The 188,550-nt window shown below is 62.7% G+C and carries 160 protein-coding genes and 2 pseudogenes; 62 read left to right on the top strand and 100 right to left on the bottom strand.

The features are described from left to right. The 10 genes from PAQ31011_RS22530 to PAQ31011_RS22485 form a co-directional block, all read right to left on the bottom strand. Positions 1-407, bottom strand: a 407-nt coding sequence (locus PAQ31011_RS22530; protein ID WP_150577916.1) for an ureidoglycolate lyase, incomplete at its 3' end; no start/stop codon positions are given. 50 nt (positions 408-457) lie between these two features. Further along, positions 458-1,480, bottom strand: a complete 1,023-nt coding sequence (alc, locus tag PAQ31011_RS22525) for an allantoicase (RefSeq protein ID WP_150577915.1) — start codon at positions 1,478-1,480, stop codon at positions 458-460. A gap of 57 nt (positions 1,481-1,537) precedes the next feature. Beyond that, positions 1,538-2,071, bottom strand: a complete 534-nt coding sequence (gene uraD, locus PAQ31011_RS22520) for a 2-oxo-4-hydroxy-4-carboxy-5-ureidoimidazoline decarboxylase (protein WP_425495131.1) — start codon at positions 2,069-2,071, stop codon at positions 1,538-1,540. A gap of 151 nt (positions 2,072-2,222) precedes the next feature. Continuing rightward, on the bottom strand, positions 2,223-3,167 hold the full coding sequence (gene puuE / locus PAQ31011_RS22515; protein ID WP_150577914.1) for an allantoinase PuuE: 945 nt from the start codon (positions 3,165-3,167) through the stop codon (positions 2,223-2,225). Positions 3,168-3,524: 357 nt separating this feature from the next. Beyond that, on the bottom strand, positions 3,525-4,457 hold the full coding sequence (gene ldcA / locus PAQ31011_RS22510) for a muramoyltetrapeptide carboxypeptidase (RefSeq protein WP_150577913.1): 933 nt from the start codon (positions 4,455-4,457) through the stop codon (positions 3,525-3,527). Further along, complete coding sequence (tadA, locus tag PAQ31011_RS22505; RefSeq protein WP_150577912.1) at positions 4,454-5,008, bottom strand: tRNA adenosine(34) deaminase TadA; 555 nt, start codon at positions 5,006-5,008, stop codon at positions 4,454-4,456. Before tadA ends, ldcA begins: the two co-directional genes overlap by 4 nt. 184 nt (positions 5,009-5,192) lie before the next feature. Next, entirely contained in the window at positions 5,193-5,864 is a 672-nt protein-coding gene (locus tag PAQ31011_RS22500; protein WP_150577911.1) for a GntR family transcriptional regulator, read from the bottom strand. A gap of 2 nt (positions 5,865-5,866) precedes the next feature. Beyond that, entirely contained in the window at positions 5,867-6,742 is an 876-nt protein-coding gene (locus PAQ31011_RS22495) for a ParB N-terminal domain-containing protein (RefSeq protein ID WP_150577910.1), read from the bottom strand. A 103-nt stretch (positions 6,743-6,845) separates the two neighbouring features. Next, positions 6,846-7,460, bottom strand: a complete 615-nt coding sequence (locus tag PAQ31011_RS22490) for an LON peptidase substrate-binding domain-containing protein (RefSeq protein WP_150577934.1) — start codon at positions 7,458-7,460, stop codon at positions 6,846-6,848. A gap of 91 nt (positions 7,461-7,551) precedes the next feature. Then, a complete protein-coding gene (locus PAQ31011_RS22485) occupies positions 7,552-8,550 on the bottom strand; it encodes a LysR family transcriptional regulator (protein ID WP_150577909.1) in 999 nt (332 codons plus the stop codon). 218 nt (positions 8,551-8,768) lie between these two features. Here PAQ31011_RS22485 and PAQ31011_RS22480 point away from each other — a divergent pair, with 218 nt between their 5' ends. After that, the gene (locus tag PAQ31011_RS22480) at positions 8,769-9,905 is read left to right on the top strand and encodes an MFS transporter (RefSeq protein WP_246179724.1); all 1,137 of its coding nucleotides are present in this window, start codon (positions 8,769-8,771) and stop codon (positions 9,903-9,905) included. Positions 9,906-9,932: 27 nt separating this feature from the next. Here PAQ31011_RS22480 and PAQ31011_RS22475 read toward each other — a convergent pair whose 3' ends face one another. The 7 genes from PAQ31011_RS22475 to gcvA all read right to left on the bottom strand — a co-directional run bounded on the left by PAQ31011_RS22475 (position 9,933) and on the right by gcvA (position 17,144). Further along, positions 9,933-10,337, bottom strand: coding sequence for a hypothetical protein (locus tag PAQ31011_RS22475; protein WP_150577907.1), 405 nt, complete (start codon positions 10,335-10,337; stop codon positions 9,933-9,935). A gap of 24 nt (positions 10,338-10,361) precedes the next feature. Further along, positions 10,362-11,897: an efflux transporter outer membrane subunit gene (locus PAQ31011_RS22470; RefSeq protein ID WP_246179723.1), complete on the bottom strand. Its 1,536-nt coding sequence runs from the start codon at positions 11,895-11,897 to the stop codon at positions 10,362-10,364. Positions 11,898-11,901: 4 nt separating this feature from the next. Beyond that, the gene (locus PAQ31011_RS22465) at positions 11,902-12,831 is read right to left on the bottom strand and encodes an HlyD family secretion protein (protein ID WP_425495130.1); all 930 of its coding nucleotides are present in this window, start codon (positions 12,829-12,831) and stop codon (positions 11,902-11,904) included. Next, positions 12,824-13,018 carry a DUF1656 domain-containing protein gene (locus tag PAQ31011_RS22460; protein ID WP_150577906.1) on the bottom strand — a complete coding sequence of 65 codons (195 nt, stop codon included), beginning with the start codon at positions 13,016-13,018 and terminating at the stop codon, positions 12,824-12,826. The genes PAQ31011_RS22465 and PAQ31011_RS22460 overlap by 8 nt, the downstream gene beginning before the upstream one ends. Next, positions 13,008-15,191: an FUSC family protein gene (locus PAQ31011_RS22455; RefSeq protein WP_246179722.1), complete on the bottom strand. Its 2,184-nt coding sequence runs from the start codon at positions 15,189-15,191 to the stop codon at positions 13,008-13,010. Before PAQ31011_RS22455 ends, PAQ31011_RS22460 begins: the two co-directional genes overlap by 11 nt. 110 nt (positions 15,192-15,301) lie before the next feature. Continuing rightward, complete coding sequence (locus tag PAQ31011_RS22450; RefSeq protein WP_150577930.1) at positions 15,302-16,204, bottom strand: LysR family transcriptional regulator; 903 nt, start codon at positions 16,202-16,204, stop codon at positions 15,302-15,304. Between the two features lie 34 nt (positions 16,205-16,238). Then, on the bottom strand, positions 16,239-17,144 hold the full coding sequence (gcvA, locus tag PAQ31011_RS22445) for a transcriptional regulator GcvA (RefSeq protein WP_174990237.1): 906 nt from the start codon (positions 17,142-17,144) through the stop codon (positions 16,239-16,241). 144 nt (positions 17,145-17,288) lie between these two features. Here gcvA and PAQ31011_RS22440 point away from each other — a divergent pair, with 144 nt between their 5' ends. After that, positions 17,289-17,993, top strand: coding sequence for an SDR family oxidoreductase (locus tag PAQ31011_RS22440; protein ID WP_150577905.1), 705 nt, complete (start codon positions 17,289-17,291; stop codon positions 17,991-17,993). Here PAQ31011_RS22440 and PAQ31011_RS22435 read toward each other — a convergent pair. Next, entirely contained in the window at positions 17,977-18,888 is a 912-nt protein-coding gene (locus tag PAQ31011_RS22435) for an alpha/beta fold hydrolase (protein ID WP_150577904.1), read from the bottom strand. The genes PAQ31011_RS22440 and PAQ31011_RS22435 overlap by 17 nt on opposite strands. A gap of 157 nt (positions 18,889-19,045) precedes the next feature. On the opposite strand from PAQ31011_RS22435, the gene PAQ31011_RS22430 reads away from it, so the two are divergent. Continuing rightward, the gene (locus PAQ31011_RS22430) at positions 19,046-19,960 is read left to right on the top strand and encodes a LysR family transcriptional regulator (RefSeq protein ID WP_150577903.1); all 915 of its coding nucleotides are present in this window, start codon (positions 19,046-19,048) and stop codon (positions 19,958-19,960) included. Between the two features lie 178 nt (positions 19,961-20,138). Continuing rightward, positions 20,139-21,155, top strand: coding sequence for a serine hydrolase (locus tag PAQ31011_RS22425; protein ID WP_174990236.1), 1,017 nt, complete (start codon positions 20,139-20,141; stop codon positions 21,153-21,155). A gap of 77 nt (positions 21,156-21,232) precedes the next feature. Here the strand turns inward: PAQ31011_RS22425 and PAQ31011_RS22420 are convergent, their stop codons facing one another. Next, on the bottom strand, positions 21,233-27,415 hold the full coding sequence (locus tag PAQ31011_RS22420) for an autotransporter outer membrane beta-barrel domain-containing protein (protein ID WP_150577901.1): 6,183 nt from the start codon (positions 27,413-27,415) through the stop codon (positions 21,233-21,235). A 287-nt stretch (positions 27,416-27,702) separates the two neighbouring features. On the opposite strand from PAQ31011_RS22420, the gene PAQ31011_RS22415 reads away from it, so the two are divergent. Beyond that, positions 27,703-28,437 carry a response regulator transcription factor gene (locus PAQ31011_RS22415; protein ID WP_150577900.1) on the top strand — a complete coding sequence of 245 codons (735 nt, stop codon included), beginning with the start codon at positions 27,703-27,705 and terminating at the stop codon, positions 28,435-28,437. Continuing rightward, on the top strand, positions 28,347-30,329 hold the full coding sequence (locus PAQ31011_RS22410) for a sensor histidine kinase (RefSeq protein ID WP_150577899.1): 1,983 nt from the start codon (positions 28,347-28,349) through the stop codon (positions 30,327-30,329). Before PAQ31011_RS22415 ends, PAQ31011_RS22410 begins: the two co-directional genes overlap by 91 nt. 107 nt (positions 30,330-30,436) lie before the next feature. Here the strand turns inward: PAQ31011_RS22410 and guaA are convergent, their stop codons facing one another. The 3 genes from guaA to guaB are packed head-to-tail and all read right to left on the bottom strand — an operon-like array spanning position 30,437 to position 34,154. Then, on the bottom strand, positions 30,437-32,020 hold the full coding sequence (gene guaA / locus PAQ31011_RS22405; RefSeq protein WP_039398693.1) for a glutamine-hydrolyzing GMP synthase: 1,584 nt from the start codon (positions 32,018-32,020) through the stop codon (positions 30,437-30,439). Further along, positions 31,995-32,687: a hypothetical protein gene (locus tag PAQ31011_RS22400; protein WP_150577898.1), complete on the bottom strand. Its 693-nt coding sequence runs from the start codon at positions 32,685-32,687 to the stop codon at positions 31,995-31,997. The genes guaA and PAQ31011_RS22400 overlap by 26 nt, the downstream gene beginning before the upstream one ends. A 6-nt stretch (positions 32,688-32,693) precedes the next feature. After that, the gene (gene guaB, locus PAQ31011_RS22395) at positions 32,694-34,154 is read right to left on the bottom strand and encodes an IMP dehydrogenase (protein ID WP_150577897.1); all 1,461 of its coding nucleotides are present in this window, start codon (positions 34,152-34,154) and stop codon (positions 32,694-32,696) included. Positions 34,155-34,453: 299 nt separating this feature from the next. Here guaB and PAQ31011_RS22390 point away from each other — a divergent pair, with 299 nt between their 5' ends. After that, positions 34,454-35,383 (top strand): DMT family transporter, encoded by a 930-nt coding sequence (locus PAQ31011_RS22390; RefSeq protein ID WP_150577896.1) that lies wholly within the window; start codon positions 34,454-34,456, stop codon positions 35,381-35,383. A gap of 55 nt (positions 35,384-35,438) precedes the next feature. Here PAQ31011_RS22390 and PAQ31011_RS22385 read toward each other — a convergent pair whose 3' ends face one another. Beyond that, positions 35,439-35,777, bottom strand: coding sequence for an RnfH family protein (locus tag PAQ31011_RS22385; RefSeq protein WP_150577895.1), 339 nt, complete (start codon positions 35,775-35,777; stop codon positions 35,439-35,441). Further along, a complete protein-coding gene (locus PAQ31011_RS22380) occupies positions 35,767-36,201 on the bottom strand; it encodes a type II toxin-antitoxin system RatA family toxin (protein WP_150577894.1) in 435 nt (144 codons plus the stop codon). The genes PAQ31011_RS22385 and PAQ31011_RS22380 overlap by 11 nt, the downstream gene beginning before the upstream one ends. Before the next feature lie 147 nt (positions 36,202-36,348). Between PAQ31011_RS22380 and smpB the strand changes: the two genes are divergently transcribed. Then, a complete protein-coding gene (smpB, locus tag PAQ31011_RS22375) occupies positions 36,349-36,795 on the top strand; it encodes an SsrA-binding protein SmpB (RefSeq protein ID WP_039398704.1) in 447 nt (148 codons plus the stop codon). 152 nt (positions 36,796-36,947) lie between these two features. Here the strand turns inward: smpB and PAQ31011_RS22370 are convergent, their stop codons facing one another. The 3 genes from PAQ31011_RS22370 to ppsA form a co-directional block, all read right to left on the bottom strand. Next, the gene (locus PAQ31011_RS22370) at positions 36,948-37,922 is read right to left on the bottom strand and encodes an SPFH domain-containing protein (protein WP_150577893.1); all 975 of its coding nucleotides are present in this window, start codon (positions 37,920-37,922) and stop codon (positions 36,948-36,950) included. Between the two features lie 172 nt (positions 37,923-38,094). Beyond that, a complete protein-coding gene (locus PAQ31011_RS22365; RefSeq protein WP_150577892.1) occupies positions 38,095-38,529 on the bottom strand; it encodes an NfeD family protein in 435 nt (144 codons plus the stop codon). Positions 38,530-38,685: 156 nt separating this feature from the next. Further along, the gene (gene ppsA, locus PAQ31011_RS22360) at positions 38,686-41,076 is read right to left on the bottom strand and encodes a phosphoenolpyruvate synthase (RefSeq protein WP_150577891.1); all 2,391 of its coding nucleotides are present in this window, start codon (positions 41,074-41,076) and stop codon (positions 38,686-38,688) included. A gap of 265 nt (positions 41,077-41,341) precedes the next feature. On the opposite strand from ppsA, the gene ppsR reads away from it, so the two are divergent. Further along, positions 41,342-42,232 (top strand): posphoenolpyruvate synthetase regulatory kinase/phosphorylase PpsR, encoded by an 891-nt coding sequence (gene ppsR / locus PAQ31011_RS22355; RefSeq protein WP_150577890.1) that lies wholly within the window; start codon positions 41,342-41,344, stop codon positions 42,230-42,232. Between the two features lie 86 nt (positions 42,233-42,318). Here the strand turns inward: ppsR and PAQ31011_RS22350 are convergent, their stop codons facing one another. The 16 genes from PAQ31011_RS22350 to rpsB form a co-directional block, all read right to left on the bottom strand. Beyond that, the gene (locus tag PAQ31011_RS22350; RefSeq protein ID WP_150577889.1) at positions 42,319-43,098 is read right to left on the bottom strand and encodes a TrmH family RNA methyltransferase; all 780 of its coding nucleotides are present in this window, start codon (positions 43,096-43,098) and stop codon (positions 42,319-42,321) included. Next, positions 43,095-43,751, bottom strand: a complete 657-nt coding sequence (gene rnhB / locus PAQ31011_RS22345; RefSeq protein ID WP_174990239.1) for a ribonuclease HII — start codon at positions 43,749-43,751, stop codon at positions 43,095-43,097. The genes PAQ31011_RS22350 and rnhB overlap by 4 nt, the downstream gene beginning before the upstream one ends. An 89-nt stretch (positions 43,752-43,840) precedes the next feature. Further along, entirely contained in the window at positions 43,841-45,016 is a 1,176-nt protein-coding gene (lpxB, locus tag PAQ31011_RS22340; protein WP_174990235.1) for a lipid-A-disaccharide synthase, read from the bottom strand. A 3-nt stretch (positions 45,017-45,019) separates the two neighbouring features. After that, positions 45,020-45,811 (bottom strand): acyl-ACP--UDP-N-acetylglucosamine O-acyltransferase, encoded by a 792-nt coding sequence (gene lpxA, locus PAQ31011_RS22335; protein WP_150577887.1) that lies wholly within the window; start codon positions 45,809-45,811, stop codon positions 45,020-45,022. 17 nt (positions 45,812-45,828) lie between these two features. Then, positions 45,829-46,287: a 3-hydroxyacyl-ACP dehydratase FabZ gene (fabZ, locus tag PAQ31011_RS22330; RefSeq protein WP_039398720.1), complete on the bottom strand. Its 459-nt coding sequence runs from the start codon at positions 46,285-46,287 to the stop codon at positions 45,829-45,831. Continuing rightward, positions 46,284-47,345 (bottom strand): UDP-3-O-(3-hydroxymyristoyl)glucosamine N-acyltransferase, encoded by a 1,062-nt coding sequence (lpxD, locus tag PAQ31011_RS22325; protein WP_150577886.1) that lies wholly within the window; start codon positions 47,343-47,345, stop codon positions 46,284-46,286. The genes fabZ and lpxD overlap by 4 nt, the downstream gene beginning before the upstream one ends. Positions 47,346-47,386: 41 nt before the next feature. Continuing rightward, a complete protein-coding gene (locus tag PAQ31011_RS22320) occupies positions 47,387-47,923 on the bottom strand; it encodes an OmpH/Skp family outer membrane protein (protein WP_267919674.1) in 537 nt (178 codons plus the stop codon). A gap of 52 nt (positions 47,924-47,975) precedes the next feature. Further along, a complete protein-coding gene (gene bamA, locus PAQ31011_RS22315) occupies positions 47,976-50,279 on the bottom strand; it encodes an outer membrane protein assembly factor BamA (RefSeq protein WP_174990234.1) in 2,304 nt (767 codons plus the stop codon). A 74-nt stretch (positions 50,280-50,353) separates the two neighbouring features. Then, positions 50,354-51,745 carry an RIP metalloprotease RseP gene (gene rseP / locus PAQ31011_RS22310; protein WP_150577884.1) on the bottom strand — a complete coding sequence of 464 codons (1,392 nt, stop codon included), beginning with the start codon at positions 51,743-51,745 and terminating at the stop codon, positions 50,354-50,356. 42 nt (positions 51,746-51,787) lie between these two features. After that, a complete protein-coding gene (gene ispC, locus PAQ31011_RS22305; protein WP_150577883.1) occupies positions 51,788-52,987 on the bottom strand; it encodes a 1-deoxy-D-xylulose-5-phosphate reductoisomerase in 1,200 nt (399 codons plus the stop codon). Positions 52,988-52,989: 2 nt separating this feature from the next. Next, positions 52,990-53,799, bottom strand: coding sequence for a phosphatidate cytidylyltransferase (locus PAQ31011_RS22300; RefSeq protein ID WP_150577882.1), 810 nt, complete (start codon positions 53,797-53,799; stop codon positions 52,990-52,992). Further along, entirely contained in the window at positions 53,799-54,581 is a 783-nt protein-coding gene (gene uppS / locus PAQ31011_RS22295; protein WP_150577881.1) for a polyprenyl diphosphate synthase, read from the bottom strand. The genes PAQ31011_RS22300 and uppS overlap by 1 nt, the downstream gene beginning before the upstream one ends. Positions 54,582-54,644: 63 nt before the next feature. Beyond that, a complete protein-coding gene (gene frr, locus PAQ31011_RS22290; protein ID WP_046291782.1) occupies positions 54,645-55,205 on the bottom strand; it encodes a ribosome recycling factor in 561 nt (186 codons plus the stop codon). 84 nt (positions 55,206-55,289) lie between these two features. Then, entirely contained in the window at positions 55,290-56,003 is a 714-nt protein-coding gene (gene pyrH / locus PAQ31011_RS22285; protein WP_039398734.1) for a UMP kinase, read from the bottom strand. A 98-nt stretch (positions 56,004-56,101) separates the two neighbouring features. Then, positions 56,102-56,983: a translation elongation factor Ts gene (tsf, locus tag PAQ31011_RS22280; protein WP_150577880.1), complete on the bottom strand. Its 882-nt coding sequence runs from the start codon at positions 56,981-56,983 to the stop codon at positions 56,102-56,104. 154 nt (positions 56,984-57,137) lie between these two features. Further along, positions 57,138-57,887 carry a 30S ribosomal protein S2 gene (rpsB, locus tag PAQ31011_RS22275; protein ID WP_039398738.1) on the bottom strand — a complete coding sequence of 250 codons (750 nt, stop codon included), beginning with the start codon at positions 57,885-57,887 and terminating at the stop codon, positions 57,138-57,140. Positions 57,888-58,380: 493 nt separating this feature from the next. Here rpsB and map point away from each other — a divergent pair, with 493 nt between their 5' ends. The 3 genes from map (at position 58,381) to PAQ31011_RS22260 (ending at position 63,822) form a co-directional block, all read left to right on the top strand. Further along, entirely contained in the window at positions 58,381-59,241 is an 861-nt protein-coding gene (map, locus tag PAQ31011_RS22270) for a type I methionyl aminopeptidase (protein WP_150577879.1), read from the top strand. Positions 59,242-59,380: 139 nt separating this feature from the next. Then, positions 59,381-61,945: a [protein-PII] uridylyltransferase gene (locus PAQ31011_RS22265; RefSeq protein ID WP_150577878.1), complete on the top strand. Its 2,565-nt coding sequence runs from the start codon at positions 59,381-59,383 to the stop codon at positions 61,943-61,945. Next, positions 61,942-63,822: a pseudouridine synthase gene (locus tag PAQ31011_RS22260; protein ID WP_150577877.1), complete on the top strand. Its 1,881-nt coding sequence runs from the start codon at positions 61,942-61,944 to the stop codon at positions 63,820-63,822. The genes PAQ31011_RS22265 and PAQ31011_RS22260 overlap by 4 nt, the downstream gene beginning before the upstream one ends. Before the next feature lie 132 nt (positions 63,823-63,954). On the opposite strand, the gene def is transcribed toward PAQ31011_RS22260, so the two are convergent. From def to PAQ31011_RS22235, 5 genes are all read right to left on the bottom strand, one after another. Then, positions 63,955-64,488 (bottom strand): peptide deformylase, encoded by a 534-nt coding sequence (def, locus tag PAQ31011_RS22255; RefSeq protein ID WP_150577876.1) that lies wholly within the window; start codon positions 64,486-64,488, stop codon positions 63,955-63,957. Between the two features lie 16 nt (positions 64,489-64,504). After that, positions 64,505-66,637, bottom strand: coding sequence for an NAD-dependent DNA ligase LigA (ligA, locus tag PAQ31011_RS22250; protein WP_150577875.1), 2,133 nt, complete (start codon positions 66,635-66,637; stop codon positions 64,505-64,507). A 186-nt stretch (positions 66,638-66,823) separates the two neighbouring features. Further along, a complete protein-coding gene (locus PAQ31011_RS22245; RefSeq protein WP_150577874.1) occupies positions 66,824-68,329 on the bottom strand; it encodes a cell division protein ZipA C-terminal FtsZ-binding domain-containing protein in 1,506 nt (501 codons plus the stop codon). Positions 68,330-68,368: 39 nt separating this feature from the next. Beyond that, positions 68,369-71,884 (bottom strand): chromosome segregation protein SMC, encoded by a 3,516-nt coding sequence (gene smc / locus PAQ31011_RS22240; protein ID WP_150577873.1) that lies wholly within the window; start codon positions 71,882-71,884, stop codon positions 68,369-68,371. A gap of 166 nt (positions 71,885-72,050) precedes the next feature. Beyond that, positions 72,051-73,046: a DMT family transporter gene (locus tag PAQ31011_RS22235; RefSeq protein WP_150577872.1), complete on the bottom strand. Its 996-nt coding sequence runs from the start codon at positions 73,044-73,046 to the stop codon at positions 72,051-72,053. A 376-nt stretch (positions 73,047-73,422) separates the two neighbouring features. Here PAQ31011_RS22235 and dapC point away from each other — a divergent pair, with 376 nt between their 5' ends. The 8 genes from dapC (at position 73,423) to PAQ31011_RS22195 (ending at position 82,605) form a co-directional block, all read left to right on the top strand. After that, the gene (gene dapC, locus PAQ31011_RS22230) at positions 73,423-74,625 is read left to right on the top strand and encodes a succinyldiaminopimelate transaminase (RefSeq protein ID WP_150577871.1); all 1,203 of its coding nucleotides are present in this window, start codon (positions 73,423-73,425) and stop codon (positions 74,623-74,625) included. A 24-nt stretch (positions 74,626-74,649) separates the two neighbouring features. Next, a complete protein-coding gene (dapD, locus tag PAQ31011_RS22225; protein WP_150577870.1) occupies positions 74,650-75,477 on the top strand; it encodes a 2,3,4,5-tetrahydropyridine-2,6-dicarboxylate N-succinyltransferase in 828 nt (275 codons plus the stop codon). A 166-nt stretch (positions 75,478-75,643) separates the two neighbouring features. Then, positions 75,644-75,991 (top strand): ArsC family reductase, encoded by a 348-nt coding sequence (locus tag PAQ31011_RS22220; protein WP_150577869.1) that lies wholly within the window; start codon positions 75,644-75,646, stop codon positions 75,989-75,991. A 4-nt stretch (positions 75,992-75,995) separates the two neighbouring features. Beyond that, positions 75,996-77,147 (top strand): succinyl-diaminopimelate desuccinylase, encoded by a 1,152-nt coding sequence (gene dapE, locus PAQ31011_RS22215; protein ID WP_150577868.1) that lies wholly within the window; start codon positions 75,996-75,998, stop codon positions 77,145-77,147. A gap of 27 nt (positions 77,148-77,174) precedes the next feature. Then, positions 77,175-78,071: a 50S ribosomal protein L3 N(5)-glutamine methyltransferase gene (prmB, locus tag PAQ31011_RS22210; RefSeq protein WP_150577867.1), complete on the top strand. Its 897-nt coding sequence runs from the start codon at positions 77,175-77,177 to the stop codon at positions 78,069-78,071. Positions 78,072-78,300: 229 nt separating this feature from the next. After that, positions 78,301-79,728 (top strand): cardiolipin synthase, encoded by a 1,428-nt coding sequence (gene cls / locus PAQ31011_RS22205; RefSeq protein WP_150577866.1) that lies wholly within the window; start codon positions 78,301-78,303, stop codon positions 79,726-79,728. A 156-nt stretch (positions 79,729-79,884) separates the two neighbouring features. Beyond that, positions 79,885-81,825 carry an ATP-binding cassette domain-containing protein gene (locus PAQ31011_RS22200; RefSeq protein WP_150577865.1) on the top strand — a complete coding sequence of 647 codons (1,941 nt, stop codon included), beginning with the start codon at positions 79,885-79,887 and terminating at the stop codon, positions 81,823-81,825. 39 nt (positions 81,826-81,864) lie between these two features. Further along, the gene (locus PAQ31011_RS22195) at positions 81,865-82,605 is read left to right on the top strand and encodes a hypothetical protein (RefSeq protein ID WP_174990233.1); all 741 of its coding nucleotides are present in this window, start codon (positions 81,865-81,867) and stop codon (positions 82,603-82,605) included. Between the two features lie 68 nt (positions 82,606-82,673). Here the strand turns inward: PAQ31011_RS22195 and radA are convergent, their stop codons facing one another. Both radA and alr read right to left on the bottom strand, forming a co-directional pair. After that, positions 82,674-84,047 carry a DNA repair protein RadA gene (gene radA, locus PAQ31011_RS22190; protein ID WP_150577863.1) on the bottom strand — a complete coding sequence of 458 codons (1,374 nt, stop codon included), beginning with the start codon at positions 84,045-84,047 and terminating at the stop codon, positions 82,674-82,676. Between the two features lie 22 nt (positions 84,048-84,069). Continuing rightward, positions 84,070-85,140 (bottom strand): alanine racemase, encoded by a 1,071-nt coding sequence (gene alr / locus PAQ31011_RS22185; protein WP_150577862.1) that lies wholly within the window; start codon positions 85,138-85,140, stop codon positions 84,070-84,072. Positions 85,141-85,478: 338 nt separating this feature from the next. Here alr and lplT point away from each other — a divergent pair, with 338 nt between their 5' ends. Continuing rightward, positions 85,479-86,771 carry a lysophospholipid transporter LplT gene (gene lplT, locus PAQ31011_RS22180; protein WP_150577861.1) on the top strand — a complete coding sequence of 431 codons (1,293 nt, stop codon included), beginning with the start codon at positions 85,479-85,481 and terminating at the stop codon, positions 86,769-86,771. 1 nt (position 86,772) lies between these two features. Continuing rightward, the gene (gene thiD / locus PAQ31011_RS22175; RefSeq protein WP_150577860.1) at positions 86,773-87,615 is read left to right on the top strand and encodes a bifunctional hydroxymethylpyrimidine kinase/phosphomethylpyrimidine kinase; all 843 of its coding nucleotides are present in this window, start codon (positions 86,773-86,775) and stop codon (positions 87,613-87,615) included. Positions 87,616-87,675: 60 nt separating this feature from the next. Here the strand turns inward: thiD and PAQ31011_RS22170 are convergent, their stop codons facing one another. From PAQ31011_RS22170 to tsaB, 4 genes are read right to left on the bottom strand one after another with little or no spacing between them, the layout of a single operon-like run. Then, positions 87,676-88,773: a DUF1853 family protein gene (locus tag PAQ31011_RS22170; RefSeq protein WP_150577859.1), complete on the bottom strand. Its 1,098-nt coding sequence runs from the start codon at positions 88,771-88,773 to the stop codon at positions 87,676-87,678. Next, positions 88,734-89,777: a uracil-DNA glycosylase gene (locus PAQ31011_RS22165; RefSeq protein ID WP_425495133.1), complete on the bottom strand. Its 1,044-nt coding sequence runs from the start codon at positions 89,775-89,777 to the stop codon at positions 88,734-88,736. The genes PAQ31011_RS22170 and PAQ31011_RS22165 overlap by 40 nt, the downstream gene beginning before the upstream one ends. Before the next feature lie 37 nt (positions 89,778-89,814). Then, on the bottom strand, positions 89,815-90,294 hold the full coding sequence (gene rimI / locus PAQ31011_RS22160; protein WP_150577857.1) for a ribosomal protein S18-alanine N-acetyltransferase: 480 nt from the start codon (positions 90,292-90,294) through the stop codon (positions 89,815-89,817). Then, complete coding sequence (tsaB, locus tag PAQ31011_RS22155) at positions 90,294-91,055, bottom strand: tRNA (adenosine(37)-N6)-threonylcarbamoyltransferase complex dimerization subunit type 1 TsaB (RefSeq protein WP_150577856.1); 762 nt, start codon at positions 91,053-91,055, stop codon at positions 90,294-90,296. The genes rimI and tsaB overlap by 1 nt, the downstream gene beginning before the upstream one ends. Positions 91,056-91,521: 466 nt before the next feature. Here tsaB and PAQ31011_RS22150 point away from each other — a divergent pair, with 466 nt between their 5' ends. Beyond that, positions 91,522-93,408, top strand: a complete 1,887-nt coding sequence (locus tag PAQ31011_RS22150) for a DEAD/DEAH box helicase (RefSeq protein ID WP_150577855.1) — start codon at positions 91,522-91,524, stop codon at positions 93,406-93,408. A gap of 24 nt (positions 93,409-93,432) precedes the next feature. Here the strand turns inward: PAQ31011_RS22150 and PAQ31011_RS22145 are convergent, their stop codons facing one another. The 5 genes from PAQ31011_RS22145 to aceB form a co-directional block, all read right to left on the bottom strand. Further along, positions 93,433-96,345: a hypothetical protein gene (locus PAQ31011_RS22145; protein WP_150577854.1), complete on the bottom strand. Its 2,913-nt coding sequence runs from the start codon at positions 96,343-96,345 to the stop codon at positions 93,433-93,435. A 15-nt stretch (positions 96,346-96,360) separates the two neighbouring features. Further along, positions 96,361-97,443 carry a hypothetical protein gene (locus tag PAQ31011_RS22140; RefSeq protein WP_150577853.1) on the bottom strand — a complete coding sequence of 361 codons (1,083 nt, stop codon included), beginning with the start codon at positions 97,441-97,443 and terminating at the stop codon, positions 96,361-96,363. A 527-nt stretch (positions 97,444-97,970) separates the two neighbouring features. After that, entirely contained in the window at positions 97,971-99,413 is a 1,443-nt protein-coding gene (locus tag PAQ31011_RS22135; RefSeq protein WP_150577852.1) for a hypothetical protein, read from the bottom strand. 81 nt (positions 99,414-99,494) lie between these two features. Next, positions 99,495-100,430 (bottom strand): prolyl aminopeptidase, encoded by a 936-nt coding sequence (gene pip, locus PAQ31011_RS22130; RefSeq protein WP_150577926.1) that lies wholly within the window; start codon positions 100,428-100,430, stop codon positions 99,495-99,497. A 347-nt stretch (positions 100,431-100,777) separates the two neighbouring features. Continuing rightward, positions 100,778-102,373, bottom strand: a complete 1,596-nt coding sequence (gene aceB / locus PAQ31011_RS22125) for a malate synthase A (RefSeq protein WP_150577851.1) — start codon at positions 102,371-102,373, stop codon at positions 100,778-100,780. Positions 102,374-102,605: 232 nt separating this feature from the next. Between aceB and PAQ31011_RS22120 the strand changes: the two genes are divergently transcribed. Both PAQ31011_RS22120 and PAQ31011_RS22115 read left to right on the top strand, forming a co-directional pair. Further along, entirely contained in the window at positions 102,606-103,553 is a 948-nt protein-coding gene (locus PAQ31011_RS22120) for a LysR family transcriptional regulator (protein ID WP_150577850.1), read from the top strand. A gap of 305 nt (positions 103,554-103,858) precedes the next feature. Further along, entirely contained in the window at positions 103,859-104,293 is a 435-nt protein-coding gene (locus tag PAQ31011_RS22115; RefSeq protein WP_174985109.1) for a universal stress protein, read from the top strand. A gap of 259 nt (positions 104,294-104,552) precedes the next feature. Here PAQ31011_RS22115 and aceA read toward each other — a convergent pair whose 3' ends face one another. The 3 genes from aceA to PAQ31011_RS22100 all read right to left on the bottom strand — a co-directional run bounded on the left by aceA (position 104,553) and on the right by PAQ31011_RS22100 (position 107,822). Beyond that, positions 104,553-105,875 carry an isocitrate lyase gene (gene aceA, locus PAQ31011_RS22110; RefSeq protein WP_150577848.1) on the bottom strand — a complete coding sequence of 441 codons (1,323 nt, stop codon included), beginning with the start codon at positions 105,873-105,875 and terminating at the stop codon, positions 104,553-104,555. A 359-nt stretch (positions 105,876-106,234) separates the two neighbouring features. After that, complete coding sequence (locus tag PAQ31011_RS22105; protein WP_150577925.1) at positions 106,235-107,146, bottom strand: DMT family transporter; 912 nt, start codon at positions 107,144-107,146, stop codon at positions 106,235-106,237. Positions 107,147-107,324: 178 nt separating this feature from the next. After that, complete coding sequence (locus PAQ31011_RS22100) at positions 107,325-107,822, bottom strand: gamma-glutamylcyclotransferase family protein (protein ID WP_150577847.1); 498 nt, start codon at positions 107,820-107,822, stop codon at positions 107,325-107,327. A gap of 72 nt (positions 107,823-107,894) precedes the next feature. Here PAQ31011_RS22100 and PAQ31011_RS22095 point away from each other — a divergent pair, with 72 nt between their 5' ends. Next, the gene (locus PAQ31011_RS22095; RefSeq protein ID WP_174990232.1) at positions 107,895-108,794 is read left to right on the top strand and encodes an AraC family transcriptional regulator; all 900 of its coding nucleotides are present in this window, start codon (positions 107,895-107,897) and stop codon (positions 108,792-108,794) included. On the opposite strand, the gene PAQ31011_RS22090 is transcribed toward PAQ31011_RS22095, so the two are convergent. The 4 genes from PAQ31011_RS22090 to clpB all read right to left on the bottom strand — a co-directional run bounded on the left by PAQ31011_RS22090 (position 108,757) and on the right by clpB (position 114,227). Beyond that, entirely contained in the window at positions 108,757-109,581 is an 825-nt protein-coding gene (locus tag PAQ31011_RS22090) for a LytR/AlgR family response regulator transcription factor (protein WP_150577846.1), read from the bottom strand. The genes PAQ31011_RS22095 and PAQ31011_RS22090 overlap by 38 nt on opposite strands. An 18-nt stretch (positions 109,582-109,599) precedes the next feature. Continuing rightward, a complete protein-coding gene (locus tag PAQ31011_RS22085; RefSeq protein WP_174990231.1) occupies positions 109,600-110,820 on the bottom strand; it encodes a sensor histidine kinase in 1,221 nt (406 codons plus the stop codon). After that, the gene (locus PAQ31011_RS22080; protein ID WP_150577844.1) at positions 110,817-111,317 is read right to left on the bottom strand and encodes a DUF2306 domain-containing protein; all 501 of its coding nucleotides are present in this window, start codon (positions 111,315-111,317) and stop codon (positions 110,817-110,819) included. The genes PAQ31011_RS22085 and PAQ31011_RS22080 overlap by 4 nt, the downstream gene beginning before the upstream one ends. A 282-nt stretch (positions 111,318-111,599) precedes the next feature. Then, positions 111,600-114,227: an ATP-dependent chaperone ClpB gene (clpB, locus tag PAQ31011_RS22075; RefSeq protein WP_150577843.1), complete on the bottom strand. Its 2,628-nt coding sequence runs from the start codon at positions 114,225-114,227 to the stop codon at positions 111,600-111,602. Positions 114,228-114,530: 303 nt separating this feature from the next. Here clpB and PAQ31011_RS22070 point away from each other — a divergent pair, with 303 nt between their 5' ends. Further along, positions 114,531-115,049, top strand: coding sequence for a group III truncated hemoglobin (locus PAQ31011_RS22070; protein WP_150577842.1), 519 nt, complete (start codon positions 114,531-114,533; stop codon positions 115,047-115,049). 86 nt (positions 115,050-115,135) lie between these two features. Here the strand turns inward: PAQ31011_RS22070 and moaE are convergent, their stop codons facing one another. From moaE to PAQ31011_RS22040, 6 genes are all read right to left on the bottom strand, one after another. After that, a complete protein-coding gene (moaE, locus tag PAQ31011_RS22065) occupies positions 115,136-115,600 on the bottom strand; it encodes a molybdopterin synthase catalytic subunit MoaE (protein WP_150577841.1) in 465 nt (154 codons plus the stop codon). 59 nt (positions 115,601-115,659) lie between these two features. Continuing rightward, the gene (moaD, locus tag PAQ31011_RS22060; protein ID WP_039398793.1) at positions 115,660-115,920 is read right to left on the bottom strand and encodes a molybdopterin converting factor subunit 1; all 261 of its coding nucleotides are present in this window, start codon (positions 115,918-115,920) and stop codon (positions 115,660-115,662) included. A 47-nt stretch (positions 115,921-115,967) separates the two neighbouring features. After that, positions 115,968-117,179, bottom strand: a complete 1,212-nt coding sequence (locus tag PAQ31011_RS22055) for a molybdopterin molybdotransferase MoeA (protein ID WP_150577840.1) — start codon at positions 117,177-117,179, stop codon at positions 115,968-115,970. 92 nt (positions 117,180-117,271) lie between these two features. Then, positions 117,272-118,738 (bottom strand): threonine synthase, encoded by a 1,467-nt coding sequence (gene thrC, locus PAQ31011_RS22050; RefSeq protein ID WP_150577839.1) that lies wholly within the window; start codon positions 118,736-118,738, stop codon positions 117,272-117,274. Between the two features lie 37 nt (positions 118,739-118,775). Then, positions 118,776-120,086 carry a homoserine dehydrogenase gene (locus tag PAQ31011_RS22045; protein WP_150577838.1) on the bottom strand — a complete coding sequence of 437 codons (1,311 nt, stop codon included), beginning with the start codon at positions 120,084-120,086 and terminating at the stop codon, positions 118,776-118,778. Between the two features lie 37 nt (positions 120,087-120,123). Further along, the gene (locus tag PAQ31011_RS22040; RefSeq protein ID WP_150577837.1) at positions 120,124-121,350 is read right to left on the bottom strand and encodes a pyridoxal phosphate-dependent aminotransferase; all 1,227 of its coding nucleotides are present in this window, start codon (positions 121,348-121,350) and stop codon (positions 120,124-120,126) included. A 242-nt stretch (positions 121,351-121,592) separates the two neighbouring features. On the opposite strand from PAQ31011_RS22040, the gene PAQ31011_RS22035 reads away from it, so the two are divergent. The 11 genes from PAQ31011_RS22035 to PAQ31011_RS21985 all read left to right on the top strand — a co-directional run bounded on the left by PAQ31011_RS22035 (position 121,593) and on the right by PAQ31011_RS21985 (position 133,243). Continuing rightward, positions 121,593-121,982, top strand: coding sequence for an Mth938-like domain-containing protein (locus tag PAQ31011_RS22035; protein ID WP_150577836.1), 390 nt, complete (start codon positions 121,593-121,595; stop codon positions 121,980-121,982). Beyond that, positions 121,979-123,766, top strand: coding sequence for a glycosyltransferase family 39 protein (locus tag PAQ31011_RS22030; protein WP_425495129.1), 1,788 nt, complete (start codon positions 121,979-121,981; stop codon positions 123,764-123,766). The genes PAQ31011_RS22035 and PAQ31011_RS22030 overlap by 4 nt, the downstream gene beginning before the upstream one ends. Positions 123,767-123,834: 68 nt before the next feature. Beyond that, positions 123,835-124,206, top strand: coding sequence for an SMR family transporter (locus PAQ31011_RS22025; protein WP_046291742.1), 372 nt, complete (start codon positions 123,835-123,837; stop codon positions 124,204-124,206). Between the two features lie 95 nt (positions 124,207-124,301). Further along, entirely contained in the window at positions 124,302-125,468 is a 1,167-nt protein-coding gene (locus PAQ31011_RS22020) for a DegT/DnrJ/EryC1/StrS family aminotransferase (RefSeq protein WP_150577835.1), read from the top strand. Beyond that, positions 125,465-126,499, top strand: a complete 1,035-nt coding sequence (locus PAQ31011_RS22015; RefSeq protein WP_246179719.1) for a glycosyltransferase — start codon at positions 125,465-125,467, stop codon at positions 126,497-126,499. The genes PAQ31011_RS22020 and PAQ31011_RS22015 overlap by 4 nt, the downstream gene beginning before the upstream one ends. Beyond that, the gene (locus PAQ31011_RS22010; RefSeq protein WP_150577834.1) at positions 126,496-127,413 is read left to right on the top strand and encodes a formyltransferase; all 918 of its coding nucleotides are present in this window, start codon (positions 126,496-126,498) and stop codon (positions 127,411-127,413) included. Before PAQ31011_RS22015 ends, PAQ31011_RS22010 begins: the two co-directional genes overlap by 4 nt. A gap of 7 nt (positions 127,414-127,420) precedes the next feature. Continuing rightward, on the top strand, positions 127,421-128,470 hold the full coding sequence (locus PAQ31011_RS22005; protein ID WP_052653142.1) for a bifunctional UDP-4-keto-pentose/UDP-xylose synthase: 1,050 nt from the start codon (positions 127,421-127,423) through the stop codon (positions 128,468-128,470). A gap of 200 nt (positions 128,471-128,670) precedes the next feature. Next, a complete protein-coding gene (locus tag PAQ31011_RS22000) occupies positions 128,671-129,573 on the top strand; it encodes a polysaccharide deacetylase family protein (protein WP_150577833.1) in 903 nt (300 codons plus the stop codon). A gap of 67 nt (positions 129,574-129,640) precedes the next feature. Beyond that, positions 129,641-130,102 (top strand): peroxiredoxin, encoded by a 462-nt coding sequence (locus PAQ31011_RS21995; RefSeq protein WP_150577832.1) that lies wholly within the window; start codon positions 129,641-129,643, stop codon positions 130,100-130,102. A gap of 320 nt (positions 130,103-130,422) precedes the next feature. Then, positions 130,423-132,168, top strand: coding sequence for a PhoH family protein (locus PAQ31011_RS21990; RefSeq protein WP_150577831.1), 1,746 nt, complete (start codon positions 130,423-130,425; stop codon positions 132,166-132,168). Positions 132,169-132,436: 268 nt separating this feature from the next. Next, a complete protein-coding gene (locus PAQ31011_RS21985) occupies positions 132,437-133,243 on the top strand; it encodes a C40 family peptidase (protein ID WP_150577830.1) in 807 nt (268 codons plus the stop codon). Positions 133,244-133,562: 319 nt separating this feature from the next. On the opposite strand, the gene PAQ31011_RS21975 is transcribed toward PAQ31011_RS21985, so the two are convergent. From PAQ31011_RS21975 to PAQ31011_RS21940, 8 genes are all read right to left on the bottom strand, one after another. Next, positions 133,563-134,573 (bottom strand): inorganic phosphate transporter, encoded by a 1,011-nt coding sequence (locus PAQ31011_RS21975; protein WP_039398821.1) that lies wholly within the window; start codon positions 134,571-134,573, stop codon positions 133,563-133,565. Positions 134,574-134,586: 13 nt separating this feature from the next. Then, complete coding sequence (locus PAQ31011_RS21970) at positions 134,587-135,213, bottom strand: DUF47 domain-containing protein (RefSeq protein WP_039398823.1); 627 nt, start codon at positions 135,211-135,213, stop codon at positions 134,587-134,589. A 114-nt stretch (positions 135,214-135,327) separates the two neighbouring features. Beyond that, positions 135,328-136,695 carry a replicative DNA helicase gene (locus tag PAQ31011_RS21965; RefSeq protein WP_046293642.1) on the bottom strand — a complete coding sequence of 456 codons (1,368 nt, stop codon included), beginning with the start codon at positions 136,693-136,695 and terminating at the stop codon, positions 135,328-135,330. A 302-nt stretch (positions 136,696-136,997) separates the two neighbouring features. Then, positions 136,998-137,450, bottom strand: a complete 453-nt coding sequence (rplI, locus tag PAQ31011_RS21960) for a 50S ribosomal protein L9 (protein WP_039398825.1) — start codon at positions 137,448-137,450, stop codon at positions 136,998-137,000. 27 nt (positions 137,451-137,477) lie between these two features. Further along, positions 137,478-137,759 (bottom strand): 30S ribosomal protein S18, encoded by a 282-nt coding sequence (gene rpsR / locus PAQ31011_RS21955; RefSeq protein WP_010803800.1) that lies wholly within the window; start codon positions 137,757-137,759, stop codon positions 137,478-137,480. 2 nt (positions 137,760-137,761) lie between these two features. Continuing rightward, entirely contained in the window at positions 137,762-138,064 is a 303-nt protein-coding gene (gene priB / locus PAQ31011_RS21950; protein WP_150577829.1) for a primosomal replication protein N, read from the bottom strand. Positions 138,065-138,110: 46 nt separating this feature from the next. Beyond that, a complete protein-coding gene (gene rpsF, locus PAQ31011_RS21945; RefSeq protein ID WP_150577828.1) occupies positions 138,111-138,488 on the bottom strand; it encodes a 30S ribosomal protein S6 in 378 nt (125 codons plus the stop codon). 117 nt (positions 138,489-138,605) lie between these two features. Beyond that, positions 138,606-139,517 (bottom strand): LysR family transcriptional regulator, encoded by a 912-nt coding sequence (locus PAQ31011_RS21940; protein WP_039398832.1) that lies wholly within the window; start codon positions 139,515-139,517, stop codon positions 138,606-138,608. 142 nt (positions 139,518-139,659) lie between these two features. On the opposite strand from PAQ31011_RS21940, the gene gcl reads away from it, so the two are divergent. The 3 genes from gcl (at position 139,660) to glxR (ending at position 143,511) form a co-directional block, all read left to right on the top strand. Next, on the top strand, positions 139,660-141,426 hold the full coding sequence (gcl, locus tag PAQ31011_RS21935) for a glyoxylate carboligase (protein ID WP_150577827.1): 1,767 nt from the start codon (positions 139,660-139,662) through the stop codon (positions 141,424-141,426). 189 nt (positions 141,427-141,615) lie between these two features. Beyond that, positions 141,616-142,407: a hydroxypyruvate isomerase gene (hyi, locus tag PAQ31011_RS21930; RefSeq protein WP_150577826.1), complete on the top strand. Its 792-nt coding sequence runs from the start codon at positions 141,616-141,618 to the stop codon at positions 142,405-142,407. 201 nt (positions 142,408-142,608) lie between these two features. Next, positions 142,609-143,511, top strand: a complete 903-nt coding sequence (gene glxR, locus PAQ31011_RS21925) for a 2-hydroxy-3-oxopropionate reductase (protein WP_217424884.1) — start codon at positions 142,609-142,611, stop codon at positions 143,509-143,511. A 232-nt stretch (positions 143,512-143,743) separates the two neighbouring features. Here the strand turns inward: glxR and PAQ31011_RS21920 are convergent, their stop codons facing one another. From PAQ31011_RS21920 to PAQ31011_RS21890, 8 genes and pseudogenes are all read right to left on the bottom strand, one after another. Then, entirely contained in the window at positions 143,744-144,784 is a 1,041-nt protein-coding gene (locus tag PAQ31011_RS21920; protein WP_150577824.1) for an asparaginase, read from the bottom strand. 116 nt (positions 144,785-144,900) lie between these two features. Beyond that, positions 144,901-145,839 (bottom strand): CysB family HTH-type transcriptional regulator, encoded by a 939-nt coding sequence (locus PAQ31011_RS21915; protein WP_039398842.1) that lies wholly within the window; start codon positions 145,837-145,839, stop codon positions 144,901-144,903. A 78-nt stretch (positions 145,840-145,917) separates the two neighbouring features. Next, positions 145,918-146,130 carry a TOBE-like domain-containing protein gene (locus tag PAQ31011_RS27030; RefSeq protein WP_370855776.1) on the bottom strand — a complete coding sequence of 71 codons (213 nt, stop codon included), beginning with the start codon at positions 146,128-146,130 and terminating at the stop codon, positions 145,918-145,920. A gap of 128 nt (positions 146,131-146,258) precedes the next feature. After that, a pseudogene (locus PAQ31011_RS21910) lies at positions 146,259-146,994 on the bottom strand (sulfate/molybdate ABC transporter ATP-binding protein); the annotation flags it as partial. Positions 146,995-147,061: 67 nt separating this feature from the next. Next, positions 147,062-147,967 carry a sulfate ABC transporter permease subunit CysW gene (cysW, locus tag PAQ31011_RS21905; RefSeq protein ID WP_150577822.1) on the bottom strand — a complete coding sequence of 302 codons (906 nt, stop codon included), beginning with the start codon at positions 147,965-147,967 and terminating at the stop codon, positions 147,062-147,064. Positions 147,968-147,997: 30 nt separating this feature from the next. After that, positions 147,998-148,861 (bottom strand): sulfate ABC transporter permease subunit CysT, encoded by an 864-nt coding sequence (gene cysT / locus PAQ31011_RS21900; protein ID WP_150577821.1) that lies wholly within the window; start codon positions 148,859-148,861, stop codon positions 147,998-148,000. Positions 148,862-148,877: 16 nt separating this feature from the next. After that, the gene (locus tag PAQ31011_RS21895; protein WP_150577820.1) at positions 148,878-149,909 is read right to left on the bottom strand and encodes a sulfate ABC transporter substrate-binding protein; all 1,032 of its coding nucleotides are present in this window, start codon (positions 149,907-149,909) and stop codon (positions 148,878-148,880) included. Between the two features lie 133 nt (positions 149,910-150,042). Next, on the bottom strand, positions 150,043-150,681 hold the full coding sequence (locus PAQ31011_RS21890) for a TetR/AcrR family transcriptional regulator (protein ID WP_150577819.1): 639 nt from the start codon (positions 150,679-150,681) through the stop codon (positions 150,043-150,045). A 54-nt stretch (positions 150,682-150,735) separates the two neighbouring features. Between PAQ31011_RS21890 and PAQ31011_RS21885 the strand changes: the two genes are divergently transcribed. The 8 genes and pseudogenes from PAQ31011_RS21885 to PAQ31011_RS21850 all read left to right on the top strand — a co-directional run bounded on the left by PAQ31011_RS21885 (position 150,736) and on the right by PAQ31011_RS21850 (position 160,584). Beyond that, a complete protein-coding gene (locus PAQ31011_RS21885) occupies positions 150,736-152,247 on the top strand; it encodes an FAD-dependent oxidoreductase (protein ID WP_150577818.1) in 1,512 nt (503 codons plus the stop codon). Positions 152,248-152,325: 78 nt separating this feature from the next. Continuing rightward, positions 152,326-152,748, top strand: a complete 423-nt coding sequence (locus PAQ31011_RS21880) for a hypothetical protein (RefSeq protein WP_150577817.1) — start codon at positions 152,326-152,328, stop codon at positions 152,746-152,748. Between the two features lie 181 nt (positions 152,749-152,929). Further along, entirely contained in the window at positions 152,930-154,252 is a 1,323-nt protein-coding gene (locus tag PAQ31011_RS21875; protein ID WP_150577816.1) for a TolC family protein, read from the top strand. A 12-nt stretch (positions 154,253-154,264) separates the two neighbouring features. Further along, positions 154,265-155,518 (top strand): annotated as a pseudogene (locus PAQ31011_RS21870) (efflux RND transporter periplasmic adaptor subunit); the annotation flags it as partial. A 5-nt stretch (positions 155,519-155,523) separates the two neighbouring features. After that, a complete protein-coding gene (locus tag PAQ31011_RS21865) occupies positions 155,524-158,775 on the top strand; it encodes an efflux RND transporter permease subunit (RefSeq protein ID WP_150577814.1) in 3,252 nt (1,083 codons plus the stop codon). Beyond that, a complete protein-coding gene (locus PAQ31011_RS21860) occupies positions 158,772-159,134 on the top strand; it encodes a copper-binding protein (protein ID WP_150577813.1) in 363 nt (120 codons plus the stop codon). Before PAQ31011_RS21865 ends, PAQ31011_RS21860 begins: the two co-directional genes overlap by 4 nt. A gap of 175 nt (positions 159,135-159,309) precedes the next feature. Next, positions 159,310-159,963, top strand: coding sequence for a transcriptional repressor LexA (gene lexA / locus PAQ31011_RS21855; RefSeq protein ID WP_039398858.1), 654 nt, complete (start codon positions 159,310-159,312; stop codon positions 159,961-159,963). A gap of 198 nt (positions 159,964-160,161) precedes the next feature. Next, complete coding sequence (locus PAQ31011_RS21850; protein ID WP_150577812.1) at positions 160,162-160,584, top strand: hypothetical protein; 423 nt, start codon at positions 160,162-160,164, stop codon at positions 160,582-160,584. A 135-nt stretch (positions 160,585-160,719) separates the two neighbouring features. On the opposite strand, the gene PAQ31011_RS21845 is transcribed toward PAQ31011_RS21850, so the two are convergent. Together PAQ31011_RS21845 and typA are read right to left on the bottom strand one after the other, a co-directional pair. After that, a complete protein-coding gene (locus PAQ31011_RS21845) occupies positions 160,720-161,832 on the bottom strand; it encodes an enoyl-CoA hydratase/isomerase family protein (protein WP_150577811.1) in 1,113 nt (370 codons plus the stop codon). 146 nt (positions 161,833-161,978) lie between these two features. Next, positions 161,979-163,802, bottom strand: coding sequence for a translational GTPase TypA (gene typA, locus PAQ31011_RS21840; RefSeq protein WP_150577810.1), 1,824 nt, complete (start codon positions 163,800-163,802; stop codon positions 161,979-161,981). Positions 163,803-164,110: 308 nt separating this feature from the next. Here typA and PAQ31011_RS21835 point away from each other — a divergent pair, with 308 nt between their 5' ends. From PAQ31011_RS21835 to PAQ31011_RS21820, 4 genes are all read left to right on the top strand, one after another. Further along, the gene (locus PAQ31011_RS21835) at positions 164,111-164,620 is read left to right on the top strand and encodes a MarR family winged helix-turn-helix transcriptional regulator (RefSeq protein WP_150577809.1); all 510 of its coding nucleotides are present in this window, start codon (positions 164,111-164,113) and stop codon (positions 164,618-164,620) included. Positions 164,621-164,760: 140 nt separating this feature from the next. Continuing rightward, the gene (locus tag PAQ31011_RS21830; RefSeq protein WP_150577808.1) at positions 164,761-166,284 is read left to right on the top strand and encodes an efflux transporter outer membrane subunit; all 1,524 of its coding nucleotides are present in this window, start codon (positions 164,761-164,763) and stop codon (positions 166,282-166,284) included. A gap of 60 nt (positions 166,285-166,344) precedes the next feature. Then, positions 166,345-167,589 carry an HlyD/EmrA/EmrK family protein gene (locus tag PAQ31011_RS21825; RefSeq protein ID WP_150577807.1) on the top strand — a complete coding sequence of 415 codons (1,245 nt, stop codon included), beginning with the start codon at positions 166,345-166,347 and terminating at the stop codon, positions 167,587-167,589. A gap of 37 nt (positions 167,590-167,626) precedes the next feature. Beyond that, positions 167,627-169,183: a DHA2 family efflux MFS transporter permease subunit gene (locus PAQ31011_RS21820; RefSeq protein ID WP_150577806.1), complete on the top strand. Its 1,557-nt coding sequence runs from the start codon at positions 167,627-167,629 to the stop codon at positions 169,181-169,183. A gap of 89 nt (positions 169,184-169,272) precedes the next feature. On the opposite strand, the gene PAQ31011_RS21815 is transcribed toward PAQ31011_RS21820, so the two are convergent. The 3 genes from PAQ31011_RS21815 to PAQ31011_RS21805 form a co-directional block, all read right to left on the bottom strand. Then, positions 169,273-169,581, bottom strand: a complete 309-nt coding sequence (locus tag PAQ31011_RS21815) for an AzlD family protein (protein ID WP_150577805.1) — start codon at positions 169,579-169,581, stop codon at positions 169,273-169,275. Next, positions 169,574-170,296, bottom strand: coding sequence for an AzlC family ABC transporter permease (locus PAQ31011_RS21810; RefSeq protein WP_150577804.1), 723 nt, complete (start codon positions 170,294-170,296; stop codon positions 169,574-169,576). Before PAQ31011_RS21810 ends, PAQ31011_RS21815 begins: the two co-directional genes overlap by 8 nt. Before the next feature lie 158 nt (positions 170,297-170,454). Beyond that, positions 170,455-171,477 (bottom strand): hypothetical protein, encoded by a 1,023-nt coding sequence (locus PAQ31011_RS21805; RefSeq protein ID WP_150577803.1) that lies wholly within the window; start codon positions 171,475-171,477, stop codon positions 170,455-170,457. Positions 171,478-171,959: 482 nt separating this feature from the next. Here PAQ31011_RS21805 and PAQ31011_RS21800 point away from each other — a divergent pair, with 482 nt between their 5' ends. From PAQ31011_RS21800 to PAQ31011_RS21765, 8 genes are all read left to right on the top strand, one after another. Then, positions 171,960-172,454: an acyl-CoA thioesterase gene (locus PAQ31011_RS21800; protein ID WP_150577802.1), complete on the top strand. Its 495-nt coding sequence runs from the start codon at positions 171,960-171,962 to the stop codon at positions 172,452-172,454. A gap of 98 nt (positions 172,455-172,552) precedes the next feature. Continuing rightward, on the top strand, positions 172,553-172,762 hold the full coding sequence (locus PAQ31011_RS21795) for a cold-shock protein (protein WP_150577801.1): 210 nt from the start codon (positions 172,553-172,555) through the stop codon (positions 172,760-172,762). 258 nt (positions 172,763-173,020) lie between these two features. Then, complete coding sequence (locus PAQ31011_RS21790) at positions 173,021-173,233, top strand: cold-shock protein (protein WP_150577800.1); 213 nt, start codon at positions 173,021-173,023, stop codon at positions 173,231-173,233. Between the two features lie 3 nt (positions 173,234-173,236). Continuing rightward, a complete protein-coding gene (locus PAQ31011_RS21785; RefSeq protein WP_150577799.1) occupies positions 173,237-174,988 on the top strand; it encodes a hypothetical protein in 1,752 nt (583 codons plus the stop codon). Between the two features lie 180 nt (positions 174,989-175,168). Then, the gene (locus tag PAQ31011_RS21780) at positions 175,169-175,384 is read left to right on the top strand and encodes a cold-shock protein (protein ID WP_150577921.1); all 216 of its coding nucleotides are present in this window, start codon (positions 175,169-175,171) and stop codon (positions 175,382-175,384) included. A gap of 131 nt (positions 175,385-175,515) precedes the next feature. After that, positions 175,516-176,424: a hypothetical protein gene (locus PAQ31011_RS21775; RefSeq protein WP_150577798.1), complete on the top strand. Its 909-nt coding sequence runs from the start codon at positions 175,516-175,518 to the stop codon at positions 176,422-176,424. A gap of 208 nt (positions 176,425-176,632) precedes the next feature. Further along, the gene (locus tag PAQ31011_RS26495; RefSeq protein ID WP_174990230.1) at positions 176,633-176,791 is read left to right on the top strand and encodes a cold-shock protein; all 159 of its coding nucleotides are present in this window, start codon (positions 176,633-176,635) and stop codon (positions 176,789-176,791) included. Between the two features lie 94 nt (positions 176,792-176,885). Beyond that, a complete protein-coding gene (locus PAQ31011_RS21765) occupies positions 176,886-177,089 on the top strand; it encodes a cold-shock protein (RefSeq protein ID WP_150577796.1) in 204 nt (67 codons plus the stop codon). An 82-nt stretch (positions 177,090-177,171) separates the two neighbouring features. On the opposite strand, the gene truB is transcribed toward PAQ31011_RS21765, so the two are convergent. From truB to scpB, 7 genes are all read right to left on the bottom strand, one after another. Beyond that, on the bottom strand, positions 177,172-178,158 hold the full coding sequence (gene truB, locus PAQ31011_RS21760; protein ID WP_150577795.1) for a tRNA pseudouridine(55) synthase TruB: 987 nt from the start codon (positions 178,156-178,158) through the stop codon (positions 177,172-177,174). A gap of 140 nt (positions 178,159-178,298) precedes the next feature. Further along, positions 178,299-178,745, bottom strand: coding sequence for a 30S ribosome-binding factor RbfA (rbfA, locus tag PAQ31011_RS21755; protein ID WP_150577794.1), 447 nt, complete (start codon positions 178,743-178,745; stop codon positions 178,299-178,301). Between the two features lie 83 nt (positions 178,746-178,828). Further along, on the bottom strand, positions 178,829-181,795 hold the full coding sequence (infB, locus tag PAQ31011_RS21750) for a translation initiation factor IF-2 (protein ID WP_150577793.1): 2,967 nt from the start codon (positions 181,793-181,795) through the stop codon (positions 178,829-178,831). An 80-nt stretch (positions 181,796-181,875) separates the two neighbouring features. Next, positions 181,876-183,351: a transcription termination factor NusA gene (gene nusA, locus PAQ31011_RS21745; RefSeq protein ID WP_150577792.1), complete on the bottom strand. Its 1,476-nt coding sequence runs from the start codon at positions 183,349-183,351 to the stop codon at positions 181,876-181,878. Then, positions 183,348-183,806 (bottom strand): ribosome maturation factor RimP, encoded by a 459-nt coding sequence (gene rimP / locus PAQ31011_RS21740; protein ID WP_039398892.1) that lies wholly within the window; start codon positions 183,804-183,806, stop codon positions 183,348-183,350. The genes nusA and rimP overlap by 4 nt, the downstream gene beginning before the upstream one ends. A 364-nt stretch (positions 183,807-184,170) precedes the next feature. After that, positions 184,171-185,889: a pseudouridine synthase gene (locus PAQ31011_RS21735; RefSeq protein ID WP_425495132.1), complete on the bottom strand. Its 1,719-nt coding sequence runs from the start codon at positions 185,887-185,889 to the stop codon at positions 184,171-184,173. Positions 185,890-186,147: 258 nt separating this feature from the next. Beyond that, positions 186,148-187,413, bottom strand: coding sequence for an SMC-Scp complex subunit ScpB (gene scpB / locus PAQ31011_RS21730; RefSeq protein ID WP_150577790.1), 1,266 nt, complete (start codon positions 187,411-187,413; stop codon positions 186,148-186,150). A 338-nt stretch (positions 187,414-187,751) separates the two neighbouring features. Between scpB and fnr the strand changes: the two genes are divergently transcribed. Beyond that, a complete protein-coding gene (gene fnr / locus PAQ31011_RS21725) occupies positions 187,752-188,498 on the top strand; it encodes a fumarate/nitrate reduction transcriptional regulator Fnr (protein WP_150577789.1) in 747 nt (248 codons plus the stop codon). Positions 188,499-188,550: the final 52 nt, after the last annotated feature.

Raw genomic sequence — 188,550 nt, 5'->3', positions numbered from 1 at the left:
ACCTCATCCAACGCCAACAACGGGTGATGCCACACACCCTTCGCATAGTTCACACCCTGCCATCCATCCGACACGAACGCACGCATCTTGCTCACGTCCAACTCGCCCGCCGGAGCCACAACCACCAGGTACGGCGTGGTCTTTAACGGAATGAACGCCTGACTGCCCAACGGGTGACGCTCTAACATCTTCACCTCGTACGGCAACTGACGCGGCTGGCCACGGAAGACGTTGACCAACGTGCGCCCACCCTCCGGGCCCAGATCCACCGTCGCCAAATCATGGAATCGCTCGGTCGTCCCGCCATTGATCGCGAAATGCTTCGCACCCTCCAACTCGATCACATCGCCGAACGCCGCGAACGCCTCCCGCGTCAATCGCTCGATCTTCAATGCCGGTCCCACCATGTCACGCTCCTTGTTCTCTCTGTTCGTTGTACTTTGCTACTTCTGTCCGATTACGCCTTCTTGTCGCTCAAACGTCCCCACAGACGCAGACGCGACACACCACCGTCCGGAATGATGTTGAAGCGGATGTGCGTGATCGCCCCCAACTTCTGTACCTGCTCGTCGAAGTAGAACTGCTTGTCCATCGCCAACTTCTGCTCCGGCAACAACACCGGCCAGAACATCGATTGCGTAATCAGTGACTGTTCGGTGCCGCCCGTGACGTACGCCGCCTGGATGGAGCAGCGGTCCGGGAAGTTGCCCTTGAAGTGCGCCGTGTCGACTTCGATCTTGCCAATCTCGCCCGGCTGCGCCAACGCAATAATCGCCCAGTCATTACCCGGCTCACGACGACGGCGCGTTTCCCATCCATCACCCATGTTCACACCACGGCCCGGCATCAACAGGTTCGACGCCAATCCGAAATGCTGGTTGTTTGCTGCGACCACGTAGCCGCCGTTTTCCATTGCGATGAGGTCGATCAGCTCATCACGCGAACGGCCCGCCCAGTCACTCTGCGGCAATCCGTACAGGCGCAGACGCGCCAGACCACCGTCCGGATACAGGTTCACGCGCACGTGCGTCGCTGCGCGCTGCTGCGTGATGGCATGGTAGTGGTGCGAGTTGCCCTGCAAGGTGGTCGACGGCAACAGTTCGAACCATTCGGCAGCGTCATTAGGTGCGCCATTCGGGCTGTAGCAGCCCTCAAGCGAAGCCGCAGGCGGGAAGTTGCCGGTGAAGTGGCTGGTGTCCAGATCGACGCCGAACAACACGCCCGGTCGCGCCAGCTTGACGATGCACCAGTCATAGCCGTTCACACGCTTGCGACGTGTCTCCCAACCGTCCATCCACTTGCCGTTCTCGTCGTACTTGCCCGGGATGAAGACAGCCGGCTCCGGGTTGAGCATGCGCTCTTTGGCCGCGAAGAATTCGTCGGTGGCGACGAGCGCTTCAGCACCCAGACGCGGGTCGGCGAGATTCACATAACGGCGCACGAAGTCCGGTGCGTTCGGGTCTTGCGGGACGAGGGCCATGCCAACTCCTTGATGCTCGGTAATGTCTGAAACTTGAGATATGACGGTGTCGTACGCTCAGTCGCGCACGAGGTCTTGCAGCCGGAAACCGGCAATACGGAAAATCTGACGCAGGCATTCCTCGATTTCGTCCGCACGGCTATTTTCCAGGCGCGTCGCGAAGTTCTCGATGATGCTGCTGCGGGTATGGCCACGCACGGCCAGGATATACGGGAAGCCGAATTTGACCTTGTAAGCGTCGTTCAGCTCAGTCAGGCGCGCAAACTCTTCTGCACTGCACTGATCCAGTCCTGCACCGGCTTGCTCACGCGTAGATTCGGCGGTCAGCTCGCCACGCACCGCTGCCTTCCCAGCCAGCTCCGGGTGGGCACGGATGAGGTCGAGTTGCGGCGTCTCACCCGCATCGATCACGGCCTGGCACATGGCGTCGTGCAGTGCATTGACGGTCGCGAACGGGCGATCTTCCCATGCGGCTTCAGCGACCCACGGGGAATGCTCGAAAATGCCGTCGAGCGCGGCAATGAACTCGGCGCGCGGTAGCGCCGACAGCTCGGCAACAATACGTTGGGTCATAGGCAACGGGGCGTTCATTAACTGCTCTCCTGGAGAACAAAGGTGGCGCCCCGCCGCACTCCTCGCGCAGCCCGATGACGCCTGTCGGATTCGAATTCAATGCCGGGCGTCACGTCCTACGGGACATGAACGCCCTATCAACTACCTGTTCAGCGATTCAATCGCCGGCTCACGCCGCCACGAACGGATGGCGCTCTTGCCAGTGACGCGCCACATCGATACGACGGCACACCCACACGCGATCGTGTTTTTCGATGTGATCGAGGAATCGCTGCAACGCCGCGAATCGGCCCGGTCGGCCCAGCAAACGGCAATGCATGCCGATCGACAACATCTTCGGCGCTTCGTCACCCTCGGCGTACAGGACGTCGAACGCGTCGCGCAGGTAGTGGAAGAAGTGGTCGGCCGTGTTGAAGCCCTGCGGCGCAGCAAAGCGCATGTCGTTGGAGTCGAGCGTGTACGGCACCACAAGGTGCGGTTTGACGTCGCCACTGCTGGTCTGCACCTGCGTCCAGAACGGCAGGTCGTCGCCATAGTTGTCGGAGTCGTACACGAAACCGCCCTGCTCGACGACGAGACGGCGGGTGTTCGGACTATCGCGGCCGGTGTACCAACCCAACGGCGCGCTGCCCGTCATTTCCTTGAAGATGTCGATGGCGATACGCATGTGCTCGCGCTCGGTCGCTTCGTCCATGTTCTGATAATGAATCCAGCGCCAGCCATGACACGCAATCTCGTGCCCAAGCTCCTGGAATGCGGCCGTCAGCTCAGGGTGACGCTGCATGGCCATCGCCACGCCGAACACGGTCAGAGGCAAACCGCGTCGCTCGAACTCGCGCAAGATACGCCACACGCCCGCGCGCGAACCGTACTCATAGATGGATTCCATGCTCATGTGACGGGCCTCGTAGGCGGCCGCGCCAATGATCTCGGACAGGAACTGCTCGGACGCCTTGTCACCGTGCAATACACAGTTCTCGCCGCCCTCTTCGTAATTCAGTACGAACTGCACGGCAATGCGCGCACGTCCCGGCCAGTCGGCAAACGGTACGTGACGGCCATAGCCGATAAGGTCGCGGGGATAATCCTTGGAATTCGCGTTGCTGCTGGCCATGATGTCTTGGCATCCTTCTGATGGCGGAACGATCGAAGAAGTTTAGCCAAATACATCCGCACGAAACATAGCCATATTCAGATATTCAGGCTGCGCTTAAACATATAGTCGCCCCCGCAACGCCATCGCCGACGGCCGGATTCGCCACGCCGACAGCCCTCACGCCCCTCGTTTCGCCGTCGACATTCGCCCCCGCAAATTCACTCAAACGACCGTCAAATCACCCTCAACACCGGCAAACCCACGGCATTCTTCGAGACAATAAAAAAGCACGCCGAGCGACGAAATCGTCCCGGCGTGCCTCTGTTTTGCGCAAATCCAGCTTTCCCGGGCGCCCTTGCACCCGGCATTCGCCCGTCATCCGGCGATATAGGGATATCCCGTAAGCGCCAGCGTAACGTTTGCGCCCGACGTCGACAATTTGGCCTGTCCGCCCACGGGTAAGGTCAGTTTATCGGGGCAATGACCGAAAGGCATGCCCGTGACGATCGGAATGCCAATGACCCGGCGCATGCTCTCAACCATGGTCGCCATGTCGTAACCATTGTCGTAATCGGTCAGACGATACTGAGAGAAGTCCCCCAGCACCAATGCGCGCTGATGCGCCAGAATGCCTGACTGATGCAACTGATACAGCATGCGCTCGACCCGGAACGGCGGCTCGTTCACGTCCTCCACGAACAGCACGCCGCCATCGATCTGCGGCAGATACTTCGTGCCGATCAGGCTGCACACCATCGCCAGATTGCCACCCCACAAGGTGCCCGACACATCGATGTCGCCGCTCGCACCGTCCCCCGCCCACCGGACGACGTGCGACTCGGACCGTAATACCGACGTGAACTGCTCCACTGTGAAATCGCTCAGCGTCTGCGCGCCGAAGTCAGCCAGCAACATCGGCCCCGCGAAAGTGTTGACGTGCGACTGCGACAACAATGCCAGTTGTAATGCCGTGAAATCGCTGTGCCCGACGATCGCGACGCGCTCGCCGCACAGGCGGTCATGCAGCGCTTTGTAGTCCAGTTGGTCGAGCAAGTGCACGGCACCGTAACCGCCTCGCATGGCGAGCACGACGTCCGGCAGCGGATGGTCGCGGCGCGCAAGCGCATTGATCTCCGCAACGCGCTCGGCATCGGTGCCCGCAAAGCGCAGGAACCGCCGCGACGTGACATCACGATTCCCGACGGTGTAGCCGAGTTGCTCAAGCGCGGCAATACCGCGCGTCGCAACGTCGGGATCCGGGGCGTACCCGGACGGCGCAATCAGTTCGATAAGACGAGTCTGCGTCAATTGGAAGTTTCCGATGGGGGGACGGAAGGATCGCCAGCCACCTCGGCCGCCGGCGACGACTCGGCAAGACGACGCGCCTTCGCTGCCGCGCGCCGCTCGCTGAAAAACGTTTGCAATATGCCCACGCACTCATCGCGCATGACCCCACCGACAACATCGGCATGATGGTTCAGACGCGGCTCGGCGAACAGGTCGACGACACTGCCGCACGCCCCCGTCTTGGGATCGGAGGCACCGAACACGACCCGCTTGATGCGCGCGTGCATGATCGCGCCCGCACACATGACGCACGGCTCCAACGTCACGTACAACTCGCATTCGGGCAGACGGTAGTTGCCCAGCGCCTGCGCCGCAGCGCGCAAGGCCTGCATCTCGGCATGGGCCGACGGATCGTGACCACTCACCGGGCAGTTATGCCCGACGGCGACCACCTGCCCGTCACAGACGACCACGGCACCGACCGGCACCTCTCCCTGCGCCATCGCAGCGCGGGCCTGAGCAAGCGCCAGTCCCATGTAGGTCTCGTCGGTCGCGGGTAAATCTCGATTCATGAAACGTTACGAAGTTGCAGAAGTTGCGGAAGTCCGGAATGCCCGCCGCGTATCGCCGATGCCGGATTCGTCCGGCATCCACAAAACCCGGCGAAATTGGGCCAGAAAGCAATGCACCATTCTCGCACAGCGCCCGCTCAGGCGATTCACCGGACTCGCCGTATAGGTGATCGGCGTATCGACGTCAGAACGACGCGCGCGACAGGAAGCTGAGATCTTCGCGGGCGAGCGCCTTGATCTCGTTGCGCGTGGTGAGGATGTGCGCTTCGAGCATCGAGACAACCGCTGCCACATCGCGCCGACGGCAAGCCGCGAGAATCTCGTAATGATCGTGCTGCGGCTTGACCTTGCCGGTCGCCTGCGACATTGCCAAATGCGAATATCGATCGGTATTCAGGCAGTACTCTTCGATAAGCACCCGCAGACGTCGATTGTTCGCCGGGGCCGAGAGCGCCAGATGGAAACGCCGGTTGTACTCCGCCCACTCGGAAACGACTTCGGATGCCGAGTACTCGGCCAGAATCTGCTCCATCAACTGGAAATCGCGCTCTGCCATGTTCGGCACAGCCAGCTTGGCAGCGTGGCATTCGAGCGCCACGCGAATGTCGAGCATCTCGCACAACTGCTCAAGATTGATGCTCGCCACCGTCGCCCCACGGTTCAGATGGTGCGTGACCAATCCCTCCGCTTCCAGTTGACGCAACGCCTCGCGCACCGGCACCCGGCTAGAATTGAAACGCTCCGCCAAGGCCTCCTGACGCAGTTGAAACCCGCCCGGAAGTACGCCGTGCAAGATCTCGTCTCGAAGCGTGTCGCGAATGGCCTGATGGAGTGCCTGAGGTCCAGGGGTTCGCATGGTTACTTGCCTGCGCGCGCTTCGGCCAACGCGATGGTGAGATGAGCCACCTTCTTCTTGAGCGTATCGCGCTCGGCCGTCATCGCCTTGAGCTCCTTCGACAACCGCGTCAACTCGTCGGACGGATCGACGCTCGTGTCCCACGGCGGTGTGCCGTCGTCGTCTTCGACGATCTCTTCCTCTTTCTTCTTGCGTGGCTTGACCGGACGCGCCTCACGCACCGAGCGCGCCAACTCGCGCAACTCCTGCTTGCCCGCCACCACGGCTGCGACCTGCGCCGCCTGCGGCAACGTCGACACGGCCGCCGCCGCGTTGATCGACACTTCACCGCGTTTGACCGCGTCTACCAACTCCGGCGCCGCCGCATTGTGGATCTGCTCGATCTGCCCCAGCGTATTGCTCGACAGACGTGCCGCGCGCGCCAGTGCCGCACGCGTGAGCGCCATGGTGTGCGCCGGGATCGACGACTTCGATGCGTCCGCTTCCGGTGCCGTCGCGTCGCCCGCCGCAGGTGCTGCCGGCTCAGACGCTGCCGCCGGGGCATCGGGGGTGTCTCGCCCCTCAAGAATCGTCTTCTTGCGCAGGGCCAGCACGCCGCGCTGGTAATCGGAAACGCTGCGACGCCCCAGATGGTTGTCGATCATCCAAAGATGCACGTCGTCCATCGACTGGAAAGTCGCATTCTGGACGGTTCGGAATTCGATGTCGTGCTTGCGGCAGATCTCGTAGCGATTGTGGCCGTCGACCAGCACGTCGCCCCACAGGACAAGCGCGTCGCGGCAACCTTCGGCAAGCAGACTCTGTTCGAGGGCAGCGTATTCGTCAGGCGTGAGCGGATCGATGTACGCCTTGAGTTCTTGGTTAATCTGGACTGTCATGGGTGTGTGTGACGATGCCGTCGCCGGCGGCGGCGGCACGGAAAATCTTGGCAGGCGACATTATCGCCTGTCCGGCCGCGATTGACGAAATCGCCCGTCGCGCTCAGGAAAGCACGCCGTGGTCCGTCAGAAATGCCTGAATCCGGGCCAGACGCGCCACCGGATCGGCAATGCCCAGCAGCGTCTCCTTCTCATGCGCGGGCAACGGCAGCAGCTCGGCCCAGCGGTCGGCGACCCAGCCGCATTCATCCAGACGGTAAGGCGGTGCCAGCGGCAGCTTGGCCGCACGGGCCGGATCGCGCTGCAACCCTGCGATCAGCTTGCCCAGGGTGTCCGCGCTGACTTGCAACGTGTCGGGAATGGCGACGCTGTCGTCGGCAGGCAACATCTCCGCCTCGCCCATCCACAACCCATACTTGCCCAGCTCGACAGACGACAACCGGAACTTGGTCGTGCCCCGGCAAACCAGTTCGAGCAACGCCGGCATGGGCGCACGCCAATCGTCGATACGCGCCATGGTGCCGATCATCGCGGGCTCCTCGACGCTGTCCGGCATGCGGACTTCACTGCCCTGTCGCAGCACCACGACGCCGAACTCGGTGCCGTCCGCCAGACATCGCTTGATCATGTCGAGATAGCGCACCTCGAAGATGCGCAAATGCAACACCCCGGAAGGGAACAAGGCGTTGCCGAGCGGGAAGAGCGGGATCTGTGCCATGCCATATGATGACATGAAGTTGTCCTCTGTAAGTGTCATGTCACACGTCGCCCTGACACCCCGAAACACCCCGATCCCACTTCGCGAAAACCTACCGCGCCCCGGACGGCACGATGCTCGCTTTGATGCCCGCTTTGATGCCCGCCTCCCCCCCATGCCGCACCAGACAAACATCGGGCAGCGTCGCCGCCTCGTGCGCGAAACGCTCGATCAGGAAGTCGAGCAAGGCACGCACGCGCGGCACCATGTAGCGCGTGCGATGCCGCACGGCATAAACCCCCGCCTCCTGCGCAACGAATGTCGGCAGCAGGATCTTCAGCCGCCCGGCACGGACATCGTCGGCGGCGTCCCACAGTGTCTTGCGAACGATGCCGCGACCGTCGAGCGCCCAGCGGCGGGCAATCGTGCCGTCGTTCGTCTCCCACGCCTGCGCCATCGGCACCGAGAACTGCCACGTCGCCTCGTCCTTTTTGAAATGGAACTCGTTGAGCGGCCCCGAGGACGTGACGAGCACGATGAACTGATGCGCCCCTAGCGCGTCCGGCGTTTCCGGTTCGCCGTAGCGCGCCAGATAGTCGGGCGACGCACACAACACACGGCACATCGGCGCGAGACGACGCGCCACCAGCGTGCCGTCCTCCGGCTCGCTGAAGCGAATGGCGATATCCACGTCGTCCTGCACAAGATTGGAGATCGAGTCGGTCAACGTCAGCGATAGCCGAATGTCCGGGTAACGCTCGACGAACGCATCTAGCCACGGCGAGAGCTTGTGGGTGCCGAAATCGGTCGATGCCGACAGCCGGATCTTCCCCCGAATCGCCTCGCATCCCGCCTGAAGCGCGGCCTCGCCGTCGTCGATGGCCTGCAACGCCACAAGGCAGTGCGACAAGTAGACGCGCCCCTCTTCGGTGAGCCGTAGCTGACGTGTCGTACGGTCGAAAAGACGGGTCTGCAACGACGCCTCCAGCTTCGCCAGCCGCGCACTCGCCGCCGCCGGCGACAGCCCCAGCTTGCGTCCAGCCGCCGAGAGGCTGCCGAGCGTTGCTGCCGTGGTGAAGAGGCGCATGTCGCCCAGTTTGTCGGTCGCCATTTTCTATCTATTTTTGAAAGTCATTCAAATTGGCGACAGATTATCAAATACAACGAGCATCGGCAGACTACGTCACATCGTCCCGCCGGGACACTCGTGCGCCACACCCGACCATGTCCGCTTCCTCGCCAGCCGTCCCACCTTCCTCCCCTCAAACGTCCGACAAACCACAGAGCGAACATAGTGACACCGCCGCATGGGCATCGCTCACGGCGCTGATGCTCGCAACCTTTATCGCCGCTGCGAACGAAACCGTCCCCGCCGGATTACTGCCGCAACTGGCGGACAGCTTTCGCATTTCGGAATCGTGGGCCGGGCAGATGGTGACGCTGTGCGCGTTGGGCGCAGGCCTCGGTGCCGTGCCGCTCACCGTGCTGATGCACCGCTGGTCACGTCGCACCGTCCTCGTTATCGCCCTGCTCGGCTTCGCCGTGTGCAACGCCGTCACGGCATTCTCGTCGGACTTTGTGCTCACGCTCGCCGCACGCTTCGTCGTCGGACTCGCGACGGGGCTCGCGTGGAGTGAAATCGCCACGTATGCGCGACGGCTCGTGAGCCCGTCACGACAAGGTCGCGCACTAGCATTCGCCATGCTCGGCGTGCCGCTGGCACTTGCGGTCGGTGTGCCCGCCGCCACGACCCTCGGCCACCTGATCGGCTGGCGCTGGGTCTTCGGCGGCTTGTCGGCTTGCGCGCTGATCCTCGTCGGATGGATGCTGCTGATCGTGCCGGATGTGACCGATGGGAACGAGATCAGCGCCCCCGCAGCCCGCGCCTCCGTGATGGACGTATTGCGTTTGCCGGGCGTGCGTCCGGTGCTTGCGGTGGTCATGCTGTGGGTCGTCGCGCACTACACGCTCTACACGTACATTGCGCCGTTTCTTGCGTCGTCCGGCATGAGCGAACGGCTTGCGACGATGCTCTCGACGTTCGGCATCTTCACGCTCGTGGGGCTCTGGGGCGTTGGCCTGTGGGTGGACCGATGGCTGCGCCGACTCGTGTTGACGGCACTGGCAACGTTCGTCGCCGTGATCGTCGCCTTCGGATACTGGCCGACGTCGTGGCCCGTGCTGATGGGGGGCGCTGTGCTCTGGGGACTGAGCTTCAGCGGCGCACCGACGATCTTGCAGACGGCACTGGGCAACGCGGCAGGCGAGCACGAGAACGTGGCGCAGTCGATGCTCGTGACCGTCTTCAATCTCTCGTTCGCCGCCAGCGGCGTGCTGGGCGGTGCCGTGCTGTCAGCGTGGGGGGCCGCCGCACTGCCGCATGTCCTCGTGACGCTTGCACTCGCTGCGTGGGTCGTCGCGTTCGCCGCTCGACGCCACGGGTTTGCGCCGCGCACGTCGCGTTAGTTTGCAACCCCGCAGCAAGCGCCCTCCTCAGCCTGCGGAAGCCGTCAGACGCTGGGCGAGGGCCATCGCCTCGTCGCGCGTGGCGACCGCTTCGTGCGGGATGCCGAAGGCCTTCACCGCCGTCTCCCCCATTGCGCGGACAGCCGCACGTCGCGCTTCATTCGGCTCAATGCTCACCAGCGCTTTGCAAACCTCAGCCAGCGCCGCCTTGTGTTGCTTGAGCCAAATGGCGCGCTGCTTGCGGTCTTCGTGCGTTTCGTCGCGCGTGAGCTGGTCATAGACGACCACGAACGGCTTGCCGTGCTTCAGCAATGCCGTCATCTCTGCCTCCCAGTCACGCGCATAGCCCGGCTCGGCGGCCTCCTGGTTGAAGATGACGTACGGCAGTTCACGGATGTCGTGGATCGAAAACAGATGGGGATCGAGTGACATGGAGTTCGCTCCTGAGCGATGAAATCAAAGGGAAGCACGGGGAACGGGTTGAGCCGGTACTGTCTCCGGCCCCCACCCCGCCCCCAGTGCCTTGTAAAGTGCAATGGCGTTGAGGACCTCACCGCCCTGACTGATGGCAAGGGCGTCGCGTGCGCGATTGGCGGCGCGTTGCGCCACCAGCACGGGCAGATAGGCACTCAAGCCACGTTGGTAAAGACGCGTGGTGCGGACCAGCGCCTGCTGGCTATCGTCGACCGCCGAATGCAGCGCGACTTGCCGTGCCCGCTCGCCATGCAGGCCCGTGAGTGCGTCCTCGACGTCGCGCAACGCCAGCCGGACATCGCGCTCATACGCAAGACGCGCCGCATCGGTGGCGGCCTGCGCCACGGTGACACCAGCGCGCGCCCGGCCGCCGTCGTAGAGCGTCTGACTGCCGATCAGCGCGGCGGACCACGCGACACTCGCGCTGGTGAACAGATCGTGGATCAGGCTCGCCGTCGTGCCGAGACTCAGCGGAATGCTGAAGTGCGGGAAGCGCTCAGCCTCAGCCACACCGATTTGCGCCGTCGCGGCGGCAAGCCGACGCTCGGCCGCGCGAACGTCGGGGCGCTGACGAATCACGTCGGACGGCAACGACAGCGGTAGCGCGGGCATCACCGGCAATGCGGCGGAGGGCGCGGCCAGCGTATCGCGCCATTGCGCAGGGAATCCGCCTGCCAGTACGCCGATCGCGTGGCTCAACCTTTCGACATCGGCCTGCAACCGAGGTGGCTCCGCCTGCGCGAGTTCACGCTCCGCTCGGGCCTGCGCCACTTCGGCGGACGTCCCCAGACCTTGCGCGAAGGCGCGTTGCGCCAGACGTTCACCCTCGAACAGCGTACGGATGTTCTCCTGCGCGATGGACAACCTTGCTTGCGTAGTCCGCAACATGGCGTAGTCGGCTGCCAGCTCAGCCAGCAGGCTCACACGCACGGCTTCCTGATCGAACGCCACCGCTTCGACGTGCGCGTCGGCCGATTCCACCGCCCGTCGCGTACCGCCGAAAACGTCGAGTTCCCAACTCGCGTCGAACCCCAGTTGCCACGTGCGCGACTGCCCGATGCCCGGCGGCCAGTCCAGGCGCTTGCTGGAGCGCAACGCCTGCGCCGTCCCGCCGGCCGAGATCGTCGGACCCAGCCCAGCGGCGATCTGCATCCGCTGCGCGCGGGCCTGCACGAGATGCGCCTTGGCAATGCCGAGATCGCGGTTGTTTTGTAGGGCCGCGTCGATGAGCTGGTCAAGCACCGGATCGCCGAACGACCGCCACCATTCGCGCAGTCGCGAGGCATCGGACGTAGCTGACGTATCAAACGTATCGCGCACCTCATGCCACTCGGCAGGCACATCCGCCTCAGGCGCGCGGTAGTCGGGGCCGAGCGTCGTGCAGGCTGTGGCGGTCAGCAGCAGACTCATCCCGCCGACCGAAACCGCTCGACGAATCGCACGGCCCGACACCTTAAGAGAGACGTTCGACGCCGGTAAAGCGGCAAGCACACCCATGAATTTCAATGCGAGTTTCATAACGTCACATCCATCGCATCAACAAGCTGGCGAGATGTCCCTTCGGCGTGCCTGTGGCCTCAGGTCGGCCGACGTCTACGCTACACGTCATGCCCGCAGCCAGCACCACCCCGGCAGGCACACGGTCGATGGCGATGCGCACCGGAATGCGTTGCGCGAGACGCACCCAACTGAAACTCGCTTCAACGCTTGGCAACCCCTGTGCGTCGGCATGCTCGTTGGCGTCCGTGATGCCACGCCCGATGCCCGCGACATGGCCTTCGAGCATCTCGTCGAATCCCATCAAGCGAATACGCGCGGGCGCACCGGTGCGGATGCCATGCAGCTTCGTTTCCTCGAAGTAGCCCGTCACCCAGAAGCTGTGCGCATCGATCAGTGCGACGTTTCCCCGTCCTGCCACCGCGTAGTCGCCGGGACGCAGCCGCAAATGGGTGACATACCCATCTGCGGGGGCCCGCAATTCGGTGCGCGTCAGATCGAGGCGGGCTACGTCGAGTGCGACCTGCGCGCGACGTTGCTCGGCTTGCGCAATGGCGACCGCGTGATTCGCGCGCTGAATGTCTTCGCCGGGCACGAGATCGTCCATGCCGCGCCGACGCTTCGCGTCCTGCATCTTTTGCTGCATGACGGCCGTCGCTGCGCTCAGTTGCGCTTCGGCCTGCGCCACGGCAAACCGGAAACGCTCGGGGTCGATGCGATAAAGCAACTCGCCGCGCTTGACGAGCTGGTTGTCGGCCACGGCTACGTCGAGCACCGTCCCCGATACCTCGGGCGCGATATGGACAACCTCCGCACTGACGCGACCGTCGCGCGTCCAGGGTGCGACGACGTACGCGCGCCAGAGCGCCACGACCAGCGCCACGGCGAGAGCTACCGCTACCAACGTCCCCGTCGCCCTCGCAGCGGGACGCAACCACATCATTCGATCAGACATAAATCACCAGCAGAGAAACCAGACAGAGAGAAACGGCGAACTCGAAGAGCGCCGGATGCCAGACGCGGCGCATCACACCCGCACGCGTCATCACGAAACGAAGACCTAAGAACACCGGCAAGGCAATGCAGGCATAGACGAAGAACGGCGGCAGATAGATGCCCGCCACAGCAACTTCACTGAGCATGGGATTCGGGAGCTAAAGGTTGAGGTTGACCGAAGTAGGCGGCATGCGCGTCGAGCGTCGCAGCGATGTCGATGAGCGCCGCCACGACACGCCTGAGATGGCGAGCCTCGACCGGTGCGACGGGCGATGGAGGTAACGTCGCCTGAATTCGCACCAGCCGTCGGACCGCATGTCGTGCATGGCGCGCCGCGAGCGCCGGCTCAGGGTGACGCGTCCGCAAGCGGCGTTGCATCCGGTCCAGTGCGACGGCAACGACTCGCCTCACCTCCGCAAACTGGGTATGTCGACCCTCGCCGACCATCCACCCTCGCACCCGCCATACCTCGCGCCCCAAATGGAGACCGGCCAGTGCGTCGGCGATGTCACGATGCATGGCGTCCGGCTGCGACTTGCGGAGTGCGCCGAGCGATGCGATTCGGTGTTGCTGACGCCATTTCCATACGCGAGACGCCGTCAGCAGCTTGGTGATAGACCCAATCGACGTAGAAGGACGAAACGTACGCAAGGCTTCGTCGCGAATCCGCATTCGCAGCCGCTCGATGTCTCGCGGCAAGACCCGAGGCAGCAGCAAGCGGAACCCCATCCACGCCACGAGCGTCCCCACGATCCATGCGACCGACCAGTTGAGGAACAGCGGGAGGTTGTAGTGCATCGGATTGTCGGCCGCCGTGAGCGTGTTGAATCCGACGAGGTACGCGAGCGCCGCCAGGCCATGCTGCGGTAACGTCGTCGCGTAAATCCCGGGCAGCCAGAACAGCGCCAGCACCACAAGCAGCAACGGCAATCCGTTGATGTGCGGCAACACGAGGAACGCGCACACGAACGCGACAGGCACCGCAATCACCGACCCCTTGACGAATTGCCACGCACCGGCAGCCGGGTTCGGTGCTGCGGCGAGCAACGCACAGTACGGGGCGACGATCAGCAGCATCATGTCGCCATGCGGCCAGCCGGTGACGATCCAAATGGCCCCTGCGGTGAACAACGTCAGCGCAGACCGCAGACCGTTCTGCCACGCAGCGCGCGGATCGCGGTGAAAGCTGACGACGGTCTTCGCACCCGCCGGTCGCGGACGATTCAACGATGCCAGTCCGTCCAATGCGGCGAGGTAATCGTCGATCTGATCAATCGCCTGATCGATGGCGATGAGCGTCGCTGACGACACCGCGTCGGCGCTAGCGTCGGGCATGGCGTGAGTCCCTGTGCGCGCATCGATAAGTCGCTGCCTGGCGTCACGCATCACTCGCGCAGCACGTTCCAGCGGCTGCGAACCGGTGCCGACCGAGCGCGCCGCTTCACGCCATGCAGCGGCGAGCATCGGCCGCAACGTCGAGCCGAGCGGTTCCCGCGAACCACCGGCCAATGCCGCGAAGAGCGACGCCATCGCGTGCCGTACGGCATGGGCGCGATGCGCGAGGTCCACCGACTCCGCCTTGCCGACGGCCAGCAGATCGTCCACACCGTAGATCTCGGTCATCAACTGACGTTTGGCGTCGGCGGCAGCCGCGTGTGATGGCGCATCGTCGGCCACGTTGGCTGCGGCCAATACCTCCGCAGCCCGTGCCGTCAATCGCGTAAGCGTCTCCGCCAACTTCCCCCGTACGCCGCGCGCACTGAACAGCGCTGACACCAGCGACAGACACACCACACCGACCATCACGGTCGAGGCACGGCCGATAACGTGATCGAACGTGAGATGCGGGTGTTGTAGTGCACCGAACGTCGCTAGTCCGACGGTGTACCCTGCGACCACCACGCCCGACGCCCGGAAGTGCCGCAGCATCGTCATACCGGCAACGCACAGCCCCAGCCAGACGGAGAAGCCAAGAAGAAAGAGCCAGGGCATCTGTCCGAAAGCGGACATCAGCAAGAACGACGCGACCATGCCCGCGAGCGTGCCGAGCACACGCCACGCGCCCTTGCCGATCACGGCTCCCTGCACGGGATTGATGACAAGCAACACGGTCGTTGCGGCCGAGAACGGCATCTCCAGCTCGAGGAGATACGCGACACACAGCGCCAACCATGCGGCGACGATGGACCGAAAGACGTAGGTGGCGCACGGCGACGTGAAGTCCGTGCGCGAGACGATGGCGGTCAGCCAGCCCAGCCGCGACGCCTTAGATGCGGTAGGCGCGCCGGACCCGGTGACCGAAACAGGTGTCGATGACACGATGACCCTTGAACACAGTGACGATGCTCATCACTGTAGGGTCGGCGTCTGTCATGCGAAAAGTGACTTGATTGGAATGAACGATTGCGTCTGACGCACCGATGACCAAATCAGTACGTCTCGCAGATTCTGCGGACGGTCCGGCGCAGCCATTGGTGCGCCGGATCGGCCTGAAAGCGCGGATGCCATGCCTGCGTCAGCACCACCGTCTCCAGCGGCACAGGGAAATCGAACTGTCGCAGACGCATGCCCGCTTCCAGCGCGCTTTGCGCGAGATGCGACGGCAACGCGAGCAGCAAATCGCTGTTAAACAACGCGAAAAGCGCTGCGGACGGCGTCGGCACGACCAGCGCCACGTGGCGTCGCAACCCCAGCGACTCCAGCGCATTGTCGATCGGTCCAGCGAACTTCCCGCGTCGCGACACGCCGATGTGTCCCCATCGGGTGATGCGCTCGGGCGTGATGTCCTCGTCGAAAATCGGATGATCGTGACGTGCCATGCCGACGAAACTGGTCGTGAACAGCGGCTGTATGCGAATCTCCGGGCCCAACGGTCGCGCAGCACTGATGAACAGATCGATCCGCCCGCTACGCAGCGCCTCGTCGTCCATATCGTCTTCTTCTGGCGAGAAGCGCAGCATGGCGCGCGGCATCTCGGCGGCCATCGCTTCGAGCAGGCGCCCCGAGTGCAGCCCCACGACGATATCGTTTGCACGCACGTTGAAGCGCCGGTCGAGTGTCTTGAGGTCGACGCCATCGCCGGGCGTGAGTACCTGTCGCGCCTGTTCGACCGCCAGCCGCACCTGTTCGCGCATCGCCAGCGCACGCGGCGTAGGCACGAGCTTGCGGCCCGCCTGCACGAAGACCGGATCGCCCAGCGTCTCGCGAATCCGGCTCAGCGTACGGCTCATCGCTGGCGGGCTCAGATGCATGCGTCGTGCGGCACCGACAACGCTGCCCTCCTCCAGCAGGATATCGAGCGCGTGAAGCAGATTGAGATCGGGAAGTGACATGGCGAGATGGGTGGTCATTGCATGAAACGCAATGCTAACGCCTGTCGCGTGTCTCCTGCAAAAGCCAATCGTGGACGTCGGCGATCTGCGCGGCATGCCGCGTACGGCGGGGATACACGATGTAGAAGCCGGCCCCGGTCCGCAATTCGGTATCGAACAGCCGCACAAGACGGCCGGCCGCAATGTCCGTTGCCACGAAGTCACGATGCGCGAGCGCCAACCCCTGACCGGCGACAGCGGCGTCGATGGCCAGCGCGGTCTGGTTGAACCGCACGTTCTTCGCTTCCGACATCTGAGCCTTGGGCAACGTGAGATCGAGAAACTGCGGCCAGGCGTTGTGGGCGTCGTGAAGCAAGGCATGCCCTCGCAAGCTGCCGGGGCCATCCGTTTTGCCGGGATGACCGGCGGCCGCAATCACCGCAGGACTCGCGACCGCGACTTGCGCCTCCTCGAACAACGGCTCCACGACCAGCCCGCCACCAAAAGGCGGACGTCCGTAGCGTACGGCCAGATCGACGGCGTCGGCCTGAAAGTGCGACAACCGGTCCGTCGCGAGGATACGCAGATCGATGTCGGGATGCGTTTCGAGGAACGCGGGCAGTCGGGGGATCAGCCATTTCGATGCGAATGTCGGCGTCACGCTGATCGTCAGCCGCAACGGTTCCGGACGCAACGCTTGCGTCGCTTCAGTCAGCATCTCGAAAGCGCGTCGCACGCCGCTCGCGTAGCGGCGTCCGTTCTCGGTCAGCGACAGCGCACGCGGATGCCGCTCGAACAACTTCATCCCCAATTCCGCTTCGAGGCCCCGTACCTGCTGTGCCACAGCGCCCTGCGTCACGCCCAGTTCTTCCGCTGCAAGCCGGAAGTTGAGATGTCGGCTCGCGGCTTCGAAAGCACGCAACGCGTTGAGCGACGGTAATCGGCCGATGGCTTCCGTCATGGTGTAGTTTTTCTACTGTTTAGAGTGTCGAAATCTGATTCGTCGGCCGGGTCTCACGGTGTTACGCTTTGAACACTTTCAAATAGTGATAACCCGTCTGACGTGCCCATCGAGCGGCACCCGACGTCATCGGAGGATAGCAGCATGACAGTAGAAAAAGTGGCATTGATTACCGCCGGTGGCAGCGGCATGGGTGCAGCGGCGGCGCGACGTCTCGCGGCGGACGGCTTCAAGGTCGGCATTCTGTCGTCGTCCGGCAAGGGCGAAGCGCTAGCGGCCGAACTTGGTGGCGTCGGCGTGACGGGCTCGAATCAGTCCAATGAATCGCTCAAGGAACTGGTCGATCTCGCGGTGCAACGCTGGGGACGTATCGATGTACTCGTGAACAGCGCCGGCCACGGCCCGCGCGCCGCCATCCTGGAGATCAGCGACGAAGACTGGCATCTCGGCATGGATACATATCTGATGAACGTGATCCGCCCGACGCGTCTCGTCACGCCGATCATGCAAAAGCAAGGCGCGGGCGCGATCATCAACATTTCGACGGCATGGGCATTCGAGCCGAGCGAGATGTTCCCGACGTCGGCCGTGTTCCGTGCGGGGCTGGCAACGTTTACGAAGCTGTTTGCGGACAAGTACGCGAAGGACAACGTCCGCATGAACAACGTTCTGCCCGGCTGGATCGACAGCCTGCCGCAGCAGGAGGTGCGCCGCGAAAGCGTGCCGATGCAGCGTTACGGCAAGGCAGAAGAAATTGCGGCGACGGTGGCCTTCCTGGCGTCCGAGGGCGGCGGTTACATCACGGGCCAGAACATTCGCGTCGACGGCGGACTTACGCGCTCGGTGTAACGTCGAGCAGAAACGGGAGGACGTCGGCGAGCAGCACTTCCGGCGCTTCTTCCGCAATGTAATGACCGCAAGGCAACGGGTGCCCGCGTACGTCGGACGCTACCTGTTGCCATTCGTCGAGCGGCTTGAAGCATCGGTGCACGACGCCCTGCTCCCCCCACAATGCCAGCACCGGCATCGGCAATCGACGCCCTGCATCGCGATCCGCGCGGTCGTGATCGAGGTCGATCGTCGCGGCGGCCCGGTAGTCCTCGCAGACACCGTGCGCCGCACCCGGCAGTGACAGGCATCGTTGATACTCCGCCAAGGCGCGAGGATCGAACGGTGCGAGTCCGGCACTGCGCCGTCCCATGACATCCCGCAAATACGCCGCCGGATCGGCTTCGATCAGGCGCTCGGGCAACGGTGCGGGTTGAATCAGGAAGAACCAGTGCCAGTAGGCGCGCGCAAAGGCGTCGCTGGCTTGTTCGTACATCGCAAGGGTCGGTGCGATATCGAGTAGCACCATGCGTCGGACGATCTCCGGATGATCCGCCGCCAGTCGATGCGCGACGCGAGCGCCACGGTCGTGCGCCAGCACCGAAAACGTCGAATGTCCCAGCGCCTGCATGGCGGACACCATGTCCTGCGCCATGACACGCTTGCTGTAGGCCGCATGATCCGCGTCGCCAGCGGGTTTGGCAGAGTCACCGTAGCCACGCAGATCAGCCAGCACCAAAGTGAAATGTTGGGCGAGCGTCGGAGCAACCTTGTGCCAGATCGCGGACGTTTGCGGGTGGCCATGCAGCATCAGCAGCGCCGGGCCGCTGCCGCCCGTCAACGCGTGAATGTGCTGGCCGTCAGGCGTCGGCAAACGATAGGCGGTGAAGCCGGGGAACAGCGCTTGGGAAGTCATAGACCCTTTTACCTTTTTCTGCGTTCGGGTTCGGTGCGATGCCATGCCTGTGCGATATGCGCGCTCGGCTCCGTATCATGCACATCCTATATTTGATGCAAAACGACATAAAGTGACTCAGAATCACTTCATTGTTAATTTCAGAACACGAATCGCCATGTCAGTCGACGGATTTTCCGATTTGCGCTTTTTTGCGACGCTCATGAAAGAAGGCAGCATGGCGGCCGCTGCGCAGCAAATGGGCATTACGCCACCAGCGGTGAGCCGTCGGCTGGCGCAACTCGAGCATCGTCTTGGCGTGCGACTGCTGCATCGTACGACACGACGCATCAGTCTCACGCCCGAGGGCGATATGTACTTGCAGGACGGCGCACGCATTCTCGGCGAACTCGAAGCGCTGGAGCATGCGGTGACAGGGGCACAGTCGTCGCCTCGCGGCTTGCTCCGGCTGGCGGCGACGCTGGGTTTCGGACGGACGCATATCGCCCCGGCGCTGTCCGCATTTGCGCGCGAGTATCCGGAGGTGGAGGTGCAGTTGCATTTGACGGACCGTCCGGTGAACCTCGTCGAACAAGGATTCGATGCGGCGATCCGCTTTGGTGACCTGCCGGATTCGCGTCTGACGGCGCGACAGCTGATGCCGAATGCGCGGGTGTTATGCGCGTCGCCGGTGTATCTCGCGGAGGCGGGCGAACCGGTGCAGCCATCGGATCTTGCGGGGCACCAATGTATCGTGATTCGCGAGAGCGACGAGACCTACGGCACGTGGCACTTCCGTCAGGCGGATCGTCAGGAGACGGTCAAAGTGCGCGGCATGCTCAGCACCAACGACGGCGCGGCCGCAACGACGTGGGCACTGAACGGTCACGGCATGCTGATCCGGTCGATGTGGGACATCCATCCGTATCTGGCATCCGGTCAACTTCGCACTGTGATGCCGGACTGGACGTTGCCCGCCGCCGATATCAAGCTCGTCTATCCGACGAAAAGTCACCTCTCCGCCAAAACGCGTGCGTTGGCGGACTTCTTGGTGAGATGGTTTCGGGATGTGGCTGCGCGGCCGGAATGTTAGTCGCGACGGGAAAAACGGGGGCGACTACCTAAAACGCGGTATCGATTCGGGCGGGATCATCGTGCTAACGTCGCTGCGAACCTCGATGCGCAAGCGATCCGGAGATGCTCTGAGCGCTGCGCGCCCTACCGGCTTTCCCGGTTTCCCCGGCTTCTCTTACGTTCCGGAGTTCTCTCGCATGACTGAGTTCCAACCTCATCGCAGACGCACCCTCAAGCTCGCTGCCGCCACACTCGCAGCGCCAGCCATCCTCGCGCAGTCCCCCAATGCCATGTCGGCCAGCCGTCCTACGCTCGACGCCGCCGTCCTGCGCTTCGGCAAGCACGAACCGACGACGTCGAGCTGTCTGGTCGTCGCGGACGTCCCCAACGGCACCGGCTGGACCTCGGCGTACGAACCCAATCGATATCTTTTCGTCGGGAGTGCCGTCAAGACGTTCATCCTGGCGCAATTCCTCATCGACGCCGAATTGGGCCGCAACGGTCTCTCCGGCACGAAATTGTGCGACGTGAACGACGCGGTTCGCACGCCGGGCAGTCCTGTGTTGATCGGACTGAGCGGTCAGACGCAATACCGCACCGCACTCGAATCGATGATCGCGCACAGCGATAACATCGGTACCGATATTGCGCTCGCGGCAGTGGGACCGGAGCGCGTACGCACGTTGATCCGTCAGGCACAGCTGAGTACACCGCACGTTCCCGATTCCACGCGAATCCTCTTCTCCTATCTCGCGGGCGCCGCCCCGGGCACCGACCTCGGCTGGGCGGGCATGCAAAAGCTCGAGCATGGCGATAATCTTGGCCTCACGCCGCGTCGGGACGTCATCAACGACAAGCAGACCATGACGAGTTCGGCCGCCGATCTCGTGAACTGGTATCGCGACACATTGAATGGCCGCTTCTTCCACAAGCCCGAGACGCTGGTCGAATTCAAGCGCATTTCAGCCATGGCAGATGCGGCATGGATGACGGTACCCGACGGCCTGCCAGCGTATGGCAAAGGCGGCAGTCTGGATTGGGAGAACTTCCACGCGCTGTGCTTCGCCGCACAGATGCTCGTGGGCAAGACGCGCGTGACGTTTTGCTTCACATGGAATTGGCTCGATGGGAAGACCAGTGTCGAGCGCACCGGCGAATTCATCGACAGCGTTCGCGACGTACTGAAAGCCGCAGCCGACGCCGCGCGGACCTGAGACCCGGTCCCATTGCGCTCATTCAAAGGCCCGGACGATCGATTGTCCGGGCCTTCTTCATATCGACACGCGACGGATCAGAAGTGCTTGGCCAAGCGCAATGCGGCACTTTGCACCGTCTGCGATGGCGCGGTGCGAAGACTGTACTCCGCACGGACTTCGAGGCCCTTGTCCGACAGCAATTCGACGCCCGCCGAGAAGTTGCCGTAGGCGCGCGGCTGCGATGCACTGACCGCAAACGACGCACCGGGGAACTGCACGAACGAGACATCGGTGCCCAGGCGACGGGTCGATGCGAAGCTCATGCCTAGCGACAGATATGGACGCAGTGTCGCGCCTCGCAGATCGAACCGCCCACCCACTTCGATGGCAGGGCTGAGGATGGCCGTCGTATGCCCCTGTGCCGATACGGCGAGATCGAATACGCCTGCGCCGCTCTCGCGATAGGCACCGCTACGGTCGTACACAACGTCCAGATCCGCATAGGGCTTCACGTACCACCCCGAACGATTCAGTTGATACGAGAATCGCGATCGTGCGCCGACGAAAAACGCGTTCGGCTGGCTGCTCGCACGCGCAGTGGCTTCCGGGTAATCGATGATCCGGTTCTGTGTGCCGCTTTCATAACCGCCCAGCAACGCGAGCGCGATCTGCCACGGGCCCATCTGCCGCTTGAGCGTGACGCCAGCGCGAAAACCATCGCTGGAGACATCCAGCGACTGGTCCGACGACCGCGCGTGCGTTACGACGTAGCTCGCCGAGCCGCCCAGGAACCAGTCCGGTGCGATCTCCTTCTGTGCGCCGAACTGGTACGTCACCTGCTGGCTGCGAAAGCCGACGTCGTCGGCCGTATCGTAGCGGTCCGCGCGCGTGCCGAACACCCGCGCCCAAACGCAACTCCCCTCGGACAAACGCGTTCCGCCACTCATGAACTGCGGGCAACTCATCAGGCGATTCAGGAAATCGAAGTTCTCCTGCCCACGGGACCCCGCGCGCATCAGTGACGCCGCGCCGGACAGCGTGTTGAGCGCGCGGCGGTAGCTCGCCGCGTCTCCCACGCTCGCAAACGGCTGGAACAGCGGCCCCGCGTCGACGAGCCCCTGATCCCAAAGCCATTGCAAGTGATTGGCGAACGACGACTGATTGCCATTGAGCGCAACACCTTGCGGTTTGAAGTTGGCGTCGACGGAGATCAGAGGGTCCTGCGTGCCGCCGTAGTGGTCCTTCATCTGATAGCTGAAGACAAGCGCCGTGCTTTTCGCTGTCGCAGGCTCACCCGTTGGCGCACGGTCGAAGTGGCCAATGCCGAGCCAGATGTTCTTGACCGGATTGTGCAGCACAGGCACGACGCTGCCACTGAACGTCAACGCACCGGTCGTCACCAGAAAATCGCTGTTGTGACGCGTGAAATCGAGATCGGGCGCGTACACACCAGTGCCCGTTTGCGAAAACGCGCCGTCGACGGTCGATGCCTGAAACACGCCCGGACCGCCCGGATTGAGCGTGCCGAAGTTCTGCAACAGCCCTGTCGTGACCCGGCTAGCCGTGTACAGTGTGCCGCTTTGCTGGTTGACGAACGTGCTGTCGGAAGTGAGCTGTACGTTGCCCTGAACCCGTCCGGTATTGCTCACATTCGCACGGCTCGCCGATTCGATTGCCGTCGCCGCCGTGAGTGTGCCCGCGTTGTCGATACTCACGTCATCGGTCGTGATCGCCAGCACCCCGATCCCAGACGTCGCGTTGGCGGCCACGGTCGCCCCGCTGCCGATGCTCACGCTGATCGGCTTGCCTTGCGTGGTATCGCTTCCATTGCCTCCAGTGCGGCCAGTACTTATCGCCGCGATTGCCGGCGAGCCCGCGCCCATCGCCACGACGGTCGCGCCCGGCTGGATCGCGACACTCACTGCGCCACCACTGTTCCCGCCCGCGTTGCCCGAGTTCTTGAGCAGGATACCCCCGTCGCTGAACACCGCCCCACCGCCAAGACTCATGGCGAGGATCGCCGGTGCATTGGCACCGTAGGTGGCGACGCCGCCCGCAACGTTGACCGTCACCGTGTTCCCCATGCCCACCGCGCCTGCGATGCCGGTTAGATGGACGACGTTCGTCCCATAAGTGACGGAGGCCGCATCGCCAGCAATGCCACCGCCACCACCGACACTTTGTGCAAGGACACCGACCGCGCCGTCACCGGTCGTCCTCACCTTGCCTGCGACCGATACGTCGACGGCACCGCCATCGTTCGCGCCAGCGGTCGTAAGCGTGTTGTTCTGCGACGCAAGCGTCACGCGACTGGGGGCCATCGTGAGGCCGGCGATACCACCGCCGCCGCCCACGCTTTGCGCGACGATGCCGAACGCATTGCGCCCCTGCGTCTGAACTACCGAGCCGGCGTCCGCCGTCACACTGACCTGCGCCCCCGCGCCCCCGGTTTGTCCCTGCGCGCCCAACTGCAAACTGGTGATCGGCAACGACGAAGGCTGCCCGTCGCTCACCGATGCGACATAACCACCGCCACCGCCAATGCTCTGTGCCAGCACACCGAACGACAGCGCGCCAGCTGTCGCAATCGTTGTCGGCGCGGCGAGGGAGACGGTCACATTGCCGGCCATGCCCAAAAGGCTGTTGGCCCCCGATTGCGACGCGCCGAGTTGCATCACCGGCCCAGCAAGCAATGCCGTCGCGCCGCCGCTCGCGACCCACCCGGCGGCACCGCCGCCGCCCGACACCGACTGCGCAAAGATGCCGTGAGAGAGCGCTCCCGTGGTCTCGATGGTCGCGGCATTCGTCACTGTCACCGTACCGCTGCGAACGATCGCGGGTGCGGCTGCTCCAGTCACCGACGCGCCCAGCGTCAATGCCGGTGACGTCGCCGCCTGCCCTTGCGCGAGATGGGTGCTCGCGTTCCCGGCCAGATTGGCGACGGCAACGCCACCGCCGCCCGCAATGTTCTGGGCGAGCACGCCGCTCGAATCGTCCCCATGAGTACTGATGACACCACCGCTTTTCACGGTCACCGGCAACGACGTGCCGCTCACACTGCTGATCGTCGAGTCATAGGCTGCGCCGAGCGAGAGCGCTAGCGCGGGTTGCGTCACCCCGGCCGTTGCGCCGAATGTGCTGGGTCCGAACGTATAGGCACTTGCGCCAGCGAGTCCCCCGCCGTCTGCAATCCCTTGCGCGAGAATGCCCGGCGAGCTGTCGCCGAGCGTTTGAATCCGGCTCGACGCGCTGCTCGCGTCGACGGTGACCAACCCCGCATAGCCTGCGCCACCGCCTTTCGCGCCAACGCTCACGTTCACATTGTGCTGGGCACTCGCCAGATTGGAACCGAGCAGATCGACGATACGGGTGATGTCGCTCAGAATGCCGGGGGCGTCCTTCGCGGCCCAGTTGGAAAGGAAGACATCGAGGTTCTGCGCCGTCGAAACGCCAGCTCCGCCCCCGCCGCCGATACTTTGCGCAACGATGCCGGGGGAGGCGAAGCCCTTCGTACCGATGGTGCCCGTTTGGGTGACGCCGACCGGTCCGCCGTTGCCCCCGCTCCCGCCCGATCCGCCTACGGCAACATTGGTGCCGGTGTTCGGCGATACCTGAAAATACTGACCGACCTTTCCCGTCACCACACCGAGCAAGCTGTCGATGCTCGACATGAGGCTCGACGCGCTCGTCGACGTCGCCGTCCCGCCACTTCCGCCACCGCCGCCGACGCTCTGCGCGACGATGGCTGCTGCGCCGTCCCCCGTAGTCGTGACTTGCCCGTTGTTGAACACGCTGGCGCCAACGCCATCGCCGCCGCTGCCGCCCGAGCCACCGACGCGCACATCGACACCGACCTTGAGCGAGCCGAATTTCACGTTCAGCGACTGACCGGACGTCTCCAACCACTGGATAATCGTCTGCAACGTGCCTTGTGCCGACGTCGGCGAACCCAGCGTTGCCGAGAACGACTGGGCGGTCTCCTGTTGCACGCTGCCGCCACTGCCGCCGCCACCGCCAACGCTCTGCGCCAGAATGCCGATGGCGTGATCGCCGGATGTCTCGACGATACCCGTGCCGCTATTCGTCACAGTGGCAACGCCACCGAAGCCGCCACTGCCGCCTGCACCGCCGATAGACACACCGACACTGAGGTCCAACCGGCTCCCCGGTGCCGACACCGTCTTCGCGCGTAGCGGGGCGGCGGCGTTACCCCCTGCGCCACCGCCGCCGCCAATGCTCTGGGCCACAATGCCGAGACTTCGGTCACCCTGCGTCACGACATTCCCGTCGTTTTCGACCTGCGCCAACCCACCGTTTCCGCCGCCTCCGCCACGCCCTCCGAGGCTCACATGCGGACTGATCGTGCCAGTCGGGAGATCGGGCCCGAGATCGGGCGCGATAGTGATGCTCGAAGCGCTGGCGAGGCCACCATAGCCGCCCCCGCCGCCAATGCTCTGCGCGACCACGGCGTCGCTACTCACGCCTTGCGTAGTGACGCTCGCGTAGTCGTCCACAGTCACGCGGGCCGTACCGCCCGTGCCGCCACTGCCGCCACTGCCACCGTGACTGACGGCAACACCCAACCCGATACCCACCGTAATGGCGGACGACGACCCGCCCACCCCGCCACCGCCGCCGATACTCTGCACAACAGCACCCGCCGCCCCCGCGCCCGCCGTGGAAATCGCACCCGCCTGATCGAGCGTAGCGGTGCCGCCATCGCCGCCCGCCCCACCGCGACCGCCTGTAGCAATGCCGACGATAATGCCCGTCGTATCCGCGTCGCCGCCATGTCCGCCGCCGCCACCGATGCTCTGCACCACGGTGGCGGGACTCTGGTCGCCCGTCGTGAAAATCGCGCCGTTGTTCTGGACGTAGACGTTGCCGCCTTGTCCGCCGTTACCGCCTGCGCCGCCGCCGATGTTCATCAGCCCCTGACTGATTTCGGCGTTGCCTGCGCCACCGCCGACCGCGTGCGTGAGGATGCCGATCGCATCGCGTCCGTTCGTGAGAATGTTGCCGTTATTGACGATGTTGACCGCAAGCGCTCCGGTATTGCCGCCTGCACCGCCATCGCCGCCGTGCCCCGACCAGGGCCCGGACGCCCCGCCATTGCCACCGCTGCCGCCGACGACCGACACGCGAATCCCGGTCGAGCCGAGGCCCTGCGTTGCAATGCTGCCGGAGTTCGTTACCGACGCACCGCCCGGCGTGCCACCGTCGCCGCCAGAGAAGCCGCTGCCCGAATTGCCGTCGCCGCCGTCACCGCCATTGCCGCCGAGGCTGTAGACGGCGATACCCGGCGCGTTGACACCGTCGGTGGAAATTGCCGCCCCGTTTTGTACGGAGACGTGCCCGGCATTGCCGCCATTCGCACCTTTCACGTCGGTACCCGCACCTTTCGGGCTACTGCCGCCGACGGCGCGGGCCAGAATGCCGGCTTCGCCGGTGCCGTGCGCGGTGATCGTGCCGTCGGCAATCGTCACGTTGACATTGCCTGCGTTGCCGCCCCATCCGGAATCGACATAACCGGCAATGTCGTCATCGACACCGAGGCCGCCCTGACCGCCGAGCGATTCCGCGCGAATCGCAGCACCGCCCGTCCCACTCACTGTGATGACAGCGCCGCCTTTGACCGTGATGTTTGCGTCTCCGGCATTCCCTCCGTAACCCGCATTCAGGCCGGGGGTAAGGCCACCGAAGGAGGGAATGGCACTGTCTTTCCCGTTCCCGCCGACGGATTGGGCCGAGAGTCCGTAGCCGACAGCGTTGACCGAGCCGCCGATCAGCGTGAGGGCGGCCAGATGGCCGTCACCGCCGATGCCATGACCGTCGCTGCGGTTACCCCACAGACCGCCGTCGCCACCGGCAGAGAGCACGCTGACGCCGATGCCGGTGCTCATCACCGTGCTTTGCGCGAGCGTGAAGTCGATGATGCGGCCAATGCCGCCGTTGCCGCCCCAGTGGTCACGGCCGTTGTCGTCGTCGTTGGTGTTGCCGTTTCCGCCGTTGCCGCCACTGACATCGACCAATACGCCGGTGGCGCCGCCCGTCGTCTGAATGTTCAGCCCCGTCACCGTCTGCGTGACGTCCTGACGGCCGTTCTCGCCGTTGTATCCGTTGCTGGACGTGCAACAGCCCCCCGTCGCACCGCGATAGTTGAGTACGTAAGGACCGGACGACTGTGCTACGGCATGACCGGCGAGGATGACGCCGGCCACCCCGCAGAGGGTCTTGAGCCGCAGTGGTGCCGCCAACGCGGCGGATTTGTCTCGCACGCTTCCCCCGAAATACCAGGTCATGTTGCCGCTAAGACAAGCGGTGTGCCCGGTATGCAAAGGTGGTGCGCTTTCGCGATGTTTCGCCGGGTACGCTGAGTTTCGCAGCAACATACCACTCGTTCGACGCGGCATTCCATCCCCCGAAATGAGTAATACGAAGGATCGGCAGTCGATGCCGGTCGAGTGCCCCATCGACCTCCCCTGTTTCGGGGATAGCAGACGCGTTCGCAGGCGTGCTATTTTGCGATACCGATGCTCCGGCCCCCTTCTCCACTTCGTCTGCCATGTCTGCCAGCACGCTTACGAATACCGAACCGGTACTGCCCGGTCCGTTGTTGCTCGTAGAAGACGATCCGGGCATGCAGATCCGCATGCGCGCCATTCTCCATTCCCTTGGCTATGCCGACGACGCCGTGCAGGTCGCGGGGAGTCTTGCGCAGGCGCGGGCGGTGCTCGCCGATGAGCCGTTCGCACTCACCTTGATCGATGTGGGCCTGCCCGATGGCAGCGGCATCGACCTGATCGGCGAGTTGCATGCGCGCGACCCGGCCCTGCCGATTCTGGTAATCTCCGCGTGGAGTACTGAACAGATCATCGTGGGGGCCCTGCAACGGGGTGCCACGGGATATCTGCTCAAGGAGCGCGAGGACGCAGAGATCGCGCTATCGATTCGCAGTGCGCTGCGCGGGGGCGCGCCGATCGATCCGTTCGTGGCACGACACATTCTGGGGCTGGTGGCGCTCGCGCCCGGCGCGTCAGGCACACCGGTGCCGCCTTCCGGGACCGGCAGCGGCGTGGCAGCGGCGCGAATGTCCGATGTCCCGTCGGCGCTCAGCCCGCGCGAAGTCGAGATTCTCGGACTCGTGGCCAAAGGCATGACGAACCGCGAGATTGCAGCATTGCTCTCCATCTCCAGCCTCACGGTCGCATGTCACATCAAGAACATCTACAAGAAGTTGGCGGTCAACTCGCGCACGCAGGCCGTGTTCGAAGCCCGCATCTCCGGCTTGTTGCCCTGACACCGGTCACCCTGATCACCCTGATCACGCTGATCGCACTGCTCTGCCTGTTTGCCGCCCCTGCGCACGCGCAGCGTTCCATCGCCCCACGTCCGGTTTCCGATGCTTCGTTGCCGTTCGAGCGCGTTGAAGCCGTGCGCAGCGACTGGCAGGCGACGCAGCCACCGAGTGCCGGTTGGGTTCCCGTAACGCTGCCGGACGTGTGGACATCGCGCTGGCCGCGTTTCGACGGCGTGGTCTGGTACCGGCTGACATGGCAGGAGCCTTCGCCCGTGAAGCCACGGGGGCTGATGCTGGAATACCTGAACATGGCGGGCGTGGTCTATCTGAACGACAGCCTGATCTCGCGTGACGATTCGCTGGTCGAGCCGCTAAGTCGCGCCTGGAACACACCACGCCATTGGGTCGTCGACGCACCCACGCTTCGCGCCGGTTCCAACGTGCTGCTGGTGCGTGTATCGGGCCTTGCCGCTTATAGTCCAGGACTCGGTCCGGTGCTGCGGGGATCGCCCGGCGACATCCGTTCGGCGTACGACAAGGCGCGATGGCTGCGCCACGATCTGCAGCTTTTCAGTCTAGCGATCACTGTCACGCTCGGTGTCGTAGTGCTGACGCTTTGGCTATACCGTCGGCAGGAGACGTCGTACGGGTGGTTCAGCCTCATGTCCTTTGCGTGGTGGCTCTACGCGGTCAACCAGATCGCCACGCGGCCGTGGCCGTTTGCGACCAACGATGGCTGGCAGTTGTTCGTGTCCATCGCGTTTCTCTTTTACTGTGCGTGCTTCACCATGTTCGTGCTGCGCTTCTGCGGCAGACGAATGCCTCGGATCGAGGCCGTGATGTGGATGACGTTCGGTGTCGGCGCAGCAATGCTGATCGCGGCACCACGGGCCTATACGGAAACGCTGCGCGCGATCTGGGCTGTTGTGCCCGGCGTGACATGGTTGGCAACCTGCGTGCTGCTGTTCGTCCTGACGTGGCGCGAGCGGCAGACCGAACAACGGATCGTTTCGCTTTGTGCGCTCGTATTCGTCGCCGCCGGGTTACACGACTTTCTCGTGTTCTTCGGCATTCTCGACTCCAACGTCTACTACACCGCGCAAACCTCACAGATCCTGATGATCGGCATGGCCGTTGTGCTGGCTCGGCGATTTGCCAACAACGCCCGCCGCATCTCACAGTTCAATGACGAACTACGGCAGGCGATCGACGACGCTCGACGCGAATTATCGTCCACCCTGAATCGTCAGCATGAACTGCAAGTTGCCAATGTCCGGCTCGCCGAGCGGCTCAACCTCGCGCATGACCTGCATGACGGGTTGGGCGGCACGCTGGTGTCGGGCATCGCCGCCATCGAACATGCGCCGCACACGCTGCCACCGGAGCGCTTTCTTGCGCTGCTGAAGGAATTACGGGATGAATTGCGCTTCGTCGTCGACAGCGCAACGGTACATCAGGCGGGAGAGCAGACATTGGCCGAGCAGATGGCTTCGTTGCGCCATCGAATGACGGCGCGATTCGAGATTCAGATGATCGAGTGCGAATGGCGCGTGGAGGGCATTGAGCGATGCGAAATGGGCGCTGCCCGATCACTGGAAGTCCAACGCATTTTGCAGGAGGCGCTGACCAATGTTCTCAAGCACAGCAAGGCGAGCTGCGTGCGCGTCGATCTCAGTGACGTCGACGGCGAATTTACGCTGCGAGTGGAGGACAACGGCGTCGGCTTCGACACCGGTCGTTTTGACGACGCTGGCGACGCCATCCCTCGTACATCGCACGAAGGGACCGGATTGCACAGCATGAGGCGGCGCGCGCAAAGACTTGGCGGCACGATGACGATTGTGCGGGAACGGGATCGCACGGTCGTGTGCGTCAGGATGGGGACCGCTTAGGAGGTCGGTAGCGGCGGCTCAGATTGCCTGAGCCGCCAAACCTCTGTCCCACTATCGTTTCATGAGGACTTTGATAGGGTCCGAAACGGTGGGAGACGACGCGGGGATTACTCCCACTCAATCGTCGCCGGCGGCTTGCCCGAGATGTCATAGACAACGCGGTTCAGGCCACGCACTTCGTTGATGATGCGGTTCGAGACCTTGCCGAGCAGCTCGTGCGGCAGGTGGGCCCAGTGCGCCGTCATGAAGTCTTGCGTCTGCACCGCGCGCAGTGCCACGACCCACTCGTACGTACGGCCATCGCCCATCACGCCCACGCTCTTGACCGGCAGGAACACCGCGAATGCCTGGCTCGTCAGCTCGTACCACGTCTTGCCGCTGTTCGGCTCGACCGTGTTGCGCAGTTCTTCGATGAAGATCGCATCGGCGCGGCGCAGCAAGTCCGCATATTCCTGCTTCACTTCACCCAGGATACGCACGCCCAGACCCGGGCCCGGGAACGGGTGACGGTAGACCATGTCGTGCGGCAGGCCGAGCGCCACGCCCAGTTCGCGCACTTCGTCCTTGAACAGATCGCGCAGCGGCTCCAGCAGCTTCAGACCCAGCGTCTCCGGCAGGCCACCCACGTTGTGGTGGCTCTTGATCGTCGTCGCCTTCTTGGTCTTCGCGCCGCCCGATTCGATCACGTCCGGATAAATCGTGCCCTGCGCCAGCCACTTCGCATTCTTCAGCTTCTTCGCTTCCGCCTGGAACACTTCCACGAACTCGCGGCCGATGATCTTGCGCTTCTGCTCTGGATCCGTCACGCCCGTCAAATGGCCCATGAACTGCGCCGTGGCATCGACGTGCACGACCTTCGCGTGCAGACGGCCCTCGAACATTTCCATCACCATCTTGCCTTCGTTCAGACGCAACAGACCGTGATCGACGAACACGCACGTCAGCTGATCGCCAATCGCGCGATGAATCAGCGCCGCCGCGACGCTCGAATCCACGCCGCCCGACAGACCCAGAATCACTTCCTCGTCGCCCACCTGCTCGCGGATCGCCTTGACGGCTTCCTCGATGTGGTCGCGCATGATCCAGTCCGGCTTCGCACCTGCAATCTCCAGCACGAAGCGCTCAAGCAGTTCACGGCCCTTCACGGTGTGCGTGACTTCCGGGTGGAACTGCACGGCGTAGTAGTGACGCTTGACGTCGGCCATGCCCGCGATCGGGCAGCTCGGCGTCGACGCCATCAGCGCAAAGCCTTCCGGCAGTTGCGTGACCTTGTCGCCGTGGCTCATCCACACCTTGAGCATGCCGTGACCATCGTCGGTACGGAAATCTTCAAGGCCGTCGAGCAGCGGCGTATGGCCATGGGCGCGCACTTCGGCGTAACCGAATTCGCGATGGTTGCTGGCTTCGACCTGACCGCCCAGTTGGACCGTCATCGCGAACATGCCGTAGCAGATACCCAGCACCGGCACGCCAAGATCCCAAACGGCCTGCGGCGCACGCAGATCCTGATCCTCATACGTGCTCGCGTGGCTACCCGACAGAATGACGGCCTTCGGATTGAATTCGCGGATGAATTCGTCCGTGACGTCGTTCGGGTGGATCTCGCAGTAGACGTGCGCTTCGCGAACGCGGCGTCCAATGAGCTGGGTGACTTGCGAGCCGAAGTCAAGAATGAGGATTTTGTCGTGCATCGTGAGGTACGGATGAAGTGGATTCGTTGGACGTCGGCGCCGTGTCGGACGGCACGGGCGTGACAATGCCGGTGGCGCCCACGGGCGCGACCGACGTGCTATTGACGGGTGCGGAGTCGCCGTGAGGCGTCTCCATGCGCGGCTCAGCGCGCGTGCCACGGGTCTCGTCGACGACCCGGGCATCGGCATAATCTCTCGGTGCGTCGCGTCGCGTGTCGCTCACGACACCGCCACGCACCCGCTCGCCTGCCTGCTGCGCCGCCTGTACGCGCTCTTTCGTGCGCACACTCGACGCCAGCTTGACGAGAATTCCGCCCACTACCAGCAGGACAGCCCCGAGCATGGCAAGCATCCACTTGCCACCACTCGACACTACCAACTGGCCGGAGATCAGCCACCCCAGCACGAACGCACCGCTGATCCAGTTGATATGTCCCGTCACTTTCGCGACGGTCGACGTCAACTGGCCGTTTACGGTGGCGTGCCATTGCAGCCAGGCCACGCCGATGAAGGCCACGCCAAGCACCTGCGCATAGAGCACGGGCGATGGCGCAGGCACATCAATGGCCGCATACAGCGATGACCAGAACGACGCAATCAGCAGCACACCAAGTGCCAGATTCAACGCCGCATCGAGGAACAGTACCGTACGCAACATGGCCTTCATGGGTAATTACTCCACGTGGTAGTTGGGGGCTTCCTTCATGATCTGGACGTCGTGCACGTGCGATTCGCGCATGCCGGCGGCCGTGATTTCGACAAATTCTGCCTTCTCGTGCAAGTCCTTGATGGACGGGCAACCCAGATAACCCATCGACGAGCGGATACCGCCGGTCAACTGATGCAGGATCGCGTTCACGCTACCCTTGTAAGCCACGCGGCCTTCAATGCCTTCCGGCACGAGCTTGTCGGCGTTGTTCGCCGGGTCCTGGAAGTAACGGTCTGCAGCACCGTCCTTCATCGCCCCCACCGAACCCATACCGCGGTAGCTCTTGTACGAACGGCCCTGATACAGGAACACTTCGCCCGGCGCTTCTTCCGTGCCGGAGAACATGCTGCCCATCATCACGGTGTGTGCACCCGCGGCCAGCGCCTTGGCAACGTCGCCCGAGTAACGGATACCACCGTCGGCGATCAGCGGAACGCCCGTGTCCTTCAGTGCTTCGGCCACATTGGCGATGGCCGTGATCTGCGGAACACCGACACCAGCAACGATACGCGTCGTGCAGATCGAGCCCGGGCCGATACCGACCTTGACGGCGTCGGCACCGTGTTCGACCAGCGCCAGCGCAGCGCTCGCCGTCGCGATGTTGCCGCCGACGACTTCAATCTGCGGGAAGTGCTTCTTGACCCACTGCACGCGATCCAGCACGCCCTGGCTGTGACCGTGCGCCGTATCGACGACGATCACGTCAACGCCGGCCGCGACCAGCAACTCGACGCGCTCTTCATTGTCGGCGCCCACGCCAACGGCAGCACCAACACGCAGCTTGCCGTGTTCATCCTTGCTTGCCAGCGGGTATTCCGTCGCCTTCGTAATGTCCTTGACCGTCATCAGGCCGCGCAGTTCGAACGCGTCGTTGACGACCAGCACGCGCTCGAGGCGGTGATCGTGCATCAGACGCTCGGCATCGGCCGGGGAAGCACCTTCACGCACGGTGATGAGCTTTTCCTTCGGCGTCATGATCGCGCGCACCGGTTCGTCCAGGCGGCTTTCGAAACGCAGGTCGCGATTGGTCACGATACCGATGAGCTGGGCACCCTCCACGACCGGGAAACCGGAAATGCCATGCTGGCGCGACAGGGCGATCACATCGCGCACCTTCATGTGCGGCGGAATCGTGATCGGGTCGCGCAGAACGCCCGACTCAAAACGCTTGACCTTCGAGACTTCCCGCGCCTGCTCAGCCGGCTTCAGATTCTTGTGAATGATGCCGATACCGCCCTGTTGCGCCATGGCAATGGCCAGACGCGCTTCGGTCACCGTATCCATGGCGGCCGACAGCAAAGGCATGTTCAGGGTAATGTTGCGCGTGAGCTTGGTTTTCAGGCTGGTGTCGCGCGGGAGAACGGCAGAGTAGGCCGGGACGAGGAGCACGTCATCGAATGTGAGTGCTTTTTGGATCAGACGCATGGCAAATCCTATAGGCGCAAAACCGAATTATACAGAAATCGCGCGTTGCATGGCAGGTCTGCCCCACATGTCAAGGGGCTTTTTCCCCGAGGACCGAATTCGGCACCGAATGAGGGCAAAACCGGCAGCCACTCGCCGGGGCATCCCCCTGCCGCCAGCCGTGGCGCGAACGCCTCGCCCGCCAAGTGCCGGATTTCACAATAGGCCTGCGCGGAGCGAATGCTATTCTTGCGCCCTTTCCGGCCGGAATTCGACCGGACGCTTCCTATATTCACCACCAACCACGGACTAGATTTTTCATGGGGAAAGGCATTTCGTACGGACTGGCAGCGGGCGCGCTGTGGGGACTGGTGTTCCTTGCCCCACGCCTGCTGCCCGGTTTCTCGCCGCTGGAGTTGTCGGCGGCGCGCTACGTCCTGTACGGATTGGTCTCGGCAGTATTCCTCGCCCCGCTCTGGCCGCGCTTGCGGCATACCGTCACGAGCAACGACTGGCGGGCGTTATTCCGCCTGAGTCTCGTCGGCAATCTGGTCTATTACCTGTTTGTCGCTGCGTCGGTGCAAATGGCGGGCATCGCGCCGGCGTCGCTGATCGTGGGGGTGCTGCCCGTGACGGTCACGCTGGTCGGCAGCCGCGATCATGGTGCGCTCCCACTATCGAAGCTGGCGGGCCCGCTGGCACTCGTCGTCGCCGGGATCGTCTGCATCAACGTCGACGTCTTCACGCACGCCGCTGCGAGCGGCGGCGACTGGCGGCTGACGCTTGCCGGCGTCGTTTGCGCAGTCGGGGCATTGGCCAGTTGGACATGGTACGCCGTCGCCAACGCCCGATATCTCGCGAAATTCGGACATTTCACGAGTCAAGAATGGTCGTTGCTGACGGGGGTGGCGACGGGGGCGCTGGCGTGCGCACTGGCGATTGCCGCCTTGCTGCTGCCGCATCCGGTGACGGCGGACGTACCACGTGACTGGCAGATGTTTCTGATCGTGAATATCGCCGTGGCCATCGGCGCGTCGACCATCGGCAATGCATTCTGGAACGCGGCGAGCCGGACGCTGCCGCTCACGCTGTCAGGGCAACTGATCGTGTTTGAAACGCTGTTCGCGCTGGTTTATGGCTTCATCTATGAGCATCGGCTGCCTCGTCTGCTGGAGATCGCCGCGGTGGCGTTGTTGCTGGCAGGGGTCAGCGCATCGGTGCGATTGCATTCGCGGGGGTCGACGCACTGATCGAAGCGGGTTCGGGACGAAACCTCCGACCCGCCTCAGCCTTGCGCCGCCTGCCTTAGCTGCCCTTGCGGGCGCTGCCCAGCCACTTCTGCCCTTCGCGGCTGCCTTCATTGCGGACTTTTTCGACGCGTCGCTGCCGCGCCAGCTTCGGATCCGCCTTGAGCGTGCGATAGATCTCGACGCGATCGCCCGCCTCCACGGCCGCATCCAGCGCGCGCACCTTACCAAATACGCCGACCTTCATGCGGCCGAGATCCAACTCCGGAAACCGCAGCAGCAACCCACTGCGCTCGATGGCGTCGCGCATCGTTGCACCTTGCGCAAGCGTCAGCGGGACAATCGTTTGCTCGCTGGGCAGCGCATAGCAGACTTCGACGTTCAGCTCACTTGGCATAAACCGTCTCCGCACGTTTGACGAAGGCGTCTACGAACGTGTTCGCAATGTGGCTGAACACCGGACCGATAACCTTTTCGAGCAGGAAATTCGCAAACTCGTAGTGCAGACCGAATTCGATCTTGCAGGCGTTCTCGCGCAGGGCCGTAAACTTCCACGTGCCGTGAAAACGTTTGAAAGGCCCCTCGACGAAGGTCATCTGGATGGAGTGCGGACGCTCCTGGATATTGCGCGTCGCGAACGAATGCTTCAGGCCTTTGAAGTCGATGAGCAACGACGCTTCCATGCTGTGCTCGTCCTGATGCCGAATATCGACACCGCCGCACCAAGGCAGGAATTTAGGGTAATCGGCGACATTGGTCACCAGATCGTACATTTGCTCGTCGGAGAAATGCACGAGAACGGTTTTACTGACTTCGGCCATCGTCTGTCGGGCTGTGAGTGCGTGCGATGCGTGCGCTGTCGATCGGCGTGTGTCGCAAGCCGCCTCTTGCCGAGACTCTTTGTTAAAATCGCTATTTTACCCGAGCCCGACTCACCGGGTCCGACCAAGTTACCCCGCCAAGGATCCATGAGCATCATCGACAACAGAAAGGCCTTCTTCGACTACTTCATCGAGGAGCGATTCGAAGCCGGCATCGCGCTCGAAGGGTGGGAAGTCAAGGCAATTCGCGCCGGGCGGGCGCAGATCAAGGAAGGTTATGTCGTCATCAAAAATGGCGAAATCTTTCTGATCGGCGCGCACATCAGCCCGCTGCAATCGGCATCGACGCACATCAACCCCGATCCGGTCCGCACCCGAAAACTATTGCTCAAAGCCGATGAAATCAAGAAACTCATCGGCAAGGTCGAGCAACGCGGCTATACGATCGTCCCGCTTAACTTTCACTACAGCAAGGGCCTCGTGAAATGCGAGATCGGGCTGGGCAAGGGCAAGAAGCTGCACGACAAGCGCGAGACGGAAAAGGAACGCGACTGGAATCGCGAGAAGGCGCGACTCATGCGCAACCCGACCTGAGATCGACCTTAGGCGTTATCCGACGCTGAACGACAAGCGACGGGCGACGACTCGCTCGCGCAAAAGAAAACGGCCCGTTCGGGCCGTTTTCTTTTCATCAGTCAATTGTGCAATGTAGAGCGCCTTCCGGCACCCTCCCCCGCCAGCTCACATCAACGGCGCGGGGCAGAATTACCGAAGCCACCGGTGCTCCCGTCGACGGGCGCATTCGAACCGCCCTCGGTGCCGCGCACGATCTTGAGCGCCGAAGCGATCATACCGCTCATGTCCGAAAAGTTACCCGGCACGATCAGCGTGTTGCTCGTCTTGGCGACCTTGCTGAAGGCATCGACATACTGCTCGGCGACCTTCAGGTTGACAGCTTCCATGCCGCCTTGCGTCTGAATCGCCGTGGCAATCTTGTGGATGGCTTCGGCATTCGCTTCCGCCACCGCGAGAATGGCTGCCGCCTCACCCTGTGCCTGATTGATCGCCGCCTGACGCTCCCCTTCCGACTTCTGAATCGCCGCTTCACGCGCACCGGACGCCAGGTTGATCTGCTCCTGCTTTTTCCCTTCCGACGCCGCGATCAGCGCACGCTTCTCACGCTCTGCCGTGATCTGCGCCTGCATGGCGTGCAGAATTTCCTTCGGCGGCGTCAGATCCTTGATCTCGTAGCGCAGCACCTTCACGCCCCAGTTCGCCGCCGCTTCGTCGAGCGCATTCACCACGCTGTGGTTGATGAATTCCCGCTCCTCGAACGTCTTGTCCAGTTCCAGCTTACCGACCACGCTACGCAGCGTCGTCTGAGCAAGCTGTGTAATAGCCACGATGAAGTTGCTCGAACCATACGACGCCTTCATCGGGTCCGTCACCTGGAAGTACAGAATGCCGTCCACCTGCAACTGCGTGTTGTCCTTGGTAATACAGATCTGGCTCGGCACGTCGAGCGGGATTTCCTTGAGCACGTGCTTGTACGCCACGCGGTCGACAAACGGCACGACGATCGACAGGCCCGGCGTAAGCGTCCCGTGATACTTACCGAGACGCTCCACCACCCACGCGTGCTGCTGCGGCACGATCTTGATCGACCGAGCCGCAATGATCACCGCGATGATGAAGAGAATGAATGCGACGTTGGATAACATGTTTTCCCCTGAAGCGCCGACCCTGATGGCCAGCTAGTTCCCCGACGCCCCGCAATGGCGGGACGTATCGTCTGACCGTGACAACGCCGAAGTGTTCTGCCCACGGACCGACATCGGGCGAGAAGCTTCTGCATCGGCCGTCAAACTGTGCGATCCGTGCAAACCTTGCGATCTATGCCGCCACATGCGCGACGTACAACCGGCTACCGCGCACCTCTCGAATGACAAACCATCCGGCATCGGGCACTTCTCCCGGCATCAACTCCACATCCCACTCAGCGCCCCGGTACATGGCGCGCGCCTGACCGTCGGCACGCCATACGTCGACATGCAAACGCTGGCCGATATCGAGATTGGTGTTGGGATCGGCGGAGGCATCGACCTTGATACGACGCCGCCCAAACCGACTGCGTCGCAACAACCAGACCGCCACCCCGGCGACGACCGCCGCCACCACCCACTGCAACGGCGCGTCGGCACGCAGCAGCGCCGCAATACCACCGGCCGCCAAGCCAAGCGCCACCATCAGGAGATAGAACGTCCCGCTCGCCAGCTCCAGCACCACGATCAATCCGGCAACGCCGAACCAAAGCCAAGCCTGCTCCATCGCAACTCCCAGAAACGAAAAAACCCCGGTGTTATACCGGGGTTTATAGCACGAAACACACTGAGCAGCGCACGCATCCCAAGGGATGACCCGGCCTTTCAGTGGCGTCCGAGATGCCGCTCGGACGCTTCCTATTTCAGGCGTTTCTCGCGACGCTTACTTCGCCACCTTGGCGAGTTGCTGCCACGTTTCCACGACCGTGTCCGGGTTCAGAGACATCGAGACGATGCCTTCCTTGACCAGCCACTCGGCCAGATCCGGATGGTCCGACGGGCCCTGACCGCAGATGCCGACGTACTTGCCCTGCGCCAGACAGGCCTTGATCGCACGGCTGAGCATGAACTGCACCGCCGGGTCACGCTCGTCGAAGTCCTTCGCCAGCAATTCCATCCCCGAATCGCGGTCCAGACCCAGCGTGAGCTGCGTCAGATCGTTCGAGCCGATCGAGAAACCGTCGAAGTACTCGAGGAACTGGTCGGCGAGAATGGCGTTCGACGGCACTTCGCACATCATGATCAGCTTGAGGCCGTTTTCACCACGCTTCAGACCGTAGCCGGCGAGCATGTTGACCACACGTTCGGCCTGACCCAGCGTACGCACGAACGGCACCATGATCTCGACGTTCGTCAGACCCATTTCGTCGCGAACACGCTTGAGCGCACGGCACTCCATCTCGAACGCTTCAGCGAAGTCTTCCGAGATGTAACGCGACGCGCCACGGAAGCCGAGCATCGGGTTTTCTTCGTCCGGCTCGTAACGCGAGCCGCCGATGAGCTTCTTGTACTCGTTGGACTTGAAGTCCGACAGACGCACGATCACTTGCTTCGGGTAGAAAGCCGCCGCAATCGTGGCGATCCCTTCCGCCAGCTTGTCGACGTAGAACGCGCGCGGCGACGCATGACCGCGAGCCACCGATTCCACCGCCTTCTTCAGGTCGGCGTCGATATTCGGGTACTCGAGAATCGCGCGCGGGTGAACACCGATGTTGTTGTTGATGATGAATTCCAGACGCGCCAGACCCACACCGCTGTTCGGCAGTTGCGCGAAGTCGAAGGCCAGTTGCGGATTGCCCACGTTCATCGTGATCTTCACCGGGATCTTCGGCATTTCGCCACGCTGGATCTCGGTCACTTCGGTCTCGAGCAGACCGTCGTAGATCTTGCCTTCGTCGCCTTCTGCGCACGACACGGTCACGAGCGCGCCGTCCTTCAGAACGTCCGTGGCGTCGCCGCAGCCGACCACGGCCGGCACACCCAGCTCACGCGCGATGATGGCCGCGTGGCAGGTACGGCCGCCGCGGTTCGTCACGATGGCCGAAGCGCGCTTCATCACCGGCTCCCAGTTCGGGTCGGTCATGTCGGCAACCAGCACGTCGCCCGGCTGCACGCGTTCCATCTCGCTCGGATCCATGATCACGCGCACCGGACCCGCACCGATCTTCTGGCCGATCGCACGACCCGTGGTCAGCACCGGGGCGTCGCCCTTGAGCTTGAAGCGCTGCTCGGCCTTGCCGACCGACTGGCTCTTCACCGTCTCCGGACGCGCCTGAAGAATGTAGATCTTGCCGTCCTTGCCGTCCTTGCCCCACTCGATGTCCATCGGACGACCATAGTGCTTCTCGATGATCAGCGCGAACTTGGCCAGTTCGACGCAATCGTCGTCGGTGATCGAATAACGGTTACGCAGTTCCATCGGCACATCGATGGTCTTCACACGGCCCGGTTCGCCCGGTTGCGTGAATTCCATCTTGAGCAGCTTCGAGCCGAGCGTGCGGCGGATGATCGGGTACTTGCCGGCGTTGAGCGTCGGCTTGAAGACGTAAAACTCGTCCGGATTCACAGCCCCCTGCACGACCGTCTCACCCAGGCCATAGCTGGCCGTGATGAACACCACGTCCTGGAAGCCCGACTCGGTGTCGATCGTGAACATCACGCCCGACGCGCCGCAGTCCGAGCGCACCATGCGCTGCACACCGGCCGACAGCGCCACTTCGGCGTGCGTGAAGCCCTTGTGAACGCGATACGAGATGGCACGGTCGTTGTACAGCGACGCGAACACGTGCTTCATGCGATCGAGCACGTCTTCGATGCCGACGACGTTCAGATAGCTTTCCTGCTGACCGGCAAACGAGGCATCCGGCAGATCTTCGGCGGTGGCCGACGAACGCACGGCGAACGACGCGTCCGGCTGGTCGGCCGTAATGCGTGCGAACTGTTCGCGGATGTCCTTCTCGAGCTGCGGTTGCAGCGGCGCGTCGACGATCCATTGACGGATTTCGGCACCCGCTTCTGCGAGCGCCTTGACGTTATCCACGTCGAGACCCTCGAGACGCTTGGCAACGCGCTCGGTCAGGTTGTTATGCTGGAGGAACTCGCGAAATGCGAAAGACGTCGTGGCGAAGCCACCCGGCACGCGAACCCCTGCGTTAGCCAGTTGGCTGATCATTTCGCCAAGCGATGCATTCTTGCCGCCGACCGACTCGACGTCGGTCATGCGCAGATGCTCAAACGGCACCACGTAGGCGCCGTCGTGTGCTGCGTTAGTCATAAAAGCCCCTAAGGTAAGAAAAAAAATTCTCGGCGGACCGGCTGGGACTGACGTGGGCCGGTCGACCTGTTGGATAAGAAATCGCGCCGTGGCAGCGTCGGGTACCAGGGGCTAGCGCCCGACGTCCTGCATCGAACCACCGTCATTTCCCGGAGCGCCCCGTCAGGCGGGGCTGACATGGAACCGGGCGCGATGGCCGCGCAATTGCTTATCCAACAAGTTGCCGCTATTCTACCGTGCAATGCACCATTTTGCGATTCTGCGCATGAGCGACGCCCTCACCCCCGGAAATTCCCCGACAACCGCCCCTGAGGCCCCTGCCACACCAGTCAAACCGGTGAGCGCACGGCCCGTCTTCATCGTCTCCGATGGCACAGGGATTACGGCCGAAACGTTTGCGCATTCGATCCTGGCGCAATTCGAGATGCGTTTTCGTCAGATTCGCGTTCCGTTCGTGGATTCCGTCGATAAAGCCTATGAAACGGCCCAACGCATCAATGAAATGTATCGGACCGAAAACGTCCGTCCGATCATTTTCAGCACGTTGGTGGATGCCCGGGCCAATGAAATCCTGCGCAATTGCCAGGGCGTGATTCTCGACATGTTCCAGACGTTCATCGAGCCGCTGGAACAGGAGCTCAATCTCAAGTCGATGCATGCCATCGGCCGAGTGCACCAGAACGCCGACAGCGAAGCGTACAAGAACCGGATCGAGGCGGTGAACTTCTCGCTCGCCCACGACGACGGCCAGTCCAACAAGAACCTGCAAAGCGCCGACGTGATTCTCGTGGGTGTGTCGCGCAGCGGCAAGACGCCGACGACGCTCTATCTCGCCATGCAGTACGGTGTGAAGGCGGCCAACTATCCGCTGATCCCGGACGATTTCGAACGCGAAAAACTGCCGTCCACGCTCGACCAGTACAAGGAAAAGATTTTCGGACTGTCCATCGATCCGCAGCGGCTTTCGGAAATCCGAAACGAGCGTCGTCCGGGCAGCAAGTATGCGTCGCTCGAAAACTGCCGCTACGAGGTCAACGAAGCCGAGGCGATGATGCGCCGCGAAGGGATCAAGTGGCTCTCGTCGACGCACAAGTCGATTGAAGAAATCGCGACGACGATCCTTCAGGAAATCAAGCTGGAGCGCGACGTCTACTAACGTCGGCCAACGGCCTGAGATCTATTCAGGACGGTAGTAACGCAAAAGGGACGCATCAGCGTCCCTTTTTCATTTGCACCGGCCGACTACGACAATCGCTGTCGCACCGCCTCAAATAGGCAAATCGCCGCGCACGCCGCGACGTTCAGCGACTCCATTCCGCCCGGCTGAGGAATGCGAACAGGCGTCTGCACGCGCCCCAGCCAATGAGGCGATACGCCGGCGCCTTCGTTGCCGAAAACCCACGCTACAGGACTACGCAAATCCTGCTCGTAGAGCGACGTACTCGCTTGCAGGCTGGTGGCCAGCAATGGCACTGACAGTCTCGGAGCCAGCGAATCCGGCGTGCAATGCTCGACGATATTCAACGAAAAATGCGCACCCATGCCCGCGCGCAATACCTTGCTCGACCATGTAAGCGCCGTGCCCGACATGCAATAGACGTCACGCACACCGGCCGCCGCCGCACTGCGCAGGATCGAGCCCACGTTGCCTGCGTCCTGCACGGCATCGAGAATCACGCAATCCGTCGTCTGCGACGCCGGCAGACGACCCGAAGGCATCTCCACCACGAAGAGCAGCGACACGCCGTTGACCAGCGTCGACAACGGCTCGAACAACGCCTCGGGCAAACACACACGTCGATCCGCCTCGATCCGCGCCCAAATATGCGCGACTTCGTCGTTATCGAGCGCCGATTCTGCGGCCACGCAAACGAGCGGCTGTCCCAGCGCACCGAGATACGCATCGGCAAGATGCACGCCCTCGAGCAGCGTCTGCCCCAGCTTGCGGCGCTGCTGATTCGACTGCGCGAGCAGCTTCAGGCGCTTGTAGAAGGGATTGTCTTTGGAACTGATGAGCTTCATGAGGTACGGACCACGCGTGACACCGTCAACGTGCCGAAAATTTCAAAGGCTTCGCGCACAGGCGCAAACGACTGGCGATGATGCGGACTCGGTCCATGCGCGCGCAGCGCTTCGAGGTGCTTGGGCGTACCGTATCCGACATGCTCGTCGAAACCGTACTGCGGAAACTCTTCGTGAAGCGCTGTCAACTGACGGTCGCGCGTGACTTTCGCCAGAATCGACGCCGCCGAAATCGCGGGTACCTTGTCGTCCCCCTTGATCACGGCTTCGGCATGCATCGGCAACACGGGGCAACGATTGCCATCGATAAGCGCCAGTGCCGGCACACGCGAAAGTCCGTTCACCGCGCGCTGCATGGCGAGCATCGTCGCATGCAGGATATTCAGGGAATCGATCTCCGCCACGCTCGCCTCGGCGATGCAAAATGCCAGCGAGCGCTCGACGATTTCCTCGTAAAGCGCCTCGCGACGAAGTGCCGTGAGCTTCTTCGAATCGGCCAGCCCTTTGATGGGGCGCGACGGGTCGAGAATCACCGCCGCCGTCACGACTGGACCAGCCAGCGGTCCGCGACCGACTTCGTCCACACCACAAGTCAGATCGGCCGCGACATCCGAAAACAGATCGAACGCCATCTGCGGAGGCGCAGCCTTCATCGCGCGTGTTCGAGGCTTAGCAGCGAGCGGCGCAGCACCATCGCTATCGGCAGTTTTGCGCGTCGTCCGACGCACCTTCACATCGTCCGTCATAGCCGCCCCTTTTCGCGTAGTACACGCTCGATGACCTCCGCCGAACGAGCAGCCGTGTTCTGACGCAATTCCTCGTGAATCTTCGTGAAACGCGCTTGCAGCGAAGCGCGCAACGCCGGATCGGTCAATTGCTGCCAGACGGCATCGGCCAGCGCTTCGGGCGTGGCGAAATGCTGCAACAGCTCCGGCACGACGAACTCGCCACACAGAATGTTCGGCAAACCGACGTAAGGCAAATAGCCCTGACGCTTCATGATCTGCGCCGTCAACCAGGGCACCTTGTACGAGATCACCATCGGTTTTTTGTACAGCGCAGCTTCCAGCGTTGCTGTCCCGCTTGCAAGAAGCACGCTGTCTGCGGCTTCCAATGCCAGCGGCGCACGTCCGTCGATCACCGTCAGGTTGAGGTCGCTATGGGCGTCGAAAATCGGCTGCATCAGTGCGCGCAAGCGGGGCGTTGCGGCCGGCAGGACGAATCGAATCGACGGATTGCGCTTGGCCAACAAGCGCATCGCCGCAAAAAACACGGGCGTCAGACGTTGGACCTCCGACGTACGGCTGCCCGGCAGAATTGCCACGACGGGTGCGTCACCCTGAAGCCCCAATGTGGCGCGCGCCCCTGCCACGTCGGGCATCATCGGAATTTTGTCCGCCATCGGATGACCGACGAACGTGGCGTCGATTCCGGCGCGGTGATAGATCTCTGGCTCGAACGGGAACAGGCAAAGCATGTGATCGACGGCACGCTTGATCTTTTTGATGCGTCCGCCGCGCCACGCCCAGATCGACGGACTCACGAAGTGAATCGTCGGAATACCCGCTTCACGCAGCTTGATTTCGAGATCGAAGTTGAAGTCCGGCGCATCGAAACCCACGAACGCGACCGGCTTTTCCGCCAACCAGCGCTCGCGCAGTTGCTTTCGAATCGAGAGGATTTCGCGCAGATGCTTGATGACTTCGACGTAGCCCATGACGGAGAGCTTGTCGATCGGCCAATAGGCGTCGAAGCCCTCTTCCGCCATATGCGGACCACCGACACCCGCGTAGGCGATGTCGGCCGGAAGACTCTGCTTGAGACCGGCAAGGACGTTGCCGGCAATGAGATCGCCTGACAGCTCCCCGGCCACCATCGCCAGGGTTCGCTGGCCGGCGCCGGGAAGGGTCGGCGACATAGGTCAGCGCACGATACCGCGCGTGCTTGCGTTGAGGAAATCGAGCAGTGCGCGCACTGCCTCGAAGACGTCCGGCGCACCGGCATTGCCGAAGGCCTCGATCTGCACCTTGGCCTCGTCCAGCGTCAACCCGCTCTTGTAGAGCAGCTTGTACGCGTGACGCAGCGCCGTGATCGCATCGGCGGAAAAACCGCGACGACGCAACCCTTCGACGTTGATGCCGTACGGTACCGCGCGATCACCCGAAGCAATCACGAACGACGGCACGTCCTGCACCAACACCGACGCACCACCCACCATCGCGTGAGCACCGATACGCACGAACTGGTGCACACCGGTCATGCCACCGATGATGGCCCAGTCGTCGACATGAACGTGACCGGCCAGTTGCGCGTTGCTCGAGAACACCGTGTGATTCGCGACGTGACAATCGTGCGCGATGTGCACGTAAGCCATGATCCAGTTGTCGTTGCCGACACTCGTCAGGCCACCGTCCTGCACCGTGCCCGTGTGGATCGTCGTGAATTCGCGAATCGTGTTGCGGTCGCCGATGACCAGCTTGGTCGGCTCGCCCGCGTACTTCATATCCTGCGGACTGCCACCCACCGACGCGAACGGGCCAATCTTGTTGCCCTCGCCCAGCGTCGTATGGCCGTCGACTACCGTATGCGAAAGAATCTGCGTCCCGGCACCGATCGTCACGTTCGGACCGACAATCGCGTACGGACCGACAACGACGTCGGCCGCCAGTTGCGCCTTCGGATCGACGACGGCAGTGGAATGAATGTTCGTCATGAGCGTCTCAGTTCCGGTTATTCGCCGTTCTTCTTGACCATGCACATGAACTCGGCTTCGGCAGCCAGCTTGCCGTCCACCGTTGCCTCACCCTTGAACTTATAAAAGCCGCGCTTGTGGCTAATGAAGTCGACCGAGAGAATGAGCTGATCACCCGGTTCGACCGGACGCTTGAAGCGTACGTTCTCGATACCCACGAAATAGTAGAGCGTGTTTTCGTCGTGCACCGCCTCTTCCGAGAAGGTGAGCAACGCTGCGGCCTGCGCCAACGCTTCAACGATCAGCACACCCGGCATCACCGGACGCTGCGGGTAATGGCCGGTGAAGTACGGCTCATTGATCGTGACGTTCTTGATGACCTTGATGTTCTTGTGCGGCTCCAGTCCGATCACGCGATCCACCATCAGCATCGGATACCGATGCGGCAGCAGCTTCATGATCTTGTGGATGTCGATAGTAATAGTGGTCTCGCTCATTTGTCTTGCAGGTCCTTGACCTTCGCTTCAAGTTGACGCACGCGGTCGCGCATCTTGTCCAGATTGCGCATGATCGCCGCGTTTTTATTCCATTCGGCGTTCGGGATCGCCGGAAATGCGCTGGTGTAAGTGCCCGGCCCGGGAATCGATTTCGACACCCCCGACTTTGCCGTCACGATGACCTTGTCGCCAAGCGTCACATGGCCGGCAATACCGACGTTACCGCCCAGCATGCAGAATTTTCCGATCGTGCTGCTACCGGCAATACCGGTGCAAGCCGCAATCACCGTAAAGGCACCGACACGCACGTTGTGCGCGATCTGCACCTGATTGTCGATCTTGCAGCCGCGCTCGATGACGGTATCCGCCATGGCGCCGCGGTCGATGGTCGTGGACGCGCCGATCTCGACGTCGTCTTCGATCACCGCACGCCCCACCTGCGGAATCTTCACCCACTCACCGCCCGTCGCGGAGAAATCGGGGGCAAAACCAAAACCGTCCGAACCGATCACAGTGCCTGCGTGAATCACGCAACGCGCGCCAATCACACTCGTGTGATACAGCGTGGCATTCGGATAGACGAGCACATCGTCACCCAGCGTCGTGCCCCGGCCAACGAACACGTTCGCCATCAGACGGACACGCTCGCCCAGACGCACACCCGCTTCAATCACGACGTTCGGTCCGATCACACACGAGGCCGGCACGACGGCAGACGCATCGACGACGGCACTCGGATGGACGCCAGCAGGCGGCACCGGTGTCGCCGCGTTAGCGAACATCTGCGCCACACGGGCGAAGTACGCGTACGGATTCGGCGCGACGATCCACGCACGACCTTCATGCGAAGGCAGCTTGTCGAAGTCGGCTTTGGAGAGAATGACGGCAGCCGCGCCCGAATTGGGCACTTCTGCGAGATAAAGCGGATTGGACAGGAAGGCCAGTTGCTTTGCACCCGCGCGATCGAGCGGTGCCAGGCCTTCGACGGCAACGTTGCCATCACCCACCAGGTCGCCGCCAAAGCGCGCGACCAACTGGGCTAGCGAAACGGATGGCATGGAGGGTGTGGACGACGATCCCGACATGGAATGCCCGCCCGTCACTTGCCGCTGGTGCCGCCACCCGAACTTGCGTTCAGCGTCTTGAGCACCTTGTCCGTAATGTCGATACGCGGGCTGACGTAGACCGCTTCCTGCACGATCAGATCGTACTTGTCCGTTTCGGCAATCTGCTTGATCACACGGTTCGCGCGATCGAGCACGGCCGCAAGCTCTTCGTTACGACGCTGGTTCAGGTCTTCACGGAACTCGCGCTGCTTGCGCTGAAATTCGGTGTCGGCAGCAGCCAGATCACGCTGACGCTTGGCGCGCTCGGCGTCGCTCAACGTCGGATTGTCCTTGTCGAGCTTGTCCGACATCGCCTTGAGACGTTGGGCCATGTCTTGCAGCGCCTTGTCTCGCGTGGAGAACTCGGCTTCAAGTTTGGCTTGTGCGGCCTTGGCCGGCGTGGAATCGCGCAAAATGCGATCCGAATTCACAGCGGCGATGCGCGCATCCTGGGCCGTGGCGGCAAAGGCCGCACCGGCCAGCAACGCCGCGGCGACGCCGCGAAGGCAATGCTTACGGATACCGTTCAATGTATTACCCCTTACAACGATGAAACGTTCGGAACCGGTCGATCTGCCGTCGTTAGAACGACGTACCGACCTGGAACTGGAATTTCTGATACTGGTCGCCCGTCTTCTTGACGAGCGGGAAGCCCATCGAGAGCTTGAGCGGGCCAATCGGCGAAATCCACGACAGACCGAAACCGTAAGAATAGCGCAGGTTATTGAAGGTAATCGCCTGGCCGTTATCGAACACGTTACCGCCGTCGAAGAACGTAAAGATACGCAGCGTACGATCGTAACCCGTGCCCGGCAGCGGGAACGTCAGTTCGACGTTACCGATCAGCTTCGATGCCCCCCCCAGCGGTTCGCCGTTGGTGTCCTTCGGACCCAGCGAGCTCGGCTCATAACCACGCACCGAACCGATACCACCCGCGAAGTAGTTCTTGAAAATCGGGAACGGCTGACCGCCCATACCGTGGCCGTAGCCGACTTCACCATTCAGCGCCAGCGTGAAGCCGCGGCTCACCGGGTAGTAGTACTGGTGCTGGTAATACGCACGGAAGTACTTGGTCGTTCCGATCGGCGTGCCGATTTCGATGTTGGCCTGTTGGTAGTGACCGCGGTTCGGGATCAGCGCGCTGTCACGCGAGTCGCGCGACCAGCCCACCGTCAGCGGATAGTTGTTGCTGACGTAACCGAACTGGTTTGCGTAGTCGATGTAGCGTTGCGGCGTCGTGCCGTCGCTCGTCAGGTGCAGACGCGTTTGTTCGAAGCCCAGACCGAAGAAGACCGTGTCGACTTCCGAGAACGGCACGCCGAACTTCAGGTTGCCGCCGAGCGTATTGATACGGAAATCCGAATCGCTCGTCAGCAGCAGCGGCTGATACGTACGGTAGTAGATGTCGGTAATACGGCTCACACCGTCCACCGTGAAGTACGGGTCGACTTGCGTCACGGCCAACGTACGGTACGTCTTACCGGTATTCACGTTCACGGACAGCGACGTGCCCGAGCCGAACACGTTGTCCTGGCTGATACCGGCCTGCAACACCACCTTGTCGGTCGAGGAGAAACCGGCACCGACGTTGATCGTACCGGTCGGCTTTTCTTCCACCTTCACCTGAAGGTCGACCTGATCGTTCGAACCGGCCACCGGCTCGGTCGTCACGTTCACATCCGTGAAGTAGCCCAGACGGTTGATACGGTCTTGCGACAGCTTCAGGCGGTCGGCGTCGTACCACGAGCTTTCGAGCTGACGCAGTTCGCGGCGAATCACTTCGTCACGCGTACGCGAGTTGCCCACGATGTTGATCTTGCGCACGTACACACGACGGCCCGGATCGATCGTCAGATTGAGCGCAACGGTGTGGTTGCTGCGGTCGATGTTCGGCTGGGCGTTCACGTTCGCAAACGCGAATCCGTAGTTACCCAACAGATCGGAGATCGCCTTCGTGCTCGCCTGAAGCTTGGCTGCCGAGAAGGTGTCGCCGGCCTTGAGTTGCACGAGCTTCTGGATGTCGTCCTGCTTGCCGAGCATTTCGCCCGTCAGCTTGACGTCCGACACCTTGTACGGCTCGCCTTCGTGGATGTTGATCGTAAGGAACATCTCGTCCTTGTCCGGCGTGATCGAGACGTCGGTGGAGTCGATGTTGAATTCCAGATAACCGCGGTTCAGATAGAACGAACGCAGCTTTTCCAGATCGCCCGTGAGCTTGTCCTTCGAGTACAGGTCGTTCTTCGAATACCACGACAACCAGTTCGGCGTGCCCAGTTCCATCTCGGCCGTCAGGTCCGACGACGAGAAGGCCTTGTTGCCCACGAAGTTGATCTGCTGAATGGTCGCCTTGGGGCCTTCAGTCACGGCGAACTGGATGCCCACGCGATTGCGCTCGAGCGGCGTGATCGTCGTCTTGACCTCGGCAGCGTAGTAACCGCGCGTAAGGTATTGACGCTTAAGTTCTTGCTCGGACTTGTCGAGCAGGTTGCGGTCGAAGGTGCGACCTTCGGTCAGGCCGACCGAGCGCAGTGCCTTCTTCAGACCGTCTTTGTCGAATTCCTTGATGCCGAGGAAGTCGATGGAAGCAATTGCGGGACGCTCGTTGACGTGCACCACCAGCACGCTGCCCTGCGCTTCAACGCTCACGTCCGAGAACAGGCCCGTGGCATAAAGGGCACGAATTGCTTCGGTGCCCTTATCATCGTTGAACTTGTCACCGGGTTTGACCGGCAGGTACGAGAAAACGGTACCGGGTTCAATACGCTGCAAGCCCTCCACTCGGATATCCTTGACCACAAACGGCTCGACGGCCCGTGCCAGGAAACTGTGTGCCGCCAGAACCGCAATCACCAGGGTCTTCGGAACAAGGTGGTATTTATTCGACAACTTGCTTCCCCAAGAAACAATTGAATCGTAAAAAACTCGGATTTGCCTGCGACCGGCAGGCACGTGACGCTGTCCTAGTGCAACAACTTCGACAGGTCGTTGAAAAGTGCTACGGCAGAGAGCGCAAGGATGCAAACGATGCCCACTCGTTGCAGCGCGCCCTGCCACCGTTCGGAAACTGCCCGACCGGTAATCGCTTCGACCGCATAATATAACAGATAGCCACCGTCCAAAACCGGAATCGGCAATAGATTCAATACGCCGAGGCTAATGCTGACAAGCGCCAGAAAGGCGATGAAATAATCCAGACCGAGCCGAGCCGAACGCCCCGCGTAATCCGCAATCGTCACCGGACCGCTCAGATTCTTGAGCGATGCCTGCCCAGTGATCATCTTCCCAAACATGCGCACGCTGAACGCCGTCACGTCCCACGTGCGCTGCGCCCCACGGCCGATCGCCTCGAACAGTCCATAGCGGACTGTCACCGAATCGACCTGGCTGGCCAGCGCCGCACCGATCTTGCCCACGCGCTCGCCACCCGCCGTTGCCGAATCGACTTCTACATTAGGCGTCAGCGTGACGTTTCGAGGACTGCCGTCCCGACGCACCGTCAGGGTCATCGGCTTGCCAGGGTGGGCGCGAACGGCGTCCACGAGCGCCTTGGCCGAGGTCACGGGCGTGCCATCCACCGCCGTAATCTCGTCGCCCACACGCAACCCGGCGAGTCCCGCAGCACCGCCCGCGATGATCTGCCCCACCTTGACGCGCGCCGAGGGCACCAGGCCCAGACGCTGCATGAAGTCCTGCTCGCCGTCCGCATCGAAATGCTGCCCGGCCGCGTCTAGCGTGTATTCCGCACGGCCATCGCGCGTGCGCGCCACTAGCGTCACACGCTGCCCTTCGATCATCGGGTCGACAAGACGCCAACGAAGATCTTCCCAGGAACGCACGGCCACTTCCTCCCCGACCGCCTCATCGGGATTTCTGCCGTTTTCGCGCACCCCGGTGATCAGTTCGCCACCCGCCAACCCTGCACGGGCCGCGAGCGTGCCAGCCGCCGGCGGCGCGATGCGCGCAACAGGCTCCGTCACACCAGCCAGATTCAGGCTCGCATAAAGGGCAATGGCAAGGAGGAAGTTGGCGACCGGACCGGCCGCCACGATAGCGAAGCGCTTGTAGACGGACTTTTGATTGAACGCGCGCGCCCGGTCTTCGGGTGCCACGATCTGCGTTTCGTCGCGCTCGTCGAGCATGCGGACGTAACCGCCGAGCGGCAGTGCGCAGACCGTCCATTCGGTCCGGTCCCGCCCCATCGTCCACTTGAGGAGCGGCGTCCCGAAGCCCACGGAGAATCGCAGAACCTTCACGCCGCAAAGCTTTGCGACCGTGTAGTGGCCCAACTCATGGAACACCACCAGAACACCAATGGCGAAGGCGAACGCTAGCAACGTGGTCAGCAGATTCATGAGCGAACGAGCCCCGGGGAAATTACGACATGGGCAGCGGCGTCAGGAACGCGCTGGTGCAGGCAAACCGGCAACGATCTCCGTCGCCAGTTCGCGGGCACGACGATCGGCGTCAAGCACGACCTCGAGCGAGGTGGCCTCACCCACTGCGACCGTGTCGAGCACGCGCTCGACCACCTGGGCAATCGCGGTGAAACGGATGCGTCCTTCAAGGAACGCCGCCACGGCCACTTCGTTAGATGCATTGAGCAAAGCACCCGCTGTGCCGCCGCGATGCAGCGTATCGAACGCCAGACGCAGACAGGGGAAACGACGCAGATCCGGCGCTTCGAACGTCAGCTTGCCAATGTCCGCGAGATTCAGACCGGCAACGCCTGACGTCACCCGGTCGGGAAACGCCAGCGCATGAGCAATCGGCGTGCGCATATCGGGGTTGCCGAGTTGCGCCAGCGTCGAGCCATCGGTGTACGTGACCATCGAATGAATCACGCTCTGCGGATGGATCAGCACCTCGATCTTTTCCGGCGGCATATTGAACAGCCAGTGGGCCTCGATGACCTCAAGGCCCTTGTTCATCATGCTCGCCGAATCCACCGAGATCTTGCGCCCCATCACCCAGTTCGGATGCGCGCATGCCTCATCCGGCGTCACATTCTCGAGCGACGCCAGTTCGCGCTCGCGGAAAGGACCGCCCGAAGCGGTCAGCACCAGCTTCTCGACGCCACGCGTCGAAATACGGCTCTCGCCAGCCACTTGCGGCAAGCACTGGAAAATGGCGTTGTGTTCGCTATCGAGCGGCAGCAGCGTGGCACCCGCGCGTTCGGCCGTCGCCATGAACAACGCACCGGAAAGCACCAGCGACTCTTTGTTCGCGAGCAGAATGCGCTTACCGGCGCGCGCTGCGGCAAGGGTCGATTGCAGACCGGCCGCACCCACGATGGCCGCCACGACCATCGTGACCTCGCCAGCCTCGGCGATTTCGATGAGCGCTTGCGGACCGTATGTCACGTCGATCTTCAGGCCCGCCTCGGCCAGACGTGCCGACAGCGTGCGTGCGCCATCGGCATCGGCCACGACCGCCACTTGCGGACGATGGGCAACGCACTGCTCAAAAAGACGATCGAGATTACGGTGCGCCGACAGCGCGTAGACCGAGAAGCGATCCGGATGACGCCCCACGACATCGAGCGTGCTAACGCCGATGGAGCCAGTGGAGCCGAGAATGGAAAGACGTTGCGACATGATCAGACGAAGAGCATAGCCAGCGGGAGCACCGGGAGCAGCGCGTCGATTCGATCGAGCACGCCGCCATGACCGGGCAGCAGCGCGCTGGAATCCTTCACGCCGGCTTGCCGCTTGAGTTGAGATTCGAACAGATCGCCCACAACCGAGAAAGCCACCAGCACGGTCAGCGCCAATGCGCCGAGTGCGAGGCCCAACGTGCTGGCGAGATGAGAAACGATGGTCGGTGCCTGCAATCCGCTGGCGAGCACTGCCGCAGCAATCACGAGTACCAGCAGCCAGCCGCCAATGGCACCTTCCCACGACTTTCCGGGGCTGATGGACGGCGCAAGCTTGCGTTTGCCGAAAGCCCGCCCGGCAAAGTAGGCCCCCGTGTCGGCAAGCCAGACAATAACGAGCACCGACAGGAGGAACGCCACGCCGCGCTCACGTGCGAGACAAAGCGCCTGCCAGGCAGCAATGAGCAATACCGGACCGGCCACCAGCAACAGACCGCGCCACGCACCTTGCGTCGCGGGCTTACGTGCAAGGGTGTAGGGTCCGGCGAGAATCCAGAAGATGGCGGCCGGTTTGAGCCAGATCGACGACAACGTCCAGCCGCCCGCCCAGGTCAACCCGACACCCAGCAGTGCCAGCGCACCATAAAAGACGGCGCCCGTGCCGTTCAAGCCGACCAGCCGCCCCCACTCCCACCCGGCAGCCGCAACGATCACGGCCGCGAGCAACGCGAACTGCGCCGGCGTACCGACGAAGATCACGGGCAAAAGAATGGCGAGAAGTACGACAGCGGTAATGACGCGTGTCTTGAGCATCAGGCGGATTGTCCCGAGGGGTTCTGGACTTGCGCGCTGGTACGGCCAAAACGGCGTTCGCGCTGCTGAAACTCGGCGACCGCCCGCTTAAGCGTATTGGCGTTGAAGTCCGGCCAGAATTCTTCGGTGAAATACAGTTCAGTGTACGCCAGTTGCCAAAGCAGAAAATTACTGACGCGTTGATCGCCACCGGTGCGGATAAAGAGATCCGGCTCCGGCGCGTAGGCCATGCTCAGGTAGGGCGCGAGATCGTCTTCCGAAAACGATGCATCGAGCGCCGCAGCCCCGCCCTGCGCGACACGCGCAGCGGCAAGCTTCTGCGCAGCCTGGAGAATATCCCACCGCCCGCCATAATTAGCGGCGATGGTCAGAGTGAGACCTTTGTTGTCCTGCGTACGCTCTTCCGCACGTCGGACGAGTTCCTGAATGCGCGGCTCGAACGCTTCGAGCGCACCAATGACGCGAAGACGGATGCCGTTGCTGTGCAACTTCCCGACCTCGCGCTCAAGCGCAAGGATGAAAAGCTGCATCAGCGTCGAGACTTCATCCTGTGGACGACGCCAGTTCTCGGAACTGAACGCGAACAGGGTCAGATACTCGACGCCAAGCTCGGCACATGCCGTCACCGCTTCACGCACGGCGTCAACACCACGCTTGTGCCCCGCAACGCGAGGCAATTTACGACTGGTAGCCCAACGCCCGTTGCCGTCCATGACGATGGCAACGTGGCGCGGAATGCTCGCTGTCTCAGGAGCAGAAAGCGTAGAGCTGAGAAAACCCATTGAGTTACGGCGCGGAGTCGGGCGCGAAAGTCTGCGGAGATTGAGCGGTAAGTGCCGTGGCACTTAAACCGTCATGATCTCAGCGTCCTTCTGCTTCACCAGCTCGTCGATTTCGGCGACGAACTTGTCGGTGAACTTCTGGACATCGTCGCCACCACGGCGCTCGTCGTCTTCCGAAATTTCCTTGTCCTTCACCAGCTTCTTGAGCTGCTCGTTGGCGTCGCGACGCAGGTTGCGCACGGCAACCTTGGCATTTTCGCCTTCCGACTTGACCAGCTTCGTCATTTCACGACGGCGCTCTTCGGTCAGTTGGGGCATCGGCACACGAATCAGATCACCCTGCGTCGCCGGGTTCAGACCCAGATCCGACTCACGGATGGCCTTTTCGACCTTGGGGACCATGTTCTTTTCCCACGCTTGCACGCCGATCGTACGGGCATCGACGAGGCTCACGTTGGCAACTTGAGAGATGGGCACCATCGAACCGTAATAATCGACCTGGACGTGATCGAGCAGGCCAACGTGCGCGCGGCCGGTACGAATCTTCGCCAGGTTGTTCTTGAACGACTCGATCGAGCTCTTCATCTTTTGCTCGACATTCTTCTTGACGTCAGCAACGCTCATGGCAACCTCCAAACCTAAATTGTTACGCAAACATAAATGATACGGCGTCGACGCGCCAATACGCGTCGACGCCGCAATTTGAACTCAAACGTGGACGAGCGTTCCCTCGTCTTCGCCGAGAATGACGTGCTTGAGCGCACCCGGCTTCACGATCGAGAAAACGCGCACCGGCATCTTCTGATCGCGGCACAGCGCGAAAGCCGTCGCGTCCATGACCTGCAGGTTCTTCGAGATCGCCTCGTCGAAGCTGATGGTCGAGTATTTCACTGCATCCGGGACCTTCTTCGGGTCGGCCGAGTACACGCCGTCGACCTTGGTCGCCTTGAGCACGACTTCGGCACCGACTTCCGAGCCACGCAACGCAGCGGCCGTGTCAGTCGTGAAGAACGGGTTGCCCGTGCCAGCCGCGAAAATCACGACTTTACCCTCTTCGAGCTGACGGATCGCGCGGGGGCGGATATACGGTTCAACGACCTGATCCATACGCAGCGCGGATTGCACACGCGCTTCGATGCCGGCGTGACGCATTGCATCCTGCAGCGCCAGGGCGTTCATCATCGTGGCGAGCATGCCCATGTAGTCGGCCGTCGCGCGGTCCATACCTGCGGCACCACCTGCCACACCCCGGAAGATATTGCCACCGCCGATCACGACGGCCAATTGCGTGCCCAGGCGAACGACTTCGGCAATGTCGCCAACCATCCGCTCGATGGTTGCGCGGTTGATACCGAACGAGTCGTCACCCATGAGGGCTTCACCAGAGAGCTTGAGAAGTACGCGTTTGTAAGGAGTAGACATGGCGGTCCTTAAGAAGTCTGGTCGGGCACTGTTGGGGTATTCTGGATGAAACAACGGGGACGACACCGCCGCCCCCGGATACTACGGTACTGCGCGAATTACGACTGCTTGGCAGCGGCCACTTGAGCAGCCACTTCAGCAGCGAAGTCGTCCTGCTTCTTCTCGATGCCTTCGCCGACCACGAACATGGTGAAGCCCTTGACCGTGGTGTTGTTGGCCTTGAGCATCTGCTCGACGGTTGCCTTGTCGTCCTTCACGTACGTCTGGTTGAACAGCGAGACTTCCTTCAGGAACTTCTGCACGCTGCCTTCCACCATCTTGGCGACGATCTCGGCCGGCTTGCCCGATTCGGCGGCCTTTTCGGCAGCAACCTTGCGTTCCTTCTCGATCAGATCAGCCGCGACCTGATCGCCCGACACGGCGACCGGCTTCATGGCGGCGATGTGCATCGCAACGTTCTTGCCGACTTCAGCATCGGCACCTTCGTACTCGACGAGCACGCCGATACGCGTGCCGTGCAGATACGATGCGAGCTTGCCCGACGTCTCGTAACGCTGGAAGCGACGGATCGTCATGTTTTCACCGATCTTGCCGATCAGGTCGGCACGGATCTGGTCAACGGTCTTGCCGTCGAGCGGCAGCGCCGACAGGGCTGCGACGTCAGCCGGGTTGTTCTCGGCGACCAGTTTGGCCAGGTCATCGGCGAACTTCAGGAAGTCGTCGTTCTTCGAGACGAAGTCGGTTTCGCAGTTGATTTCAACCACGGCACCCTTGCCGCCGTCGATGTAGGCAGCGATCACGCCTTCAGCCGTGATACGGCTTGCAGCCTTGCTGGCCTTGCTACCCAGCTTGACACGCAGGATTTCTTCAGCACGAACCATGTCGCCGTCGGCTTCGGTCAGCGCCTTCTTGCATTCCATCATCGGCGCATCGGTCTTGGCGCGCAGTTCGCCCACCATTGCTGCAGTAATTGCCGGCATATCGTTACTCCTGTATATCGAATCAGTCGGGAGAGGGTTTCACAAGAGCGGCCTCACTGCCCGCCCTTGGCGCCCCACTCACCCAACGCGGGGAAATCAGACTAAAAAAAAGGGGCGCCACAAGCAGCCCCTTTTGTTACGCAGCGGTGGCCGCTTACGCCTCTTCGTTCACTTCGACGAACTCGTCGCCTTCGCCGCGAACGGCTTCGACGACTTCCTTGACGGCGTTTGCACGGCCTTCGAGGATTGCGTCAGCAACGCCTTGCACGTACAGCTCGACAGCCTTGCTCGAGTCGTCGTTACCCGGGATCACGTAATCCACACCTTCCGGCGAGTGGTTCGTATCGACCACGGCGATCACCGGAATGCCCAGCTTGTTGGCTTCGGTGATGGCGATCTTGTGGTAGCCGACGTCGACGACGAAGATAGCGTCGGGCATACCGCCCATTTCCTTCACGCCACCGATCGACTTTTGCAGCTTGGCCATTTCGCGATCGAACAGCAGCGCTTCCTTCTTGCTCATGCGCTCTTGTTCGCCGGCTTCCAGAGCCTGCTCCATGTCCTTGAGCTTCTTGATCGACGACTTCAGCGTCTTGAAGTTCGTCAGCATGCCGCCCAGCCAACGGTTGTTGACGTAAGGCATACCGGCACGTGCTGCGGCTTCCGCCACGATGTCACGCGCTTGACGCTTCGTGCCCACGAACAGGATCGTGCCGCGGTTTGCTGCCAGTTGACGCACATACTTCAGTGCGTCCTGGTACATCGGCAACGTCTTTTCGAGGTTGATGATGTGAATCTTGTTGCGATGGCCGAAGATATAGGGGGCCATCTTGGGGTTCCAGAAACGGGTTTGGTGACCAAAGTGGACGCCCGCTTCCAGCATCTGACGCATCGTGACAGACATGTGATTCTCCGTGAGGGTTAGGTCTTAGACCGGCTGCCGTACCCGTTTCGTCAGACTGCCATACAGCTTTGCATGACCCGCCTGCGAAGATCGGGCACCCTGGGTGCGCCGGCCCGCGATTTCAAAATTTCCAAGCCGAGAAGACCGATCGTTGCCTGGCGAACCACCGAATTCGGCGCCTTTCGGCACCAACTTGGGGCCAAATACCCCAAAACTCCGGCGAATCCCACTAAAAACCAAGGGGAAACCCTTGACCATATTGACAACTCGTCCTCGACTTAGCCCGAGATTATAGCATCGCACCGGGCCATCACTCAAGGGTCTCGTGAACTTGCGATGACAGACCGCAAATGCCCGGTTTGCGCGGCATACCGGCCGGTTCGGCACCGCTTCCGACGACGCCGTCGGAACTGCGGAAACTCACCGTCGGAATGCTCCGAAATCCACGCCACACAAGGGCGAAACCCGGCCAAAACCCTCCATTGATGCGATAATGCGTCACTGTTTCCGCAATTTGTCCGATTCCGCAATGGCCATCACTCTCAAAAATGCCCACGACATTGAAATGATGCGCGTCGCTTGCCGCCTGGCCAGCGAAGTGCTCGATTTCATTACGCCGCACGTGCGCGCCGGCGTCACCACCGGGGAGCTCGACCGCCTCTGCCACGAATTCATGGTCAAGGAACAGGGCACTGTCCCTGCGCCGCTGAACTACCAGCCACCCGGCTACCCGCCCTACCCCAAGGCCACCTGCATCTCGGTCAACGACGTGATCTGCCACGGCATTCCCGGCGACAAGGCCCTCAAAAACGGCGACGCGCTGAACATTGACATCACGGTCATCAAAGACGGCTACTTCGGCGACACGAGCCGCATGTTCATCGTCGGCGACGGCACGATCCTGGCCAAGCGTCTGGCGCAAGTCACCTATGAGTGCATGTGGCTCGGCATCAACCAGGTGCGCCCGGGCGCCCGTCTTGGCGACATCGGTCAGGCGATCCAGACGCACGCCGAGGCGCAGGGCTACAGCGTTGTGCGTGAATACTGCGGGCACGGGATCGGTCAGGTGTTCCATGAAGACCCGCAAATCCTGCACTATGGACGTCAGGGCACCGGCCTGGAATTGCAGGCTGGCATGATCTTCACCATCGAACCGATGATCAACGCTGGCAAGCGCGAAATTCGGACGATGCCCGATCAGTGGACCGTCAAGACGCGAGACCGCAGCCTGTCGGCGCAGTGGGAACATACCGTGCTGGTGACTGAGACGGGCCACGAGGTGCTGACCCATTCGGCCCAGACGCCAGCACCGCCCCCGGGTTCGTCGTACGTTACGTCGTTCGCCGCAGCTTAATTAGCCTAAGAACCGTCAGAATCCGACGAAGCAGTAACGTCCGGCCGCCCGCTACTCTGGCGGCCGCCCGGCCCGGTTTCGCAGCACTCCGCAGCGTGTTTCCGGGCCTGATTCGTTTTTCCACTCCCTGGAAGCCGCCATGCACGCACGTGCACACGCCCCTTCTCCGCTACGTCAGGCCCTCAAGGACCGCAAGGCCGAACTCGTCGAAAGATTTGCCGCCAACGGCAAGATCGATGGGCTTCTGCACGGTTTGTGCCACGCCGTCGATCAGGCCATGCGCGATGCGTGGGCCGAGTACCAGATGCCGGACGACTTCGCGCTCGTGGCTGTCGGCGGTTACGGACGCGGTGAGCTGTACCCGTATTCGGACGTGGACATTCTGCTGCTGCACTCCGGCACCGATGGCGAGGCGCTGACGTCACACGTCGAGCCATTTATCGGATTTCTCTGGGATATCGGCGTCGAGATCGGTTCGTCGGTGCGCACTGTCGACGAGTGCATCTCCGAAGCGCAGGCCGACATTACCGTGCAAACGAGCCTGCTCGAGGCGCGTCTGCTCACCGGCAATCAGGCACTGTTCGACGAATTTCAACAACGTTTCGCCGACGACCTCGACCCGCTCGCGTTCTTTCGGAGCAAACAACTCGAGATCCGTCAGCGCCACGCGAAGTATCAGGACACGCCGTACAGCCTGGAGCCGAACTGCAAGGAAAGCCCGGGCGGCTTGCGCGACCTGCAAGTGATTCTGTGGATGACGAAGGCGGCGGGACTCGGCAACAGCTGGGCGGAGCTGTCCACGCGCGATCTGCTGACTGACCGGGAACTCAAGGAGCTGCGCCGAAACGAGCAATTCCTGAAGGGTTTGCGAGCGCGACTTCATCTGCTGGCACGCCGTCGTCAGGACGTGCTGGTATTCGACCTGCAGACAGCCCTCGCACAAAGCCTCGGCTTCGACGCCACAACAACGAAACGCGCCAGCGAGCAACTCATGCGGCGCTATTACTGGGCAGCGAAGGCCGTCTCGCAGCTCAACACGGTGTTGCTGTTGAACGTCGAAGCCCGGCTGTTCCCGCAGACTAGCGGCGTCACTCGCGTGATCAACGAGCGTTTCGTCGAGAAGCAAGGGATGATCGAGATCGTCGACGACGAACTGTACACACGTCATCCGAACGCCATTCTCGAAACGTTCCTGCTGTACGAGCAGGTCGTCGGCGTGAAGGGGTTGTCCGCCAGGACCTTGCGGGCGCTCTACAACGCTCGCGAACTCATGAACGGACAGTGGCGTGCGGACCCCGAGAACCGTCGCACATTCCTCGAGATCTTGCAGCAGCCGCAGGGCATCACCCATGCATTGCGCCTGATGAACCAGACGAGTGTGCTGGGCCGATACCTGATCAACTTCCGTCGCGTGGTCGGGCAGATGCAGCACGACCTGTATCACGTGTACACCGTCGATCAGCACATTCTGATGGTCGTACGTAATATTCGCCGTTTCGCTGTCGCGGAGCATACGCACGAGTATCCGTTCTGCAGTCAGTTGATCGCAAACTTCGACCGTCCGTGGGTACTGACGATCGCCGCCCTCTTTCACGATATTGCGAAGGGCCGCGGTGGTGACCACTCGACGCTCGGCATGGTCGACGCGCGCACCTTCTGCACACGTCACGGCATCTCGAAGGAAGACACCGATCTGATCGTCTGGCTGGTCGGCGAGCATCTGACGATGAGCACCGTCGCGCAAAAGCAGGACACCACCGATCCGGAAGTCATCCGACGTTTTGCGGAAAAGGTGGAAAACGAGCGTCGCCTGACGGCGCTTTACCTGCTCACCGTGGCAGACATTCGCGGCACCAGCCCGAAAGTCTGGAACGCCTGGAAAGGCAAGCTGCTCGAAGACCTTTATCGTCTGACGTTGCAGGTGCTGGGTGGCGCCAACCCGGACCCACACGCGCAACTGAAGACGCGCAAGGAAGAGGCCCTCGGACTGCTGCGACTGTACACCGTACCGGAGCGCGCGCAGGAAGCGCTCTGGAACACGCTGGACGTCGCGTATTTTCTGCGCAACGACCCGGCGGACGTGGCGTGGCAAACGCGCCATCTGTGGCGGCATGTCGACAGCGCATCGCCCATCGTGAAGGCGCGTCCGTCGCCTATCGGTGAAGGGTTGCAGGTGTTGGTTTACGTGCGCGACCAGGTCGATCTGTTCGCGCGTATTTGTGGCTACTTCGAGCGTAAAGGACTGTCGATTCTTGACGCCAAAGTGCACACCACCAGCCAGGGCTTCGCGCTCGACAGCTTCTTGCTGACAGACCCGGGCCTCGACACCAGTTACCGCGACATCATCAATTTGGTGGAAAGCGAACTGGTGTCGTTGCTCACACGGGAAGAGCCTCTGGCAGAACCGAGCAAGGGGCGTCTGCCGCGCCGCTCGCGCAGCTTCCCGGTCACGCCTCGAGTCGATCTTCGGCCCGATGAGCGTGGCCAGTACTACCTGCTATCGGTGTCGGCTAACGACCGCACCGGTTTGCTTTACGCGGTCGCTCGCGTGCTTGCGCGTCACGGCGTCAGCGTGCGAACCGCCCGCATCAATACCCTCGGCGAACGTGTCGAAGACACGTTTCTGCTCGACGGCAGCCGCTTGCAGGATAGTCGCCTGCAAATTGCTGTCGAGACCGAATTACTCGAAGCATTGGAACCATGAGCGATACCCCGCGCGCCAAACTGAGCGCCAAACACCCCCGCACCCTCGACAAGACGCGCGCCCCTGTGCGCTCGGCTGGCGCATTGAAGCGTCCGACCAAGTCCGTGCCCGCGTCGATGCTCGATGCCAGCGGCGTGAAGAAGCCTGCCGGAAAACCGGCCCGGCCGCGTCCGGCGGACAATAACGCGACACCCGGTGGCGCCCGTCGCCCGGCTGGCAGCGGCAGCACGCCGCGCAAGCCCGCAGGTGGCAGCGCCCCCTACGAAAAGCGTACGACGGGCGAACGTCCGCCGGCACGCGGTCAACGCGAGCGCGTTGCCGGGGCACGCCCGGCCCGTTTTGATGACGAGTCCCGCGCACGTCGCGACTTCGATGATCGCGCACCGCGTCGCTTCGACGAAGATCGTCCGCGTCGCAATACCGAAGGTGGTGCGCGTGGTGGCTTCGACAATCGTGCGCCTCGTCGCTTCGACGAAGACCGCCCGCGTCGCAACACCGAAGGTGGCGCACGCGGCGACTTCGCCCGTCCTGCCAAGCGTGACGCCGATGACCGTGCACCGCGTCGCTTCGATGAGGACCGTCCGCGTCGCAACACCGAAGGCGGTGCACGTGGCGATTTCGCTCGTCCGGTGAAGCGTGACTTCGATAATCGTGCACCACGCCGCTTTGATGAAGACCGTCCGCGTCGCAACACCGAAGGTGCGGCACGTGGCGACTTCGCACGTCCGAAGCGTGACTTCGATGATCGGGCACCGCGTCGCTTTGACGAAGACCGTCCTCGTCGCAACACCGAAGGTGGCGCGCGTGGCGACTTCGCCCGTCCGGTGAAGCGAGACTTCGATAATCGCGCACCTCGTCGCTTCGACGAAGACCGTCCGCGTCGCAACACCGAAGGTGGCGCACGCGGCGACTTCGCCCGTCCTGCCAAGCGTGACGTCGATGACCGTGCACCGCGTCGCTTCGATGAGGACCGTCCGCGTCGCACAAACGAAGGGGCCCCGCGCGGCCGCTTCTCGCGCGACGATCGCGACAATCAGGCAAACCGCGCCGCACGTCCCTCGCGCGCTCCGCGGGCTGAGCGCGACGATGATGACGATATCAAGATCCACAACGACGCCGCGGGCTCGCTGCGTCTGTCCAAGCGGATGTCCGAACTGGGTCTTTGCTCGCGTCGCGAAGCGGACGAGTGGATCGCCAAGGGCTGGGTCCGTGTCGACGGTAAAGTGGTGAAAGAACTGGGCACGAAGATTCTGCCCACGCAAGAGATCACCGTCGTGCAGGCCGCGCAAAAGGAACAGGCCAATCGCGTCACGATCCTACTGCACAAGCCGGTGGGTTACGTCTCGGGTCAGGCGGAAGACGGCTACGATCCCGCTGTCGTGCTGGTGACCAACGAACATCACTGGGCCGAAGACGACGCCGGTGTGCGCTTCTCGCCGTCGCATCTGCGCAGCCTCGCACCTGCCGGACGCCTCGACATCGACTCCACGGGTCTGCTCGTTCTCACTCAGGACGGCCGCATCGCCAAGCAATTGATCGGCGAGGACTCGGATATCGAGAAGGAGTATCTCGTGCGCGTGTCGTACAACGAGCACTCGCAGAATGTGCAGGCGCACTTCCCGGCCGATCGCCTGGCGCTGCTGCGTCACGGACTTGAGCTTGACGATCAACCGCTCAAGCCCGCACAGGTCGAGTGGCAGAATCCGGAGCAACTTCGCTTCGTACTCAAGGAAGGCAAAAAGCGTCAGATTCGCCGCATGTGCGAACTGGTCGGCTTGCACGTGACGGGCCTCAAGCGTGTGCGCATGGGACAAATCACCCTGGGCAACCTGCCCGTGGGCGAATGGCGTTACCTGCGCGCTGGCGAAGGGTTCTGATTCGGCGGCGATTCGCCGGCTCCGGCCATGAAAAAGCCCGCCATCACGGCGGGCTTTTTTGTATCGTCACCGGCAAGCGCGGGCGCAAAACATCAATCGCAGATCAGCAGCGCATCAACGCCAACGTCACACTCAATCGTCGCTATTCGGATCGAGTCCCGGGAATAGGATCTCGGTAAATCCGAACTTGCTGAAGTCGGTAATCCGCATGGGATAGAGCTTGCCAATCAGATGGTCACACTCGTGCTGCACGACACGGGCGTGAAATCCTTCCGCCACGCGGTCGATGGCGTGTCCGTGCTGGTCGAATCCTTCGTAGCGCAGCATCGAATAGCGGTTGACCATGCCGCGAAGCCCCGGCACCGACAGGCAACCCTCCCAGCCCTCTTCCATGTCCTGCGTCAACGGCGTAATGACCGGGTTGATCAGCACGGTTTCCGGCACTTCCGGCGCGTCCGGATAGCGCTCGTTGTGCTCAAAGCCGAAGATCACCACCTGCAGATCGACACCGATCTGCGGTGCGGCAAGCCCTGCACCGTTTGCATGCCTCATGGTCTCGAACATGTCGGCAATCAGTTCGTCCAACTCGGGCGTGCCGAACTGTTCGACGGGTTTGGCGATACGCAGCAAGCGCGGATCGCCCATCTTCAGAATGTCGCGAATCATCGGTTCGGTCCTCACATCAAAGCGCGGCCAACATCGCGCGCATAGCGTCCTCGTCGAGCACGGGCACACCCAGTGCCTCGGCCTTTGCCAACTTGCTGCCCGCCTCCGCGCCCGCGACCACGTAGTCCGTCTTCGCAGACACAGAGCCGGCAACCTTTGCGCCCTGAGCTTCGAGCATCGCCTTCGCTTCGTCACGCGAGAGCGTCGGTAACGTCCCGGTCAAAACAAACGTCTTGCCTGCCAGCGGCAACGGCGCGGCGGCGGCCGGCTCCGACTCCGGCCAGATCACGCCCGCCGCTCGCAGTTGCTCGATCACTTCGACATTATGATCTTCGCAGAAGAAATTGTTGATCGACTCGGCCACAATCGGTCCGACGTCCGGAACGGCCAGCAGTTCCGTCAGATCGGAATCGCGTTTGCAGACGGCAATCAGGTTGTCGAGCTTGCCGAAGTGCCGCGCGAGATCCTTCGCCGTCGCTTCACCCACGTGGCGGATGCCCAGCGCAAAGATAAAGCGCGCCAGCGTGGTATGACGCGCCGTCTCCAGCGCCGCGACAAGATTGGAGGCCGATTTGTCGGCCATGCGGTCGAGCGCGGCGAGCTTTGCAACGCCCAGTTTGAACAGGTCGGCCGGGGTCCGAATGATCTGTTGATCGACCAGTTGTTCCACCAGCTTGTCGCCGAGCCCCTCGATATCGAGTGCGCGACGCTGCGCGAAGTGCAGCAGCGCCTGCTTGCGTTGTGCGGCGCAAATCAGCCCGCCGGTGCATCGAGCAATCGCTTCATCCGGGAGCTTTTCGATGGCAGAGCCGCACACCGGACACTCCGTGGGCATCACGAAAGCGCGCGCGTCTTCGGGACGACGATCCAGCACCGACCCGACGACCTCGGGAATCACATCGCCCGCGCGACGCACGATCACCGTGTCGCCGATCATCACGTCCTTTCGGCGAATTTCATCCTCGTTGTGCAGCGTGGCGTTCGTCACCGTCGCGCCCCCAACGAACACCGGCGCGAGTCGCGCCACCGGCGTAATCGCGCCCGTACGGCCCACTTGCACTTCGATGTCCAGCAATGTCGTCAACGCTTCCTGCGCGGGGAATTTATGCGCCAATGCAAAGCGCGGCGCGCGCGAGACGAAGCCGAGACGGTCCTGCTCGTCGCGACGATTGACCTTGTAGACCACGCCGTCGATGTCGTAAGGCAGCGACGCGCGCGCCTCACCGACTTCGCGGTAGAACTTCAGCAGTCCTTGCGCGCCCTGCACGACTTCTCGCTTGTCGTTGACGGGAATACCCAGCGTCACGTACCAGTCGAGCAAGGCCGAGTGCGTCTCGGGCATCGGCACGCCAACCAGCTCCCCCACGCCATAGGCGAAGAACGACAGCGGACGCCGGGCCGTAATCTTCGAATCGAGCTGGCGCAGACTGCCGGCAGCCGCATTGCGCGGATTGACGAACACCTTCTCGCCAGCCGCCTCCTGCGCCTCATTGAGCTTGTCGAAGTCGGCACGGAACATCAGCACTTCACCCCGCACTTCGAGCACTTCGGGTGGGGTGTCGGTCTCAAGCTTAAGGGGGATTTTCTTGATGGTGCGGATGTTGGCGGTGACATCCTCACCCGTCGTGCCGTCGCCGCGCGTCGCGGCTTGCACGAGCACGCCGTGCTCGTAGCGCAACGCAATGGCCAGGCCGTCGAACTTCAGCTCGGCGGCATACTCGACCGGTGCGCCGAACAGATCGCCGGATGTCGCATTGCCCGCCCCCGCAGCACCCGCAGCATCAGGACGCAGGCCGTCGCTCACGCGCCGGTCGAACGCCTCGACGTCTTCATCGGCAAAGCCGTTGTTCAACGAGAGCATCGGCACACGATGCACGACGGGTGCAAATCCGTCGACGGGCTTGCCGCCGACACGCTGGGTGGGCGAATCGGCCCGTTGCAACTCGGGATGCGCGTTTTCCAGCGCGACGAGTTCGCCAAAGAGGCGGTCGTACTCGGCGTCGGGAACCAGAGGCGCGTCGTCCTCGTAATAGGCGCGGTTGTGGCGGGCTAGCTCGTTGCGCAACTCGGCAGCACGTTGTGCGGCGGCCGTAGCATCGGCTGGCGTAGGGGCGTTCGCGCCCTGACCCGGAACGGAAGTTTGGGACATGCGTACAAGACTCGGGATACGAGAAGTCAGGACATTATGCCTTCGACGTGCGCCATTGCGCGTCGTCGATAGGTGCAATCCATCGGAACAAAAACGCCGCTCACCCGACGGTGAACGGCGTGCATCGAATGCGACGGCAGGCCGCGTGAATCCGGCCCTGCCCAAACGCAGCAAATCGCCCTGAACTTACTGACTGAACAGACGACGCGTGACAGGCGAACCCGCCGGCAAACCGCGTGCTTCAAGGCGTTCGTAAAGCTTGAGCAACTGCTTGTCGACGTTTTGCAGCGCAGCATCCGAGAGCGGACGACGCTGATCGTCCACCACGCGGCCACCGATACGCTGTCCGATCGAACGCGCGTAATCGCACATCAGACGGAACGGCAGGAGGTCCTCGTCGGCCACCGGCACGTCGAGCAGCATGGTGATCAGATCGCCGCCCTTGTACGTCAGGTCGTCGCGCAGGAAATTGGTGTCACCGAATTGCAGCATGAACACCGGATTCTGACGCGAATCGAGTTTGACGAAACGCATACCGTCGCGCGAGAGCAGCAAACCGTCTTGCGTGGCGACGGCCTGCACGTAATTAGCCGACCACGGCGCGCCGTCCGACAGTACGTTGACAGACAACTGAGCGTCGCATTGCGCAGCAAAGCTATCGAGTTCACGTGCGCGTGCGACGGTCTCCATCATGTCCGGCAACTCCGGCAAGGCATCGACCGCGTCTGCCAGCGTCTGCACGAGGTTCGAGAACTCGGAGAATTCGACCTCGTTGAGAGCACCCGCACGATTGGCCAGCTGCACGGCCATGCGCAACTGGTGATATCGGCCGCCCGTGCGAATCGGCTCCCATGCGGAAGTTTCGTCGACACGACCCTCCACGTTCACGGGCTTGCTGCCCGCGCGACGCATGCGCACCGTCAGCGGCATCAGTCGTTCGGCAGCCACCATGTTCGCCAGCGGCAATTCGACGATACAGTCGATACGTTCATCGATGATCGGCGGCGGACCGCTCGGCGCCGCCGGTCGCGCGGCGGCAATCGGCGCGGCCGGTGCTGCCGCAGCAGGCACCGCCACGTCGCCGGATGTCGGGGCAGCACCGGCTGCCGGTGCAACCGCTTCGGCATCGGGCGCGCCTGCGGCGTTAGCGGCCGCGCCCGCCACTGCGGCGTCTACCGTGTCATCGGCGGCCAGTTCGGCGTCGACGCGTGCAACGGCGCTAGCCGCCGCCGCGTCCTGCGTATCGCGACGTTGTGCCTCATCGGCCTCATCAGCTTCATGCGGCTGGACGGGCGCTGCGTCGGCAACGACGTCAGACTCGCCCTCCTCCGCAGCCCGTGCCGCCGCTTCCTGCGCGGCACGCTTGCGCGCGGCCGGCGGGGCATCCCAGGCATCTTCGTTAATGGCGAAGGCATCTTGCACCGACGTGCCGGCCGCGGCCGGTCCAAGCGTCGGTTCGCGACGCTCGCCCGACTGTGCGGGCACGCGCGGCGGCGACAACGTCGGTTCGATGAACGGGCGGTCGTCGTCGGCGTCGGGCGTGCCAGCGGTCGCGTCGATACCCGCACCGTCGACCGGCATGCGACGCGGTATGCGCGCGCGTGCCTTGCTGCCTTGCCAGGCGTTATAGGCCACCACTCCCAGCAGTACCACTACCCCTGCGGCAATCAAGCTCAGCTGCAGTTCATTCATGCGCGGCGTTCCTCTCTCTTCTCCATCGTAGGCGCGGGGTCAGGCGATCTCGGCCAGATTGATCGCAGACTCCATGTCCACTGCCACGATCCGCGACACCCCTTGTTCCTGCATGGTGACGCCGATGAGCTGATTGGCCATTTCCATCGCGATTTTGTTATGCGAAATAAATACGAATTGGGTACGGTCCGACATGCGCGCCACCATCTTGGCATAGCGCTCGGTGTTGGCGTCGTCGAGCGGCGCGTCCACCTCGTCAAGCAAACAGAACGGCGCAGGATTGAGCTGGAACATCCCGAACACCAGCGCAATGGCCGTGAGCGCCTTCTCTCCCCCTGACAGCAGGTGGATCGTGGAGTTCTTCTTGCCCGGCGGTTGCGCCATGACCTGCACGCCGGCGTCGAGAATTTCGTCGCCGGTCATAATGAGCTTCGCCTGGCCGCCACCGAACAGCATCGGGAACAGTTCGCCGAAATGCTTGTTCACTTCGTCGAACGTGCCTTGCAGCAGCACACGCGTTTCTTCGTCGATCTTGCGGATGGCGCCTTCGAGGGTTTCGATGGCGTCGTTCAGGTCGGCCGATTGCGCATCGAGGAAGACCTTGCGCTCGCGAGCCGTCTCCAACTCTTCGAGCGCGGCCATGTTGACCGGTCCGAGCGCGTTGATCGCGTTGTTGATGCGCGTGACTTCGCCTTGCAGATACTGCGGCTTCATGTCTGCCGTCAGCTTCGCGGAGAGCGCTTCTTCGTCCACTTCGGCCGTCGTGAGCTGTTCGACGAACTGCTCGCGATTCAAACGCGCAGCCTGCTCCTTCAACTGCAATTCCGTGATTCGATCGCGCAGCGGCTGCAAACCGCGCTCTGCGGCCAACCGCTCTTCATCGCTTTGACGCAGTTTTTGCGTCAGTGCGTCGAGTTCGATACGGGCAGCGCCCAGAATCTCTTCCTTCTCGGCGCGCAGTTCGAGTGCGTCCTGCAAGCCGTTTTCGGCCGTCTGCTCAGTGATCTGCGCGAGTTCTGCCTGCGCCTGTTCGATCGAGACGACGAGGCGCTCAGCCTGCTCGAGCGCCGTCTGAATGCTGCGGCGATGCTCGTCGATCTTGCTGGAGATGCCCTTCTGACCGTACGACGCTTCCTGCGCCAGACGTTCCAGTTCACGGGCGCGATTACGCGCATCCGACAACTGACTGTCGAGCGATTCGAATTCGAGCTGACCGTCTTCGAACGTGGCTTGCAACTCGGCCAGACGTGCGTCGCTTTGCTCGAAGTTCGCCTCCGACTCGGCGCGCATCGCCAGTTGCTCTTCGATCTGTGCGGCGATTTCTCGCAGCTCTTCGTCGATCTGGGTGCTGCGGGCGTTGTAGCGCTCGTAAGCCTGCGTGAGCTTGAGCACGTCCATCTGCAAGGCGTGCACGCGTTGCGTGGCACGCTCGGCGCGCCCGCGCACTTCGCTCAGCGACTGCGCTGCCTGGCTGTAAGCCGCTTCGGCACGCACGGCGGCCGACTTGGCTTCATCCGAAAGCAATGCCTGCGCACGCAGTTGCTTGCCCAGATTCTCGATTTCCTGCTGACGGGCGAGCAAACCGGCCTGCTCGGAGTCCGCCGCATAAAGCTGCACGCCAACACGCGTGACCTGATGGCCCGCCTTGACGACAATCGACGCGCCTTCCGGCAACTGCGCGCGGGCAACCATCGCCTGCGCCAGATCGTCGGCAACGAACACATGACCGAGCCATTCCTGCAGCACGGCTCGCAGGCCCGGATCGTCGATGCGCAGCAACGACAGCAACGGACGCAGCGACGCGGGCGCTTCCACCGGCCGCGCGGCCGGCGGCGGCGAATAGAACGCCAGCTTGGCTGGCGGCGCGTCGCTCGCGAAGGCCTTCACCCAATCGAGATTGCTGATTTCGAGTGCGGCGAGACGTTCGCGCAGCACCGATTCGAGCGCCGGCTCCCAGCCCGGCTCGATATGCAGCTTCTTCCACAGACGCGGCAATTGCGCCAGCTCGTGCTTGTCGAGCCACGGCTGCACCTTGCCTTCCGTCTGGACACTTTCCTGGAGTTGCTTGAGGGCCGTCAGACGTGCCTCAAGCTGAGCGATCGTGGCAGCTTCCGACTGCACGCGAGCCTGCGCTTCGGCGCGCTCGGCTTCGAGTCGCGGCAAACGTTCTTCGGCGTCAGCCAGTTCGGCCTGCGCGTCCTCGAGCATCGCCTGATGTTCGGCGAGGTCGCCGCGTTGCAATTCAAGCTCGGCTTCGTCGGGCTTGTCGAGCCCACGCGCCTCACCCTGCAAACGCTCCTGACGCTGTTGCAACTGCTGCAATGCCTGATCGGCGTTGCGCTGGTGCGCGGCTTCGAGCTTCAGGCTTTGCTCGACCTGCGCGATCTCGCTGCGTTGCTCATTGAGCAGGTTCTGCGCGTCGCGCCAACCGGATTCGAGCGCGGGCAGCGCGTCGTTCTGCTCGGCAGCCTGATCCTGCGCCGTTGCCGCGCGCTCCTCGGCGATGATGAGCTCTTCTTCGGCGACGGCGAGTTCTTCTTCCGACTGCGCCGAACGGGCCTGCCATTGTTCGCGCTGCGAGGTCAGCGCCGCCAACTGGGCCTGCACGCGGTTGCGCGACTCGACCACGTAGCGGATCTCGGCTTCGAGACGGCTGACTTCCGAGTTCGCTTCGTACATGGCGCTCTGCGCGGCCTGTACGGCGTCGGTGGCCGTGTAGTGCGCGGCGCGCAGCGTTTCGAGATCGGACTCGGAGCCACGCAAACGCGACATCTGCGCTTCCAGATCGACCTGCGCCGACTCAATGGCGCGCTGCTGGCGCTCCTGCTCGTTTTGCGCTTCGTTCTTGCGAAGCAGCCAGAGCAACTGCTGCTTTTCTTCGCCGTCGCGTTGCAAGTCCTTGAATCGATTGGCGACAACCGCCTGCGATTCGAGCTTTTCGAGATTAGTGCCGAGTTCGCGAAGAATGTCTTCCACGCGCGTAAGGTTTTCACGCGTGTCCTGCAAGCGGTTCTCGGTCTCGCGACGGCGCTCCTTGTACTTGGAGACGCCCGCGGCTTCTTCGAGGAACACACGCAGTTCTTCCGGCTTTGCCTCGATGATTCGCGAAATCATCCCCTGGCCAATGATGGCGTAGGCGCGCGGCCCGAGGCCCGTACCGAGGAAGATGTCCTGAATATCGCGGCGGCGGGCCGGCAGGTTGTTAATGTAGTAACTGGAAGTGCCATCGCGCGTGAGCACGCGCTTGACAGCGATTTCGGCGTACTGGCTCCACTGCCCGGCGGCGCGCCCGGCGCTGTTGTCGAACACCAGTTCGACGCTTGCGCGGCTCGCCTGCTTGCGGGCGGTCGATCCGTTGAAAATCACGTCCTGCATCGATTCGCCGCGCAGCTCGGAGGCGCGCGACTCGCCGAGCACCCAGCGCACGGCATCGATGATGTTGGATTTGCCGCACCCGTTCGGGCCGACGATCCCGACCAGTTGGCCGGGCACCGCGAAGTTCGTCGGGTCGACGAAAGATTTGAAGCCAGCGAGTTTGATGGAAGTCAGACGCACGGCAGGTTCGCTTTATCGGTCATTGAATGAGAGGAAAGACGCAGACGCGCTAGCTGGTCCTGTCGGGCCTGCGCACGCTGGCGTGCACGGGCCACTTTTCTTGCTGCTGTCTTGCCGCATTTTCGCCGCTTCAGGCGTGCTTACGACGTTACAACGACGGTACGCATCATACCATCGCATCCCCCGCCGTCGCGGATTTACAACGTCGTGAATCGGGCAATATTCCGGACAGCACGCCCGCCGCCACGATGCACAGCCCACCGGCGATTTCCCGCACCCCCAGGCCTTCGCTGGCCAGCCACCAGGACGATATCGCCGCCACCACGATTTCGAAGAGCATGATGAGCGCCGCCTGATTGGCCGGTACGCGCGCCAGACCGAACTGCACGATGACGTTGGTCACGGCGATGGTGCAACCCAGCGCCAACGCGACCGCCGCCGTCGCCGCACCGGACGTCAGCGCCGAGACCGCCGCTTGCCCGGACTGCACACCGCCGTCAAACGGCAACACCAGCAAGCCGCCGACGACGCAGCCCAGATAGAGCGTCCAACTGCGCATTTCTGCGGGAACGTCGGGCAACGCCTGACTGACGCGCCGCAACAGCACGTTATTAAGCGCAAATGCAGCCCCCGCGATGGCACCGGCCCACTCTCCCGGATTGTTCGGCACCGGCCATCCCAGCTCGGGCGACCAGAGCATCAGGCCCGCCCCGCCCAGCGCCAGCGCGATCAGCCCCACACCGCGCAGGCCGACCCGCTCGCCCAGCAGCCAGTGGGCAAACAACGCCGTCCAAACCGGGGTCAGATAGAAAAGCAACAACACGCGCATGACGTGGCCGTGCGTGGTGCCCCAGACGAACGCGACATTGGTCGTGCCGCCTGCGAACGCCACTCCGACAAGCAGCCATGACCAGCGCAGCGTGCCGAGGGAGCGTCGGTAGACGAGCGAGAGCAGCAGGATAGCCACGGTGGCCGTGCAGATCTGGGCTGGCACCGCTGCAACGCCCCACTGAGCCAGAACGCGGTACGGGAACCAGGCCAGTCCCCAGACGGACGATCCGATGAGAATGGCCAGGGCAGGTGCTGCCCGGGTGCTGAAGGAAGTGCTGGTGACGCCGGGTGCGGATTCCGGGCCGCCCGCGCCGTTGCCGGCTACGGTCATACGCTTGACTCCTGAAAAACCTGAGATACTCCAAAGACTTGCCCCATTGGCGCCTCGGAATATGCTGAATTACGCGCTGGTCGCGCTTTGTGGGCGCCGTAACGGTATAATTTTCGCTTTGCCGATCTTGCCATTCTTGAACGCGTCCGGGAACCCCTTGGCGTGATGAAGCGGATAAGCGCCAGCCTATGCCCGGCCTGCGATCCGTCGAATCTGAGGCAGGAAAGGCACGGTGTCGCGCAGCGCGCCGGTGCGTCTTGCCGGTGCGTCTTCTGTCTCGCCCAGCCGCCCTGTGTGCTCCCGGGTGGCCCCGAATCCGCTCGACGGCGCCTCGACTGGCGTTGCGAACCCTAGCCCTGAGTCTGTTTGAATCCAAGTGAACCCATTACTCGACAAGCTCCAGCCCTACCCCTTTGAACGCCTGAAGTCGTTGGTGGCAGACGTGACGCCTGCCAATACCTACAAGGCCATCAGTTTCGGCATCGGTGAACCGAAGCATCCGACGCCGCAGTTCATCAAGGAAGCCCTGATCGAAGGGCTGGGCGGTCTCTCGAACTATCCGGCCACGGCCGGCGGCGAACCACTGCGCGCGGCCATCGCCCAATGGCTGGAACGCCGTTACGCGCTGCCCAATGTGAACCCGGCCACCGAAGTGCTGCCGGTCACGGGCTCGCGCGAAGCACTCTTCTCGTTCGCCCAGGCCGTTGTCGACGGCAGCAAACCGGGTGCACGCGTGCTGTGCCCGAACCCGTTCTATCAGATCTACGAAGGGGCAACGCTGCTCGCCGGTGCCACGCCCTATTACGCCGACAGCGACCCGACGCGCAACTTCGCCCCCAACTACGACGCCGTGCCGGCCGACGTCTGGCGCGATGTTCAGCTCGTCTACCTGTGCTCGCCGGGCAACCCGACCGGGGCCGTGCTGAGCCTGGCCGACTGGAAGCGCCTGTTCGAGTTGTCGGACGAATACGGCTTCGTGATCGCGTCCGACGAGTGCTACTCCGAAATTTATTTTGACGAAGAGCGCGCGCCGCTGGGCGGTCTGGCTGCCGCCCATCAGCTGGGCCGTGGCTTCGAGCGACTGGTGGTCTTCTCGAGCCTCTCGAAGCGATCGAACGTGCCGGGCATGCGCTCGGGCTTCGTGGCGGGCGACGCCGCCATTCTCAAGAAATTCCTGCTGTACCGTACGTACCACGGCTGCGCCATGAGCCCGGCGGTGCAGGCCGCGAGCATCGCCGCGTGGAACGACGAGGCGCACGTGCGTCTGAACCGCAGCAAGTACCTGAAGAAATTCCAGACGGTCACGCCGATGCTCGCCGAAGTGCTCGACGTTCGGCTACCCGATGCCGGGTTCTATCTGTGGGCAAAGGTCGACACGAAAACCGGCCTGTCGGACACGGAATTCACGCGCCAGTTGCTGGCGCAATACAATGTAGCCGTCCTGCCCGGATCCTATCTGGGACGTGCGGCACACGGTGCCAATCCGGCAGAGAACTACGTCCGCATCGCCCTCGTGGCCGACGTGGATGAATGCACCGAAGGCGCCCAGCGCATCGTGCAGTTCTGCCAATCCCTTTAATTCCAACTGCAACTGATTCTCGCCATGTCGCAACAACTGCAAACCATCATCGATCAAGCCTGGGAAAACCGCGCCGAGATTTCGGCAAAGGCCGCGCCCGCCGACGTGCGTGAAGCCGTCTCCCACGTCATCGCCGAGCTGGACAAGGGCGCGCTGCGCGTCGCCCAGAAGCAAGACGGTCAATGGATCGTCAACCAGTGGATCAAGAAGGCCGTGCTGCTGTCGTTCCGCCTGGAAGACAACGCCGTGATGCCCGCCGGCGGCTTCAGCCAGTTCTACGACAAGGTGCCGAGCAAGTTCGCCGACTACACCGCCGAAGACTTCGCCCGTGGCGGCTTCCGCGTCGTGCCGCCGGCCGTGGCTCGCCGTGGTTCGTTCATTGGCAAGAACGTCGTGCTGATGCCGTCGTACACCAACATTGGCGCCTACGTCGACGAAGGCACGATGGTTGACACGTGGGCCACCGTCGGCTCGTGCGCCCAGATCGGCAAGAACGTTCACCTGTCGGGCGGCGTCGGCATCGGCGGCGTGCTCGAGCCGCTGCAAGCCAACCCGGTCATCATCGAAGACAACTGCTTCATCGGCGCCCGTTCGGAAGTCGTGGAAGGCGTGATCGTCGAAGAGAACTCGGTGATCTCGATGGGCGTGTATCTGGGTCAGTCGACCAAGATTTACGACCGCGAAACGGGTGAAGTCCATTACGGCCGCGTGCCGGCCGGTTCGGTCGTCGTGCCGGGCAACCTGCCCTCGAAGGACGGCAAGTACAGCCTGTACTGCGCCGTGATCGTCAAGAAGGTCGACGCGCAAACGCGCGCCAAGACGGCCATCAACGACCTGCTGCGCGGCGAATAAACGCACTGCATAGCATCACGAAGCCAGCGTCGCAGCGCGTGCTGCGGCGCTCGCTTTGACGCTTGCGTCAATACTTGTCTGACGCTTGCGTCTATGCCTGCTCCGACGCTCGCGTCGACGTTGTTTTGTATTTTGTTCTGCAATCGCCATCTCAGGAGTTCCGGCAATGACCGCTGTGCTGTACGGCATTCCCAACTGCGATACCGTGAAGAAGGCGCGCACGTGGCTCGACGAGCACGACGTGGCGTATGACTTCCACGACTTCAAGAAGGCGGGCGTGAACGACGCACTGCTGGGCACGTGGCTCGCACAAGTCCCACTGACCACGCTGCTTAACCGCAAAGGCACGACGTGGCGCAAGCTCACGCCGGAGCAACAGGCGGCCGCCGCCGATGAGTCCGTCGCCCGTACCCTGATGATCGAAAATCCCTCGCTCATCAAGCGCCCCGTGCTGGTGGCCGACGGCAAGGTTTCCGTGGGCTTCACGCCCGACAGTTACGCCTCACGATTCTGATTTCATGACTTCCTCCCAAGGCGCCACGCTGGCGCTTACCGAGCAACTGATTGCCCGTCACTCGGTGACGCCCGAAGACCGCGACTGCCAGGCTATTCTGGCGCGTCGCCTCTCGGCCATCGGCTTTGCCTGCGAAACCATCGCCTCGAACGGCGTGACCAACCTGTGGGCGGTCAAACGCGGCACGCGCGGCACCGACGGCAAGCTGCTCGTCTTCGCGGGTCACACCGACGTCGTGCCGACCGGCCCGGTCGAGCAGTGGCATTCCGATCCGTTTGCGCCCACGCATCGTGACGGCATGCTCTACGGTCGCGGTGCGGCCGATATGAAGACGTCGCTGGCCGCGTTCGTCGTCGCCTCGGAGGAATTCGTCGCTCAGCACCCGGATCACGCCGGCGCGATCGGCTTCCTGCTCACGAGCGACGAGGAAGGCCCTGCCACCGACGGCACGGTGAAAGTCGTCGAAGCCTTGACGGCGCGCGGCGAGCGTCTGGATTACTGCGTGGTCGGTGAACCGACGTCCAGCCAGCGTCTCGGCGACATGGTCAAGAACGGCCGTCGCGGTTCCATGTCCGGCAAGCTCGTCGTCAAGGGCGTGCAGGGCCACATCGCTTATCCGCATCTCGCCAAGAACCCCACGCATCTGTTTGCCCCGGCGCTCGCCGAGCTGACGCAGACCGTGTGGGACAACGGCAACGAATACTTCCCGCCCACGACGTGGCAAATCTCGAACATTCACGCAGGCACCGGCGCGACCAACGTCATTCCGGGCGAACTGACGGTGATGTTCAATTTCCGCTTCTCGACGGCCAGCACGTCCGATGGTCTTCAGCAGCGCGTGCATGAGTTGCTTGACCGCCACGGCCTCACCTACACGCTCGACTGGTCGATCAGTGGCCAGCCGTTCCTCACGCCGCGCGGCGATCTGTCGGACGCGCTGTCGAGCGCCATTCGCGAAGAGACCGGTCTCGAGACGGAACTGTCGACCACGGGTGGCACGTCCGACGGTCGCTTCATTGCACGTATCTGCCCGCAGGTCATCGAATTCGGCCCGTGCAATGCCAGCATCCACAAGATCGACGAGCACATTGCGGTCGCCGACATCGAACCGCTGAAGAACGTCTATCGCGGCGTGTTGAAGCGTCTGGTGGCATAAGACACAGGCACACGAGGCGAATCCAACATGACGACTCAGAAGACCCACCCATTCCAAACGTTGCGCGATCTGCTGCGCTACGCGGTCTCGCGTTTCACCGAGGCTGAGCTGGCTTTCGGGCACGGTACGGCCACGGCATACGACGAAGCGGCGTATCTGATGCTGCACACCCTGCATCTGCCCATCGACACGCTCGATCCGTTCCTCGACGCCCGCTTGCTGCCGGAAGAAATCGAGCGCGCGCTGTCGGTCATCAACCGTCGCGCGGGCGAGCGCGTTCCTGCGTCGTACATCACGAACGAAGCGTGGATGCACGGCCATCAGTTCTATGTGGACGAACGGGTCATCGTGCCGCGCTCGTTCATCGGCGAATTGCTGGAAGACGCATTGCAGCCGTGGGTCAATCACCCCGACGACGTCGCCGACGTACTCGAGCTGTGCACCGGCTCCGGATGCCTGGCGATCCTCGCCGCCGAGACGTTCCCGGCCGCACAGATCGACGCCGTCGACATTTCGGGCGATGCGCTCGACGTGGCGAAGATCAACGTTGCCGACTATGGTCTCGACGACCGCGTCGCGTTGCATCTGGGTGACCTGTACGCACCGCTGCCGGAAGGCAAGCGCTACGAAGTCATCATCACCAACCCGCCTTACGTCAACGAAGGCTCGATGCAGGTGTTGCCGGCGGAGTATCGCCATGAGCCGCGCCTGGCGCTCGCCGGTGGTGACGACGGCATGGACGTCGTGCGACGGATCATTGCCGGAGCGCGCGAACGCCTGACGGACGACGGCGTGCTGGTCGTGGAAATCGGTAACGAGCGTCACTTTGTCGAAGCGGCGTTCCCTGAGTTGCCGATCACGTGGCTGGCCACCAGCGCTGGTGACGACATGGTCTTCCTGGTGCAGGCTGCCGATCTGCCGTAAGCCTTAGCCACCTTTGGCGCGGCAGCCACGCCATCGGCAGCCGCCGCCACAGCGGCCCGGACAACAGCGCGAATCGCGACGTCCGGCCGCCCGCCCTACCCCGGGACTCGCCGCATCCAGGATGCGCACCGTGCGATAACGCCGCGAGCCCTCGCCTAAGTTCACGCACCGCGGTTACACTCAGGGTCCCGAGTCGGTGCGACTCACGGCATGGAGGTATTTAACCGTCATGGTGCTCAACTGGCTCGACGTCGGCTTTGCCGTCGCCTGTCTCCATGCACTGGGGGTCGCCGCCGCGATCCACGCTGTTCTGACGGTGCGCACTTCACAGGGTGCCGTCGCCTGGGCCGTCTCGCTCGTGACGATGCCCTATCTCACGCTCATCCCCTATCTGTTTCTCGGACGCTCGAAGTTCATCGGCTACGTGGAAGCACGCCGGGCGCGCAACGAGGTACTGCAATCCCGAATGGGCGAGACCCAGTGGAGCGGCGAGCCGCCTGTCGCGATGGAAGCGCACCCCGAGTTTGCGGCGCTCACGGCCATGACGGGGATGTCGTTCGTGGCGGGCAACCGCGTCAGGCTGCTGGTCAACGGACGCGCCACGTTCGACGCCATCTTTGCCGCCATCGACCGCGCACGCGATTACGTGATAGTTCAGTTCTTCATCGTCAAGGACGACGCCCTCGGACGCGCTCTGGCCGCTCACCTGCTGGCGCGCGCAGCAACGGGCGTGAAGGTCTATCTCCTCTACGACAGCATCGGCAGCCACGACCTGCCGCGCAGCTATTGTCAGAAGCTGCGCGAGGGTGGCGTGCAGGTACATGAGTTCGCCGCGAAAAAGCGCGGCATCTTCGTCAATCGCTTTCAGCTGAATTTCCGCAACCACCGCAAGATCGTGGTGATCGACGGCAACGAAGCCTTTATCGGCGGTCACAACGTCGGGGTGGAATACCTCGGGGAGAAGCCGCCGCTTGCCCCGTGGCGCGACACGCACATCTCCGTGCGCGGCCCGGCCGTGGTCGGTATTCAGCGCGCGTTTGCCGAAGACTGGCACTGGTGTACGGGAATGGTGCCGGAGCTGAATCGGCAGCCCGTGGCGTCGGGCGAGGACATGCATTGTCAGGTCATCCCGAGCGGACCGGCGGATCGTCTGGAGACGTCATCGCTGTTCTTCGTGACGGCGATCAACGCGGCGCAAAAGCGCGTGTGGCTTACGACACCGTACTTCGTGCCCGACGAGGCGGTGTTTGCGGCACTGCGTCTCGCGGTGCTTCGTGGTGTGGACGTCCGCTTACTGATTCCCGACCGTGCGGACCACTACGTAGTGTTCGAGGCGACGACGTCTTACGCCTATGAAGCGGCCCGCAGCGGCATCAACGTCTATCGCTATCACCACGGCTTTATTCATCAGAAGGTCGTGCTGATCGACGACAACGCCGCAGCGGTCGGTAGCGCCAACCTCGATAACCGCTCGTTCCGCCTGAACTTCGAAATCATGCTGCTCACGGTCGACCGTGGGTTTGCAGACGATGTCGCTTACATGCTCACGAACGACTTCGAGCACGCAACGCTGCTCAACAAAGACGACTTCCGGAAGATTCCGAGATGGCGTCAGATCGTGATGCGCATCGCTCGCCTGTTCGCGCCGATTCTTTGAAAGCCTCGGCAGCGAATCTGTCGTCGCCCGCATCGCCTGCGACACCGCCCCCTCGATTTCCCCCGCCTTCCCCGCCGCAGCCGGTAAAATATGCGTTTTGCCGCGACACGCGGCAGTCCCCATCGCTTTTTGCCTCGCACCTGCTGCCCATTCGTTGTGATCCGATTCGAACACCTTAGCCTCGCTCGCGGCACCAAGTCGCTCTTCGAAGACACCTCCGTCACGCTGAATCCGGGCGAGCGCGTCGGCCTCGTCGGCGCTAACGGCGCGGGCAAATCGACCCTCTTCGCCCTGCTGCGCGGACAACTGCACGCCGACGGCGGCGATGTCTTCGTGCCCAGCAGTTGGCGCGTCGCGCACGTGATGCAGGAGACGCCCGCCGTCGATCGCACCGCCCTCGACTACGTGCTCGACGGCGACACCCGACTGCGCGAAATCGAAGCGACCATCGCTGCCGCTGAAGCCGCCCATGACGGCCATACGCAAGCTGAGGCGCACGCCGCCTTCGCCGACGCCGACGGCTACACCGCCCCCGCACGCGGCGAAGCCCTGCTGCTCGGCCTCGGCTTCACGCTCGCGCAGACGCAGTTGCCCGTCGCCAGCTTCTCCGGCGGCTGGCGCATGCGTCTGAATCTGGCGCAAGCGCTGATGTGTCCGTCCGATCTGTTGCTGCTCGACGAACCGACCAACCACCTGGATCTGGACGCCATCGTCTGGCTCGAAGACTGGCTCAAGCGCTACGCCGGCACGTTGATCGTGATTTCCCACGATCGCGAGTTTCTGGACGAGGTCTGCAACGTCACCCTGCACCTCGAGAATCAGCAGATCAAGCGCTACGGCGGCAACTACAGTCAGTTCGAAATCCTGCGCGGTCAGCAACTGGCGCTGCAACAAAGCGCTTTCGAGAAGCAGAAGAAGACGATTGCCCACCTGGAGTCGTTCATCACGCGCTTCAAGGCAAAAGCCACGAAAGCACGTCAGGCGCAGAGCCGGATGAAGGCGCTCGAAAAGATGGAACGGATTGCGCCCGCACACGTCGCGTCGCCGTTCACGTTCGAGTTCCGCCCCGCCGACAGCGCACCGAATCCGATGCTCGTGCTCGAAGGCGTTCGCTGCGGCTACCACCTCGAAGACGGCAGCGAGAAGGTCATCCTGCCGCACGTCACAATGTCGGTGCAGAACGAGCAACGCATCGGCCTGCTCGGTGCCAACGGACAAGGCAAGTCCACACTGATCAAAACACTCGCCGGCACGCTTGAATCGCTGGCTGGTGTGGTGAAGACCGGCAAGGGGCTTCAGATCGGCTACTTCGCCCAGCATCAGGTCGAAACACTGCGTCACGACGATTCGCCGTTACAGCACTTGCAGCGTCTTGCACCCGACACGCGCGAGCAGGAGCTGCGTGACTTCCTCGGCGGCTTCAACTTCCGGGGCGATATGGCGACGTCGTCCATCGCCCCGTTCTCCGGCGGCGAAAAGGCACGCCTCGCGCTCGCACTCATCATCTGGCAAAAGCCGAACCTTCTGCTGCTGGACGAACCGACCAATCACCTGGATCTGGAAACGCGTCACGCGCTGACGATGGCGCTCGCCCAGTTCGATGGCACGCTGATTCTCGTTTCGCACGACCGACACCTGCTGCGCGCGACGACCGATCAGTTCCTGCTCGTGGCCGGTGGCGAAGTGAAGCCGTTCGACGGCGATCTCGACGATTACCGCGACTGGTTGCTGCAACACGCGGCCGATCAACGCGCCGCCGCACGTGAAGCCAGCGGTGGCACCGGCGATAGCGCAATTGGCGACGACGGCGTCAATCGCAAGGACCAAAAGCGCGCCGAAGCACAGGAACGCCAGCGTCTGTCGCAACTGCGCAAGCCGCTCCAGCGCAAGATCGAAAAACTGGAAGCATCGATGAGCCAACTGTCGGACGAGAAGGCACGGCTCGATGCCATCCTCGCCGACAGCGCCACGTACGAAGACGCAAAGAAATCGCTTCTGACCGATAGCCTCAAACAGCAAGCCGAAGTGACTGCCAAGCTCGCCGACGTGGAAGCCGAATGGCTCGAAGCGCAGGAAACCATGGAGCAGATCGTCTGACGCGTATCGTCAGCGATCTCCGCCACCGATCTGAAGACGATGCTCACACCGACGATTGAAGACCGCATGGCGGCATTGGTCGCCTCCATGGCAGCGACTGAAGCCGTGCTTCAGACACTCGCCCATACGGATCGTGCAACACTCGGGCTCGCTCAGGCAGCACTGCGCGCAACGCAGCCGCCGTCTGCCGCAACGCCCGCCAGCTCGGCCGCGCTTGGCGAACTTGCCGGTGAAATGGACTTCCTGACTTACGTCTCGATGGATGATCTGTTGGACGAGTGGCGTCGCTTGTACTCGGAAAGCACTACGGCCACGCCGCAAGCCGCCGCCGACGCCGAGGCCAACGCCGACTCACCGCCAAGGCTTGCCGAACATCAGGCGATCTTCCGGACCATGGTCGCGCATCTGAAAACGCTTGCGACCGTGAGAAATCGAGAGGCCGATACCTTCCGCTCGGCCTTCGCCTCGCTCGCGCAACTGATCGGACAAAACGCCCCCGTCGAGAAGACGCTGATCGCCCGCATGCGTGCCGTCGGTACGCAGTTACTGAGCAACGAAACGTGGCTGAGCGCCGGCACCGATGCCGGCGCTCAAGCGCGCAGCGTGACCTATCAGTCGCTCCAGCGCGAGGGGATGACGTCCAATGCACAAGCCGAGCAGCTCGTGGAACTGATCCAGCTCGACTTAATGCGTTTGAAATGGGTGAGCGAGTTCGAACCCGCCCTGAAGGCACAGACGGAGGCGCTCGCCTCCGCCAGCGCAGCACTCGGCGGCAGTTGACACCCCGAGACTGCTCGCCTCGGCACGCGATGTGCCGAGGCGTCATTCGACACTAGCGCGAACCTGAACTACAGCCCGGCCACGACCGAGATGGCTTGTTCCAGACGGTCGACGGCGTGGACTTCCAGTCCATCGATAGGCTGCTTCGGCGCGTTCGCCTTCGGAATGATCGCAATCGAGAAGCCCAGCTTGGCGGCTTCCTTGAGACGATCCTGACCGCGCGGACTCGGCCGGATTTCCCCGGCAAGCCCCACCTCTCCGAACGCCACGATGCCGCGCGGCAGCGGCTTATTGCGCAGCGACGAATGGATCGCGAGCAACACCGCAAGGTCGGCGGCCGGTTCGGTAATCTTCACGCCACCGACGGCATTCAGAAACACGTCCTGATCGAAACAGGCAATGCCTGCATGACGGTGCATCACTGCCAGCAACATCGCCAGCCGGTTCTGCTCCAGCCCCACGGCCAAACGTCGCGGATTCGGCACCTGCGCCGTATCGACCAGCGCCTGCACTTCGACCAGCAGCGGCCGTGTGCCCTCCTGCGTGACCAGCACGCACGAGCCGGGCACGCTTTGCTCATGCTGCGACAGGAACAGCGCGGACGGATTGGCCACGCCTCGCAGGCCCTTTTCCGTCATCGCAAACACACCCAGCTCGTTCACAGCACCGAAGCGGTTCTTGAACGCGCGCACCAGACGATACGACGAATGCGTATCGCCTTCGAAGTACAGCACCGTGTCCACGATGTGTTCCAGCACGCGCGGTCCGGCGAGACTCCCTTCCTTCGTCACATGGCCGACCATGATGACCGTCACACCGCTCTGCTTGGCGGTGCGCGTCAGTTGGGCTGCGCACTCGCGCACCTGCGCGACCGATCCGGGTGCCGATGTCAGCGCTTCGGAATAGATCGTCTGAATCGAGTCGATGACGACGACGTCGGGTTTCTCCGATTCGATCGCACCGAGAATCTTCTCAAGCTGGATTTCGGCAAGCAGATCGAGTTCGCCACCGCCCTCGCCCGCCGCGCCGAGGCCGAGCCGCTGCGCACGCAACGCAATCTGCGCGCCGGACTCTTCGCCGCTCACATAAAGCGCACGACGCTCACGCGCGAGATGCGCGAGCGATTGCAGCAGCAGCGTCGACTTGCCGATCCCCGGGTCGCCGCCGATCAGCACCACACCACCCGCGACCAGACCACCGCCCAGCACGCGATCGAATTCGCTCACGCCGCTCGAAAAACGCGGTACGTCGGACGCTTCGATCTCAGCCAGCTTGCGTATCGGCGTGCTCTTGGCGAGCGACTGATAGCGATGACCGGTGGACGCTTCCGCCACCGATTCGACGAGCGTATTCCAGCCGTTGCAATGGGGACACTGGCCCGCCCACTTAGGGGTCTGGCCACCGCATTCGGTACAGATATAGACGGTCTTGGCTTTAGCCATGCAAGCAATCCTGTCGCAACGCTCAGACGGCGTGGATCGGCACGCGACGCGCCACCGCACACATCAGTTCGTAACCCAGCGTACCGGCCGAAGCGGCGACCTCGTCGATGCACAGGCCGCGCCCCCACAACGTGACGGATGTGCCCACGCGTGCCTGCGGTACCGGCGTGAGATCGACCGACAACATGTCCATCGATACGCGACCGACCGTGCGCGTGCGCACGCCGTCCACCAGAATCGGCGTGCCCGTGGGCGCGACGCGCGGATAGCCGTCGGCATATCCGCATGCCACGGTGCCTACGCGCATCGGCGTCTCGGCCACGAACGAACTGCCGTACCCGACGGAGCCGCCGGCCGGCACGTCCTGAATACCGATGAGTTCGGCTTCGAGCGTCTGCGTCGGCTGCAGATCGAGTTGCGCTGCCGTCACTTCCAGCCCCTTCGGCGACGAACCGTAGAGCATGATGCCGGGACGCACCCACGCACCATGCGCGGCGGGATGGAACAACGTGGCGGCCGAATTGGACAGGCTGCGCTCGCCGGGCACATCGCAGGCACCGCGCTCGAACGTCTCCATCTGATGCGCGATACCGCGCTCGCCATCGGCGTCGGAGAAGTGCGTCATCAGCACAATCTGGCTCACGCTCGAAATGGCACGCGCACGTTCCCATGCAGCGCGAAAACGTTCCGGCGCAAAGCCGAGACGATTCATGCCGGAGTTCATTTTGAGCTGGATATTGAGCGGCTTGGTCAGACGAGTAGTCTCGAGCATGCGCAACTGTTCGTCGCTATGCACCGTGGTCGTCAAACCGTATTTGTCGACGATGGCGAGGTCTTCCGGCTTGAAGAACCCTTCGAGCAAGAGGATGGGACCGGCCCAGCCCAACTCGCGCAGACGCACGGCCTCATCGAGGTCGAGCAGGCCGAAGCCATCGGCGTCACGCAATCCGGGGTACGCGTTTTCGATGCCATGTCCGTAGGCATTGGCCTTGACCACCGCCCAGACTTTGCTGTTCGGGGCGTGACGGCGGGCGACATCGAGATTATGGGCGAGTGCTGCGGTATGAATCGAAGCTTTGATTGGACGAGGCATGGCAGGATCGAATCTTAGGGGAAGCTGCGCCAGCACAGGCCGGCGGCATAACGCATCGGCATATTTTCGTGTTATAAAGCCGTGCGCACAACTTGTTTTGCCGAAATCTTTTTCCCGATAACAATATCGGTCTCAGACCGAGGGCGACCGGGCGCCCGGCACGGGGGCTTCAAGACCGAACATACGGTCCATTAGCGACTTTTGCAGGACCGATGAGCGCAGATACCCCTGTGTTTAAGCCCGGTTTCTTCCCGTATGGGTATCCCTAGCGGGATACCGCGGATTCCGACAACCGAGACACGCAAGTTTTACGCCGCACGGGATCGACTCAAGTACCGATGAAGAAAGGCTTTTATACCATCATGGCCGCGCAGTTTTTTTCGTCGCTGGCCGACAATGCATTGCTGATTGCTGCAATCGCACTCCTGAAGGATCTGCATTCCCCGCAGTGGATGACACCGCTGCTCAAACTCTTCTTCGTTCTCTCGTACGTCATTCTCGCCGCCTATGTCGGTGCGTTCGCCGACTCGATGCCCAAGGGCAAGGTCATGTTCATCAGCAACACGATCAAGGTCGCGGGCTGTCTGATGATGCTGTTCGGCTCGCATCCGTTGATCGCGTACGGCGTGGTGGGTTTCGGCGCAGCGGCGTACTCGCCCGCGAAATACGGCATTCTCACGGAGCTGTTGCCCGCCGAGAAACTCGTCGCGGCGAACGGATGGATCGAAGGGTTGACCGTCAGTTCGATCATTCTCGGCACTGTGCTCGGCGGTGCGCTCATCAGCCCGCACATCTCCGCCTGGGTGCTGCAGCACACGCCTGAGGTGATCAACTCGCCGGCAATGGCCGCGATGATCATCATCATGGGCATCTATGTGATTGCCGCACTGTTCAATCTGCGCATTCCCGATACCGGCGCACGCTATGCGCGTCAGGAGCGCAATCCGATCAAGCTGATCTCCGACTTCGCCGATTGCTTCGTCACGCTGTGGCGCGACAAGCTGGGCCAGATCTCGCTCGCGGTCACCACGCTGTTCTGGGGTGCCGGGGCAACGCTCCAGTTCATCGTGCTGCGTTGGGCCGAAAAGGCCCTTGGCATGACGCTTTCCGAAGGTGCGATCCTGCAAGCCGTGTCGGCCGTGGGCGTAGCCATCGGCGCGATCGTCGCCGCCTCGCGCATTCCGCTCAAGCGCTCGCTGTCGGTGCTGCCCGTCGGCATTGCGATGGGGATTGCCGTCATGGCAATGGCCTTCTTCTCGAAGGACTTGCTGCCCTGGGGCACGCAGTGGAAGGTGCCGCTGTATCTGATCGTCTCGTATATCTTCCTCATCATCGTCGGCGCGCTCGCGGGTTTCTTCGTGGTGCCGATGAACGCCCTGCTCCAGCACCGCGGTCACGTGCTGCTCTCGGCCGGTCACTCCATTGCCGTGCAGAACTTCAACGAGAACCTGTCGGTGCTGATCATGCTGTGCCTCTACGCACTGCTGATCTGGTTCAATGTGCCGGTCGGTGTGGTGATCATTCTGTTCGGTGTGTTCGTGTCGGGCACGATGTGGCTCGTCATGAAGCGTCACCAGGCCAATCAGCGCGAATTCGATTCGGTCGCGCTCATTGGCGAAGTCAAGCATTGATATGAATTTGCGTCAGTCTTCCCAAGCACGTCCGTCGTCCACTCCTATCGCACTCACCATCGCCGGCTCCGACTCCGGCGGTGGCGCGGGCATTCAGGCAGACCTCAAGACTTTTTCGGCGCTAGGCGCTTACGGCGCCAGCGTGATTACGGCGCTCACTGCGCAAAACACGCAAGGCGTGACGGGCATTCACACGCCGCCTGCGAGTTTTGTGACGGCGCAGATGGATGCCGTCTTTCAGGATCTGGATGTCGACGCCGTCAAACTCGGCATGCTTGCCAACGCGGATGTCGTGCGTGCGGTGGCCGCCGGGCTGCGTCAGTACAAACCGCGCTTCGTTGTGCTCGATACGGTCATGATTTCGAAGAGCGGTCACGCGCTCCTGCAACCGGATGCGGTCGCCGCCCTGCGCGACGAACTGCTGCCGCTGGCCGATCTCATCACGCCGAATCTGCCAGAAGCGGCGGCATTGCTGGGGGTGGATGCGGCAACGGACGAAGCCGAGATGGAGCGTCAGGCACAGGCACTGCGCGCGCTCGGCGCACGCAATGTACTGGTCAAGGGCGGTCATCTGGCGGGGGATCTCAGCCCGGACTGGCTCGTGAGTGCCGCTGGCGTCGAACGTTTCAACGCGCCGCGCATCGCGGCCCACAATACGCACGGCACGGGCTGCACGCTCTCTGCTGCGCTCGCCGCGCTGCGTCCGCGTCGCAACGACTGGTCGGACACCGTGCGCGACGCGAAGGCGTATCTCAACGGTGCGCTTGCCGCCAGCGACGAACTTCAGATCGGCAAAGGCATCGGGCCGGTTCACCACTTCCACGCCGTCTGGCCGAAAGACTGAGCGCGACAGCCAAAAGCAAATGCGGCGCATCCGATGCGCCGCAGCCCTCTCTATCCGTCGTCAAAGCGAAGGCGCGTCGTCGGCACTCTGCGCGAGCGCGCGTCGCGCGGCGGCATCCGCCCGCTCACTCAGCTCTTCGATGCGGTGCCGCGCACGCGGCGCCCAGAAATCGGGGACGATGAAACCCCGCTCGCACTCGAACCAGGCTCCATCAGCGCCCTCGCCAGCGCCTCCTCTCAACGCGACGATCAGTAGCGGCTCCGCCACCCCTCGCTCATACCAGTGTGTCTCAATGCGAGCGCGCATGGCATCCAGCGAGAGCACCGCCGAAGCGTCGACGCGCGCGGGCGCAAGCCAGCGGGCGCGCGGAAGCATGGCCCACGCCTGATGCGGCGATGCCGACTGCGCGTGCGACCACCATGCGTCGAGCGTCGCCCACCAGCCCCTGCCATGCCCCTCGGACACCGCTTGCGGCAGCCGCCCCTCTTGCCCGAGCGGATGAAACAGCCATCCCTTGAGATACACCTGCGGCGACCAAGGCCCCTCGGCAGGCAGCGCGCTGCGCGCCGCTTCGAGCGTCGTCAGGCGCAGTTGATGGCCGAGCAATCGCGCCACTTTGTCCGCGAGACTATCCGCGAGATTGGGGCCTAGCCAACGGAATTGGAGGGCGCGCTCGTCGAACGTGTTGGATGTCTGCGGCGTCTCGGGCGGTACGAACAGATACAGCTTCACCGCCAGTTCCCAGTGCAACAACTGGCGATCGGCAAGACGTGTCAGGAGAAAGTCGCACTCACCGAGCGTCATATTGCCGCGCCGGGCGTCGCGAACCTGCAAACCGGCCGCGTGCAGATCGAAGTGCGGGCTATGCAGCAACGCGAAATGCAGCAACTGCTCTGCATAGCGTCCCAGACGGTGGCTTTCGCCACGCGCCAGCATCTCATGCAACGGCACAGGATCGGCGTCGCAGGCGAGCAGCCAGTCGTGAAGAATTTGGGAGGGGAAGACGGGTTCAACGTTGAAGTGCGCCAGTGCCGCCGGGAATCGGGCGGCACTGAGCAGATCGGCGGACAGCAATAACCACGCGAGGTCGCGCACCGGCGCCTCGCGCAGCGTTTCGATCAGTTCGCCGTAGGCTTGTGGTCCGGAGTCGTTTCGCACACGGCCTCATAGGTAGCCCGCGCCAGGCACCAATCCGTCCAGGCCTTGGCCTTGTCGGGCAGACTGCGCAACAGATAGGCCGGATGGTACGTCACGATCACCGGCACCCCTTCGTACTCATGCACGCGTCCACGCAAGCTGGCGATGCTCGCCTGCGTACGCAAAATGCTCTGCGCCGCAAAGCGCCCCATCACCACGATCACGCGCGGCTTGAGCAACGCGACCTGACGCTTCAGATAAGGCTCGCAACTCGCCACCTCTGCCGGTTCGGGATCGCGGTTGTTCGGCGGACGGCATTTGAGTACGTTGGCGATGTACACGTTCTCGCCACGCCGCAATGCCGACGCCCGCAGCATGTTGTCGAGCAGCTTGCCGGCCTGACCGACGAACGGCTCGCCCTGCAAGTCCTCCTGCTGCCCGGGCGCTTCGCCCACCAGCAACCAGTCGGCCTCGCGGTCGCCCACACCGAAGACCGTCTGCGTGCGCTTTTCGCACAAACCGCACAAACGGCAACCGGCGACGCGCTCCGTGAGCGCTTCCCAGTCCAGCGTCTCCACGCCCGGCAATGCGGGACGCGACGGCGCTTCCTCGCCCGCATCGCGCACGATCGACCACAGCGCGGCATCGGCGGCAGCATCGCCGTCGCCGTTGCCTTCACTGTCGAGCCACATCGGGATATCGTCGGGCGGCATGTCGGCGGCACGACGCGAAGTCTCGCGTGCAACCGGGGCCGGCGCGAAGTCGCGCGGCGCGGGGGGTGTCGGAGATGCGGGAGATGCAGGACGTACAGGCGCGTCGTCAAACGCGGACGAACGTGCAGCAGGACGCGGCGCAATCACAGGCACACCCACCGGCGCGCTTGACGGCACGGCCGACGGCGCCACATCCCACGGCGGCAAATCGTCGCCTTGCGCAGCGCCCGGTGCATCGAGCGTCGCCACGTCGCCGTGTTCGGCGGCGGCCTGCGCTGCATTGGCCGCACTGGCCACGGCGTCGTTGGACATCCATACCGGCCACAGCCCGAACTCTTCCAGAATCGCTTTAGGCCACGGCACGATCGGTCTCCCACGACAGGCGCATCACAATGGCGTCTTCACGACGCCCACTCGCCGGATAGTATCCCTTGCGTCGGCCGATCTGCTCGAAACCGAAACGCTCGTAAATGCGCAATGCGCGCACATTGGACGGACGCACTTCCAGCAGCACCCCGCCCATGCCCTGCTCACGCGAGACACGCACGATCTCCTGCAACAACTGCACGCCGAGTCCGTTGCCCTGCATTTCGGGCACGACACACACATTGAGCAGATGCGACTCGTCGACCACCGGCATCAGCAAGAAATACCCCAGCAACGTACCGTCGACAGCCCGCAGACAAACGCCCTGATGCCCGGCATCGAGCGAGTCGGCGAAGTTCTGGCGCGTCCACGGAAACGGGTACGCGCGCACTTCGACCGCGACGACTTCGTCGAGGTCTGCCGGTGTCATCGGCGAGTAGTGATTCGGTCCAGCCTGCCGCATCAGGTCGCCCCCTTGCCGCTCGCCTGCGCCCCTGCCTGCTTGATGGCTTCGCGCTCGGCGGTCGTCTGTGCCACTTTATTTCGGATATAGACGGGCATGGCCTGATCGGCCGGAATGGCCTCGCCGCGAGCAAACGCGCGCGCGGCCAGTTCGGCGACGTGACGGGCGCGCGGCATGGCGTCGGCCAGCACAGCCTGCGCCTGCATGCTCGCCTGCAAACGCTCGCCGAAGGCCGTCACTGCATTGCCTGCAACGACAAACTCGGCGTCCGGTGCGCGCACCTGCTCGGCGGCATCCAAAGACGGAGCCTGCACTTCGCGCCAGTCGCCCGTCGCGTCGTCCCAGACGTAATCGGCCCAGTAGGCCTCGTTCATACGCGCGTCGAGCGCAACGAGTACGCGCTGCGTGCCCACACGCATGGCACGCGCCGCTTCGGCACAGGCGACCAGCGTGCCGACCGGCACGACCGGCAACCCGGCACCGAATGCCAGCCCTTGCGCCACGCCGCAGGCCGTACGCAGCCCGGTAAAGGAGCCCGGCCCCGCGCCAAAGGCGATGGCGTCGCAATCGGCCAGTGTCAGGCCAGCCTCGCGCAAGACGTCGCGGGCGGCAGGAAGGATATGCGTACTGGAAACCGGGCCAGTGTCGAGATGGCGTTCGGCGATGAGGGCCGGTGCGCCGCTGGCGGGATCATGGCGATACACGGCGACCGAACAGAACTCGGTCGAGGTATCGAGGGCAAGAAGCGTAATCGATGACATGGCGCTATTGTAATCGGCCGCGCGGCGCGCGATCCAGCGGGATGAAGGGATTACGCATGGAATGCCCGGGCATGCCCGCGAGCACGCCGGGCGACGTCCCCGGCCGCTTTGCAGCGCATTTGCCCCGCCGTTGAGTCCCCGTCCACGGACGCCTCACCACTCCGTGCAAATCCGAACGTGCATTTTTTCTGAAATGGGTATATAATCCGCGCTTCGCTTCGCGGGGCACCAAGTGTTACCCCGTCTGGCGACGAAAAACTGCGTTTTGCCCCAATCCTGTGATAAGCCGCTGTAGTTCTTGCCGGTACTGGCGTTCTTAGGAACGACCCGCCACCGTCCCCCGGCTTACGATACGGATTTCGATCCGCTTTCTGCCCCATCCGCGATTTGCTTCCTGCTTGCGACGAATTGGGTTTGCCGATTGGCGCCAACGCCCCGACATAACCCTTAATCCGCAAGAGGATTCATGGAACAGCCTTCCAAGCTGTCTGCCATCGCGCAGACGTATTTCCCGTCGTCCGAAGAAAATGAAAACGGCGCTGCCGCCACTGTTGAAGTCGCAACTGCCGACAACAACGACGGCAAGCCCACGTTCGCCGAACTCGGCCTGAACGAAGCCATTCTCTCGGCCCTGTCCACCGCCGGCTACAACCACCCGACGCCTGTCCAGCAGCGTGCGATTCCCGCCGCGCTCGCCGGTCGCGATCTGCTGGTGTCGAGCCCGACGGGCTCGGGCAAGACCGCAGCCTTCATGCTGCCGGCCATCCATCGCTTCGCAGAAATGCAAGCGAGCGGCGAGCTGAGCGCCCGCACCGCCCCGGCCGCGCATCCGCGCAACCAGCCGGCTGCCCCGGGCGAGAAGCCCCGCAAGGGCCAGCGCGTGCGCCGTGTCGCCGCGCAACCGCTGCTGCTCGTGCTCACGCCGACGCGTGAACTGGCGCAACAGGTGTCGACCGCTGCCGATACGTACGGCAAGCAGCTGCGCCGCCTGCGCACGGTGAGCATTCTGGGCGGCATGCCCTACCCGCGTCAGCTCGAAATGCTGGCCAAGCAGCCCGAGATCATCGTGGCCACGCCGGGCCGTCTGCTGGATCACATTTCCAGCGGCAAGATCGATCTGTCGCAACTGATGATGCTGGTGCTCGACGAAGCCGACCGCATGCTCGACATGGGCTTCATCGACGACATCCAGACCATCGTCGACGCTACGCCGGAAGCGCGTCAAACGCTGCTGTTCTCGGCAACGATCGACGGCCGTATGGGTGAAATCACGCGTCGTCTGCTGCGCGATCCGGAAACCATCGAGATCACGCGCGGTAGCGATCAACGCACCAACGAAAACATCGAGCAAACGCTGCACTATGTGGACGACCGCGCCCACAAGGATCGTCTGCTCACGCACCTGCTCGGCAACGACTCGCTCGACCAGGCCATCGTGTTCACGTCGACCAAGCGCGACGCCGACCTGCTGGCCGACCAGCTCGAACAAGCCGGTTTCGACAGCGCCGCACTGCACGGCGACATGCCGCAAGGCGTGCGTAACCGTACGCTGCGCGCCCTGCGCGAGCGTCGTGTTCGCGTGCTGGTGGCCACGGACGTCGCCGCTCGCGGCATCGACGTGCCGGGCATCACGCACGTGTTCAACTACGATCTGCCGAAGTTCGCGGAAGACTACGTCCACCGTATCGGCCGTACGGGCCGTGCCGGTCGTCGTGGCGTGGCCGTGAGCCTCGCCGCACACGCCGAAATCGGTGCTGTGAAGCGCATTGAACGCTACACGCGTCAGCCGCTGCCGGTGAACGTGGTTGCCGGCTTCGAGCCGCGCCGCTCGCCGCCGAAGGCTGGCGCAGGTGGCAAGCGCCCGGGCGGTCCGGGCCGTGGCGGTCCGCGTCATGGTCAGGGCAACGGCGGTGGCCGCTGGAGCAACAACGGTCCGCGCCAGGGTAATGGCGGCGGCTACGGTGGTGGCAACGGCGGCGGTTATCAAGGCGGTCAGCGTTTCGGCGGCAACAAGCCGGCCGGCACGCTCGAGCGTCGCGAGAACACGGGCTACCAAGGTGGTTACCAGCAAGCCGAAGGTGGCAACACCGGTGGCAACGGTTTCTCGAACGGCAGCGCAACGGATCGCTTCGAGCGTCGCTCGCCGCGTCCGTTCGACGGCAACCGTCAGGAACGCGCTCCGCGCTCGTTCGAAGGGGGTCGTTCGTCGGAAGGCGGCTATCGCCAAGACCGTGGCACCCGCAGCTTCGACGGCCAACGTCAGGATCGCGGCTTCGGCGGCAATCGTGGCAACGGCGGTAATGGCGGCTACGGTGGTAACGGTGGCGGCTACAACAAGCGTCGCGGCGACTAAGCCAACGGATCTCGGCGAGGCAGGTTAATCCCCTGTCTTGCGCGAATCGACAACAACCCCGGCATCGACGGCCTTCGTCGATGCCGGGGTTTTGTTTTGGTCGATCGATTCGGGGCTACGCATCGTTGCGGCAGTCTGCAGAATATCCAGCACCACGACACCCTGAAGCAAATCCCCCGGACGCAGGTCGCGATAGGCCGTCGGATGCCGGTCGGATTTTTCGAGCAGCGCGAGCGCCTCGTCGCTCACGATGTCAAGAATCCCGGAGCGGCCCGACTGACACTCGCCGCGCACAATCATCCCCCACCCCCGCGCTTCACTCACATCGAAGTCAATCCTGGCGTAGACATCCTGCAGGTTGTCGAACCGGATCGAGTAGCGATGCAGCGGCAAACCCTCAGATTGAAGCGCTTCGCGATGCACCGCTATCTCTCGGCGAATCAGACGGTCAAGCACCGCCCCGCCCGTACCCGCATCGAGAGGCACCCCGCGCGCCCGATAAACCGCCATGGCCTTACGGCGCATGACAGCGGCCACGTCAGTGTGATGCAGCGGTTCGAACACCTCATCCGCCAACCTCCACCGCACCATCGCTGCCAGTAACCGGAATCCCTTCGCCTCGAACATCTCGATCAGACGCATGCCGAGCGTCCGGGCTTGACCAGCATCAGGCCATTTCCCCAGACAGTCCAACGTGGCACGGGCGTTATGCGCGGCCGCTCCCCAGTCATCGGTACGCATGGCTGCCTCGCATCCCTGCGCGAACTCGATGGCTGCCAGATCGTCACGCCCGGCCTCGGCGTAACGCTCCCCGTACACCCGTTTTCCCTGCGCCAATGCCCGGAGCGCGTCCAGCGGCGCATTGGCATGCGCCATTTCGATATGCTCACGGATTGTCTTGCCAGGCCGCACGTAAGTGCTCATCAACCGCGATATTTCGTCCCGCGTCACACCCCCCACAGCATCGCTCTGATCTGCTGGCATCAACGGGAATTCGAATCGGGTGCCTGGAATGACCAGCGAGATCAAACCGTCGAACGACACCGCGACCGCTTCCGGCGCCGAACGCGCCGCTTCCGGCGTCTGCAGGAGCATCTTTGCGCGCGCCTCCGGGGTCAGCATTCGCAGCAATTGAAGGCTGCGTTGCGCCGTGATGAACGGATAATTCGGCTCGCCGATCACGCGGCGTTCAAGACGCTCAAACGACCATCGATTCCGAGGCGCGCGCGGTTGGGGGAAATCTCGCCCGCCGGTTGCGAGGTACGATCGCCCCTGCGGAATGGATGCGAGATGACATTCCGCTAGCGCCACGCGAAAATCGGCCACCTGAGCGTTCCCCTTTAGGAGGGGTTTCCAGCCATACCAGCCACCCACGGCAGTCACCTCGGAGACAAATTCCTCGCAAGCCCTGTCAGGATCGACGCCGTTCTCCAAACGGAATTCCAGAAGTTCGATGCAGAAGTGAAGATCAGGCAGGTGGTCACTCAAGAACCGCTGCAACGCTGCGCTTTCCAACGTAGCGAGTGATGGTGCCCGCGCGGGATTCGCTTTTGCCGCGCGCAGGATATCGAGCATGAGCAAGCCGGAATAGAAGTCACGCATGGACCATTTCGCACGCGTGCGTGCTTGCACCCCCGTCGACACCGCCCCGGCCGACGACACAAACCGTTCGGCGGTCCGTATCGCGACGATTTCCAACACGCCCTGCTGCCCCTCATCACTCAACACACGCCTCATCAGGCACCACGGCCCCACAGTGCCCGGGAGAAGGCACCTCCCCGTCCAGTAGTCGCGCATCGCGTCGAAGCGAATCGCGTACGACTTCAGTACCAGCCCGGACGACAACCAGGCTTCGCGATGCGCCTCAATCGTTTTTTGAATCTGCCGCGCAATCTCAAACTCGCCTCTGCCCGAAATATCCTCAAGGCCCACAGCGGTAAAGCACTCGCCCGCCAGTTTGCAATGGCGAGCGGCCACTTCCGCTGAGCCCGCTTGATCGAGGATGACCGCTGCAAGCGCCAATCGCACGTCGGCGGCGACGAGTACGAAGCCGTGCGCCAGATATGACTCGACCAATTGCGCCCCTAGCCGCGTGCTCAGTGACGCATCGCGGCGCTCGACGAGACCGTGAAACGCATCCCGACAGTAGACAAGAGCATCGCTCCAATCGTCGCCGCGCAAAGCCGCTGCGCACGCCGACACGAACGCCTGGGCCGACAAGTCAAAGCGTCCGGCCTGCGCGTACGCCCTGCCGTTGAACGCCTGCCAACGCGCCAGCTTCCGATGCTGCTGCATCGTCATCTCCGCCTGCATCGCGTCGAGCATCTCGCCGACGGTGCGTCCGTCCTGAAGCCTCCGGTCGCGGAGTCCTTGCATTTCATGCTCGGTGAAGGCGCCCACGGCATCGCCGCAACAGTCCGGCATCACTGGCAGTCGCCATCGCGACGATGGCAACTGCAAAATCACGGTCCCGTCGTAGTTGAGCGCAACGACGCCCCGATTCTGCGCATCGGCGGACGGCGACAGGATTGCCACGCGTGCCTCGGGCGTCAGCCGCTGCAGCACCTGCAAGCATCGCTCACCGATCTCGACGGGAAAGCCGTCGTTGTCGCGCGCGAAATACTGGCGCCCTTCGGCATACGAGGCTACGTGGCATCGCGCCAGCGTCCTTCGAAAATCGAGGTCATTGTCGGCGTCGACGAACAACACGCGATGCCCGAGTCTGTCCTCCGGATCGTCGAGCACCTGTATGGCGTCGAGGAACTGCTCGATCGGTTGAGCGACCGCGTCGCCCGATGATGCAAGACCGGCAGCGAGCGCATCGAAGCAGGCATCGAGTTGCGTCGAATGGGCGTGAGCGGAGGACAGCACCGTCGTCAGGTCGAGCGAGTGAAGTCCGTGAAGCAAGGGGGCGGACAGATCGATAGGCGATGGCACAGAAAGCCCCCGACGTCAGTGATTGCGTCGGCGTCGCAGGCCGCCGCCGTCCTCAACGCCCTCCTCGTGACCATCGGACAAGGCAACTCGCGGCGACGCCCCACCCGACATGTTCGCCCGCTTCGCAGCCAACAGAACATCGAGCAGAAATTGCCCCTGCATGACGTCTCCGTCGCAAAAATAGCAGTTGCGCCGTGGATTTATCCCCCGGCCGTTCGGGGCAAGTTCGTTGATCGTGTCGGACAGGACCAGCTTCATAATGCGCTCGCCTCCCGGTGTCGACTCGTTCCAGTCCATGAGCTGCCATTGCTGGTTCGAGTGACGTTCGAACACAGTTGAGCTGATTGGATCGCGCGCGTCATCCATCTGGATCAGATAAGTCAAAAACGACAACCCGCCGGCACCCAACGCGTCTTGCTGGTGCCAGATAACTTCACGGATGCCGCGATTGACTGCGACCGAATCCCACGTCAGCGAAACCGGCAGTTGTGCCTCTTCGTAACGGGATCTCGCCAGATCACTGAACCGGGAGACCGCCGACGCGCAGCCGTGCCGGTCATGAAGCGTGAGTGCGAGCACGAGGGCAACTTCGCCAGCAGTCAGACGTAGCCCGCAGGCATCGAACATGTCAACGAGACACGCCCCTTCCACCTCGGCCCATTCGAGGTCTTCGCAACGAACGAGGTGCTGCTTCGCTCGCTCAAGACAGCTCACCGCACGAAACCAGTCGTCCACATTCAACGCGATCTCGCAGGCACTGACAAACTCCAAAGTCGCCAGCGTGTCCCGGTGCGCTGCGGCGTAAGCATCGCCCTGTTTCACGTGCCAGTCGGACAAGGAGCGCGCCCGTTCCGGTGACAAGCCAGCACGCGTCGCGACATACATGGCATCCAGCGTCTGACCGCTGACGTCCGGCCTCAGGCCGAACAATTGCTCTCGCTCGTGATTCGTCACGCCGCCTTCGGCATCGGAGAAGCACTCCGGCATCAGCGGAACGCGCCAGTCGGTGCCCGGAATTCGCAAGGTGATCAGTCCGTCGTCGAACATCGTCACCGAGTCCTGCACCCGGTGCGACACGTCGGGCGTTTGAAAGAACATGACCGCCCGCGCCTCAGGCGTGAGACTGCCGAGCACCCGAAGACTGTGCCGACCGGTCTCGACGGGATAGCCGGCATTCGTGTCGACGAGATACGCACGCCCGTCACGACGTGCCGCTACGTGGCAATGCGCGAGCGACTGTCTGAAGTCGTTCGAGGCGATATTGCCCGTGAATATCGGCTTCCATCCCCACCATCCGCCTATGCGGCCGACGGCATCGAGAAATGCACGGAAGTCCGGCCGACGCGAGGGATGGCTGTCGGCGATCTGCGCTTCCAGCGTGTTGAGGGCCGCATTGAGCGCCTCGTGATGTCGATCCACAAACGCTTGCACATTCCCGGCTTGCAGCGGGAGAACAGACCCCAAGATCGCTTGCATGATGGCGTGTCCTTTCACATGGAAACGACCTCACCTTCTCACCCTGCTCGCCGTCGCGATTGCAGAAACCGACGACGTGGGTCAATGCACAGCGCGACGTTTGCCTCGGCACGCATCTCGCCAAACGCCCGGTTTCAATGTTCAGCGGATTACCAGACGCGCGAGCCCGATAGCACGCGCGGTGGCCGGGGCATTCCGTGCCAACTGGACGCGACAGCCTTACCACTACCCGACCAAAGTACATCGAGGGCCGCAAGCCCCTGCAACGTTTCGTATTCCGTCATTGCGGCATTCGACCTTGGATGCACATGCGTGCGCGATGCGCCAAGAGCGGTCGCTGACGTCACCCATTCGAACACCCCCGGATTGCCCTCAGTCGGATGCCTGCGCGCCATCAACAACCACTCCTGATTCGACGCGGCCAGAAATTCAATGCCTGCATAGGGATCTCGCATGCCTTCGCATTGGATGACGTAATTGCCGAACCTCATGCTGCCCGACCTCAAGGCTGGACGCTCACGATCCATCACCTCGCGAATTGCCGTCGCGGTTTGATCTAATTCCAATCCGTCTTCCGCCGGCAATCCCGCCATCGCCAACCGGTCGGCTGCCCGCTCACGCAACTCGGCGGCGATGTCCACCCACTCGGGGCCGACCAGCTCTTTGGCCAGCCCAAGCGCCATTTCGGCAGCCGTAAAGCGAAAGCCGCTGGCGTCCAGCATGTCGATCAGGCGTGTGCATTGCGCGTAGACGAATGCGGGCTTTCTGCAGCCCACGACCCCCCACCACACTTTGTCGAGGGCATGCATAGCACGAGGCCAGTCACCAACGCTCAGCGCAATCTCACAGGCACCCACAAATTCCAGCGTCGCCCATTCCTTGGAGATTGCGTCAAGGCAAACGAGATAGTCTTCACCGATCTTGAGATGCCAGTCGGCCAGCGCCTGGCCCTCATGTCTCGGCAAGCCGGTTCGCCCAGCGACGATCCGCTCGCTAAACGAAGCACCGCCCTCAAACCGCGTGTCGATCAACCGCGTCAGCTCCTCCGGCGTGAGTCCGCCTGCGGCGTCGGTCACACAGGCCGGCAAGATTGGCAAGCGCCACGGCGTTCCCGGAATCCTCAGCGCAATCAAGCCGTCGTTGAATAGCCGGACCGAGTGCTCCGGCGAGCACCACGGCACATCGGTCTGAAAGAGCATCGCCGCACGCAGTTCGTTCGGCAGTTGCGCCAGTATCCGAAGGCTGCGCTTGCCCGTCCGGACGGGATAGTCGAACCGCGTGTCAGCAAGGTACTTCTGTCCGTCGCGGTACGACGCGATGTGACACAGCGCCAGTTGCCGTCGCCAATACTTCGCGTCGCGCTGTGCTGAGCAAATGACATGAGCCGCCACGCCGATATCACCGCTACCACCGATGGCGCTGATCTCGGCCAGAAAAGCCTCGAAGTCCGAATCCACTGCGCCGCCCGGCGACGCAATGCGCACCTCCAGTCTGGCGATACAGCGTGCGATGACGGCGTGATATTCGTCACGGAACGTGAGGGCCTCGGCACTTAGCGCCGGGAAAGGAAAAATACCGAGGGCTGTGAGCATAAAGGCGGTCGTCCGCAGAGCGATAACGGACCCACCATCGCACGCTGTAATCCTGCGCGATTGCAAAAAACCGCCGACACCTCATTCGCCTGTAAATCGGTCCGTCGCTTCGATCAGCCAATGCTGGATCGTCAGCTCGCTAAACGCGTGACCGGCATCCGGTGCCCAGTAGAAGTCCGCTTCGGGCCATGCCTTGTGAAGCTCCCACGCCGTACGAGCGGGCGTCGCGACGTCGTAGCGACCCTGCACGATGACACCGGGGACATCACGCAACACATGCGCGCCGCCGATCAGTTGATTCGGCTTCAGGAACCCGTCGTTCACGAAGTAATGATTTTCGATGCGCGCAAACGCAATCGCGTAATGCGGATCGCCGAACGCTTCGGCCAGCTGATCGTCCGGCAGCAGTGTGATCGTGCTGCCTTCCCACATGCTCCACGCACGCGCCGCTTCGATGCGCACCGCCTCGTCGCGATGCGTGAGTCGCTTCTGATACGCGCGCATCAGATCGCCGCGCTCTTCGAGCGGAATCGGTGCGAGAAACTTTTCCCAACGGTCCGGGAACAGCCACGACGCACCCTTCTGGTAGTACCAATGCAACTCTTCGCGACGCACCGTGAAAATGCCGCGAATCACCAGTTCGCTCACACGACTCGCATGCGCCTGCGCATAAGCCAACGCCAGCGTGCTGCCCCACGAGCCACCGAAAACGAGCCACTGCGCGTAACCGAACTTCGTGCGCAAGGCTTCGATGTCGTCGACCAGATCCCATGTGGTGTTGTGGTCGAGACTCGCATGCGGCAACGAGCGTCCGCAGCCGCGCTGATCGAACAGCGTGATGCAGTACTTCGAAGGATCGAACAATCGCCGGTGCTCGGGCGAACAGCCGCCACCAGGGCCGCCGTGCAGGAACACCGCCGGCTTGCCTTTCGGATTGCCACAGCGCTCCCAATAAATGCGGTGCCCGTTGCCGACGTCGAGCATGCCGGTCTCGAAAGGCTCGATGTGGGGATACAAACGGCGTGGCGACGCAGGGATTTCCTCAACGATCTTGCCGAGTCCGCGAGGCGCGTGCATCGACGAGTGTAGCGGCGCTGCGGCATCGGCAGCATGAACGGAAGTCTCCGGAACCTCTGGAATATCGGGCGACATCGGCATCCTCTCAAAACGTGGACGAGTAGGACGAGGACCAGCACCTCAAAGTTCAGTGTAGCGCGGCGACTCAAACAAGACAAAGCACGCGCAAAACAAAATGGGACGATGTCGCCATCGTCCCATTGCGTTGCCTTTCTTCTGTTCCGGCGGCCGAGCGCCGCACCGTCATGCCACCTGTGATTTGCTCAGCGTGACGGCAGACGTCGTTGTCAGACTTCTTCGTAAAGCGGCAGCGTGAGGAAGTCGACGAAGTCCTCACTGGTGCTCATCGTCTCGAAGATCACGGCGGCGCGGTCGTACGTCGGTGCGACCTGCCCCACGAGTTCCTTGACGTTGGCGAGTTCCTGCGGAATCAGCTCGCGTACCAGTTCGGCCGTGACCTTGCGACCGTCGTCGAGCTTGCCCTTCGGCGAGCGAATCCACTGCCAGACCTGCGAGCGCGAAATCTCGGCGGTGGCGGCGTCTTCCATCAGATTGTGGATCGGCACGCAGCCGTTGCCCGCCAGCCATGCCCCCAGATAGTGGATACCGACGTTGATGTTGTTACGCAGCCCGGCTTCGGTGATGGGCGCTTCCGGCTTGAACTCCAGCAGATCGCGGCCCTTGACGCTCACGTCATCGCGTTGCTTGTCGATCTGGTTCGGACGCTCGCCCAGCACCTTCACGAACTCTTCCATCGCGACCGGCACCAGCCCCGGATGCGCGACCCAGCCACCGTCGTAGCCGTCAGTCGCGTCGCGCGCCTTGTCGCTGCGAATGCCCGCCATCGCCTTTTCGTTCGCTTCAGGATCTCCCTTGATCGGGATCAGTGCGCTCATGCCGCCAATCGCCGGTGCATTGCGACGATGGCACGTCTTGAGCAGCAGCAATGCGTACGCGCGCATGAACGGCACGGTCATGTTGATGCGGCTGCGATCAGCCAGACAGAAGTCGGCGTCGACCTTGAACTTCTTGATGCACGAGAAGATGTAGTCCCAGCGACCGGCGTTCAGGCCCGAGCTGTGTTCGCGCAGCTCGTACAGGATTTCGTCCATCTCGAACGCCGCGAGCACGGTCTCGACGAGCACCGTCGCCTTGATGGTGCCTTGCGACACGCCCAGCTCGTTCTGCGCGAGCACGAACACGTCGTTCCACAGACGCGCTTCGAGATGGCTCTCCAGCTTCGGCAGATAGTAGTAAGGACCGAAACCACGCTCAAGCGACGTCTTCGCGTTGTGGAAGAAATGCAGGCCGAAGTCGAACAGGCTGCCCGACATGCGCACACCATCCACGCTCACGTGCTTTTCGTCGAGATGCCAGCCGCGCGGACGCACGATCAGCGTGGCGACCTTGTCGTTCAATTGGTAGTGCTTGCCGTTCTGCTCGAGGCTGATGGTGCCGCGCACGGCGTCGCGCACATTGATCTGTCCTTGCAGCTGGTTATGCCAGTTCGGGGTGTTCGAGTCCTCGAAGTCGGTCATGTAGCTGTCCGCGCCCGAGTTCAGCGCGTTGATGATCATCTTGCGCTCGACCGGTCCCGTGATCTCCACGCGACGGCATTGCAATGCGGCCGGCAACGGCGCAATGCGCCAGTCACCGTCACGGATGGCCTGCGTCTCAGGCAGGAAATCGGGCACCTCACCGGCATCCAGACGGGCCACGCGCGCTTCACGGGCGGCGAGCAACGTCTGACGTTGCGACTCGAATGCGCGGTGCAGCTTCGCGACGAACGCCAGCGCTTCGGGGGTCAGAATGGCTTCGTATTCAGGACGGATATCGGTGGCGTCGACATGCAGTTGCATGCCTGGGGGCAGACTCAAAGGCATCAGGGATCTCCAACAGCTTGTTTATGTTCGGGAGTGCGCCGCAAGGAGGGACATCAGGGGCTTTGCACAGGGCCCTCACGCCTCATTGGGCGTGTAGGACGCGCACTTCCGTCAATGCCAGGGGATCGCGCGATCCGACAGCATTGCCCGCCGATTCTATTATTGATGCCGATCATCATAAAGATGCATAGAAATCACTTTATCTATGACTTTTTAGTACATAATCGGCGTCATGGATCGCTTCAAACAAATCGAAACGTTCGTTGCCGTGGCCGCCAAGGGCAGCTTGTCGGGGGCTGCGGCGCTGGAAGGCGTGGCCCCGGCCGTGATCGGGCGGCGCATCGACGCGCTCGAATACCGGCTGGGCGTGAAGCTGCTCGTGCGCACGACCCGACGCGTGACGCTGACCTTCGAAGGCTCCGCGTTTCTGGAGGACTGCCAGCGCATTCTCAACGAGATGCACAACGCCGAAGCCGCCGTGTCGGCCGGCGGCGTGAAGGCCAGCGGGCATTTGCGACTGTCGGCCCCCGCCGGGTTCGGGCGACGCCACGTCGCCCCGCTGCTGCCCGTGTTCATCGCGTCGCATCCGGACGTCACCGTCACCCTCGACCTGTCGGACCGACTCGTGGATCTGGTCAACGAGGGCTTCGACTGCGCCATCCGACTCGGTGAGTTGCCCGACTCCAGCCTCGTCTCGCTGCGTCTGGGCGAGAACCGGCGTGTGTGTGTCGCGTCCCCCGACTATCTCGCGGCGCACGGCCGTCCCGAGTCGCTCGACGACCTCGCCCGTCACAATTGCCTTGCGTTCGGCTCGACCGCCAACCAGCAGCGCGGCTGGACCTTTGCGCAGGACGGCAAGGTCGTCACCATCCGCGTGAACGGGACGATGGAATGCACCGACGGTGCGGTGCTGCACGACTGGTGTCTGGAGGGCTACGGACTGGCGTGGCGCTCGTGGTGGGAGGTGGGCGACGACATCCGCGCCGGTCGGCTGACGACCGTGCTCGACGCATTTGCCGCCCCGCCCATCGGCATTCACGCCGTGTTTCCTCAGCGCCGCCACCTGCCGCTGCGCGTGCGTCTGTTCATCGACCATCTCCGGCATCACTACGGCAGTTCGGCGTACTGGCAAGACGACGCGTCTCAAAATTTGCACGAAAGCGTGCATCAAAGTGCGTAGACATATGCGCCCACGCGCGTCGATTTGACGCATGACCTGAGACGTCCGGCCAGCAGGGGCGCGGGCTGCGGCCCATTCCTGAGCCGGATGTCATCACGGAACGTTTGCTGCGGATAGTCCGTCTCAATATCGGGTTTGCCCCCGTTGTTGCGTCGCGCCGAAGCCATAAAATCGAAGCGAAGGGTCCGCAGGCGATGCCGGGAAGGCATCGGAAGCTGCAAGACAGCGGACTGGGTGCAAGACCGTGATACCTGCGCGAGCCTGTGAACGCGTGTTCAGCAACGCCAACTGCGGGAGGTCATATGTTGTTTACCCACATCCTCATTCCGACCGACGGCTCGGAGCTATCCCAAAAGGCTGTGACGGGCGGGCTCGAACTGGCCCGCGCCCTGAACGCCAGAGTCACCGGCTACTGCTGTCTCGCCGAGTATCCCTACTCTCCATTTAGCGAATACGTGCTCGAAGCTCCGGCCACGTTCAGCGAACGCATCGCCGAAGAGGCCTGCGCGCATCTCGACGATCTCGCCCAAGCGGCGGCCGCAGCGGGCGTGCCCTTCGACCGCGATAGCTCGACCTTCCCCGCCCCCTATCTGGGCATCATCGACGCAGCAGAACGACATGGGTGCGACGTCATCCTGATGGCATCGCACGGGCGGCGCGGCCTCACCAGCCTGCTGCTCGGCAGCGAGACGCAACGCGTGCTCGTGCACTCGAAAATTCCGGTCCTCGTCTATCGTTGATCGCACTGAGGGGATTGATGGCAGCGATGCCATCGACATCGCCTTCACCATGAAAAAAGGCCCGTGAGCGGGATAAGCTCACGAGCCTTTTCTCGTTCAGGCGTGCAGCGCAGTCAAGACGGCGACGGGAACGCCCCCTCAACTGCCCCGGCCGGATAAGCCGGACGCGCGGTCCTGACGCGATATCGTTCCGCCAGCGTACGACGTGCCCCCACGCGCATCGTCACTGGCAGGCGCATCGCGCCCTCCCTCAGCCCTGTCAGGCTGCCTTGACCTGCGCCTTCTTTTCGTCGAAGAACTGTTCGTCCTCCGTCGAACCCTTCAGGGCCGTGGTCGATGCGTCGCGCTCGATCGTTTGCGTGACGGCATCGAAGTAGCCCGTACCCACCTCGCGCTGGTGCTTGACCGCCGTGAAGCCCTTGTCGGCAGCAGCGAATTCGGCTTCCTGCAACTCCACGAAGGCGCTCATCTGACGACGGGCGTAGCCGTGTGCCAGGTTGAACATCGAGTAGTTCAGGCTGTGGAAGCCGGCCAGCGTGATGAACTGGAACTTGTAACCCATGGCACCGAGTTCCTTCTGGAACTTGGCGATGGTCGCGTCGTCGAGGTTCTTCTTCCAGTTGAACGACGGCGAGCAGTTGTACGAGAGCATCTTGCCCGGGAAGTGCTTATGGATGCCTTCCGCGAATTGCTTGGCGAATTCGAGGTCCGGCTTGCCGGTTTCGCACCACACCAGATCGACGTACGGTGCGTAGGCCAGACCGCGGGCGATGGCCTGATCCAGACCATTGCGCGTGCGGTAGAAACCCTCGACGGTACGCTCACCGGTGCAGAACGGCTGGTCGAGCGGGTCGACGTCGGCGGTGATCAGGTCAGCCGCTTCGGCATCGGTACGGGCGATGAGCACCGTCGGCACGCCGAGCACGTCGGCCGCCAGACGCGCCGCAACGAGCTTCGCAACCGCTTCACGCGTCGGCACGAGCACCTTGCCGCCCATGTGGCCGCACTTCTTGACCGATGCGAGCTGGTCTTCGAAGTGAACGCCACCGGCGCCGGCTTCGATCATTGCCTTCATCAGTTCGAAGGCGTTGAGCACGCCGCCGAAGCCGGCTTCAGCGTCGGCCACGATCGGCGCGAAGTAATCGATATAGCCTTCATCGCCCGGGTTCTTGCCTTCCGACCATTGAATCTGATCGGCACGCGTGAAGGTGTTGTTGATGCGACGCACGACTTGCGGCACCGAGTTGGCCGGGTACAGCGACTGGTCCGGGTACATTTCACCGGCGACGTTGGCGTCGCCAGCGACTTGCCAGCCCGACAGGTAGATGGCTTCGAGACCTGCCTTGACCTGCTGCATGGCCTGATTGCCCGTGAGCGCGCCGAGTGCGTTCACGAACGGCTTCTCGTTGATCATGCTCCACAGACGCTCGGCACCGCGACGGGCCAGCGTTTGTTCCGGCTGGATCGAACCACGCAGGCGCACCACGTCTTCCGCCGAATAGCCACGCTTGATGCCCTTCCAGCGCGGGTTGTTCGCCCAGTCCTGTTCGAGTTGCTTCACTTGCTCTTGGCGCGTCGTCATGATGATCTCTCCTGGTTTCTCGATACAAATAAAAGGGGGTGACTCTTTGCTGCCCTGTGATCGCCGGCCCCGCGGTTGACCGCGCTCGGCGTCTCCAAATCGGCAGGTCTTGTATAAGAGTTTAGGGATTTCTCACGCAACGCAACAGAACGAATCAGCGTTCGATCACATCTTTTTTATTTATATAAATCAAATACATAACAAAATAATTTCTTGATGTGAAACGTTATTTTCCTTCCTGAAATCATCATGTTGTGCCAAGCAGCGCAAATTTTTACGCACCGCAAAGACATTCCACATCATGAAAAAAGGCCGATGACGCAGGTCATCGGCCTTCAGAAGCGGAATGCGGACAGGATTTATGAGGCGGCGCGGCTCGTCGACGGAAGCGCCTTCGGCGGCTTGCATACCAGCCAGACGGCCAGTGCAATGAAACAACCACCAAAGAAGTGAGCCATCGTCACGGCCTCGTTCAGGAACAATGCGCCCCAGAGCACACCGAACGGCGGGATCAGAAAGGTGACGGTCAGCGAGCGCAACGGCCCGAGATCGGCGATCAGACGGAAGAACAACATATAGGCGACGGCACTGCACAGGAAACCGAGCGCCGCCATGGCGGCCCACACGCCGCCGGTGGCTGGCCCGGGAATGCCTTCCGTTGCCGAGATGTAACCAAAGAACGGCAGCAGAACGATGGCCGCGCCGAGTTGGCTGCCGAACGCCACGAGCTTGGCGTCGAGACCGCCGCGCTCCGTGATCCAGCGTTTGGTGAGATAACCGGCGAGGCCGTAACACGACGTGGCGACGAGACAGGCCAGCGCACCCATCACGACCGGTCCGGACATCGTGACCGGGCCGGTGCGCGTAAGCACGGCCACGCCGATCAGCCCCAGCAGCACGCCCAGACTCTTCGCGCCCGTCAGACGCTCACGGAAAAACAGCGTACCGATCACGACGCCCATCAGCGGCGTGGTGGCATTGAGAATTGCGGAGTATCCGGCGGGCAGCACGCGTGCGGCGAGGCAGTACATGACGAACGGAATGCCCGAATTGATGACGCCAAGCACCATCGCGGCGCCGAGCAACCCTTTGAACTCCCAACGAACGCGCATCGCCAGCAGGATGACCGCGAGCCCGATGGCGCCGAGCGTTACGCGAAAGAACGCGGTCGGCAACGGTCCGAGCGCGGGCACGATGATGCGCATGAAAAGAAAGCTGGCTCCCCAGATGGCGGAGAGCGTCAACAAACGAGCGATATCGGATGAACGCATGGTCGGACAGACGGCACGAACGGCCGTCATGAGAGGATCGGGATGCGTGAATCGTCCCACATCGGGACGCGCAGCGCTGGTCATAATCGGACATGGCGACGTCTGCCCGACGAATGATCTCCCTCCCCGACTCCCCTATTCCACGTGACGCCATCACGCGGGCAGCGGAACCCGCCAACTAGGCTGCGTGAGCGTCACGTGCCAGGCGATACGCGACCCAGTCGCCGCCTGGGATTCGGCGCAACTGGCTGACGGCTTCCGCGCCCACGGGGTAGACGATGCACTCGTACGTCGCACCGGCACACGTCACTTCATGCATCTCGCGTACAAACACCCCCGCTTCGCCCGGATAGACGGCTTCGATTTCGTCGAGCACGGGGATCAAGGCCGCGTCTATTCGGTAGATGTCGCCCGTCACACGCTCATCCACACCCGCGCCAAGCACCATGCCCGGATAGCTGCCGAAGTCGTAAAGTTGTCCGCCCAGCGTCGACGGGCCGACGTATGCCGGTGCCGCAATGCCGTGACGCGCCGCCGCGCGCATCATGTCGTTGATCTCGCCCGCGCGCAACGTGCCATAGACGAAAACATACACGGCATCGGTTCGCGCTTCGAAGGGTGCGGATTCAGCGGATACGGCTTGAACAGCAGGCTCAACGGACGTAAGGCTCGGCATGACGGGCATCCGGTTCGAAAGTGACAGGCAACGAGTTTACACTTACAAAATTCCCATTGTCGCCATCACGTCATGCCGAACCTCATGCTCGCGGCATCCAGCCCGTCGGACGCCGCGCCGCTGGCCCCCGATCCCCTGCCCGCCTCGCAGGCCGAGTTCGACAACTATGTCGTACCGGACGCCTTCACGCCAACGCCATCGCGCCCGGTGCGCCTGCGCGCCCGGCCGCTGCGCGATGGCATCCGTGTGCCGAATCATCGCCACGCGTGGGCACAAGTGGCTTACACGCCGCGTGGCGTCATTCAGATCGCCGTGGCCGACGCCGCATGGATCGTGCCGCCCTCCCGGGCGATCTGGATTCCCCCGGACATCGAGCACAGCCTGCTGGTCAACGAGCCGTCGTATCTGCGCACACTGTATGTGCATCCCGATGTGATCCCGTCGGGTCTCGATCAATGTCGCGTGGTGGAAGTCTCCGCACTGCTGCGGGAATTGATCGCCGCCATCGACGTGCCGGACCCCGATCTCGATCCGCCCCGCGAGCAGCTACTCGGCGCACTGATTCTCGACGAACTGCGACGCGCCTCCCCGCTGCCGTTGGAAGTCCCGCTGCCCCGCGACAAGCGCCTGCTCACGCTGTGCACCGCAATGCTCGCCGATCCGGCACGTGCCTGGACGCTCGATCAATGGGCACGCTTCGCCGGGGCCAGCCCGCGCACGATCGGACGTCTTTTCCGTCAGGAACTCAATATGAGCTTCGTGCAATGGCGTCAGCAGGCGCTGCTCGCGCAGGCGATTCCGCTGGCGTCCAAAGGCTATCCGCTCTCGCGCATCGCGCGCGAACTCGGCTATCGGAGTCAGAGTGCGTTTTCCGCGATGTTCAAACGCACCTTCGGACGTACGCCGACCGACTTCTTCGCCACCGCCCCCGACACTACATTTGGCGGAACAGGTGAGCGTACTGACGACTGACCGCCACGCGGTCTTTGCGGCGTTTGAGTTTGAGTGTCAGACGTCCGAGCGGCGTGTGCTGCGCGCTCACAACTTCCCCCACATTGACGACGGTGCTGCGATGCACCTGCCAGAAACGCGACGGATCGAGCTGCGGCAATAGCTCGCGCAGGCTCGTGCGGATAAGCAGATCGCCTTCGACCGTCGCCACCACGACATACTTGTCCGCCGCTTCGAAAAAGCAAATCTCCTCGACGGGCACGATCCGGATCTCGTCGCGTACCGACGCACGCACGAACTGGAGATACTCGCGGGGATGCTGTCCGTTCTGATTCACCTGCCCCGCCCCGGACGCCTCAGGCTGTCGGCCTTCCCCCGCGTCCAGATGCGTACGCAAGGTCGTCAGCAACTTCGAGAGCGTATCGCCCGTCGGCGCGGCCAGCCGTTCGCGCACGCGTGCGACCGTGCGTGCCAGACGCTCCGGTGCCACCGGCTTGAGCAGGTAATCGACGGCCGCCGCGTCGAAGGCTTCCAGTGCGAACCGGTCGAATGCGGTCACGAACACGATCTGAGGTGGCCGGCTCAATCGCGCACATGCCTGCGCAACCTCGATGCCGGTCGCACCCGGCATCGAGATGTCGAGAAACACAACGTCCGGTTGCGACCGGGCGATGGCGGCAATCGCCGACGTGCCGTCGGGTGCGACGGGCAGCATCTGCAACTCGGGCCATGCCTGCGCGAGCATGGCGCGCAACGCGTCGGCGAGCAACGGTTCGTCTTCGGCGATCAGGGCGACGGGGGATGTCATGCACTCCACTCTCTGCGACTAGAAACCTCTGCCACTTGCGCTGCCCGCTTCGGCTCCCTGCCCGGGCGACGCCACAGGCAAGCGCAATGTTGCAACGACACCTCGCGGTACGCCCTCGGTGAGGGTGAGGCGTGCGTCGTCGCCATAGAGCACCCGCAGGCGCTCTCGAATATTCGTCAGGCCGATGCCGCCAGAACGTGCCGCCGCATCATTGCCAGGGTTCACATGTCCTTTGGGTGACTTGTGTACGTTGGCAAAACCCGCACCGTCATCCGTGACACGCACCACGATGTGCGCCACACCGGACACCTCCGGTTCGCGCCACGCACTCACCGTCACTACCGCGCCATGGGGCAGCGGTTCGACACCGTGCTTCACCGCATTCTCCACCAGCGGCTGCACCAGCATCGGCGGCACACACACGGTGCGGCAGTCCTCAGGCAGATCGAACGCGTAGCGCAAGCGCTCGCCAAATCGCACCTGCTGGATCGCCAGCAATGCCTCAAGCAGCGCGAACTCGTCTGCCAGCGGCGTCGACTCGGACCGGGTCGCGGCAAGCGATGCCCGCAAGAACCGATTCAGATGGCCGAGCAGCACCCGCGCCCGAGCCGGATCGCTCGCGATCAACGAATCGAGATTCGCCAGCACGTTAAACAGGAAGTGCGGCTCCAACTGCGCCTGAAGCGTCTGAAGTTGCGCATACACCAGTTGCCGGTCTGCCGCCGCCTCACGCAATGCCTGTTGCGCCGTCTCCTCACGCAACTGCGCGATGCGTGCCCGCGACCAGCCGTGATAGCTGCCGATCGCCGTTGCGATCAGCGCAATCAGCAGGACGATGGGCATCGAATGACCGTTGACCGGACGCCACATCGTGATCGGCAAACCGAGCAACATCGTCCCGCTCACAATGCCGAGCGCCAGGCCGGCCGCGCAACCGAACGCGACGAGCAGTAGGAACCCCACCATCGATGGCCGCGCATCGCGCCAGATCAATCGGCGTCCGCCGTCGATAAATACCGTGATGGCGATGCCGATGCATTGCGCGAACACCAGATTCTGGATAAACGTGCCGCCGAAGCCGATGAACCAGAGCGCCAGTGCAATAGCGGTGTTGAAGAGCAGCACACCGGCGAGTTCGCGCGCAAACCGGGACCACAGGCCACGCGTCGCCATGACGCGGCCCGCCTGCGTGGCCTGAGCGGTCTGAGGGGTTTGCGGTGATTTCATCATCGACGTCATTGTTGTGCGCCTTCGGCTGCGCTCCAGCCCGATCCCGCGATCATGGCAAGCAAGCCCGACCTGGACTTCGGCCATGTTTTTGCGCCCTCACCGCCCGGCGACGCTATCGACGGTGCCTCATGTTGCCACAACTGCCCGAGCGCAATGCTGAGCGTGCGTCCGGGCACCGCCACCGCCGCCACGCCAGCGACGATCAGACCGGTGAACAGCCCCATCATCTGCCGTCGATGCGCCATCACGTCACCGCGCCGGATCGCCAGCACCGCGAGCGCCAGCCCGACCAGCACGTACACCGAGAGTGCATGCAGCCACGACAGCTGTCCGTGCCCCAACTCGCGAATGCCAAAGCTCGTTGTTGCCGTCGCCGTCATCGTCGACACCCACAGGCGTCCCATCCAGCGGTGCCGGGGCGTACCCCGCCGTATGAGCAGAATACCCGCTCCCAACACAATGGCGGCCGTCGCTGCGGCCAAATGTATTGCGACTATCGTCGTCATGACGTCCTCACAGGGTTCGAATCATGACCTGACGATAAGCAAGCAAGGCGCGTCTCGCAGCCCGCTTGCGACGAACGGTTTGCCGTCGACGCCAACCGCAGCCGCACCGGCGCGAATGGTGTGAGGCTCGTTACACAACGACTCGACCACCCGCAAGGCGACGCGGTGGTCGCGCATTTTCGCCCACGATTGTGACAGGACGACGCATCATCCGGCGGGCGAAAAAAATCCCCGCGCCTCTTGCGAAACGCGGGGATGATTCGGCCACTCGACCGGTAAGACTTACTCGGCGGCGGCCTCAGTCGCCTTGCTCACCTGCGCGGCGGTCGCACCGTCGAAGGTGAAGCGGCCATTGCGCCAGTCGACCGGGATCGTATCCTTCGGGCCGAACGTTCCTGCGAGCACCAGCTTGGCGACCGGGTTCTCGATCTCCTGCTGGATCGCGCGCTTGAGCGGTCGTGCCCCGAACACCGGGTCGAAGCCTTCGCGTGCCACATGCGTGAGCGCCGCCTTGGTGACTTCGAGATTCATGTCGAGCTTGGCCAGACGCTGACGCAGAATCTCGATCTGGATCGTGGCAATCGACTCGATATGCTTCTGGTCGAGTCCGTGGAACACCACGACTTCGTCGATCCGGTTCAGGAACTCCGGACGGAAGTGATCCTTGATCTCCGTCCAGACGGCGTCCTTGATCCGTTCCTGCGGCTCGCCCACCATCGACTGAATCATCGACGAACCGAGGTTCGACGTCATCACGATCACCGTGTTCTTGAAGTCCACGGTGCGTCCCTGCCCATCGGTCATGCGACCGTCGTCCAGCACTTGCAGCAGCACGTTGAAGACGTCCGGGTGCGCCTTCTCGACTTCGTCGAGCAGGATCACGCTGTACGGCTTACGACGCACGGCTTCCGTCAGATAACCGCCTTCTTCGTACCCGACGTAACCCGGAGGCGCACCGATCAGACGCGCCACGCTGTGCTTCTCCATGAACTCGCTCATGTCGATACGGATGAGGTGATCTTCCGAATCGAACAGGAACATCGCGAGCGCCTTGCACAGCTCGGTCTTGCCCACGCCGGTCGGCCCGAGGAATAGGAACGAACCGTACGGACGATTCGGATCCGCCAATCCAGCACGCGAACGACGGATGGCGTCGGCCACGGCCGTAATCGCCTCGTCCTGTCCGATGACGCGCTCGTGCAGCTTGTCTTCCATCTTGAGCAGCTTCTCGCGCTCGCCCTGCATCATCTTCGACACCGGAATGCCCGTGGCACGCGAGACGACGTCCGCAATTTCTTCTGTGCCCACTTGCGTGCGCAACAGACGCGGTTGCGACTGCTGACCTGCCGCTTCGGCAGCATCGGCGTCCTTCAGCTGCGCTTCGAGCTGCGGCAGTTTGCCGTATTGCAACTCGGCCACCTTGTCGAGCTTGCCTTCGCGTTGCAGCTTGGCGATCTCGGCGCGCACGCGGTCGATTTCTTCCTTGACCTGCGCACTGCCCTGCACCGCCGCCTTCTCAGCCGTCCACACTTCTTCGAGGTCGGCATACTCACGCTCCAGGCGCGAAATTTCTTCCTCGATCAGCGCCAGACGCTTTTGCGATGCTTCGTCCGTTTCCTTCTTGATGGCTTCGCGCTCGATCTTCAACTGGATCAGACGACGGTCGAGCTTGTCCATCACTTCCGGCTTCGAGTCGATTTCCATCTTGATCTTCGAAGCGGCTTCGTCGATCAGGTCGATGGCCTTATCCGGCAGGAAGCGATCGGTGATGTAGCGCTGGCTGAGTTCAGCCGCCGCGACGATGGCCGGATCGGTGATCTCCACACCGTGGTGCAGTTCGTACTTCTCCTGCAAGCCACGCAGAATCGCGATCGTCGCTTCGACGCTCGGCTCTTCGACCAGCACCTTCTGGAAGCGACGCTCCAGTGCGGCGTCCTTCTCGATGTACTTGCGATACTCGTCGAGCGTGGTGGCCCCGATGCAATGCAATTCGCCGCGTGCGAGCGCCGGCTTGAGCATGTTGCCCGCGTCCATCGCACCTTCGGCCTTACCTGCACCGACCATTGTGTGAATTTCGTCGATGAACAGGATCGTGCGGCCTTCGTCCTTGGCAATGTCGTTGAGCACACTCTTCAGCCGCTCTTCGAACTCGCCGCGGAACTTCGCGCCGGCCAGCAGCCCGGCCATGTCGAGCGCGAGCACGCGCTTGTTCTTGAGCGACTCCGGCACTTCGCCGTTGACGATACGTTGTGCAAGCCCTTCCACAATGGCCGTCTTACCCACCCCCGGCTCACCGATGAGCACAGGGTTGTTCTTGGTACGGCGCTGCAGGATCTGAATCGTGCGACGAATTTCATCGTCGCGACCGATCACCGGATCGAGCTTGCCGGAGGCGGCGCGCTCGGTCAGATCGAGCGTGTATTTCTTGAGGGCTTCGCGCTGGTTTTCGGCATCCTGACTATCGACGGATGCGCCACCACGCACGCCTTCGATGGCGGCTTCCAGCGATTTGCGGGTGAGGCCACGGCCGCGCGCGAGCTTGCCCGTGTCGCCCTTGTCGTCGGCGAGCGCGAGCAGGAACATTTCGCTGGCGATATAGCTGTCGCCATGCTTTTGCGCTTCCTTGTCGGCCTGATTGAGCAGGCCCGCGAGTTCGCGGCTGACCTGCACGTTGCCGTCGGTGCCCTGCACTTGCGGCAGCTTCGCGATGGCCGTTTCGATGTCGTGCGCCAGCGGCTGAACCTGCACGCCTGCGCGCTGCAACAACGAGCGCGCAGCGCCCTCGGGTTGTGCGATCAGCGCGGCGAGAAGGTGCAGCGGCTCAATGTATTGCTGGTCGCGACCGACTGCCATGCTTTGGGCATCAGCCAGCGCTTCCAGGAACTGCGTGGTGAATTTGTCTTGTCGCATCTAGTGCTCCGGTTAGAAATCTCTCTGGATCGGATGTGCGGACAAGCCCCTGTGGTTTCAAGGGGCATTACGGCGCGACGTTTGACATTTCGCGCAATACCGGACTAGACGCCGGCTTCAGGCTTGCCGGGCGGGGAAGACAGCGGAATCGCTTCCCTGCGCCGGACGCGTGGTGCGTTGGGACAACCACAGGACACGCCCGGGTTTGAAGCTCATAATAGCTACTTTCAGCACGCCGCACCATGCGTCATACGGTCATCGAAATGCGCCGAATGACACCGCTGTCGGCCCCCACAAATTGAGATGTCTGCAGAATCCACGCGCGCCACGACCGCAAGATCCGCTAACCCGCCTGGCATCGACCCGCTGGAATGGCCGACGGCCCGCATTGCCGACGTCGACGAGGACGCCGTACGCCTGCTCGTCCATACGTTCTATGGACGCATTCGTGACGACGACCTGCTGGGTCCGGTCTTCCGGCAGGCCCTCGAAGGCCGCTGGGACATGCACCTGGAAAAGATGGTCGCGTTCTGGTCGAGCATCGTGCTCGGTGCCAAACGGTACCGCGGCAATGTGACGCAGGCGCATCAGCCTTTCGGGCATCTCAGTGGCGAGCACTTCAGCCGCTGGCTCGCGCTCTTCTTCGATACGCTCGACAAGCTGTTCGAGCCGCAAGCGGCGTTTGCCTTCGCGGAGCCGGCCATCCGCATCGCGGAGAGCCTTCAACTGAACCTGTTCGGATGGGAATACACATTGCCGCCCTCACAGCGCGCCTTGCTCGACAGCATCAAGCAGCGACGACCGGCTCGACAGCACGATTGACACGATCGGCGAAAATCAAAGCATTTCGACGACGTTATTTGAAATATGCAGGGAAATCGGAGGCTTTACAGCCTCCGAAGGCGACATCAGGACTTCTCGCCGCTCGTCCAGCGCTCGCGGGCAGCCGTGTCGGTCTCACGGGCGTCGACCCAGCGCTCGCCTTGCGGCGTCGATTCCTTCTTCCAGAACGGCGCTTCGGTCTTCAGATAGTCCATGATGAACTCGCAGGCGGCAAAGGCGTCGCCTCGGTGCGCCGACGTGACCGCTACCAGCACGATCTGATCGCCCGGCCCCAGGTCACCGTAGCGGTGAATGACCAGCGCGTCGAACAAGCGCCAGCGCTCACGCGCCTGCACGACAATCGCCTCCAGCGCCTTCTCCGTCATGCCCGGGTAGTGTTCAAGCGTCATGCGCGAGATGTCCTTCCCGTCATTCAGATCGCGCACCGTCCCGACGAAGGTCGCCACCGCGCCGACGCGCAGATCGTCTGCACGCAAGCGACGGACTTCCTCCGACAGGTCGAAATCCTCGGTCTGCACTCGAATCGGCATAGGGCGGCGTCTCCTTTTCTTTGTCCTCTGTCCTCTGTCCGCTGTCGCTCGCGAACGTCTCAGCCGCCCGTGACCGGCGGGAAGAACGCGACTTCGCAGCCTTCGGTCAGGCGGGTGGACGCTGGCACCATCGTATGATTCAGCGCCATGCGTAGCGAGCGCTGCGGGCCGAGCGTCTCAGCCCAGACCGGGCCGCGCGCGCACAGCCATTCCCGCACGTCTCCCACCGTGGCAATCCCGGCAGGCAACGCGTCCACGCGCTCCTCTGCGACGTTGAGCGCCTCACGGACGCTGGCGAAAAAGCGAAGATCGATCTGCATAGTCTGTCCGGTGCATGGTCCGACACATCGGGCCACACACCTGTCTCTCAATATAGAAGGTCGGAGAACGGCAGGAACGCCACCGTCTGCCCCGCTTCGATGCGATGCCCCGGCGGGTTATCGATGAGGCCGTCGCCCCACACGGTCGACGTGAGGACCGCCGAACTCTGATTCGGGAAGGCGTCGAGCCCTCCCTGATCGTTCAGGCGCGCCCGCACGAATTCGTTGCGACGATCCGCCTTCTTCTGCGTGAAATCGGCGCGCATGGCGATGCGGCGCGGTGTCACATCCGTCACACCTTGCAAACGCAGGATGAACGGACGCACGAACAGCAGGAACGTCACGAAACTCGACACCGGATTACCCGGCAGGCCGATGAAGTGCGCCGTACCACCGCCCATGCGGTTGACCTCGCCATACGCCAGCGGCTTGCCCGGCTTGAGTGCGATCTGCCACAGGTTCAAACGTCCTTCGGCTTCCACCGCCGGCTTGACGTGATCTTCCTCGCCCACCGACACACCACCGGACGTGATGATCAGATCGTTGCCGCGCGCGGCGTCGCGCAAAATCGCGCGCGTCGCCGCCAGGTTGTCCGGCACGATGCCGTAGTCGGTCATCTCGCAGCCCAGATTCTCCAGCAGGCTGCGCAGCACGAAACGGTTGGAGTTATAGATGCTGCCCGCGCGCAGCGGCTCACCGGGCATGGTCAGCTCGTCGCCCGTGAAGAACACCGCGACACGCAAACGCCGGGCCACCTGAAGCTTCGCGATGCCGACGGAGGCCGCCAGCCCCAGCGATTGCGCACGCAGGCGGGTACCCGTCGCGAGCACCACGCTGTCGCGACGAATGTCCGCGCCCTGACGGTTCACGAACTCGCCTGCTTCCGGGGAGTGACGAATCACGACCGTTCCATCCTCACGGGCCTCGCACTGCTCCTGCATTACAACAGCGTCGGCACCCGGAGGCACCGGTGCCCCCGTGAAGATGCGCGCCGCAGTGCCGCTGGCGAGCGGCTCGGGCGCATGCCCGGCAGGAATGCGCTGGGAGACGGGCAGCACCGTGGCGTCGCCCGTCAAATCGGCAATGCGCACGGCGTAACCGTCCATCGCGCTCGTGTCCATCGGCGGGACATCGAGCGTGGCGACAACGTCGGCTGCCAGCACCCGGCCGTTGGCCGCGAGCGTGTCGACCGTCTCGCGCTCGTCGAGCGGACGGGCCGCCGCCAGCACGGCGTCGAGGGCTTCTTGTGTACTCAGCATGCAAATGACCCGGAAGTCAGTCAGTGTCAGTCAGTCAGCGCGTTTGCGCGCCAATGCGCGCAAACAGGCACAAACGTGCACCAGGCAACGGCTTACAGCCCGGTGTGCTGTGCGATGTAGGCCTTCACGCGCTCGACATCGTTCGGCACGGTCTCGAAGCGCTGCGGCAACGATTCCAGTTGCTCGAAGCCTGCCGGGCGCGGCGGCTCGCGATGCAACGCCTCGCGAATCGTTTCGGCGAACTTCGCCGGTTGCGCCGTTTCCAGCACGACCATCGGCACGCCGGGTTCGAGCGCTTCGCGCGCGACCTTCACGCCATCGGCCGTGTGCGTGTCGATGACGACGTCGTAACGCTTGGCCACATCCTGAATCGTCGCCAGACGGTCCGCGTGCGTGCTGCGGCCCGACACGAAACCGAACTTCGCCACGCGCGCGAACGCCTCGCTGCCCGACAGATCGAAACCGCCTTCGCGCTCGACCTTCTTGAGCAGATCGGCCGTTGCGGTGGCATCGCGACCCAGCAGATCGAACAGGAAACGCTCGAAGTTCGATGCCTTCGAGATGTCCATGCTCGGGCTGCTCGTGTGGAACGTCTCGGCAGACTTGCGCACGCGGTAACGGCCGGTGCGGAAGAACTCGTCGAGCACGTCGTTTTCGTTGGTCGCCACGACCAGCTTGCGGATCGGCAGGCCCATCATGCGCGCGATGTGACCGGCGCAAACGTTGCCGAAGTTGCCCGACGGCACCGTGAACGACACTTCGCCATCCTGGCCGGACTTGCCGCCCGTGGCCGCGAAATAGCCCTTGAAGTAGTACACGACCTGCGCCACGACGCGCGCCCAGTTGATCGAGTTGACCGTGCCGATCTTGTAGCGCGCCTTGTAGGCGTGATCGTTCGAGACAGCCTTGACGATGTCCTGCGCGTCGTCGAACACGCCTTCGACCGCGAGGTTGAAGATGTTCGGGTCTTGCAGGCTGTACATCTGCGCCGTCTGGAACGCGCTCATCTTGCCCGCAGGCGAGAGCATGAAGACACGAATGCCTTCCTTACCGCGCATGGCGTATTCCGCCGCGCTACCGGTGTCGCCGGAGGTCGCCCCGAGAATGTTGAGCGCATCGCCGTGCTGCGCCAGCGCGTACTCGAACAGGTTGCCAAGCAACTGCATGGCCATGTCCTTGAACGCGAGCGTCGGGCCGTTCGAGAGCGCGAGCAGCGACAACTGCGTGTCACCCTCGACACCCAACGGCAGCAGCGGCGTGATGTCGGCGGCGTCTTCGCCCGGACGCACGTTGCGATACACCTCGGCGGTGTACGTACGCTTCGTCAGATCGGCCAGGATCTCGGCCGGAATGTCGCCCGCGAACTTGGCCAGCACCTTGGCGGCCAGCTCGGCATACGACAGCTGACGCCAGGCGCGCAGCTCGTCGGCCGTCACCTGCGGGTACTCCGTCGGCAGATAAAGACCGCCGTCCGGGGCGAGGCCGCCGAGCAGAATGCTGGAGAACGACTGCGGTTCGCCAGAGGTCAGGCCCGCGCCGCGCGTGGAGATGTATTTCATGGGGATCGTGTCCTGTCGTATCCGTTACCTGTGTCGCTCAGCTCAGCGCTTCCATACGGATGCGCGTGACCTTGGACAGCACCGTGTCCATCGCCTCGATCTTTGCGATGGCCGAGTTGATGTGCTTCTCGAGCGTCTGGTGCGTCAGGATGATGATGTCGGTCTGGTGCTCGCCTTCGCGCGATTCCTTTTGCAGCAGCGCGTCGATGGAGATGTCCAGGTCGGCCAGAATGCGCGTGAGTTCCGCCATCACGCCTGCACGGTCCACCACACGCAGACGCAGGTAGTAGCTCGTCGTGACTTCGTCGATCGGCAGCACCGGCGTGTCGGACAGCGAGTCGTGCTGGAACGCCAGATGCGGCACGCGATGTTCCGGATCGGCCGTCTGCAGACGGGTCACGTCGACGATGTCGGCCACCACAGCCGACGCCGTCGGCTCAGCGCCAGCACCCTTGCCGTAGTAAAGCGTGGCACCCACGGCGTCGCCCTGCACCAGCACGGCGTTCATCGCGCCTTCCACATTGGCGATCAGGCGTTTGGCCGGAATCAGCGTCGGATGCACGCGCAGCTCGATGCCGTTTTCCGCGCGACGCGTAATGCCCAGCAGCTTGATTCGGTAGCCGAGTTCCTCGGCGTACTTGATGTCGAGCGCCGACAGCTTGGTAATACCTTCGACATACGCGCGGTCGAACTGCACCGGCACACCGAACGCGATGGCGCTCATCAGCGTGAGCTTGTGCGCAGCGTCGACGCCTTCGATGTCGAACGTCGGATCGGCTTCCGCGTAGCCCAGACGCTGTGCGTCGGCGAGTGCCACGTCGAAGTCGATGCCCTTGTCGCGCATCTCCGAGAGAATGAAGTTCGTGGTGCCGTTGATGATGCCGGCGATCCACTGAATGCGGTTGGCAGTCAGCCCTTCGCGCAGTGCCTTGATGATCGGAATACCACCGGCGACCGCCGCTTCGAACGCCACCATCACGTTCGCTTTACGGGCCGCGGCGAAGATCTCGTTGCCGTACACGGCCAGCAACGCCTTGTTGGCGGTGACCACGTGCTTGCCGTTCTCGATCGCCTTGAGGACCAGTTCCTTCGTGAGATCGTAGCCGCCGATGGTTTCGACCACGACGTCGATAGCCGGATCGTTCACGACCTCGAACGGGTCGCCGGTGACGACCGCAGCGTGGCCCACAAGCCCCTTGGCGCGTTCCACGTTACGCACCGCGACCTTCGTAATCTCGATACCCCGGCCAGCGCGACGTTGAATTTCTTCCTGGTTGCGAGCCAGTACCTGGAAGGCGCCATAGCCTACGGTGCCCAGGCCCAGCAGGCCCAATTTGATCGGTTTCATGCAGTTTTACTCAAAAGTCGGAATCGGTTGGCGCGCATCACTTGCCGTGGCGACGGCGATAACCGTCCAGGAAGCGGGCAATGCGACTGATGGCGTCTTCCAGGTCGCCCTCGTGAGGCAGGAACACTACGCGGAAATGGTCGGGGTGCATCCAGTTGAAGCCGCTGCCCTGCACCAGCAGGACCTTCTCTTCAAGCAGCAACTGGAGGATGAAGTCCTGATCGTTGGCGATGGGGTACAACGCCGGATCCAGACGCGGGAACAGATACAGCGCCGCCTTCGGCTTCACGCAGGTCACACCGGGAATGTCGGTGAGCATGCGGTAGGCGATCTCACGCTGCTCGTACAGGCGTCCGCCCGGCACGATCAGGTCCTTGATGCTCTGATAGCCGCCCAGTGCTGTCTGAATGGCGTACTGACCGGGCACGTTCGGGCACAGGCGCATCGAGGCGAGGATGTTCAGCCCTTCGATATAGTCGCGCGCCGGACGCTTGTCGCCCGACACGACCATCCAGCCCGCGCGGTAACCGCACGCGCGATAGCTCTTGGACAGACCGTTGAAGGTAATCGTGAGCACGTCTTCGGAAAGCGAGCCGATGGACGTATGCTCTTCGCCGTCATAAATGATCTTGTCGTAGATCTCGTCGGCGTAAATGATCAGCTTGTGTTCGCGGGCGAGCGAGACGATCTCCTTGAGGAGTTCGTCAGAGTACAGCGCGCCGGTCGGATTGTTCGGGTTGATGATGACGATCGCGCGCGTGTTGGGCGTGATCTTCTTGCGGATGTCCGCAAGATCCGGCTGCCAGTCGGCCTGCTCGTCGCAGACGTAGTGCACCGGGGTGCCGCCCGAGAGGCTGACGGCAGCCGTCCACAGCGGATAGTCCGGTGCGGGCACGAGCACTTCGTCGCCGTCGTTGAGCAACGCCTGCATGGCCATCACGATCAGCTCGGACGCCCCGTTGCCGAGGTAGATGTCATCGAGCTGAACGTCTTTGATGCGCTTTTGCTGGCAGTAGTGCATGATCGCCTTGCGCGCCGCGAATACCCCCCGCGAGTCCGAGTATCCGGCCGAGTTCGGCAGATTGCGGATCATGTCCTGAACGATCTCGTCAGGCGGTTCGAAGCCGAACGGCGCCAGATTGCCGATGTTCAGCTTGATGATGCGATGACCTTCGTCTTCCATGCGCTTGGCATGTTCGAGCACGGGCCCACGAATGTCGTAGCAGACATTCTGCAATTTCTGCGATTTGAGGATCGGTTTCACGGCGGTTGTGGTCTTGACGGGCGGCGCAGGGATCCGGACGAGCCGGCAACAGGCGGGATGAAGTGAAAAATGCCGCACTGCAACGGTTTTGCCGTGCTGCGTACGGCAAAAAGCTATAATTTAGCCAATTATGACAGACTTCGGCAATGCATCATTGACGGTTTGCGGCACGCAGTGCAAGATGCCCGCCCGTTAAACGACCTGCCGACGCTCAGCCACCACTGGGTAGGGAATCTCCGAAAGTGAAACTGCATCAAGATCCGTCACAAGCGGCATTGAACACGGTCACCGGCTACGGCCCCGGCTATGTTGAAGTCAACAAGGTTCGTTACGACCACAGCGTGATGATTGCCCCCGAGGGCGATGTGGCGCCGTGGCCGGTGTCGCGCTTCGATGCGCTCGACGCGCCCCACTTCGACATGCTGCGCGCGCGCGAACCGGAAGTCGTCATCTTCGGTAGCGGCGAGCGTCTGCGCTTCGCCCACCCGCGTCTGACCACGGCCCTGACGAGCCAGCGGGTCGGCGTCGACTCCATGGACACGCAAGCCGCATGCCGCACGTACAACATTCTGATGAGCGAGGGACGCCGCGTCGTCCTCGCGGTGCTCATCGAAACCGAGGCGGCTGAGTGAGCCGCCGCCCGATCGCGCCCGGCCTTCCCGGCCTGATGGCCGCAGACACCATCGCGCCGCCTCCTCCACCTCCCGCGCCCACGCTTTCCGCCTCCGGCACACCGTCCACGGCCTATCCGCTGTCCCCGGCCGCCTTCTGGCTGCTGCTCCTGGCGTTTGCGCTCGTCTGGTTCGGTGTGCTCGATTATCGTCACCTGATTTCCAGCGACGAAGGCCGCTACGCCGAGATGGCGCGCGAGATGTGGACGACCGGCGACTGGATCACACCGCGCTACAACGGCTACAAATACTTCGAGAAGCCGCCGCTGCAAACCTGGATGAACGCACTGACGTTCGCCGCCTTCGGGCTGGGTGAGTGGCAGGCCCGGTTCTGGACGGCGCTGACGGGCTTTGCAGGCGTGCTGATGGTGGGCTTCACCGGCCGGCGAGTGTTCAACGCCCGTGTGGGCCTGTTCGCCGCCGCCGCACTGGCCGCAGCCCCCCTGTGGTCGCTGCTCGGACACTTCAACGTGCTCGACATGGGCCTGTCGTTCTTCATGGGGCTGTCCTTGTGCGCCCTGCTGCTGGCGCAACGCCCGGGACTCGAACGCTCCGCCGTGCGCGGCTGGATGTGGCTTTGCTGGGCCGCCATGGCGCTTGCCGTGCTGAGCAAGGGCCTTGTCGGCATCGTGCTGCCAGGGGCCGTGCTCGTCCTGTATACGCTCGTGACGCGCGACTGGGCCCTGTGGCGACGCCTTTATCTGGGCAGCGGCCTGATCGTGTTCTTTGCCGTTGCCGCGCCGTGGTTCGTGCTCGTGCAGATGCGCAACCCCGAGTTCTTCGACTTCTTCTTCATCAACGAGCACTTCCGCCGCTTCGCGATGGAGGGCCACAACCGCGACGGCGCGCCGTGGTACTTCGTGCCGGTCTTCATCGTCGGCTTCCTGCCGTGGCTGTCGATTCTGCCGGGGACCGTGCGCGCCACGCTGCGCATGCCGCGTCAGCCCAACGGATTCGCGCCGACGGCCATGCTGTGGGTGTGGTCCGTCTTCATCTTCGTGTTTTTCAGCGCGTCGCACTCGAAGCTGATTTCGTATTTGCTGCCGATCGCCCCGGCCATGGCGCTCCTGTTCGGGCTGTATCTGGCGCAATTGCGCCGCGATACGGTGCGCGTTCATATGGCGGGCTATGCCGTCTTCCTGATTGCGGCACTTGTGATGGTCGCCATTTTTGCCGGACGCGCGGGCAGCGTGCGCAATCCTAACGAGCTGTACAGGGCCTTCCAGATCTGGCTGTATTTCGCGGTGGGTGCCGGCCTCGTTGGCACGCTCGTTGCGTGGCGTCTCGCGCGCCACAGCGCCCGTCGTGCCCTGCTGGCGTTCTCCGCCGGCATGCTGCTGCTCGTGACCATCGGCGGCATGGGACATGAAGTCTTCGGACGTCAGAGCACCGGCGTGCTGCTCGTGCCCGCGGTCAAAGCCGAGATGCAGCGCCTGGGGCCGAACGTGCCGTTCTATTCGGTCAATGTGCTCGATCACACCATGCCCTACTACCTCGGGCACACGATGATCATGGTGCAACACCCGGACGAGCTGGAATTCGGCGTGAAGCAGGAGCCGCAGAAATGGCTGCCGACGCTCGACGACTTCTATGCACGCTGGCGCGCCGATCCGAAGGCGCTCGCGCTGGTCGATCCGGACACGTTCGGTAAGCTCGAAGCGGCCCATTTGCCGATGCGTATCGTCGCGCGCGACGCACGCCGTGTCGTAATCTCGAAACCGCAGCCCGAAGACAACGTAAAATAGCGCGCTTGGGGTTTCCCTAAGGCCATTTGCGGTATCCATAATTATTCACAAACGTTCACAAACGTTCCATGAATCTCGCGACGTTTTCCCTTATTCTCACCGGCGTGCTGCTCAACGCGTGCGCCCAGCTGTTGCTTAAAGCAGGCGCCAATACCATCGGTGCCCTGGAATTCACGCGTGCCAACATCGTGCCCATCGGTATCAAACTTGCCACGCAGGTGCCGATCATGGGCGGGCTCGTCTGCTATGCCATCAGCGTGGTCGTCTGGATTCTGGCGCTCTCGCGCGTCGAAGTCTCGATCGCCTACCCGATGCTCTCCCTGGGCTACGTCGTGAACGCGTTCGCCGCGTGGTATCTGTTCGGCGAAACGCTGTCGATGCAGCGCGTGGTGGCCATCGGCATCATTCTTGTGGGTGTTTATATTCTGGCGCGCAGCTAAAGTCTGCCGTCCGAGGAAATCGCCGTACGCGCGCCCCACAGGGCTTGCGCGTTTTCCATGCATATTCGAGCTAATTTGAGGCTTAGTCATACATCATGAGCGACTCGGCAACCTCCCAACCGAATCAACCGTTCATCCCGTTCACGCGCCCGAGCATCGACGAAGCGACGATTGCCGGCGTGACCGAAGTGCTGCGCTCGGGGTGGATCACCTCGGGGCCGCAAGTGCAGGCCTTTGAGAAGGCGCTTTCCGAATATTTCGGTGGACGTCCGGTGCGCGTGTTCAACTCGGGCACCGCGACGCTCGAAATCGGTCTGCGCATCGCCGGCGTGCAAAGCGGCGACGAAGTCATCACCACGCCGCTGTCGTGGGTCGCCACGTCCAACGTCATTCTCGAAGTGGGTGCCACGCCGGTGTTCGTCGACGTCGACCCCGCCACACGCAATATCGACCTCGACCTGCTTGAGAAGGCGATCACGCCGAAGACCCGCGCGATCATCCCCGTCTACCTCGCCGGCCTGCCGGTCGACATGGACCGTCTGTACGATATTGCACGCCGCCACAACCTGCGCGTGGTCGAAGATGCCGCTCAGGCCATGGGGGCAAGCTGGAACGGCAAGCGCATCGGCTCGATTGGCGATCTCGTCTCGTTCAGCTTCCACCCGAACAAGAACCTCACCTCCATCGAAGGCGGTGCGCTGGTGTTCAACACCGACGACGAAGCGCGTCTGGCCGAGAAGTACCGCCTGCAGGGCGTGACCCGCTTCGGTCTCGACGGCATGGATGTCGACGTGCTGGGCGGCAAGTACAACCTCACGGACGTGGCCGCACGCGTCGGCCTCGGCCAGATGCCGCACCTGGCGGCATTCAACAACCGCCGCACGGAACTCGCCCGTCAGTATTTCGACAAGCTCGCAGGCGGTGCCGCCGTCGCACTGGGTGTGGGCCTGCCGCACGCCGATTTCACGAATTCGAACTGGCACATGTTCCAGATCGAACTGCCGCTGGGGAACCTCACGATCGACCGTGCGGGCTTCATGGAACAGTTGAAGGCGCGCGGCATCGGCAGTGGGGTGCACTACCCTGCCATCCACCTGTTTACAATGTATCGTGCGCTGGGTTTCAAGGAAGGCCAGTTCCCGCATACGGAGCGTCTGGGCCGCGCCATCCTGACGCTCCCGTTGTTCCCTGCCATGACGGATGCTGACGTTGCGCGCGTCTGCGAAGCCGTGAATGCTATTTGCGCTGATTACAAAAAATGAATCGACCACAACTCTCTGTCGTCATCCCGGTTTACAACGAAGAGGCTGGCCTCGCCGCCCTCTTCGCACGGCTTTACCCGGCGCTCGATAAGCTGGGCGTGACCTACGAAGTGGTGTTCGTCAACGATGGCAGCCGCGACCGCTCGGCCGCCTTGCTTGCCGAGCAATACCGCGTGCGCCCGGACGTGACGCGCGTGGTGCTGTTCAACGGCAACTACGGCCAGCACATGGCGATTCTGGCCGGCTTCGAGCACACGCGCGGCGAATGGGTCGTCACACTCGATGCCGACTTGCAGAACCCGCCGGAAGAAATCGGCAAGCTCGTGGCACAACTGGCCGCCGGACACGACTACGTGGGCACGGTGCGCATGAACCGTCAGGACACGTGGTTCCGCCGTAACGCCTCGCGCGCGATGAATCGTCTGCGCGAGCGCATCACGCGCATTCGCATGACCGATCAGGGCTGCATGCTGCGCGGCTACAGCCGCCACATCGTCGATACGGTCAATCAGTGCCGCGAGATCAACACGTTCATTCCGGCGCTTGCCTACACGTTTGCTCAGAACCCGACGGAAGTGGATGTCGCCCACGAAGAGCGCTTTGCCGGTGAGTCGAAGTATTCGCTCTACGCGCTCATTCGCCTGAACTTCGATCTGGTCACCGGCTTCTCCGTCGTGCCGCTGCAATGGCTCTCGGGCGTGGGTATCTCCCTGTCTGCTGCGTCGGGCGTGCTGTTCGTCGTGCTCATGGCGAGACGTTTCCTGTTCGGCTCGGAAGTCCAGGGTGTATTCACCCTGTTCGCCGTGACGTTCTGCCTGCTGGGCGTGATCCTGTTCGGCATGGGCCTGCTCGGTGAGTACATCGGCCGCATCTACCAACAGGTTCGTCAGCGTCCCCGCTATCTGGTTCAGGCGGTGTTGCAAGCCCACGAGTCGCATAACGCCCACCCCGTTGCCCATGGCGACAAATCGGGCGCGCAGAGCGCCACGCTGAGCACCGGCGCAACCGAGCTGGGGTCGCACACGTCATGAGCAACACGTCCGCAGCCAAAGCGGTTGTCTTCGCGTATCACAACGTCGGCGTTCGCTGCCTGCAGGTCCTGCTCGCACGCGGCGTCGACGTCGCGCTCGTCGTCACGCATCAGGACAATCCGAACGAGAACATCTGGTTCGGCAGCGTCGCTGGCGTCGCCGCCGAGCACGGCATCCCGGTCATCACCCCCGACGATCCGGCCGATCCCGCCCTCGCCGAGCGTATCCGCGCCATCGCGCCGGATTTTATTTTCTCGTTCTACTATCGCCACATGATCCCGGTGGCCGTGCTGGATATCTCCCCGCGCGGCGCGTTTAACATGCACGGCTCGCTGCTGCCGAAGTATCGCGGGCGTGTGCCTGTGAATTGGGCGGTTTTGCGAGGCGAAACGGAAACCGGTGCCACACTGCACGAAATGGCGCTGAAGCCGGACGCCGGGGCGATCATCGACCAGACGTCGGTGCCGATCCTGCCGGACGACACAGCGGGCGAAGTGTTCGAGAAAGTCACGGTCGCGGCCGAGCAGACGCTCTGGCGCTGCCTGCCGGGCCTGATCGCCGGGACCGCCCCGCGCCTGAGCAACGATCTCGCCGCCGGCAGCTACTTCGGGGGCCGCAAGCCCGAAGACGGCCGAATCGACTGGACGCAGCCGGCGCAGAGCGTCTACAACCTGATCCGGGCGGTCGCGCCGCCCTATCCGGGGGCGTTTACGGACGTCGGCGAGCGCCGCTTCGTGGTCAATCAGGCCCGTCTGTCCCGCTCGCCCGCCCCCGCCGGTTTGCCCTGCGGACTGCAAGTAGTGGATAATGCGCTCCTCGGCATTTGCGGCGACGGAAATGCCATCGTCATTCAAGAACTAACGCTGGACGGCAAGCCTCTCGCGCCGGCACAGTTTTCCCAGCTCAATCACTGACCGTAATATGAAAAAAGTCCTGATTCTCGGTGTCAACGGGTTCATCGGCCACCATCTGTCGAAGCGCATCCTGGAGACGACCGACTGGGAAGTTTATGGCATGGACATGCTCACTGATCGCCTCGGCGATCTGGTCAACCACGAGCGCATGCACTTCTTCGAAGGCGACATCACGATCAACAAGGAATGGGTCGAGTACCACATTCGCAAGTGCGACGTGATCCTCCCGCTGGTTGCCATCGCGACGCCGGCCACTTACGTGAAGGCCCCGCTGCGCGTGTTCGAACTCGACTTCGAAGCGAACCTGCCGATCGTCCGCTCGGCTGTGAAGTACGGTAAGCACCTCGTGTTCCCGTCGACCTCCGAGGTCTACGGCATGTGCACCGACGGCGAATTCGATCCGGAAAATTCGCCGCTGATCTACGGCCCGATCAACAAGCCGCGCTGGATCTACGCTTGCTCGAAGCAGCTCATGGATCGTGTGATCTGGGGCTACGGCATGCAGGAAGGCCTGAACTTCTCGCTGTTCCGTCCGTTCAACTGGATCGGTGCCGGCCTCGACTCGATCTACACGCCGAAGGAAGGCTCGTCGCGCGTGGTCACGCAGTTCCTCGGCCACATCGCCCGCGGTGAGAACATCAGCCTGGTCGACGGCGGCAACCAGAAGCGCGCCTTTACCGACATCGACGACGGTATCGACGCCCTGGTGCGCATCATCGACAACAAGAACAACGTTGCGAGCGGCAAGATCTACAACATCGGCAATCCGACGAACAACTTCTCGGTGCGCGAACTCGCCAACATGATGCTCAAGCTGGCGAGCGAATACCCGGAATACGCCGAGACGGCCAAGAAGGTCCAGCTCGTCGAAACGACATCGGGCGCTTACTACGGCAACGGCTATCAGGACGTGCAGAACCGCGTGCCGAAGATCGAGAACACGATGCAGGAACTCGACTGGAAGCCGACCACGTCGATGGAAGACGCACTGCGCAAGATTTTCGAAGCGTATCGCGGTCACGTCGCCGAAGCTCGTCGTCTGGTCGAGGGCGAATAACGCCAGTGCTCTGCGCCGGTCTGCCGCTGCGACGCTATCGCGACTCGACGGCACGACCGGAACATCGCACGACACGCCCGGTGCGCCCTCGGCGCATCGGGCGTTTTTGACTCAGCAGTTTGACTGGGTAATTTGATTCGACATTCGAGACATCGCGCACCTCGGCGACGATGGCTTCGATGTACTACTCAAGGGCGGCTATGGCCAAGATTGTCCTGAAGATCGACGTCGACACGCTGCGCGGCACGCGCGAAGGCGTGCCCAATCTGCTCGCCGCGCTGGCCGAACACAAAGCGATGGCGACGTTCCTGTTCAGCCTCGGCCCCGATCACACTGGTTGGGCGCTCAAGCGCGTCTTCCGTCCGGGCTTTCTGAAGAAGGTTTCGCGCACGTCGGTGGTCGAGCATTACGGCTTCAAGACGCTCATGTACGGCACGCTGCTGCCCGGCCCGGACATCGGCAAGCGCGCGGCGGATGTCATGCGCACCGTGCAGACTGCGGGCCACGAGACCGGCATCCACACGTGGGATCACACGTACTGGCAGGACAACGTACGCACGCGCGACGCGGCATGGACGCAGCGCCAGATGTCGCAGGCGCACGCCCGCTTCGCGCAGATCTTCGGCGCGCCCCCGCTCACGCACGGCGCGGCCGGCTGGCAAATGAACAACCATGCGTTCCGTCAGATCGACGCCTGGGGCATGAAGTATTCGTCGGACGGACGCGGTGAAGCGCCGCACTATCCGATCGTCGACGGCGTACGCCTGAACCATGTTCAGATGCCCACCACCCTGCCGACGGTGGACGAACTGCTGGGCATCGACGGCCGCGACATCAACGGTGTGGCCGAGCATCTGCTTGCCCTGACCCGCGATCCGGCGCAAGATCACGTGTTCACGCTTCACGCGGAACTCGAAGGTCAGAAGCTCGCGCCGCTGTTCCGTCAGTTGCTTGCCGGCTGGCGTCGACAGGGCCACGATCTGGTGACGATGGGCGACTATTACGCGACACTGGATCTGGCCGCACTGCCCGCACGTCCGGTCGTGTGGGGCGAGATTCCGGGCCGCTCGGGCGACCTGATCCTCGAAGGCCAGGCTGCCTGAACCTTCCCCCCTCCATATTCGAAAGACTTTCCGAACCGGCCCTGCGAGGCCACCCAAGGAGACCATAGTGACGGTAGCCATCGACACTCCCGTGCCCGATTTCACCGCACCGGCCACCGGCGGCGATTTTTCGCTCAAGGCGCATCGCGGCCAGAAGGTGGTGATCTACTTTTACCCGAAGGACAACACGCCCGGCTGCACCACGGAAGGCATGAATTTCCGCGACAGCTACGAGCAGTTTCAGGCAGCTGGCGCACAGATCGTCGGCGTGTCGCGAGACAGCCTGCGCTCGCACGAGAACTTCAAGAACAAGCTCGAACTGCCCTTCCCGTTGATCTCCGATGGCGATGAAGCAGTCTGCAAACTGTTCGGTGTCATCAAGCTGAAAAAACTGTATGGCAAAGAACATCTTGGGATCGAACGCAGCACGTTTCTGATCGACGAGAAAGGGGTTCTGCGCCGCGAGTGGCGTGGTGTGCGCGTACCCGATCACGTGGCGGACGTGCTGGTCGCCGTGCAGGCGATCTGAGTCGGCAAACGTGCTCGACACTCGCGAGAAGCGGGTCGTCAGGCACGCGCCTGAGCGCTATTCGGGCCGCTGTTGCGCAGGGGCCGATAGCGACCGCCAGTGAGGGCATTCGACGCTATACAAGCACGGCAAGAGACGTTATAGTCGGCCGTAATGATCAAGCGCATTGAACGAGACTATTGCAGGCGTCGCCACGGCGGCGCCTTCAGCCAAGCCGCCTCTCCGGTGCGTCCGGGCAGGCGGCTTTTTTGTTGCCGGGACGTGATGTATTGCCGTTTGTCCCGGCCGAGTAGTGTTGTGTTTTCTTGAACGGGAAATCTATGCCATTGCCATCGGCGCCGACCAAACCGGGCTCGCTGCTTGCCCCGGAACAATTCCCCACTCGCCTCAAACCTTCGCGCACGGAGGCCAAGAAACCGATCCCCTCGTCTGAACAACAAGCACCGGGCGAAACGTCTGGTGCCGCGGGAGCCGCCAGCGCGACTGAGTTGAAGGTCGTCCCCAAAACCGCTCCGGCGACGCAGACTGCACCACAGCCGTCGCCCGCTGCACGTTCGCCCCAGTCGCCGCCTTCGGCAGACTCCAGCGGCGCCAGCCCGTCCCTCAAAGCCGTGAAGTCGACGGCGACGGGCCAGGGTTCGAAACGTACACGCGGCAAGGATCAGGAACCGGCGAAACTTTTCGTGCTCGACACCAACGTGCTCATGCACGATCCGAGCAGCCTGTTCCGCTTCGAAGAGCACGACGTCTATCTCCCGATGATGACGTTGGAAGAGCTCGACAATCACAAGAAGGGCATGTCGGAAGTGGCGCGCAATGCGCGTCAGGTGAGCCGCACGCTCGACGGGCTGGTCGCGGAAAGCGGCACGAAGTCGATGGCCGAAGGCATTCCGCTCTCGCGGCTCGGCAACAAGGACGCCACCGGGCGCCTGTACTTCCAGACCGATCTGCCCGACGTTCCGCCACTCGAAGGTCTGCCGCAGGGCAAGGCCGACAACCAGATTCTGGGCGTCGTGCGCGCACTGCAGGACAAGTTCCGCGATCGTCAGGTCGTGCTGGTGTCGAAGGACATCAACATGCGCGTCAAAGCGCATGCGCTCGGTCTGCCCGCGGAAGATTACTTCAACGACAAGGTGCTCGAGGACAGCGATCTGCTCTACTCGGGTGTGATGGCGCTGCCGCCGGACTTCTGGACGAAGCACGGCAAGGGCATGGAGAGCTGGCAGGACAACCGAACCGGCACCACGTTCTATCGCATCACCGGGCCGCTTTGCGCGAGTTTCCTCATCAACCAGTTCGTCTATCTGGAGACGAACAACGGTGAGGCACCCTTCTACGCGCAAGTGCGGGAGATCAACGGCAAGACGGCGTTGCTGCAAACGCTGCGTGACTACGGCCATCACAAGAACAATGTGTGGGGCATCACGGCACGCAACCGCGAGCAGAACTTCGCGCTGAACCTGCTGATGAATCCGGAAGTGGACTTCATCACACTGCTGGGTCAGGCAGGCACCGGCAAGACGCTGCTGGCGCTCGCCGCCGGTCTGGCGCAGACGCTCGACGACAAGCGTTACAACGAGATCATCATCACGCGCGCGACCGTGCCCGTCGGTGAAGATATCGGCTTCCTGCCGGGCACCGAGGAAGAGAAGATGCAACCGTGGATGGGTGCGTTCGACGACAACCTCGAAGTGCTGCAAAAGACGGACGACTCCGCAGGCGAATGGGGCCGTGCGGCGACGCAAGAACTGATTCGCTCGCGACTCAAGGTCAAGAGCATGAACTTCATGCGCGGCCGTACGTTCGTGAACAAGTTCGTCATCATCGACGAGGCACAGAACCTGACGCCGAAGCAGATGAAGACCCTCGTCACGCGCGCCGGTCCCGGCACCAAGCTGATCTGTCTGGGCAACATCGCGCAGATCGACACGCCGTACCTGACCGAAGGCAGCTCGGGCCTCACCTACGTGGTGGATCGCTTCAAGGGCTGGGGGCACAGCGGACACGTCACGCTCGCGCGCGGCGAACGTTCGCGTCTGGCGGACTACGCGGCAGAAATTCTCTAACGCCGGTCCATGCCATCGAGCGCTTCGACGCTCAACACGACGGCGCCTTCGGGCGCCGTTTTTTATGGCGGCAACAATGCGTGCGACATCCCAAAGCGCATCGCCTCAAGATGGCAAAATCGCCCGGCAAGCCGCGAATTTGTGACGTCGATGCCACAGAACGTCCGGATTTCGGTACTTTTGCGATGCATTCGCGCGGTAAGCGTCGTAAACTCAGCGCATGCGAATCCAGCGCCCTCTGAGCATGTCTCGATCTCCGACTCGTCCGATGGCCCGATACACGACGCAGCCCGCAACGTCCGCCCGGACCTCGTGGGTGCCGTGGCGCTCGGCGGGTGTACTGGCGCTGACGCTGCTGGTCGCTGCATGCTCCTCCGGCCCGACGGTCCGGCAAGGCGGCAACGCGAACTTCGGCAATCGCACGGTCGGCCCCGAACGCAGCGCTGGCCAGGAGGAGATCACGCTCGAAGCGATGAGCCTCGTTGGCATTCCTTACCGCTACGGCGGCAACACCCCCGATTCCGGATTCGATTGCAGTGGTCTCGTGCGCTATGTGGTCGCGCGCGCGGCTGGCGTCAATCTGCCTCGCACGACGGCCGACATGAGCGGCATCGGCACTGTGCTCGAACGCGACGATCTCGCCTCAGGCGACCTCATCTTCTTCAACACGACGGGACGCGCCCACTCGCATGTGGGCATCTACGTGGGACAGGGGAAATTCGTGCACGCGCCGAATTCGGGCGGCACGGTGCGACTGGAGAGCATCTTCATCCCGTATTGGGCGAAGCGTATCGACGGTGTTCGCCGCGTCGCGGCCAACAAGGCACCGGCGGGTAACACCACTTACGTCAATCGCCCGGCACCTGACACGGTGGCGGCAGCGCCGGTGGCAACGCCGGCACCTGTGGTCACAGCGACGCCGGTCAGCCCGGCACCGAACCGTCCGCTGACGGCAGCGACCCCCTCACCGCTCGGCGCACCGCAGAGCGCATCGCCGAGCAGCACAGCCAATCTCACGGCATCGCCTTCGCAGGACGACGACCCGATCGCCCGCTTCGCCAACAGCGCGATGTAACCACTTCCGCGCGACGAGATACTGCAGCGCCGGGGATCAGTGCAGATGGGCGAGCAGCGTGGCTGCACCACCGATATTGATGGCCGCGCCCATCAGCATGCTCAGCGGACGGTGGCGCAGCGATTGAATCAATGTCGTCATAGTAGCCTCCGGTGTGATTGAATAAAACGCTATGGCAAAATGATAACCAATCGCAATAGGCTATTGAAATTGATTCTCTCGATGACGTCGATTTGCCCTTTCAATCCTCCTGACCGCGGCTGAGCACAGACGTAAAAAAAGCGGCCGAAGCCGCTTTTTCTCTCGGGTCACCGATCCGTCAGAGGATCTGCTTGCCGACCCACCAGGCGATGGCGGCGATGAACGCCGAAGCCGGGATCGTCAGCACCCAGGCCCAGACGATGTTGCCTGCCACGCCCCAACGCACCGCCGACAGCTTGCGGGTCGCACCGACACCGACGATGGCACCCGTGATGGTGTGCGTCGTCGAGACCGGCACGCCGAGCCACGATGCGAAGAACAGCGTGAACGCCCCACCCGTCTCGGCACAGAATCCGCCGACCGGCTTGAGCTTCGTGATCTTCTGCCCCATCGTGCGCACGATCCGCCAGCCACCGAACATGGTGCCCAGACCGATCGCCAGATAGCAGCCGATGATCACCCACAGCGGCGGCTCGGCAGCTTCCTGCGGCCACATGCCGGCCGCGATCAGCAGCATCCAGATGATGCCGATGGTCTTCTGTGCGTCGTTACCGCCGTGCCCGAGGCTGTACATACCGGCGGACACCAGTTGCAGGCGACGGAACCAGCGGTCCACGCGCGCCGGTGGCGTGCGGAAGAACAGCCACGACACGAGCAGCATGAAGAACGAACCGAGCACGAAACCGAGCAGCGGCGAGACGAAAATGAATGCCACGGTTTGCAGCAGGCCGCTCGCCACGAGTGAACCCGTGCCGGCCTTGGCCACCGCCGCGCCGACCAGACCACCGATCAGGGCGTGCGACGAACTCGACGGAATACCGTAGTACCAGGTGATGATGTTCCAGGCGATAGCGCCCACGAGTGCACCAAAGATCACATAGTGATCGACGATCTCGGGGTGTACTGTGCCCTTGCCCACCGTCGCCGCGACTTTCAAGTGAAAGACGAACAGCGCGATGACGTTGAACATGGCGGCGAAAGCCACCGCCTGATGCGGTTTGAGCACGCCCGTCGAGACCACCGTAGCGATCGAGTTGGCGGCGTCGTGAAAACCGTTCATGAAGTCGAACAGGAGCGCCAATGCGATCAATAGTCCGACCAGCCAAAGGCTGATGTGCAGCGTTGCCATCGAAAGTCTCCGCTCAGGCGTTTTCCAGCACAATGCCTTCGATGATGTTGGCAACGTCCTCGCATTTGTCGGTCACCGACTCGAGCAATTCGGACACAGCCTTCTGCTTGATCAGCTCTTTCACGTCGGCCTCTTCGCGGAAGAGCTTCGACAGCGATGCACGCAGCAGGCGGTCGGCTTCCGATTCGAGACCGTCGATCTCTTCGCAGAACTTCAGAATTTCGCGGGCACGATCCATGTCGTTGAGCAGTGCGACGGTGCTCTGCACACGCTCGCAGCACTTCACGCAGATCTCGCCCAGCATGCGGGCCTCAGCCGGCACGCTCTTGATGTCGTACATCCACACGGCCGTCGCCACGTCTTCCATCAGATCCAGGATGTCGTCCATCGTGCTGATCAGCTTATGGATCTCGTCGCGGTCGAAAGGCGTGATGAACGTCTTGTGCATCAAGTCGATGGTCTCGTGCGTGATGCGATCCGCTTTCTTCTCGTTGTTCTGCACGGCAACGGTACGTGCCTCGGCGTTTGGCAGGTCGTTGAGCATGGCGGACAGCTCACGGCTGCCTGCGACCATGCACGCCGCGTGCTGGTTGAACAGGTCAAAGAACTTGCCCTCGGTGGGCATGAAGCGACCGAACATTATGGGGAAACTCCGGGTATTAATAGGGGACGGGTCGACACAAAAACGTCACATTCTACCTCGTCGGAGGCATGCGATGCCGCATGCGCATCCGAACAGATGGAAATCGGTGCGTCAGTATTGCGGACCGGCCAGATTGTCGAACTTCGTGTAGGCACCGATGAACGCCAGACGGACGTGGCCGATTGGACCGTTACGCTGCTTCGCGATGATGATTTCGGCCGTGCCTTTGTCTGGGGTGTCGGGGTTGTAGACTTCGTCGCGGTAGATGAACAGGATGATGTCGGCATCCTGTTCGATAGCGCCCGATTCGCGCAAATCCGACATGACCGGACGCTTGTTCGGGCGTTGTTCGAGACTTCGGTTGAGCTGCGAGAGCGCAATCACCGGCACGTTCAACTCTTTGGCCAGGCCTTTGAGCGAACGCGAAATTTCGGAAATTTCGGTCGCACGGTTTTCACCGCCGCCCGAGCCGCTCATCAGCTGCAAGTAATCGATGATGATCAGACCGAGTTTGCCGCACTGACGTGCCAGACGTCGCGCACGCGCACGCAATTCCATCGGGTTGAGCGCAGGCGTTTCGTCGACGAACAGTTGCGTCTCGTTCATCTTCTGCATCGCGTGCGTGAGCTTCGGCCAGTCTTCGTCGACCAGCTTGCCGGTACGCAGACGATGCTGATCGAGACGCCCCACCGAACCCAGCATACGCATGGCCAGCTGCGTGCCCGGCATTTCCATCGAGAACACGGCAACGGGCAAGCCCTCTTCCACCGCGATGTGCTCGCCGATGTTCATCGAAAACGTCGTCTTACCCATCGACGGACGACCCGCCACGATGATCAGATCGCCGCCGTTGAAACCGGACGTCATGCGGTCCAGATCCACGAAACCCGTCGGAATACCGGTAATGTCGCTACCGCCTTCACGGTGGTACAGCTCATCGATACGCTCGACCACCTGCGTGAGCAGCGGTTGCAGCTCGAGGAAGCCGTTGGTGCTGCGCGACCCCTCTTCCGCAATCGCGAAGACTTTCGCCTCTGCCTCGTCGAGCATCTGACGCACTTCCTTGCCCTGTGGATTGAAAGCATCCGAAGCAATTTCGTCGGCCACCGTCACGAGCTTGCGCAGCACGGCCCGGTCGCGCACGATTTCCGCGTAACGGCGAATGTTCGCCGCACTCGGGGTGTTCTGCGCGAGGGCGTTCAGATACGCGAGTCCACCCACGTCCTCGGCCTTGCCGGCGGAGGTGAGCGATTCGAAGACGGTGATAACGTCGGCAGGTCGGTCGCTGGAGATCAGACGCCCGATGTGCTGATAGATCTGACGATGGTCGTAGCGGTAGAAGTCCGACTCGGACAAGAAGTCGCCAATGCGGTCCCAGGCGCTGTTATCGAGCAGCAGGCCGCCGAGCACGGATTGCTCCGCCTCGATGGAGTGCGGCGGCACCTTGAGCGAATCGAGCTGGGGATCGGGCGCGTTCATGCCGGGCATTATACCGTCCCCGCGATCCCGGTCAGTCCCGGCAAAATCGCGCTTGCGCGACGACTTTTCAGGACGTTGTTTGTTCAGCAGTTTCCCTGGAGGCAGCATAAGGTGGCGCTATCGAACGATGACTTGGATGGAAGGGAGCGAGCAACCGGGAGGCGGTCGGCGTACGGCAATGCGAGACCGGCGACCGGATATTCCGGCAGCCAACACAACGGAACGGACAGACATAAAAAAACGGAAGCCGGTACTCCGACTTCCGTCTTTTATTCGCGTCGGGAAGCTGACGCGGGTACGACTTAGGCGTGCTCGCCCAGCACCGACACGGTGACGTCGATCACGACGTCGGTGTGCAGCGCCACTTGAACCGGGAAATCACCCACGGTCTTGAGCGGGCCGTTCGGCAGACGCACTTGCATCTTCTCAACCTTGAAACCTTGGGTGCCCAGGGCTTCAGCGATGTCGAAGTTGGTGACCGAACCGAACAGACGGCCGTCAACACCAGCCTTCTGCGAGATTTGCACGGTCAGACCCGACAGCTTTTCACCTTCGGCTTGAGCAGCAGCCAGCTTGTCAGCGGCAGCCTTTTCCAGTTCGGCGCGGCGAACTTCGAATTCGGCGATCGCGTCCTTGGTGGCGCGGCGAGCCTTCTTCGTCGGGATCAGGAAGTTACGTGCGAAACCATCCTTGACCTTCACGATGTCGCCCAGGTTACCCAGGTTGACGACCTTTTCCAGCAGAATCACTTGCATTATCTATTCTCCTTCGTCGACTGGCGATTAAGCACCGTGCAGATCGGTGTACGGCAGCAGCGCGAGGAAACGCGCGCGCTTGATGGCCGTATCGAGCTGGCGCTGGTAGTGCGCCTTGGTGCCCGTCAGGCGAGCCGGGGTGATCTTGCCGTTGTCGCCGATGAAGTCCTTCAGCGTTTCGACATCCTTGTAATCGATCTGCTCGACACCAGCGACGGTGAAGCGGCAGAACTTCTTGCGCTTGAACAGCGGGTTTTGCTGTTGGCGGCGGCGATCAAACTTCTTGTTTTTACCGTTAGGACGCGGCATGTTCAACAATCCTTTTCAAATGCTTGCAATGCTGTGATGTGAAACACCAGGGTGCGGCTATTGCGATGCTTCTTAGCTAGAAACCCTGCCCACTGGGCCGGTTTCTCGAGTCCCAACGCCATGACTTTGGCACTGATGGGACCGATCGCAACTGCCGGTATCGAGAACTCGATCTGACGGGCCACGCCCGCCTCTTCGGCTGTTCCCTCGTGCGCCAGCGTGACATCGATCACGGGAAGCCCGGCCGGGGTATAGCGCAGCGTGCCGATTTCGACGATGCTGGCCTCGAGCCGTAAGCGATTCACGCGTTCAATGTTTCCGTTGGCACCCTGATGCGTTCCGGTGCGCTAATTACGAAGCGGCAGCTTCGGTCGCGGGCGTCGCGGCAGCCTTCTTGGCTTCTTCGCGGGCCACTTCCTTCATCATCGGCGACGGTGCGGTCTCAGCCTTCTTCATCTTGACGACGAGGTGGCGCAGAACGGCGTCGTTGAACTTGAATGCGTGTTCCAGCTCGTCCAGGGTTTCCTGGTCGCATTCGATGTTCATGCAAACGTAATGAGCCTTGGCCAGCTTTTCGATCATGTAGGCCAGTTGACGACGGCCCCAGTCTTCGACGCGGTGGATCTTGCCCTGACGGGTTTCGACCGTGCTGCGATAGCGCTCGATCATTGCAGGCACTTGCTCGCTCTGATCGGGGTGGACGATAAATACGATTTCATAATGACGCATAGGGTGCTCCTTATGGACAAAGCTGCCTGGGCGTCAGAACCAGTGCAGCAAGGTTGCAGAACCCGCGATTCTAGCGGATTTCATGTCGAGCATCAACTCCCGCGCTATCGGTGACGTTCAGCCGTTCTCCAGCCAGTAGTTCGGACGCGCATAAATCTGCCGCAACTGTTCGATGAACAGCCGCACCCGCGCGGGCTGGAAGCGCTGCTGCGGGTACACGGCGAGGATGTCGTAATCGGGCAGTGCGTATTCGTCCAGCACGGTCTCCAGCTCCCCGGACTGCAACTCCCGCTGGATTTCCCACGTCGAGCGCCAGCCGAGCCCCAGCCCTTCGAGCGCCCAGCGGTGCAGCAACTCGCCGTCGTTGCAGTCGAGACTGCCGGCCACGCGAATCGTCACGAGCTTACCCTGCCGCTTGAAGTACCACCCGCGCTGCTGCCCGCCCTGAAGGTTGAACGCCAGACAGTTGTGCTTGGCCAGGTCCTCCAGCGTCTTCGGACGACCGTGGCGCGCGAAGTAGGCCGGTGTGCCGCACACCACACGCCGGTTCTGCGCGAGTTTGACGGCCACGAAGTTCGGATCGACTGAGCCACCGATACGAATCCCCATGTCGTAACCCTCGCGCACGATATCCACCACGCGATCCGTCAGATTGAAAGAGATCTGCACTTCGGGATGCAGGCGCAGGAACGCCGGTGCGTGCGGGGCGACGTGCTTGCGGCCGAACGCCGCCGGGGCCGACACGATCAGGTGACCGGAGACCGCGTGCCGACCGGCGCTGATTTCGTTCTCCGCCATCTCCCAGTCGCCGAGCAACTGCTTGCAGCGCTCCAGAAAAGCGCCACCCTCTTCCGAGAGCGCCAGCCGCCGCGTGGACCGGTACATGAGCTTGATGCCGAGACGCTTTTCGAGCGCGTCGATACGCCGCCCGAGGATCACCGGTGAGACCCCTTCCTTGAGCGCCGCCGCGGCCAGACTCCCGGCTTCGGCCACCTGCACGAAGGTTTCGATCTGTTTGTAGCGGTCCATCACGCCTCCATTCGATACTTTTTGTTCTTAAAAAAACGATCTTTTGTGATCTTATCAAACAAATCGTACCGGCTTAAAGTGACCTCCAACAAGATTCATCCCTATAAGTCCCGTATTCGTCATTACCCATTGGAGGAGTCACATGGCCAAGATGACCGCCGTAGAGGCCGCCGTCCGCGTGCTGGAGAAGGAAGGCATCACTACCGCATTCGGCGTGCCCGGCGCCGCCATTAACCCGTTCTACTCGGCCTTGCGCAAGGCTGGCAGCGTCGAGCACGTGCTCGCCCGCCACGTCGAAGGCGCATCGCACATGGCCGAAGGCTACACCCGTGCAGAAGCCGGCAACATCGGCGTTTGTATCGGCACGTCGGGCCCCGCAGGCACGGACATGATCACCGGCCTGTACTCGGCACAAGCCGACTCCATCCCTATTCTGTGCATTACCGGCCAGGCACCGCGCGCCCGTCTGTACAAGGAAGACTTCCAGGCCGTCGACATCGAGTCGATCGCCAAGCCGGTCACGAAGTGGGCCGTGACGGTCCGTGAACCGGCCCTCGTGCCGCGCGTGTTCCAGCAAGCATTCCACCTGATGCGTTCGGGCCGTCCGGGTCCGGTGCTTATCGATCTGCCGTTCGACGTGCAGGTCGCCGAGATCGAATTCGATCCCGACACGTACGAACCGCTGCCGGTGTACAAGCCTGCCGCCACGCGCGCTCAGGCCGAGAAAGCCATTCAGATGCTGGTCGCCTCGGAGCGTCCGCTCATCGTGTCGGGCGGCGGTGTGATCAACGCCGACGCTGCCGACCTGCTGGTTGAATTCGCCGAGACGGTCAACGTGCCGGTCGTGCCCACGCTCATGGGCTGGGGCACCATCGCCGACGACCATCCGCTCATGGCGGGTATGGTCGGTCTGCAAACGTCGCACCGCTTCGGCAATGCCACGATGCTCGCGTCCGACTTCGTGATGGGCATCGGCAACCGCTGGGCGAACCGTCACACGGGTAGCGTGGATGTCTTCACGCAGGGCCGCAAGTTCGTACACGTCGATATCGAGCCGACGCAAATCGGCCGCGTGTTCGGCCCGGACTACGGCATCGTGTCCGACGCCAAAGCCGCGCTGACGCTGTTCGTCGAAGTCGCCAAGGAACTGAAGGCTGCCGGTCGTCTGCCGGACCGCTCGCAATGGGTGGCCGACTGCCAGAAGCGCAAGCGCACCATGCTGCGCCGCACGGACTTCGATCAGGTGCCGATCAAGCCGCAACGCGTGTATCAGGAAATGAACGCCTTCTTCGGCCGCGACGTGCGCTACGTCTCGACGATCGGCCTGTCGCAAATCGCCGCTGCGCAGTTCCTGCACGTGAACAAGCCGCGCCACTGGATCAACTGCGGCCAGGCAGGCCCGCTGGGCTGGACTGTGCCGGCCGCCATCGGTGCGAAGGTCGCATCGCCGTCGTCGGACGTCGTGGCCATCTCGGGCGACTACGACTTCCAGTTCATGATCGAAGAACTGGCCGTGGCTGCGCAGTTCAAGGTGCCGTACATCCACGTCGTGGTGAACAACTCGTACCTGGGTCTGATCCGTCAGGCACAGCGCAACTTCGACATGGACTACTGCGTGCAGCTCGCGTTCGAGAACGTGAACTCGCCGGAAGTGAACGGTTACGGCGTCGATCACGTGAAGGTCGCTGAAGGCCTCGGCGTGAAGGCGATCCGCGTGTTCCAGCCGAACGACATTCAACCCGCGTTCGCTCAGGCCCGCAAGCTGATGGCCGAGTTCTCCGTGCCGGTGATCGTGGAAGTGATTCTCGAGCGTGTGACCAACATCGCGATGGGCACCGAAATCAACAACGTCAACGAGTTCGAAGAAATCGTCGACGTCGTGGAAGAAGACGACGCAGTGTCGGCGTAAGCCTGCCAGCACTGCCAACGGTTTGCGGGGCGCATGCGTCCCCTCCGCTTTCGGCTAGACCCCGTGAACGGCCAAAGCATGCGCTCCGCAACCTTGTAGTAACCCCGTGTGACCTTAGCTTCACCCAGCATTCACCCTTGCATCGAATCGTCGAAACCACCCCCTAAAAGAGAGAGAGGAGTCAGCGCAATGCCGAAATTTGCCGCCAACCTGACCATGCTGTTCAACGAGGTGCCGTTCCTCGACCGCTTCAAGGCGGCCGCCGCAGCGGGCTTTCGCGGCGTGGAGTTCCTGTTCCCGTACGCGTTTCATCGAGACCAGATCGCCGACAAGCTGAACCAGTATCAGCTCGACCTCGTGCTGCACAACCTGCCCGCCGGGAACTGGGATGCAGGCGAGCGCGGTATCGCAATCCTCCCCGATCGCGTGGCGGAGTTCCGCGACGGTGTGGGCGAAGCCATCACCTATGCCAAAGCGCTCGGCGTGAAGCAACTGAACTGCCTCGTGGGCAAGCAAGGCGCCGATCTGTCGACGCAAGCCGCCACCGAAACGCTCGTGGGCAATCTGCGCTTCGCCGCCGACGCCCTCAAGGCAGAAGGCATCCGCCTGCTGGTCGAGCCGATCAACACGTACGACATTCCGGGCTTCTTCCTGAACCGTACGAAGCAGACGCTGGAAGTCTTCGACGCCGTCGGCTCGGACAACCTGTTCCTGCAGTACGACATCTATCACATGCAACGCATGGAAGGTGAGCTCGCCAAGACCATCGAGACGAATCTGGCGCGTATCGCCCACGTGCAGCTCGCCGACAACCCGGGCCGCAACGAGCCGGGCACGGGCGAGATCAACTACGCCTACCTGTTCGCGTTCCTCGACCGCATTGGCTACAAGGGCTGGATCGGCTGCGAGTACAAGCCCGCAACGACCACCACGGACGGCCTCGGCTGGTTCAAGACGGCCGGTCTGCGTGAAGCTGCATAAGGCCGCATAAGGCTGCACAAGCGCGTGCACAAGGTCACCCAAGCATCATCGGCCGACCGGGTTTCGACGAGGAAGGGCCCCGCCGGCCGCATGCAGGGGGCATGCGGCCGGAGCACGGGGGATGCGTGAGGGCTCATTGCCTGTAGCACTCACGCACTCGCGCCCTGCCCGTCCGACGGTCGGCAACAACAACTTCAAACTTTGGCAACAAGGAGTCTCGAAATGGCACAACTCGGTTTTATTGGTCTGGGCATCATGGGCGCGCCGATGGCGAAGCATCTGCAAAACGCCGGTCACAAGCTGTTCCTGTACGAGCGTCGCACGCCCCCGCAAGACCTGATCGACGGTCAAGCGACCGTTTGCACGTCGGCCAAGGAAGTCGCCAAGCGCGCAGACATCGTGTTCGTGATGGTGCCGGACACCCCTGACGTCGGCGCTGTGCTGTTCGGCCAGGACGGTCTGGCAGAAGGTCTGACGGCCGGCAAGATCGTCGTCGACATGAGCTCGATCTCGCCGATCGAAACGAAGGAATACGCCAAGAAGATCAAGGCACTCGGCTGCGAATACCTCGACGCGCCGGTTTCGGGCGGTGAAGTCGGCGCGAAGGCTGCGTCGCTGTCGATCATGGTCGGTGGCTCGCAAGCCGCCTTCGACGATGTGAAGCCGTTCTTCGAACTGATGGGCAAGAACATCACGCTCGTGGGCGATAGCGGTGCCGGCCAGACCTGCAAGGTCGCCAACCAGATCGTGGTGGCACTGACGATCGAAGCCGTGGGCGAAGCCCTGCTGTTCGCGTCGAAGGCTGGCGCAGATCCCGCGAAGGTGCGTGCAGCCCTGATGGGTGGCTTCGCTTCGTCGCGCATTCTGGAAGTGCACGGCGAGCGCATGGTCAAGCGCAACTTCGAACCGGGCTTCCGCATCGCGCTGCACCAGAAGGATCTGAACCTGGCGCTGCAAACGGCGAAGACCCTCGGCGTGTCGCTGCCGAACACGGCCACGGCGCAGGAACTGTTCAATGCCTGCGCAGCCAACGGCGGCGCAGCATGGGATCACTCGGGCATGGTGCGCGCGCTGGAAATGCTCGCGAACCACACCGTCGCCTGAGACTGAAAGACAGGCCCCGCCGCAGCGTCACGTCATGTCACGTTGCGGCGCGAGGCCCCACCGCGCATTTCGCGAGAAGACGAAGAAAACGGCCCTCAGAAAAGCCGTCAGCAATAGCAGGGAGAGGTGAGAGATGGGGCGCGCGCGTCGACAGACGCCACGCCGAGCGTCACGGCGCCAGTCAAGCGAAAGCACGACTCGCGCCGTATTTTTTTGCTTCGATGAATACTCGTCAATACTCGTCGAACAGACTCTGCATGCGCTCACGCGGCACGCCCGCTTGCAGCGCCAGCATCAGCAGCACGCGCGCTTTGTACGGATGCAGGTTGCCGGTGCTCACGAAGCCGTACTGATCGTCCGGCGCAGCGCCGTTATGCATCACGTGACCGCTACCCACGCGCGACGCACGCACCACCGTCACACCGCGCTGCACCGCCTCGGCCAGCGCTTGTTGCAACAGCGAATGCAGCGAGCCGTTACCGGTGCCTGCAACCACAATGCCCTGCACGCCCGCTTCCACCAGCGCATCGACGGCAATGCGCGACACGCCCGCATAGCTCGACACCACTTCCACCGCAGGCAACTCGCCTGAGAGCCCGACGAATTCACTTTCGACGGTGTGGTACTGAAGCGGCTCGCGCTGAAACGCCACGCGCTCGTCCTGCACCCAGCCGATCACGCCGATTTCCGGCGAGTGGAAGGCGTCGACCTTGTAGGTGCTCGTCTTGATGACGTCGCGTGCGCAGTGAATCTGATTGTTGATGGCGACCATCACACCGCGTCCGGCCGAAATCGGATCGGTCGCCACCCGCACTGCATTGAGCAGATTGAGCGGGCCGTCGGCCGAGAGCGCCGTCGCGGGTCGCATGGCGGCTGTCATGACGACCGGCTTGCGGCTGTTGATCGTGAGATGCAGGTAATACGCCGTCTCTTCGAGCGTATCGGTGCCGTGCGTAATCACGGCGCCGGCCACATCGGGCTGCGCCAGCAAGGCGTTCACGCGGGCGGCCAGTTTCTGCCACAGCGAGACGCTCATGTCCTTGCTGTCGATCTGTGCGACCTGTTCCGCGTGAATGTGGGCCACATTACCCAGCGCAGGCACGGCGGCGAGCAGGTCCTGGACACCGAGCGCTCCAGCCTGATAACCGGCGGTGCGCGTGGCGTCGGCCGCGCTGCCCGCGATCGTGCCGCCCGTGGCGAGCAGCGCAATGCGCGGCAATTCGCCGGAGGACACCGTGTAATGAGGAATCGGGTTGAATGAGGTCAATGTCATGCCAGCGATTGTATCCAATACTGCCCCGCTTCCCAATCCTCGCAATCGCTGAAAACATCGATCCCGCCACCAGGGCGGGATCGGCTCCACAGCATGCCAACATCCGGCGGGAAACGTCAGGCCGCAAACTCCAGCGCTTCGCGCAACTGCGTCGAGATTTCCTGCTCCTTGAGCGCAGGCGCGAGCATTTCGATGAAACGGTAAGCGTACGAGCGCAGGAACGCACCGCGTCGCAAGCCGATACGCGTCGTGCTCGGCTCGAACGCATTTTCGAGTTCCAGCACGGCCAGATCCTGATCCTTGCGCGGATCGACCGCCATCGCAGCCACAATGCCGATGCCCAGCCCCAGTTCGACGTAGGTCTTGATGACGTCCGTATCGAGCGCGGTGAGCACGATATCCGGCACCAGCCCCTGATCGGTGAATGCCTTGTCTACGTGCGAGCGGCCCGTGAAATCGCCGTCATACGTGATGATCGGGTATTCGGCGATGTCGGCAAGCGTCAGGTTCTCGCGTCCGACCAGCGGATGCTCCTTCGGCACAACCGCCACGTGATGCCATGAATAGCACGGGAACGTGACGATGTCGGGAAAGCGGTCGAGCGCCTCGGTCGTAATGCCGATATCCGCTTCGCCGTCGATGACCATCTGCGCGATCTGGCGCGGGCTGCCCTGGCGCAACGCCAGATGCACCTTCGGGAAGACGCTCGTGAACTGCTTGATCACCTGCGGCAGCGCGTAGCGCGCCTGCGTGTGCGTCGTGGCGACCACGAGGTGCCCGCTGTCCTGATCGGCGAACTGGCGCGCCACACGGCGCAGGTTCTCGGCGTCGAGCAGCATACGCTCGATCAGTTGCAGCACCGCCTTGCCCGGTTCGGTCAGGCCCGTGAGACGTTTGCCGCGGCGCACAAAGACGTCCACGCCGAGTTCGTCCTCCAGATCCTTGATCTGCTTGCTCACGCCCGATTGCGACGTGTACAGCGCACTGGCCGCTTCCGTCAGATTGAGGTTCTGCCGAACCGCTTCGCGCACGTAGCGCAATTGCTGGAAATTCATGATGTAACTCCGCCCTGTGGCTTGTCTGTCCGTGACGCGTGTTAATTGATTGCTTGTAGTTTTGTCTTGCGATGCTCGTTATGCCTGCGCGGAAAACACCCGCAATTGACGCGGCACCGCGCGCAGCGTCGTGCCAGCATCCGCGCCGAGGGCCTTCCAGCCCGAGCGCGTGAGTTCGGCTTCCCACACGGCGTCGCCGGGTGCGGCAAGCTCCACGCGCACCGTGCCGCCCAGCGGAATCGCGCGACGCACCGCCACGTCGATGCCCGGGCCGCCGTCGCCCGCCGGCACCAACGCCAGATCGTGCGGACGCACATACGCAATCGCCCGGCCGTCCTGCGGCACAGCCGGCAGATCGTCCTTGTGCACGGTGACGCGATACTTGCCCGCGTCGGCAATGAAATCGTGCGTCTGCAACTCGCCCGACAGACGGTTCGCCGCGCCGAGAAACTCGTACACGAACGCACTCTCCGGGGTGTCGTACACGTCTTGCGGCGCACCGATCTGCTCAACCTTGCCGCGATTCATCAGCACGATGCGATCGGCCACTTCGAGCGCCTCTTCCTGATCGTGCGTGACGAAAATCGTGGTGATGTGAAGCTCGTCGTGCAGACGACGCAGCCAGCTGCGCAATTCCTTGCGCACCTTCGCGTCGAGTGCGCCGAACGGCTCGTCGAGCAGCAGCACCTTCGGCTCGACCGCCAGCGCGCGTGCGAGCGCAATACGCTGACGCTGCCCGCCCGACAGCTCTGCCGGGTAGTGATCTGCCAGCCAATCGAGCTGCACGAGACCCAGCAACTCATGCACCTTGTTGCGAATCTGCGCATCCGAGAGGCGATCGCGGCGCGACTTCACGCGCAGGCCGAACGCCACGTTCTCGAACACCGTCATATGACGGAACAATGCGTAGTGCTGGAACACGAAACCGACCTGACGCTCACGCGTGCCTACCGAAGCGACGTCCTCGCCGTTGAGGACCACGCGCCCGGCGTCGGCAAACTCCAGTCCGGCGACGATACGCAGCAGCGTCGTCTTGCCGCAACCCGACGGTCCGAGCAGCGCGACCAGTTCGCCCGTGGGGAATTCGAGACTGACGTCGTCGAGTGCGGCGAAATCGCCGAAACGCTTGGAAACCTGTTGTACCTGGATGCTCATTTGTCTTGCTCCTCGATGCTATGCGACGCCATTCGATGCAATGTGTCCGCTGTCCGTGGATATCCGCTCAGGCCTGCACGGCGTCTGCGCGACGCGCGGCCTTGTCCTGCGCCAGCTTGTGTTCCGCCCAGAGCTTGAGCCCCAGCGTGGCCAGTGCGAGCAGCGCGAGAATCGACGCCGCCGCGAATGCGCCCACCGTGTGGTAGTCGTTGTATTCAATTTCCACATGCAGCGGCAGCGTGTTCGTCTCGCCGCGAATGTGTCCCGAGACGACCGACACCGCCCCGAACTCGCCCATGGCGCGCGCGTTACAGAGGATCACGCCGTACAGCAGGCCCCACTTGATCTTCGGCAGCGTCACACGCGTGAATACCTGCCAACCGCTTGCGCCCAGCACACGGGCCGCTTCTTCTTCCTCGCTGCCCTGCGCCTGCATCAACGGAATCAGTTCGCGGGCCACAAACGGGAACGTGACGAACACCGTCGCAAGCACCAGTCCCGGCAACGCGAACACGATCTTCAGGTTGTGCGCATCGAGAAAGTCCCAAAGCGGCCCCTGACGGCCGAAAATCAGCAGGAACGTGAGACCCGCGACAACCGGCGAGACCGAAAACGGCAAGTCGATGAGCGTCGTCAACACGCTCTTGCCCTTGAAATCGAAACGCGCGATCGCCCACGACGCCGCCACCCCGAACACCAGGTTCAGCGGCACGGCAATGACCGCGATGAGCAACGTCAGACGAATGGCGGAGAGCGCGTCGTCGTTCGTCAGCCCCTCCCAATACGGCGCAAGCCCCTTGCCCAGCGCGGTCACAAAGACGGACGCGAGCGGCAGCACCAGAAACAACGTGAAAAACACCAACGCCACACCGATCAGGAGGGCCTTGACGTACGCCGGCTCGTCGGTCGGATCGGCTTTGCGAGCCTTCACCGATTGCGGCAAGGCCTGCGAGAAAGCGAGTGAATCGGACATGATCGAAACGTTCTCTTCGAGGTTCTTACGTCACACGCCACTGGCGCGACGACCCGAATGACGGCGTTGCAGCCACCATTGCAGCGTATTGATAAGTAACAGCAGCACGAACGAGATCAGCAGCATGACCACGGCGAGCGCCGCCGCGCCTGCGAAATCGTATTGTTCGAGCTTGGTAATGATCAGCAGCGACGTGATTTCCGAGACCATCGGAATGTTGCCCGCGATGAAGATGACCGAGCCGTACTCGCCGACCGCGCGGGCGAACGCCAGCGCAAAGCCCGTGAGCAAGGCCGGCAGCACCGCCGGAAGAATCACGTGGCGCAGCGTCTGCCAGCGCGTCGCACCGAGGCACGCCGCCGCTTCTTCCTGCTCGCGCTCGAACTCTTCGAGCACCGGTTGCAGCGTGCGCACCACGAACGGCAGGCCGATGAACGTGAGCGCCACGAAAATGCCCAGCGGCGTGAAAGCGATCTTGATGCCGAGCGGCTCGAACCAGCGTCCAACCCAGCCGTTCGGCGCGTAGATGGCAGCCAGTACAATGCCCGCGACCGACGTCGGCAAGGCGAAAGGCAGGTCGATCAGCGCGTCGACGAAACGTTTGCCCGGGAACGTGTAGCGCACCAGCACCCACGCCAGGATGAAACCGAAAAATGCGTTCAGCGTTGCCGCCGCGAGCGAGATGCCGAACGTGAGGCGATACGACGCCAGCACGCGCGGGGAGCTCACCGCGGCGACAAAGCTCGCCCAGTCGAGCGAACTTGCCTTGATGAAGACCATCAGCAACGGCACCAGCACCACGAGGCTCAGGTACGCGACGGTGTAGCCCATCGTCAGGCCAAAGCCCGGCAAGGCACTTGGCTTGCGCCACATTGGAAAGAGTGCGGTACTCATGCGATGGTCCCTGCCCTTACTTCTTGGTGTAGATCTGGTCGAAGATGCCGCCGTCGGCGAAGTGCTTCGCCTGCGTCTTCGTCCAGCCGCCCAGATCGGCGTCTACCGTGTAGAGCTTGAGCTTCGGATATTGCGACTCATACTTCTTGGCGATTTCCGGCGAACGCGGACGGTAGAAGTGCTTCGCGGCGATCTCCTGACCCTGCGGCGAATACAGCCATTGCAGATAGGCCTCGGCGGCCTTGCGCGTGCCGTGCTTGTCGACGTTCTTGTCGACGATGGCCACCGGCGGTTCCGTCAGGATCGACGACGACGGCACCACGATGTCGAACTTGTCCGGACCGAGGTCCTTCACCGACAGCAGTGCTTCGTTTTCCCACGCGATCAGCACGTCGCCGATACCGCGTTCCACGAAGGTCGTGGTTGCGCCACGCGCACCCGAATCCAGCACACCGACGTTCTTGTAAATGGCCTTCACGAATTCCTGCGCCTTCTGCTCGTTGCCGCCCGGTTGCTTCAGGGCGTAGAGCCATGCGGCGAGGTAGTTCCAGCGGGCGCCAGCCGAGGTCTTCGGGTTCGGCGTCACGACGCTGATGCCCGGCTTGGCGAGGTCGTTCCAGTCCTTGATGCCCTTGGGGTTGCCCTTGCGCACGAGCAGCACGATGGTCGACGTGTACGGCGTGGCGTTGTCCGGCAGACGCTTCTGCCAATCCTTGTTCACAAGGCCGGCGGTGGCCAGCTCGTCGATATCGGCCGAGATGCCGAGCGTGACGACGTCGGCGGGTGCACCGTCGAGCACGGTACGGGCTTGCTTGCCCGAGCCGCCGTGCGAGGCTTTCACCGTCACCGTGTCGCCGGCAACTTGCTTGTAGTGGGCCTCGAAGGCCTTGTTGTAGTCGGCGTAAAGCTCACGCGTCGGGTCGTACGACACGTTGAGCAGCGACAGGCTTGCGGCCTGCGCCTGAATCGTCATGCCGGCGGCCAGCGCCAGACCACCCAGCGCGACTGCCAGCTTCTTAGCTTTCCATCCCCGTGCTGCTTTGTTCATGACTTGCACTCCTTGTTTGCTTCTCGTGTGTAGGAGGCCAGTCTAGGGGGGCGTCTAAATAATTAAAAATAATATTTTCGCTTTTGTTTATGCCGGAATAAGGATTAGAGAAATTCTGCTGACGAGGCCGTCATCAGACGTAGGGGGTACCGTTCAGCGCGGCAGCCACGCCCGCAGACCCCCGGTCCACAAGGCTCAGGAAGGTTTTCTGAGCCGCAGCGGTGTCCTGCGTCAGCGCGAATGTGCGATGTGCGTCGAGGAAGGCAACCGTCCAGCCGGCGAGCAACAGCCCAGCAGCCAGTTGGGCTTCGACGTCCGGAATCGGACGGCCAGCCGTCTCGGCCAGCGCCTGCGCCACGACCTCGGCCAGTTCGTCCCGGATCGCCCGGGCACGCGCCTTGAGCGTCTCGCTGCCTTCGATCGTGCGGATGAAGCCCTGGCTCTGGGCCGAGAAGTTCACGAAGGGACTGTTCTGCGATACAAGACGATGCGCAAGACGCCGCAGCGCCTCGACGGGCGAGACGCCTGCATCTCGCGCATGGATGGCCTCCCTAAGCGCGTCACGGCCCTCCTCGTCCCGGTCGAAGAACATGTCTTCCTTACGGGGAAAGTGATTGAAGACGGTCATGCGCCCAACGTCGGCGGCGGCCGCGATCTGGTCGACCGTCACGTGATCGAAGCCGTGTTCGTGGAAAAGCCGTGTCGCGGCATTGGAAATGCCCTGCCGGGTGGCGAGGCGCTTTCTCGATCTCAAATCGGTTGGCGTTGACATGAGGTTCCTGATGGCCTAGTTTACATGTACTCAGTACATATTTATACGAAGTATATGACAAACTCCATAGATGTTGTAGTGGCCGGTGCCGGCCCCGTCGGCTTGCTCGCCGCCATCGAACTGACACTCGGCGGCGCACGCGTACTCGTGCTCGAACGACTGGCGTCGCCCAGTCAGGCCATGAAGGCGCTCTCCTTCGGGCCGCTGGCAGGCGAAGCACTCCTGCGCCGGGGCATGCGCACGGCTATCGACGACGCACAGCAGCGCAGCGCACAGGCCATGCAGGCGTTCACCCAGCAGACCGGAGCGGATCTGCGCGTCCGTGCTTCGAAGTTTAATGGCCATTTCGCCGGGCTTTCCCTCATTCGGCGCGACGCACAGGTCGACCCCGACAGGCGGCCACGTCACGTCGATCAGCCCGCGCTGGAAGCCATGCTGGCCGCTCGGGCGCAAGCGCTCGGTATCGAGGTGCGGCGCGAACATGAGATCACCGGGATCGAGGCGGATGACGAGGGTGTCGAAGTCTCGTGGATGTCGCCCGGCGGACCGGGGCGAATCGTGGCGGCCTATCTGATCGGTTGCGACGGTGGACGCAGCACCGTGCGCAAGATGTGCGACTTTGCCTTCCCCGGTACCGAGCCGACGCTCACGTTTTATCAAGCGACGGCCGACGTCGATCATCCGGAGCGTTTGCTGCCCATCGGATGGAATCGCACCGAACGTGGCGTGTTTTGCTATGGCCCCGTGCCCGGACGCCTGTTCATGCTCGACTTCACGGGACCGCCAGCGAATCGCGACGCCCCCGTCACGCGTGAAGAAATCGAGGAAGTGCTGCGCCGTACCAGCGGCCAGGACGTACGCGTGAGCGCGCTGCACGCCGCGAGCCGCTGGGCTGACAACACCCGCCTCGTCGACACGTACCGGCAAGGGCGCGTGTTCCTCGCAGGCGACGCCGCGCACGTTCACTCGCCGTTCGGCGGGCAGGGATTGAGCCTTGGCCTGCTCGACGCGGCGAATCTCGGCTGGAAGCTCGCCGCCGTCATTCGCGGCGATATGCCTGAAAGCCTGCTCGCCACTTACACGGCCGAGCGTCGCCCGGTCGCCGAGGCGGTGCTCGCGAATACGCGCGCGCAAGTCGCCATCCTGCGTCCGGACCCGCAATCGGGGGCGATGCGCGATCTCATTGCCAAGCTGATGGATTTCGACGACGTGAACCGCTACATCGGCGAGATGATGACCGGCGTGTCCATGCGATACGAACTCGTGGCGTCTGCAGAATCGCATCCGGATGTCGGACGTCTCGCGGGCGATTGGCAACTTTCCGATGGCACTTACCTTTTCGACGCCATGCAGGACGGGCGCGGTGTCTTGCTCGACGGCACTGCGGATCGGCGTGCATCGCAACGTGTGACGACGATAACGCATCAGGTGCGCTGCCTACCCGTTGCGGAAGGCCCGTCCTGGCTGTTGCGACCCGACGCTTGCATTGCATGGCGCAGTGAGCCGGATTGCACCGACGAACTCGCCGGGCTGGAAAACGCGTTGCGCCGCTGGTTTGCCGTCTGAGTCTGTCGCGCGGATGAACTACGTAGCGATACACGACGACACACTCGGCGTTTCGATATTGGCGCTATACTCCGCGACGTGAAACTGCTCCGTCTCGTTCTCGTGCTGCTGTTGTGCGCCGTGCTTCCCCTTAGCGGGCTGGCGGCGAGCGGTATGGCGGGCGATTGTCCGATGCAGATGACCGCGATGTCGGACGATGCCTCCGACTTGGCGGCCATGCCCATGATGGCGACGGCAGCACCTTCCACCATGGCCCCGTCGGCAGCGCCGACGCTGGCCATGGATCACTGCGACGGCATGACGATGCCAGCCAGCGGAAAGCTCAAGGGCCCCTTCTGCAAGGTGACGGCGCAATGCAACCTCGGCAGCCTCTACCACCCGGCGATCACGCCTGAAGTCGCGCGTCCGGTGAGCATCGCTCGCAAGACCGGCTTCCACTACACCGATTCCCTGCGCCTGCGCGCGCCTGACGGCCTCTGGCGTCCACCCACCTCGCTGTAACCCTCCGCAGGCGTCTGTCCATTTTGTTCGACCGTGTCACGCGCAGCCTCGACGGCTGACGCCACACACGCGCCGACGCCATCGACAGCCCCTGCCCGTCTCCGGGTTCGCCGCACCAGCGGCGAGATCGTCCTGAACAGGACGCGAATGCCACACGGCATTCGTACGCGTGGGGTTTCACATGTATTCGATTTTCAACGTGCCGGGTTACCGGCGCGTCAGCGCACGTGCGTGCGCCGTCATCGTCCTGCTCTCCGCCGCTAGCGCGGCCAGTGCCACCTCCTCGGCGCAAGACGCAGGGTTATCGCTCGACGCGTCGCTGCAATCCGCGATGGACCACTCCGCCGCGCTGCAAGCGGCAGAGGCGTCCGTGCGCGCGAGCACACAAGCCGCAGCGCGCGCAGGCCAGTTGCCCGATCCAACCTTAAAAGCAGGCGTCGACAACCTGCCGGTCAACGGCGATCAGCGCTTCGCAGTGGGCAGCGACTTCATGACGATGCGGCGCATCGGCATCGAACAGGAATGGGTATCGTCGGATAAGCGGCGCTTGCGCTCCGATCTGAGCGATCGCGTCGTCGACCGGCAGCGCTCCGGCTATCTGGCGCAAGTCACCAACGTCCGTCAGCAGACAGCCATGGCCTGGCTGACCGCTATCTATGCGAAGAAGTCCACCGCCGTCGCTCAGGCGCTGGTCGAGCACATGACGCACGAGCTGGACGCGACCACGGCCTCGTATCGTGGCGCGAAAACCTCGGCATCCGACGTCACACAGGCGCGTCTCATGCTCGCGCAGGCGCAGGATCAGGCGCTCAAAGTGCAGCAGACCGAGCGCGCCGCGCTCATCGGCCTGTCGCGCTGGACAGCGATGCCGGTCAGCGATGTCTCGGGCGAGCCCCCATCGCTCGACAGCACGGTCCCCGCGCTCACGCCCGATCAACTTGCGCGCGTGCAACCGACGCTCGTGAGCGGGGCTGACGATATTGCCGTCGCCGACGCGGACACGGCAGTCGCCACCAGCAACCGCTCGTCGAACTGGACATGGGAAGTGGCTTATCAGCAGCGCGGCCCGCAGTTCTCGAACATGGTGTCCATCGGCGTGAGCATTCCCCTGCCGATCCATCGTTCGCAACGTCAGGACCGCGACGTCGCTGAAAAGGCCGAACTCGCCGAGCGTGCACGTCTGAGTTATCTGGACACGCAACGTCAGGTGGAAGCGGACATCCGCACGCTCGGCACGTCGCTCACGAACGGACGCGAGCGCATCGCGAATCTGCAAGGTTCGCTGCTGCCCGCAGCAGAGCAACGCGTCGCGCTCGCGAATGCCGCCTATCGCGGCGGCACCGGCACCCTTGCCGACATCTTCGCCGCCCGCCGCAGCTTGCTCGACGCTCAGTTGCAAGTCCTCGATCTCCAGCGCGAGGTGTCGCTGGTCTGGGCACAGCTTGAGTATCAGGTGCTTCCGCCCGCGATGGCCTCCGCCCCCGCCATCGCCGTCGCTCGTTAAGAGACCTTCCCCATGAAAAAGAAAACTGTGATTTACGCCGCTACGGCAGTGTTCACCGCTTGCGCCTTGCTCGCGCTGGGCTACGCCGGCGGACGACATTTCGCACCGGGCAATGCCGATGCGACCGCCGCCGTCGCGACCGTCAATGGCGAAGGCTCGCCCGCCGACGGCCAGCGTCGCGTGCTGTACTGGCACGACCCGATGATGCCGAATCAGCACTTCGACAAGCCCGGCAAGTCGCCCTTCATGGACATGCAACTCATGCCCGTGTATGCCGACGAGGTCGGTGCCGACGGTGTCCGGATCGATCCGAACCTGCAGCAGAACCTCGGCATCCGTTTTGCGAAGGTGCGACGTGCCGACGTCGCAGCAGGCTTCGATGTCGTCGGCTCCACGCAATTCGACGAATCGCAAGCCGATGTCGTGCAATCGCGCGTGACCGGCTTCATCGATCGTCTGTATGCGAACGCCCCGATGCAGCATGTGTCGCAGGGTGCGCCGGTAGCCTCCCTGTTCGTGCCCGACTGGCTCGCACCGCAGGAGGAATACCTCGCACTCGTACGTAGCCAGATGGGCGGCGCGCTGCTCGACGCCGCGCGCGCCCGCATGCGCGCCCTCTCCATACCGGACGCCCTGATTGCCAACCTTGCGCGTACCGGACAACCGCAAACGCACGTCGTGCTGAGCGCACCCCGCGCGGGTGTGGTGACGGAACTCAACGTGCGCAACGGCGCGATGGTCTCTCCAGGACAGACACTGGCGAAAGTGGCCGGCTTGTCGAAACTCTGGCTCGTCGTGGAAATTCCCGAGGCGATGGCGTTGCGCGTGCGTCCCGGCATGAAGGTCGACGCCACGCTCGCTGCCGACGATACGCAGCACATCGTCGGACGCGTGCGAGACGTCCTCCCCGGCATCAATCCCGGCAGCCGGACGTTGCAGGCGCGTCTTGAACTGGACAACACGGGCGAGCGTCTCACGCCGGGCATGCTCGTGCGCGCCCACATGAGCGACGCGAAGGCGGTATCGCAACTGCTCGTGCCGTCAGAAGCGGTGATCACGACGGGCAAGCAAAGCGTCGTCATCGTGCGCAATGCCGACGGCGGTCTGCAACCCGTCGCCGTGACGACCGGCAACGATGTCGGGGCAGATACCGTGGTGCTTCAGGGACTGACGCAAGACCAGGAAGTCGTCGCGTCGGGACAGTTCCTGATCGACTCCGAGGCCAGCCTGAAATCGGTGTTGCCGAAGTTGAACGCGAGCGGAGGCACCCAATGATCGCCCGCCTCATTCGCTGGTCGATACACAACCGGTTACTGGTGTTGCTCGCCTCGGTGCTCCTTGCCGTATGGGGCATCTACTCGCTCACCCAGACACCGCTGGACGCGCTGCCGGACCTCTCGGACACGCAGGTCATCATCAAAGCGTCGTATCCGGGCAAAGCGCCACAGGTCATCGAAGATCAGGTGACGTATCCGCTGACCACCACGCTGCTCGGCGTGCCCGGTGCGAAGACGATCCGCGCGTATTCGTCGTTCGGCGATGCCTTCGTCTATGTGCTGTTCGACGACAAGACCGATCAGTACTGGGCGCGCTCGCGCGTGCTCGAATATCTGAATCAGGTGCAGAGCCGTCTGCCGCAAGGCGCGAAGGTCTCGCTCGGGCCGGACGCCACGGGTGTCGGCTGGGTCTACGAATATGCCCTCGTCGACCGCACCGGGCGTCACGATCTCGGGCAACTGCGCGCGCTCAACGACTGGTTCCTGAAGTTCGAACTCAAGGCGGTGCCCGACGTCGCCGAAGTCGCCTCGATCGGCGGTATGGTGCGTCAGTACCAGGTCGTGCTCGATCCCGACAAGCTGCGCGCGTTCGGCATTTCGCAGGCGAGCGTCGCCGATGCACTCTCGAAGGCAAATCAGGCGTCCGGTGGCTCCGTCGTCGAGATGGCGGAATCGGAATACATGGTGCGCTCCACGGCGTATCTGCGCTCGCTGGACGACTTCCGTCGCGTGGTCATTCGCACGGACGCCAGCGGCACACCGGTATTGCTCGGCGACGTTGCCCGTATCCAGATCGGCCCGGAAGCCCGTCGCGGCGTGGCGGAACTCAACGGTCAGGGCGAGGTGGCGGGCGGTGTCGTGGTGATGCGTTCGGGCAAGAACGCGCTCACGACCATCGAAGCCGTGAAGGCGAAGCTCTCCGATCTCAAGCGTTCGCTGCCGCCCGGCGTCGAGCTGGTCACGACGTACGACCGCTCACAGCTGATCGAACGCGCCGTCGACAACCTGAAAGACAAACTCATCGAAGAGTTCGTCATCGTCGGGATCGTGTGTGCCATCTTCCTGTTCCATCTGCGCAGTGCACTGGTCGCCATCCTGTCGCTCCCACTCGGCGTGCTCACCGCATTCATCGTCATGCGGTATCAGGGCGTGAACGCCAACCTCATGTCGCTCGGTGGGATCGCCATTGCCATCGGGGCGATGATCGACGCGGCTATCGTCATGATCGAGAACGCGCACAAACATCTCGAAGCGTTCGCGCACGCGCATCCCGGCGAGACCCTGAGCGCGTCGCGGCGTTGGACACTCATTGCCGAATCGGCGGCGGAAGTCGGCCCGGCCCTGTTCTTCTCGCTGCTCATCATCACGCTGTCGTTCATCCCCGTCTTCTCGCTCGAGGGACAGGAAGGCAAGTTGTTCTCTCCGCTGGCCTTCACGAAGACATACACGATTGCCGCGGCGGCCGGGCTGTCGGTCACGCTGGTGCCGGTATTGATGGGCTACCTCGTTCGCGGACGCATTCCGGAGGAAGCCGCCAATCCGATCAACCGGGTACTGATGGCGATGTACCGCCCGTTGCTCGACGCAACGTTGCGGCGTCCGTGGGTCGCGCTCGGCGTGGCACTCGTGGCGCTGGCGCTCACGGCGATTCCCATCTCCCGCCTTGGCGGCGAGTTCATGCCACCGCTCGACGAGGGCGATCTGCTCTACATGCCCACGGCGTTGCCGGGAATTTCCGCGGAGAAAGCGTCCGAGCTGTTGCAGCAGACCGACCGGCTCATCAAGACGGTGCCCGAAGTGGAAACGGTATTCGGCAAGTCGGGACGCGCCGACTCGGCCACCGATCCGGCCCCACTGGAAATGTTCGAGACGACCATCCGGTTCAAGCCGCGCAGCCAGTGGCGCGCCGGCATGACACCGCAGAAACTGATCGACGAACTCGACAGCCGCGTGAAAGTGCCGGGCCTTTCGAACGTCTGGGTGCCGCCAATCCGCAACCGTCTGGACATGCTCTCAACCGGCATTAAAACGCCGGTGGGGGTCAAGATCTCCGGGCCCGATCTTGCGGAGATTGACAAGATTGCGTCGCAGATCGAGACGACCGTGAAGCATGCACCAGGCGTGACGTCGGCACTGGCAGAGCGACTGAACGGCGGAAGGTATGTCGACGTCGACATCGACCGGCTTGCCGCCGCTCGCTATGGGCTGGCGATTGCCGATATTCAGGCGGTCGTGTCGTCGGCGGTCGGTGGCGACAACGTGGGTGAAGTCATTGCCGGACGCGAGCGCTTCCCGATCAACCTGCGCTATCCGCGTGACTTCCGTGACTCGGTGCAATCGCTTCGTGACCTGCCGATCGTGACGGATCGCGGAGCGCAGATTCGACTCGGCGACGTCGCGACGCTTCGCGTCGAAGACGGGCCACCGATGATCCGCAGTGAAAACGCACGGCTGTCCGGCTACGTCTACATCGATATCCGCAACACTGACCTGCAAACGGCCGTGACTGGCATGCAACGTCTCGTCGCCGACAAAGTGGTCGTGCCGCCGGGTTATTCGATTGCGTGGTCGGGGCAGTTCGAATATCTGGAGCGTGCGGCGGCGAAGTTGCGTACGGTGATTCCGATCACGCTCGCCGTGATCTTCGTACTGCTGTTCCTGACGTTCAACTCGGCGCTCGATGCGTTGATGCTGATGTCGACGATCCCCTTTGCGCTCGTTGGCGGCTTCTGGCTGATCTGGGGATTGGGGCATGCCGTCTCGGTCGCGACCTCCGTCGGGTTCATCGCGCTAGCAGGCGTGGCGGCGGAGTTTGGCGTCGTAATGCTGCTGTATTTGCGTGGCGCGCTGGAACGGCGAATGGTCAACGGCGAAACGCTCGACGAGGCGCTGATCGTCGACGCGATTCGTGAAGGTGCCGTGCTGCGCGTGCGGCCCAAAGCGATGACGGTCGCGGTCATTCTTGCCGGCCTCATCCCGATCATGATCGGTCACGGCGCGGGCTCCGAAGTCATGCAGCGCATCGCCGCACCGATGGTCGGCGGCATGATTACCGCGCCCCTGCTTTCCATGTTCGTCATTCCCGCTGCCTGGCTGCTATTGCAGCGGCGGCGTCTCAAGCGCTCGGCGTCGGCCAATCCCGTTGATTTGCCGAATGCCCACGCGTCTGCGGTTGTTCCCTCTGTTCCCCCTGTTGTTTCACACGGCACCGACGTGCCGTCCACTTCCTTTGGAGAAAAGCAATGAAGCAGGTTCTTATCGTTTCGGGTGTTCTTTTGGCTGTCTCGGGTGCTGCGGCATCGTCGGCGTTTGCGGCCGGTGAGATGGGCAACATGGCGATGTCGGGCAAGCCTGCCGCCGACGCCAGCGCCAATGCCAATGCCACTGCGGCGCTGACTGACGCGACGGTCAAAAGCGTCGATGCCTCGACCGGTATGGTGATGCTCGCCCACGGCGCGATGACCAACATCGCCATGCCCGCCATGACGATGGCTTACAAGGCGAAGGACGCTGCCATGGCCAAGAGCGTGCATACGGGCGACAAGGTGCGGGTGCGCGTGGAGAACGTGGGCGGGACGCTGACGATCGTTCGCATGGACAAGTAAGCGTTACCGTTTGGGTACGGCGGGCGACAGGCTTCCAGTCACGGAAAACCCGTCGCCCGGCCCACGATGGCGGGCACGTGTGGCGGAAACTTCACGCAGTACATGAAGTTTTCCCTTGCGTTTTTGCAAACACTGTACAAAAATACAGCCACCTGTGCTTCCATACAGTGATGCCATGATCAAACTTACCGCCCGTCAACAGCAGGTCTACGAACTGGTTCAGCAAGCGATCGAGCGCACCGGCTTTCCGCCGACGCGCGCGGAGATTGCCGCCGAACTGGGCTTCTCCTCCGCCAACGCTGCCGAGGAGCACCTGCGGGCGTTAGCGCGTAAAGGCGTGATCGAGCTGGCCGCCGGTCAATCGCGCGGCATCCGCCTCAAGCGCCTGGACGACGCGGGCGGCACGCATCAGTTCACGCTGCCACATATGGGCCTCATGCAGTTGTCGCTGCCGCTCGTCGGCCGTGTCGCTGCGGGCAGCCCGATCCTGGCGCAGGAACATATCGAGCGCAACTTCCAGTGCGACCCGAACATGTTTGCGCGTCAGCCCGATTACCTGCTGAAGGTCCGCGGCATGTCGATGCGCGACGCCGGGATTCTCGACGGCGACCTGCTTGCCGTGCAGAAGGCCGCCGACGCACGCGAAGGTCAGATCGTCGTGGCCCGCATCGGCGACGACGTGACCGTCAAACGCTTTCACCGCGTGAAAGGCGGCGTCGAACTGATCGCCGAGAACCCCGATTTCGAGAACATCAATGTCGACGAAGGCAGTGGTGATTTCGCACTCGAAGGGATTGCGGTCGGTTTGATCCGCAACAACGATCTATGAACGATCTATGAGCGGCCGCTGACGGCCGCCCATCGCGAATAGGGGCAGCGCGACACCGCGACTCACCCCACTCCCTGAAGATTTGCAATTGATTGCGCCGGGCTGGGTCCGGCGCCCGTGCCCTGCTGCGATTTGTGAGATGAACGTCATTCGCAGCGAGACACGTCCCTCCGACCCGCTTTGAAAGAAGGATGCATCATGGCTCGACTCTTTGGTTTGCTGCGTACGTCTCTCGGTCAATCGGCCGCTCGCGTGTCATCGCAGACGCGACTCTCGGCGGTGTACGGTCTCTCTGCACTGTCCGGACCGTTCGCTTCGGCCCCCGCCATCGCCCGTTCCTACACCGTGCCCACCCGCACGCGCACGACCACACTGCCGCGCACGATTGCCGCCGCCGTGGCATCCGCCACGCGCCGAGGCTGCCCCGCTGGCAAAGCCGTGAAGGCATCGCGCAACGTTCGGGAACAGCAGGCACGGCGTGAAGCGCATGACACGCAGGAAGGTCACGATGTGCGCGTCTATCGCGACAGGTCGCACATCGTGATGGTCGGCACGTTCGCCGACATCTGCCGCAAACTCGATCAGGCCGTGGGTGAACAGTTCTGCCAGGCAGCAGTTTGATGTTTTTCGCAGGCAGGCCGGTCAACGCATTGCGCGAAGACAGGCTGAAGCCAGCCCGGCGCGCTGGCTCGGGCGGCTTATTCGCGACGACTGGCAGTCAGGCTCGCTTGCGCTGCGAAGCGTATTCGCCGTGGGTCACTGCCCCAGCGTAAGCAACGGATTGTCATCACCGTGACGCTCGCCGTCGAAGAAGCGTGCGACGTCTTCCCGCTTCACGGCTTCGATGTTCGCGTGTTGCCAGCGCGGCTTGTGGTCCTTGTCGATCACCATCGCGCGAATGCCCTCGACGCCTTCGGCACCGGTGCGTCCGTCGAGATTGAAGACGCTGCGCATCATCAACCACTCTTCACGCAATTCGTCCGCGAGTGACAACTTGCGGGCACGACGCACCTGCTCAAGCGCCACGCACGTCATCAACGGCGACCGCTTGGTGCGCAGCAGGTCTTCCGTCTCCTCCGCCCAGCCCGAGTATTCGCAACGCGCTTCGAGCTTGAGACCCTTCAGAATCGCCGGCATGTCTGCGTGCGCGAAGTGCTCGTCGATGACGTCGCGTAGCGGTGCCAGCTTGCCCGGTGCAAGACCGGCCGGTGGCAGGCTTTCGCGACAAAATGTGCGCGCAGCGTCCAGCACGGCATCGCTATCGGACCAGTCTCCGTTGGCGAGTCGCTCGCACAGCGCGGGCAACGAGGCGCGCGGCACCACCACATCGGCCAGACCGATTTCACATGCATCGACTGCGCCAAACACGATGCCCGTCGTGCCGAGGTATTCGCCAAGATGCCCCGCGAGATTCGCGAGGAAGAACCCACCGCCCACATCCGGGAACAGGCCGATAGCCGTCTCGGGCATCGCCATGCGCGTAGCTTCGGTAACGATACGCAACGTCGCCCCTTGCGAGATGCCCATGCCACCGCCCATCACCACACCGTCCATGAGTGCGATGTACGGCTTCGGATACGACGCGATCGTGTAGTTCAGTCGATACTCGTCGGTGAAGAAATCCATGATGTCCGTGCGGCCTGCGCTGATGGCCTCATGGAAGTAGCGAATGTCACCGCCCGCGCACAAGCCCTTCTCGCCCTCGCCTTGCAGTACGACGCCGAGCACCTTGGGATCGTCGCGCCACTGATCGAGCGCGGCAGCCATCGCACGAATCATGTCGTGCGACAACGCATTGAGCGCCTTCGGACGCGTCAGCGTGATGAAGCCGATACGGCCACGGATTTCGGTTCGAACAAAATCGGTCATGTCAGGCAAGGACTCCGGAAACGTCAACGGATTGGGGGGATTGAAAAACAAAAAAGCCGGCGCATAGCACCGGCTTTTCTTCCAACAGAGGGATTTCGCAACACAACGGACTTTTCATCCGCTGCGCCGCGCTTCCATCGCCGGCTTTACTTCTCTTCGCGCGACGCGCGCTTGCGCTCGTGCTCGATCAGGTGACGCTTGCGCAGACGAATCGTCTGCGGCGTGACTTCGACCAGCTCGTCGTCGTCGATGAATTCCACGGCGTACTCGAGGCTCATCGCGATCGGCGGCACCAGACGCACGGCTTCGTCGGTACCCGACGCACGCACGTTCGTAAGCTGCTTGCCCTTGATCGGGTTGACCACGAGGTCGTTATCGCGGCTGTGAATACCAATGATCATGCCTTCGTAGAGGGCATCACCCGGCTTCACGAACATGCGACCACGATCTTGCAGCTTCCACAGTGCGTAGGCCACGGCATCGCCGTTATCCTGCGAGATCAACACGCCGTTACGACGCTCACCCAGCGAACCATCCTTGACCGGTGCGTAGGCATCGAAGATGTGGCTCATCAGGCCCGTACCGCGCGTCATCGACAGGAAATCGCCCTGGAAGCCGATCAGGCCGCGAGCCGGAATGCGGTATTCAAGACGCGTACGGCCACGACCGTCCGACACCATGTCCAGCATTTCGCCCTTACGACGACCGATTTCTTCCATGACGCCGCCCTGGTGTTCGTCTTCCAGGTCGATGGTCAGCATTTCGTACGGCTCGTGCTTCACGCCGTCGATTTCCTTGAGCACCACGCGCGGACGCGACACGGCCAGTTCATAGCCTTCGCGACGCATGTTCTCGATCAGAATCGTCAGGTGCAGTTCGCCACGGCCCGACACTTCAAAGACGGAGTCGCTGTCGGTGTCCTTCACGCGCAGCGCCACGTTGTGATTCAGTTCCTTGTCCAGACGGTCGCGGATCTGACGGCTCGTCACGAACTTGCCTTCACGGCCGGCGAGCGGCGACGTGTTCACGCAGAAGTTCATCGTGAGCGTCGGCTCGTCGACGGTCAGCAGCGGCAGCGCTTCGGGCGTATCTGCGTCGCAGATGGTCACGCCGATACCCACGTCTTCAATACCATTGATCAGCACGATGTCGCCGGCTTCGGCGCCTTCGTCCGACATCACGCGCTCCAGACCCTTGAAGGTCAGCACCTGATTGATCTTGCGCTTGAGAATTTCACCGTCCGGGCCCGAACGCATCACCACTTGCTGGCCCGGCTTGACGCGGCCACGCGTGATACGGCCAATACCGATACGGCCGACGAACGTCGAGTAGTCGAGCGAGCTGATCTGCAATTGGAGCGGCGCTTCCGGATCGGCGTCGCGAACCGGCACGTGTTCGAGAATCGCGTCGAACAGCGGCTTCATGGTGCCTTCGCGCACGTCCGAGTCGAGGCTTGCGAAACCGTTCAGGGCCGAAGCGTAGACGACCGGGAAGTCGAGCTGTTCGTTGGTCGCGCCGAGCTTGTCCATCAGGTCGAACGTCTGGTCGATCACCCAATCCGGACGTGCGCCCGGACGGTCGATCTTGTTGACCACGACGATCGGCTTCAGACCGAGGCCCAGGGCCTTGCGGGTCACGAAGCGCGTTTGCGGCATCGGGCCTTCGACGGCGTCGACCACCAGCAGAACGCTGTCGACCATCGAAAGCACACGCTCCACTTCCCCGCCGAAGTCCGCGTGTCCCGGGGTATCGACGATGTTGATGTGCGTGCCTTCGTATTCGACGGCGCAGTTTTTGGCGAGGATCGTGATGCCGCGCTCTTTTTCGATGTCGTTCGAGTCCATCACGCGTTCAGCGACTTGCTGGTTTTCGCGGAAGGTGCCCGACTGGCGCAGCAACTGGTCGACGAGCGTGGTTTTGCCGTGGTCGACGTGCGCGATGATGGCGATATTACGGAGAGCGCGGGTCATGAAAGGGGTGCTCGAAAAAGCCTTTGAGGAATCCGCGATTCTACCACTTGCGCATGTCTCACGTCATGGCCTTTCTGCATTGCAACAACGCCAAGCGCATCGATTCGACGATTGACCCACATTCGTCACGAAAAAAGACCTGCGATTCCGCCCCCTTCCCGTCCTAGCGCTTTCGATGCTACGCACCAAATTAGAGCATTTCATCTAATTTCCATCGAAATATTTGCCTAGTCAACTATTGCATCGACTTGAAATTAATTAAGTACCCGCTATAATCGTGACAAGTCAACTATTGCAGCTGCACGAAAATGTCCGATCCTTCCGTCACTTCTTCCGCGACCGCGCCGACGTCTCAGCCGGAAGCGCCGCAAGCCGATCCCCCGCGCAACGGTTACAACATCGACGATTCCCTCGGGTATCTCGTGGCGCGTGTGCGTCAGCTGATCCTGGCGGAACTGACGAAGGAAACCTCGCAGTACGGCCTCACCAGCACGCAGGCGACCATGCTTTACAAGGTGGCGACAGGCAAGAGCAAGACGGCGGCGGACCTCGCCCGTGACTACTGTATCGATGCAAGCGCGGTCACCCGCCTGCTCGACCGGCTCGAAGCGCACGGATTGCTCGTTCGCGAGCGCAGCAAGAGTGATCGCCGCACGGTGAACCTGAGTGCAACGGAGGCCGGCAATGCGATGGCCGACCGGATGCCCGATATCTTCACCCGCGCTGCCGACCACCTGATGGGCGGTTTCAGCGTCGAGGAAATCGGGTTTTTGAAGAGCCTGCTGCGACGGGTGATCGCCAACGGCGAAGGTGGATGACGGCGCGAGCGCCCGAGAAATCCATTCGAATTGCCTCGATTCCCGTTCAGAAAAGCTTGTCGAGTCCACTATTGCAAGTCTCGTCAGGCCCTGATTCCCGATTACTGTCAGTACAAGACTTCACTCGTAAAGGTTTTGCGATGAAAGCGGTCTCACCCTTCCTCCCGCATCTGCGGGCCCGCTCAGCGATTTCCGCCCTCTGTCTGGCGGCTGTGACGCTGGGTTTTGCCGGTTGCGCGAACTTCGCCGGCATCCATAGCGACAAGCAGATCACCACGCCTGAGCACTATCAGACCCAGCGCAGCCTGCCCTCCGAGGGCGGCCCGTGGCCGGGCACCGATTGGGCCCAACGCTTCGGCGATCCGCAACTCGTCTCCCTGATCGACGAAGCCCTCGCCGGCAACCCCGATCTCGCCATGGCCGCTGCCCGTCTGAAGGCTGCGCAGGCGCAGACCGAAGGTGCCGCCGCTGCGTTACTGCCGTCGGTCAATTTCAACGGCGACGTGTATCGCGAGAAGTTCACCGAAAACACCATCTACCCGCCGGGCTACGGTGGCACGTGGTTCACGCAGGGCGATCTGAATGCGTCGCTGTCGTGGGAACTCGATTTGTGGGGCAAGAACCGTTCGGCACGGGCGCAAGCCACGTCGGCCGAGCGCGCCGAAGAAGCCGAAGACCAGGAAGTGCGTCTCGCGCTGTCGACCGCCGTCGCCCGCTCCTATAACCAGCTCGCGCAGCAGTATGCGCTGCACGACGTGCTCGATCGCATCAGCAAGCAACGCCAGAACCTCGGCAAGCTGACGGCTGATCGCGTGCGCGCCGGTCTCGACACGCAAGTCGAACAGAAGCAGGCCGACAGCAACAGCGCCGACATTCAGACGCAAATCGCACAGCTCGACGGCCAGATCCTGCTCACGCGTCACCAACTCGGTGTGCTGCTGGGCAAGGGCCCGGATCGCGGTCTGGAAATCGCACCGCCGAAGCTCGCACAGCTCGCCACGCCGGCCCTGCCGGACAACCTGCCGCTCGCCCTGCTCGGACGCCGCCCGGACATCGTCTCGGCCCGCTGGAGCGTGGAATCGCAACTGCAGGGTGTGGACGTCGCTAAAGCGCGCTTCTATCCGGACGTGAACCTGAACGCCGCGTTCGGCTTCTCCACCTTCGGGCTGGGCAAGCTGATCGATCCGAGCAGCCAGAACATTCAGGCCGGTCCGGTGATTACGCTGCCGATCTTCGACGGCGGCCGCCTGCGTGCCAACCTGAAGGGTCAGTACGCCGCGTATGAAAGCGCCGTAGCGAACTACGATTCGACGCTCAACAAAGCGCTCGGCGACATCGCCGACCGCATGTCGTCGATCCGTTCGGCCGACAAGCAAATGGTGTCGCAACGCGTGGCGCAGGACGCCGCACAACGCGCCTACGACCTTGCCATCGACCGCTACAAGGCCGGGCTGACGCCGCAACTGACCGTGCTGACGGCCGAGTCGTCGCTGCTGGCGCAGGAACAGGCACGCGTGAATATCGACAGCGCACGCCGCGACCAGCAAATCGGCCTGATCAAGGCGCTGGGTGGCGGTTTCGAAGCGCAGTCGGCGGGACTCGTCGTGGGCCAGGAACGCCCGGCAAAGACCGAAGGCGACGCGACCAACGCACAAACGCACTGAACGTCACGCAAAACAAGACAAACGTCAAAAGCACATTGAGAGATTAGTACGGAGCAAATGATGAGCGAGAACCAACAACAAGCGCCTGCCCAACCGGCACAGAACAATGGCAAGCGCCGCCGCATGATGCTGACGCTGACGGCCGTGATCGCCATTGCGGCGATCGGCTACGGCGCCTATTACGCGCTGTATGCGCGCTACTACGAAGACACCGACGACGCATACGTCGCCGGCAACGTCGTGCAGATCACCCCGCAAGTGGCTGGCACCGTCACCGGTGTGAAGGTCGACGACACGCAGATGGTCAAGGCCGGCCAGCCGCTGGTCACGCTGGATCAGACGGATGCCCGCGTCGCCCTGTTGCAATCCGAAGCCAACCTCGCACAGACCGTGCGTCAGGTCCGTACGTACTTCGTGAATAACGATGCGTACGCCGCCACGGTCGCCATGCGTCAGTCGGAACTCGCGAAGGCGCAAGCCGACGTGAAGCGCCGCGAAATGGCCATCGCCACAGGTGCCGTGTCGCGTGAAGAACTGGCCCACGCGCAAGACGCCGTGAAGTCGGCACAAGCCGCGCTCGAACAGGCCCGCGCACAACTCGTGTCGAACAAGGCGCTGACGGACAAGACCTCGGTGACCACGCATCCGAACGTGCAGCAAGCGGCCGCGAAGGTGCGCGCCTCGTACCTCGACTACGCCCGTACGTCCATCCCGGCTCCGGTCGACGGCTACGTCGCCAAGCGCTCGGTGCAGGTCGGCCAGCGTGTGGCGACGGGTGCACCGCTCATGGCGCTCGTGCCGCTCAACGAAGTGTGGGTCGACGCCAACTTCAAGGAAGTGCAGATCTCGCACATGCGCGTTGGCCAGCCGGTCACGCTCACGGCAGACGTGTACGGCTCGTCGGTGGAATACAAGGGCACCGTGGCCGGCTTCTCGGCCGGTACGGGCAGCGCCTTCTCGCTGCTGCCGGCACAGAACGCCACGGGTAACTGGATCAAGGTGGTGCAACGTCTGCCGGTCCGTATCGCGCTCGACCCGAAGCAGTTGCAGCAGCATCCGCTGCGCGTCGGTCTGTCGATGCAGGTCAAGGTGAACGTGCGTAATACCGACGGCAAGGAACTGGGCGAAGCGCCGACCCTGCCGGTGTATTCGACCGACGTGTACGACAAGGTCGGTCACGACGCCGACGACATCGTCGCCAAGATCATTACCGAGAACGCCGGTGCTGCGGCTGCCAATGCAGGCGCAAGCGCAGGCGATGCCAACGACACGCGCAACCAGCCGGCCCGCGCTCGTCCCCTGTAAATCGGAGGGGGGTGCCCCCCACCCCCTTTGACAATCCATGGCAACTCAAAACGCTCCTGCCCCGCTCTCGGGAGGGCAGCTGGTACTCGGCACCATCGCGTTGTCGCTCGCCACGTTCATGAACGTGCTCGACACTTCGATTGCCAACGTATCGATTCCCGCTATCTCCGGCGACCTCGGCGTCTCGTCGAGCCAGGGAACGTGGGTGATTACGTCGTTCGCTGTCGCCAATGCCATTTCGGTGCCGCTCACGGGCTGGCTGACCGAGCGCTTCGGTGCGGTACGGCTGTTCATCACGTCGATCCTGCTCTTCGTGCTGGCCTCGTGGTTGTGCGGTATGGCGCCCACACTCGAAATTCTGCTGGCCGCCCGCGTGTTGCAAGGGGCTGTGGCCGGGCCGATGATTCCGCTGTCGCAGTCGCTGCTGCTCTCGAGCTATCCGCCCGCGAAGAGTTCGATGGCCCTCGCCTTATGGGGGATGACGACACTCGTCGCCCCGGTGATGGGTCCGATTCTCGGCGGCTGGATCTCGGACAACTACCACTGGCCGTGGATCTTCTACATCAACATTCCGGTGGGTATCGCGGCCGCTTACGTCACGTGGATGATCTACAAGAAGCGTGAGACGCCGACACAGCGCAAGCCCATCGACACCGTCGGTCTGGCCTTGCTCGTGTTGTGGGTCGGCTCGTTGCAGGTCATGCTCGACAAGGGTAAGGAACTGGACTGGTTCAACTCGTCGACGATCGTGATCCTCGCGCTCGTGGCGCTGGTGTCGTTCTGCTTCTTCGTCGTCTGGGAAATCACCGAGAAGCATCCGGTGGTCGATCTCACGCTGTTCAAGCGGGTCAACTTCACCGGTGGTGTGGTGGCTATCTCGGTCGGTTACGGGCTGTTCTTCGGCAATCTGGTGATTCTGCCGCAGTGGTTGCAGATCTACCTCGGCTACACGGCAACGGAGGCCGGTCTGGTGATGGCCCCGGTCGGGTTGTTCGCGATCATCCTGTCACCGATCATCGGCAAGTTCCTGCCCAAGCTCGACGCCCGCTGGGTCGTGACCGTCTCGTTCCTGTTGTTTGCGCTCGTGTTCCTGATGCGCTCGCACTTCAACACGCTCGTCGACACGCGCACGCTGATGATCCCGACATTCCTGCAAGGCGTGCCGATGTCGATGTTCTTCATCCCGCTGACAGCCATCATTCTGTCGGGCCTGCCGGGGCATCGCATTCCGGCCGCGGCGGGGTTGTCGAACTTCGTGCGGATCACGTGCGGCGCCGTCGGCACGTCGATTGCAACGACCGTGTGGGATAACCGCATCTCGCTGCACCACGCACAACTGACCGAGAACCTGACGCCGTACGACAACACGTTCAACGGCTCGGTCCAGACGCTCAACCAGTTGGGCATGTCGACGCCGCAGGCCCACGGTTACATCGACCGACTGGTCACACAACAGTCGGCGATGCTCGGTGCGAACGATATTTTCTGGATCTCGGCGGTGTTGTTCGTGCTGATGATCGCGATGGTGTGGATCACGCGCCCGATTCGAGGTGGCGGTGGTGGCGGCGCAGACGCCGCAGCCGGTGCCCACTGAAGCCAAGGCTTCCCCCCGAGTGCCCGGCCCTGCTCTGTACTACCGGGCACTTCTTGAACCCCGCTGAAGTTAGCGGGGTTTTTTTATGGTCAGCCGACGAGATAACGCAATGCCGCCGTGGCCGCAATGCTGATAACGACCGTAGGCAGCAACGAAAAGCGCAACGAGACGAGCAATGTCACGGCCAGTGCCAGCAAATCGGCAGGCCGGTCCGACACGAATGACGGCGCGATGACCGAGATCAGCACGCATCCCGGCAGGCTTTCCATCACCGAGCGCGTGCGCGGACTCAGTACGCGATCACGCAACAACAGGAAGCCGACGATACGCGTGGCATACGTGGTCGCCGCCATCAGCGCAACCGTGGCGACAGGCAAAAGCGTAGCGGCATCAAGCATGGCGCGGCTCCATCAGCACGGCGGCCAGCAAGCCCGCGATCGCACCGGCGGCGACGTACCACGATCCCGGCACGTACAGATACGTCAGCGCTGCGGCGACAAGACTCACCAGCCACGGCAGGCTCTTGCGCATGCCGCGCCACATCCCGCGAAGCAGCACGAGGAACACGGCGGTGAATGCCATATCGAAGCCGTACTGTTCGATGTCGCCAAGCACCGGCCCCAGCACAGCACCGAGCGCCGTAAAGGCAATCCATGCGAGCCAGAGATTGACGGCGACACCGAGGTAATACGGCAGGCTGATGCGGTCGGCTTTACGCGCCTGCGTGTCGGCCAGCGCCATCGCCCAGGCTTCGTCGCACATCAGAAACAGCGACGGGAGCGCACGACGCAAGGGCACATGACGCAGCAACGGCGCGAACGCGGCCCCCATGAGAATGTGACGCGAGTTGACGAGGCACGACATGGCGACGATCAGCGCGAGATGCGGCGGCGACGTCCACAAATGGACTGCCGTGAACTCGGAACCGCCGGCGAAGTTCATGCCGGTCATCAGCGGCACGAGCCACGCGGGCATGCCCTTCTGGGTCGCTTGCGCACCGAGCACCATCGCAAACGGCACGAACCCCAACATCACCGGCAACGAAGCGCGCATGCCGCGCGCGACTTCGAGTTTGACATCGGACTGCGCTGTCGACGCAGCCGAAGAAGACATTCCAGACACAAAGACTCCTGCAATAACAACGCAATAACAACTCAATAGCGACTCAATAGCGACTGTTAGTCACTGGCATCGCAGGATAGCGAACTCGGCTTGCCATCGTCTTGTATGTTCTTGCGGTTTTGGGACGGCTGATTCGGTGTTTGGGATCGTCAGCCGTCTGAGGAAGCACGCGGATCGATACGAATGCTCTGAAGGTCGGCGTCGTCGTCAACGGTGCCGTCGTCGCAAGTCTGCGGTGCGGGAGGCTTCACAAGCGATTCGGCGCCGGCTGCAGCCGCCTTTGTCGCGGCACCCGCTTTCTCCAGCCAGCCGTAGAAGTCCAGTAACCCCGCGGGCAGGGACGTCGTATCGTCGCTGAACGGCAAACGCGCGATCAGAATGACGAATGCAGCCGCCGATGCCCGGCGGATCTGCGTCGCGATGGATTTCTGCCATTTGGGATCGTCGTGCTGCGCGAGTGCTTTACGGACTTTGTCGAGAAGGCTCGTCACGACACGCTCGCGTATCGTTGCCTTGTCAGTCCCCTTCTCCCCGTCAGCCTTCTGCGACGACGGTCCCAGAATGTCGCACAGTTTCGTGAACCCGCCCCGCGTGTCGATCCATCCGATCAGATTTGCCAGGCTGTCTCCCTGAAACGGCAGACTGCCGGGATTTCGAACTTCCAACCCCCAACAGACAAGGTCGCCGAGTGCGAGCAAGGCGAAGTACGGCGCGACCATCATCCCGGGCGTGAAAACCGCCTTGCCGATACGCAGTACTTTGCAACTGGCGGCCCGAGCAACGCGCGCTTGCCCCGGTCGTACCAAAATGCAAACCATTTCGTTAGCCCATCTCGCAAAAAGATCCGGCGCGATGTAGGGCGACAGCGAACTCGCCAGTTGACTCGCCAGACTGGCGACGTGGGTCGCCAGCACGGCAATGCCGAGCAGTTTGGGATAGTCAGGGCGCGGTGCGATCTCGGCAGGCTCGCTGGGTGCAACGGATTGGGCAAGCCAGGTAGGTTCGGCGGGCACCGTCAACTTCGACAGCGATAGGGATGGGGCCGACGTCGGCAATATCCGAGGAAGATCGGGGCGCGCGTCGTCGATGTCCGCATTGCTGGCATATCCATGCAATTGCAACGCGGTCATCGCGTGCTGGTGCGAGATCATTTCGCTCAGAAGCGCGCTCATCCCCTCTTCGACATCGGTGATTGAGCAGTCTTCTCCGAACCGCAGATCCTGCACTGCAACCGCGCCGCAGTTTCTCGCGCAGCCAAAGTCTTGGAGCAATGGAATCGTTGACAGGTCTTGCTCACGCGACGGACTGCCTAACAGCCCTGCGTGCTGACCCTCCATCTGGATGGAAACGTACTGCGAACCGCGTGGGGCCTGGATCATCGCGCACCGCCCTGCTCGTCGAATTCGGCCGTGTCAGGTCTCGCTGCGACCGAGGCCCGCGCCGGCACAACCGCGCCACTCTGCGCCGGGTGCAGCACCGGTCGCTTGCACAATTCGCTCCTCGTGTGGGGCGGCGCCGGAGGACGAACCGGTCGGGCATCGGCAGGTGTCACGCAATCGCAGTATCATTGCGCATCCCCCGGTCTGACGCCCCCACGGTCAAACGCCGTCCGACGGCCGGGAAAGTACCATCCGTCAGCAAAAAACAAAACATCATGAATACCCCGCAGAACCCGATCGAACGCTCTGAAGTCACTTTCCGCTTTCTGGCCGAACCGGCTGCCGTCAACTTCGGCGGCAAGGTGCATGGGGGCTCCCTGATGAAGTGGATCGACGAAGTGGCCTACGCTTGCGCCGCCACATGGTCGGGCCGCTACTGCGTGACGGTCAGCGTCGGCAATATCCGCTTCCGCCGTCCGATTCTGGTGGGCAACCTGGTGGAACTGCGTGCGCGTATCGTGGCTACGGGCCGTACCAGCATGCACATCCACGTGTCGGTGCACGCGGGCGATCCGAAGTGGGGCGAACTGCGTCAGACAACCGACTGCCTGATGGTTTTCGTGGCGGTCGACGAGAGCAATCACCCGGTCGGCGTGCCGTCGTTCGAACCGAAGACGGAAGAGCAAAAGGCGCTGGCCAAATACGCGATGGACGTGAAAGCCGCGCTCGACGCCATCGTCGAACTTAAGCCGGAAAACGTCGCGAACTGACGCGTTCGATGCATTTTCGCGGGCGGCGGTGCCGTCCGCGCAGCAGTACCAGAGTCAGGCATCGGGTTTCGATTTGTCGCTTCGAAGGGGAGCCAATCATGCCGCGCGGAACCGTCAAGCTCTACTACCCCGAGAAGGGGTATGGCTTCATCACCCCGGACAATGGCGGTGAAGTCGTCTTCGTCCACGAAAGCGAAGTCTGCATCGCTGGTGCGACGTCTCTGCAAAGCGGCCAGATCGTCGAGTACGAAACGACGCGCGGCGACGCTTATCTGCTTGCACTGAATGTTCGTGAAGTCACACACTAGCACTCGCCTTAGCGCTCGCTGACGCTACCTAGCTGCGCGCTCACCGCGCGGCCCCTCCCGCAAACGCCCCCCTGCCCGCGCTTCCTGAGCGTTTTCACGCCCTCCCGCCTACCTGTCAACGTTGACAGTTACGTCCGCGCTTATGCAGTGCTGGAATGGCGTTGTGCTCGCGACGTGTCTAGTCGGTCCCTTTGACAGATCGCCCTCTTACAGACCGTGCGATGCACATCACGCTGTCTTTGAGACAAAGGGGGCATCATGGCAACCGGCACGGTCAAGTGGTTCAACGAGATAAAAGGCTTCGGCTTCATCGCGCCAGACGGTGGTGGCGAAGACATTTTCCTTCACTTCTCGGCGGTTGAAAGTACGGATGACCAAGGGGCTTTGACGGAAGGCACGGCGGTGCAGTACGAAGTCTCGCAAGGCCCTAAAGGGCCACAGGCTGCTGCGGTCAAGGTGCTGAAGAAATAGCCGATGGGAACGCAACTCGCTCAACGCGCGAAGTCGATCTGCGAAACCTCATCCAAATATCGTGTCTGGCGAAGCCTGGGTAGCGCCGTGCTCGGCACCGTGTGGTATCTCGCTGCCCTGCCCGCGCATGCGCTCTCGGGCAGCGAAGTCGCCCATAACGTCAACGCCCGGTACAACGACACACGCGCCTATTGCTACATCGACAAGCCCGCGCACTTTTGCACCGGGCTGATCGTACGACCGCTCGAAGGTGGTGTGGCTGAGCACTTCTGGGCACCCACGCCCGGTGAATCGGCAGCGCAGTCCATGTCGTTCGTGTACCTCAGACGCGATGTCGACGTTGGCCGACTCCCCTACAGTGCAGGGTTCATTCTTTCCGATTCGCTCACGGCCAGCGAGCAAGGCAAGCCGATGAATGTCCGATGCGTCTACCCCCTGGATGAAGCCGTGTCGGGTGGGAGTGGCGATCACGGGTGCAATCTCGGCGGAGGGAAAATGGCAGCTGCGGTGGCCACGGTGGCCCCGGATCTGAATTCATGCGATGCGAATGGCGTCACCGACGTCGCCAGTTGGATGACGCATCACGCCGCGAATGGATGGCAGTGCTCCTTCAGTGCCGACGTTGCCGCCAAGTTCTATACGGCGTTGCAAGCGCACAAGGCCTATGCCGACAAGACACGCACACCGTCGCTGCTCATCGAACCGTGGACAATCGACGCACCTCGCTCGATCCCCTTTGAGGCGATCTATTTCGACGTCTCCAATGGCGGCCAACTGGTGCAGGCGCAGCAGTATCAAATGATCTACTACAAGGCGACGGGCGAGTGGCTGCCGATCCTGCGGATGGCGTTCGACGCGGCAGGCAAAGCGTCGTTCGAGTTTGTGCAGGAGGATCAACTGAATGCCGGCTTCACAGTGGCCGACGACCTGAATGCGCGGTTTAACGAGACCCGCAGCGAATGCCCCGACGGAAAAGCAATCGTGTATTGCAGTGGTGTCATCGTTCGAGCCACCAACGGCGGACCCGCCGTATGGAATCCCAGTGCGGATGCGATCGCCAAGAACGGAGTTTCGTCGTCCTACTTGCGCACCGATGCGCACGTCCATAATCCGTACCGCGGAATGGGGCTAGTTTTCCGGCCGCTGGATGCCCCCGCGACCTATCCGCTGACGCCACGATGCATCTACGCGCCGGACGGCAACCTGCACAAACGAGAAGATGGTTGTGGACCGTCAACGCTTGGCCCGGAGACAGGGCCCTGCGCGGCGATCGGCATCGATACGCTGGCCAAGTGGCTCCCGCATTACGCGCAATATGGCGCGGAGGGATGCTCGTTTGCCATTACCGTGGCTGCCGTCAACCTGTCCCTGGAAGCGCGACGAACCTTCCCGTGGCCGCCCCCCAATTTTGAGAGCCGAAATGAGCTGGTCCTCGTGCCATGGCCGCGCGACATTCCCGGATCGTTGCCGCTGGAAGCGCTCTTTTATTCAGAGCGGGAGTTTTCGCTCCCCTCGGTACAAGCCACACAACTCGAGTACTACCTGATCACAGGCCGATTTCTGCCGATTGTCCACTTAGGCTGGCCAATACCGATTACAGGCCCGATCTTCATCTACCACCCCGAAGATCAAGCGACGCCGAGAGGCGCCGCAGGCCTTAATGTACCGTCCGCTCCCTTCGTGCGCGAAGGCAACGGCGACGATCCCGTCGAACCCAATGATAGCGGCGCAGTCACTGCGCTTTCCCACCCCTGATACGCCTTGATCCGATGCCCCACTCGCCTCCGCCTACCTGTCAACGTTGACAGTTACGTCCGCGCTTATGCAGTGCTGGAATGGGGTTGTGCTCGCGACGTGTCTAGTCGGTCCGCTTGATGGATCGGCCTCTCGCAGACCGTGCGATGCGCATCACATTGTCTTTGAGGCAAAGGGGGCATCACGGCAACCGGCACGGCCAAGTGGTTCCACGAGACAAAAGGCTTCGGCTTCATCGCGCCAGATGATGGTGGCGAAGACATTTTCCTTCACTTCTCGGCGGTTGAAAGTACGGATGACCAAAGGGCTTTGACGGAAGGCACTGCGGTGCAGCACGAAGTCTCGCAAAGCCCGAAAGGGCCACAAGCTGCTGCGATCAAGCTCCTGAAGAAATAACCGATGTCAACACGTCAGCGCCGCACTACGAGGTCATCGAGCTCAGCGACGGCGGGGGCAACGCCTTGCCGTCCGAACATGCGATGCCCAGCAGTGGTGCCGAGACGACAGTCACAGATTGGAGGTGCGAGATGCAAACCGGATGCCTTCGCTACGTCGTTTTGCTTGGATGGATCTGCCTGCTTTCCGGGTGTGCCGCCGTCCCCCACAGTACGCTCAGCGTCAATGGCCAGGAAATTGCCGACAGTCTTAACGCAAGATATGTGAATCGGGCGTCCGACTGTGCAGGTCGACCTGCCCACGAATGCAGTGGCGTGATGGTCCGCGTTTTCGGATTGGATAGTGACCCGCCCATTAGCCCCACGCCCGACCAAATCGCACGAAATGCCGTCTCGTTCAGCTTCATTCGCGACGATATCCCCACCACGTTGCTGTTCCAAACGGGATGGGCGGGAATGGTCGTCAATACGGGTGACAACGCCGGCTTCGTCAGGCTGACGGTGCGATGTGCGTGGCCGTACGACGCGTACACCAACTTTCGGCCCGACGGCTGTGGTCGAGCAACCGGCGACATGACGCCGACGATCAAAAGCCGACCGTGCGCGCAACAGGGCATCGACACGCCAGAGAAGTGGGCAGCGCATTTTGCCAGTCTGGGCGATAACAAGCCCTATAAGTATTTCAGCTGCGGCTTCGCACCGACCGTTGAAGGCTTTAACCTCAGCATCGCCTCTCACGCATTGATTCCCAACCCGGAGGACCGCAGAAGGTGGAATGAAATCCTCATTGCCGCCTGGCGTGAAGAGGATGTCCCGGCACTGCCGATCGAAGCGCTGTTCTTCACGCCGGACACCGGCATTTCGATTGGGCTGGTTCATGTCAAGCAGTGCGCGATTTTCTTCGCAACATCGAGAAGAATTCCATTACTGCGGCTGGACCTGGAAAAGGCCGACAAGAAGATCTTCAGCTTCGATCCGGCAGATCAGATCGATTTCGATGCGGCATTGCCGACATGCCTGTACCGGGCGGAGAATCGCTAACCACGCGATCTCTCCAGCGAAATCGCGGAACGAAAAGCCGCTCGCCTCCGCGCAGCACACCTGTCAACGTTGACAGTTATGGTTGGCGCCATCCAGTGATTGAATGTCGTTGTGCATGCGGCCTGCCCTGAACGTCCGCGTATCGGATCGGCGGCTGTTCGTCGATCAGCACCGCATGTCCATCCATCAATTCAAAAGGAGACACATCATGGCGCGCGGCACGATCAAACATATCAACTTTGACACTGAAGTCGGTCGAATCACGCCGGATTCAGGTGGTACCGAAATTCCTTTCATTCTCGCAGTAGTCACGGGAACCGACGTCAAGTCATTGGCGGTCGGTCAGGCCGTCGAGTACGAGTGGTAGATGGACGGCATGAACGCCAAGTGGCGATCGTAAGACCGGCGCCAACCCGCGCTTGAGCGACCAGGAATACGCGAACGAAAAATGGAGCCCCGTCATGATGCAAGGCAAAGTGAAGTGGTACAGCGTGCAGAAGGGACACGGCGTTATTGAACCGTTCGATGGGGGACCGGATTACTCGGTCCAGAAGGAGGACATTGTCGCCCACGGACATATGGCGCTCTATGAGGAGCAGACCGTCGAATTCGAAATCGCTCAGGGGGCAAACGGTCCGCGTGCCGTCAACGTCAGGCCGATGTGACCGTGCAGGGGCGCCTCAGCGCGCCCTGTCGCGACATCGACAGATCGCTCGCGGCGCATGAAACGCGCCGCCGGGTACGAACTTATTGCGTCTTCAAAAGACGTTGCGGAGTGAGCAGTGCTTCGCCATCCAGCCGGGCGACGCCCAACAATCGCGCCGCGGTATCGGCGGTGGCTTCGGCATAGACCTTCACTTCGATGCCGTCATGCGACGCTGCGCACTCGCGCAACGCTTGCGGGCATCGCACTTCATCGAGACGCAAACGCTGACCGTGGTTGAAACGCTTGGCCAGTGTCTCGTCGAGCGACACCACCGGGAGCGTCTTCAGCAAAGCATCGACCGGGGCGAGCTTCGCCACGCGTTGCGCATGGTCCAGCGCATTCAGATCTTCAAGCGTCACCGCACCTTCCAGCGTCAGCGGCCCGACAGCCGTGCGACGCAATGCGCGCAGGTGCGCACCACATCCCAGTGCTTCGCCAATGTCTTCCGCGAGCGTGCGAACGTACGTGCCCTTGCTGCACGTCACGCGGAACGTGAATTCGTTCGCCTCCGGCAGCGCGCACTCCGTCATCTCCAGCAGATGGATCGTGACGGCCCGCGCTTCGCGCTCGAGCGTCTGCCCCGCACGCGCGTACTCGTACAGCGGCTTGCCGTCGCGCTTGAGCGCTGAGTACATCGGCGGAATCTGCGAAATCGGTCCCGTGAAGCGCGGCAGCACAGCGCGGATCGCCGCTTCATCCACCGTCACCGGACGCGTTTGCAACACATCACCTTCCGCATCGCCCGTCGTCGTCGTCTCGCCGAGACGCACGCGCGCCTCGTAAGTCTTGTCGGCTTCGAGCAAGTCCTGCGAAAACTTCGTGGCCTCGCCGAAGCACAACGGCAACAAGCCTGTTGCAAGCGGGTCGAGCGTGCCGGTATGGCCCGCCTTCAACGCCTGAAGCAGACGCTTGGCCTTGATCAGGGCGTCGTTGGACGACAGGCCCAGTGGCTTGTCGAGCAACAACACGCCGTCGAGCGGGAAACGGGGGAGTTTTTGGCGGGGTGCCTGCGAACGCGGGTCCGTCATGTGCGGGATTGCTTGAGAAATTCGTGTGGGATGTTGCCAAGCCCCCATCGTGGATCTTGGAGGCAAAGGCATCGCAGGACTACCGGGCACGCTTGGCGTTGGCCCGGTTGGCCCGGCAGGCTGCGTCGTCAACGGACGGCTTACTTGCCGTCGTCTTCCTTGGTGCTGCCGTCGTGGTCGCTATCGACGTCGTCGCCGTCTTCGCCCTCGGCCGCTTCCGCATCTTCCTTAGCGCGGGTCGCGTTGGCCGTGTCGATCAGACGCGACATCTCGATGGCACGTTCGATCGACTGATCGAAGTGGAAATGCAACGTCGGCACCGTATGGATGTGCAACCGCTTGAACAGCAGATTGCGCAGGTAGCCAGCCGCTTCGTTGAGCGCTTCGCCGGTCGCTTTCGGATCGCCGGTGAGCGTCGTGTAAAACACTTTCGCATGCGCGTAGTCGGGCGTCACTTCCACGCTTTGCAGCGTGACCAGACCAATGCGCGGGTCCTTCACTTCGCGCTGAATCAACTCCGAAAGATCACGCTGGATCTGATCGTTGATGCGAAGATTTCGACCGGGAACGCCACGTTTCTTTGCCATAACAAACTCGCTAGTAATGCAATGGCCCACGCCACCGGTTTCCCGGCTTGGTGGGCCATTCCACATCCGTTGTGCAAATCGCGTTACAGCGAGCGCGCAACTTCCGTGATTTCAAACGCTTCCAGTTGGTCGCCTTCCGTAATGTCGTTGAAGTTCTTCACCGACAGACCGCACTCGAAGCCTGACTTGACTTCCTTGACGTCATCCTTGAAGCGCTTGAGCGAATCGAGCTCGCCCGTGAAGATGACCACGTTGTCGCGCAACACACGCACATGCGACGAACGCTTGACGAAGCCGTCGAGCACCATACAGCCGGCCACCGTACCGACCTTCGGCACCTTGAACGTCTGACGCACTTCGACCATACCGGTGATTTCTTCCTTCTTCTCCGGGGCCAGCATGCCCGACATAGCCGCCTTCACCTCATCCACTGCGTCATAGATGATGTTGTAGTAGCGAATGTCGATACCGTTCGACTCGGCCAGCTTGCGAGCCAGTGCATCGGCACGCGTGTTGAAGCCGATGATGACCGCCTTCGAAGCCGTTGCCAGGTTGACGTCGCTTTCGCTGATGCCACCGACCGCTGCGTGCACGATCTGCACACGCACTTCCGGCGTCGAGAGCTTGTTGAGCGACTGTGCCAGTGCTTCTTGCGAACCCTGAACGTCTGCCTTGATGATGAGGGGCAGCGTCTTGACTTCGCCTTCGGCCATCTGCTCGAACATGTTCTCAAGCTTCGCGGCCTGTTGCTTGGCCAGCTTCACGTCGCGGAACTTGCCCTGACGGAACAGCGCGATTTCACGTGCCTTGCGTTCGTCCTGGACCACCAGCACTTCTTCACCAGCGCCCGGCACTTCCGACAGACCCTGGATTTCCACCGGGATCGACGGACCTGCATCCTTCGTGTTCTTACCGGTTTCGTCCAGCATGGCGCGAACGCGACCGTAAGCCTGACCGGCCAGCACCATGTCGCCACGCTTGAGCGTACCCGACTGCACCAGAATCGTGGCGACCGGACCCTTACCCTTGTCCAGCTTCGCTTCGATCACGATACCCTTGGCCGGCGCTTCCACCGGTGCCTTCAACTCCAGCACTTCGGCTTGCAGCAGCACGTTCTCGAGCAGATCGTCGATACCCGTACCCGTCTTGGCCGAAACCTCGACGAACGGCGAATCGCCACCGTACTCTTCCGGCACCACGCTCTCGGCCACGAGTTCCTGCTTCACGCGGTCCGGGTTCGCATCCGGCTTATCGATCTTGTTGATCGCCACGACGATCGGCACACCGGCCGACTTCGCGTGAGCGATAGCTTCCTTCGTCTGCGGCATCACACCGTCGTCCGCCGCGACTACGAGAATCACGATGTCCGTTGCCTGTGCACCGCGAGCACGCATGGCCGTAAAGGCCTCGTGACCCGGCGTATCGAGGAACGTCACCGTACCGCGCGGCGTGTCGACGTGATAGGCACCGATGTGCTGCGTAATACCACCGGCTTCGCCCGACGCCACCTTGGCGCGACGGATGTAGTCCAGCAGCGAGGTCTTGCCGTGGTCGACGTGCCCCATCACGGTCACCACCGGCGGACGCGGCAGCGCTTCGGCTTCCGTCACGTCGTTGCCGAGGTCGAGCAGCGTTTCCGGGTCGTCCAGCTTGGCAGCGATTGCGCGGTGGCCGAGTTCCTCCACCACGATCATCGCCGTTTCCTGATCGAGCACCTGGTTGATGGTCACCATCTGGCCCATCTTCATCATCAGCTTGATGACTTCAGCAGCCTTGACCGACATCTTGTGCGCCAGATCGGCAACGCTGATCGTTTCCGGCACGTGCACGTCGCGCACCACCGGTTCGGTCGGTGCCTGGAACGCATTGCGATCGTCCTGCGAATGACGGTCGCCACGACGGCCACCACGGCCGCCGCCACGCCAGCCGTCCGAACCGCCGCTCGCGTCGCCGCGCGTCTTCATGCCGCCGCGCTTGTTACGGTTGTCCGTATCCTTCTGCCACGCGCCCGGCTTCTTGTCCTTCTTGTCCGCTGCGCCAGCCGTCGTCGACGCCGGTGCGGCTGCCGGCTTCTTGTCTGCCGGCTTGGCGGCTGCACCTTCCGGCTTGGCCGGCTTGTGCAGCGTGCCCTTGGCGGCGTCCGCCTTGGCCGGTGCGGCCGCAGCAGGTGCCGGCTCCGGTGCCTTCAGCACACGGCGCGGGGCGTTCATCATTTCGCGAATGGCGCGCGCTTCGGCTTCCGCCGCAGCACGACGCTTGCGAATCGCTTCCTCTTCGGCACGTGCCTTGTCGGCCGCAGCGCTCGCCTTTTCGGCGGCAGCGCGGGCTTCTTCGCTGGCCTTGCGGGCCTGTTCGCGCTCGGCGTCGGCCTTCGCAGCCGCAGCCTTGTCGGCTTCCGCTGCCTTCTCGGCGTCGGCCTTGGCAACCTTGTCGGCTTCGTCGCGTGCTTGCTGTGCCTGCTTTTCGGCGTCGGCGTCGGCCTTGGCTTCCGCCTTGGCCTTCTGCTCTTCCGCCGCCTTCGCTGCGGCAGCCGCGCGCTCAGCTTCCTCACGCGCACGGCGTTCGGCAGCTTCCTTCTCTTCGCGCTCGCGACGCTCGGCTTCTTCGCGCTCCAGCTGTTCCTGGCGACGCTTCAGTTCGGCCGCTTCTGCAGCCAGACGCTCCGCTTCGCGGCGTGCGTCTTCCTCACGCAGACGAAGCGCTTCGTCTTCTGCTGCTGCGGCGGCGTTGTCCGCGCCTTCGGCGACGTCGTCACGCTTGACGAAGGTGCGCTTCTTGCGCACTTCGACCTGAATCGTACGCGCCTTACCGGTCGCGTCGGCCTGCTTGATTTCCGAGGTCTGGCGACGCGTCAGAGTAATCTTCTTTTTGTCGCCGTCGCCAGCGCCGTGCGAACGGCGCAGGTGCTCCAGCAGACGGGCCTTGTCGGCTTCCGTCACGGAATCGTCGGCGCTGAGTTTGTCCACGCCGGCGGCTTTGAGTTGCTCCAGCAACACGCCGGCCGGCATTTTCAGTTCTTCAGCAAATTGGGCTACGTTGATGCTCGCCATTCAAACCTCTTCAAGCAAGGCCAGGCGCCTTGCGGTTAACTTCAAAGTTCACTGTTCCATATGCATGCCGGGGCAGGTCATCATTGGAACCAGTGCTCTCGCGCTTTCATGATCAGGGCCTTTGCGGCTTCCTCGTCGACGCCGGTCATCTCGGTCAGTTCGTCGACGGCCAGCTCGGCCAGATCATCGCGCGTCTGAATTTCATGCTCGGCCAGCTTGGCCAGCAACTCGGGCGTCATGCCGTCGAGGCTCTTCAGATCGAGCGCAACGCCCTCAACCTTCTCCTCGGTGGCAATCGCCTGCGTCAGCAGTGCGTCGCGTGCACGATTACGCAGTTCATGGACCGTGTCCTCGTCGAATGCTTCGATTTCGAGCATTTCGTTCAGGGGCACGTAGGCGATCTCTTCCAGACTCGAGAAACCTTCCTCGATCAGGATGTCCGCCACTTCCTCGTCCACATCGAGACGTTGCATGAACAACGTGCGCAGCGTGCCGCGCTCTTCGTTCTGCTTCTCGGCCGATTCGTCCGGCGTCATGATGTTGATCTGCCAGCCGGTCAACTCCGACGCGAGACGCACGTTCTGGCCGCTGCGACCGATCGCCACCGCCAGTTCGTTCTCGTCGACGACGACGTCCATGCTGTGCTTCTCTTCGTCCACGACGATGGACTGCACCGCCGCCGGCGCCAGTGCGCCGATCACGAATTGCGCGGGGTCTTCCGACCACAGCACGATGTCGACGTTCTCGCCACCGAGTTCGTTACGCACGGCCTGCACACGCGTGCCGCGAATGCCCACGCAGGTGCCGATCGGATCGATACGCTTGTCGTAAGCCACCACTGCGATCTTGGCGCGCATGCCCGGGTCACGAGCCGCCGACTTGATCTCCAGCAGACCCTGCTCGATTTCCGGCACTTCCATGCCGAACAGCTCGATCAGGAATTCCGGTGCCGTACGCGAGAGTTCGATCTGCGGGCCACGTGCCGTACGATCCACCTTTACGATGTACGCACGAACGCGATCACCGATACGCAGGTTTTCTTTCGGAATCAGTTGATCGCGACGCAGCAGCGCTTCCACACGGCCCGACTCGACGATCAGGTTGCCCTTGTCGAGACGCTTGACCGTGCCGGTCATGATCTTCTCGCCGCGCTCCAGGAAGTCGGAAAGGATCTGCTCGCGCTCGGCATCGCGAATGCGTTGCAGAATCACTTGCTTGGCCGCCTGCGCGCCGATACGACCGAATTCGACCGATTCCACCGCTTCTTCGACGAAGTCGCCGACTTCGAGGGACGGATCGTCTTCCTTCGCTTCGAACGACAGAATCTGCTTGTCCGGCTCCTGCAGACCCGCTTCGTCCGGCACTACCAACCAGCGACGAAAGCTCTCGTGCTCGCCCGACTCACGGTCGATGTGCACGCGAATGTCGACGTCTTCGCTGTAGCGCTTCTTCGTGGCCGAAGCCAATGCTGCTTCAAGCGCGCCGAACACGACATCCTTGTCGACGTTCTTTTCGCGCGCGAGCGCATCGACCAACAGCAATACTTCGCGACTCATCGTTTGCGACTCCTAAAATCAATCTGCGGCACAAGGCGCGCACGGTCAATATCCGCGAGGGTGAATTCGAGCAGCGCCGGGCCGCCCTTGCCTTCGAACTCAAGGCTCAAGTTTTCGCCTTGCGGTGCCTGCAAAATGCCGCGGAACTGCTTGCGGCCTTCAAGCGGCACACGCAACGTGAGACTTATTTCGACGCCGGCAAAGCGCTCGAAGTCACGCAGCTTGCGCAGCGGACGGTCCAGCCCCGGCGACGACACTTCAAGTCGGTCGTAATTGACGTTCTCGACCATCAGGACGTGCGAGAGCTGACGGCTCACCGTCTCGCAGTCATCGATAGAGATGCCTTCCGGCTTATCGATATACACGCGCAGCAGTCCGCCGCCCGCGCGCTCAAGATCGACCAGCTCGTAACCCAGGCCTTCGACCGTGGTCTCGATCAGTTCTGGCAATTGCAACTTTGCTCACCCTAGAAAAACTCGCGCGCATCAGCAGCGCCCGACATGTCTGCGCGCCCCGCATGGGACGTCGCACGATACCTGCCTCGACCGCCCGGGCCGGTGTGCCTGAGTCGACACACCCACTCCCCGACGTGGCGGCATCGGCCGCGCTAAACGCTCGCGGCAAAAAAAAATGGGCGAAACGCCCATTTCTTACAGCCTCATTGCGCATGAGGTGCGCATCGCAGCAGAACGCCCGACACGCAAACCAGCTTATTCATTGATTTTATATGGTTTTGGGCCGATTTGCAACGCTTGACGCCCGAAATGCCTGAGGAACAGGCCACGGTGTCACATTGCCGCAATGCAAGATCGGCGCCCTTTAGCGAGACCGGTTGCCGCCGCGATTGCCACGGTTGCCCTGGCCTCCGCCGCCGCCCGTCCGGTTGCCGCCACGGCTGCGATTGCCGTTGGCGTTGCCACCACCGTAACCGCCGCCGCCACCATTTCCGCCGTTGCCGCCGCTATTACCACCGCGCGACTGACCGCCGAAACCGCCCGTGCTGTTGCCACCGCCGAAGCGACGACCTTCACCGCGCGGCGACGGCGTCTGAAAGCCGCCGCTCGGACCGACAAACGCGGTCAGCGGGTTGGCGCGCGGACGACGCGACTGCCCCGGCTCACGCGCAAAGACGCCCAGCGCCGTTTGCATCGGATCCGGCTGACGGCGCGGCTCCTTCGCAGCACCGGCCTTACCGCCACGACCACCATTTGCGCCATTGCGTGCACCCTTTTCGTCCGAAGCTGCACCGGGCATCTTCATGCCGACGGCAGCGAACAGCGAACGCACCTGCGCTTCGTCCATTTCTTCATAGCGACCGCGCTTGAGCCCGCGCGGCAGCGTCAGCGGGCCGTAACGCGTACGAATCAGACGGCTCACCATCAAACCGGCCGCATCGAACATACGACGCACTTCGCGGTTGCGGCCTTCGGCCAGCGCCACGTGATACCAGTGGTTCGAGCCTTCGCCGCCACCATCTTTCAGGCGCAGGAAATTGGCTTCACCGTCGTCCAGCTTGATGCCGTGCAACAGTTGCTGACGCGACGCTTCGGTCAGTTGCCCCACGGTGCGCACGGCATATTCACGCTCGATTTCGTAACGCGGATGCATGAAACGGTTGGCCAGATCGCCCGACGTCGTCAGGATCAGCAGACCTTCCGTGTTGAAGTCCAGACGTCCGACGGCGAGCCACTTGGCCGTCTTCATCGGCGGCAGACGATCGAACACCGAGGTGCGACCTTCCGGATCGGCGTGGCTGACGATTTCGCCGGCCGGCTTGTGATACAGCAGCACGCGCGGCGGCTTGCTGGTGATACGCCGCTTGACGAGCTTGCCGTTGATGCGGACCTGATCGGTCGGCAAAATGCGCTGCCCGATGTGCGCCGGCTCGGAATTTACCGACACGCGACCGGCCAGAATCAGCTCCTCCATTTCGCGACGCGAACCCATACCGGCTTCGGCCAACACCTTGTGCAGCTTCGGCGCTTCGTCGTCGGGCGAGAGCACGCGACGATCGGCCGGACGGCGACCACGCTTGGCGGCTGCGCTGTCGCCCTCGGCGTCTTCACCGTCAAAACCACCGGACGTTACGAAGGCAAACAGATCGCTGTCGCCTGCGTTGCCCGCACCACCCTTGCCACCCGCGCCGCTACGCGCCCCGCCCGCCGGGCCCTTGCGGCCACGGCCCTGCGTCTTGCCTGCGGCACCCTGACCGGCTCGATCGCCCTGGGCACCTTGTGCACCCTGAGCACCACGTGGCTGACGGCCACCCGACGTCGCACCGCCGGCCTGCGTCGGTTGCGAGGCCTGCTGGGCATCGTCACGCTTGCCGCCACGCGGCTTGCGCGTGTTGGCGCGGCCTCGCGTCTGCGCAGCCGACGGCGCACCGTCGGCACCGGATGCCGGGCCTTGCTGAGCCTCGGGAGAAGGTTGGCCTGACGCGGCGTCCGAGCCGGCAAACTCGCCGGTGTCGTCGCCTTCGCGCTTGGCTTGCTGCGCCGCACGGCGGCGAGCGATCAGACTGCGCGGGCCACGGCGCAAACCGCGGCGCGACGCCTTATCATCGCCGCCCTCGCCTTCCGGCGAACGTGCTTCGGCACCGGCATCGCGTGCGTGCAGGTCCTGGGATTCTTCGTTTTGTTTCAACACAACCTCATTGGAAAACGGGATCGTCGTGGGCAGGCTTAGGTCGCTGCCCTGATCCGTGTTCGCACCATGAATGCGCGGCAAAAGCCTGCCGCGACTTCGTTCTTATCGCTAACGGCCCCGAAGGTGTGCGCAGCGCAAAGCGCCGCCACTTCAGGTACCAGTGACGAGATTCTTGTCGTCCCCGTCGTTCTCGTCGTCGTCCATCGCACCGGGCGTGTGCTGCCCGGCGGCGGCTTCGTTCGCTGCCGAGTCGACAGCGTGCGGGGAAACCTCCTGCGCCAACGACGCTGCGGGATCTGCCGCCTTCGTCGTGCCGTCTTCCGTGCCTTCTTCCGCGCCTTCTTCTACATCGACGCTCTGCACATCTTGCGGCGAATCGTCGCCGACAGGAACTGCAGATTCCGATACTTCGGAAAATTCCTCGCGCTGCGCATCGGACGCCAATGCCGATTCGCTGACAATGCCGTCGCCCGGCGCTTCGGCTTCGAGGGCAGCCGACGACGTATCGCCCTCGCCCTTCGCAGCGTCCGTGCTATGTGCATCGCCCTGCTCACTGACGTGCGCCGTGCCTGCGAGTTCCGCCGAATCGGGCGAAATCTCTGCCTGAGCATCGGTATCAGCGCCCTCAACATCGGCAGACGCCAGCACTTCACCTTCGGCAATCACCGCGTCGAGCAGCGCATCTTCCGTCAACACATCGTCACCAACGGGTTGCGGGCGCTGGCCTTCCGGCAGCCCCTGCGCAAGCGGCAGGTCATCGGCACGTGTTTGCGCCAGACGGGCCAATGCCTCGACGTCGGCCACCGGCGCATCGTCCGTCGCTTCCGCTTCAGCGTCCTCGCCTTCGGCACGCTCACCGAATTCAATGTTCTGCTGCGCCAGCAGATCGATCTGCGCCTGCGCAGCCGGATCTTCCAACGGCGGCAACGCATCGAGCGCACGCAGACCAAGATCGTCCAGGAAGTCCTTGGTCGTCGCGTACAGACCGGGGCGTCCCGGCACGTCGCGATGACCGATCACTTCGATCCAGCCACGATCTTCGAGCTGCTTGATGATCTGCGTGTTGACCGTCACGCCGCGAATCTCTTCGATATCGCCACGCGTGACCGGTTGACGGTAAGCAATGATCGCCAGCGTCTCCATCACAGCGCGCGAGTACTTCGGCGGCTTTTCCGGATTGAGGCGGTCAAGGTATTCACGCATGCGCGGACGGCTTTGGAAACGCCAGCCGGTGGCCAGCGCCACCAATTCCACACCTCGGCCGTCCCATTGCACGCGGATTTCCTCGAGCAGCGCGCGCACCGTGTCGCCAGACACGGCGTCATTGAAGAGCTTACGCAGATCGCCGACCTTGAGCGGCTCCTGCGCGCAAATCAACGCGGTCTCGAGGACGAGTTTCGCCTCTTGGGTATTCATGTGCGACTAAGCAGACCGGGGGCTTGGCAACCCGGTATCAGGAATAAATGGATGCTTGGAACCAGAAAACGGTCGTCGATGGAAGACTACCGTTTCGCATAAGCGCGCGCCCTATTGTGTTCGGTCGTAGTGACGGCGGCGCGACCAGAATGCTTCGAAACGACCTGCCGGGAAAACGCCCAGGCCGATAGTACGGCAAGACGGACGTCCGGTATGTGCGCAATTATTACTGAAACATCCACGCCCGTAAAGCGCCGTCACAATCCCTGTCGTCCCGGCTGTCGAAACGACGGGTCGACGCCTCATGGTAAACTCTCGAAATAACTTCAGGGGCCTCCATGACCACCGAGATCGGTCGCATTCCCGGCAACCCCATTCCGGTTGCCCAGCCTCGTTGTTCCACGTGCTCGCTGGGGCAGTTCTGCCTGCCCGTCGGCATCCCTGAGCCGGAGCTGGAACGACTGGACGCACTCGTGAGCGAGCGCCGCCGCCTCAAGAAGGGCGAAGTGCTCTACCACGCCAACGATGACCTCACCGCCGTCTACGGCATTCGTTTCGGGTCGCTCAAAAGCTGCGTTACGGCCCCCGACGGCCGTGAGCAGGTCGTCGGCTTTCACCTTCAGGGCGAGCTGATCGGCCTCGACGCCGTGGCCGACAACCATCACCCGACCACCGCCGTGGCCCTGGAAGACAGCGAACTGTGCATTGCGCGCTTCGGCGAACTGGAGACGCTTTCGCGTCAAGTGCCGTCGTTGCAACGCCAGTTGCATCGTCTGATGAGCCAGGAAATCCGCAACGAGCACCAGCAATTGCTCGCGCTGGGGACGATGCGCGCAGAAGAGCGCCTCGCCGTCTTCCTGCTGAATCTCTCCGAGCGCCTGTCTGCACGGGGCTATGCCGCCAACGAGTTCGTGCTGCGCATGAGCCGCGAGGAAATCGGCAGCTTCCTGGGTCTCAAACTGGAGACGGTCAGCCGCCTGTTTTCGCGTTTCGCGCAGAACGGGATGATCGAAATCCGTCAACGTCACGTCAAGATTATCGACGGCGTCGCCCTGCGCGAACTCGCCGGCGTACATCACTGCTGATCCGGCTGCCGGGGGCGCCGAGCGCCCCCGCTCACACGCCCCCCCACCGGCT

Origin of the sequence: Pandoraea aquatica (assembly GCF_902459565.1) — a bacterium.
Classification (GTDB): Bacteria; Pseudomonadota; Gammaproteobacteria; order Burkholderiales; family Burkholderiaceae; genus Pandoraea; species Pandoraea aquatica.
This window is presented reverse-complemented; position numbering and strand designations above follow the sequence as displayed.

Bases quoted from the DNA above. Each gene is read 5' to 3' on its own strand.
- fabZ (WP_039398720.1), bottom strand. From the start codon at position 46,287: ATGAGCGAGACCACTATTACTATCGACATCCACAAGATCATGAAGCTG.
- frr (WP_046291782.1), bottom strand. From the start codon at position 55,205: ATGAGCGTTGCTGACGTCAAGAAGAATGTCGAGCAAAAGATGAAGAGC.
- PAQ31011_RS22070 (WP_150577842.1), top strand. From the start codon at position 114,531: ATGTCTGCAGAATCCACGCGCGCCACGACCGCAAGATCCGCTAACCCG.
- dapE (WP_150577868.1), top strand. From the start codon at position 75,996: ATGACTTCCTCCCAAGGCGCCACGCTGGCGCTTACCGAGCAACTGATT.
- PAQ31011_RS21805 (WP_150577803.1), bottom strand. From the start codon at position 171,477: ATGAGCGCGCTTCTGAGCGAAATGATCTCGCACCAGCACGCGATGACC.
- PAQ31011_RS22045 (WP_150577838.1), bottom strand. From the start codon at position 120,086: ATGAAACCGATCAAATTGGGCCTGCTGGGCCTGGGCACCGTAGGCTAT.
- PAQ31011_RS21850 (WP_150577812.1), top strand. From the start codon at position 160,162: ATGGCTCGACTCTTTGGTTTGCTGCGTACGTCTCTCGGTCAATCGGCC.
- tsf (WP_150577880.1), bottom strand. From the start codon at position 56,983: ATGCCGGCAATTACTGCAGCAATGGTGGGCGAACTGCGCGCCAAGACC.
- PAQ31011_RS21835 (WP_150577809.1), top strand. From the start codon at position 164,111: ATGTCCGATCCTTCCGTCACTTCTTCCGCGACCGCGCCGACGTCTCAG.
- moaE (WP_150577841.1), bottom strand. From the start codon at position 115,600: ATGCCGATTCGAGTGCAGACCGAGGATTTCGACCTGTCGGAGGAAGTC.
- uppS (WP_150577881.1), bottom strand. From the start codon at position 54,581: ATGGGTTTTCTCAGCTCTACGCTTTCTGCTCCTGAGACAGCGAGCATT.
- scpB (WP_150577790.1), bottom strand. From the start codon at position 187,413: ATGAATACCCAAGAGGCGAAACTCGTCCTCGAGACCGCGTTGATTTGC.
- PAQ31011_RS21860 (WP_150577813.1), top strand. From the start codon at position 158,772: ATGAAGCAGGTTCTTATCGTTTCGGGTGTTCTTTTGGCTGTCTCGGGT.
- PAQ31011_RS22380 (WP_150577894.1), bottom strand. From the start codon at position 36,201: ATGGCCGAAGTCAGTAAAACCGTTCTCGTGCATTTCTCCGACGAGCAA.
- PAQ31011_RS21820 (WP_150577806.1), top strand. From the start codon at position 167,627: ATGGCAACTCAAAACGCTCCTGCCCCGCTCTCGGGAGGGCAGCTGGTA.
- PAQ31011_RS22430 (WP_150577903.1), top strand. From the start codon at position 19,046: ATGTCAGTCGACGGATTTTCCGATTTGCGCTTTTTTGCGACGCTCATG.
- PAQ31011_RS22120 (WP_150577850.1), top strand. From the start codon at position 102,606: ATGGATCGCTTCAAACAAATCGAAACGTTCGTTGCCGTGGCCGCCAAG.
- truB (WP_150577795.1), bottom strand. From the start codon at position 178,158: ATGACGGACCCGCGTTCGCAGGCACCCCGCCAAAAACTCCCCCGTTTC.
- PAQ31011_RS22370 (WP_150577893.1), bottom strand. From the start codon at position 37,922: ATGTTATCCAACGTCGCATTCATTCTCTTCATCATCGCGGTGATCATT.
- gcvA (WP_174990237.1), bottom strand. From the start codon at position 17,144: ATGACGGAAGCCATCGGCCGATTACCGTCGCTCAACGCGTTGCGTGCT.
- lpxA (WP_150577887.1), bottom strand. From the start codon at position 45,811: ATGACGAACATTCATTCCACTGCCGTCGTCGATCCGAAGGCGCAACTG.
- rbfA (WP_150577794.1), bottom strand. From the start codon at position 178,745: ATGGCAAAGAAACGTGGCGTTCCCGGTCGAAATCTTCGCATCAACGAT.
- PAQ31011_RS21830 (WP_150577808.1), top strand. From the start codon at position 164,761: ATGAAAGCGGTCTCACCCTTCCTCCCGCATCTGCGGGCCCGCTCAGCG.
- PAQ31011_RS21785 (WP_150577799.1), top strand. From the start codon at position 173,237: ATGGGAACGCAACTCGCTCAACGCGCGAAGTCGATCTGCGAAACCTCA.
- ligA (WP_150577875.1), bottom strand. From the start codon at position 66,637: ATGTCCCAAACTTCCGTTCCGGGTCAGGGCGCGAACGCCCCTACGCCA.
- moaD (WP_039398793.1), bottom strand. From the start codon at position 115,920: ATGCAGATCGATCTTCGCTTTTTCGCCAGCGTCCGTGAGGCGCTCAAC.
- clpB (WP_150577843.1), bottom strand. From the start codon at position 114,227: ATGCGACAAGACAAATTCACCACGCAGTTCCTGGAAGCGCTGGCTGAT.
- typA (WP_150577810.1), bottom strand. From the start codon at position 163,802: ATGACCCGCGCTCTCCGTAATATCGCCATCATCGCGCACGTCGACCAC.
- PAQ31011_RS22245 (WP_150577874.1), bottom strand. From the start codon at position 68,329: ATGAATGAACTGCAGCTGAGCTTGATTGCCGCAGGGGTAGTGGTACTG.
- radA (WP_150577863.1), bottom strand. From the start codon at position 84,047: ATGGCTAAAGCCAAGACCGTCTATATCTGTACCGAATGCGGTGGCCAG.
- rpsB (WP_039398738.1), bottom strand. From the start codon at position 57,887: ATGTCTGTCACGATGCGTCAGATGCTGGAAGCGGGCGTCCACTTTGGT.
- PAQ31011_RS22500 (WP_150577911.1), bottom strand. From the start codon at position 5,864: ATGCGAACCCCTGGACCTCAGGCACTCCATCAGGCCATTCGCGACACG.
- PAQ31011_RS22400 (WP_150577898.1), bottom strand. From the start codon at position 32,687: ATGAAGGCCATGTTGCGTACGGTACTGTTCCTCGATGCGGCGTTGAAT.
- PAQ31011_RS21825 (WP_150577807.1), top strand. From the start codon at position 166,345: ATGAGCGAGAACCAACAACAAGCGCCTGCCCAACCGGCACAGAACAAT.
- cls (WP_150577866.1), top strand. From the start codon at position 78,301: ATGGTGCTCAACTGGCTCGACGTCGGCTTTGCCGTCGCCTGTCTCCAT.
- PAQ31011_RS21970 (WP_039398823.1), bottom strand. From the start codon at position 135,213: ATGTTCGGTCGCTTCATGCCCACCGAGGGCAAGTTCTTTGACCTGTTC.
- PAQ31011_RS22475 (WP_150577907.1), bottom strand. From the start codon at position 10,337: ATGTCACTCGATCCCCATCTGTTTTCGATCCACGACATCCGTGAACTG.
- PAQ31011_RS22165 (WP_425495133.1), bottom strand. From the start codon at position 89,777: ATGTCCAACGACGCCGTGGCCAGTGCGGCCAATGCAGCGCAGGCCGCC.
- PAQ31011_RS22015 (WP_246179719.1), top strand. From the start codon at position 125,465: ATGAATCGACCACAACTCTCTGTCGTCATCCCGGTTTACAACGAAGAG.
- ppsA (WP_150577891.1), bottom strand. From the start codon at position 41,076: ATGACTAACGCAGCACACGACGGCGCCTACGTGGTGCCGTTTGAGCAT.
- PAQ31011_RS22265 (WP_150577878.1), top strand. From the start codon at position 59,381: ATGCACGCACGTGCACACGCCCCTTCTCCGCTACGTCAGGCCCTCAAG.
- PAQ31011_RS22410 (WP_150577899.1), top strand. From the start codon at position 28,347: ATGTCACATCAAGAACATCTACAAGAAGTTGGCGGTCAACTCGCGCAC.
- PAQ31011_RS21795 (WP_150577801.1), top strand. From the start codon at position 172,553: ATGCCGCGCGGAACCGTCAAGCTCTACTACCCCGAGAAGGGGTATGGC.
- PAQ31011_RS21885 (WP_150577818.1), top strand. From the start codon at position 150,736: ATGACAAACTCCATAGATGTTGTAGTGGCCGGTGCCGGCCCCGTCGGC.
- cysT (WP_150577821.1), bottom strand. From the start codon at position 148,861: ATGAGTACCGCACTCTTTCCAATGTGGCGCAAGCCAAGTGCCTTGCCG.
- PAQ31011_RS22485 (WP_150577909.1), bottom strand. From the start codon at position 8,550: ATGGCGACCGACAAACTGGGCGACATGCGCCTCTTCACCACGGCAGCA.
- thiD (WP_150577860.1), top strand. From the start codon at position 86,773: ATGAATTTGCGTCAGTCTTCCCAAGCACGTCCGTCGTCCACTCCTATC.
- PAQ31011_RS21800 (WP_150577802.1), top strand. From the start codon at position 171,960: ATGAATACCCCGCAGAACCCGATCGAACGCTCTGAAGTCACTTTCCGC.
- PAQ31011_RS22100 (WP_150577847.1), bottom strand. From the start codon at position 107,822: ATGCCGAGCCTTACGTCCGTTGAGCCTGCTGTTCAAGCCGTATCCGCT.
- PAQ31011_RS22390 (WP_150577896.1), top strand. From the start codon at position 34,454: ATGGGGAAAGGCATTTCGTACGGACTGGCAGCGGGCGCGCTGTGGGGA.
- PAQ31011_RS21975 (WP_039398821.1), bottom strand. From the start codon at position 134,573: ATGGCAACGCTGCACATCAGCCTTTGGCTGGTCGGACTATTGATCGCA.
- PAQ31011_RS21985 (WP_150577830.1), top strand. From the start codon at position 132,437: ATGGCCCGATACACGACGCAGCCCGCAACGTCCGCCCGGACCTCGTGG.
- lplT (WP_150577861.1), top strand. From the start codon at position 85,479: ATGAAGAAAGGCTTTTATACCATCATGGCCGCGCAGTTTTTTTCGTCG.
- puuE (WP_150577914.1), bottom strand. From the start codon at position 3,167: ATGGCCAGCAGCAACGCGAATTCCAAGGATTATCCCCGCGACCTTATC.
- PAQ31011_RS22150 (WP_150577855.1), top strand. From the start codon at position 91,522: ATGGAACAGCCTTCCAAGCTGTCTGCCATCGCGCAGACGTATTTCCCG.
- PAQ31011_RS22010 (WP_150577834.1), top strand. From the start codon at position 126,496: ATGAGCAACACGTCCGCAGCCAAAGCGGTTGTCTTCGCGTATCACAAC.
- PAQ31011_RS22055 (WP_150577840.1), bottom strand. From the start codon at position 117,179: ATGCTGAGTACACAAGAAGCCCTCGACGCCGTGCTGGCGGCGGCCCGT.
- PAQ31011_RS22365 (WP_150577892.1), bottom strand. From the start codon at position 38,529: ATGGAGCAGGCTTGGCTTTGGTTCGGCGTTGCCGGATTGATCGTGGTG.
- PAQ31011_RS22415 (WP_150577900.1), top strand. From the start codon at position 27,703: ATGTCTGCCAGCACGCTTACGAATACCGAACCGGTACTGCCCGGTCCG.
- alr (WP_150577862.1), bottom strand. From the start codon at position 85,140: ATGCCTCGTCCAATCAAAGCTTCGATTCATACCGCAGCACTCGCCCAT.
- aceB (WP_150577851.1), bottom strand. From the start codon at position 102,373: ATGCCTTTGAGTCTGCCCCCAGGCATGCAACTGCATGTCGACGCCACC.
- ppsR (WP_150577890.1), top strand. From the start codon at position 41,342: ATGAGCGACGCCCTCACCCCCGGAAATTCCCCGACAACCGCCCCTGAG.
- aceA (WP_150577848.1), bottom strand. From the start codon at position 105,875: ATGACGACGCGCCAAGAGCAAGTGAAGCAACTCGAACAGGACTGGGCG.
- prmB (WP_150577867.1), top strand. From the start codon at position 77,175: ATGACGACTCAGAAGACCCACCCATTCCAAACGTTGCGCGATCTGCTG.
- PAQ31011_RS22235 (WP_150577872.1), bottom strand. From the start codon at position 73,046: ATGACCGTAGCCGGCAACGGCGCGGGCGGCCCGGAATCCGCACCCGGC.
- PAQ31011_RS21845 (WP_150577811.1), bottom strand. From the start codon at position 161,832: ATGACCGATTTTGTTCGAACCGAAATCCGTGGCCGTATCGGCTTCATC.
- PAQ31011_RS22425 (WP_174990236.1), top strand. From the start codon at position 20,139: ATGACTGAGTTCCAACCTCATCGCAGACGCACCCTCAAGCTCGCTGCC.
- PAQ31011_RS22080 (WP_150577844.1), bottom strand. From the start codon at position 111,317: ATGACGACGATAGTCGCAATACATTTGGCCGCAGCGACGGCCGCCATT.
- PAQ31011_RS21810 (WP_150577804.1), bottom strand. From the start codon at position 170,296: ATGTCTTCTTCGGCTGCGTCGACAGCGCAGTCCGATGTCAAACTCGAA.
- def (WP_150577876.1), bottom strand. From the start codon at position 64,488: ATGATTCGCGACATTCTGAAGATGGGCGATCCGCGCTTGCTGCGTATC.
- guaB (WP_150577897.1), bottom strand. From the start codon at position 34,154: ATGCGTCTGATCCAAAAAGCACTCACATTCGATGACGTGCTCCTCGTC.
- PAQ31011_RS22140 (WP_150577853.1), bottom strand. From the start codon at position 97,443: ATGTTCTTTCAAACGCCCGACGTGTCGCACCGGGTGCAGGACTCGGTG.
- smpB (WP_039398704.1), top strand. From the start codon at position 36,349: ATGAGCATCATCGACAACAGAAAGGCCTTCTTCGACTACTTCATCGAG.
- dapD (WP_150577870.1), top strand. From the start codon at position 74,650: ATGTCGCAACAACTGCAAACCATCATCGATCAAGCCTGGGAAAACCGC.
- PAQ31011_RS22135 (WP_150577852.1), bottom strand. From the start codon at position 99,413: ATGCTCACAGCCCTCGGTATTTTTCCTTTCCCGGCGCTAAGTGCCGAG.
- PAQ31011_RS22440 (WP_150577905.1), top strand. From the start codon at position 17,289: ATGACAGTAGAAAAAGTGGCATTGATTACCGCCGGTGGCAGCGGCATG.
- fnr (WP_150577789.1), top strand. From the start codon at position 187,752: ATGACCACCGAGATCGGTCGCATTCCCGGCAACCCCATTCCGGTTGCC.
- hyi (WP_150577826.1), top strand. From the start codon at position 141,616: ATGCCGAAATTTGCCGCCAACCTGACCATGCTGTTCAACGAGGTGCCG.
- PAQ31011_RS22465 (WP_425495130.1), bottom strand. From the start codon at position 12,831: ATGTCTGATCGAATGATGTGGTTGCGTCCCGCTGCGAGGGCGACGGGG.
- PAQ31011_RS22020 (WP_150577835.1), top strand. From the start codon at position 124,302: ATGAGCGACTCGGCAACCTCCCAACCGAATCAACCGTTCATCCCGTTC.
- gcl (WP_150577827.1), top strand. From the start codon at position 139,660: ATGGCCAAGATGACCGCCGTAGAGGCCGCCGTCCGCGTGCTGGAGAAG.
- rpsR (WP_010803800.1), bottom strand. From the start codon at position 137,759: ATGCCGCGTCCTAACGGTAAAAACAAGAAGTTTGATCGCCGCCGCCAA.
- PAQ31011_RS26495 (WP_174990230.1), top strand. From the start codon at position 176,633: ATGGCGCGCGGCACGATCAAACATATCAACTTTGACACTGAAGTCGGT.
- pyrH (WP_039398734.1), bottom strand. From the start codon at position 56,003: ATGTCTACTCCTTACAAACGCGTACTTCTCAAGCTCTCTGGTGAAGCC.
- cysW (WP_150577822.1), bottom strand. From the start codon at position 147,967: ATGTCCGATTCACTCGCTTTCTCGCAGGCCTTGCCGCAATCGGTGAAG.
- PAQ31011_RS22350 (WP_150577889.1), bottom strand. From the start codon at position 43,098: ATGAAGCTCATCAGTTCCAAAGACAATCCCTTCTACAAGCGCCTGAAG.
- rseP (WP_150577884.1), bottom strand. From the start codon at position 51,745: ATGAATCTGCTGACCACGTTGCTAGCGTTCGCCTTCGCCATTGGTGTT.
- PAQ31011_RS21775 (WP_150577798.1), top strand. From the start codon at position 175,516: ATGCAAACCGGATGCCTTCGCTACGTCGTTTTGCTTGGATGGATCTGC.
- PAQ31011_RS22480 (WP_246179724.1), top strand. From the start codon at position 8,769: ATGCTCGCAACCTTTATCGCCGCTGCGAACGAAACCGTCCCCGCCGGA.
- rplI (WP_039398825.1), bottom strand. From the start codon at position 137,450: ATGCAAGTGATTCTGCTGGAAAAGGTCGTCAACCTGGGTAACCTGGGC.
- ispC (WP_150577883.1), bottom strand. From the start codon at position 52,987: ATGTCGCAACGTCTTTCCATTCTCGGCTCCACTGGCTCCATCGGCGTT.
- PAQ31011_RS22090 (WP_150577846.1), bottom strand. From the start codon at position 109,581: ATGACATCCCCCGTCGCCCTGATCGCCGAAGACGAACCGTTGCTCGCC.
- thrC (WP_150577839.1), bottom strand. From the start codon at position 118,738: ATGAAATACATCTCCACGCGCGGCGCGGGCCTGACCTCTGGCGAACCG.
- PAQ31011_RS21940 (WP_039398832.1), bottom strand. From the start codon at position 139,517: ATGGACCGCTACAAACAGATCGAAACCTTCGTGCAGGTGGCCGAAGCC.
- PAQ31011_RS21875 (WP_150577816.1), top strand. From the start codon at position 152,930: ATGTATTCGATTTTCAACGTGCCGGGTTACCGGCGCGTCAGCGCACGT.
- PAQ31011_RS22300 (WP_150577882.1), bottom strand. From the start codon at position 53,799: ATGCTCAAGACACGCGTCATTACCGCTGTCGTACTTCTCGCCATTCTT.
- PAQ31011_RS21895 (WP_150577820.1), bottom strand. From the start codon at position 149,909: ATGAACAAAGCAGCACGGGGATGGAAAGCTAAGAAGCTGGCAGTCGCG.
- PAQ31011_RS22495 (WP_150577910.1), bottom strand. From the start codon at position 6,742: ATGACAGTCCAGATTAACCAAGAACTCAAGGCGTACATCGATCCGCTC.
- PAQ31011_RS22220 (WP_150577869.1), top strand. From the start codon at position 75,644: ATGACCGCTGTGCTGTACGGCATTCCCAACTGCGATACCGTGAAGAAG.
- PAQ31011_RS21865 (WP_150577814.1), top strand. From the start codon at position 155,524: ATGATCGCCCGCCTCATTCGCTGGTCGATACACAACCGGTTACTGGTG.
- nusA (WP_150577792.1), bottom strand. From the start codon at position 183,351: ATGAGTCGCGAAGTATTGCTGTTGGTCGATGCGCTCGCGCGCGAAAAG.
- tsaB (WP_150577856.1), bottom strand. From the start codon at position 91,055: ATGTCATCGATTACGCTTCTTGCCCTCGATACCTCGACCGAGTTCTGT.
- guaA (WP_039398693.1), bottom strand. From the start codon at position 32,020: ATGCACGACAAAATCCTCATTCTTGACTTCGGCTCGCAAGTCACCCAG.
- lexA (WP_039398858.1), top strand. From the start codon at position 159,310: ATGATCAAACTTACCGCCCGTCAACAGCAGGTCTACGAACTGGTTCAG.
- PAQ31011_RS22470 (WP_246179723.1), bottom strand. From the start codon at position 11,897: ATGAAACTCGCATTGAAATTCATGGGTGTGCTTGCCGCTTTACCGGCG.
- PAQ31011_RS22005 (WP_052653142.1), top strand. From the start codon at position 127,421: ATGAAAAAAGTCCTGATTCTCGGTGTCAACGGGTTCATCGGCCACCAT.
- infB (WP_150577793.1), bottom strand. From the start codon at position 181,795: ATGGCGAGCATCAACGTAGCCCAATTTGCTGAAGAACTGAAAATGCCG.
- PAQ31011_RS21790 (WP_150577800.1), top strand. From the start codon at position 173,021: ATGGCAACCGGCACGGTCAAGTGGTTCAACGAGATAAAAGGCTTCGGC.
- PAQ31011_RS22435 (WP_150577904.1), bottom strand. From the start codon at position 18,888: ATGACTTCCCAAGCGCTGTTCCCCGGCTTCACCGCCTATCGTTTGCCG.
- PAQ31011_RS22095 (WP_174990232.1), top strand. From the start codon at position 107,895: ATGCCGAACCTCATGCTCGCGGCATCCAGCCCGTCGGACGCCGCGCCG.
- PAQ31011_RS22105 (WP_150577925.1), bottom strand. From the start codon at position 107,146: ATGCGTTCATCCGATATCGCTCGTTTGTTGACGCTCTCCGCCATCTGG.
- PAQ31011_RS22025 (WP_046291742.1), top strand. From the start codon at position 123,835: ATGAATCTCGCGACGTTTTCCCTTATTCTCACCGGCGTGCTGCTCAAC.
- PAQ31011_RS22450 (WP_150577930.1), bottom strand. From the start codon at position 16,204: ATGTCACTTCCCGATCTCAATCTGCTTCACGCGCTCGATATCCTGCTG.
- PAQ31011_RS22260 (WP_150577877.1), top strand. From the start codon at position 61,942: ATGAGCGATACCCCGCGCGCCAAACTGAGCGCCAAACACCCCCGCACC.
- PAQ31011_RS21915 (WP_039398842.1), bottom strand. From the start codon at position 145,839: ATGAATTTCCAGCAATTGCGCTACGTGCGCGAAGCGGTTCGGCAGAAC.
- alc (WP_150577915.1), bottom strand. From the start codon at position 1,480: ATGGCCCTCGTCCCGCAAGACCCGAACGCACCGGACTTCGTGCGCCGT.
- rnhB (WP_174990239.1), bottom strand. From the start codon at position 43,751: ATGAAGGCTGCGCCTCCGCAGATGGCGTTCGATCTGTTTTCGGATGTC.
- PAQ31011_RS22085 (WP_174990231.1), bottom strand. From the start codon at position 110,820: ATGACGTCGATGATGAAATCACCGCAAACCCCTCAGACCGCTCAGGCC.
- PAQ31011_RS21890 (WP_150577819.1), bottom strand. From the start codon at position 150,681: ATGTCAACGCCAACCGATTTGAGATCGAGAAAGCGCCTCGCCACCCGG.
- rimI (WP_150577857.1), bottom strand. From the start codon at position 90,294: ATGCGGCAGGCTGGACCGAATCACTACTCGCCGATGACACCGGCAGAC.
- PAQ31011_RS22490 (WP_150577934.1), bottom strand. From the start codon at position 7,460: ATGGCACAGATCCCGCTCTTCCCGCTCGGCAACGCCTTGTTCCCTTCC.
- PAQ31011_RS22385 (WP_150577895.1), bottom strand. From the start codon at position 35,777: ATGCCAAGTGAGCTGAACGTCGAAGTCTGCTATGCGCTGCCCAGCGAG.
- PAQ31011_RS21765 (WP_150577796.1), top strand. From the start codon at position 176,886: ATGATGCAAGGCAAAGTGAAGTGGTACAGCGTGCAGAAGGGACACGGC.
- map (WP_150577879.1), top strand. From the start codon at position 58,381: ATGCGTCACTGTTTCCGCAATTTGTCCGATTCCGCAATGGCCATCACT.
- PAQ31011_RS22460 (WP_150577906.1), bottom strand. From the start codon at position 13,018: ATGCTCAGTGAAGTTGCTGTGGCGGGCATCTATCTGCCGCCGTTCTTC.
- lpxB (WP_174990235.1), bottom strand. From the start codon at position 45,016: ATGTCGCCGACCCTTCCCGGCGCCGGCCAGCGAACCCTGGCGATGGTG.
- PAQ31011_RS21990 (WP_150577831.1), top strand. From the start codon at position 130,423: ATGCCATTGCCATCGGCGCCGACCAAACCGGGCTCGCTGCTTGCCCCG.
- PAQ31011_RS21965 (WP_046293642.1), bottom strand. From the start codon at position 136,695: ATGAACGCGCCCGATCCCCAGCTCGATTCGCTCAAGGTGCCGCCGCAC.
- PAQ31011_RS21920 (WP_150577824.1), bottom strand. From the start codon at position 144,784: ATGACATTGACCTCATTCAACCCGATTCCTCATTACACGGTGTCCTCC.
- tadA (WP_150577912.1), bottom strand. From the start codon at position 5,008: ATGAATCGAGATTTACCCGCGACCGACGAGACCTACATGGGACTGGCG.
- PAQ31011_RS22000 (WP_150577833.1), top strand. From the start codon at position 128,671: ATGGCCAAGATTGTCCTGAAGATCGACGTCGACACGCTGCGCGGCACG.
- PAQ31011_RS21815 (WP_150577805.1), bottom strand. From the start codon at position 169,581: ATGCTTGATGCCGCTACGCTTTTGCCTGTCGCCACGGTTGCGCTGATG.
- PAQ31011_RS22195 (WP_174990233.1), top strand. From the start codon at position 81,865: ATGCTCACACCGACGATTGAAGACCGCATGGCGGCATTGGTCGCCTCC.
- rpsF (WP_150577828.1), bottom strand. From the start codon at position 138,488: ATGCGTCATTATGAAATCGTATTTATCGTCCACCCCGATCAGAGCGAG.
- lpxD (WP_150577886.1), bottom strand. From the start codon at position 47,345: ATGCCATCCGTTTCGCTAGCCCAGTTGGTCGCGCGCTTTGGCGGCGAC.
- uraD (WP_425495131.1), bottom strand. From the start codon at position 2,071: ATGAACGCCCCGTTGCCTATGACCCAACGTATTGTTGCCGAGCTGTCG.